The organism is Sphingopyxis witflariensis (assembly GCF_002205635.1).
GTDB classification, from domain to species: domain Bacteria; phylum Pseudomonadota; class Alphaproteobacteria; order Sphingomonadales; family Sphingomonadaceae; genus Sphingopyxis; species Sphingopyxis witflariensis.
Genome location: NZ_NISJ01000001.1, coordinates 568,093 through 794,281, shown reverse-complemented (window position 1 = coordinate 794,281; position 226,189 = coordinate 568,093). Strand labels below are relative to the sequence as shown.

General features: G+C 63.5%; 214 protein-coding genes, 2 tRNA genes and 1 pseudogene (2 of these 217 running past the window's edge). 113 read left to right on the top strand and 104 right to left on the bottom strand.

Going from position 1 to position 226,189, the window contains the following annotated elements; translation table 11 throughout:
• The 7 genes from CDQ91_RS03760 to tatC form a co-directional block, all read left to right on the top strand.
• Positions 1–278: the final stretch of an SPOR domain-containing protein gene (locus CDQ91_RS03760; RefSeq protein ID WP_088471321.1), read on the top strand. The gene continues 475 nt to the left of window position 1, outside the view; only the last 278 of its 753 coding nucleotides appear in the window; its start codon lies off the left edge, out of view; the stop codon is at positions 276–278.
• 108 nt (positions 279–386) lie between these two features.
• Positions 387–1,394, top strand: coding sequence for a beta-N-acetylhexosaminidase (gene nagZ / locus CDQ91_RS03755; protein ID WP_088471320.1), 1,008 nt, complete (start codon positions 387–389; stop codon positions 1,392–1,394).
• 17 nt (positions 1,395–1,411) lie between these two features.
• The gene (locus CDQ91_RS03750) at positions 1,412–2,173 is read left to right on the top strand and encodes a segregation and condensation protein A (RefSeq protein WP_088471319.1); all 762 of its coding nucleotides are present in this window, start codon (positions 1,412–1,414) and stop codon (positions 2,171–2,173) included.
• Entirely contained in the window at positions 2,170–2,769 is a 600-nt protein-coding gene (scpB, locus tag CDQ91_RS03745) for an SMC-Scp complex subunit ScpB (protein ID WP_088471318.1), read from the top strand. The genes CDQ91_RS03750 and scpB overlap by 4 nt, the downstream gene beginning before the upstream one ends.
• A 25-nt stretch (positions 2,770–2,794) precedes the next feature.
• Positions 2,795–3,025 (top strand): twin-arginine translocase TatA/TatE family subunit, encoded by a 231-nt coding sequence (locus CDQ91_RS03740; RefSeq protein WP_088471317.1) that lies wholly within the window; start codon positions 2,795–2,797, stop codon positions 3,023–3,025.
• Between the two features lie 30 nt (positions 3,026–3,055).
• On the top strand, positions 3,056–3,442 hold the full coding sequence (tatB, locus tag CDQ91_RS21935) for a Sec-independent protein translocase protein TatB (RefSeq protein ID WP_088471316.1): 387 nt from the start codon (positions 3,056–3,058) through the stop codon (positions 3,440–3,442).
• Positions 3,439–4,245 carry a twin-arginine translocase subunit TatC gene (tatC, locus tag CDQ91_RS03730; RefSeq protein ID WP_088471315.1) on the top strand — a complete coding sequence of 269 codons (807 nt, stop codon included), beginning with the start codon at positions 3,439–3,441 and terminating at the stop codon, positions 4,243–4,245. Before tatB ends, tatC begins: the two co-directional genes overlap by 4 nt.
• A gap of 21 nt (positions 4,246–4,266) precedes the next feature.
• On the opposite strand, the gene CDQ91_RS03725 is transcribed toward tatC, so the two are convergent.
• Complete coding sequence (locus tag CDQ91_RS03725) at positions 4,267–4,362, bottom strand: entericidin A/B family lipoprotein (protein WP_231732701.1); 96 nt, start codon at positions 4,360–4,362, stop codon at positions 4,267–4,269.
• 266 nt (positions 4,363–4,628) lie between these two features.
• Positions 4,629–6,089, bottom strand: a complete 1,461-nt coding sequence (gene mgtE / locus CDQ91_RS03720; protein WP_088471314.1) for a magnesium transporter — start codon at positions 6,087–6,089, stop codon at positions 4,629–4,631.
• 168 nt (positions 6,090–6,257) lie between these two features.
• Here mgtE and CDQ91_RS03715 point away from each other — a divergent pair, with 168 nt between their 5' ends.
• A complete protein-coding gene (locus CDQ91_RS03715; RefSeq protein WP_088471313.1) occupies positions 6,258–6,707 on the top strand; it encodes a peptidylprolyl isomerase in 450 nt (149 codons plus the stop codon).
• Between the two features lie 182 nt (positions 6,708–6,889).
• On the opposite strand, the gene CDQ91_RS03710 is transcribed toward CDQ91_RS03715, so the two are convergent.
• A complete protein-coding gene (locus CDQ91_RS03710; protein WP_088471312.1) occupies positions 6,890–8,023 on the bottom strand; it encodes an NAD(P)H-dependent flavin oxidoreductase in 1,134 nt (377 codons plus the stop codon).
• Positions 8,024–8,118: 95 nt separating this feature from the next.
• On the opposite strand from CDQ91_RS03710, the gene nadC reads away from it, so the two are divergent.
• The 3 genes from nadC to CDQ91_RS03695 all read left to right on the top strand — a co-directional run bounded on the left by nadC (position 8,119) and on the right by CDQ91_RS03695 (position 9,998).
• Positions 8,119–8,967: a carboxylating nicotinate-nucleotide diphosphorylase gene (gene nadC / locus CDQ91_RS03705; protein ID WP_088471311.1), complete on the top strand. Its 849-nt coding sequence runs from the start codon at positions 8,119–8,121 to the stop codon at positions 8,965–8,967.
• Positions 8,954–9,676: a ribonuclease T2 family protein gene (locus tag CDQ91_RS03700; RefSeq protein ID WP_088471310.1), complete on the top strand. Its 723-nt coding sequence runs from the start codon at positions 8,954–8,956 to the stop codon at positions 9,674–9,676. The genes nadC and CDQ91_RS03700 overlap by 14 nt, the downstream gene beginning before the upstream one ends.
• Before the next feature lie 94 nt (positions 9,677–9,770).
• Positions 9,771–9,998, top strand: coding sequence for a hypothetical protein (locus tag CDQ91_RS03695; protein WP_088471309.1), 228 nt, complete (start codon positions 9,771–9,773; stop codon positions 9,996–9,998).
• Here the strand turns inward: CDQ91_RS03695 and CDQ91_RS03690 are convergent.
• Positions 9,995–11,266, bottom strand: a complete 1,272-nt coding sequence (locus CDQ91_RS03690; protein ID WP_088471442.1) for an MFS transporter — start codon at positions 11,264–11,266, stop codon at positions 9,995–9,997. The genes CDQ91_RS03695 and CDQ91_RS03690 overlap by 4 nt on opposite strands.
• Positions 11,267–11,413: 147 nt before the next feature.
• On the opposite strand from CDQ91_RS03690, the gene pgsA reads away from it, so the two are divergent.
• From pgsA to CDQ91_RS03675, 3 genes are read left to right on the top strand one after another with little or no spacing between them, the layout of a single operon-like run.
• Complete coding sequence (gene pgsA / locus CDQ91_RS03685; RefSeq protein WP_088471308.1) at positions 11,414–11,986, top strand: CDP-diacylglycerol--glycerol-3-phosphate 3-phosphatidyltransferase; 573 nt, start codon at positions 11,414–11,416, stop codon at positions 11,984–11,986.
• A 7-nt stretch (positions 11,987–11,993) separates the two neighbouring features.
• Complete coding sequence (locus tag CDQ91_RS03680) at positions 11,994–12,251, top strand: MoaD/ThiS family protein (protein ID WP_201791853.1); 258 nt, start codon at positions 11,994–11,996, stop codon at positions 12,249–12,251.
• Positions 12,248–12,688 (top strand): molybdenum cofactor biosynthesis protein MoaE, encoded by a 441-nt coding sequence (locus tag CDQ91_RS03675; protein WP_088471307.1) that lies wholly within the window; start codon positions 12,248–12,250, stop codon positions 12,686–12,688. Before CDQ91_RS03680 ends, CDQ91_RS03675 begins: the two co-directional genes overlap by 4 nt.
• 116 nt (positions 12,689–12,804) lie before the next feature.
• Here the strand turns inward: CDQ91_RS03675 and CDQ91_RS03670 are convergent, their stop codons facing one another.
• A complete protein-coding gene (locus CDQ91_RS03670; RefSeq protein WP_088471306.1) occupies positions 12,805–13,710 on the bottom strand; it encodes a hydrogen peroxide-inducible genes activator in 906 nt (301 codons plus the stop codon).
• 135 nt (positions 13,711–13,845) lie between these two features.
• Between CDQ91_RS03670 and CDQ91_RS03665 the strand changes: the two genes are divergently transcribed.
• The gene (locus tag CDQ91_RS03665; RefSeq protein WP_088471305.1) at positions 13,846–14,313 is read left to right on the top strand and encodes an EF-hand domain-containing protein; all 468 of its coding nucleotides are present in this window, start codon (positions 13,846–13,848) and stop codon (positions 14,311–14,313) included.
• A gap of 99 nt (positions 14,314–14,412) precedes the next feature.
• Here the strand turns inward: CDQ91_RS03665 and trmFO are convergent, their stop codons facing one another.
• Positions 14,413–15,762 carry a methylenetetrahydrofolate--tRNA-(uracil(54)-C(5))-methyltransferase (FADH(2)-oxidizing) TrmFO gene (gene trmFO, locus CDQ91_RS03660; RefSeq protein ID WP_088471304.1) on the bottom strand — a complete coding sequence of 450 codons (1,350 nt, stop codon included), beginning with the start codon at positions 15,760–15,762 and terminating at the stop codon, positions 14,413–14,415.
• Positions 15,763–15,875: 113 nt separating this feature from the next.
• Between trmFO and CDQ91_RS03655 the strand changes: the two genes are divergently transcribed.
• Both CDQ91_RS03655 and CDQ91_RS03650 read left to right on the top strand, forming a co-directional pair.
• Positions 15,876–16,568 (top strand): lysoplasmalogenase, encoded by a 693-nt coding sequence (locus CDQ91_RS03655; RefSeq protein ID WP_088471303.1) that lies wholly within the window; start codon positions 15,876–15,878, stop codon positions 16,566–16,568.
• Positions 16,569–16,623: 55 nt separating this feature from the next.
• Positions 16,624–17,337 (top strand): SDR family oxidoreductase, encoded by a 714-nt coding sequence (locus tag CDQ91_RS03650; protein WP_201791852.1) that lies wholly within the window; start codon positions 16,624–16,626, stop codon positions 17,335–17,337.
• A gap of 4 nt (positions 17,338–17,341) precedes the next feature.
• Here the strand turns inward: CDQ91_RS03650 and CDQ91_RS03645 are convergent, their stop codons facing one another.
• On the bottom strand, positions 17,342–18,184 hold the full coding sequence (locus tag CDQ91_RS03645) for a TauD/TfdA dioxygenase family protein (RefSeq protein ID WP_088471302.1): 843 nt from the start codon (positions 18,182–18,184) through the stop codon (positions 17,342–17,344).
• Between the two features lie 214 nt (positions 18,185–18,398).
• Between CDQ91_RS03645 and CDQ91_RS20935 the strand changes: the two genes are divergently transcribed.
• Positions 18,399–19,073: a hypothetical protein gene (locus tag CDQ91_RS20935; RefSeq protein WP_144036678.1), complete on the top strand. Its 675-nt coding sequence runs from the start codon at positions 18,399–18,401 to the stop codon at positions 19,071–19,073.
• 154 nt (positions 19,074–19,227) lie between these two features.
• On the opposite strand, the gene CDQ91_RS03630 is transcribed toward CDQ91_RS20935, so the two are convergent.
• Positions 19,228–19,536, bottom strand: coding sequence for a DUF952 domain-containing protein (locus CDQ91_RS03630; protein ID WP_088471299.1), 309 nt, complete (start codon positions 19,534–19,536; stop codon positions 19,228–19,230).
• Positions 19,533–22,217, bottom strand: a complete 2,685-nt coding sequence (gyrA, locus tag CDQ91_RS03625) for a DNA gyrase subunit A (RefSeq protein WP_419722540.1) — start codon at positions 22,215–22,217, stop codon at positions 19,533–19,535. Before gyrA ends, CDQ91_RS03630 begins: the two co-directional genes overlap by 4 nt.
• 315 nt (positions 22,218–22,532) lie before the next feature.
• Here gyrA and CDQ91_RS03620 point away from each other — a divergent pair, with 315 nt between their 5' ends.
• Genes CDQ91_RS03620 through CDQ91_RS03610 form a run of 3 tightly spaced genes read left to right on the top strand, consistent with a single transcriptional unit; the run spans position 22,533 to position 26,087 of the window.
• Positions 22,533–23,747: a nucleotidyltransferase family protein gene (locus CDQ91_RS03620; RefSeq protein WP_088471298.1), complete on the top strand. Its 1,215-nt coding sequence runs from the start codon at positions 22,533–22,535 to the stop codon at positions 23,745–23,747.
• A 58-nt stretch (positions 23,748–23,805) separates the two neighbouring features.
• Positions 23,806–24,714 (top strand): hypothetical protein, encoded by a 909-nt coding sequence (locus tag CDQ91_RS03615; protein ID WP_088471297.1) that lies wholly within the window; start codon positions 23,806–23,808, stop codon positions 24,712–24,714.
• Positions 24,711–26,087 carry a sensor histidine kinase gene (locus CDQ91_RS03610; protein ID WP_088471296.1) on the top strand — a complete coding sequence of 459 codons (1,377 nt, stop codon included), beginning with the start codon at positions 24,711–24,713 and terminating at the stop codon, positions 26,085–26,087. The genes CDQ91_RS03615 and CDQ91_RS03610 overlap by 4 nt, the downstream gene beginning before the upstream one ends.
• Before the next feature lie 58 nt (positions 26,088–26,145).
• Here CDQ91_RS03610 and CDQ91_RS03605 read toward each other — a convergent pair whose 3' ends face one another.
• Both CDQ91_RS03605 and gltX read right to left on the bottom strand, forming a co-directional pair.
• Positions 26,146–27,432 (bottom strand): citrate synthase, encoded by a 1,287-nt coding sequence (locus CDQ91_RS03605; RefSeq protein ID WP_088471295.1) that lies wholly within the window; start codon positions 27,430–27,432, stop codon positions 26,146–26,148.
• A gap of 37 nt (positions 27,433–27,469) precedes the next feature.
• Complete coding sequence (gene gltX / locus CDQ91_RS03600) at positions 27,470–28,924, bottom strand: glutamate--tRNA ligase (RefSeq protein ID WP_237245795.1); 1,455 nt, start codon at positions 28,922–28,924, stop codon at positions 27,470–27,472.
• Positions 28,925–28,995: 71 nt separating this feature from the next.
• Between gltX and CDQ91_RS03595 the strand changes: the two genes are divergently transcribed.
• Positions 28,996–31,155, top strand: a complete 2,160-nt coding sequence (locus CDQ91_RS03595) for a ComEC/Rec2 family competence protein (RefSeq protein ID WP_088471294.1) — start codon at positions 28,996–28,998, stop codon at positions 31,153–31,155.
• On the opposite strand, the gene lexA is transcribed toward CDQ91_RS03595, so the two are convergent.
• The 9 genes from lexA to CDQ91_RS03550 all read right to left on the bottom strand — a co-directional run bounded on the left by lexA (position 31,109) and on the right by CDQ91_RS03550 (position 40,638).
• On the bottom strand, positions 31,109–31,801 hold the full coding sequence (gene lexA, locus CDQ91_RS03590) for a transcriptional repressor LexA (RefSeq protein ID WP_088471293.1): 693 nt from the start codon (positions 31,799–31,801) through the stop codon (positions 31,109–31,111). The two genes, CDQ91_RS03595 and lexA, sit on opposite strands and share 47 nt — an antisense overlap.
• A 66-nt stretch (positions 31,802–31,867) precedes the next feature.
• The gene (locus tag CDQ91_RS03585; RefSeq protein WP_088471292.1) at positions 31,868–33,058 is read right to left on the bottom strand and encodes a molybdopterin molybdotransferase MoeA; all 1,191 of its coding nucleotides are present in this window, start codon (positions 33,056–33,058) and stop codon (positions 31,868–31,870) included.
• On the bottom strand, positions 33,055–33,528 hold the full coding sequence (moaC, locus tag CDQ91_RS03580) for a cyclic pyranopterin monophosphate synthase MoaC (protein WP_088471291.1): 474 nt from the start codon (positions 33,526–33,528) through the stop codon (positions 33,055–33,057). The genes CDQ91_RS03585 and moaC overlap by 4 nt, the downstream gene beginning before the upstream one ends.
• A gap of 504 nt (positions 33,529–34,032) precedes the next feature.
• Positions 34,033–34,491 (bottom strand): ASCH domain-containing protein, encoded by a 459-nt coding sequence (locus tag CDQ91_RS03575; RefSeq protein WP_088471290.1) that lies wholly within the window; start codon positions 34,489–34,491, stop codon positions 34,033–34,035.
• A 300-nt stretch (positions 34,492–34,791) separates the two neighbouring features.
• Positions 34,792–35,577, bottom strand: a complete 786-nt coding sequence (gene trpC / locus CDQ91_RS03570; RefSeq protein WP_088471289.1) for an indole-3-glycerol phosphate synthase TrpC — start codon at positions 35,575–35,577, stop codon at positions 34,792–34,794.
• A complete protein-coding gene (gene trpD, locus CDQ91_RS03565) occupies positions 35,574–36,572 on the bottom strand; it encodes an anthranilate phosphoribosyltransferase (protein ID WP_088471288.1) in 999 nt (332 codons plus the stop codon). Before trpD ends, trpC begins: the two co-directional genes overlap by 4 nt.
• A complete protein-coding gene (locus CDQ91_RS03560; RefSeq protein WP_088471287.1) occupies positions 36,569–37,159 on the bottom strand; it encodes an anthranilate synthase component II in 591 nt (196 codons plus the stop codon). Before CDQ91_RS03560 ends, trpD begins: the two co-directional genes overlap by 4 nt.
• Positions 37,160–37,165: 6 nt before the next feature.
• A complete protein-coding gene (trpE, locus tag CDQ91_RS03555) occupies positions 37,166–38,683 on the bottom strand; it encodes an anthranilate synthase component I (RefSeq protein ID WP_237245794.1) in 1,518 nt (505 codons plus the stop codon).
• 8 nt (positions 38,684–38,691) lie between these two features.
• Entirely contained in the window at positions 38,692–40,638 is a 1,947-nt protein-coding gene (locus CDQ91_RS03550) for a peptidylprolyl isomerase (protein ID WP_088471286.1), read from the bottom strand.
• Between the two features lie 175 nt (positions 40,639–40,813).
• On the opposite strand from CDQ91_RS03550, the gene tpiA reads away from it, so the two are divergent.
• The 4 genes from tpiA to CDQ91_RS03530 all read left to right on the top strand — a co-directional run bounded on the left by tpiA (position 40,814) and on the right by CDQ91_RS03530 (position 44,608).
• The gene (tpiA, locus tag CDQ91_RS03545; RefSeq protein WP_088471285.1) at positions 40,814–41,566 is read left to right on the top strand and encodes a triose-phosphate isomerase; all 753 of its coding nucleotides are present in this window, start codon (positions 40,814–40,816) and stop codon (positions 41,564–41,566) included.
• Between the two features lie 146 nt (positions 41,567–41,712).
• Positions 41,713–42,153, top strand: coding sequence for a preprotein translocase subunit SecG (gene secG, locus CDQ91_RS03540; protein ID WP_237245793.1), 441 nt, complete (start codon positions 41,713–41,715; stop codon positions 42,151–42,153).
• A gap of 112 nt (positions 42,154–42,265) precedes the next feature.
• Positions 42,266–43,897 (top strand): CTP synthase, encoded by a 1,632-nt coding sequence (locus CDQ91_RS03535; protein WP_088471284.1) that lies wholly within the window; start codon positions 42,266–42,268, stop codon positions 43,895–43,897.
• 27 nt (positions 43,898–43,924) lie between these two features.
• Positions 43,925–44,608, top strand: coding sequence for a Crp/Fnr family transcriptional regulator (locus tag CDQ91_RS03530; protein ID WP_088471283.1), 684 nt, complete (start codon positions 43,925–43,927; stop codon positions 44,606–44,608).
• On the opposite strand, the gene CDQ91_RS22005 is transcribed toward CDQ91_RS03530, so the two are convergent.
• Positions 44,609–44,797: a TonB family protein gene (locus tag CDQ91_RS22005; protein WP_419722539.1), complete on the bottom strand. Its 189-nt coding sequence runs from the start codon at positions 44,795–44,797 to the stop codon at positions 44,609–44,611. It abuts the gene before it with no gap.
• On the opposite strand from CDQ91_RS22005, the gene CDQ91_RS21655 reads away from it, so the two are divergent.
• From CDQ91_RS21655 to CDQ91_RS03500, 6 genes are all read left to right on the top strand, one after another.
• On the top strand, positions 44,724–44,972 hold the full coding sequence (locus CDQ91_RS21655) for a hypothetical protein (protein ID WP_237245792.1): 249 nt from the start codon (positions 44,724–44,726) through the stop codon (positions 44,970–44,972). The two genes, CDQ91_RS22005 and CDQ91_RS21655, sit on opposite strands and share 74 nt — an antisense overlap.
• Positions 44,973–45,603: 631 nt before the next feature.
• Positions 45,604–46,854: a lipoprotein-releasing ABC transporter permease subunit gene (locus CDQ91_RS03520; RefSeq protein WP_088471281.1), complete on the top strand. Its 1,251-nt coding sequence runs from the start codon at positions 45,604–45,606 to the stop codon at positions 46,852–46,854.
• Positions 46,847–47,524 carry an ABC transporter ATP-binding protein gene (locus tag CDQ91_RS03515; RefSeq protein ID WP_088471280.1) on the top strand — a complete coding sequence of 226 codons (678 nt, stop codon included), beginning with the start codon at positions 46,847–46,849 and terminating at the stop codon, positions 47,522–47,524. The genes CDQ91_RS03520 and CDQ91_RS03515 overlap by 8 nt, the downstream gene beginning before the upstream one ends.
• 29 nt (positions 47,525–47,553) lie before the next feature.
• On the top strand, positions 47,554–48,030 hold the full coding sequence (locus CDQ91_RS03510; protein WP_088471279.1) for a glutathione peroxidase: 477 nt from the start codon (positions 47,554–47,556) through the stop codon (positions 48,028–48,030).
• A 155-nt stretch (positions 48,031–48,185) separates the two neighbouring features.
• Positions 48,186–51,674, top strand: coding sequence for a DNA polymerase III subunit alpha (gene dnaE, locus CDQ91_RS03505; protein ID WP_088471278.1), 3,489 nt, complete (start codon positions 48,186–48,188; stop codon positions 51,672–51,674).
• An 84-nt stretch (positions 51,675–51,758) separates the two neighbouring features.
• Positions 51,759–53,357, top strand: a complete 1,599-nt coding sequence (locus tag CDQ91_RS03500; RefSeq protein ID WP_088471436.1) for a long-chain fatty acid--CoA ligase — start codon at positions 51,759–51,761, stop codon at positions 53,355–53,357.
• A 116-nt stretch (positions 53,358–53,473) separates the two neighbouring features.
• Here CDQ91_RS03500 and CDQ91_RS03495 read toward each other — a convergent pair whose 3' ends face one another.
• From CDQ91_RS03495 to CDQ91_RS03480, 4 genes are all read right to left on the bottom strand, one after another.
• Positions 53,474–54,562: a PA0069 family radical SAM protein gene (locus tag CDQ91_RS03495; RefSeq protein ID WP_174688458.1), complete on the bottom strand. Its 1,089-nt coding sequence runs from the start codon at positions 54,560–54,562 to the stop codon at positions 53,474–53,476.
• 123 nt (positions 54,563–54,685) lie between these two features.
• Positions 54,686–55,213: a molybdenum cofactor biosynthesis protein B gene (gene moaB, locus CDQ91_RS03490; protein WP_088471277.1), complete on the bottom strand. Its 528-nt coding sequence runs from the start codon at positions 55,211–55,213 to the stop codon at positions 54,686–54,688.
• Complete coding sequence (locus tag CDQ91_RS03485; RefSeq protein WP_088471276.1) at positions 55,203–56,966, bottom strand: lytic transglycosylase domain-containing protein; 1,764 nt, start codon at positions 56,964–56,966, stop codon at positions 55,203–55,205. Before CDQ91_RS03485 ends, moaB begins: the two co-directional genes overlap by 11 nt.
• Positions 56,967–56,969: 3 nt before the next feature.
• Entirely contained in the window at positions 56,970–57,767 is a 798-nt protein-coding gene (locus CDQ91_RS03480) for a uracil-DNA glycosylase family protein (RefSeq protein WP_088471275.1), read from the bottom strand.
• 118 nt (positions 57,768–57,885) lie between these two features.
• On the opposite strand from CDQ91_RS03480, the gene CDQ91_RS03475 reads away from it, so the two are divergent.
• The 8 genes from CDQ91_RS03475 (at position 57,886) to CDQ91_RS03440 (ending at position 67,996) form a co-directional block, all read left to right on the top strand.
• A complete protein-coding gene (locus tag CDQ91_RS03475) occupies positions 57,886–59,541 on the top strand; it encodes an electron transfer flavoprotein-ubiquinone oxidoreductase (RefSeq protein WP_088471434.1) in 1,656 nt (551 codons plus the stop codon).
• 10 nt (positions 59,542–59,551) lie between these two features.
• Positions 59,552–61,201 (top strand): tetratricopeptide repeat protein, encoded by a 1,650-nt coding sequence (locus CDQ91_RS03470; RefSeq protein ID WP_237245791.1) that lies wholly within the window; start codon positions 59,552–59,554, stop codon positions 61,199–61,201.
• 7 nt (positions 61,202–61,208) lie between these two features.
• Positions 61,209–62,060 carry a 4-(cytidine 5'-diphospho)-2-C-methyl-D-erythritol kinase gene (locus CDQ91_RS03465; protein WP_088471274.1) on the top strand — a complete coding sequence of 284 codons (852 nt, stop codon included), beginning with the start codon at positions 61,209–61,211 and terminating at the stop codon, positions 62,058–62,060.
• On the top strand, positions 62,057–62,788 hold the full coding sequence (locus tag CDQ91_RS03460) for an N-formylglutamate amidohydrolase (protein ID WP_088471273.1): 732 nt from the start codon (positions 62,057–62,059) through the stop codon (positions 62,786–62,788). The genes CDQ91_RS03465 and CDQ91_RS03460 overlap by 4 nt, the downstream gene beginning before the upstream one ends.
• A 59-nt stretch (positions 62,789–62,847) precedes the next feature.
• Positions 62,848–64,698, top strand: coding sequence for a dihydroxy-acid dehydratase (gene ilvD / locus CDQ91_RS03455; RefSeq protein ID WP_088471272.1), 1,851 nt, complete (start codon positions 62,848–62,850; stop codon positions 64,696–64,698).
• Between the two features lie 14 nt (positions 64,699–64,712).
• A complete protein-coding gene (locus tag CDQ91_RS03450) occupies positions 64,713–65,117 on the top strand; it encodes a hypothetical protein (protein ID WP_088471271.1) in 405 nt (134 codons plus the stop codon).
• Positions 65,118–65,421: 304 nt separating this feature from the next.
• The gene (locus CDQ91_RS03445; protein ID WP_088471270.1) at positions 65,422–66,804 is read left to right on the top strand and encodes an NAD(P)H-hydrate epimerase; all 1,383 of its coding nucleotides are present in this window, start codon (positions 65,422–65,424) and stop codon (positions 66,802–66,804) included.
• Positions 66,797–67,996, top strand: coding sequence for a class I SAM-dependent RNA methyltransferase (locus tag CDQ91_RS03440; protein ID WP_088471269.1), 1,200 nt, complete (start codon positions 66,797–66,799; stop codon positions 67,994–67,996). Before CDQ91_RS03445 ends, CDQ91_RS03440 begins: the two co-directional genes overlap by 8 nt.
• A 142-nt stretch (positions 67,997–68,138) precedes the next feature.
• On the opposite strand, the gene CDQ91_RS03435 is transcribed toward CDQ91_RS03440, so the two are convergent.
• The 4 genes from CDQ91_RS03435 to CDQ91_RS03420 all read right to left on the bottom strand — a co-directional run bounded on the left by CDQ91_RS03435 (position 68,139) and on the right by CDQ91_RS03420 (position 71,301).
• Entirely contained in the window at positions 68,139–68,573 is a 435-nt protein-coding gene (locus tag CDQ91_RS03435) for an MAPEG family protein (RefSeq protein WP_088471268.1), read from the bottom strand.
• An 11-nt stretch (positions 68,574–68,584) separates the two neighbouring features.
• Positions 68,585–69,016 (bottom strand): MAPEG family protein, encoded by a 432-nt coding sequence (locus CDQ91_RS03430; protein WP_088471267.1) that lies wholly within the window; start codon positions 69,014–69,016, stop codon positions 68,585–68,587.
• A gap of 68 nt (positions 69,017–69,084) precedes the next feature.
• Positions 69,085–70,245 (bottom strand): CaiB/BaiF CoA transferase family protein, encoded by a 1,161-nt coding sequence (locus tag CDQ91_RS03425; protein WP_088471266.1) that lies wholly within the window; start codon positions 70,243–70,245, stop codon positions 69,085–69,087.
• Positions 70,246–70,356: 111 nt separating this feature from the next.
• Positions 70,357–71,301 carry a DMT family transporter gene (locus CDQ91_RS03420; protein WP_088471265.1) on the bottom strand — a complete coding sequence of 315 codons (945 nt, stop codon included), beginning with the start codon at positions 71,299–71,301 and terminating at the stop codon, positions 70,357–70,359.
• A 104-nt stretch (positions 71,302–71,405) separates the two neighbouring features.
• Here CDQ91_RS03420 and CDQ91_RS03415 point away from each other — a divergent pair, with 104 nt between their 5' ends.
• Positions 71,406–71,894, top strand: a complete 489-nt coding sequence (locus CDQ91_RS03415; RefSeq protein ID WP_088471264.1) for an Lrp/AsnC family transcriptional regulator — start codon at positions 71,406–71,408, stop codon at positions 71,892–71,894.
• A 6-nt stretch (positions 71,895–71,900) separates the two neighbouring features.
• On the opposite strand, the gene CDQ91_RS03410 is transcribed toward CDQ91_RS03415, so the two are convergent.
• The 3 genes from CDQ91_RS03410 to CDQ91_RS03400 all read right to left on the bottom strand — a co-directional run bounded on the left by CDQ91_RS03410 (position 71,901) and on the right by CDQ91_RS03400 (position 75,068).
• Positions 71,901–73,226 (bottom strand): MFS transporter, encoded by a 1,326-nt coding sequence (locus tag CDQ91_RS03410; protein ID WP_088471263.1) that lies wholly within the window; start codon positions 73,224–73,226, stop codon positions 71,901–71,903.
• 134 nt (positions 73,227–73,360) lie between these two features.
• Positions 73,361–74,524 (bottom strand): helix-turn-helix transcriptional regulator, encoded by a 1,164-nt coding sequence (locus CDQ91_RS03405; RefSeq protein ID WP_144036677.1) that lies wholly within the window; start codon positions 74,522–74,524, stop codon positions 73,361–73,363.
• 244 nt (positions 74,525–74,768) lie between these two features.
• Positions 74,769–75,068, bottom strand: a complete 300-nt coding sequence (locus CDQ91_RS03400; protein WP_088471261.1) for an ArsR/SmtB family transcription factor — start codon at positions 75,066–75,068, stop codon at positions 74,769–74,771.
• Between the two features lie 66 nt (positions 75,069–75,134).
• On the opposite strand from CDQ91_RS03400, the gene CDQ91_RS03395 reads away from it, so the two are divergent.
• Positions 75,135–76,025 carry a PhzF family phenazine biosynthesis protein gene (locus CDQ91_RS03395; protein ID WP_088471260.1) on the top strand — a complete coding sequence of 297 codons (891 nt, stop codon included), beginning with the start codon at positions 75,135–75,137 and terminating at the stop codon, positions 76,023–76,025.
• Positions 76,026–76,223: 198 nt separating this feature from the next.
• Here the strand turns inward: CDQ91_RS03395 and CDQ91_RS03390 are convergent, their stop codons facing one another.
• On the bottom strand, positions 76,224–77,417 hold the full coding sequence (locus tag CDQ91_RS03390) for a type III PLP-dependent enzyme (RefSeq protein WP_088471259.1): 1,194 nt from the start codon (positions 77,415–77,417) through the stop codon (positions 76,224–76,226).
• A gap of 225 nt (positions 77,418–77,642) precedes the next feature.
• Between CDQ91_RS03390 and CDQ91_RS03385 the strand changes: the two genes are divergently transcribed.
• Positions 77,643–79,295: an FAD-dependent oxidoreductase gene (locus tag CDQ91_RS03385; protein ID WP_088471258.1), complete on the top strand. Its 1,653-nt coding sequence runs from the start codon at positions 77,643–77,645 to the stop codon at positions 79,293–79,295.
• 137 nt (positions 79,296–79,432) lie between these two features.
• On the opposite strand, the gene CDQ91_RS03380 is transcribed toward CDQ91_RS03385, so the two are convergent.
• The 3 genes from CDQ91_RS03380 to CDQ91_RS03370 are packed head-to-tail and all read right to left on the bottom strand — an operon-like array spanning position 79,433 to position 81,534.
• Positions 79,433–80,605 carry a carboxynorspermidine decarboxylase gene (locus tag CDQ91_RS03380; RefSeq protein ID WP_088471257.1) on the bottom strand — a complete coding sequence of 391 codons (1,173 nt, stop codon included), beginning with the start codon at positions 80,603–80,605 and terminating at the stop codon, positions 79,433–79,435.
• 12 nt (positions 80,606–80,617) lie between these two features.
• A complete protein-coding gene (locus CDQ91_RS03375) occupies positions 80,618–80,971 on the bottom strand; it encodes a DMT family protein (RefSeq protein ID WP_088471256.1) in 354 nt (117 codons plus the stop codon).
• A 56-nt stretch (positions 80,972–81,027) separates the two neighbouring features.
• Positions 81,028–81,534 carry a Crp/Fnr family transcriptional regulator gene (locus CDQ91_RS03370; protein WP_088471255.1) on the bottom strand — a complete coding sequence of 169 codons (507 nt, stop codon included), beginning with the start codon at positions 81,532–81,534 and terminating at the stop codon, positions 81,028–81,030.
• 120 nt (positions 81,535–81,654) lie between these two features.
• Here CDQ91_RS03370 and CDQ91_RS03365 point away from each other — a divergent pair, with 120 nt between their 5' ends.
• Together CDQ91_RS03365 and CDQ91_RS03360 are read left to right on the top strand one after the other, a co-directional pair.
• Positions 81,655–82,389, top strand: a complete 735-nt coding sequence (locus tag CDQ91_RS03365) for an SDR family NAD(P)-dependent oxidoreductase (RefSeq protein ID WP_158213608.1) — start codon at positions 81,655–81,657, stop codon at positions 82,387–82,389.
• Positions 82,386–83,051: a TVP38/TMEM64 family protein gene (locus CDQ91_RS03360; protein WP_144036676.1), complete on the top strand. Its 666-nt coding sequence runs from the start codon at positions 82,386–82,388 to the stop codon at positions 83,049–83,051. Before CDQ91_RS03365 ends, CDQ91_RS03360 begins: the two co-directional genes overlap by 4 nt.
• A gap of 4 nt (positions 83,052–83,055) precedes the next feature.
• Here CDQ91_RS03360 and CDQ91_RS03355 read toward each other — a convergent pair whose 3' ends face one another.
• Positions 83,056–84,264 (bottom strand): saccharopine dehydrogenase family protein, encoded by a 1,209-nt coding sequence (locus CDQ91_RS03355; protein ID WP_088471253.1) that lies wholly within the window; start codon positions 84,262–84,264, stop codon positions 83,056–83,058.
• A gap of 64 nt (positions 84,265–84,328) precedes the next feature.
• Here CDQ91_RS03355 and CDQ91_RS03350 point away from each other — a divergent pair, with 64 nt between their 5' ends.
• The 3 genes from CDQ91_RS03350 to CDQ91_RS03340 all read left to right on the top strand — a co-directional run bounded on the left by CDQ91_RS03350 (position 84,329) and on the right by CDQ91_RS03340 (position 86,511).
• On the top strand, positions 84,329–85,318 hold the full coding sequence (locus CDQ91_RS03350) for a threonine ammonia-lyase (protein WP_088471252.1): 990 nt from the start codon (positions 84,329–84,331) through the stop codon (positions 85,316–85,318).
• A gap of 49 nt (positions 85,319–85,367) precedes the next feature.
• Positions 85,368–85,814: a hypothetical protein gene (locus CDQ91_RS03345; RefSeq protein ID WP_237245790.1), complete on the top strand. Its 447-nt coding sequence runs from the start codon at positions 85,368–85,370 to the stop codon at positions 85,812–85,814.
• 103 nt (positions 85,815–85,917) lie between these two features.
• Positions 85,918–86,511, top strand: coding sequence for a GNAT family N-acetyltransferase (locus tag CDQ91_RS03340; RefSeq protein ID WP_088471250.1), 594 nt, complete (start codon positions 85,918–85,920; stop codon positions 86,509–86,511).
• A 162-nt stretch (positions 86,512–86,673) separates the two neighbouring features.
• Here the strand turns inward: CDQ91_RS03340 and CDQ91_RS03335 are convergent, their stop codons facing one another.
• Genes CDQ91_RS03335 through hemA form a run of 3 tightly spaced genes read right to left on the bottom strand, consistent with a single transcriptional unit; the run spans position 86,674 to position 89,028 of the window.
• The gene (locus CDQ91_RS03335; RefSeq protein WP_088471249.1) at positions 86,674–87,354 is read right to left on the bottom strand and encodes a nitroreductase; all 681 of its coding nucleotides are present in this window, start codon (positions 87,352–87,354) and stop codon (positions 86,674–86,676) included.
• Positions 87,341–87,811 (bottom strand): DUF695 domain-containing protein, encoded by a 471-nt coding sequence (locus CDQ91_RS03330; protein WP_144036675.1) that lies wholly within the window; start codon positions 87,809–87,811, stop codon positions 87,341–87,343. The genes CDQ91_RS03335 and CDQ91_RS03330 overlap by 14 nt, the downstream gene beginning before the upstream one ends.
• Positions 87,808–89,028: a 5-aminolevulinate synthase gene (gene hemA, locus CDQ91_RS03325; RefSeq protein WP_088471247.1), complete on the bottom strand. Its 1,221-nt coding sequence runs from the start codon at positions 89,026–89,028 to the stop codon at positions 87,808–87,810. The genes CDQ91_RS03330 and hemA overlap by 4 nt, the downstream gene beginning before the upstream one ends.
• A gap of 202 nt (positions 89,029–89,230) precedes the next feature.
• Here hemA and CDQ91_RS03320 point away from each other — a divergent pair, with 202 nt between their 5' ends.
• A complete protein-coding gene (locus CDQ91_RS03320) occupies positions 89,231–89,758 on the top strand; it encodes a hypothetical protein (RefSeq protein WP_144036674.1) in 528 nt (175 codons plus the stop codon).
• 6 nt (positions 89,759–89,764) lie between these two features.
• On the opposite strand, the gene murI is transcribed toward CDQ91_RS03320, so the two are convergent.
• Positions 89,765–90,571 (bottom strand): glutamate racemase, encoded by an 807-nt coding sequence (gene murI / locus CDQ91_RS03315; protein WP_088471431.1) that lies wholly within the window; start codon positions 90,569–90,571, stop codon positions 89,765–89,767.
• Positions 90,572–90,761: 190 nt separating this feature from the next.
• On the opposite strand from murI, the gene plsY reads away from it, so the two are divergent.
• The 5 genes from plsY to CDQ91_RS03290 all read left to right on the top strand — a co-directional run bounded on the left by plsY (position 90,762) and on the right by CDQ91_RS03290 (position 97,987).
• Entirely contained in the window at positions 90,762–91,364 is a 603-nt protein-coding gene (gene plsY, locus CDQ91_RS03310; protein ID WP_088471245.1) for a glycerol-3-phosphate 1-O-acyltransferase PlsY, read from the top strand.
• Entirely contained in the window at positions 91,361–92,446 is a 1,086-nt protein-coding gene (gene dprA, locus CDQ91_RS03305) for a DNA-processing protein DprA (protein ID WP_088471244.1), read from the top strand. The genes plsY and dprA overlap by 4 nt, the downstream gene beginning before the upstream one ends.
• A gap of 111 nt (positions 92,447–92,557) precedes the next feature.
• A complete protein-coding gene (locus CDQ91_RS03300) occupies positions 92,558–94,105 on the top strand; it encodes a VWA domain-containing protein (protein ID WP_237245789.1) in 1,548 nt (515 codons plus the stop codon).
• An 86-nt stretch (positions 94,106–94,191) separates the two neighbouring features.
• Positions 94,192–96,789, top strand: a complete 2,598-nt coding sequence (gene topA / locus CDQ91_RS03295; RefSeq protein WP_088471243.1) for a type I DNA topoisomerase — start codon at positions 94,192–94,194, stop codon at positions 96,787–96,789.
• 67 nt (positions 96,790–96,856) lie between these two features.
• A complete protein-coding gene (locus tag CDQ91_RS03290) occupies positions 96,857–97,987 on the top strand; it encodes an alpha/beta fold hydrolase (RefSeq protein ID WP_158213607.1) in 1,131 nt (376 codons plus the stop codon).
• A gap of 347 nt (positions 97,988–98,334) precedes the next feature.
• Here the strand turns inward: CDQ91_RS03290 and era are convergent, their stop codons facing one another.
• From era to lepB, 3 genes are read right to left on the bottom strand one after another with little or no spacing between them, the layout of a single operon-like run.
• Entirely contained in the window at positions 98,335–99,228 is an 894-nt protein-coding gene (gene era / locus CDQ91_RS03285) for a GTPase Era (RefSeq protein WP_088471241.1), read from the bottom strand.
• The gene (gene rnc / locus CDQ91_RS03280; RefSeq protein WP_088471240.1) at positions 99,225–99,905 is read right to left on the bottom strand and encodes a ribonuclease III; all 681 of its coding nucleotides are present in this window, start codon (positions 99,903–99,905) and stop codon (positions 99,225–99,227) included. The genes era and rnc overlap by 4 nt, the downstream gene beginning before the upstream one ends.
• Complete coding sequence (gene lepB / locus CDQ91_RS03275; protein ID WP_088471239.1) at positions 99,902–100,795, bottom strand: signal peptidase I; 894 nt, start codon at positions 100,793–100,795, stop codon at positions 99,902–99,904. The genes rnc and lepB overlap by 4 nt, the downstream gene beginning before the upstream one ends.
• Before the next feature lie 143 nt (positions 100,796–100,938).
• Between lepB and pgi the strand changes: the two genes are divergently transcribed.
• The 4 genes from pgi (at position 100,939) to CDQ91_RS03255 (ending at position 105,237) form a co-directional block, all read left to right on the top strand.
• Positions 100,939–102,444 carry a glucose-6-phosphate isomerase gene (gene pgi / locus CDQ91_RS03270; RefSeq protein WP_088471238.1) on the top strand — a complete coding sequence of 502 codons (1,506 nt, stop codon included), beginning with the start codon at positions 100,939–100,941 and terminating at the stop codon, positions 102,442–102,444.
• A 108-nt stretch (positions 102,445–102,552) separates the two neighbouring features.
• Positions 102,553–103,899, top strand: coding sequence for a glutathione-disulfide reductase (gene gor / locus CDQ91_RS03265; RefSeq protein ID WP_088471237.1), 1,347 nt, complete (start codon positions 102,553–102,555; stop codon positions 103,897–103,899).
• A complete protein-coding gene (locus CDQ91_RS03260; protein WP_088471236.1) occupies positions 103,896–104,153 on the top strand; it encodes a helix-hairpin-helix domain-containing protein in 258 nt (85 codons plus the stop codon). Before gor ends, CDQ91_RS03260 begins: the two co-directional genes overlap by 4 nt.
• A gap of 67 nt (positions 104,154–104,220) precedes the next feature.
• The gene (locus CDQ91_RS03255; RefSeq protein WP_088471235.1) at positions 104,221–105,237 is read left to right on the top strand and encodes an NAD-dependent epimerase/dehydratase family protein; all 1,017 of its coding nucleotides are present in this window, start codon (positions 104,221–104,223) and stop codon (positions 105,235–105,237) included.
• Between the two features lie 125 nt (positions 105,238–105,362).
• Here CDQ91_RS03255 and CDQ91_RS03250 read toward each other — a convergent pair whose 3' ends face one another.
• Positions 105,363–106,148, bottom strand: a complete 786-nt coding sequence (locus CDQ91_RS03250; protein ID WP_088471429.1) for an SDR family NAD(P)-dependent oxidoreductase — start codon at positions 106,146–106,148, stop codon at positions 105,363–105,365.
• Positions 106,149–106,259: 111 nt separating this feature from the next.
• On the opposite strand from CDQ91_RS03250, the gene CDQ91_RS03245 reads away from it, so the two are divergent.
• Positions 106,260–107,156 carry a LysR family transcriptional regulator gene (locus tag CDQ91_RS03245; RefSeq protein WP_088471234.1) on the top strand — a complete coding sequence of 299 codons (897 nt, stop codon included), beginning with the start codon at positions 106,260–106,262 and terminating at the stop codon, positions 107,154–107,156.
• On the opposite strand, the gene CDQ91_RS03240 is transcribed toward CDQ91_RS03245, so the two are convergent.
• Complete coding sequence (locus CDQ91_RS03240) at positions 107,153–108,562, bottom strand: helix-turn-helix domain-containing protein (RefSeq protein WP_088471233.1); 1,410 nt, start codon at positions 108,560–108,562, stop codon at positions 107,153–107,155. The two genes, CDQ91_RS03245 and CDQ91_RS03240, sit on opposite strands and share 4 nt — an antisense overlap.
• 125 nt (positions 108,563–108,687) lie before the next feature.
• On the opposite strand from CDQ91_RS03240, the gene CDQ91_RS03235 reads away from it, so the two are divergent.
• From CDQ91_RS03235 to CDQ91_RS03170, 13 genes are all read left to right on the top strand, one after another.
• Positions 108,688–110,220: an acyl-CoA carboxylase subunit beta gene (locus CDQ91_RS03235; RefSeq protein WP_088471232.1), complete on the top strand. Its 1,533-nt coding sequence runs from the start codon at positions 108,688–108,690 to the stop codon at positions 110,218–110,220.
• A 9-nt stretch (positions 110,221–110,229) separates the two neighbouring features.
• Entirely contained in the window at positions 110,230–110,565 is a 336-nt protein-coding gene (locus CDQ91_RS03230) for a hypothetical protein (protein WP_088471231.1), read from the top strand.
• A 145-nt stretch (positions 110,566–110,710) separates the two neighbouring features.
• On the top strand, positions 110,711–111,460 hold the full coding sequence (locus CDQ91_RS03225) for a hypothetical protein (RefSeq protein WP_088471230.1): 750 nt from the start codon (positions 110,711–110,713) through the stop codon (positions 111,458–111,460).
• A 10-nt stretch (positions 111,461–111,470) separates the two neighbouring features.
• Positions 111,471–111,911 carry a methylmalonyl-CoA epimerase gene (mce, locus tag CDQ91_RS03220; RefSeq protein WP_088471229.1) on the top strand — a complete coding sequence of 147 codons (441 nt, stop codon included), beginning with the start codon at positions 111,471–111,473 and terminating at the stop codon, positions 111,909–111,911.
• Between the two features lie 178 nt (positions 111,912–112,089).
• Entirely contained in the window at positions 112,090–114,243 is a 2,154-nt protein-coding gene (gene scpA, locus CDQ91_RS03215; RefSeq protein WP_088471228.1) for a methylmalonyl-CoA mutase, read from the top strand.
• Between the two features lie 51 nt (positions 114,244–114,294).
• On the top strand, positions 114,295–115,551 hold the full coding sequence (locus tag CDQ91_RS03210) for an O-acetylhomoserine aminocarboxypropyltransferase (RefSeq protein WP_088471227.1): 1,257 nt from the start codon (positions 114,295–114,297) through the stop codon (positions 115,549–115,551).
• Positions 115,548–116,552, top strand: coding sequence for a biotin synthase BioB (gene bioB / locus CDQ91_RS03205; protein ID WP_088471226.1), 1,005 nt, complete (start codon positions 115,548–115,550; stop codon positions 116,550–116,552). Before CDQ91_RS03210 ends, bioB begins: the two co-directional genes overlap by 4 nt.
• Positions 116,553–117,029: 477 nt before the next feature.
• Positions 117,030–117,281, top strand: a complete 252-nt coding sequence (locus tag CDQ91_RS03195; protein ID WP_088471224.1) for a hypothetical protein — start codon at positions 117,030–117,032, stop codon at positions 117,279–117,281.
• Positions 117,278–117,670: a lysozyme inhibitor LprI family protein gene (locus CDQ91_RS03190; RefSeq protein ID WP_088471223.1), complete on the top strand. Its 393-nt coding sequence runs from the start codon at positions 117,278–117,280 to the stop codon at positions 117,668–117,670. The genes CDQ91_RS03195 and CDQ91_RS03190 overlap by 4 nt, the downstream gene beginning before the upstream one ends.
• Positions 117,671–117,674: 4 nt before the next feature.
• Positions 117,675–119,681: an acetyl-CoA carboxylase biotin carboxylase subunit gene (locus CDQ91_RS03185; RefSeq protein WP_088471222.1), complete on the top strand. Its 2,007-nt coding sequence runs from the start codon at positions 117,675–117,677 to the stop codon at positions 119,679–119,681.
• 106 nt (positions 119,682–119,787) lie between these two features.
• Positions 119,788–120,159 (top strand): tRNA-binding protein, encoded by a 372-nt coding sequence (locus CDQ91_RS03180; RefSeq protein ID WP_088471221.1) that lies wholly within the window; start codon positions 119,788–119,790, stop codon positions 120,157–120,159.
• A gap of 125 nt (positions 120,160–120,284) precedes the next feature.
• Positions 120,285–121,307: an alpha/beta hydrolase gene (locus tag CDQ91_RS03175; RefSeq protein WP_088471220.1), complete on the top strand. Its 1,023-nt coding sequence runs from the start codon at positions 120,285–120,287 to the stop codon at positions 121,305–121,307.
• A gap of 61 nt (positions 121,308–121,368) precedes the next feature.
• Positions 121,369–121,773, top strand: a complete 405-nt coding sequence (locus CDQ91_RS03170) for an MAPEG family protein (protein WP_088471219.1) — start codon at positions 121,369–121,371, stop codon at positions 121,771–121,773.
• A gap of 84 nt (positions 121,774–121,857) precedes the next feature.
• On the opposite strand, the gene CDQ91_RS03165 is transcribed toward CDQ91_RS03170, so the two are convergent.
• Positions 121,858–122,625 (bottom strand): cyclase family protein, encoded by a 768-nt coding sequence (locus CDQ91_RS03165; protein ID WP_088471218.1) that lies wholly within the window; start codon positions 122,623–122,625, stop codon positions 121,858–121,860.
• Between the two features lie 104 nt (positions 122,626–122,729).
• Between CDQ91_RS03165 and CDQ91_RS03160 the strand changes: the two genes are divergently transcribed.
• Both CDQ91_RS03160 and alr read left to right on the top strand, forming a co-directional pair.
• Positions 122,730–124,358 carry an MFS transporter gene (locus CDQ91_RS03160; protein WP_088471217.1) on the top strand — a complete coding sequence of 543 codons (1,629 nt, stop codon included), beginning with the start codon at positions 122,730–122,732 and terminating at the stop codon, positions 124,356–124,358.
• Between the two features lie 44 nt (positions 124,359–124,402).
• Complete coding sequence (alr, locus tag CDQ91_RS03155) at positions 124,403–125,449, top strand: alanine racemase (protein WP_088471216.1); 1,047 nt, start codon at positions 124,403–124,405, stop codon at positions 125,447–125,449.
• 18 nt (positions 125,450–125,467) lie between these two features.
• Here the strand turns inward: alr and CDQ91_RS03150 are convergent, their stop codons facing one another.
• Positions 125,468–128,578, bottom strand: a complete 3,111-nt coding sequence (locus tag CDQ91_RS03150) for a TonB-dependent receptor domain-containing protein (RefSeq protein ID WP_088471215.1) — start codon at positions 128,576–128,578, stop codon at positions 125,468–125,470.
• Between the two features lie 206 nt (positions 128,579–128,784).
• Here CDQ91_RS03150 and phaR point away from each other — a divergent pair, with 206 nt between their 5' ends.
• From phaR to CDQ91_RS03135, 3 genes are read left to right on the top strand one after another with little or no spacing between them, the layout of a single operon-like run.
• Complete coding sequence (gene phaR / locus CDQ91_RS03145) at positions 128,785–129,315, top strand: polyhydroxyalkanoate synthesis repressor PhaR (RefSeq protein ID WP_088471214.1); 531 nt, start codon at positions 128,785–128,787, stop codon at positions 129,313–129,315.
• A gap of 43 nt (positions 129,316–129,358) precedes the next feature.
• Positions 129,359–130,885 (top strand): proline--tRNA ligase, encoded by a 1,527-nt coding sequence (gene proS, locus CDQ91_RS03140; RefSeq protein WP_088471213.1) that lies wholly within the window; start codon positions 129,359–129,361, stop codon positions 130,883–130,885.
• Positions 130,886–133,189 carry a ribonuclease R family protein gene (locus tag CDQ91_RS03135; RefSeq protein WP_088471212.1) on the top strand — a complete coding sequence of 768 codons (2,304 nt, stop codon included), beginning with the start codon at positions 130,886–130,888 and terminating at the stop codon, positions 133,187–133,189.
• 116 nt (positions 133,190–133,305) lie between these two features.
• Here the strand turns inward: CDQ91_RS03135 and CDQ91_RS03130 are convergent, their stop codons facing one another.
• Positions 133,306–134,091, bottom strand: a complete 786-nt coding sequence (locus CDQ91_RS03130; protein ID WP_088471211.1) for a helix-turn-helix domain-containing protein — start codon at positions 134,089–134,091, stop codon at positions 133,306–133,308.
• 121 nt (positions 134,092–134,212) lie between these two features.
• Here CDQ91_RS03130 and CDQ91_RS03125 point away from each other — a divergent pair, with 121 nt between their 5' ends.
• Positions 134,213–134,608: a hypothetical protein gene (locus tag CDQ91_RS03125; RefSeq protein WP_088471210.1), complete on the top strand. Its 396-nt coding sequence runs from the start codon at positions 134,213–134,215 to the stop codon at positions 134,606–134,608.
• Here CDQ91_RS03125 and CDQ91_RS03120 read toward each other — a convergent pair.
• Complete coding sequence (locus CDQ91_RS03120) at positions 134,601–135,056, bottom strand: universal stress protein (RefSeq protein ID WP_088471209.1); 456 nt, start codon at positions 135,054–135,056, stop codon at positions 134,601–134,603. The two genes, CDQ91_RS03125 and CDQ91_RS03120, sit on opposite strands and share 8 nt — an antisense overlap.
• 160 nt (positions 135,057–135,216) lie before the next feature.
• On the opposite strand from CDQ91_RS03120, the gene CDQ91_RS03115 reads away from it, so the two are divergent.
• From CDQ91_RS03115 to CDQ91_RS03095, 5 genes are all read left to right on the top strand, one after another.
• Complete coding sequence (locus CDQ91_RS03115) at positions 135,217–136,509, top strand: pyruvate dehydrogenase complex dihydrolipoamide acetyltransferase (RefSeq protein WP_088471208.1); 1,293 nt, start codon at positions 135,217–135,219, stop codon at positions 136,507–136,509.
• Between the two features lies 1 nt (position 136,510).
• Positions 136,511–137,908: a dihydrolipoyl dehydrogenase gene (gene lpdA / locus CDQ91_RS03110; RefSeq protein ID WP_088471207.1), complete on the top strand. Its 1,398-nt coding sequence runs from the start codon at positions 136,511–136,513 to the stop codon at positions 137,906–137,908.
• 2 nt (positions 137,909–137,910) lie between these two features.
• Positions 137,911–138,429 (top strand): hypothetical protein, encoded by a 519-nt coding sequence (locus tag CDQ91_RS03105; protein WP_088471206.1) that lies wholly within the window; start codon positions 137,911–137,913, stop codon positions 138,427–138,429.
• 2 nt (positions 138,430–138,431) lie between these two features.
• Positions 138,432–139,040, top strand: a complete 609-nt coding sequence (locus CDQ91_RS03100; RefSeq protein ID WP_158213606.1) for a phosphatase PAP2 family protein — start codon at positions 138,432–138,434, stop codon at positions 139,038–139,040.
• A 74-nt stretch (positions 139,041–139,114) separates the two neighbouring features.
• Positions 139,115–140,449: a Xaa-Pro dipeptidase gene (locus CDQ91_RS03095; RefSeq protein WP_088471204.1), complete on the top strand. Its 1,335-nt coding sequence runs from the start codon at positions 139,115–139,117 to the stop codon at positions 140,447–140,449.
• A gap of 98 nt (positions 140,450–140,547) precedes the next feature.
• Here CDQ91_RS03095 and CDQ91_RS03090 read toward each other — a convergent pair whose 3' ends face one another.
• Both CDQ91_RS03090 and CDQ91_RS03085 read right to left on the bottom strand, forming a co-directional pair.
• Positions 140,548–141,330: a tyrosine-protein phosphatase gene (locus CDQ91_RS03090; RefSeq protein WP_164499224.1), complete on the bottom strand. Its 783-nt coding sequence runs from the start codon at positions 141,328–141,330 to the stop codon at positions 140,548–140,550.
• A gap of 2 nt (positions 141,331–141,332) precedes the next feature.
• Entirely contained in the window at positions 141,333–142,136 is an 804-nt protein-coding gene (locus tag CDQ91_RS03085; RefSeq protein ID WP_088471202.1) for a crotonase/enoyl-CoA hydratase family protein, read from the bottom strand.
• 51 nt (positions 142,137–142,187) lie between these two features.
• Between CDQ91_RS03085 and CDQ91_RS03080 the strand changes: the two genes are divergently transcribed.
• Positions 142,188–143,327, top strand: a complete 1,140-nt coding sequence (locus CDQ91_RS03080) for an acyl-CoA dehydrogenase family protein (protein WP_088471201.1) — start codon at positions 142,188–142,190, stop codon at positions 143,325–143,327.
• On the top strand, positions 143,324–144,037 hold the full coding sequence (locus tag CDQ91_RS03075) for an acyl-CoA dehydrogenase family protein (protein WP_088471200.1): 714 nt from the start codon (positions 143,324–143,326) through the stop codon (positions 144,035–144,037). The genes CDQ91_RS03080 and CDQ91_RS03075 overlap by 4 nt, the downstream gene beginning before the upstream one ends.
• Positions 144,038–144,132: 95 nt before the next feature.
• Here CDQ91_RS03075 and CDQ91_RS03070 read toward each other — a convergent pair whose 3' ends face one another.
• The 6 genes from CDQ91_RS03070 to CDQ91_RS03045 form a co-directional block, all read right to left on the bottom strand.
• Complete coding sequence (locus tag CDQ91_RS03070; protein ID WP_088471199.1) at positions 144,133–145,263, bottom strand: CaiB/BaiF CoA transferase family protein; 1,131 nt, start codon at positions 145,261–145,263, stop codon at positions 144,133–144,135.
• A gap of 103 nt (positions 145,264–145,366) precedes the next feature.
• Positions 145,367–146,617, bottom strand: a complete 1,251-nt coding sequence (locus CDQ91_RS03065) for an acetyl-CoA C-acetyltransferase (RefSeq protein ID WP_088471198.1) — start codon at positions 146,615–146,617, stop codon at positions 145,367–145,369.
• Positions 146,618–146,644: 27 nt separating this feature from the next.
• Positions 146,645–147,427 carry an SDR family NAD(P)-dependent oxidoreductase gene (locus CDQ91_RS03060; protein ID WP_088471197.1) on the bottom strand — a complete coding sequence of 261 codons (783 nt, stop codon included), beginning with the start codon at positions 147,425–147,427 and terminating at the stop codon, positions 146,645–146,647.
• 12 nt (positions 147,428–147,439) lie between these two features.
• Entirely contained in the window at positions 147,440–148,645 is a 1,206-nt protein-coding gene (locus CDQ91_RS03055) for an acyl-CoA dehydrogenase family protein (RefSeq protein ID WP_088471196.1), read from the bottom strand.
• Positions 148,642–149,736: an acyl-CoA dehydrogenase family protein gene (locus CDQ91_RS03050; protein ID WP_088471195.1), complete on the bottom strand. Its 1,095-nt coding sequence runs from the start codon at positions 149,734–149,736 to the stop codon at positions 148,642–148,644. The genes CDQ91_RS03055 and CDQ91_RS03050 overlap by 4 nt, the downstream gene beginning before the upstream one ends.
• Positions 149,737–149,843: 107 nt before the next feature.
• The gene (locus CDQ91_RS03045) at positions 149,844–151,013 is read right to left on the bottom strand and encodes an acyl-CoA dehydrogenase family protein (RefSeq protein WP_088471194.1); all 1,170 of its coding nucleotides are present in this window, start codon (positions 151,011–151,013) and stop codon (positions 149,844–149,846) included.
• Positions 151,014–151,202: 189 nt separating this feature from the next.
• On the opposite strand from CDQ91_RS03045, the gene CDQ91_RS03040 reads away from it, so the two are divergent.
• Complete coding sequence (locus CDQ91_RS03040) at positions 151,203–152,183, top strand: NAD(P)H-dependent flavin oxidoreductase (protein ID WP_088471193.1); 981 nt, start codon at positions 151,203–151,205, stop codon at positions 152,181–152,183.
• 68 nt (positions 152,184–152,251) lie between these two features.
• Here the strand turns inward: CDQ91_RS03040 and CDQ91_RS20930 are convergent, their stop codons facing one another.
• The 14 genes from CDQ91_RS20930 to CDQ91_RS02975 form a co-directional block, all read right to left on the bottom strand.
• On the bottom strand, positions 152,252–152,509 hold the full coding sequence (locus tag CDQ91_RS20930; protein WP_144036672.1) for a hypothetical protein: 258 nt from the start codon (positions 152,507–152,509) through the stop codon (positions 152,252–152,254).
• The gene (gene mobA / locus CDQ91_RS03035) at positions 152,502–153,020 is read right to left on the bottom strand and encodes a molybdenum cofactor guanylyltransferase (protein ID WP_272897604.1); all 519 of its coding nucleotides are present in this window, start codon (positions 153,018–153,020) and stop codon (positions 152,502–152,504) included. The genes CDQ91_RS20930 and mobA overlap by 8 nt, the downstream gene beginning before the upstream one ends.
• Positions 153,021–153,040: 20 nt before the next feature.
• On the bottom strand, positions 153,041–153,817 hold the full coding sequence (locus CDQ91_RS03030; RefSeq protein WP_088471191.1) for a formate dehydrogenase accessory sulfurtransferase FdhD: 777 nt from the start codon (positions 153,815–153,817) through the stop codon (positions 153,041–153,043).
• Complete coding sequence (locus CDQ91_RS03025; protein ID WP_088471190.1) at positions 153,814–154,059, bottom strand: formate dehydrogenase subunit delta; 246 nt, start codon at positions 154,057–154,059, stop codon at positions 153,814–153,816. Before CDQ91_RS03025 ends, CDQ91_RS03030 begins: the two co-directional genes overlap by 4 nt.
• Positions 154,059–156,905, bottom strand: coding sequence for a formate dehydrogenase subunit alpha (gene fdhF / locus CDQ91_RS03020; protein WP_088471189.1), 2,847 nt, complete (start codon positions 156,903–156,905; stop codon positions 154,059–154,061). Before fdhF ends, CDQ91_RS03025 begins: the two co-directional genes overlap by 1 nt.
• 4 nt (positions 156,906–156,909) lie before the next feature.
• On the bottom strand, positions 156,910–158,484 hold the full coding sequence (locus CDQ91_RS03015; RefSeq protein WP_088471188.1) for an NADH-ubiquinone oxidoreductase-F iron-sulfur binding region domain-containing protein: 1,575 nt from the start codon (positions 158,482–158,484) through the stop codon (positions 156,910–156,912).
• Complete coding sequence (locus CDQ91_RS03010; RefSeq protein ID WP_088471428.1) at positions 158,481–158,948, bottom strand: formate dehydrogenase subunit gamma; 468 nt, start codon at positions 158,946–158,948, stop codon at positions 158,481–158,483. The genes CDQ91_RS03015 and CDQ91_RS03010 overlap by 4 nt, the downstream gene beginning before the upstream one ends.
• A gap of 88 nt (positions 158,949–159,036) precedes the next feature.
• Positions 159,037–159,939, bottom strand: coding sequence for a LysR family transcriptional regulator (locus CDQ91_RS03005; protein WP_088471187.1), 903 nt, complete (start codon positions 159,937–159,939; stop codon positions 159,037–159,039).
• Between the two features lie 209 nt (positions 159,940–160,148).
• Positions 160,149–160,667, bottom strand: a complete 519-nt coding sequence (locus CDQ91_RS03000; protein WP_088471186.1) for a hypothetical protein — start codon at positions 160,665–160,667, stop codon at positions 160,149–160,151.
• A 9-nt stretch (positions 160,668–160,676) separates the two neighbouring features.
• Entirely contained in the window at positions 160,677–161,027 is a 351-nt protein-coding gene (locus CDQ91_RS02995) for a hypothetical protein (protein ID WP_088471185.1), read from the bottom strand.
• Between the two features lie 442 nt (positions 161,028–161,469).
• Positions 161,470–162,225 (bottom strand): arsenical resistance protein ArsH, encoded by a 756-nt coding sequence (gene arsH / locus CDQ91_RS02990; RefSeq protein WP_088471427.1) that lies wholly within the window; start codon positions 162,223–162,225, stop codon positions 161,470–161,472.
• Between the two features lie 5 nt (positions 162,226–162,230).
• The gene (gene arsB / locus CDQ91_RS02985) at positions 162,231–163,295 is read right to left on the bottom strand and encodes an ACR3 family arsenite efflux transporter (protein ID WP_088471184.1); all 1,065 of its coding nucleotides are present in this window, start codon (positions 163,293–163,295) and stop codon (positions 162,231–162,233) included.
• An 11-nt stretch (positions 163,296–163,306) separates the two neighbouring features.
• On the bottom strand, positions 163,307–163,735 hold the full coding sequence (arsC, locus tag CDQ91_RS02980) for an arsenate reductase (glutaredoxin) (RefSeq protein WP_088471183.1): 429 nt from the start codon (positions 163,733–163,735) through the stop codon (positions 163,307–163,309).
• 13 nt (positions 163,736–163,748) lie between these two features.
• Complete coding sequence (locus CDQ91_RS02975; protein ID WP_088471182.1) at positions 163,749–164,078, bottom strand: ArsR/SmtB family transcription factor; 330 nt, start codon at positions 164,076–164,078, stop codon at positions 163,749–163,751.
• 336 nt (positions 164,079–164,414) lie between these two features.
• On the opposite strand from CDQ91_RS02975, the gene CDQ91_RS21200 reads away from it, so the two are divergent.
• Positions 164,415–164,579, top strand: coding sequence for a hypothetical protein (locus CDQ91_RS21200; protein WP_158213604.1), 165 nt, complete (start codon positions 164,415–164,417; stop codon positions 164,577–164,579).
• 142 nt (positions 164,580–164,721) lie between these two features.
• Here CDQ91_RS21200 and CDQ91_RS02965 read toward each other — a convergent pair.
• A tRNA-Lys gene (locus CDQ91_RS02965) sits at positions 164,722–164,797 on the bottom strand.
• A gap of 45 nt (positions 164,798–164,842) precedes the next feature.
• Positions 164,843–165,379 (bottom strand): 2-amino-4-hydroxy-6-hydroxymethyldihydropteridine diphosphokinase, encoded by a 537-nt coding sequence (gene folK / locus CDQ91_RS02960; RefSeq protein ID WP_088471180.1) that lies wholly within the window; start codon positions 165,377–165,379, stop codon positions 164,843–164,845.
• 23 nt (positions 165,380–165,402) lie between these two features.
• Between folK and CDQ91_RS02955 the strand changes: the two are divergent.
• Positions 165,403–166,091 (top strand): annotated as a pseudogene (locus tag CDQ91_RS02955) (uracil-DNA glycosylase).
• Here CDQ91_RS02955 and CDQ91_RS02950 read toward each other — a convergent pair.
• Together CDQ91_RS02950 and CDQ91_RS02945 are read right to left on the bottom strand one after the other, a co-directional pair.
• The gene (locus CDQ91_RS02950; RefSeq protein ID WP_088471179.1) at positions 166,052–166,528 is read right to left on the bottom strand and encodes an RNA pyrophosphohydrolase; all 477 of its coding nucleotides are present in this window, start codon (positions 166,526–166,528) and stop codon (positions 166,052–166,054) included. The pseudogene CDQ91_RS02955 and the gene CDQ91_RS02950 sit on opposite strands and share 40 nt — an antisense overlap.
• Positions 166,525–167,466 (bottom strand): alpha/beta hydrolase, encoded by a 942-nt coding sequence (locus tag CDQ91_RS02945; RefSeq protein ID WP_088471178.1) that lies wholly within the window; start codon positions 167,464–167,466, stop codon positions 166,525–166,527. The genes CDQ91_RS02950 and CDQ91_RS02945 overlap by 4 nt, the downstream gene beginning before the upstream one ends.
• A 184-nt stretch (positions 167,467–167,650) precedes the next feature.
• Here CDQ91_RS02945 and CDQ91_RS02940 point away from each other — a divergent pair, with 184 nt between their 5' ends.
• From CDQ91_RS02940 to CDQ91_RS02920, 5 genes are all read left to right on the top strand, one after another.
• Positions 167,651–169,510: a 2-oxoacid:acceptor oxidoreductase subunit alpha gene (locus CDQ91_RS02940; protein WP_088471177.1), complete on the top strand. Its 1,860-nt coding sequence runs from the start codon at positions 167,651–167,653 to the stop codon at positions 169,508–169,510.
• Between the two features lies 1 nt (position 169,511).
• Positions 169,512–170,549: a 2-oxoacid:ferredoxin oxidoreductase subunit beta gene (locus CDQ91_RS02935; protein ID WP_088471176.1), complete on the top strand. Its 1,038-nt coding sequence runs from the start codon at positions 169,512–169,514 to the stop codon at positions 170,547–170,549.
• Between the two features lie 40 nt (positions 170,550–170,589).
• Positions 170,590–171,543 (top strand): metal-dependent hydrolase, encoded by a 954-nt coding sequence (locus CDQ91_RS02930; RefSeq protein ID WP_088471175.1) that lies wholly within the window; start codon positions 170,590–170,592, stop codon positions 171,541–171,543.
• 74 nt (positions 171,544–171,617) lie between these two features.
• Positions 171,618–172,898 carry an SAM-dependent methyltransferase gene (locus CDQ91_RS02925; protein WP_088471174.1) on the top strand — a complete coding sequence of 427 codons (1,281 nt, stop codon included), beginning with the start codon at positions 171,618–171,620 and terminating at the stop codon, positions 172,896–172,898.
• Between the two features lie 17 nt (positions 172,899–172,915).
• Positions 172,916–174,088, top strand: a complete 1,173-nt coding sequence (locus tag CDQ91_RS02920; protein WP_088471173.1) for a serine hydrolase domain-containing protein — start codon at positions 172,916–172,918, stop codon at positions 174,086–174,088.
• 138 nt (positions 174,089–174,226) lie between these two features.
• Here the strand turns inward: CDQ91_RS02920 and CDQ91_RS02915 are convergent, their stop codons facing one another.
• From CDQ91_RS02915 to purF, 3 genes are read right to left on the bottom strand one after another with little or no spacing between them, the layout of a single operon-like run.
• Positions 174,227–174,610 carry a hypothetical protein gene (locus CDQ91_RS02915; RefSeq protein WP_088471426.1) on the bottom strand — a complete coding sequence of 128 codons (384 nt, stop codon included), beginning with the start codon at positions 174,608–174,610 and terminating at the stop codon, positions 174,227–174,229.
• Positions 174,611–174,670: 60 nt separating this feature from the next.
• On the bottom strand, positions 174,671–175,405 hold the full coding sequence (locus CDQ91_RS02910) for an SDR family NAD(P)-dependent oxidoreductase (protein ID WP_088471172.1): 735 nt from the start codon (positions 175,403–175,405) through the stop codon (positions 174,671–174,673).
• Positions 175,406–175,409: 4 nt separating this feature from the next.
• Entirely contained in the window at positions 175,410–176,867 is a 1,458-nt protein-coding gene (gene purF / locus CDQ91_RS02905) for an amidophosphoribosyltransferase (protein ID WP_088471171.1), read from the bottom strand.
• 146 nt (positions 176,868–177,013) lie between these two features.
• Between purF and hisI the strand changes: the two genes are divergently transcribed.
• The 5 genes from hisI (at position 177,014) to CDQ91_RS02880 (ending at position 181,830) form a co-directional block, all read left to right on the top strand.
• Positions 177,014–177,394, top strand: a complete 381-nt coding sequence (hisI, locus tag CDQ91_RS02900) for a phosphoribosyl-AMP cyclohydrolase (protein ID WP_088471170.1) — start codon at positions 177,014–177,016, stop codon at positions 177,392–177,394.
• Positions 177,375–177,920, top strand: coding sequence for a hypothetical protein (locus CDQ91_RS02895; protein ID WP_237245787.1), 546 nt, complete (start codon positions 177,375–177,377; stop codon positions 177,918–177,920). The genes hisI and CDQ91_RS02895 overlap by 20 nt, the downstream gene beginning before the upstream one ends.
• Positions 177,921–177,985: 65 nt before the next feature.
• A complete protein-coding gene (locus CDQ91_RS02890) occupies positions 177,986–178,417 on the top strand; it encodes a MerR family transcriptional regulator (RefSeq protein WP_088471169.1) in 432 nt (143 codons plus the stop codon).
• Positions 178,418–178,470: 53 nt separating this feature from the next.
• Entirely contained in the window at positions 178,471–180,273 is a 1,803-nt protein-coding gene (locus tag CDQ91_RS02885) for an acyl-CoA dehydrogenase C-terminal domain-containing protein (protein ID WP_088471168.1), read from the top strand.
• A 45-nt stretch (positions 180,274–180,318) separates the two neighbouring features.
• Positions 180,319–181,830, top strand: coding sequence for a phospholipase D-like domain-containing protein (locus tag CDQ91_RS02880; RefSeq protein WP_088471167.1), 1,512 nt, complete (start codon positions 180,319–180,321; stop codon positions 181,828–181,830).
• Positions 181,831–181,943: 113 nt separating this feature from the next.
• Here CDQ91_RS02880 and CDQ91_RS02875 read toward each other — a convergent pair whose 3' ends face one another.
• The 6 genes from CDQ91_RS02875 to CDQ91_RS02850 form a co-directional block, all read right to left on the bottom strand.
• Positions 181,944–182,795, bottom strand: a complete 852-nt coding sequence (locus CDQ91_RS02875; RefSeq protein WP_088471166.1) for an HpcH/HpaI aldolase/citrate lyase family protein — start codon at positions 182,793–182,795, stop codon at positions 181,944–181,946.
• Positions 182,795–183,247, bottom strand: a complete 453-nt coding sequence (locus CDQ91_RS02870) for a MaoC family dehydratase (RefSeq protein ID WP_088471165.1) — start codon at positions 183,245–183,247, stop codon at positions 182,795–182,797. The genes CDQ91_RS02875 and CDQ91_RS02870 overlap by 1 nt, the downstream gene beginning before the upstream one ends.
• Positions 183,248–183,359: 112 nt before the next feature.
• A complete protein-coding gene (locus tag CDQ91_RS02865; protein WP_088471164.1) occupies positions 183,360–185,210 on the bottom strand; it encodes an acetyl/propionyl/methylcrotonyl-CoA carboxylase subunit alpha in 1,851 nt (616 codons plus the stop codon).
• Positions 185,207–185,407 carry a hypothetical protein gene (locus tag CDQ91_RS02860; RefSeq protein WP_088471163.1) on the bottom strand — a complete coding sequence of 67 codons (201 nt, stop codon included), beginning with the start codon at positions 185,405–185,407 and terminating at the stop codon, positions 185,207–185,209. The genes CDQ91_RS02865 and CDQ91_RS02860 overlap by 4 nt, the downstream gene beginning before the upstream one ends.
• 55 nt (positions 185,408–185,462) lie before the next feature.
• Positions 185,463–187,061: a carboxyl transferase domain-containing protein gene (locus CDQ91_RS02855; RefSeq protein ID WP_088471162.1), complete on the bottom strand. Its 1,599-nt coding sequence runs from the start codon at positions 187,059–187,061 to the stop codon at positions 185,463–185,465.
• On the bottom strand, positions 187,061–188,665 hold the full coding sequence (locus CDQ91_RS02850) for an AbgT family transporter (RefSeq protein ID WP_088471161.1): 1,605 nt from the start codon (positions 188,663–188,665) through the stop codon (positions 187,061–187,063). The genes CDQ91_RS02855 and CDQ91_RS02850 overlap by 1 nt, the downstream gene beginning before the upstream one ends.
• A gap of 203 nt (positions 188,666–188,868) precedes the next feature.
• Between CDQ91_RS02850 and CDQ91_RS02845 the strand changes: the two genes are divergently transcribed.
• Positions 188,869–190,950 (top strand): M13 family metallopeptidase, encoded by a 2,082-nt coding sequence (locus CDQ91_RS02845; protein WP_088471160.1) that lies wholly within the window; start codon positions 188,869–188,871, stop codon positions 190,948–190,950.
• Between the two features lie 127 nt (positions 190,951–191,077).
• Here the strand turns inward: CDQ91_RS02845 and CDQ91_RS02840 are convergent, their stop codons facing one another.
• From CDQ91_RS02840 to CDQ91_RS02830, 3 genes are read right to left on the bottom strand one after another with little or no spacing between them, the layout of a single operon-like run.
• On the bottom strand, positions 191,078–191,356 hold the full coding sequence (locus CDQ91_RS02840) for a hypothetical protein (RefSeq protein ID WP_088471159.1): 279 nt from the start codon (positions 191,354–191,356) through the stop codon (positions 191,078–191,080).
• Positions 191,353–191,703, bottom strand: coding sequence for a hypothetical protein (locus CDQ91_RS02835; RefSeq protein ID WP_088471158.1), 351 nt, complete (start codon positions 191,701–191,703; stop codon positions 191,353–191,355). Before CDQ91_RS02835 ends, CDQ91_RS02840 begins: the two co-directional genes overlap by 4 nt.
• On the bottom strand, positions 191,700–192,869 hold the full coding sequence (locus CDQ91_RS02830) for an isovaleryl-CoA dehydrogenase (RefSeq protein ID WP_088471157.1): 1,170 nt from the start codon (positions 192,867–192,869) through the stop codon (positions 191,700–191,702). The genes CDQ91_RS02835 and CDQ91_RS02830 overlap by 4 nt, the downstream gene beginning before the upstream one ends.
• A 100-nt stretch (positions 192,870–192,969) precedes the next feature.
• Here CDQ91_RS02830 and CDQ91_RS02825 point away from each other — a divergent pair, with 100 nt between their 5' ends.
• From CDQ91_RS02825 to CDQ91_RS02805, 5 genes are all read left to right on the top strand, one after another.
• Complete coding sequence (locus CDQ91_RS02825; protein WP_088471156.1) at positions 192,970–193,872, top strand: LysR family transcriptional regulator; 903 nt, start codon at positions 192,970–192,972, stop codon at positions 193,870–193,872.
• 83 nt (positions 193,873–193,955) lie between these two features.
• Positions 193,956–194,861, top strand: a complete 906-nt coding sequence (gene cysD, locus CDQ91_RS02820; protein ID WP_088471155.1) for a sulfate adenylyltransferase subunit CysD — start codon at positions 193,956–193,958, stop codon at positions 194,859–194,861.
• Entirely contained in the window at positions 194,861–196,762 is a 1,902-nt protein-coding gene (gene cysN, locus CDQ91_RS02815) for a sulfate adenylyltransferase subunit CysN (RefSeq protein WP_088471154.1), read from the top strand. The genes cysD and cysN overlap by 1 nt, the downstream gene beginning before the upstream one ends.
• Before the next feature lies 1 nt (position 196,763).
• Positions 196,764–197,507 (top strand): 3'(2'),5'-bisphosphate nucleotidase CysQ, encoded by a 744-nt coding sequence (locus tag CDQ91_RS02810; protein WP_088471153.1) that lies wholly within the window; start codon positions 196,764–196,766, stop codon positions 197,505–197,507.
• Positions 197,508–197,581: 74 nt separating this feature from the next.
• Positions 197,582–198,721, top strand: coding sequence for a zinc-binding dehydrogenase (locus CDQ91_RS02805; RefSeq protein ID WP_088471152.1), 1,140 nt, complete (start codon positions 197,582–197,584; stop codon positions 198,719–198,721).
• A gap of 501 nt (positions 198,722–199,222) precedes the next feature.
• On the opposite strand, the gene CDQ91_RS02800 is transcribed toward CDQ91_RS02805, so the two are convergent.
• From CDQ91_RS02800 to CDQ91_RS02785, 4 genes are all read right to left on the bottom strand, one after another.
• Positions 199,223–200,377: a cell wall hydrolase gene (locus CDQ91_RS02800; RefSeq protein ID WP_237245786.1), complete on the bottom strand. Its 1,155-nt coding sequence runs from the start codon at positions 200,375–200,377 to the stop codon at positions 199,223–199,225.
• A gap of 6 nt (positions 200,378–200,383) precedes the next feature.
• Complete coding sequence (gene cysK, locus CDQ91_RS02795; RefSeq protein WP_088471150.1) at positions 200,384–201,304, bottom strand: cysteine synthase A; 921 nt, start codon at positions 201,302–201,304, stop codon at positions 200,384–200,386.
• The gene (locus CDQ91_RS02790; RefSeq protein ID WP_088471149.1) at positions 201,301–201,972 is read right to left on the bottom strand and encodes an RBBP9/YdeN family alpha/beta hydrolase; all 672 of its coding nucleotides are present in this window, start codon (positions 201,970–201,972) and stop codon (positions 201,301–201,303) included. Before CDQ91_RS02790 ends, cysK begins: the two co-directional genes overlap by 4 nt.
• A 153-nt stretch (positions 201,973–202,125) precedes the next feature.
• Positions 202,126–203,430 carry an MFS transporter gene (locus CDQ91_RS02785; RefSeq protein ID WP_088471148.1) on the bottom strand — a complete coding sequence of 435 codons (1,305 nt, stop codon included), beginning with the start codon at positions 203,428–203,430 and terminating at the stop codon, positions 202,126–202,128.
• A gap of 128 nt (positions 203,431–203,558) precedes the next feature.
• Between CDQ91_RS02785 and CDQ91_RS02780 the strand changes: the two genes are divergently transcribed.
• Positions 203,559–205,280 (top strand): DUF885 domain-containing protein, encoded by a 1,722-nt coding sequence (locus tag CDQ91_RS02780; RefSeq protein ID WP_088471147.1) that lies wholly within the window; start codon positions 203,559–203,561, stop codon positions 205,278–205,280.
• Positions 205,281–205,333: 53 nt separating this feature from the next.
• Here CDQ91_RS02780 and CDQ91_RS02775 read toward each other — a convergent pair whose 3' ends face one another.
• The gene (locus CDQ91_RS02775; protein ID WP_088471146.1) at positions 205,334–206,632 is read right to left on the bottom strand and encodes an RsmB/NOP family class I SAM-dependent RNA methyltransferase; all 1,299 of its coding nucleotides are present in this window, start codon (positions 206,630–206,632) and stop codon (positions 205,334–205,336) included.
• A 52-nt stretch (positions 206,633–206,684) separates the two neighbouring features.
• Here CDQ91_RS02775 and CDQ91_RS02770 point away from each other — a divergent pair, with 52 nt between their 5' ends.
• On the top strand, positions 206,685–206,894 hold the full coding sequence (locus CDQ91_RS02770; protein WP_088471145.1) for a DUF1674 domain-containing protein: 210 nt from the start codon (positions 206,685–206,687) through the stop codon (positions 206,892–206,894).
• Positions 206,895–207,083: 189 nt separating this feature from the next.
• Here CDQ91_RS02770 and CDQ91_RS02765 read toward each other — a convergent pair whose 3' ends face one another.
• Together CDQ91_RS02765 and CDQ91_RS02760 are read right to left on the bottom strand one after the other, a co-directional pair.
• On the bottom strand, positions 207,084–207,863 hold the full coding sequence (locus CDQ91_RS02765; RefSeq protein ID WP_088471144.1) for a SapC family protein: 780 nt from the start codon (positions 207,861–207,863) through the stop codon (positions 207,084–207,086).
• A 111-nt stretch (positions 207,864–207,974) separates the two neighbouring features.
• Positions 207,975–209,399 (bottom strand): FAD-binding oxidoreductase, encoded by a 1,425-nt coding sequence (locus CDQ91_RS02760; protein WP_088471424.1) that lies wholly within the window; start codon positions 209,397–209,399, stop codon positions 207,975–207,977.
• 323 nt (positions 209,400–209,722) lie between these two features.
• On the opposite strand from CDQ91_RS02760, the gene CDQ91_RS02755 reads away from it, so the two are divergent.
• A complete protein-coding gene (locus CDQ91_RS02755) occupies positions 209,723–210,118 on the top strand; it encodes a hypothetical protein (RefSeq protein ID WP_237245785.1) in 396 nt (131 codons plus the stop codon).
• A gap of 129 nt (positions 210,119–210,247) precedes the next feature.
• Positions 210,248–211,627, top strand: coding sequence for a DEAD/DEAH box helicase (locus CDQ91_RS02750; RefSeq protein ID WP_088471142.1), 1,380 nt, complete (start codon positions 210,248–210,250; stop codon positions 211,625–211,627).
• Between the two features lie 15 nt (positions 211,628–211,642).
• Here the strand turns inward: CDQ91_RS02750 and CDQ91_RS02745 are convergent, their stop codons facing one another.
• A complete protein-coding gene (locus CDQ91_RS02745; RefSeq protein WP_088471141.1) occupies positions 211,643–212,659 on the bottom strand; it encodes an NADP-dependent oxidoreductase in 1,017 nt (338 codons plus the stop codon).
• Between the two features lie 101 nt (positions 212,660–212,760).
• On the opposite strand from CDQ91_RS02745, the gene CDQ91_RS02740 reads away from it, so the two are divergent.
• Positions 212,761–212,836 (top strand) — tRNA-Ala (locus CDQ91_RS02740).
• A gap of 90 nt (positions 212,837–212,926) precedes the next feature.
• The gene (locus tag CDQ91_RS20925) at positions 212,927–213,376 is read left to right on the top strand and encodes a DUF6538 domain-containing protein (protein ID WP_144036670.1); all 450 of its coding nucleotides are present in this window, start codon (positions 212,927–212,929) and stop codon (positions 213,374–213,376) included.
• On the opposite strand, the gene CDQ91_RS02730 is transcribed toward CDQ91_RS20925, so the two are convergent.
• Positions 213,340–214,191 carry a DUF4349 domain-containing protein gene (locus tag CDQ91_RS02730; RefSeq protein WP_158213603.1) on the bottom strand — a complete coding sequence of 284 codons (852 nt, stop codon included), beginning with the start codon at positions 214,189–214,191 and terminating at the stop codon, positions 213,340–213,342. The two genes, CDQ91_RS20925 and CDQ91_RS02730, sit on opposite strands and share 37 nt — an antisense overlap.
• 75 nt (positions 214,192–214,266) lie before the next feature.
• Positions 214,267–216,555, bottom strand: a complete 2,289-nt coding sequence (locus tag CDQ91_RS02725) for an ATP-dependent helicase (protein WP_088471138.1) — start codon at positions 216,553–216,555, stop codon at positions 214,267–214,269.
• Positions 216,556–217,275: 720 nt separating this feature from the next.
• Here CDQ91_RS02725 and CDQ91_RS02720 point away from each other — a divergent pair.
• Positions 217,276–218,547 carry an MFS transporter gene (locus tag CDQ91_RS02720; protein ID WP_088471137.1) on the top strand — a complete coding sequence of 424 codons (1,272 nt, stop codon included), beginning with the start codon at positions 217,276–217,278 and terminating at the stop codon, positions 218,545–218,547.
• 106 nt (positions 218,548–218,653) lie between these two features.
• Here the strand turns inward: CDQ91_RS02720 and rsmD are convergent, their stop codons facing one another.
• Both rsmD and CDQ91_RS02710 read right to left on the bottom strand, forming a co-directional pair.
• Positions 218,654–219,196 carry a 16S rRNA (guanine(966)-N(2))-methyltransferase RsmD gene (rsmD, locus tag CDQ91_RS02715; protein WP_237245806.1) on the bottom strand — a complete coding sequence of 181 codons (543 nt, stop codon included), beginning with the start codon at positions 219,194–219,196 and terminating at the stop codon, positions 218,654–218,656.
• Positions 219,197–219,201: 5 nt separating this feature from the next.
• Complete coding sequence (locus CDQ91_RS02710) at positions 219,202–220,053, bottom strand: pseudouridine synthase (protein ID WP_088471135.1); 852 nt, start codon at positions 220,051–220,053, stop codon at positions 219,202–219,204.
• A gap of 156 nt (positions 220,054–220,209) precedes the next feature.
• On the opposite strand from CDQ91_RS02710, the gene CDQ91_RS02705 reads away from it, so the two are divergent.
• Both CDQ91_RS02705 and CDQ91_RS02700 read left to right on the top strand, forming a co-directional pair.
• On the top strand, positions 220,210–220,647 hold the full coding sequence (locus CDQ91_RS02705; protein ID WP_088471134.1) for a response regulator: 438 nt from the start codon (positions 220,210–220,212) through the stop codon (positions 220,645–220,647).
• A gap of 126 nt (positions 220,648–220,773) precedes the next feature.
• Complete coding sequence (locus CDQ91_RS02700) at positions 220,774–222,351, top strand: AmpG family muropeptide MFS transporter (protein ID WP_144036669.1); 1,578 nt, start codon at positions 220,774–220,776, stop codon at positions 222,349–222,351.
• Positions 222,352–222,484: 133 nt separating this feature from the next.
• On the opposite strand, the gene CDQ91_RS02695 is transcribed toward CDQ91_RS02700, so the two are convergent.
• The 4 genes from CDQ91_RS02695 to trpB all read right to left on the bottom strand — a co-directional run.
• Positions 222,485–223,831: a bifunctional folylpolyglutamate synthase/dihydrofolate synthase gene (locus CDQ91_RS02695; RefSeq protein WP_088471133.1), complete on the bottom strand. Its 1,347-nt coding sequence runs from the start codon at positions 223,829–223,831 to the stop codon at positions 222,485–222,487.
• A gap of 155 nt (positions 223,832–223,986) precedes the next feature.
• Positions 223,987–224,838 (bottom strand): acetyl-CoA carboxylase, carboxyltransferase subunit beta, encoded by an 852-nt coding sequence (gene accD / locus CDQ91_RS02690; RefSeq protein WP_088471132.1) that lies wholly within the window; start codon positions 224,836–224,838, stop codon positions 223,987–223,989.
• Positions 224,835–225,635 carry a tryptophan synthase subunit alpha gene (gene trpA, locus CDQ91_RS02685; RefSeq protein WP_088471131.1) on the bottom strand — a complete coding sequence of 267 codons (801 nt, stop codon included), beginning with the start codon at positions 225,633–225,635 and terminating at the stop codon, positions 224,835–224,837. The genes accD and trpA overlap by 4 nt, the downstream gene beginning before the upstream one ends.
• 195 nt (positions 225,636–225,830) lie before the next feature.
• Positions 225,831–226,189, bottom strand: partial view of a tryptophan synthase subunit beta gene (gene trpB / locus CDQ91_RS02675; protein WP_088471129.1) — the 3' end only. The gene runs 853 nt beyond the window's last position; only the last 359 of its 1,212 coding nucleotides appear in the window; the start codon falls outside the window, past its right edge; the stop codon is at positions 225,831–225,833.

Sequence of the window (226,189 nt, the reverse complement as noted above, 5' to 3'; positions counted from 1 at the left end):
AGGTGGCGCCGAAGGTCGTGCCGACTGTTCCGGCGGCATCGGGATCGGCGATGATCCAACTCGGGGCATTCAGCAGCGAAGGCGCCGCGACCAAGGCGTGGACCAATTTGTCGAAGCGTTTTGCTTATCTTGCGGACCTCAACAAATCGGTTTCGCCAGCAAAGGTCGAAAGCGGGACGGTGTATCGCCTACGTGTTTCTACCGGCACGGCGGCCAACGCAGCGAATTTATGCGGGAAATTGCGCGTGGCGGGTGAAAATTGCGTCGTCGTTCGCTGAATCGGCCCGCTTGGCCGCAGAATCCGTTGGTGCGCTCCTGTGGCTGTGCCATGTTAGCAATTCAGGTTGCCGCATGAGGGGGTGCCAACCGATGGAGGTTGATGCACGATGATACCCGCCATTTTCGGCCTGTCGGGCCTGACGCTGACCGATGACGAGCGCGCCTTCTTTCGCGACAGCGATCCGGCAGGATATATCATCTTTGGCCGCAACATCGAGAATCGCGAGCAATTGCGGCGGTTGACCGACGATCTGCGCAGCCTCGACGGGCGCGACAATCTGCCGATCCTGATCGACCAGGAGGGTGGACGCGTCGCGCGGATGAAGTCGCCCGAATGGCCGTTGTTTCCCAGCGGTTCGGCGTTCGACGAACTCTATGAGCGCGCGCCCGCCAGCGCGATCGAGGCGGCGCGGCTCAACGCAATGGCGCTCGCGGCGATGCTGGCGGAGGTCGGCATCACCGTCGATTGCCTGCCGTTGCTCGATGTGCGCCAGCCCGGCGCGAGTGACGTGATTGGCGATCGCGCACTCGGTAGCGAGCCGATGCGCGTCGCGGCGCTGGGACGTGCGATCCTGAGCGGATTGCAGGCGGGCGGGGTGATCGGCATCGTCAAGCATATCCCGGGGCACGGCCGCGCCTTGCTCGATTCGCACAAGGAACTGCCGCGCGTCGCAGCGTCGGACCATGATCTGCAGACCGACCTCGCGCCGTTCGCGGCGCTGCGCGATGCGGCGATGGCGATGACGTGCCATGTCGTGTTCGATGTCTGGGATCCCGATCGTCCGGCCACACTGTCGCCGATCATCATCGACAGCGTGATCCGCCAGCGCATCGGCTTTCACGGCCTGTTGATGACCGACGATCTCGACATGAACGCCTTGTCGGGCAATGTTCCGTCGCGCGCGGCGGACGCGATCGCGGCGGGATGCGACATTGCGCTCAATTGCTGGGCGAAGATGGACGATATGATTGGCATCGCCAATGCGCTCGATCCGATCAGTACCATTTCGCAGGCGCGGCTCGAGGGGGCGATGGACCGTATCGCCGGGGCGCCCGATCCGCGCGAGTTCGCGGTGCTGGTCGATCAGCGCGACGCGCTGTTGGCTGCGGCGTAAGCGGGCCGGGGGGCGCGGTGGAGCTCGATTTCGGACCGACCCCGGCAGCCGAGCGCGAGGACGCGCTGCAGCTCAACTTCGAAAGCTGGGAGGGACCGCTCGACCTGCTGCTGACGCTTGCGCGTGGGCAGAAGGTCGATCTGCGGCAAATTTCGATCCTCGCGCTGGTCGAGCAATATCTCGACTTCATCAACGAAGCGCGCGCGCTGAAGCTGGAGGTTGCGGCCGATTATCTGGTGATGGCGGCGTGGCTCGCTTATCTCAAGTCGGCGCTGCTTTTGCCCAAGGATCCGCTGGAGGAGCCATCGCCCGACGAGCTGGCGCTGCGCCTGCAACTGCGGCTGCAGCGGCTGGCGGCGATGCGCGAGGCGGCGGCGCGGCTGCTCGCGCGCGATTGCGTCGGCCGCGACGTGTTTCTGCGATCGAAGCCGGAGGGGCTGCGCGATGTTAAGGTCCGGCGTTGGGACGCCAGCCTTTATGATTTGCTGGCGGCTTATGGACAGGTCAAATTGCGCACCGAACCTGTCGTGCATATGGTATCGCGGCGACCGGTGGTGACGCTCGACGCGGCGCTCCAGCATTTGCGGCGGTTGATCGGGGTGAAGCTCGACTGGGCCGAGCTGTCCGACTTTCTGCCTGCCGACTATGACGGCCCCCTGCGCCGCTCGGCGATTGCGTCGAGCTTTGTCGCGGCGCTGGAACTGGCGCGGCAAGGGAGGATCGCGCTGCGGCAGGAGGGCGCGTTCGAACCCCTATATCTGAAGGCAGCGGAAGCATGAATCCGATCGACGACCGCGAACGCGCGATTGAAGCGATGCTCTTTGCCAGCGACGCGCCGCTCGATGCGCGGCAGGTGGCAGGGCGGCTGGGCGACGAGATGACGCCGGGCGAGGTGCGCGCGATCATCCAGACGATTGCCGCGCGCCATGCCGGAAGCGGGATCGAACTGGTCGAGCGCGGCGGGAATTGGCATTTTCAGACCCCGGCCGACCTTGCCCATCTGCTGCGCCGCGAACGCGACGACCCACGCAAATTGTCGCGCGCGGCGTCGGAAGTGCTGGCGATTGTCGCCTATCACGAACCCGTCAGTCGCGCCGAGATCGAGGCGATCCGCGGCGTTCAGACGTCGAAGGGCACACTCGACGTGCTGATGGAGGCCGAATGGATCGCCCCCGCCGGACGCCGCGAGGTTCCAGGGCGTCCGCTGATTTACAAGACCACTGACGCGTTCCTGCAACATTTCGGCCTCACCAGCCGCAAGGACTTGCCGGGAATCGATGATCTGCGCGCAGCGGGGTTGCTCGACCCCGTCGATCTGGCATTTGAAGAGGCTATCGGCGAGCTTGATCTAGTAAAAGACGGCGAAGAGGCTTAGATGAAAAGCTCAAGGAGATTATAAGATGGGTAGCTTCAGCATTTGGCATTGGCTGGTTGTCGGCATTCTCGTCTTGCTGTTGTTCGGCAAGGGGCGCTTTTCCGACATGATGGGCGATGTCGCCAAGGGTATCAAAAGCTTCAAAAAAGGCATGTCGGAGGATGACGCTCCGGTACCGCCCAAGCATATCGAAGGCCAGCGTGCCCCCGATACCACCCCGATGTCGACGCCGACGGCCGAGCACGACAAGCTCTGATCTCGTCCGCCTGCGGGGATATTTTAAGCGATGTTCGATGTTGCGCCCACCGAGTTGATGCTCGTCGTGGTGGTGGCCTTGGTTGTCATCGGACCCAAGGACCTGCCCAAGGCGATGCGCTTTGTCGGCAAATGGATGGGCAAGGCGCGCGGTATGGCGCGTCATTTCCGTTCGGGGCTCGACACGATGATGCGCGAAGCTGAGCTGGAAGAGCTGGAAAAGCAGTGGCGCGAGCAGAATGACGCGATCATGCGCGAATTTCCGCGCGTCGATGATATCAACGCGCCGGTGAAGCCTGCGACCACCGACACGCCTGATACGCCGAGCGAGCCGTCGACCGAGGATGTCGATCAGGCGGCGGCGGCGACCAAGCCAGAAACGCACGCCGTGCCGCCCAAGGACGGGCCGCTGCCATGACCGCCGAGGCTCCCGTTGCGGCGGAGGAAGAAGGCGCTGGCGGCAAAATGCCGATGCTCGATCATCTGATCGAACTGCGCTCGCGATTGCTCAAGTCGTTGATCGCCATCGGTCTGGCGTTCGGTGTCTGCCTTTATTACGCGAAACCGATTTTCAGCGTCCTCGTCCAGCCGCTCGTGCGGGCGGGGCAGGGCAAGCTTATCTATACCCAATTGTTCGAGGCGTTTTTCGTCGAGATCAAGGTGGCGATGTTTGCGGCGATGATGATCGCCTTTCCCGTGATCGCAAACCAGCTTTGGAAATTCGTCGCCCCGGGGCTGTACCGCAAGGAAAAGCGGGCGTTGCTGCCCTTCATCCTCGCGACGCCCGTGCTGTTCACGACTGGCGCGAGCTTCGCCTATTTCATAACCATCCCGATCGCGTTGAAATTCCTGCTCGGCTATCAGGGCGATATGGGCGGCATCCAGCAGGAAGCGCTGCCCTCGGTCGGCAATTATCTGAGCTTCATCATGCAGTTCATCATGGCGTTCGGCATCGCCTTCCTGCTCCCGATCCTGTTGATGCTGCTCGAGCGTTCGGGGCTCGTTACGCGTGAGCAACTGGTGTCGGCGCGGCGCTATATGATCGTTGCCGCCTTTGCGATCGCTGCGGTGTTCACGCCGCCCGATATATTGAGCCAGCTGCTGCTGGCGATCCCGCTGGTGTTTCTGTACGAAATGTCGCTCTTCGCGATCTGGTTTACCCAGCGCCGACGCAAAACAGGCGCCGAAGAGGCGCCTGTCGATCCTCTCGAAGAGGCTTAGGGTAAGTGGGTCAGAACCCGGTCAATCGATAGCATCGCTACCCGCTTGACCGACCGACTCGATGTCGCGGCCTGCTCCCTTAACGGTATTGCAGCCAGCGACCAGAAAGCTTGCCATCAATGCCAGGATGATTGCGCGAAAACTCGTCATCATTCTTCACCTTGTTTGTCGTTGGAGGGCAAAATGGCCCGGCACGCTTTCGAGGGGGGGGAGGGAATGCGGGCCGGGCCAATGTTGCTGAGCAGCGCTGCGGGGGGGCGATGATCGCTGCTCAAGAGGGAAACGACCCAAGCGGCGGATAAGTTCCCAAAAAAAATCATCGCATTGAAATTTTTTTCGACTGTCCAAAAGCGCTGGAATCCAAACCGGATTCCAGCGGCTTGTCAGCCCATGCTGGTCAGGCCGCTCGCGACCGCGAGGCCCAGGAACGCCAAAAATCCCATGGAATCGGTCGTCATCGTGACGAAAATCGAACTGGCGACCGCCGGATCCTGATCGAGCCGGTCGAGCAGCAGTGGGATGGCAACCCCCGCGACACCGGCGACGAATATGTTCACCACCATCGCAGCCGCGATCACGGCGCCCAGCTGCGGGTTGGCGAACCACAACGCGGTGGCGGCTCCAGCGATCAGCGCGATTGTCGTGCCGTTCAGGATTGCGATCTTCATTTCGCGCCAGATGGCGCGCCAGCTGTTCGAATCGGTGAGCTGGTTCATCGCGAGCGCGCGGACGGTGACCGCCAGCGTCTGGGTCCCAGCATTGCCGCCGACCCCGGCGACGATCGGCATCAGCGCGGCAAGCGCGACCATCTGTTCGATCGCACCGCCGAAGAAGCCGACGATCGACGAGGCGACGAGCGCGGTGCCAAGGTTGGCGATCAGCCAGCGCACGCGCGCGCTGTAGGTTTCGCGGATCGGTTCGTTAATGTCGCCGTCGCCGGCGCCCGACAGGCGGAGAATGTCCTCGCCCGCCTCTTCCTGAATGATGTGGACGACGTCATCGACGGTAATCATGCCCACGAGGCGGCCCGCCCGGTCGATGACGGCGGCCGAGATCAGCGCATATTTCTGGAAGCGCAGCGCGACCTCTTCCTGGTCCATATCGACCGGGATCAAAGTCTGTTCGCGTTTCATGACGTCGCTGATCGCGATGTCGCGCGGGGTGCGCAATATCCAGCTGAGCTGGCAGGTGCCGACCGGGCGGTGCATCGGATCGACGACGTAGATTTCCCAGAAATCGCTGGTCAGTTCGGTGTCTTCGCGCAGCCGGTCGATGACGTCGCCGACGGTGACATGTTCGGGCACCGCGACGAGGTCGCGCTGCATCAGGCGGCCGGCGGATTCCTCGGGAAAAGAGAGCGCGTCCTCGATCGCGGCGCGATCTTCGGGCTCCATCGCGTCGAGCACCGCCTGCTGCTCGTCGGCCTCCATATCCTCGATGATCGCGACGGCGTCGTCGGTATCGAGTTCGGCGGCCAGCTCTGCAACCTGTGCGGGGTTGAGAAGATCAATGAGCTCTTCGCGCACATAATCGTTCATTTCCGCGAGCACGTCGGCGGAAAGCATGTCGCCGAGGACGGCGGCGAGCATCGGGCGCTCGTCAGTGCGCGCGAGTTCGAACAGATCGGCGATATCGGCAGGGTGGAGGCGGCCGATGCGTTCGCGTGCGGCTTCACCTTCGCCGGCTTCGGCAAGCTCGAGCACATCGCGGACAAATTCGGGTTTCAGCCGATCGTCCTCGTCGAGCTCATTTTCGGCTTCGCGTGCGGCGGCTTCGCGCTTGCTTTCGCGATCGTCGGTGAGCGGCAGATCGTCGGGGGGCAGGGAATCTTCGCGTTTGTCCATCGCGTTATCCTCCCTGTGAATGTGGCGCGGGTTGCCGGCGGGTCGAGCCTTCCCCTAGTGCCGCAGCCGCCCGATGGCAACGCCGCGCGGGCACGCCGGGCAATTTATGCGTGGCATTGGCGCCATCGCCCGCTATGGCACCGCCAAACTTTCGCATAGGAGCTTTCCATGACCGACCAGACCCTCACTCTTTCGCTGTCGACCGGCGATGTCGTCATCCGCCTGCGCCCCGATCTGGCGCCGAAGCATGTCGAGCGCATCACCCAGCTGGCCGCCGACGGCTTTTATGACGATGTCGTGTTCCACCGCGTGATCCCGGGTTTCATGGCGCAGGGCGGCGATCCGACGGGCACCGGCATGGGTGGCAGCCCGCTTCCCGATCTGCCCGCCGAATTCAGCAAGGAACCGCATGTCCGCGGCGTATGCTCGATGGCGCGTGCGCAGAACCCGAACAGCGCGAACAGCCAGTTCTTCATCTGCTTCGACGACGCGCGCTTCCTCGACAACCAGTACACCGTCTGGGGCGAAGTGATCGAAGGCATGGACGCCATCGACGCGCTGCCCAAGGGCGAGCCGCCGCGTGAGCCCGGCAAGATCGTCAAAGCGACGGTTGCCTGAAATTTATCCCTCTCCCATTGGGAGAGGGCTGCGAAGACTTGGCGCGAAGCGCCTAGGCGAAGCTGGGTGAGGGGATGTGACGGCGCGGTATCACGCCACGTCCGATCCCCTCACCCAAGTTCGGCTAGCCAGCGAGCTGGCAAGCCTGCCTATCCTTCTCCCAATGGGAGAAGGCTTGGGGATCACTCCCCGATAAACCCATTCAGTCGCTCGCAGGCGGCGATCCAGTCTTCCTTGAATTCCTGAACGACCTGTCCGGCGCCCATCGCCTCGTTCATCAGGCCGACGCCCTGACCGACCCAATAGGTCGCAAGCGCCTTGGCGCCTTCATGGCCGCCCTCCGACAATTTATCGATCTTGCGCAGCGCGGGTTCGCTGACCAGCGACTGGAGCGGCATCGGCAACGGTTTGGGCGCGCCTTCGACCTCCCACGCATCGGTCCACGGCGAACGCAGCTGGCGTGACGGCTTGCCGGTGCGGCTTTTCGACCGCACGGTGTCGCGTGACGAGGCCGCGAGCATTTTTTCCTTCACGATCGGGTTGGTTTCGGCCTCGGCGGTGGTCAGCCACACCGATCCGGTCCACGCGCCATGCGCGCCCATTGCCATCGCGGCTGCCATCTGGCGCCCGGTGACGATTCCGCCTGCGGCGAGGATCGGAGTGGTCGCGCCAACGGCTTCGACTGCGGCGGCGACTTCGGGGACCAGCACCATCGTCGCAACCTCGCCGCAATGGCCGCCGGCCTCGCCGCCCGCGACGACAAGGATATCGACCCCGGCGCGAACCTGCGTCAGCGCATGGTCACGCGTGCCGACAAGCGCGGCGACGGGAACCCCGTGGCGTTTGCCGAGGTCGAGCATCAGTTGCGGAGGCACGCCGAGCGCGTTGGCGATCAGGGCGATCGGGTGGCGAAAGGCGACTTCGAGCAGCTTGGCCGCGCCATCCGCGTGCATATTGTCGCCGAAGCTCTGCCGTCCTGCCATCGCTTCGGAAAGCCCTGCGGCATCGACGCCATGCTGTTCGAGCAGCCCGGCGGTGAATTTCCGATGCGCGTCGGGAACCTGAGCCGGTCCCGCGGGGCCGTCGCCCTTGCCGGCGAAGCTGTTGGGGACGATCAGATCGACGCCATAGGGGCGCCCGCCGATATGCTCGTCGATCCACGCCAGCTCTTCCTCGAGCCGTTCGGCGGGCAGCGAGGCGGCACCGAATACGCCCATGCCCCCGGCCTTTGACACCGCGACAACGACGTCGCGGCAGTGCGAAAAGGCGAGAAGCGGAAATTCGATGCCGAGCATCGCGCAGATCGGGGATTGCATGGGAACCTCTCCTTTTTGTTATTTAACCGCATGTCAGCGCCAGTTGACGTAAACGTCAAGTTGATTTGCGTCCGCCAGTCTTTATCGCGGGTTGCATGACAAATTTCACGCTCCCCGATTTCGACCTCGATGCCTTCGTTCGTGCGACTTTCGCCGAGGATTTGGGGGCGGGAGGCGACGTTACCTCGATGGCCGTCATTCCCGCCGACGCACGATTCGACGGTGTGATGGATAGCCGCGACGCGATCACCGTTGCGGGCCTCCCCATCGCTGAGCATTTCTTTCGCGCGCTCGCGCCCGACATGGATATGGAAATATTGGTCGAGGAGGGGACACAGGTTACCCCGGGAACCGACCTCATCCGCCTGTCGGGCAATGCGCGCGCGATGCTGACCGCCGAGCGGTCGGCGCTCAACACGGTGCAACATCTGTCGGGCATCGCGACGATGACACGGCAATATGTCGATGCGATTGCCGGGACGGGTGCGGTGCTGCTCGATACGCGCAAGACCATTCCGGGCCTGCGCGTCCTCGAAAAATATGCGACGCGAATGGGCGGCGCGACCAATCATCGCATGGGCCTGTGGGATGCGGCGATGATCAAGGACAATCATGTCGCGGTCGCCGGATCGGTCGAGGAGGCGGTGCGCCGCGCGGTCGATGCGGGGATTGCGAACATCATCGTCGAGGTCGACCGCGTCGATCAGGTCGCAGGCGCGCTGGGCGCGGGGGCGACGCATTTGTTGCTCGACAATATGGACCTTTCTGCCTTGCGCGAATCGGTTGCGATCGTCGGTGGCCGGGTTCCGGTCGAGGCGTCGGGTGGGGTGCGGCTCGACACGATCCGCGCGATTGCCGAAACCGGCGTCACTTATGTTTCGGTGGGACGCCTGACCCAGTCGGCGCCCGCCGCCGACATCGGGCTCGATTTTGCGCTGGCCTAGCTTCGCGATTCTCGGCCTGTTGCTCGCGCCGACGGCGGCCGAGGCGCAGGCATTGGCGTGCCAGATCCCTGACCGTATCCCGGTTCCGCGGGTCGAACAGCCGAGGCGTGGCGAACCGGTGCGCAAGCCCGAGACCGCAGGCTATCTGCTGAGCATGAGCTGGTCGCCGCAGCATTGTACCGATGTGCGCAACCCGAAGGACGCACGCAACCGCTTTCAATGTTCGGGCGAGAATGGTCGCTTTGGCTGGGTGCTGCATGGTCTGTGGCCGGAGGCGGCGACGCCGGGCTATCCGCAATGGTGCCGTCCTGCGAAAATCGTGCCGCAGCCGGTGCTGCGCAAACATCTGTGCATGACTCCGTCGGCGCAGCTGCTCCAGCACGAATGGGCGAAGCATGGAACGTGCATGAGCCCCAATCCCGCGGCCTATTTTCGTTCGGCCGAGATATTGTTCCGCGCGGTGCGCTTTCCCGACATGAAGGCTCTCGCCGCAAAGCCGCAGACCGCGGGGAGTATTCGCCGTGCCTTTGCCCGGGTCAATCCGGGGGTTTCCGAACCGATGATTGCGGTGGCGATCGACAGGCAGGGGTGGCTCGACGAGGTTCGGCTGTGCCTGGGACCGCGGATGCGGCCGCAGCGGTGCAAGCCGTTCCAGACCGGTGCGCGTGATAACCGGCCGGTGCGGGTGCGGCCGATGTCGGGGCGTTAGGAAGCATCGAGCGACGCGTCCCGCGACGAGACAGTCGCGCATTAACGCTCTTTTAACCTTACCGAGTGGTTAAGATGGTCATAGCCTGCGGGCCATGGACTCGGACGACCATATCGACATTCGCGGCCGTATTCGGGCGCATGGTGCCCGCCAGCTGACGATCGCGCGGCTGAGCGCGCCGACGGATTGGGAAGGCGAATTGCGCCGGGCGCTGGCGGCGCACCGCGAAGAGCGCGGCTTCTGGTCGCAGGGCGGCGACGCGCGCCTGTTCCTGCAGAGCTTCGCGATCTTCTTTACCGCGGCGATGATGTTCCTGATTTAATCGCAGGCTTTGTGAAGGCGCCAGGCGAGCAGAGCCGATACAAGACACATCACCGCGACCATCAGCAGCGTGTCGTCGATCGTCAGCCCAAGGCCGATCAATACGCTGAGCAGCAGCGTCGCGGCGACCATGAAACCCGAATTGACGATATTGTTCGCGGCGATCGTGCGCGCGGTCTGCGACTTGGCGACGGTGGTGGTGAGGAAGGCGTAGAGCGGCACGACGAACATGCCGCCTGCGATCGCAATGCCGAGCAGCGCAACAATGATGCGGTCGCCAGCGGTCAGCGACAGAAATTCAAGCCAGTTCATCAGCTTGCCGTCGGCGTGGACCCAGTTTTTCACCGACCACCAAAGGTCGAGAACGAACAGGCCCATGACGATCACCGATCCCGGCGAATAGCGCGCGGAAACCTTGCCCTTCAGCAACCGGTTGACGATGATCGAGCCGATCGCGACGCCGACCGAGAAAATGGCGGTGAACAGGGTCGCGACGGTGTTGTCGGCGCCGAGGGCGTTTTTGACGAGCGGCGGGAACTGCGCTGCGAGGATCGCGCCGATCGCCCAGAAAAAGCTGATCGAGACGATCGCGAGGAACAGCCGCGGAATATGCATCGTTGAATTGACGAGCCGCCACGACGAGCGAAAGACATTGTGGTCGATGACCAGCCCTTCGGCTTCTTTTTCGGGCGGCGCAGAAGGCACGAAACTGGCGGTCAGCCGGCCAATGACGGCGACGATGATGATGCCGGGAATAGCAATATGCGGGGGCGTCAGTCCGCCGACAATGGTGCCGCCGAGGATCGCAATATAGGTTCCCGCCTCGACCCAGCCGGTGCCCGCGAGAACTTCATCGTCCTGCAAATGCTGAGGCAGGATCGCATATTTGATCGGGCCGAAGAAGGTCGAGTGCGTCCCCATCGCGAATAGCGCGAGCAGCATCAGCGGCACATTGTGCAGCCAGATACCGATCGCGCCGACGACCATGATGCCGATTTCCGCCGTTTTGATGATGCGGATCATCTTCGTCTTGTCGGTGCTGTCGGCGAGTTGCCCGGCGAGCGCGGAAAAAAGGAAGAAGGGAAGGATGAACAGACCGCCCGCGAGCGCGTTGAACCAGGCTTCGGTTTCAGGGTCTTTATAGATGGTGAAGGTGACGAGGATTACCATCGCCATCTTGTAGAAATTGTCGTTGAAGGCGTTGAGAAATTGGGTTGTGAACAGAGGCAGGAACCGGCGTTGCTTCATCAGCGCAAAGGAACCGGTCATGCAAAGCCCATTCTGATCGTCCAACATATGCGCAACCGATGCCCGGTCGGGCAATTTGGTTGTCGCGCGGGGGGCTTATCGGTTAGGGGATGCAGGGTCAAAGCCCATTTTGATACAGCGGCGCCGTGCTGGCGGGGAACAGGGGTCATGCTCAGCTTACCGAACATCTTGACGCTGTCGCGGATATTGGCGGTGCCCATCTTGCTCTTCCTGCTGTGGCCGGGGGTGGTCGAAGGATCGCATCAGCCGAAGCCGATCGACTATGCGCTCGCCTTTGGCCTTTACTGCCTGATGGGCATTACCGATTATTTTGACGGTTATGTGGCGCGCTCGCGCGGTATCGTGTCACGGTTGGGCGCTTTCCTTGATCCGATCGCCGACAAGATCATGATCGCGGCGGTGATTTTGCTGCTCGTCTTCACCCGTGACATCACCGGTTATCATGTCATCGCGGCGCTGATGATCCTGTTGCGCGAGATCATTGTCTCGGGGCTGCGTGAATTTTTGGCGACATTGCAGGTATCCATGCCGGTCACCCAGCTTGCGAAATGGAAGACGACCTTTCAGCTTGTGGCTTTCGGCGCGCTGATTTTGGCGGGGGCGCTGCCCGAAATGATGTGGATCAAGACCGTCGGGCTTGCCTCTTTGTGGGGCGCCGCGGCGCTGACGCTGGTCACCGGATGGGACTATCTGCGCGTCGGCCTGAAGCATATGGACTGAGAGGCCGATGGCGCTGCGTCTCGCCTATTTCGCCTGGGTCCGCGAGCATATGGGTGTCGCGGAGGAAGATGCCGCACCGCCTGCCGAGGTCGCGACGGTAGCCGATCTGATCGGCTGGCTTGCGGCGCGCGATGAGCGGGGAGGGCAGGCATTTGCCGAGCCCGACCGTATTCGCGCGGCTATTGATGGTATGATGGCGGTGCCCGGCACGAAAATTGCGGGTGCGGGCGAGGTTGCGTTGTTCCCGCCGGTCACTGGCGGATGATCCGCGTCGCGGTTCAGAGCGGGGCGATCGACGTTCCCGCCGAAATCGACCTTCATGATGCGGGTGGGCATGGCGCGACCGCGAGTTTCATTGGCCGGGTGCGCGGCGACGATGGGCTTATCGAGCTGTTTCTTGAGCATCATCCCGTCATGACCGAAGCAAGCCTGGCCGATCTGGCGCATGTCGCGGCCGACCGCTGGCAATTGGCGGCGCTGACGCTGATCCACCGCGTTGGCGGGATGACGCCCGGCGAAACGATCGTCCTTATTCTGGCTAGCAGTCGGCACCGCGCCGAGGCGCTGGCGGCGTGCGAGTTTCTGATCGACCGGTTGAAGACCGACGTCATGCTTTGGAAGCGTGAGACTTTTTCCGATGGCCGGGTGCAATGGGTTGAGCCGCGCGAGGGCGATCATGCGCGTGCGGGGCGTTGGGACTGACTAATCCGTCATACCGGGCTTGACCCGGTACCCGCCTTTTCCTTCAAGACAGGCAGGCTCCGGATCAAGTCCGGGGTGACGAAGTGGGGTTCGTCAGCTGGCAATAGCGAGGTTTCTTAGCTCGCCTGATGCTTGCGGAAAATATCGGCAAGCATCTGAAACTCCTCGGCGCGCGGGCTGCCCTTGCGCCACACCAGCGCGATCGTTCGCCAGTCATGGTCCGAATCGAGCGGGCGCGTATCGATGTCGGTATGGTCGAGGATTCCGGCATCGATCGCCATTTGCGGTAGCATGGTGATGCCAAGGCCATTGTCGACCATCTGGACGAGCGTGTGCAGCGACGTCCCCATCATCCGCGCCCCGGCGCGGAGCTCAGGGCGGTTACACGCCGCGAGGACATGATCCTTCAGGCAATGGCCATCCTCGAGCATCAGCATTTGTGACGGGTCGAGTTGATCTGCACTGACCATCGCGGGCAGATTTTCGGACTGGTCGCCGGGGAAGGCGACAAACAGCGCATCGTCGAACAGCTTTTCGCTCTCCACATCGCCGCAGGCATAGGGGAGGGCGAGCAGTACGCAGTCGACGGTGCCATGATGCAGCGACTCGCACGCCTGCGCGCTCGGCTCCTCCCGTAGAAAGAGTTTCAGCGACGGGCGTTCCTTGCGCAGCCGTGGCAACAGGCTGGGCAGCAGGAAGGGGGCGATGGTCGGGATGACGCTCATGCGGAGTTCGCCGACCAGCGGCGCGGCGGCGGCGGCGGCCATCTCGGCGAGTTCCTCTGCCTCGCGCAGCACGCGGTGTGCCTTTGCGACGATGGCGTTGCCGAGCGCGGTGAAGCGCACGACGCGGCGGGTGCGTTCGACCAAAGTCTGTCCGAGCAAGGTTTCAAGTTCGCGGACCCCCGCCGACAGCGTCGACTGGGTGACGTTGCACGCATCGGCGGCGCGGCCGAAATGGCCATGTTCGTGCAGCGCGACCAGATATTGCATCTGTTTGAGCGAGGGCAGGTAGTTTTGCATTGATCGGATATAGCAATGACGACGCCAATTTTGAATGATCCTGTCGATTATTATTTGGCGCCGAAATGGCGAGGCTTGCTGTTGGCCTCCGGCGTGGCATGATAGTCTTGCGAAATATGGGGCGAGAGGGATGTTATGGCGGTTTCCCGTTTTCTGATCGGCGGCATTGCGAGCGCTTTGCTGCTCACCGGCGGGGTCTTCCTGTGGAAAGGGCATACGCAGATCGCGGAGGAAGAGGTTCTTCCCGAACCGCCGCCGGTGATGGCCGCGATTCCGGTTGCCGGAGCGGGCGCGCCGAAGCGTGGGCCGGCGCCGCCCGCGCTGCCTGCCGCGAAAGAGGCGTCGCGTGAAGAACGGCGCTTCAATCGCTTCGACCGCGATCGCAATGATCGGATCAGCCGCGTGGAGTTGATGTCGTCGCGGACTGCGGCGTTTCGCAAACTCGACAAGGACGGCAATAATCTGCTGACCTTCGAGGAATGGGCCGCGGCGACGGGGCAGCGCTTTGCCGGGGCCGATGGCGACAAGTCAGGCGATTTGACGCGCGCGGAGTTTGCGACGACGGCGCCGAAACCGGCGGTTAAGCCGAAGTGTAATTGCTGATCGGCTTCGTCATTGCGAGCGTAGCGAAGCAATTCAGAGCGGTTTAAGCCACCCTAGATTGCCGCGTCGCCTTTGGCTCCTCGCAATGACGATTGAGAGTTAGACGACGCCGCCGTCCGCCGTCTTCATCCACTCCGCCAGCGAGGCACCCGCGCGCGCGGTATAGCCCAGCTTGCGGTCCTTCTTGCGCACATCCTCGGCCAGCGGCGGGAAGAGGCCGAAGTTGACGTTCATCGGCTGGTAGCTCGCGGCGTCGGCGCCGCCGGTGATATGGCCGAGCAGCGCGCCGAGCGCGGTGTCGGCTGGCGGCGGCGACAAATTGCGTCCGCTGAGTTCAGCTACGGCAAAGCGCGCCGCGATCAGGCCGATGGCGGCGCTTTCGACATAGCCCTCGCACCCGGTGATCTGTCCGGCGAAGCGGATATGCGGCGCCGATTTGAGCCGCAGCTGCGCGTCGAGCAATTCGGGCGAACGGATGAAGCTGTTGCGGTGCAGCCCGCCGAGGCGCGCGAACTCGGCCTTTTCGAGGCCGGGGATGGTGCGGAACAGTTCGACCTGTGCGGCGTGCTTCAGCTTGGTCTGGAAACCGACCATGTTCCACAGCGTCCCGAGCGCATTATCCTGCCGCAGCTGGACGACCGCATAGGGCCAGCGCCCGGTGCGCGGATTGTCTAGCCCGACGCCCTTCATCGGGCCGAAGCGCAGGGTTTCGGGGCCGCGTTCGGCCATCACCTCGATCGGCATGCAGCCTTCGAAATAGGGGGTGTTGGTCTCCCATTCCTTGAATTCGGTCTTCTCGCCATCGACCAGCCCCTGAACGAAGGCGTGATATTGGTCCTTGTCCATCGGGCAGTTGATATAATCCTTGCCGTCGCCGATCGGCCCGACCTTGTCCCAGCGGCTCGCCATCCACGCGATGTCCATATCGACGCTGTCGCGGTAAACGATGGGGGCGATGGCATCAAAAAAGGCGAGTGCGTCCTTGCCGGTCGCGGCGCCGATGCTCGACGCGAGGCCCGCAGCGGTGAGCGGGCCGGTGGCGACGATCGTCAGCCCGTCGGTGGGAAGCGTGTCGATGCGTTCGCGGACGATGGTGATGTTGGGGTGTTCTGAAAGCGCGCGGGTCACGCCGCCCGAGAAAAGGTCGCGGTCGACCGCGAGCGCGGAGCCCGCGGGCACCTTGTGGAGATCGGCCTCGCGCATGATGATCGAGCCCAGCGACCGCATCTCGCGGTGAAGCAGGCCGACGGCATTGCTGTCGCCATCGTCGCTGCGAAAGCTGTTCGAGCAGACCATTTCGGCGAGCGTGTCGCCCTGATGCGCGGGGGTCATGTCGCCGCCGCCGCGCATTTCGGACAGGCGGACGCGATAGCCCGCCTCGGCGAGTTGCCATGCCGCTTCCGATCCGGCGAGGCCGCCGCCGATGATATGCACTTGATAGTCGGTCATTTGTCGTTTCCGTTGACATGCGCGCGATCCGCGGCGAGCAAAGGCATCGGCTCGCGGAGCACAGGGGATGGCAGCCTCTGGCATGTCGCGCGGGATAAGCAAAGGGGTGGGTGATGAACGGTGGGCTGAATTGGGATCGCGCGCGCTGGCTGTGGTTCGCGGCGCTGGCCGGCGGGATCAGCTATTTCTTCGCGGTGCGGCAAGGCCTGGACGGGTCGGCAATCCATTTGTGGAAGGCGACGGGCGTCGGCTTGCTGGCGGTGTGGGCGGCGGCAAATGCGCGCTGCACCGATGGCCGCTTGATCGCCGCGGTGATGGCGTTTGGCGCACTGGGCGACTGGGCACTCGATGCCATGGGGATGATCGAGGGCGCGGCGGCTTTCGCGGTGGGGCATTTGATCGCGATCTACCTCTATTTGCGCAATCGTCGGCCGCGTTTGACGCCATCGCAGAAGATATTAGCGGTGGCGCTGGTGCCGCTGGCGCTTGTCATCGTCTGGGGTATGGCGCGTGGCGCCGAGCCGTCGCTGGTGAAGGCCGCTATCGGCTATACCGCGATTGTCGCGGCGATGGCGGCGGCGGCGTGGATCAGCCGTTTTCCGCGCTATCGCGCCGGCATCGGTGCGATGCTGTTCCTTGCGAGCGACCTGTTCATTTTCGCAGGCGAAGGCGGGGCGCTGTCGAAGGGCGTCACCGGCTGGCTGGTCTGGCCGCTCTATTTCGGCGGGCAGGCGCTGATCGCTTGGGGTGTTGTCAGCACGCTGTCGCGCGAGGCCGAGGGTGGGGCGACCCTGCTTCGCCGATGACAGGGTAAACATAGGATGCTAATCATTTTGGCAGAGGCTTTCGGAGCGCGCTGTCATGATGAATTTCCCGGGTTTCGAAAGGCTTGCGGGCAAGCGGATATTGGTCGTTGGCGGCAGTTCGGGCATCGGGCTCGCCGTCGCGCAAAGCGCCGCACATTATGGGGCGCTGGTCACGCTGGCGGGCCGCGATGCTGACAAAGCGAACGCCGCTGCGGCGTCGTGCTGTGCGGGCGCGATTGGCGTGGCGCTTGAGATGACCGATGAGGATGCTGTTGCCGCCTTTTTTGCGGGCGGCGAGCCTTTCGATCATGTTGTCGTCACTGCGGCGCAGTTGCGGTCGGGAAAGGTCCGCGATCTGCCGGTCGAAACGGCGCGCGCGACCTTTGATTCCAAATTTTGGGGTTCGTATCTGATCGCCCGCTATGCGCGGATCGCCGACGATGGCTCGATCGTGCTGACGTCGGGCGCGGCGGCGCGGCGTCCGCGCGCGGGGCGGGGACCCGTGGTCGCAGCGAGTGCGGCGGTCGAGGTGCTGACCAAAGTGCTCGCGGCTGAATTCGCGCCGATCCGTGTCAATTGCATCGCGCCGGGGCTTGTCGATACGCCGATGCTACGTGCCGCGCGCGACCCGGCGAGCGCGCCACCGCCGCAACCCGTGGCGCGGGTTGCCGACCCGATGGAAATTGCATTTCAGATATTGGCGTGCCTGGTGAGCCCCTTCATGACCGGCACGGTGGTCGACATCGACGGGGGACTGTCGCTGACCTGAAAGCTCAGCCGTCCCAAGCCGCGATCGTCGTGCGGTGGAGCAGGCGGTCGTGGCCGTCATAGCCGCCGGTCGCGCGGTGGAGGACCGAGCGATTGTCCCACATGATGAGCATGTTCGGTTCCCATGCGTGGCTGTACCGGAACTCCTCGCGCCCCTGCCATTGCAGCAGCTCGTAAAGCAAAGGCAGCGCCTCTTCATCGGCCATGCCCTCGATCCCGATAATATAGCCGGCGCAGCCGAACAGGCCTTCGCGCCCGGTTTCGGGATGCTGGCGGAGGAAGGGGTGGGTTTGCGTTGCCAGCGCCGCTTCGCCTGATTTGATATCCATGCTGCGGCCCTTGTCGTTCGCGCCATACATGCCCGTGGGGGCATAGCCGCCGCGGGCGCTGTGGATCGCGTTGCGGCCCTCTATCTTTGCGCGCAATTCGGGCGGCATCGCGCCCAACGCAGCGTGCTGGTTCGAAAAATCGGTGTTGCCGCCAACGGGCGGGATGGTGATCCCGAACAGGCAGGTTCCGGCGGGCGGTCGCGCCTGAAAACTCCAGTCGCTGTGCCAGTTTTCGGCGAACAGCGGCGAGGTTTCGTCGGCGCGGCGCTTCACCGCGATGACGTGACTGCGGCCGGGGATAGGCGCGATAAATGGATCGTCGCCGAAGCCGCCGAAATAGCCGGTGAAACGCTCAAGATCGTCGTCGCTCATCGCCTGATCGGGAAAGGCGAGGACATGATGGTCGAGCCATGAGGCGCGGATTTCGGCGACGGTGGCGGGATCGAGCGGCTGGGTGAGGTCGACGCCGCTGGCGCGCGCGCCGCACGCCTGACCGCTGGGGGTGATGTGGATCGTCATGATGCGATGCTGCGCCGATCGGGGGATGGCGTCAATTGGGAGCGGTGGTTTTCGGACGCAAGGCGAGCTGTCATTTCTCGTCACGCCGGCTCAAGTGAATGCTGCTAGTATTAATCGCGGACGCTTGATGCCGTGCCGAAAGACCTGAAACGGCAATTCGTTAAGAAGCCAAAGCTATGTTCAGGAAATTTAAGCCGATCACAGCAAGGTTGCCATGTTTATTGCCTATGACGACATTACACAGCGTATTCCGGAACCTCCTGAATGGTGGCTTCTGGGTGTACCGCGCTATTCTCAATTCCATCCACATGATGCCTCTGTTTACGGTTCGCAGGTCGCGTTGGTCCGCGCTCGTTGTCAGTTTTGTCATGCCATATTCGACGTTGCGGAATTTCCTGGCCATATCGACCTTCGTGACCAGTTGGCTTTATATGGTGATTTGTTCGTGGGTGATCCCCCCAGCCATAACGGGTGTATCGGAGAGGCTATGCAGTCCGAAACGCTTCAGGTTCTGGAGTTTTGGGTCAAAGAGTCTTTTGATTGGCAGAGGCTCAACAAGTTTGAGCGACTTTTGCCCGATGCAGAAGGATATGATGGTGGTTCAATATCAGTGATGTCGCGCGTGGCGGATGCTGGTCTGAGCGACGAGTTCGAAAGAAGCCATCGCCAGAAGGACGAGGCGGCGCTGAGAAAAATTCTATCAGACGCAGGCGTGGAAAATTTCACGCACATCGCGCGCCTCTTGCTTGCCATCGATAGAAGGAAGCAACTGCTACACTTGGCTGCCGAGCAGACGGCGTTTTCTTACTCTTCTGTGGCTGCGAAGTCTGCCGAGCTGCCACGAAGACGGAAGATGGAATGGATATGGCCTCTCATTTCGAGACGCTAAGCTCGTCAGCTATTCATCGGGCTTGGCATGAAAGTGTATAGGCAGCTTCCTGCGTCAAAGAAGACAAACCTTCTTAGCCTATTGTGTCAGAATTAATCCTGCGTCCGTCGCCGGACCGCCAGTAAGTCGGAGGGCGAAAAGGAATTGCGAAGCGTTAATCGCGCTTTTGCAGCCCAATTACCGCGTGGATCGGCAGTTCGGCGTAGAGGTGCGGGAAGAGCGCGCCGCCGCGTGCCTCTTCCCAGCGGATCGCGTCGCCGAGGAGGATCAGGTCCACCTCGGCGATCATGAGGCCGGTCTGGCCCGCGAAATGCCTGGCCAGCGTCGCGTCGAGCTGTTCGCCCGTCGACAGGTGGATATAGCCGTCGGCGATATCCACCGGTGCGCCGCGAAACACGCGTTCGCGCTCGAAATCGGCCCATTGTTGTGCAGTCAGCACCTTATAGGCCGTCGAGGCGGTCATTCGGCGGTACCGTCGGTTGCGGTTTCGGTTCCCGCTTCGGTCGCGGTGACTTCGGTTTCCGCGCCTTCGGTTTCGACGATTTCCGCCTCTTCCTCGTCGCTTTCCTCGATCAGCGCGGCCGACACGACATGTTCGTCCTTGGCGACGTCGAACAGGCGTACGCCCGCCGAACCGCGGCCGATGACGCGCATCGAATCGAGGCCCATGCGGATCAGTTTCGCCTGATCGGTGACGAGCATCAGCTGATGTGTCTTGGTAGCGGGGAAGCTCGCCACGACCGGCCCGTTACGGCCGATATTGTCGATGTTGGTGATCCCCTGACCACCGCGACCGGTGCGGCGATATTCATAGGCCGACGACAATTTGCCATAGCCGTTGGAGCAGATGGTCAGGATGAACTGTTCGCGCGCGGCGAGTTCGGCCATCCGCTCGCCATCGAGCGTCGGTTCGTTTTCATTTTCCTTCCACGGCGCAGCGCGCAGATAGGCCTCGCGCTCGTCGCCGGTGGTGCCGACGCGGTGGAGGATCGATAGCGAAATCACCTCGTCGCCATCGCTCAGCCGCATTCCGCGCACGCCGGTCGAATTGCGGCTCTGGAATTCGCGGACGTCGTCGCCGGCGAAGCGGATCGCCTTACCTTGGCGCGTCGCGAGCAGCACATCGTCGCTCTCGTCGAGCAGGGCGACGCCGATCAAGCGATCATCCTCATCCTCACCTTCGAACTTCATCGCGATTTTGCCGTTCGTCGGAACGTTGGTGAACGAATCCATGCTGTTACGACGCACGCTGCCCTTGGCGGTGGCGAACATGACGTGGAGCTTGCCCCATTCTGCCTCATCCTCGGGCAGCGGAAGGACGGTCGAGATCGTCTCATCCTTGCCGAGTGGCAGCAGGTTGACCATCGGGCGTCCGCGCGTAGCGGGGCCGCCTTCGGGCAGGCGCCATACTTTCATCCGGTACACTTTACCAAGGGTCGAGAAGAAGAGCACCGGGGTGTGCGTCGAGGTGACGAACAATTCGGTGACGACATCCTCGTCCTTCGTCGCCATGCCTGCGCGGCCCTTGCCGCCGCGGCGCTGGGCGCGGAAAGTGTCGAGCGGGGTGCGCTTGATATAGCCGTCGAGGGTGACGGTGACGACCATCTCCTCGCGCTCGATCAGATCCTCGTCGTCGATGCCGTCGGCGGCGGGGGCGAGGAGGGTGCGGCGCGGAGTGGCGAATTCGTCGCGCACCGCGATCAGTTCTTCGCGCATCACGGCGATCAGCTTGTTGCGGTCGGCGAGGATACTCAACAGCTCCTCAATCTCATCCGCCAGCTCTTTGAGTTCCTTACCGATATCGTCGCGGCCAAGGGCCGTAAGACGATGCAGGCGCAGGTCGAGGATGGCCTTCACCTGCGTTTCGGACAGGCGATAGGTGGCGCTGTCCTCCATCTCGCCCTCGATCGCTTCGACGAGGCGGATATAGGGAGCGATGTCGCCGACCGGCCACTCGCGCGTCAACAATGCGTCGCGCGCCGCAGCGGGCGATGAAGATCCACGGATGATGCGGACGACTTCGTCGAGGTTCGACACCGCGACGACAAGGCCGAGCAAGATGTGCGCGCGGTCGCGTGCCTTGGCGAGTTCGAACTTGCAGCGGCGGGTAATCACTTCCTCGCGGAAGGTGATGAACGCCTCGAGGATCGTCTTCAGCCCCATCATTTCGGGGCGGCCGCCGCGGATCGCCAGCATATTGGCGGGGAAGGACGACTGCGCCGGGGTGTGGCGCCACAATTGGTTGAGCACGACCTCGGCGGTCGCGTCCCGCTTCAACTCGACGACGACGCGGACACCCTCGCGATTCGATTCATCGCGGATGTCGGCGACGCCTTCGATCCGCTTGTCGCGCGCGGCTTCGGCGATTTTCTCGACCAGCCCCGATTTGCCGACCTGGAAGGGGATCGAGGTGAGCACGATCGACTGGCGGTCGTTGCGTCCTTCTTCGATGATATGCGTCGCGCGTACCATCACCGAACCGCGTCCGGTGGCATAGGCGTTGCGGGCGCCGCCCTGACCCAGCATCATCGCGCCGGTCGGGAAATCGGGGCCGGGGACGATTGCCATCAACTCGTCGAGGGTGATTTCGGGATTGTCGATCGTTGCGAGCGTCGCGTTGATCACTTCGCCGAGATTGTGCGGCGGGATGTTGGTCGCCATGCCGACCGCGATGCCGCCCGCGCCGTTGACCAGCAGGTTCGGGTAGCGTGCGGGGAGAACCTGCGGCTCCTGACGGCTGGCGTCATAGTTGGGCTGGAAGTCGACGGTGTCCTTGTCGAGATCGCCGAGCAGGGTCATCGCGACCTTGGCGAGGCGCGCTTCCGTGTAACGCATCGAGGCCGGCGGATCGGGGTCCATCGAGCCGAAATTGCCCTGACCGTCGATCAGCGGAGCACGCATCGACCAGTCTTGCGTCATGCGCGCGAGCGCGTCGTAGATCGAGCTGTCGCCGTGCGGGTGATAGTTACCCATGACGTCACCGACGATCTTCGCCGATTTCTTATATGGACGGCCGGGGACAAAGCCGCCTTCCTGCGCCGAATAGAGGATGCGGCGGTGGACGGGCTTCAAGCCGTCGCGCACGTCGGGCAGCGCGCGGCTGACGATCACGCTCATCGCGTAATCGAGGTAAGATGTCTTCATTTCGTCGACGATGTTGATCGACGAAATGCCGTCTTCCGACGGCGGCAAATTCACATTTTCTTCGGTCAAGACCCGGCCTTTTTTTTGTCTTTCGGGAGATGTTTTTTTCCTAGCCGATAGGGACCGCGAAGGCCAGCGATTCGCGCGATTTTTGGCCAGATTTTTCCTGTTCGGGGCGCGTCGGAAACCGCGCGCACCGGGGCGTGCAAATCGTGGCGCTTTTGGGCCGTCCTGCCGCAATTTCGCGGCTTGCCAATCGCCTCTTCGCCCCTAAAGGTCGGCGGCGATGACCGTTTTTTCGTCCGGTGCCCGCCGATGGCCCTGATCGCGCTGATCGGCGCCAGCGAAACGCTGCCCGATGGCAGCTTGCGCGCGCTCGTCACCGTGGCGGGGGAGACGCTGATCGAGCGGCAGGCGGCGCGGCTTGCGGACGTTGGCGTGACCCATATCGCGGTTGCGGTGGGCGCGGTTCCCGCGGAACTGCTCGCGACCTGTGACCGTATCCGAAGGCGCGGCATACGGGTGACGTCTGTGCGCGTCGCGGGCGACCTGATGAACATGGTCGAAAGCGACGACCGGATCATTTTGGTGGCCGACGGGCTGCGCGCTAGCGGCACGCATTATGCGGCCATTGCGCGGCCCGGGTCGCCCGCGATCCTCGTTACCGGCGACACGATGCTGACCCAGGGGTTCGAGCGGATCGACGCGACGCGGCGCTGGGGCGGGCTCGCCTGCATTTCGGACAAGATGGTCGCCGACCTTGCGGCGATGCCGGGCGAATGGGACATGATGCTGACGCTGCTGCGCCTTGCGGTACAGGCGGGTGCGCGGCGGCTTTATTGCGAGCCGGCCCTGTTCGAGCAAGGTGAGATTGCGATCGTTACCGACCGCCCGACCGCGGCGCTGATCGAGCAATCGAGCCTGCAACAGGTGGAATATGGCGGGATGGGGCTCGGTCGGTCGGCGATCATGATGCCGCTCATCCGGCTGGCCGGACCGTTGCTCGTGAAGTCTCCGAATACTGCGCGCTATCTGCCTTATATTACGGCATTCTTGTGGATCATTGTCGCGTTGCTCGCGGCGAGCGGGCTCGCGGCGGCCGGGGCGCTGATCGCCGTCTTTGGTGGCCTTGGCCTCGCGGGGATGCGCTTCCTCTCGGCATTTCGCGCCGAAAGCGCGGCGCAGGACCGCGCGCGCGCGGTGATCCGCACCTTTGCCTGGGGGCTACTCGCGATTTTCCCCTGGCTGCTGTCGCTCGCGGGGCCCGCACACAAGATGCCGCCCTTTTCGGAGGCCGCGCTCGCGCCGTGTCTGGCCGCAGCGATCCTTCTCGCGCGCTGGCTTTATGAAGATTCGGGAGAGAGAAGGCGTTTCCACTGGCTGCTTCCCGACGCCGATCAGGCGTGGATATTGCTCGCGCCCGCGCTGTTGTTCGGCTTTGCGCCGTTGATGTTCGCGATCCTGCCGTTGCTCGCGTTGCTGCAAATCCTGCTCTGGGTGCGCCTCGCACGGCGACCGGAATCCCGGTAAAACAAAGCGCTTCAAGGTTTAAGGCCTATTAACGTCATGCTGTTATTGGCGAATACGCATGGCTGAATTCTCCTCCTTGCCCGGCATCGACTTGCCGTCGCCGACGCTGTCGGCGCGTCTGCGCGAGCTTGCCGATTATCTGGCGGCGCCTGCGGCCGGGCGACTGACCGAGGAGCAACGCGCGCTTTCGCTGGGCATTGCAGGTCGGCTCATCACCGATGTTGCGGCACGGCTCGATTCGGCGATCGATACGGGGGCGCTGTGGCGCGACTGGCTGGCGGACGGGCTGCCCGGTCCCGAACGCTTCGCGGCGGCCTGTTTTGCGCGTGCCGAGGAACATCGCTGGCGCGAACAATCCGCGCAGCAGAACGGTCCGCCCGAGATGCTCCCCCGCGAACCCGCAGGGGCAAGCGACGAAGAACTGACCGTCCGCGAGCCATTGTCCGCAGCTGATCAGGCCTATTTGACGCTGCAAATCGCCGACCGCCGCCGTTTCGACGCGCTCGGTCACCCGGCACTGGGCATCGCCGACCTCGATCCCATGATATTTCGCGCGCTGCTTCACGACATTGCGGCGTGGCGCCTCGGCCAGATCAGCCAGGATCATCGCCGCGCTGCCGCGCTCGGCGAAGCGGTGCGCGCGGCGCTGGACCGCCACGCCGACGAGCGTGGCATCGATGCCGCTGCCAAGGCCTATCATGATATGCTCGCGGAGTGCGGTGCATTGTTCGACACGGCGGCGACGGCAATCGCGCGGCACGACTGGCCGGTGCTGATCGCGCTGGCTGCCGCCGCGTTGCACCGCAGCTATGGTGATATGACGCTGGCCTTGCTGACGGCGGATACCGCCGCCTTGCCGTCGCTGTTCGCGCCGTTGCGGCTCGACCGGATCGCGCTTGCGCCGCTCGAGGCGTCGCTTGCGATGCTTTCGGCGCGCGCTGTCGCGGGTCAAGGTGACGGAAAATGAGAAGCGAGCACATCATACACGGCCGCATCGACCGAGCGGGCCTGCTCATCAGCGCCGATGCGCCCTTGCTGCGCCTGCAGCAGCGCGCGGGCGCGGGGCTCGGCAAACCGCTGGCGCTGCCGCATCTGGCGCGGCTCGTCGCGCTGGCCCAGCGACTGCAGACCGACCTTAGTCGCCCGCTCCATGCGGCCGACGATCATAGCGATGTGCATGCTCTCGTCCGCATCATCCCCGATTCCGATGGCGCGAATGTCGAAATCAGCGATTGGCGCACGCGTCCGGTCGCTCAGCCGCTCATGCCGGCGCTGGCCGCGACGAGCGTGACGCCGCAAAGCTGGACGTGGGAATGCGATCAGCAATTGCGCATGGTCGCACTGCGTGCCGGAGCCGAGGCGCCGCCGATTCCCGAAGAGTGGGAAGGACAGTCGCTGTCCGAACTCTTCGAACTGCAGCCCGACGAGGATGGCCGTTTTCCGGTGCTGCGCGCTTTGGCGCGGCAGATAGGCTTTGATGGGCAGCGCGTGCGCGCCGATGGCCCTGCCGCCCGGGTTTCGATGGTGGTTTCGGGCGAGGCATTGTTCGATGCGACGGCGCGCTTCACTGGCTTTCGTGGTGTTGCGGAACCGACGGACGAGCCGGTGGAGGCCCATCCGCCCCAAGTGCTGGTTGATCCAGCGTTCGGCTCCTTGCCGCTGTCCGACCCGATTTTCGGGAGGCGGATCGATGGCGCGCTGCGCGGACCGCTCAGTCGCATCATCGCGACGGCTGAGACGATTTCGGGCCAGTTCGACGGCCCGATCCGCGCCGACTATGCGCGCTATGCGGGTGATATCGCGCATGCGGGGCGCCATTTGCTCGGTCTGGTCGACGATCTGGCCGATCTTCAGAATATAGAACGGCCCGGGTTCAAGGCGGCGCAGGATGAAATCGACCTCGGCGACCTTGCGCGCCGTGCGGTAGGTCTGCTCGGCATGAAGGCGGAGGAAAAGGGTATTCGCATCGATGCGCCGCGCACCGACGACCAGATGCCCGCGACCGGTGAATTTCGCCGCGTGCTGCAGGTCCTGCTCAACTTGCTGGGCAATGCGATCCGCTATTCGCCCGAAAATTCGATGATCTGGATCCGCGTCGACCGCGAGGGAGACCGGGCGATGGTGACCGTCGCCGATCAGGGACAAGGGATCGACCCGGAGCAACAGGCGGTCGTGTTCGAGAAATTCGAGCGGCTGGGCCGCACCGACAGCGGCGGATCTGGGCTCGGCCTCTATATCGCCCGCCGCCTGGCGCGTGCGATGGACGGCGACCTGACGGTGGACAGCGCGCCGGGGCAAGGCGCGCGCTTTACGCTGAGTTTGCCTGCACGGGCTATCTGAATCGAAACGGCGGCACAGTTGCCCGCGCCGCCGTTTGAGACTGTCTGAAATCGAAAGCTTAGCGCTTATCGACCGCCACATAGGGACGATGCGTCGGGCCGGTGTACAGCTGGCGCGGACGGCCGATCTTCTGCGCGGGGTCCGAAATCATTTCGTTCCACTGCGCGACCCAGCCGACGGTGCGGGCGAGGGCGAAGAGGGCGGTGAACATCGTCGTCGGGAAACCGATCGCCGACAGGATCACACCTGAATAGAAATCGACGTTCGGGAACAGCTTCTTCTCGACGAAATATGGATCGTTGAGCGCCATTTCTTCAAGCTGCAGCGCGACTTCGAATACAGGGTCGCTGACCTTCAGTGCGTCGAACACTTCGCGGACGGTCTTTTGCATCACCGTCGCGCGCGGATCGTAGTTTTTGTAAACGCGGTGGCCAAAGCCCATCAGGCGGAACGGATCATTCTTGTCCTTCGCGCGGGCGATATATTCGGGGATGCGGTCAGGGGTGCCGATTTCGCGCAGCATGTTGAGCGCGGCTTCGTTGGCGCCGCCATGCGCCGGGCCCCACAGGCAGGCAATGCCCGCCGCGATGCACGCGAAGGGATTGGCGCCCGACGAACCGGCAAGGCGGACGGTCGAGGTCGACGCATTCTGCTCATGATCGGCATGGAGGATGAAAATGCGGTCGAGCGCGCGTTCGACGACCGGATTGACCACATATTCCTCGGCGGGGACGCCGAAGGTCATGCGCAGGAAATTGCCGGTGTAGCTCAGCGAATTGTCGGGATAGACGAAGGGCTGGCCTACCGAATATTTATACGCCATCGCCGCGATCGTCGGCATTTTCGCGATCAGCCGGTGGCTGGCGATCATGCGCTGGCGCGGATCGTGGATTTCGGTCGAGTCGGGGTAAAAAGCGCTGAGCGCGCCGACAACGCCGCACATCACCGCCATCGGGTGCGCGTCGCGGCGGAACCCGCGATAGAAGGTCGCGAGCTGTTCGTGCAGCATCGTGTGGCGGGTGATGGTGTTTTCGAACGTATCCAGTTCGTCGGCGTTCGGCAGTTCGCCGTTCAGCAACAGATAGCAGGTTTCCATGAAGCTGGAATTTTCGGCGAGGTCGCCGATCGCATAGCCGCGGTGAAGCAACACGCCTTCGTCGCCGTCGATATAGGTTAGCTGCGATTCGCAGCTCGCCGTCGAGGTGAAGCCCGGGTCATAGGTGAAGGCACCGGTCTGGGCGTAGAATTTGCGGATATCCACGACATCCGGGCCGACCGTGCCGGACAGCACGGGGCTTTCGATATTCTTGTCGCCCAGAGTGATTTTCGCGGTCTGGTCGGTCATGGCTTTCCCCTTATTAATGGGCTGAGGCTGAGATCGGCTACGCCCCTGCCGGAAAATTGTGCGCTGCGTCAAGTCGCGCCAGGCTGGTATCGCGGCCAAGCAGCAGGAGTACGTCGAAAATTCCCGGCGATATGGTTCGTCCGGTCAGCGCGGCACGCAGCGGTTGGGCCAGTTTTCCGAGTCCTACGCCAGCAGCTTCGCTTTCTTCGCGAATGGCGGCCTCGACCGATTCCGGCGACCAGTCGGACAGCGCGCGCAGTCGGTCGGCGATCGACGACAGCATACCCGCCGGGGTGTCGGTGAGTACCGCCGCTGCCTTTTCGTCGAAGGTCAGCGGTTCGGGCAAGAACAGGAAGGTCGCACCGTCGGCGATTTCGTGGAGGGTCTTGGCGCGCGGTTTCAACGCTGCCATTGCCTTGGTCAGCAGCGTCTGATCGTCGGCGGTGAGGTCGCGGCTGATCAGTTTGGCCGTCATCGGCGCGACCAGCGCGGCAAGGCGCGCATCGTCCGCTTCGCGGAGATAATGGCCGTTCAGATTCTCGAGCTTCTTGAAATCGAAACGCGACGGCGAGCGGCCGACATGGCCGAGGTCGAACCATTCCACAGCCTGCGCGCGGCTGATGATCTCATCATCGCCATGTCCCCAGCCGAGGCGGAGGAGATAATTGTTCACCGCTTCCGGCAAATAGCCCATTTCGTCGCGATAGGCGTCGACGCCCAGCGCGCCGTGGCGCTTCGACAGCTTGGCGCCATCGGCGCCGTGGATCAGCGGGACATGGGCATAGACGGGTTCACGCCAGTTCATCGAACGCAGCAGCGCAACCTGACGGAAGGCGTTGTTCAGATGGTCATCGCCGCGGATCACATGCGTCACGCCCATATCATTATCGTCGACGACGACGCTGAGCATATAGGTCGGGGTGCGGTCGCTGCGCAGCAGGACGAAATCGTCGAGTTCGGCATTTTGGACGGTGACATCGCCCTGGACCCGGTCGCTGATCGTCACCGCGCCCTCCTGCGGTGCGCGCAGGCGTATGACGTGGGGGATGGCCGCGTCGCCGTCGTTACGGTCGCGCCAAGGGCTGCGAACGCGGAAGGGCAGGCGCTTTTCCTGCGCTTCGGCGCGCATCGCGGCGAGTTCATCCTGTGTCAGATAACAGCGATAGGCCTCGCCCTTGGCCAGCAATTCATCGGCGACGGCGGCATGGCGGTCGGCGCGCGCAAATTGAAATACGGTCTCGCCATCCCAGTCGAGGTCGAGCCAGCGCATTCCGTCGAGAATCGCGTCGATCGCGGCGTCGGTCGAGCGGGCGCGGTCGGTATCCTCGATGCGGAGCAGGAATTTGCCGCCGTGATGGCGCGCGAACAGCCAGTTGAACAGTGCGGTACGTGCACCGCCGATATGCAGGAATCCGGTCGGGGAGGGCGCAAAGCGCGTCACCACATCGGCGCCGGTCGCTTCGCCTGCAATTGCTTGATTTTCGGTTGCCACCACGTCCTCTTTCACTCACTCTGTCGCCCCCGGATACAGGTGCGGGGACGGGGGTCGGGGGAGCCCCTAGCATGGCGACAAGGCAGCTTCAAACGCCCATTGGTACGCGCTGGCTTGCGGGATGGCGCAGGCTGGCCGATGCGCTCGAGACGCGGCTGGAGGCGGAGCGCGAGCGGATCGGACTTTGGTTGCCCGTCGCGCTCGGCGCAGGCGTCGCTGCCTGGTTCATTCTTCCGGCTGAGGCGCATTGGATCGGGCTTCTGCTGCTGCTCGCTGCGGGGGTTCTGGGCGGGCTATTGATTGGTTGGCAAGGCCGGATCGGGCGAATGGTCGCGGTCGGCTGCGGCGTGATGGCGGCGGGCGTGTTGCTGATCTGGGCGCGGTCGCTGTGGGTTGCGGCGCCGGTACTCGCGCGGCCGATTACCACCGAATTTTCCGCGTCTGTCGAGCGCGTCGAGCCTTTGCCGGCGCGCGGGCAGGTGCGCTTTATCGTCCGAGCGCATTACCGGGCCGACCTGCCGCCGCGCATGCGGCTGACCGCTGACAGCGAACGGGCGGGCGATGTCATGCCCGGTGAGCATATTGGCGTTCGCGCCCGGTTGATGCCGCCGCCTGCGGCGAGCCTGCCCGGCGGCTATGATTTCGCCCAGCGCGCGTGGTTTGATCGCATCGGGGCCGTCGGCACGATCCTTGGGACGATCACGCGGGTTGAAGGGCGGGGGGCACGCACGCCGCCGCTGCGTGCGCGGCTCAGTGCGCATATTCACGGCCAGTTGGAAGGGTCGGCAGGAGGCATCGCCGCCGCGCTGGTCACCGGTGATCGCGGCGCGATCGCCGAGGCGGAAGAAGAGGCGATGCGGCGCAGCGGGCTTGCGCATCTTCTATCGATCAGCGGGCTGCATGTGACCGCGGTGGTGGGCTTTGCGATGCTGTTGACGATGCGGTTGCTGGCGCTCAACCGGCGGCTCGCGCTCGCGGGATATGTGCTGCCGCTCGCTGCGGCTGCCGGGGCGATTGCGGGCGGCGCCTATACTTTGCTCGCGGGGGCTGAGGTTCCGACTCTGCGCTCGTTCATCGCCGCGCTGCTCGTGCTTTTTGCCTTTCTGCTCGGGCGCGAAGCGTTGACCTTACGGCTTGTCGCGGCGGGCGCGCTGATTGTGCTGATCTGGCGCCCCGAATCGCTCGCGGGGCCAAGTTTTCAGCTGAGCTTTGCGGCGGTCACCGCGATCATCGCGCTTCATGAAAGCCGCCGGATGCGCGCCTTCCTTGAGCGTCGCAACGAATTCTGGATCATCCGGCTTGGGCGCGGCATAGTCGGATTGCTGATCACGGGCCTCGTAATCGAAGTTGCGCTGGCGCCGATCGCGCTGTTCCATTTCCACAAGGCGGGGCTTTACGGCGCGCTCGCCAATGTTGTGGCGATTCCACTGACGACCTTTGTCATCATGCCTGCCGAGGCGCTGGCTTTGTTGTTCGATAGCGTCGGGCTCGGCGCGCCCTTCTGGTGGGTGGCGGGGCAGGCGCTGGATCTGCTGCTCGCGCTTGCGCACATGGTTGCGGCGGCGCCGGGGGCGGTCGCCATGCTGCCGAGCTTTCCGGCCTGGGGCTTCGGATTAGCGATCTTCGGTGGGCTATGGCTGCTGTTGTGGCAGACGCGCTGGCGGCGGGCGGGCTTCGTGCCGCTCGCGATCGGGGTCGCTGCGCTGCTCGCGCAGCCGCGCCCCGATGTGCTCGTGACGAGCGATGGCCGCCATATCGCGGCCGCTGTACCGGCCGGCGGTTATGCGCTGCTTCGTGACCGCGCGGGTGATTATGTTCGTGACACGATGGCGGAAGCGGCGGGCCACGACGCGCCGCTGGCCGCGCTTTCCGATCTCGATCATGTCGAATGCAATGCCGATTTCTGTCGCTGGCAACAGGGCGAAGGGGTGACGCAGCGCGCCATCCTCGTCTCGCGCGGTCGTGATCGGATTGAGGGGGCCGATATGGCCGCGGCGTGCGCGGCCGCCGATGTTGTGATCAGCGACCGGTGGTTACCGCGCGAGTGCATCGCCCGCTGGCTGACGGTCGATCGCGACAGCCTGGCGACAAGTGGCGGGCTAGCCATTTATCTGGGCGACGATCCGCACGTCATTACCGCAATGCGCGCGGGCGACGACCATCCGTGGCGTCGCCCGCCGCAGGTCAGTGGTAACGACGAAGCAGTCCCGACAGGCGACCTTGTACAATGACGCGATCGGCGGCGTAGCGCTGCGGTTCATAGGCGCTGTTCGCGGGATCGAGCCGGATCATCTGGCCTTCGCGGCGGAAATATTTGAGCGTTGCGTCCTGACCATCGACCAGCGCGACGACGATATCGCCTTCGCGCGCGGTGCTGGCTTTCTGGATCAGCGCATAATCGCCGTCGAAGATGCCCGCCTCGACCATCGAGTCGCCCGATACTTCGAGCGCATAATGTTCGCCCGCGCCAAGCAGCGCGGCGGGGACCGCGAGATTATTGTGATCCTCAAACGCTTCGATCGGAACGCCGGCGGCGATCTTGCCGTGCAGCGGGACTTCGATGACGTCGTTCGCGGCGATGGGGCGTAGCGCGGGGGCAGGCTTGCGCAACGGCACAATATTGTCGCGATCATTGTGCACGGGCGCATTTGCCGCCCTGGCGGCGTCGGGCACCTTCAGCACTTCGAGCGCGCGGGCGCGGTTAGGGAGGCGACGGAGGAAGCCGCGCTCTTCCAAGGCGCTGATAAGTCGGTGAATTCCGGATTTGGACTTGAGGCCAAGTGCTTCCTTCATCTCCTCGAACGAGGGCGAAATGCCACTCGTGTCAAGCCGTTCCTGGATGAAGTGGAGCAGTTCATGCTGCTTCGCCGTCAACATCGTTCATTCTCCATGATGCCAAATACCGGACATAAGGAGAACGATAGTGGAACAGAGCGGAACTTGTCAAGCGATGGCGATATAATCGGCGATATCTCCGACGGCGCGTGGCTGAGCGCCGATTTCGCGGATGATCAGTGCGTTGGCGGCGATCAGCGGAAAAGTCTGGCCGCTGTCCTGCGTGACGAAGGGGGTCAGTCGCCCACCGACGAGTCGCGCGCGAAGATAATCGCGGCGGCTATCCCCGGCGGCGAGCGGTGCAGCAAGGGGCGCCTGATGGATCGGCGGCAGCGGAGCGCTTGCACCGGCGAGGTGGCGGACGAGCGGCAGGAGGAACAGCGTTGCGGTGACGAAAGCTGATGATGGGTTACCAGGCAGGCCGAGTAAAACCGCGTCGCCAACGGTGCCCGCGAGCAGCGGCTTGCCGGGCCGCATCGCGATCTTCCAGAAGTCGATCCGCCCGCCCGCGTCTTCTAGTGCGCCGCGGACATGATCGTGATCACCGACCGAGGCGCCCCCGACCGTAACGATGACGTCGTGGTGGCACGCCAGGTCCTTGAGAATGCTGGATAGAAGGTCGCGGTCGTCGCGGGCGTTGAGCGGCATGCTGATCCGGGCGGGTTCGGCGGCGAGCATCGCGGCGAGCATTACACCGTTGCTGTCGGGGATCTGGCCCGGGGCGAGCGGGTGTCCCGGCGGTACGAGTTCATCGCCCGTGGTCAGGATCGCAACGCGCGGCCGTCCGCCGACGTTTAGCGAACCCGCACCGCCCATCGCGGCGGCGGCGATGGCGCCGGGGGTCAGGCGTGTTCCGGCCTCGAGCAGCCGCGCTCCGCTGGCGAAATCGCCAGAGCGCGCGCGGACGTGGCGACGGCAGGTATCGGGGCCGTTCCGCGATAATGTCAGGATATTTCCGTCGGTTGTGGTATCTTCCTGAATGAGAATCGTGTCGGCGCCGTCGGGAAGTATCGCTCCGGTGAAGATGCGCATGGCTTCGCCCGCGCCGACCGCGCGCTGCGGCGTGGTTCCGGCGGCGATGTCGCCGACGATGGTCCATGGACCGGGCAGGTCCGCGAAGCGGATCGCATAGCCATCCATCGCCGATATGGGTGCGGCCGGCTGGTCGCGCTTTGCTCTCACATCTTCTGAAATATATCGGTCAAGCGCATAGGATAAGGCAATATTTTCTGACGTCAGTGGATCGCGCAGGGCCAAGAGCCGCGCCTGCGCTTCCTCAACGGGCAGCAGGTCGCTCACTCGGCGCGCCAGTCGCCCGATCGTCCGCCGCTCTTTTCGAGCAGGCGAATGTCACCGAGGATCATCGCGCGGTCGAGCGCCTTGGCCATGTCGTAAAGGGTGAGCAGCGCGACCGACGCTGCGGTCAGCGCCTCCATCTCGACCCCGGTGGGACCAGTGGTTGCGGCGGTCGCGCGGACCGCTATGCCGGTCGCTTCCCAGTCGAATTCGACGCCGACGTTGGAGAGCGCGATCGGGTGGCAGAGCGGGATGAGATCGGCGGTCCTCTTCGCCGCCATAATACCGGCGATACGTGCGGTTGAGAGGACGTCGCCCTTTGGCGCATTGCCGCTGCGGATCGCCTCCAGCGCGTCCGCGGACATGGTGATGCGCCCGCCCGCGACGGCGCGGCGCTGGGTGGATGCCTTTGCGCCGACATCGACCATCGATGCGGCGCCGCTTTCGTCGAGGTGAGTCGGTTTATCTGCCATGCGGACGGAGCGAAGCAATGTGCGGGAGTAAAGGCAAGGGGCGACGAGGGTAAAATCGGAGAGAAGCGTGGCGGTGCATGCGACCGGTTGTGGTCAGTTCCTCTGCGCGCCCTTTAGTTCAAGCCACTCACGGTCGCGTTCCGTGCCTCGGGAAGGCACGCCCAGGATGAGGAGGGTGGGCAACGTCTGCTTCCCGCCCCACAGGAGACGTTCCGGCGAAGTTTGCGATCGGTCGGCAGTTTACCGCTGAACCTGGCAGTTTGGAGACCGTCGGGTTCTGAGCACATACTCGGATAACGGACATAGTGCTCGGCGTCGGGGCCAACAAAAAAACGGACTCGCGCGGCCTTCTCTCGAGTCTGGTGCTGCGCCTGCTATTCGACGCCGACCAGATAACCCTGATTATCCGAGATCTGGAATGGATAGTGGTGATGACAGGCGGCTGGCGACCGGTCGGACTGGCATGTCTCAAGGCGAAAGCTGCGATCACGAATGCCATTTTGCTCAGGCAGTCATCACAACCTCAAATCTCTCGCATGCAATTTGAAGCTCGTCATGGACTTGATATTGGCTGCCTGCCAGCACCCGTTCATAATAAGCGCGATGCGCCGTTCGCCACCATCCTAGTGTAAGATCGCCTTCGCCCTCTTCGCGCGCGAAATCCTCGGTAACCTCGATGAATGTTTTGACGTCGATAGACTTGGTTTGAATTACGGCTTTCGCTTGGCCTTCCCAGTCGGTGACGATCGCGTAGTCATCGACCTTTGGCAATGCCACTCCAGTGATCTCGAGTTCGGCGAGAGAAGATGCAGTAGCGCGTTTACGGCCTGCGACGACAAGATTAGCACAGGTATTTGCATCCTCCTGATTGTCGCAGAAGTGAAATGCATCTGGCAAGTCAGCCGGTGCGGAGGGATTGAAAACGCGAAAACGCTGCCAAAGAAGGGGGACCGAAGGATGCATTCGCCCCTGTTATCAGTACCGTATGTAAAACTCAACAAACGGAAAGATCCCGCGATCGGAACCTTGGCGAAGTCTACGGAATACGCATATGGGCCGTTTCCGATCGTAGAACCGACGAAGTGACCAGTGTCCGCTTTCACCGATTTCCATCTAAGATTCGAAAGGCTGCGGGTGGCGGGTTGGAGGACCGTCCGCCTCTAGCGAGAAATCGTAAAAAGCAGACCGTGGCTCGCTGATCGGGCCGCACGGCTGCATCAGCTGGCCACAATCGCACGCAGAAAATGCGCTCCAGGGCTCGCGCTACCCCTCTAGCAGCGCCCTGGTTGCCGCCGTGACGTCGTGCTGGCGCATCAGGCTTTCGCCGACGAGGAAGGTTTTGACGCCGCTTTGCGCGAGGCGCTGGCAGTCGGCGTGGTTCGCGATGCCGCTTTCGCCGACAAGAAGCGTGCCGGGCGGGACCAGTTTCGCTAGCCGTTCGGTGACGCCCAGATCGGTTTCGAAGCTGCGCAGGTCGCGGTTGTTGACGCCGATCAGCCGCGACTGAAGCTGCGACAGCGCGCGGTCGAGCTCGGCCTCGTCATGGACTTCGACGAGGACGTCCATGCCGCGTTCGATTGCCGCGGCCTCGATGTCGCGCATCATGGCGTCTTCGAGCGCGGCGACGATGATCAGGATTGCGTCGGCGCCGATCGCGCGGGCTTCGGCGACCTGCCAGGGGTCGACCATGAAATCCTTGCGGAGGACCGGCAGGTTGCATGCGGCACGCGCGGCGATCAGAAAATCTTCATGGCCCTGAAACCAGGGTGCATCGGTGAGCACCGACAGGCAGGCGGCGCCGCCCGCGGCATAGGCGCGGGCGTGATCAGCAGGATCGAAATCTTCTCTTATCAAGCCCTTGGACGGTGAAGCCTTCTTGATCTCGGCGATCAGCGCGAAGCCGCCAGCGTCGATCTTGGCTTGCAAGGCAGCGGCGAAGCCGCGCACCGGGCCGGCGTCGATGGCATCGAGCTGTGCGAGCGAGCGCAGCGCGCGGCGTTCGGCGACCTCTTCAGATTTGGTGGCAAGAATTTTCGTTAACTTGTTCATTTATAGGCGATCCAGCAGTTGAGCAGCGCGTTGGCAAGACCCTTGTCGATGGCTTCGGCGGCTTCCTCAACCCCATCGATCATATTGTCGACGGTGCCTGCGACGACGAGCGCCTCGGCGGCATTATAGAGTACGGCGTCACGATAGGCCCCGGGCTCGCCCTGAAGCAACGCGCGGAGAGCCTTGGCATTATAGGCGGCGTCGCCGCCGCGAATGTCGGCGAGCGGGCGGGTGGGCAGGCCGGCGTCGGCGGCGTGGCTGCGCTGCATCCGAACGCCTTCGGGGGTTACTACCGCGACCTCGTTGCCGCCCGCGAGCGAGAGCTCGTCGAGGCCTTCGTCGCCCGAAATCACGCGGGAATGTTCGGTACCGAGCCGGTGCAGCGCCTCGGCATAGACGGCGACATAGGCGGGGCGTGCGATTCCGACGAGTTGGCGGGTGACGCGCGCCGGATTGGCGAGTGGACCCATCAGGTTGAAAATGGTGCGGCGGCCGAGAGCCTTGCGGATCGGCATGATGCGCTTCATCGCCGGATGATGATGCGCGGCGAAGAGGAAGCAGATGCCGAGGTGAGCGAGCTGGGCTTCCGCAAGCTGCGACGCGCGCTCCATGTCGAGGCCGAGAACTTCAAGCGTGTCGGCGGCGCCGGATTTCGAAGAAGCTGCGCGATTTCCGTGCTTTGCGACTGGAACTTCGCATGCTGCGACGACGATTGCGACGGCGGTCGAGACGTTAAGCGTGTGATGGCCGTCGCCGCCGGTGCCGCAGACGTCGATCGCGCCGGCGGGGGCGTTGATGGGGATCAGCCGGTCGCGCATCGCCTGCGCCGCAGCGGCGATTTCGACCATCGTTTCACCGCGATCGGACAGAGCGCTCAAAAATTCGGCGATATGCTCGCCGCTCGCGCCGCCGTCGAGCATCGTCGCGAAGGCTGCGGCGGCCTCGTCGTCGGCGAGCAGGGTCGACGGATCGGGAAAGGGGCCGAAACGGCTCATGCCGCTTTCCGTGCGCTGACCGGCAGTCCTGCAATGCGAAGAAAATTGGCGAGCATCGCATGGCCATGTTCGGTGGCGATGCTTTCGGGGTGGAACTGCACGCTGTGGATCGGGAGATCGACGTGGCGGAAGCCCATCACCGCGCCGTCGTCGCTGGTCGCATTGATCGCGAGGCTGGCGGGAATGTCGACGACTTCGAGGCTGTGATAGCGCGTCGCAGTGAGCGGCGAGGGGAGGTCGGTGAAGAGCCCGGTGCCGTCGTGACAGACGGGTGAGGTCTTGCCGTGCATCAGATGACCGCGCTGGACGGTGCCGCCGAAATGCTGGCCGATCGCCTGATGGCCGAGGCAGACGCCGAGCAACGGGCGTCGGGCTTCGGCGCAGGCGGCGACGAGATCGAGGCTGATTCCGGCCTCGTTCGGCGTGCACGGGCCGGGCGAGATGAGCATCGCGTCGGCGCCGGTCGCGAGCGCTTCTGCGGCGGTCAGCGCATCGTTGCGCTCGACGCGCACTTCGGCCCCCAGCTCGATCAGATAGTGAACGAGGTTGAAGGTGAAGCTGTCGTAATTGTCGATGACGAGGATCATGGCGTCCTACTGCCCATAACCGGGGGTGACGGCAAGCCGCACCGCTTCGCGCGCCGCGGCGAAGAGGGCGCCGGCTTTCGCCTCGCACTCGCGCTGTTCATAGGCGGCTTCGCTGTCGGCGACGATGCCGGCGCCGGCCTGAACATGCATTTCGCCGTCCTTGACGATCGCGGTGCGCAGCACGATGCAGCTGTCCATATTGCCGTCGGGGGCGAAATAGCCGACCCCGCCAGCGTAAGCGCCGCGCGCGTCGGCTTCGAGCTCGGCGATGATCTGGCAAGCGCGGACCTTGGGCGCGCCGCTGACGGTGCCTGCCGGGAAGCCCGCGAACAAGGCGTCGATCGCGTCCTTGTCGGGGGCGATGCGGCCGATGACGTTCGAGACGATGTGCATGACATGGCTGTAAAATTCGACCGTATAGCTGTCGGTCACGGTCACGGTTCCGCCCATTGCCGCGCGGCCGACGTCGTTGCGGCCGAGGTCGAGCAGCATCAGATGTTCGGCGCGTTCTTTGGGGTCGGCGAGCAGCGATTCGCGGTTCTGAACATCCTCGGCGCTCGTCTTGCCGCGTGGGCGTGTACCGGCGATCGGGCGGATGGTGATTTCGCCATCGCGTACCCGGACGAGAATTTCGGGCGACGAGCCGATGAGCGCAAAGCCGGGCAGGTCGAGGAAATAGAGGAAGGGCGAGGGGTTGATCCGCCGCAGCGCGCGATAGAGATCGAATGGCGGCAGGTCGAAAGGGGTCGAGAAACGCTGCGACAACACGACCTGAAAGATGTCGCCTGCGGCGATATATTCCTTCGCCGTCGCCACCATCTCGGTGAAGCGTTCGGGCGTGGTTGCCGGGTTAGCTGTGATGTCCGCGGGCAGCGCCTCAGTCGTCGCGCGCTCGGCATGGGCGCTGACGCGCGAAAGCCGTGCGGCGATATCCTCGAGCCGGTCCTGCGCCGCGTCGATCATCCGGTCGATGGGCGCATTGGCGTCGGGCCAGATCGGCGCGATAAGGAACAGCTCGTCGGCGAGGCGATCGAAGACGAGGATCGTCGTCGGGCGGACGAAGACCATGTCGGGCAGGCCAAGCCCCGCGCCCGGCGCGCGCGGGATGCGCTCGACGAGGCCGATGGTTTCATAGGCGAAGAAGCCGACGAGGGTTGCTAGCGCCTTGGGCAGGCCCTCGGGCACGTCGAAGCGACATTCGGCGACGAGATCGCGCAGCGCCTGAAGCGCCGGAGCGGCGACGGGCGCAAAGGCGTCGCGGTCGCGGCGCCAGTCGCGGTTGATCCGCGCGGCGTCGCCGGTGACTTCGAACATCAGATCGGGGTCGAGCCCGATCAGGCTGTAGCGCCCGCGGGTTTCGCCGCTTTCGACCGATTCGAGTACCCAGTCGCCCCGGCCCGGTTCGATCAGCTTGAGCGCCGCCGAAACCGGGGTTTCAATGTCGGCGATCAGCCGCTGCCACACGACCGCGCCGCGCCCCTGCGCCAGCGCCTCAAGCGCTGCAGCTCTGCCCTCCAGTGTCACGGCCCGCCCTATTCGGCCGCTTGCGTGGCGCCGGTGAGTTCGCGGCGCAGCTGTTCGACCAGATCCTTGTTGATCTTCACATTTGCGCGGCGCTTTGCTTCCGCAGCGAGTTGATCAACCAGCTCGCTGCCAAAGGCCGATGCGAGCGGGCGGGCGATGGCGGCAACACGTCCGGGCTCGATGCTTTTGGGATCGGGGCGCCGCACTTCGTCGAGCGCGATCACCATCCAGCCGCGATTGCCGGGGATTTCCAGCGTCTTCACGCTGCCCTGCGCCATCGAGAAGAGAAGGGCGAGTTCGGGCGGGACGGGCTGGCCATTCTGACCCAGTTCGGCGCGGGTGCCGCCGATCGGCTGGACGCCGCCAATGTTCGGGCCCGCGGTACGCACGGCGTCGGCGAGGCTCTTGCCGCTTTCGACCGTTTTTACGATGGCGCGCGCCTTGTCGCGAGCGACCTTCTGCCCCTCGGCAAAGCGCCATTCGGCAAGGAGATTGGGACGGATCTGGGCGAAGGGCGGCGGCGCCGCCGCGACGATCGACTTGACCGAATAGACCGCGAATTTTTCATTCTCGACCAGCGTTGCAAGATGGCCGTCGCCTTCGCCATCAGACTGGAACGCCTGGGCGACCATCGGGGCGAGTTCGGGGGGCAGGGCAAAGCCGGGCTGGCCCGGTGCCTGGCCGTTGGCCAGCAGCGCGGGCGTTTCGGAGAGCGTGAGCTTGCGGTCGGCCGCGACCTCCTGGATCGAGGCGCCGCCGTTCACTGCATCCTGAAGCGCGTTATAATAGTCGACGATCGCCTCGTTCGCCTTGTTCTTGGCGAGCTCGGTACGGATTTCCTCGCTGGCATCGGCCAAGCTGCGCGCTGGCTTGGGGGTCACATTCTCGACCCGCGCGATTGCCCATCCGAGGCCGGTCTGCGTCGGCCCGAGCACGTCGCCGCTCTTGGCGGCAAAGGCGGCCTTGGCGACCGCGGCGCTGGTCGTTGCGGCATAGGATGACTGGGTCAGGTCGCCGGTGGTTGCAGCGGACAGGCCCGCAGCCTGCGCGGCGGTGGTGAGCGGGGTTCCGGCCCGGACCTTGGTCGCGATCGCATTGGCGGTCGCCTGATCGGGGGCGATAACCTGAGCAAAACGGCGCGTCTCGCTGGCCGCGAACTGGGCGGCATTGTCCTTATAGACTTTGGCGATTTCGGCGTCGGTGACAGCGGGGACGGGAACCGCGGCGCGATCGAAGAGCGCATATTGGATCACGCGGCGTTCGGGGACGGTGAACTGGGCCGTATGCTGCGACAGATATTTCTTCAGCACCGCATCTCCCGGATCGGCGGCGGGGGCGAAGGGGCTGGCGGGGATGAAGGTCGCCTGACCACGGCGCTGTTCCATCAGCAGCGCGGCATAGGGCTGAGCGATCGCCGGTGAGATTGCGGGCATCGTGCCCACGGGGCTGGCGAGCTGTTCGGCCAGCAATTGCTGGCGGATGTCGCGGCGTAGCTGTGCCTCGCTGATGCCGTTCTGGCGCAGGAAGGTTTCGAAGCGCGTCTGGTCGAATTTCCCGGACACGCCGGCAAAGACAGGCAAGTCGGCGATGCGGCCGTCGATCAACCGCTTGCTGACGCCAAAGCCGAGATCGCTGGCGAACTGGTCGAAGGCGGCGCCCTCGACAAGCTGGTCCAGCACCTGATCGAGTCCACCCGATTCGACGAACGCCGCCATAGTCAGTGTGGGCTGTTGCTGCCGTGCCTGATCATAGGCCTGTTTCACCCGGTCGCGCAGCTCGCCGACCCCGATGTCGGTGTTGCCCACCCTCGCCGCATTGGCGCCGCCGACGCCGCCAAAATTGGCGTTGCCGGTTACGTCGCCGAGCGCGAAAGCCAGGCCGACGAGGACGACGAAGCCGAGAGCAAGGACCTTACCGATCGTGGATCCGAAGAGGCGGCGAATGGCGGTGATCATGGAGCGGGCATTCTTTCGCGAAGGCGCTCGTCAAAGCGCGGTTGCGCGATGCTTTAGAGTCTGTCCCGGCGAAATGGAAGTATCGTGATGGCGGGAGTGCGCACCTGACTTGCCACTTCGCCCCGCGCGCCGCTAGGGCGGGGGCATTGATATCGCGAACAGGAGAAGCAGGATAATGGCACGGCGCAAATATGTGGTCGGCAACTGGAAGATGAACGGCCTGGCGGATTCGATCGGCGAAGCGCAGGCGATCTTCGCCGCGGCAAGGGATCATGCAGCGGTCGATGTCGCGCTGTGTCCGCCCTTCACGCTGATCGGTGCCATGGCCGCAGCGGTGCCGGGCGCGGCGGTTGGCGGGCAGGATTGCCACAGCGCCACCTCAGGCGCCTTCACCGGTTCGGTTGCGGCGCCGATGCTCGCCGATGCGGGTGCGACGTTGGTGATCGTCGGGCATAGCGAACGGCGTGAAGGTTGCGGCGAAAGCGACGCCGACGTGCAGGCCAAGGCCATTGCGGCGCTCGGCGCCGGTCTTTCGGTCATCCTATGCGTTGGCGAACCGCGCGAGGTGCGCGAATCGGGCGATGCGATAGCATATGTGCTGGCGCAGGTTGCGGGCTCGTTGCCCGGCGATTTCGATGCAGCGCGGCTGGCGATTGCTTATGAACCGATCTGGGCGATCGGTACCGGGCTGGTTCCGACAGTCGGTGACGTCGCGGCGATGCATGGGGCGATCCGCGCCAAGCTGACCGAACAGGCGGGCGCGACGGCGGCGGGCGATATGCGGATTCTTTATGGTGGCTCGGTCAATGGAGAGAATGCAGCCGAATTGCTGGATGCGGGCGATGTCGATGGTGCGCTGGTTGGCGGAGCGAGCCTGACGGCAGCCAAGTTCTTGCCGATCGTGGCGGCGGCCGCGGCATTGGGTTGAGCGTATAAGCGTAGCCCCCGCCTTCGCGGGGGCTACGCTTATACGAGGCAGATCCGCGCACGCTGTGGGTTGAAGCGAAGCGGCTTCGTCTCTATGTGCGCGGCGGGCATGGTCCGTGTGAGGCCGTGCAAGTTCGGGAAATTTCGATGTCCAATCTGTTCACCTTTGTGCTCGTCGTTCAGGCCCTTGTTGCGGCCGTGATGATCGGCGCCATTCTGATGCAAAAGTCGGAAGGTGGCGGTCTGGGGGTCGGCGGCAGCCCTGCGGGCCTGCTTTCGGCGCGCGGTGCGGCGGATTTCATGACCCGGGCAACGACAATCCTGGCGACGCTGTTCGTCGGTCTGTCGATCCTTCTCGCGGCAATGGCTTCGGTCGGCCGTGGCGGATCGAGCATCGATACCTCGCTGTCGAAAACCGCGCAGCAGAGCGGCGGCGCAGCGGCAGGCCCGTCGTCGCTGACCGGCCCGGCGCAGGGCGCTCCGGGCGCAGCGCCCGCCACTCCGGCCACCGATGATCCGCTGGCGGCCGCTGTGGCAGCGGCTGCGGCTCCCGAGGCTCCGGCACAGGGCGCACCGGCCAAGAAATAATCCGGCGGCTTCGGCCTCCCAACTTCACCCGCAAGGCGGCGGAATTTATTTCCGCCGCAAGCGATTCGACGGCTTGCGCCGTCCCCCTCCTGTTGAGTAAGTCTTTCCTCCCATGGCGCGGTTCATTTTTATCACCGGCGGCGTGGTCTCCTCCCTTGGCAAAGGTTTGATGGCGGCTAGCCTCGCGGCTCTGTTGCAGGCGCGAGGTTATCGCGTCCGCATTCGGAAGTTCGATCCCTATCTGAACGTCGATCCGGGCACGATGTCGCCCTATCAGCACGGCGAAGTCTATGTGACCGACGATGGGGCCGAAACCGACCTCGATCTGGGCCATTATGAACGCTTTACCGGCGTTGCGGCGCGGCAGAGCGACAATGTCACCTCGGGCCGCATCTATCAGCAGATCATCACCAAGGAACGCCGCGGCGACTATCTGGGCGCGACGGTTCAGGTCGTCCCGCACGTCACCGACGCGATCAAGGCCTTTGCGCGCACCGATATCGACGATCTCGATTTCGTGCTGTGCGAGATTGGCGGCACCGTCGGCGATATCGAATCACTGCCGTTCATCGAAGCGATCCGCCAACTGCGGAACGAAGAGGGGCGCGACAAGACGCTTTCGGTCCATGTGACGCTGGTCCCCTATATTGCGGCCGCCGGCGAGCTGAAGACCAAGCCGACGCAACACAGCGTACGCGAACTGGCGTCGCTGGGCGTTCAGCCCGAAATTTTGCTGTGCCGCTGCGAAAAGCCGCTGCCCGACAGCGAGCGTGCGAAAATCGCGCAATTCTGCAACGTCCGCAAGGAAGCCGTGATTCCCGCGCTCGACGCCGACAGCATTTATTCGGTGCCGGTCCAATATCATGGCGAAGGTCTCGATACCGAGGTGTTGCGGCATTTCGGCATCCATGACGCGCCCGACCCGGATCTGACGCGCTGGTACGACATCATGGATCGCAAACAGCATCCCGAGGGTGAAGTCACGATCGGCGTCGTCGGCAAATATGTGTCGCTGCCCGATGCCTATAAGTCGCTCAACGAGGCATTGGTCCATGGCGGGCTGGCGCACCGGGTGAAGGTCAATATCCGTTGGCTCGATGCCGAAATTTTTGAGCAGGCCGACGAGCTCGCCGCGAATCTGGAACCGATGCACGGTATTCTCGTGCCCGGCGGGTTCGGCGAGCGCGGGTCGGAGGGCAAGATTGCCAGCGTGCGCTTTGCGCGCGAACGCGGTGTGCCTTTCTTTGGCATCTGCCTTGGCATGCAAATGGCGTGCATCGAGGGTGCGCGGAACACCAGCGGGATCGAAAAGGCGTCGAGCACCGAATTCGGCCCGACCGACGAGCCGATCGTCGGTCTGATCACCGAATGGATGAGCGCCGAGGGCCTGCAACAGCGCGGCGCCAACACCGATATGGGCGGCACGATGCGGCTGGGCGCCTATGAAGCCAAGCTGTCGCCGAACAGCCATGTCGCCGCCATCTATGGCGCGAACGAGATCAGCGAGCGCCACCGCCACCGCTATGAGGTCAACGGCGCTTATCGCGAGAGCCTTGAAAAGGGTGGGCTGGTCTTTTCGGGCATGTCACCCGATGGCATGCTGCCGGAAATCGTTGAGCGGCCGGACCATCCGTGGTTTATCGGGGTGCAGTTCCATCCGGAACTCAAGTCGAAGCCTTTCGATCCGCACCCCTTGTTTGCCGGGTTCATCGAAGCGGCGGTGAAGCAGAGCCGCCTCGTCTGAGGCGGGGCGACAGGGAAGGACAGGGGCATGGATCACGCGAAACTCGCCGCATTGCAGGGCCCCGACAGCATTTTTTCCGGTCTGAGCCTTCAGGATTGGGCCGACCTTGCGGGTCGCGCGGTCCAGGTCAATTTCATCAAGGGCAAGGAATTGCTCAGCCAGGGTGAGGCGGGCGACAGCATGCTCATCCTGACCGAGGGCAGCGCGCGCGTGTCGATGTTGAGCCCGCATGGGCGCGAGATTGTGCTGGCCTATGCCGAACCCGGCGCGGTGCTGGGCGAGATTGCGCTGCTCGACGGCGGCGAGCGTACCGCATCGGTCGTGGCGACCAGCGCGGGCGTTGCGCTCCAGCTCGGCCGCAATGCGCTGCGCGATTTCGCCGCGAGCCATCCCGATTTCGCCTGGTCGCTGATGCAGCAGCTCGCGCGGCGGCTGCGCACCGCCGACCAGACGATCGAAAGCGACCGCGCCTATGCGTCGGGTCCGCGGCTTGCCCGCTATCTTAAGCGGCTGATCCGGCAGGACGTCGAGGCGACGCACCGTGTCGAGCTGAGCCAGACCGAGCTTGGAAATTTCGCGGGGATGAGCCGCGAGCATATCAACCGCCAGCTGAGGAGCTGGGAGGAATCGGGGGTCATCTCGCTCGAACAGGGGCGGGTGCGCGTGCTTGATACCGATATGCTTGAGGATATCAGCGAATCCGAGGGGTAATTACTTCCACACCACCGATCGTGTGTATGTTGACGCAATTGGATTGCCGCCGCAGTCCATTGCCGGGAGGAAATCCGCTTGCTGTGTCATCTGCCTACAGGCTGCTTCATCGAGGATGGGGTGGCCGCTGGATGTGATGACAAGGCAAGTCTCGGGCTTGCCTTCAGATGAAATGTGTAACTTCAGCACCGTTGTGCCATTTGCTTGGGAAGATATCGAGCCGGGACGCTGCATTCGCCACGCCTGGGGATTGATTGGCGTCACGGATTTGGTTTGGCCGATCAGCATCAGAAAGTTTGTACAGCTTTTTTCGAAAGCCGTTGATCGTTTCTTGCCTGATGGCGGTAAACAAGAAGTGAAATGACCTTGGCTATTCGCGCGGAACGTCGTGCCTAGGGGTAAACCCGAAACGAGCATCGCGTCTGGCATTGAACAGGATGGAGATTGAGCGCCCACTCCTACGGTGCAGAATAAAGCGATCAACAATGTGGCAACCTTCATGGTGCATGAGCTATCTGTCGACATTGATGTGGTCAACCTGACATGTACGGAAGGCATCATCGGCAGTTATATATTGTTGTGTAATCTAGGGGCTTTGAGCGAATGGCTGCTTTGCGCGCGATGGCGCGAACGGAGTTACGGATTGCGCGCACCCTGAATCACAACGCCCGGGCCTCTTGCGAGACCCGGGCGCCTGTGACGAACTTCGCCATCCCCCTTTTGTGCAGGTCAGGCGAATGACCATGCACTCCCTGAAACCGGGCCTTTCGCCGCGTGATCCAGAAGCGAAGGGGCTAGGACGCCGGTGGGGGTTTGTCACCCTTCCGCAAGCGTCGGCTTGTCCTTTTGCGGAGGGCTGTGGCCATTGGGCAACAGGTTTTGCGAGCTGTTCGCAATAAAGTCCGGTAGGGCGGCCCCATTGCCAGCACTGCCCTGGCTCCCTAAAGCAGCGACATGACCGCAATGCGCATCGCGCCCCAAAGGCCGCCCGCTCCATGATCCTGCGTCCCTATGAGCGCACCATCTTCAAACGCTATATGCTTCCGCAGCGCGGCGAAGGGTTCATCTTCGTCGCCGCGGCGTTCAGCTTTATCGCGGTGACGCTGGGCGTTGCGGCGCTGGTGATCGTGATGAGCGTGATGAACGGGGTGCGCGCCGACCTGTTCGACAAGATCGTCGGGTTGAACGGCCATGCGGTGGTGCAGGGTTTCGGCGGCAGGCTCGACGACTGGCAAGGCGTGCTGAAGCAGGCGAAGGCGACCCCGGATGTGGTGTCGGCGACGCCGTTGATCGAACAGCCATTGCTCACGACATTCAATGGCCGCGTCGAAGGGATTTTGGTGCGCGGAATGACCGTGGCCGACATTCGCAAGAATGAAACGCTTGGCGGCAAGGTGTTGCAGGGCAGCCTCGACACGCTGACCTCCCTTTCGGGCAATGTCGCGATCGGCAGCGAACTGGCGCGCAATATTGGTGCGAGCGTCGGGTCGAACATTACGATCATCAATCCGGCGGGGCGGTCGACCCCGTTCGGCACGGTGCCGCGCGAGATTAGTTACCGCGTATCGGCGGTTTTCGAGATTGGCGTCTATGATTTCGACAAGGCCTATGTCGTCATGCCGATGGAGGATGCGCAGTTGCTGTTGCTCACCGGCGACCAGATCGGGATGATCGAGGTCAAGGTCACTGATCCTGACAAGGTGGGCGAGATATTGAAACCGCTGGCCGAAAAAGTGGCGGCGCAGGCGGTGATTTCAGACTGGAGATCGATGAACGCCAGTCTGTTCGAGGCGCTGTCGATCGAGCGCGTCGCGATGTTCGTCATATTGTCGCTGATCGTCCTCGTCGCGGCGTTCAACATCGTGTCGTCGCTGATCATGCTGGTGCGCGCCAAGACGCGCGACATGGCAATCCTGCGCACGATGGGCGCGCCGCGCGATTCGGTTATGCGCATCTTCATGGCGATTGGGTTGTCGATCGGCGTCGCGGGCACAATGATGGGCATGGTTTTCGGTTTTGGCTTGCTCTACTTCCGGCAAGGCGTGTTGCGCGGGGTCGAATTTTTGACCGGTCAGCCCTTATGGGACCCGTCGATCCGTTTCCTCACTGAACTGCCGTCGAAGCCCGATCCTTTCGAAATCACCGGGATCGCGGTGATGGCAGTCGTCTTCAGTTTCCTCGCGACGCTTTATCCCGCGCTGAAAGCGGCGAATACCGATCCGGTGCAGGTGCTGCGTTATGAGTGACCAGATTCTCGAACTTCGCGCGCTGAAGCGCAGCTTCACGCAGGCCGATGTGACGATCGAGGTGCTGCGCGGGGTCGATGCGCATCTGAAGCGCGGCGAGATTGTCGCGCTGCTCGGACCGTCTGGGTCGGGCAAGTCGACGATGTTGCAGGCCGTGGGGCTGCTTGAGGGCGGGTTTCAGGGCCAAATCCTGATCGACGGCCATGACGTCACCCAATATGATCAGGGCGAGCGGACCAAGACACGGCGCGAGAAGATCGGCTTCGTCTATCAGTTCCATCACCTGCTCCCCGATTTCAACGCGATCGAGAATGTCGTGCTGCCGCAGTTGATCCGCGGCGCGGGGCAGGCCGAGGCCGAAGAGCGCGCTGCCGATTTGCTCGGGCGGCTGGGGCTGGCCGAGCGATTGCATCACAAGCCGAGCAAGCTGTCGGGCGGCGAGCAACAGCGCGTCGCGGTGGCGCGCGCGCTGGCGAACCGGCCGATGCTGGTGCTCGCCGACGAGCCGACGGGCAATCTCGACGAGGCGACCGCCGATCGCGTATTCGACCAGTTCGTCAGCCTCGTGCGCGATCATGGTTCGGCGGCGCTGGTCGCGACGCATAATGAACGGCTTGCGGCGCGAATGGACCGCGTGCTGCGCTTGCACGACGGGCGTATCGAGGCGTAGGCTGCGCCCAACAGTGGAGGGGACATTTTATGGCACTTTACGATCTTTCGGCACCGCTACCCGGCGGCGGGCAGCAATCGATGGCGGATTATCGCGGCAAGGTGCTGCTGATCGTCAACACCGCGTCGAAATGCGGCTTCACCCCGCAATATGAGGGGCTGGAGGAATTGTACCGCGATTATAAGGATCGCGGGCTCGAGATATTGGCCTTTCCGTGCAACCAGTTTGGCGCGCAGGAGCCGGGTAATGCCGCCGAAATCGCGAACTTCTGTTCGCTGACCTATGACGTCAGCTTTCCGGTGATGGCGAAGATTGACGTCAACGGCAGCGATGCCGATCCGATCTTCAAGCACCTGAAGGGCGAGAAGACCGGGCTGCTCGGCAGCGGGATCAAGTGGAATTTTACCAAGTTTCTGGTCGATCGCGACGGCAAGGTCGTGTCGCGGCATGCGCCGACGACCAAGCCCGAGCAATTGCGCAAAGAGATTGAGGAATTGTTGGGGTAAGCTGTCGTCATTGCGAGGAGCGCAGCGACGAAGCAATCTCCAGCCGTCTGCGCAGCGTGAGGGTGATAGCTGGAGATTGCTTCGCTTCGCTCGCAATGACGATTCTGTGAATTACGGCCATGGTCGAATCGCAATGGTGGCGCTAGCGTCATCCGATGGCCTACAGCCCCTTTGTCCCCCTTCGCGTCTTTTCCAGTTTCACCATGCTGGAGGGGGCGATCGAACCGAAAGCGGTTGCGAAAGCGGCGCGCGATAGGGGGTTTCCGGCGATCGCGGTCTGCGACCGCAACGGGCTTTACGGCGCGATGGCCTTTGGCGACGCATGCAAGGCGGCGGGCATCCAGCCGATCGTCGGCACATTGCTCAGCGTCGCGCGGCCCGGACAGCGGCTGGCGAACGGCGCGCCGCTGATCGACTGGCTGGCGCTCTATGCGCAGGACGAGGACGGTTATAATAATCTATGCGCGCTGGTGTCCGCGGCGCATCTGGATCGGCCGATCGAGCAGGATCCGCATGTCACCCTGTCGCATATGGCGGGGAAGACCGATGGGCTGATCTGTCTGACCGGCGGCGGCGAGGGCGCGCTGGCGCGGTTGCTCGCTGGCGAACAGGCGACCGCGGCGAATGATTATGTCGAGCAGTTGGAGGCTTTGTTCGCCGACCGGCTCTATATCGAATTATCGCGGCGCGGTGACGCGGCCGAGATTGCGGCCGAAAAGGCGCTGATCGACCTCGCCTATGCGCGCGCGCTACCGATCGTCGCGACCAATCCCGCAAGCTTCGTCGAACCGCAATTCCACGCGGCGCACGACGCGATGCTGTGCATCGCGCAATCGGCCTATGTCGAAAGCGTCGATCGCCGCGTCAGCAGCCCCGAAGCCTGGCTGAAGCCGGCCGAGGCGATGGAGGATGCGTTTTCGGACCTGCCCGAGGCGATGCGCAACACGCTGGTCGTCGCGCAGCGCTGCGCCTTCATGGCGCCGAAGCGCGCTCCGATTTTGCCAAGCCTTGCCGGTGACCGCGAGGGCGAGGCGATGCAGTTGGCGCAGGATGCGCGCGCGGGGCTGGACGCGCGGCTTGCGCATGTTGAGGATCTGAGCGACGAACAGCGGCAGGCCTATGACGAACGGCTCGATTTCGAGGTCGGCGTGATCGTCCAGATGGGCTTTCCGGGCTACTTCCTGATCGTTGCCGACTTCATAAAATGGGCGAAGAATCACGATATTCCGGTGGGTCCGGGGCGTGGTTCGGGCGCGGGCAGCGTCGTCGCCTGGGCGCTGACGATCACCGACCTCGATCCGCTCAAGCTCGGCCTGCTGTTCGAACGCTTCCTCAACCCCGAACGCGTGTCGATGCCCGACTTCGACATCGATTTCTGCGAAACGCGGCGCGGCGAAGTGATCCGCTATGTGCAGGAAAAATATGGCCGCGATACCGTCGCGCAGATCATCACCTTCGGAAAGCTGAAGGCGCGCGCGGTATTGAAGGACACCGGGCGCGTGCTTCAGATGAGCTATGGTCAAGTCGACCGGCTCGCGAAGCTGGTGCCAAACCATCCGACCGACCCGTGGACACTGGATCGCGCGCTCAACGGCGTTGCCGAGCTGATGGCCGAATATAAGCAGGATGACGGGGTGCGCCGCCTGTTCGATATGGCGAAGCAGCTCGAAGGCTTGCCGCGTCACAGTTCGACCCACGCGGCGGGCGTGGTGATCGGCGATCGCCCGCTCGACCAGCTTGTCCCGCTGTATCGCGATCCGCGTTCGGACATGCCGGTGACGCAGTTCGACATGAAATATGTCGAGAGCGCGGGGCTGGTGAAATTCGACTTTCTGGGGCTCAAGACGCTGTCGGTGCTCCGCGAAACGCGCCGCTTGCTCGCACTGCGCGGGATCGACGTGGACCTAGATACGCTCGCGTGGGACGATGTGGGGGTTTACGAACTGCTCCAGCGCGGCGAGACCGTCGGGGTGTTCCAGCTGGAATCTGAAGGGATGCGGCGGACGCTGTCGGCGGTGAAGCCGACCAATTTCGGCGATATCATCGCGCTCGTCGCGCTCTATCGCCCGGGGCCTATGGACAATATTCCGCTCTTCGGCGCGCGCAAGAACGGCCGCGAGCCAATCGCCTATCCGCACCCGCTGCTCGAGGGCATCCTCGCCGAAACCTATGGCATTTTCGTTTATCAGGAACAGGTGATGCAGGCGGCGCAGATCCTCGCCGGCTACAGCCTTGGCGGCGCAGATTTGCTACGCCGCGCGATGGGCAAGAAGGTCCAGGCCGAGATGGACGCGCAGCGCGAGACCTTTGTGAAGGGCTGCGGCGAGCATAATCAGATCAGCCCCAAGGCCGCGAACGAACTGTTCGATTTGATCGACAAGTTCGCGGGCTATGGCTTCAACAAAAGCCACGCGGCCGCCTATGCCTTGCTGTCGTACCAGACCGCGTGGCTGAAGGCGCATTATCCGCACGAATTTTTCGCGGCGTCGATGTCGTTCGACAGCCATCAGACCGACAAGCTCTCAATCTTCATCGACGATATGCGCCGTCTGGGGATTGCGGTCGCGCCGCCGTCGATCAACGAGAGCGAGGCTGATTTTTCGGTTGGCCAGGCCGGCGAGGACCTTGTGGTGCGTTTCGCGCTCGGCGCGCTCAAGGGCGTTGGCGAGAAAGCAATGGAAGCGCTGGTCGCCGAACGCAATGCCAAGGGCGATTTCAAAAGCCTCGACGATTTTGCCAATCGCATCGATCCCAGGCAGCTTAATCGGCGGCAGATCGAGGCGTTGGCGGGCGCAGGCGCTTTCGACGGGATCGAACCCGACCGCCCGCGCGCCTTTTCGGGGGCTGAAAGCCTGCTTGCCTGCGCCAACTCCTCGGCACGCGAACGCTCGACGGGGCAGGGCGGGCTGTTCGGCGGCGATGTCGATGTTGCGCCGGTGCTGCAATTGCCCGCCGCCGAGCCATGGACGCTCGCCGAACGGATGACGCGCGAGAAGGACGCGTTCGGCTTTTACTTTTCGTCGCATCCGGTCGAGCAATATGAGGCGATCGTCGCGGCGCGCGGCGCGCGCAGCTATGGCGAGATTTGTACCAGCGTCGAAATGACGCCGGGAACGCGCATCCCGATGACGATGGCGGCGATGGTTGAAAGCGCGCGCCCGCGCGTGTCGCAGCGCGGCAATCGCTTCCTCAACCTGACTCTGTCGGATCGCAGCGGGCAGTTTCAGTCGAGCTGTTTCGACGAGACGGCGGGCAAGACGCTCGAAATGCTGGCGGTCGATGGCGGCTGCGCGATCCTCGCGGTCGAACTCGATTTGCTGGAGGGCGAGGAAACCCCGCGCGTCACCGTCCGCGGGGCGCAGCCGTTGGCTGAAATTGCCGCGACGGCATTGCTGGAACTTCGCTGCCGCGTCGAACTGCCGGGTGCGATTGACGATATGGTACGCCTGCTCGAACGGCGCGATGATGCGCGCGGGCGGGTGTTCATCATCACCGGCGATCCGGTCACCGAAGAGGATATCGTTCTGGACCTTGGGCGCGGCTTTGCGCTTGGTCCTGATGCAGTCTCGCGGCTCGAAATGGTTGCGGGCATCACCGAAGTCGGCCTGTCGCTGTCGACGCCGCGCGAATTCCGGGTCCGCTGATCCGGTTGACGCTTGCGTTAAGTGCAATCCTCGCCTTATTCCTCGGTGCTTGGGACGATAAAGAGGAAAGCGATAATGTCGGGAATGCAAGGCCAGCCGCTGCTCGTGACGAGCCTGATCGATCATGCGGCGCGCGAGCATAAGGACCGCGAGATTGTGTCGCGCTGGGCCGATGGCAGCCAGACGCGCACGACGTGGAGCGAGATCGGGCATGACGCCCGCCGTTTTGCCGCCGCGCTGACCCGGCTGGGGATGGTGAAAGGCGACCGCATCGCGACGCTGGCGATGAATCATGCCCATCATCTGGTCAGCTGGTACGGCAGCGCTGGAATGGGCGGAATCCTCCACACGGTGAACCCGCGCCTGTTCGACGAGCAGCTTGTCTATATCGTCAACCATGCCGAAGATCGCGTGCTGTTCCTTGACGCCGCTTTCCTGCCGATTATCGAGCGGCTGCGCGATCAACTGCCGACGGTCGAGCATTTCGTTCTGTTCGACGCCCCGGCGCGTGAGGGCTATTTGTCGTACCGCGACCTGATGGATGCTGAGGATGGCAGCTTTGAATGGGTGGAGCTCGACGAACGCGATCCGGTGGGGCTTTGCTATACGAGCGGGACGACGGGCAATCCCAAGGGCGTGCTGTACGAGCATCGCTCGAACGTCATCCATGCGATCACCGAAATCCAGCCCGACGTGTTCGGCATGTCGAACCGCAGTGTTATCCTGCCGATCGTTCCGATGTTCCACGCCAACAGCTGGGGCGTGCCCTTCGCCGCCGCGACGGTTGGCGCCAAGCTGGTCTTTTCGGCGACCAACGAAGCGCAGGTGCTGTGTGATCTGATGCAGCAGGAAGATGTCACCCACAGCGCCGGTGTCCCCACCGTCTGGATCGCGATGTTCGCGCATATGGACGCGACGGGTATCGACTATGGTAAGCTGGAACGCGTCATCATTGGCGGATCGGCGGCGCCGCGCGCGATGATCGAGCGCTTCATGAAGGCTGGGATCGCCGTCGGCCACGCATGGGGGATGACCGAAACCAGCCCGATCGGCACGATGGGCAAGCGGCCGTGGAATTGGGATGCCCTGAGTTTCGACGAGCAGGTCGATATCGTCAGCCGTCAAGGCTGCCCGCCCTATGGCGTCGAGCTGCGCATCGTCGATGATGAAGATAATGTCCTGCCTCGCGATGGCGTGACGAGCGGGCAGTTGCAGTGCCGCGGGCCGTGGATCATCCAGCGCTATTTCCGGGCCGACGCCGATGCGACCGACGCCGACAATTGGTTCGATACCGGCGACGTCGCGGTGCTGCATCCCGACGGAGTCATGCAGATCACCGACCGTGCCAAGGATGTGATCAAATCGGGCGGCGAATGGATCAGCTCGATCGAGCTGGAAAATGCTGCGGTTGGCGCGCCGGGGGTGCAGGAAGCCGCAGCGGTTGGCGTCTATCACCCCAAATGGGACGAACGGCCGGTGCTGCTGATCGTCCGCAAGCCGGGCATCGATGTCAGCGAGATGGCGATCATCGACTACCTGAAGGACAAGGTCGCGAAATGGTGGCTGCCCGACGAGGTCATATTCGTCGACGAACTGCCGCACACCGCGACCGGCAAGCTTTTGAAGCGTCAGTTGCGCGACGAATATAAGGATTATCAGCTGAAGTCTTTGACGGAGGCGTAGCAAGCCATTCCATATGCGGTTCGCCCTGAGCTTGTCGAAGGGCTGTTCTTTTCTTGCGGCGTCAAAGAGAAGGGCGGTGCTTCGACAGGCTCAGCACGAACGGACTGAGTGTTGCGTCAGAACAGCTCCATCTGGCCGTCGCGTTCGGGCGGTCGGAACAGGTCGCTGCGGATCGGCGGGAAGCTGCGATCCATACCATGCTCGCGCGCCGCGCGTTTGACGCGGGTGCGGATCAGTTGCGGCCACACGCCGTGGCCTTTCATCCGCGAGAAGAAATTCGGGTCATTGTCACGGCCGCCCCTTATGTCCTGGACCATGTGCATCACCTTGTCGGCGCGGTCGGGGCAGTGGGCGGCGAGCCAGGCGCGGAAGAGCGGAGCGACCTCGTGCGGCAGGCGCATCAAGATATAGGAGGCACGGATCGCGCCGGCTTCTGCGGCGGCGGTCATGATCGCCTCAATCTCATGATCGGTGATCGCCGGGATGATCGGTGAGATATTGACCTGTGTCGGCACCCCGGCGTCGATTAGCGCGCGGATCGCGGCGAGGCGGCGGCGCGGGTGCGGGGCGCGGGGTTCGAGCGTGCGCGCCACGGCGGGATCGAGGGTGGTGATCGAGATAGCGACGCCGACCAGATTATCGCGCGCCATATCGGCGAGCAGGTCGATATCGTGCAAAATCCGGTCGGATTTTGTGGTGATGATCAGCGGATGGCGCGTCTCGGCGAGTACCTCGATTACCGACCGGGTTATACCCCACTCGCGTTCGATCGGCTGATATCCGTCGGTATTGGTGCCGATCGCGAGCGGGGCAGCGGTATAGCCGCGTTTGGCGAGTTCGGTGCGCAGCAGCTTGGCGGCATCGGGCTTGGCGAATAATTTGCTCTCAAAATCGAGCCCCGGCGACAGGTCATGGAAGGCGTGGGTCGGTCGCGCGAAGCAATAGATGCAGCCATGCTCGCAACCGCGATACGGATTAATCGAGCGGTCGAAGCCGATGTCGGGGGATTGGTTGCGCGAGATGATCGTTTTGGGGCGTTCGATCGTGACCGTGGTGCGCAGCGGGGTTGCAGCGCCGTCGATTTCCTCGGCTGCGTCGATCCAGTCGCCGTCGAGGACGCGCTCGGCCGATCCGGTGCGGGTAGGGCGCAGGTTCGTCGGTGCGCCGCGGCCGGTAATTGGGGGCAGGGGCTTGGTTGGTTCCACCGGCGAATGATATCGCGCCAAAGAGAACAAATAAAGAACATAATCGTCGCCCCGCGAAGGTGAGGGTCGCTGGAGAAGTAGTACAAGGCCGATGGCGGCCCCCCGCCTTTGCGGGGGCGGCCGTCAGGACTCCATCAACCGCGGCATCAGCTCGACGAAATTGCAGGGCCGGTGTCGGCTGTCGAGCTGGGTTGCCAAAATGCCATTCCATGCGTCCTTGACCGCGCCGGTCGAGCCGGGGAGCGCGAAGACATAGGTGCCGCGCGCGACGACGGCGCAGGCGCGCGACTGGATCGTCGAGGTGCCGATCGTCTGATAGCTGAGCCAGCGGAACAATTCGCCGAACCCCGGAATATCCTTGCCGTCGAGGCGGTGCAGCGCCTCGGGAGTCACGTCGCGGCCGGTGAGGCCGGTGCCGCCAGTGGTGATGACGACATCGACTTGCGGGTCATCGACCCAGTTGTGAAGGCGCGAGACGATCAGGTCGGCCTCATCGCGGATGATCGCGCGCGCGGCGAGAATATGGCCGGCATCGGTCAGCAAGGCCTCGAGCGTGTCGCCCGACTTGTCCTCGGCGGCGCTGCGACTGTCCGAAATCGTCAATATGGCGATGCGGACGGGCTTGAACGCACGACTCTCGTCAATCGGCATTCGAGAGACCGCCGGCGTAAGACAGGCGCGTCCGGTCCTTGCCGTCGGGGAAGCGCGGCCATTTGCCCTGCGCGAGCGCGGCGCGGCTGACCGAGGGTTTGCCTTGCTGCGCTTCGTACATCCAGTAGTTGCGCAGCACGATGCCGACATAGCCGCGCGTTTCCCAATAGGGGATTGATTCCATATAGAGCAGCGGGTCGCCGCCGTCGCGGATCTCGGTCTGCCAGCGCGCGACCGGGGCGGGGCCGGCGTTATAGGCGGCGATCACCTTGGGCAGCAGGCCGCCGGTCGCGGATTCGCGGCTGAGATATTGCAGATAGCTTTGGCCGAAATCCATATTGACCGCGGGAATGCGCAGATCGCCGGTGCCGCTCTCGCCGCGCCAGCGCGCGACGTCGCGCGCGGTGCCGGGGCGGACCTGCATCAGGCCGAAAGCGCCGGCGGGGCTGACCACCGTGCGCTGGAAGCGCGATTCCTGAAGCGTGTGGGCAAAGACCAGCGCCGGATCGACTTTCCACCCGCCATTGGGTTCCCATTTGGGCTGCGGATAACGGGTCTGTGCGCCGAGCTTGCGGCCCTGCGGGGTGTTGTGCGCGAGATAAAGCTGGGTTTCGGGCAGGCTGAGCGCGCCTGCCATCGCGATCAGTTGCGCATGCTGGTCGCCCCTGCCGATCCGTGCCTGATGGCGCAGCAAGGCGTCGGCATATTTATCCTCGCCGATTTCGGCGAAGGCCATCGCGGCGCGAACGTTGGGCAGATCTTCGAGCGCGCGCCAGGCGCGGCGGTCGGCGCGGACATTCTCTCGCTGGCTGACAGCTTCCTGCCCGAGCGTTTCGGCGGCGAGCAGGCCATAGAAGGTTTCCTCATTGGCCGCGGCGGCGCGCAGGCGCGGCTGGACCGATGCGGGCTGTCCGGCGGCGGTCGCGGCGCGTGCGGCCCAATAATAGGCGGCGGCGCGCATTTCGCTGTCGCCGGCCTCCTTGGCGACGCGGTCAAAGGCGACGAGCGCGGTGCGATAATCATGCAGCCGCCACGATGCGAGGCCCTGCACCCATGCGCCCTGCGTTGCCCAGGCGCTGCGCCCCTCGGTGCAGGCGAGCGCGAGGCGCAGCGCATTATTGTCGTCATTCTCGATATAATAGGACCATGCAATCTTTTGCCGCCATTCGTCGCGCGAATCGGGGGTCAAGCGATCGATGACGTTGTTGAGCAGCGCTTCGGCGCCCGCCGGGTCGTCATTCTTGATGCGATCGGGAATCGAACTTGCGAGGCTCGCTGCGAAGGGGTCGCCGCTGACCGAGTCCGCACCTATCCGTCGCGGCGCGCTTCCCGCCCAGTCCAGCCGCATCTGCGTGGGAAAGCTCGGCAGGTCGGTTGCGCCGCGCTTGGCAGCGAGGCGTCCGAGCTGTTCGGCCTGCGGCAATTGCGGCGAGCGCGAGAGGATCGGCATGATGTCGGCGACTTCGGCGCGCGGGCTGTTCGCTGCGGTCAGCAGTTCGGCGCGCAGGAAGTCGCTCAACGGTCCGTTATCGGCGCCGTCAAGCAAGGCTTTGGCGTCGGCCCAGCGCTGGCCGCGGATTGCCGTGACGACCTGCGTATAAAGCTGTTTCTGCTTTGACGAGAGAATGTCGGGCACCGTCTGCGGTGCCGCCGAAAGGTCGCGATCGCCTGCATCGTTTGCCATCGCGGGAACCGCAGCGATCGCCGCGGCGGCGATGGCGCAGGAAAAAAGGGTGCTTGTCGTTTTCATCATCTGTCAACGTCCCTGGTTGAGCAGTTTAAGGCTATCCCAGGCGGCGGCTTTCTGGGCCGGCCGGGCCAGCAGCATCGCGGGGTGCGCGACTGCCACCGCCTCCATCTTGCCGCCATCTTGGTTAATATTGAGTAACCTTCCGCGCGCATCGGCGAGCGGCAGCGCCGCCGCCATGCGGACGATATCGCTGCCGATCAGCAGCAGGCGGCCGGGCCGCGCGAGGCGCAGATGGTGCCAGAGCAGCCGGTCGAGTTCGGCCATATCTTCTTCGGCGCAGCGCCCACCGGGAGGGCGCGTGACCGCGAGGCTGGCGACGTAGCAATCGGCGCGGATCGTACCGATTGCGCGGAGCATCGCGTCGAGCAAGGCGCCGGTCGCCCCGCTGAACAGCGTTGCTTCGCGCTGGTCGTCAATTTCGGGCCAGGCGGTGAGCAACATCAGCTGGGCTTCGGGCTGGCCCACGGGAAGGACGCGACGCGCGTCCCACTGGCTGCCCGGCACATCGGGATGTTCGGCGAGCCAGCGCTGAAAATCATCCCATTCGGCCGGAATCTCGATCGGTCCCTTTGCAACGGGGGCTTCGACAATTTCCTGGCGTTGCAGCGCGGCGGGAAGCGGCGGGGGTGGTTCGGCCTCGATCGCGCGTCTTGAGGTTGGTTTCGGCTGCTCGGCCGCGACATCATTTGCTGCGGGCAAGTCCAGCCAGCCCGTCGGCGTCTCGCCAACCAGCATGTCGACGCCCGCCAGCGACCACCAGTCGCAATAGCTTTCCGCCAATAAGGCTGATTTTTGCCCACCCATGATTTTGTTCAAACAGGCTGTTGACGGATACGTCAATTGGCGGGCATCGCAATTCGTGACAGAATGAGCGCCGCTTACGATGAATGTCGGCGCCGGGATGGCAGAAAGGGTGAGTCTGGTGAGCGAACGGGAATCTATGCCTTATGACGTGGTTATCGTCGGGGCAGGTCCGGCGGGGCTTTCGGCGGCAATTCGGCTCAAGCAATTGGCGAATGAAGCGGGTAGTGAATTGTCGGTTTGTGTCCTTGAAAAAGGATCCGAAGTCGGCGCGCATATCCTTTCGGGCGCGGTCATCGACCCCAAGTCGCTCGACGAACTGATCCCCGAGTGGCGGGGCCAGGGCTGTCCGCTCGCCGAAGTGCCAGTGAACGACAACCAGCATTGGGTGCTGACCAAGACCAAAAAATTCGGTCTTCCCGAATTTATCTCGCCGGGCTTCATGCACAATAAGGGCACCTATACGGGCAGCCTTGGCAATTTGTGCCGCTGGCTCGCCGAGCAGGCCGAAGGACTGGGCGTCGAAATCTTTCCCGGCTTCGCTGCCGCCGAAATCCTCTACAATGAGGATGGCTCGGTCAAGGGCGTCGCGACGGGCGACATGGGCATCGCGCGCGACGGCAGCCACAAGGGCGATTATGCGCCCGGCCTCGAACTCCACGCGAAATATACCTTCTTCGGCGAAGGCGTGCGCGGGCATCTGACCAAGATGATCAAGCCGCAATTTGGCCTCGACGCCGATTGCGAACCACAGGTTTACGGCCTTGGCATCAAGGAATTGTGGGATATCAAGCCCGAAAATCACGCCGAGGGCCGCGTGATCCACACGCAGGGCTGGCCGCTCGATGGCAATTCGAATGGCGGCGGTTTCCTTTATCACCAGGCGAACGGGCAGGTCGCGCTCGGTTTCGTGACCTGGCTCAACTATCGCAACCCGCACACCTCGCCTTTTCAGGAAATGCAGAAGTGGAAGACGCACCCTGAGATCGCGAAGATCCTCAAGGGCGGCAAGCGCGTTTCCTATGGCGCGCGCGCGATCAGTGACGGTGGCTATCAGTCGGTGCCGAAGCTGGCCTTCCCGGGCGGCGCGCTGATTGGTGACAGCGCCGGTTTCCTGAACGTGCCGCGCATCAAGGGCACCCACACCGCGATGAAGACGGGCATGATGGCGGCCGAAGCCGCCTTTGCCGCCGTCGCCGCCGGACGGGGCAGCGACACGCTGGGCGCCTATCAGGACGCCTATGACGACAGCTGGGTGAAGAAGGAACTGAGCGTCGTCCGCAACGTCCTGCCCCTGGTCGAGAAATATGGTGATCTGGCGGGGACGCTCCTGTCGGGAATCACCATGTGGCTTGAAACGCTGAAGATCAAAGTCCCCTTCACGATGAAGCATCATCCTGACAATACGACGCTGTACCGCGCCGATATGATGCCCAAGCCGGACTATCCGAAGCCCGATGGCGTGCTGACTTTTGACCGTCTGTCGTCGGTGTTCCTGTCGAACACCAACCATGAGGAGGATCAGCCGGTCCATCTTCAGCTCAAAGACCCGACGATCCCGGTCGAATATAATCTGCCGCTCTATGACGAGCCCGCGCAGCGTTATTGCCCGGCCGGCGTCTATGAGATCGTTGGTGAGGCCGAGGGCGATCCGAAGTTTGTGATCAACGCGCAGAATTGCGTGCATTGCAAGACGTGCGACATCAAGGACCCGACCCAGAATATCAACTGGGTCACTCCCGAAGGCGGCGGAGGCCCAAATTACCCCAATATGTAAGTCCGCATCCGTGCTGCTGCTGGCAGGAAGCGTCCTCGCGCTTTCGTCGCCGGCGCAGGCCGCCGACCAAAGCGGAGCGGCGTTGCATGCGCTGGTCAAGGCGCGCCTTGCCGAGGAGGCGGGGCAGCCTGTGGCGGCGTTGTCCGCGCTGACGGCCCTCGCCAGTGCGGCGCCCAGGCTTCCCGGTGTACGTGGACAGATGCTGGAGCAAGCGATCGCTGCCGGCGATCTGCCGGCCGCGCGCAGCGCAGCGCTGCAATTGTGGCAGGCCGGAGATCGGCGGTTCGATGCGCAACTGGTGCTGCTGGTCGATGCGATGCACCGCTCCGACTGGAAAGCCGCGCGCGAATATATTGGCGGTCGCGCCGACAAGACCGGCGGTGACGTCATGTCGCGATTGATCCAGCCGGCAATCAATGCCTGGATCGACCTTGGATTGCGTGAAAAGGCGCCTGAGCGGTATTTGCTGATCGCGAATGCCCGAGGGCGGCCCGAACCGGCGATGGCGCTTGAAGCGGCGATCGTCCAGCTGGTGACCAAACGCCCGGCTGAAGCGGTTGCGCTGACCGACGACATCATCCTGACCGACCGCACGAGCCAACTCACCGCGCTGCGGCTCGCGGCGACGCTAGACAAGGCGGGCGAAGCGGATGCCGCGAAACGGCTGCGCGGGCGGATCGCCCTGGCGTCGGGAGAGCGCGAAGATCCGTCGCTGTTGCTGCCCGATCAAGCCGTCGTGACGCCGCGTGAGGGCGCCGCGCATTGGCTCGGCATGCTCGCCGACGGCTTTGCCCGGATACCCAATGGTGGCCCCAAGATACCGATGCTGTTCGCGCATGCCGCCTATTGGCTGAACGACCGGGACTGGACGGCGCGCAGTGCGCTGGTTGAAGCGCTGGACCGTGACGGACAGGCTCCCGCTGCGGCCGCTCTGCTTGCAAGCAAAGGCGCGGCCTTGCCGCCGGTGCTTCAGATGCGCCGGGCCGAATTGATGGCCGACGCCGGCGATATGACCGGTGCGGCAAAGCTCGCCGAAGCGGCGGTGGCGGGGGATGCCCCGGCGCGGAGCCTGCTGGTTCGTTTTGCCGATATTGCGCGAAGATCGGACGATAAGGCCGCGGCTGCGCGCGCTTATGCCCAGATCGAGGCGACGCTGGGCGAGGGAGACGGGGAACAGGCGCTGCGCGGCACTCTGCTCATCGCCCGCGCGGAGTTGTTGCTCCAGTCCGGTGATTGGGACGCGGCACAGCCGTTGATCGAAAAAGCCGTAGCCTTGCGACCGAATGATGCGTCGGTGCTCAATTTTGCGGGCTATTCGGCGATTGAGAGACGCAAAGACGTCAAACAATCACTCGCGCGGATCGAGACGGCGTGGAACGCGGAGCCGCAAAGCCCGAGTATCACGGATTCGCTCGGATGGGCCTATTTCCTCACCGGCCGCGCCGACGAGGCAGTGCCTTTGCTCGAAAAGGCGCAGAGCGGCGAGCCCGACAATGCGGTGATCGTCGAGCATCTGGGCGATGCCTATTGGCATGTCGGACGGAAGTTTCAGGCGCGCTATACTTGGCGCGCCGCGACGCTGCTCGCCGAGGAGGATATGGCGGCGCGGCTGGAAGCGAAATTGCGCGACGGGCTGACGCCCGAGACAATGGCGCCGTGAGTCTGGGATGACCGAGGCGATGAACGAAACCGGCTGGGCGAAGATTAACCTCGCGCTCCATGTTCGCGCGCGGCGGCCCGATGGCTATCATGAGATCGAGACGCTGTTCGCCTTCGTCGATGGCGGCGATGAACTGCGCGCCGAGATTGCGGACGCCGACAGCCTGGTGATCGACGGCGAATTTGCGGGTGCATTGAGTGCCGGGGGCGACAATCTGGTGTCGCAAGTGCTGACGTTGCTGCGCGAGCGCTACGGCGCCGATCGGGTGCCGCGATTGGCAGTGTCGCTGACCAAGAAACTGCCCGTCGCGGCGGGGATTGGCGGCGGGTCGGCCGATGCCGCGGCGATGGCGCGGCTGGTGCGGCGGTATTTCCTGCCCGAGATTGGCGATGCGGCGCTCGCGCGGCTCGTCGGCCCGTTGGGCGCGGATATTGCGGCCTGTATTGCCAGCGCGACCTGCCTTGGCGTTGGCGTGGGCGCGGAGTTGAGCCCGGTGCCCGAACTTGCGTTGGCGGGGACGCCGGTGCTGCTCGTCAATCCGCGCGAGGCGGTGGCGACGGGGCCGATCTTCGCAGCTTGGGACGGCGTCGATCGCGGGCCTTTGTTCACTGGCGCTGACCTGCGCGCGCAATTGTTCGCGGCGCGCAATGACTTGCAGCGGCCAGCGATCGCGGGCTGTCCGGCGATCACCGATGTGCTGACTGCGCTGGGCGAGTTGCGGCCATGGCTGGCGCGCATGTCGGGGTCGGGCGCGACCTGCTTTGCGCTGTTCGACGCGGCGGGCGAGTGCGATATGGCAGCGCAGCGACTCGCCGCGAGTCACCCGCAATGGTGGCAGATGACGGGAGTATTGCGATGAGTGAGGCGTGGCGCCAACTGGGCGAAGCGCGCACGGGCGGCATTCTGCTGATCGCCGACCATGCGTCTGCGCATGTTCCCGATGACATTGATCTGGGTATCGACCCTGCGCTGCTCGCCAATCATATTGCGATCGATATCGGTGTTGCCGAGGTGGCGGCCTTGCTGGTCGAAAGCGGGACGGTCGATGCCGCGATTTTGGGTGGCGTGTCGCGGCTCGTCACCGACTGCAACCGCGATGAGGATGCGCCGGGGGTGCTCCCGATCGCCAGCGATGGCCATGCGGTTCCGGGCAACGCACTCGACGATGCGGGGCGTGAAGCAAGGCTCGCGCGCTTTTTCCGGCCCTATCATGCGCATATCGCCGCGACGGTCGCGGCGCATCGCCCGGCGATGATCCTGTCGCTGCACAGTTTCACGCCGGCGCTCGCGGCGCATCCCGATCAGGCGCGGCCGTGGCACGTCGGGGTTCTCTACAATGAGGACGAACGGCTTGCGCCCGCGGCTATCGCGGCGCTGGAGGCCGAAGGACTGACTGTCGGCGATCAGCAGCCCTATTCGGGCAAATTGCTCAACGCGACGATGAACCGCCACGCCGAGGCGAACCATATCCCCTATGTCGGGATCGAGATGCGGCAGGATCTGGTCGGCGATGCTGCGGGCCAGCGGCTGTTCGCTGAGCGCCTTGGCCGCATGTGCAAGAATGTGGCGTTGAACATCGGGCAATAGGCGTGTAGACGCGCCCTCAATCGCAATTTCATGAAATAATATTTCTCGGAGCTTTCCCCATGCCTACTTATCGTTCGCGCACCACCACTCACGGCCGCAATATGGCGGGCGCGCGCGGCCTGTGGCGGGCGACGGGGATGAAGGACAGCGACTTCGGCAAGCCGATCATCGCGGTCGTCAACAGCTTCACGCAATTTGTGCCCGGTCACGTTCATCTAAAGGACCTCGGCCAGATGGTCGCGCGTGAGATTGAGGCGGTGGGCGGGGTTGCCAAGGAATTCAACACGATCGCGGTCGATGACGGGATCGCCATGGGGCATGACGGGATGCTCTATTCGCTGCCGTCGCGCGATCTGATCGCCGATTCGGTCGAATATATGGTCAATGCGCATTGCGCCGACGCGATGGTGTGCATTTCCAACTGCGACAAAATCACCCCGGGCATGCTGATGGCGGCGCTGCGGATCAATATCCCGGTCGTCTTCGTGTCGGGCGGGCCGATGGAGGCGGGCAAAATCATCCTGAAGGGCAAGGAAGTCGCGCTCGATCTGGTCGATGCGATGGTCGCCGCCGCCGACGAGAAATATACCGACGAGGAAGTCGACGAAATCGAACGCGCGGCGTGCCCGACCTGCGGCTCCTGCTCGGGGATGTTCACCGCCAATTCGATGAACTGCCTGACCGAGGCGCTGGGGCTGTCATTGCCGGGCAATGGCTCGACGCTGGCGACGCACGCCGATCGCAAGGAATTGTTCCTGCGCGCAGGCCGCATCGCGGTCGAAATGTGCAAGCGCTATTATGAGCAGGACGATGAAAGCGTCCTGCCGCGCAATATCGCGACCTTCGAGGCGTTCGAGAATGCGATGAGCCTCGACATTGCGATGGGCGGGTCGACCAACACCGTGCTCCACCTGCTTGCCGCGGCGTTCGAGGGCGGGGTCGATTTCACCATGGCCGACATCGACCGGCTGTCGCGCCGCGTGCCGTGCCTGTCGAAGGTTGCCCCGGCGAAGAGCGACGTCCATATGGAGGACGTCCACCGCGCCGGCGGGATCATGGCGATCCTCGGTCAGCTCGAACGTGCAGGCCTGCTCCACGCGCATCTGCCGACGGTGCACAGCGCGACGCTGGGCGATGCGCTCAACAAATGGGATATCTCGCGGACCAACGATCCCGATGTGCAGAAATTCTTTATGGCGGCGCCGGGCGGGGTGCCGACGCAGGTCGCGTTCAGCCAGGATCGGCGCTGGGATGCGCTCGACCTCGATCGCGAGGCGGGTGTGATCCGGTCGGCCGAGCATGCCTTTAGCCAAGACGGCGGGTTGGCGGTGTTGTCGGGCAATATCGCGCTCGACGGCTGCATCGTGAAGACCGCAGGAGTCGACGAGAGCATCCTGAAATTCACGGGCCCTGCCAAGGTCTATGAAAGCCAGGACGCGTCAGTCGCCGCCATCTTGACCGGGCAGGTCGAAGCGGGCGACGTCGTCGTGATCCGCTATGAGGGACCGAAGGGCGGGCCTGGGATGCAGGAAATGCTCTATCCGACGAGCTACCTCAAATCGAAGGGCCTTGGCGCCGCGTGCGCACTGGTCACGGACGGTCGCTTTTCGGGCGGTACGTCGGGGCTGTCGATCGGCCATGCTTCGCCCGAAGCGGCCGAGGGCGGTGCGATCGGGCTGGTCGAGAATGGCGACATGATCGAGATCGATATTCCGAAGCGCACGATCAATTTGCTGGTTGCCGATAGCGTCCTCGCCGAACGCCGCGCTGCTATGGAAGCGAAAGGCGATGCGGCCTGGAAGCCCGAAAAGGCGCGCCCCCGCAAGGTTTCGGTAGCACTTCAGGCCTATGCCGCGATGACGACGAGCGCCGCGCGCGGCGCGGTGCGCGACCTGTCGCAGCTGAAATAGGGGCCGGGCAAGGAATGACGCGATCGGGAAATGCCGGAGTCCGGGGCGCGGTCCTGCTGGCGTTGCTATTGGCCGGGTGCGGCGAAGCGCAAAAGCCCGACACGCCGGTTGCCGCCAATGCGAAGTCCGCGAGCGCGGCAGCCAGCGATGGCCGCATTGCCTGCGCGCTTGAGGGCGCGAAGACCTATGATCGAAGCTGCACAATCGAGGAAATGGCGAGCGCCGACGGAGATGTGCTGGTCGTCGGGCGTGGCGATGTCGGTTTTCGCCGCTTGCTGATTGCCGCCGACGGACGTGGGCTGGTGTCGGCCGACGGCGCCGAACCGGCGAAGGTGACGATCGTCGGCGACGGGTTGATCGAGGTCGCCGTTGCGGGTGATCGCTATCGCCTGCCTGCGAATACTGGCCGCGCGAAGTAGCCACTTTCTGGCGGCGGTGCTGGCGCGTCGCTAAAACACGAAATTTCACGCGAGGTATAAGGAAATCCGTCGCCCCCGCGAAGGCGGGGCCGCTGGCGGTTTACGCCTTCAGCGCAGAATTATGCCGACATCGGCCCCCGCCTTGGCGGGGCGACGATAGAGATTCGCGCAGAGGCGCAGCGCAGAGTAGTTGGTTCATTGCCTCTGCGTTCTCTGCGCCTCTGCGCGAATTTTTCCTTGGGTCGTTCCTCGCAATGGCGATGCTTGTTGGTGACTGTTCAGGCCCGCGTGCTAGATTGACAGCATGTCCGTTCCCGCCAACGTCCCGATCCTGACCAGCGAAGCGATGCGCGCCGCCGAGGCTGCGTGTGCGGCGTCGGGGGTGTCGCTTTCCGAACTGATGGACCGTGCCGGCGCGGCGATTGCCGATATCGCGTGGCGGATGGCGGCGGGGTCGCCGATCCTCATCCTCTGCGGACCGGGAAACAATGGCGGTGACGGCTATGTCGCCGCGCGGTTGCTGGCTGAGCGCGGGGCGGAGGTTCGCGTTGCGGCGCTGGCTGATCCGGCGACCGAGCTTGCCCGTGCGGCGCGCGCGTTGTGGACCGGGGCGGTCGAGCCGCTTGATCGCGATCTGGCTCCGGCGGCGCTGATCGTCGACGCGCTGTTCGGCGTCGGCCTGTCGCGGCCATTGCCCTATGAACTTATCGAGAATTTACAAAGCCTTGCCGGGCGGCGTGTGCTGGCGGTCGATGTTCCGAGCGGGGTCGCTAGCGATGGTGTGCGGGACTGGTCGCCGCCGCTGCCCGCCGATGTCACCGTGGCACTTGGGGCGCTCAAGCCTGCGCATGTCCTGCTGCCGACCGCACCGCATTGCGGCCAGGTTCTCCTGGCACGTATCGGTATCGATGCGGGCGGGACGATGCGAACGCTGCCATCTGTTTCGTCGACCAAGCCCGACGTTGCCGCGCACAAGTTCAGCCGCGGTATGGTGCTGGTTCGCGCGGGGCCGATGCCGGGAGCGGCGGGATTGGCCTCGGCGGCAGCGCTGCGTGCTGGCGCCGGTTATGTCGTACTCAGCGGCAGCGACCATGCGCCTTTTTCGGCGATCATTGCCGAGGATGGGGCCGGCTATGCCGACCGGCTGGGCGATGCGCGCATCGGCGCGGTGATTGTGGGGCCGGGATATCCGGTGAGCGATGCGCTCGACGATGACGTCATGGCGGCGCTCGATGCGGGCAAGCCGCTTGTGCTCGACGCGGCGGCGATTGCCGCCGCACTGCCGCGTCTGCACCAACTGGACGGTGCGGTTCCCGCGATCCTGACACCGCACGAAGGCGAGTTTGCGCGCGCCTTTCCGGGGCTTTCGGGCAGCAAGATCGATCGTGCGCTGGCCGCCGCTGCGTTCGCGCAGGCTGTCGTCGTCTATAAGGGCGCCGACACGATCATCGCCGCGCCCGATGGCCGCGTCGTCGCGGCCTGGCCGGGGAGTCCGTGGTTGGCGACCGCGGGGACGGGCGATGTCCTCGCGGGCGCATGCGGCGCTATGCTGGCGCGCGGCGGCGATGCCTTTGATGCAGCGGTCGCTGCGGTGGGCTGGCATATCGCAAGGGCGGCGCGTATAGGCCCCGGCCTTGTCGCCGATGATCTGGTCGCCGACGATTTGGTTAGGGAATGTAATGACTGAAGCAGCGCTGATCGAGCGCATTGCCGCGCGCGGCGATGGCGTGACGGCCGATGGCCGCCATGTTGCGGGCGGAGTCCCCGGCGATCGCATCGGCGATGATGGCGCGCTGATTCCCGGACCCAACCGTGCTGCGCCCGTCTGCCGCCACTTCGGAAAATGCGGGGGCTGTCAGTTGCAGCATGTCGCCGAACAGGCGCTTGCCGATTTCGTCCATGATCGCGTCGCGGGCGGGCTCGCGGGGCAGGACATGCCCAGCGACATGGTGCTGCCCGCGCTGCTGTCGCCGCCGCAAAGCCGCCGCCGCGCCGTGCTGACCGCGCTGAAGATGGGCAAGCAGATTACGATCGGTTTCAACGCCGCGCAGACCAACCAGATTGTCGACATGCGCGAATGTCCGCTGTTGCTGCCCGAACTCTTTGCGCTGATCGCGCCGCTGCGCACGCTGCTGGCGGTGATCGCGCCGCAGAAGCGCCCGGTGAAGGTCAAGCTGCAGATGCTCGATCAGGGCGTCGAGGTGATTTTGGAGGGCGTGAAGGCCGAGGGGCTTGATGCCGCGATGGGGCTGCAGGATTTTGCCGGTGGGCATAAGCTGGCGCGCCTCGCGATCGATCAGGGCGACGGGCTGGAAACCGTTTGGCAGCCCGAGCCGCCGACGATGCGCTTCGGCGACATATTGGTCGAAGTGCCAGCCTTCGCCTTCCTGCAGCCCACCGCGGCGGGGCAGGCGGCGCTTGTCGATACCGTTCGTCGCGCGATCGGCGATGCTCCGGCGGTTGCCGACCTGTTCGCTGGCGTCGGCACCTTTGCGCTGTCGGTGCAGGCGGGGCGCAAAGTCTATGCCGCCGAGGGCGCGCGTGACGCCGTCGCGGCGCTGACGGCCGCCGCCAATCGCGCCCGCGCGTTGGTCGCCACCGAGCATCGCGACCTGTTCCGCCGTCCGCTCATCCCCGCCGAGCTCGATCGCTTCGGCGCAGTCATCATCGATCCCCCGCGCGCGGGGGCCGAGGAACAGGTGGCGCAGTTGGCAGCATCGGCGACGCCGGTAATTGCCTATGTCAGCTGCAACCCCGCGAGTTTCGCCCGCGACGCGAAGATTTTGATCGAGGGTGGCTACACGCTCGACTGGGTGCAGCCGGTGGGGCAGTTTCGTTGGTCGACGCATGTCGAACTGGCGGCGCGGTTTTCGAAATAGACCGTCGCCCCATCCCGCTTGCGGGAGGGGAAGCGAGACTTGCGAACTTGTTCGCTAGTCGCAGCGGGGTGGGCATCGCAACGGCAGACGCTCGCTTCGCTCGCGCCCACCCCTGACCCCTCCTGCAAGCGGGGGGATATGTTTAGTGCACCACGAACCCGATGAAAGCATGCACGCACAGCGCGAGCAGCGCGAGGCTGGCGAGGGCGAAAACACCGAAGCGCCACATCACGCGGTTGACCGTCACCTGGATCAGGCTGTGGAGGATACGCAAGCCGACATAGGCCCAGGCAAGCTGCGCATTCAATCCGCCGCCCATACCGCCGATCGCGAGCGCCAGCGCGACGGCGTAGAAGACCGTCGGCTGCTCCATCAGATGATTGTAGTTATGCGCCTTCCACTGGACTTCGGCGGGCAGCAGGTCGTCGAGCCCCTTTCCGGTACCGCCGACCATGGTTTTGGCGTCAATCTTCGCGCGCTGCATCGCCGGAATGCGGGTTGCGTACATCCACAGCCACATCACCATCGACCACAGCGCGAGCGTGGCGACGGGGCCTAGAATTGCGTTGGTTTCCATGATCGTTTCCTTCAGCCCAAAGTGGCGATGACGGCCAGCAGCGACAGCGCGATCAGGCACAGGCTCGACAGCGTGAACAGGGCGAGGCGCACCGGGATGCGGTTCACCGTCGCCTGCCACAGGCTGTGGGCGATGCGCAGCACGACATAGGCCCAGGCAAGGCCGCGGGTCAGGTCGGTGCTGCCGCCCGACAGGTGCAGGAAGATGAGCACCGCATAAAAGAGCGTCGGCTGTTCGAGCAGGTGGGTGTAATTATGCGATTTCCAGTTGGCGATCGGGGGCAAAATGCCCTCGAGATTGGCGCCGCGGCCACCCGGCGGCGCGGCTTTCAGGTCGATCCCGGTTTTCGCCAGCGCCGAAAAGCGCGACACAAGGACCCAGCCGAGCATGACGAGCGTCCACAGAACGAGCACCGCGCCGGGTGCTAATAGACTGGCAGGCATAGTGATTTCCCCCTCTTTTGATTATGCGCGATGCTAGGGCGCGCGGCCCAATATGCAACGGTCGATGTTCAGGCCTTGCTGCCCGCAATTTCGGCGCGGATCGGCGCGCCGTCGCCATCGACGCGCGGCGCGAAACCGAGGTCGCGGGGCGGGGCGGCGCTATATTTGACCGGTGGCTGCATTTCGTCATAGGCGCCAACGTCAGGATGGGCGCGGCGGCGGAAAAAGCCCGTCGCGGCGAGGTGCGGGTCGCCCTTGATATCCTGCAAATCGCGCACCGCCATCGCGGGGATGTCGTTCGCCGCGAACAGTTCCAGCCATTCGGCGGTGGTTCGCGCCGGGGTCTTGCGCGCGATCTCGCTGTAGATGATCGGCATATGCTGCCTTGCGGCTTTTGCCGCCTCAAACTCTGCGGTTTCGAGCAGGTCTGCGCTGCCGAGCAGCGCCATCAGCCGCGCGGTCGAGTCGGGGGTGTAGGGGACGATCGCGAGATAGCCGTCAGCGGTGGGGAAGGGCTGACGCGTCGCGTCGAGCTGGCGCGGATAGCCTGCGGGGCCGATCGGCGGATCGAGCGTCGCGTCGCACAGATGTTCGGTGAGCATGAACGAGGCGAAACATTCGAACATCGGTACCTCGACCTCCTGCCCCTCGCCGGTGCGCAATTTGTGGACGAGTGCCGCGAGGATCGCCTGCGCGCCATAATGGCCCGCGACTTTGTCGGCGATCAGCGACGGCAGATAACGCGGGCGCGGATCGCCATCGACGCGCGGCAGCAGGCTGGTGGTGCCCGTCGCGGCCTGAATGACGTCGTCATAGGCCTGCAGGTCGGCGTAGGGGCCGTCCTGCCCGAAACCGGTGCCATGGACATAGATGATGTCGGGCTTGATCGCCTGACAACCCGCATAGTCGAAGCCGAGCCGAGCGATCGCGCGCCCACGGACATTGTGGAAAAAGACATCGGCGGTCGCGATCAGGTCGCGCAGTACCGCCGCATCCTCCGGGTTTTTGAGGTCGAGTGCGATCGAGCGCTTGCCACGATTCACCGTGAGGTGGATCGACCCCATTGTCGGGTCGGGAATCCCGTTGCCGAGATAGCGCGAGACATCGCCGAGACCGGGGGCTTCGACCTTGATGATTTCGGCGCCGAGGTCGGCGAGCATTTGGGTTGCGTAGGGGCCGAAGATCACCGTCGTCAGGTCGATGATGCGGATACCGGACAATATCGTCATGCGCGCGTTGCTCGTGGAGCAAAGTCCGTCAGGCCCATATTGCGTCTCTCCTGTTTCTATTTCGCAATATGGTTGCAGAAGAAAACCCAAGAGGCAATCGGTGAGGGCCTTTTAATGTGGTGCTGCCGCTGTCCTGCGATGCGCCGCGACGCACGATATCACGCTGGCGCTGATCAGGAGAAAGGCCGAGGCCTCGAGGATCGTCGGCCCGCGCTGTTCCCAGATAAAGCCATAGATAAGTGCGAAGAGTGTCTCGAACAGGATCATCTGGCCGACGAGGGTGAGCGGCAGCAGGCGGCTCATCTTGTTCCACAACGCGTTGCCGGCGATCGATGCGAACAAGGCAACGCCGATCGACACCGCAGCGAATTGGGCCCAATCGAGCCCGCCATGCGTGCGGGTGCCGATGATCAGCGCAACCGGGATCAGCAGCGCGCTCTGCATCCCGGTGACGATCCCGGTGAGCAGGTTCCAGTCATGCCCCGAAACTCCGTCGAGCCGCGCAAGCCAGCGGGCGTTGCCCACGGCAAATGCGGTCCAGGAAATCAGCGCGCCGATTGCGCACAGCAGCCCGATGATCGGGGCGAAGCTGGCGCTGGCGGCGAGGGTGACGATCGCCTGCCACCCGATGCACAGCGCGCCGGCGGCGCAGAGCAGCAGCGAGGGGGTCAGTTTCGCGAGCGGGACGGCGCTATGGTCGCGGCTACCGATGATCGTCACTGCCACCGGCAGAAAGGCGATGACGAGTGAGGTCATCGCGATGCCACCCATCTGCACTGCGCTGGAGAGGAGGATGTAATAGATGGTGTTGCCCGCGAGTGCGAGCCAGCCAAGCGCCAGCCATTCGCGGCGGCCGAGCCTTGCGGTCAATGCCCGCCAGCGCGGCGCGATGAGCAGCGCCGAGACCGCGCCATAGGCGATGTAGCGGCCGATCGTCAGTTCGAGCGGGCTGAACGCGCGCGCCAGTTCGGGCGCGAGGAACACAAGGCCCCATAGCGCGCCCGCGCCGGCCCCGCAGATGATGCCGATCAGCGTCGATTCGCGGTCTCTCACCATCTTTTCACCTATGCTCCATCCCCAATGAAGCGGGGCATATCATCGTGGCGGCGATTAATGCGCTCTTGATTGAAGCCCGAAATGCAACAAATACTCGGTGGGCCATGTCCAAGCCCGTCGACAATCCTGCGCGCAAGATCGATTCGTTCGATCGCGCGATCCTTCGTATCCTGCAAAAGGACAATAAGACGCCGCAGCGCCAGATCGCCGAGGCGGTGAATCTGTCGGCGGCGGCGGTGCAGCGGCGCATCGCCGCGATGGAGAGCGCGGGGGTGATTTTGCGCAATGTCGCACTCATCGATCCCTATGCCATCCCGCTGACGATCACATCCGTCGTCGAGGTGCGGCTGCACGATGAACGGGTTGCGACGGTCGATGCCGCGAAAGCGCTGTTCCGGGAAACCCCCGAGGTGCAGCAATGCTATTATGTCACCGGCGGGATCAGCTTTGTCCTCGTCATCGTGACCTCGGACGTGCGCGCCTATGAAGCGCTGACCCGCCGCCTGTTCGCCGAAAACGACTATATCGAAAGCTATCGCTCGCTGATCGCACTCGACCGGGTGAAGGCCGATACGAGCATTATCATCCCCTGATACGGGTTATTGCGCGGGAACGGGTTCGGCGCCGTCGGTTCCGGCTTCAGCATAGGTCGCGGAAATCTGGCGATAGGATTTCGACCGGAGCGCCGCGATTGTGACAATGATGCCGAGCAGGCCGGTGATCGTGAAGACAAGCGCGATGCCGCGTTCGGGGCCGCGCCCGTACCAGTCGCCGATCGCATCGGCGCCCGCGCCATCGGTCATCAGCGGCACGAAGACGAACTGGGCGAGCGGGGCGATGAGAAAGGCGGTGAGCGGCGACGCCGCCTGCTCGATCGACTGGGCGAAGCCAAAGACGCGGCCCTGCCGCTCGAACGGCACGACCTTTTGCAACGCCGTCTGTTCGGCGGCTTCGGCATAGGGGCCGACGAAGAGCCATATAAAGCAACCGATCGCCAGCAGCGGGATCGACGATTGGATGGTGAAAACGGCAGCGACCGCCCATTCGATCAAACAGACGAAGAGCAAGGTGCGTATCGGATTGGCGCCCAGCCCCGTGCGCGCGATCATCGCGCCGCTGAGGATGAAGGCGCAGGAGACGAAGGCCCAGAGCAGCCCCCATTGCTCGACTGCCATCAGCGACAGGCCATAAGCGTCCATCAGCGCCATAAACACGCCGCCGAGCAGATTGTTGAATGAAGAAAAGAGGATCAGCGCAAACAGCCCCGAAATGCCGGTGACGAGGCGAAAGGTGCCGACGAGGTCAATGCGGTGCGGCGCGTCATGTTCGCCTGAACTCCGTGGCTTGTCGATCGGAACGAACAGCAGATGGAGCGCGACGCAGAGCGCGAAGATCATCGCAAAGCCCAGCGTCGCGACCATCCCGCCCCATGCAACCAGAAAACCGCTGATTGCCGAGGTGGTGAGAAAACCGATGCCTGACACCATGCCGACCAGCCCGTTCGCCTTGTCGCGCCGATCCTCGGGAACGAGGATCGTGACCAATGTGGGCAGCGCGATCATGCAGATATTGCCGACGATGACCCCGGCCATGGTGAGCAGGATGAACAGCCACAGCGTGACGCTGGGCACCTTTGCGGCGCGAATATCGGCATCGAGCGCATAGGCGCCGAGCGCCGCAGCATAGAAGATCACCGACATCAGGCTGGAGGCGATCATCATGTTGCGCTTGCGATGATGGTCGACAAGGCTGCCGAACCAGATGCCGAGCATCGCGGTGATCACCAGATAAATACCCGCGATCAGCCCCGTCGCGAACACCGACCGCGTTTCAAGAAAAATCCAGAAGGTCAGCGCAAACCACACCGTGAAATTGGCGATATTGGCGACCAGATTATTGACGAGAAGGTGGTGGAAGGGCTTCATTACACGCAATCTTTATGGCGCAATCCGATGCCGCCCTGTCGAAACGCTAGCATGGCGGGGCGGGATGGAGAAGATGCGCGCGTCTGGCCGACCACGATGGAGGCTTGTGGAGTGCGCCGATCGCTGATCTGGTTTCATTGCCCCCCGGAAGATGGCAGCCGTGCAAGCATTGCGACCAATTTGGCCTGACTGGCTGCGCCGGTCTTCCGGAAAATCCCCTTCAGGAGGAAGCGGACGGCGTTCAGGCTGACGGCGCGCTGGGCGGCATAATCCTGCAAACTATGTCCGGCGGCGAGGCCGACGGCCAGTCGCGCCTCGGCGGGGGTCAGGGCGAACCATTGCGCAACCCGGTCGATCTCGACCACGGGCGTTTCGCCGGGCGCGCTCCCGATAGTGACGATCAGCGATGCGCCCGCGCTGAACCCGCCGATCTGCTGCGCCGATTGCTGCGTTATGCGGGCGACGAGTACCGGACATTCTGCTCCTGACGCGGCGAGTGCCTGAAAAGCGAGTCCCGCCGGATTGGGACTTTTGACGAGATCGATCAGCTTTTTCTGGCTGGCGGGATGGGCGAAGGCGAAGCGATCCTGCGCGAGGCGGATGAAGCCAGCCTCTTCATAGCCAGCGGCGCGGCTGTTGGCGGAGAGGATGTTCAACTGATCGTCGAGACTGAAAATTGCGAAGGGCGCAAAATCGGTCGCGGCGCGCGCAGCACCGGCGGCGAGTTCGAGCGTCGCGACGCGGTCGCTGATCCGCATCGCGCGCTGGATATGCGGAGCAAGGACGCGAAGACCGCGCTTGAGCGTCTCGACATCGCGGTCGCCCGGGCCCGGCAGCATCAACCCCAGCCGTTCGTTTCCGCGCCGATCGAGCATCACGCAGACCATCCGATCGATTCCCCAGGGCGCCAGGAAATTTCGGAAAAAAGCCGATTCCGAAAATTCCTCGCGGGTCATGATGTCATTGCTGTCGACGACGCTGCCATTGCCGTATCGCATGAGTTTTCGCGACCAGGGGTGGTTTCCGGCATAAACCGCCGAATAAATCTCCTGCACGCCGGCTGCGAGCCCGGAGGCCGCGACAAAACGCGCTTGGGGTGGGGCGGTGCTTTCCCACAGAATGAAGGCAGCTTCCCAACTCAACGGACAGAGCGCGCCGGTTATGCGCGCGAGCGTTTCGTTCCAGCATTCGGGGTGGAGCACCGAATCGTAAATGCGCCCGATCAGCGCGTTGAGCACTTCCCATTCAGCGGGTTCATTGTGACCCCGCGCAAGGGTCGGAGCATGATCAATCGACACGCGCATCCCCCCGTTGAGATGATTGGTCGCGACGAAATTTGGTACCAATCGTATCAGTATACAAAGGCACAACGCGGAAAGCGTATAAAAAGTTCATTCCGCTACCCAAGTGGGTAGCGAAACTGCGCTTCAAATGGGTCATTGATCGGATGCGACCCGAGGGCAGGATGGTCCAAAAGGCCATCCTGTTTCTTTTAGGCCCGTCGGTTTTTGATCGGCGGGCTTCCTTTTGGGCCACTCCCGGCTAAATCGCCCCGATCACCGTCGCGAGCGCGCGCAGGCGTTCGTCGTTGCGGCGGTAGAAGGTCCATTGCTTGATGCGCTTGGTGGTGACGAGGTCGCTGGTCTGCAGGACGCGCATATGTTCGCTGAGGGTCGAGGCGTTGATGCCGAGTTTTTCGGCGATCAATTGCCCGCACACGCCATCGTCGACCAGATCGCCGTCGACCTGCGGCCGGAAATGGGCGCGGGGATCTTTCAGCCAGGCGAGGATTTGCAGGCGGCGCTCATTTCCCAGTGCGCGGAACAGGTCGGCATCAGTCATGTCGGTAATTTGCCAATCAACGAACTGTGTGTCAACTGTCGGGGCGAATCAAACGGAGTGTGCCCCATGTCCCTGTTGCCCTTTTCGACCGTCGATGTGTTCACCCAAACCCGCTTTGGCGGCAATCCGCTCGCGGTCGTGATCGGCGGCGAGGGATTGTCCGAGGCGAGGATGCAGGCGGTGGCGGCCGAGTTCAACCTGAGCGAGACGACCTTCGTTCTTCCGCCGGCCGATCCCGCGCATACGGCGCGGGTGCGTATCTTCAACCGCAGTGAGGAAATGGCGTTTGCGGGGCATCCGATGGTGGGGACAGCCTATGTACTGGCGGCGGCCGATCCCGGTTTGACCACCGCCACGTTTGAGATTCCTGCGGGGATCGTAGAGATCGCGATTGCGCGCAATGTTGACGGCGCGCCCGTCGGCGCAACGGTCGAGGCGCCGCAGCCGCTCAGCGTTGGCGAGACGGTCGCGCCCGAGGTCGTTGCGAGCATGTTGCGGCTCGCCCCCGAGGATATTGTCGTGACTTTGCACCGGCCGATTGTCGCGTCAGTCGGCAACCCCTATGTCATCGCCGAGTTGAGCGACGCGGCACTGGCGCGCTGCGTCCCCGATCTGGCGGCGTTCCGCGACACACTCGCGGCGCACCCGCAGTTCGGGACGCGGCTATCGGTGCATGTCTATTGCAAGCACGGTCGCACGCTGCGCGCGCGCATGTTCGCGCCGTTGGCGGGGACATGGGAAGATCCGGCGACGGGCAGCGCGAATGCGCCGCTCGCCGGGCTGCTCCTGTCGCTCGAGCCCGACACTGAAGAAGCGCGGTTCGAAATCCATCAAGGCGTGGAGATGGGCCGGCCGAGCCTGCTCGACGTTACCGCCCGCCGGACGCCCGACGGTATTCGGGCGACACTGCGCGGGACATGCGTTCCGGTGATGCGGGGAGAGATCGATTGCGGGTGAATTGTCCGGGAGGGAGCTAAACTGACCAGGCCGACCCGTTCGTGTCGAGCGAAGTCGAGACACCCATCGATCCAACTCCAAACCCGACGGGCATCTCGACTTTGCTCGATGCAAACGGGGAAGTGAGATGATCATAATGGAAAAGGGGCTGGTCGCATCGCTGCGCCAGCCCCTTTTTGTCTTTTTATACCGGGCCGTTCAGAACAGCTTGGTCACCGTCGCGCTGCGGCGTTCCTGTTCGACTTCGCCGGTGTAAAGGCTCGCCATCGGCTCGTCGCTGACGACGTGGATTTCCTCTGCGCCAAAGCCGTTGAACTTGGTCCGCATCGCGCAACCATAGGCACCAAGCATGCCGATTTCGATAAAATCGCCCGCCTTGATGTCTGCCGGCAGGAAGAAGGGCCCTGCCATATGGTCGAGGTCGTCGCAGGTCGGGCCATAGAAGCTGAATGCGACCATGTCGGCCTCGCTGCGCACGTCGCGCTGCAAATTGACCGGAAAGCGCCAGTTCACATGCGCGGCGTCGAAAAGCGCCCCATAAGCGCCGTCGTTGATATACAGCTCGTCGCCACGGCGCTTTTCGACGCGCACGACCAGCGAGCTATATTCCGCCGACAGCGCGCGGCCAGGTTCGCACCACAGTTCGGCCGAGTAACTGATCGGTAGGCTTTCGAAGCTGCGGTGGATCGTGTCGAAATAGGCGCCGAGCGGCGGAGGCTCCATACCGGGATAGGACGACGGAAAGCCGCCACCGACATCGATGATGTCGACGGTGACCGACGCCGCGACGATCGCTGCGCGGACGCGCTCCATCGCCTGGGCATAGGCATGCGGGGTCATCGCCTGGCTGCCGACATGGAAGCAGATGCCGAGTGCATCGGCCGCCTGACGGGTCGCCATCAACAGTTCGGCGACCTCATCGGCCTCGGCGCCGAACTTGGCGGCGAGGCTGAGCTTCGAATGGTCGGACGAAACGCGCAGGCGCACGAGCAGGTTCAGGTCGGCCGCGCCTTCGGTCGCGCGGACGATCTTTTCGAGTTCGTCGAGCGTGTCGAGCGAGAAGGTGCGCACGCCATGCTTCCAATAGGCTTCGGAAATCGCTTCCTCGGCCTTCACCGGATGCATGAAGCAAAGCACCGCCTGCGGCAGGGTGCGCGCGACGAGCCGCACCTCGGCAATCGAGGCGACGTCATAATGCGTAACGCCCGAATCCCACAGCACGCGCAGCAGGTCGGGCGATGGGTTCGCCTTGACCGCGTACAGGGTCGTGCCGGGAAACCGGTCGATGAAGAAACGCGCTGCGCGCCGCGCGGCGTGCGGGCGGACAAGCGTAACAGGTTCGACCGGCGAAAGTGCCTGAATCAGCCCGTGGGCGCTATGATGCTGGTGCAACTCAAGGGACCCCCAAAAATAAGTTTAAACATCCGAGGCTGCCTTGCGGTTATTGGAAGTCCCCCTGGGGCAGCGGAGGCGCATATATGGTGGGGGGTCCCCCCTGTAAAGACCCTATGCTTGCATCCGGTCGCGGATGAGACACTTTATGTCGCCGACGGGACGCGATAATAAGCTATTCCGGGCCTTTCGCGCCATGCGGAGGGCGCCGCCAAGGAGAAATCAATGGTATCTCGCGCCGACGTCAATCATGATTTCACCGACGCGGAGCTCGCCGAACTGGCGGTTTATGGCGTGGTCGAGTCGCATGCGGCAGGGGATCTGCTCGTCGCCGAAGGGACAATGGCGCCCGACTGCATCGTCACCCTGTCGGGGCAGACCGACATTTTTGCGTCGACCGACGAAGGACGAAAGCGCGTGGGCTGGATGGAGCGCGGGCAATTTGCCGGCGATTTGTCGGTGCTGACCGGCCAGCGGCACCTGTCGCGGGTCGAGATGGGGGCCGATGGCGAGATATTGCGGATCGCCCACGCCGACTTCCAGCGGCTGATCGCCGCCAATTCGCATTATTCGGACATTTTCGTTCGCGTCCTGTCGGCGCGGCGCGAGTTCAGCAATCAACGTGGCTTTGCTGTGGTGATCGTGATCGGTGCGGCGATGGATCGGAGTGTCTATGCGCTGCGCGACCTGCTGGCGAAGCATGGCGTCGCACATCGCTGGTTCGATCCGGTCGAAGGGCCGGTTGCGGCGCATCTGATGGCGGAGCGTGGGCTGACCGAAGACCAGTTGCCGGTGGTGATCCTGGGCGCGGCCGATGTGCTGGCTCAGCCGACCCCTGAACAGCTGGCGGCGGGGCTCGGGCTCGACCTGCTCCCCGATGGCGCGACCGCCGACGTCATCGTCGTCGGTAGCGGTCCGGGCGGGCTCGCGGCGGCGGTCTATGCGGCGTCGGAGGGACTGACGGTGATCGCGATCGATGCGCTGGCGCCGGGCGGGCAGGCGGGGACTTCGTCAAAGATCGAAAATTATCTGGGCTTTCCGACTGGCATTTCGGGCAATGAGCTGGCGCGGCGTGCGACGGTGCAGGCGCAGAAGTTCGGCGCGCGGATCGTCGCGCCGGTGCGCGGGGCGGCGATAGACCGCGACGGCGACGCCTATTGCCTGAGCCTCGCCGACGGACGCAGGCTGCGCTCGCGCGCGGTGGTGATCGCGAGCGGGGCGCAATATCAGCGGCTGCCGATCGACGGCATCGAACATTATGAAGGCCGCGGCATTTTTTATGGCGCCACCCCGATGGAGGCGCAGCTGTGCGGCAATGCCGAGGTCACCGTCGTCGGCGCGGGCAATTCGGCGGGGCAGGGGGCGATCTATCTCGCCAATGCCGCGCGCAGGGTCCATGTCGTTTTCCGGCGCTCCAGCCTGCGCGAGACCATGTCCGAATATCTGGTCAAGCGACTGGAAGAGCATCCGAATATCGAGCTGCATGCGTCAACTGACGTTGTTGGCCTGCACGGCGAGGATCGGCTCGATGGCATCACCTATCGCTGCCGCGAGAGCGGCGCAGAGAGTGGTTGCGGTTGCAGCTTCCTGTTCCTCTTTCTCGGTGCGAGCCCCAACACCGGTTGGCTGCCCAAGGAAATGGTGTGCGACGAGCGCGGCTTCGTGAAGACCGGCGTCGACATCGCGCCGCTGGAGCTGGTCAAGGCGGGCTGGTCGCTCGACCGCATGCCCAGCCGGTACGAGACAAGCTGGCCGCGCATCTATGCCATCGGCGACGTGCGCAAGGGATCGGTGAAGCGCGTTGCGTCATCGGTCGGCGAGGGATCGGTGGTGGTCAGCGATATCCATCAGGCGCTGGCTGAGGTCGCGGCACAATGATCCTCCCTGTGCCGCAGGCATGGGGAGGTGGCAGCGCGGAGCGCTGACGGAGGGGCCAATGGCGCAACGTCCCGATCTCCACCACGGCCTGCGGCGGCGGTCCCCCTCCCCATTGCTGCGCAACAGGGAGGATCCTTTCACCCCAACCGCGTCTTGAAATCCTCATAACCGAATTCGCGGACCAGCTTCAGTTCGTCGCTCGCGCTGTCCCACAGCCAGATCGACGGCAGGGGCACTCCGTTGAAGGTGTTGGTTTTGACCATCGAGTAATGCGCCTGGTCGAGGAAGGCGAAGCGCTGGCCGATGCGGGCGCCGCCGGGCAGGCGGTAATCGCCGATCACATCACCCGCGAGGCAGGAGGGGCCGCCAAGTCGGGTTGGGGCGCCATCGGCGGCCTCACCCAGCATGGCGGGGCGATAGGGGGCCTCGATCACGTCGGGCATGTGGCAGGTCGCCGAAATATCGGTGATGCCGATCGGCATGCCATTGTCGAACAGGTCGAGCACCTCGCCGATGAGTATTCCGGCGTCGAGAGCGATCGCTTCGCCGGGTTCGATCATCACGTCGCAATTGGTTTCGGCGCGGACCTGCTTGAGGAAGGCAATCAGATCATCGACCTGATAATCGGCGCGGGTGACATGATGGCCGCCGCCAAAGTTGATCCATTTGAGTTGGCCGAAGAAGGGGCGCAGCATCGGATGGACCGCAGCCCAGGTGCGGGCGAGCGGCGGGAAATCCTGTTCGCACAGGCTGTGCATATGGATGCCGTCGATGCCCTCCATATGTTCGGGCAGCAGCTGGCTGACCGGGAAGCCCAAGCGGCTGCACGGCGCGGCGGGGTCATATTTCGCGACCTCGCCCTCGCTATGCTGCGGGTTGATGCGCAGGCCGATGTCGAAGGTCTCACCTGCGGCGCGCAGTTCGTCGAGCAGCGGACGGAAACGCGCGATCTGGCCGGGGGAGTTGAAGATGAGGTGATCGGACAGGCGGGCGATCTCGGGAAGGTCTGCTTCCTTGTAGCCCGCACAATAGGTGGCAACCTCACCGCCATATTCCTCGCGGCCGAGCTTCGCTTCGTAAAGGCCCGAAGCGCAGACGCCGTCGAGATATTCGGTCACGGTCGGCCCGAGCGACCACATCGAAAAAGCCTTGAGCGCAGCAAGCACGCGCGCGCCTGACGCGTCGCCGATGTGGCGCAGCACCGACAGGTTCGCGCGGACCTTCGCCGCATCAACGACAAAGGCTGGCGAGGGGACGCGGGTGAGGTCGAAACGGGCGAAGGCTCCGGGATCACCGGCACGGGTTTCCATGGTCGAAGTTTCCTATGAGACCGAAATCGGCCCCTTGAAGATGAAAAAGGCCCCGGCGGCAATCAGCGCAAAGCCGACGAGGTGGTTCAATGTCAGTTTCTCGCCGAGCCAGAAGACCGCGAAGCCCGCAAAGATGAGGAGCGTGATGACCTCTTGCAAGGTTTTGAGTTCGGCGGCGCTGTAAACGCCATAGCCGATGCGGTTCGCGGGAACGGCAAGGCAATATTCGAAGAAGGCGATACCCCATGCGATCAGGATCGCGAGCCACATCGGCCGCGACATATCGCCGAGGTGGCCATACCAAGCGAAGGTCATGAAGATATTCGAAATGATGAGCAGCCCGATCGGGGCAAGATATGCGGTCATCGATTGTCTTTCCCGGCGGTCGGTATCTCTCCGCTAGCGGCTTTTACTGGCGGTGCCTATCGACGCGCAAGTGACCGCGGCATGGTGCGGCGTTTCAGCCGGCTGAGCGCGGGTGGGGTGATGCCGATATAGGCGGCGAGGTCGGCCTGGCTGACCGTGTCGGCGATATCGCCCAGTGCATCGAGTGCCGCGCGGTAGCGGGCTTCGGCGGACAGGCAGAGCAGTTCATATTCGCGCTGCTCCTTGCGGCGGGCATAGGCGGACAGAAAGCCGATGACGGCGTTCGCAAGCGCGGGGTCGGCTTGCGCGGCACGTTCGAGCAGCACGAAGGGCAGGCTGATCGTCGCCGAGGGGGCGAGGGCGACAAGGCTGAATGTGCAGGAACCATCGCCGTCCATTGCGACCATACTGCCGATGACGGCACTCTGGGGCACGAAGGATTTGATATGCTCGCGGCCGTCGGGCCGCACATAATAGGCCTTGAGCAGGCCCGAGCTGATCAGGAAAAGCCGGGGGTCACGGTCGCCCTGACGGAATAAATGTCGCCCCTCGGCGATGTCCATCCGTTTGCCATGCCGATCGATAAAGGACTGTAATCCGGTCAAATTGCCCTCGGGTAATTACGGGACGCGCCGCTGCGCCCACATCCTCTGCTTCCGATTCGATCCATGATGAAGGCTGCCATGAAACTGACCGACCGCCATATTGTGCTGACCGGAGCCACTTCCGGCATCGGCCGCGAAATTGCAACCATGCTTGCGCCTGCCAACCGGCTGACGATGGTCGGACGGCGCCACCCGCCGGTGCTGGAACCCACCGCTGCCGGGCCGCATCGCTTCATCGAAGCTGACCTCGCCGATCCCGAGGCGGTGCGTATCGCCGCGGTGGTACTCGCGGCAGACGGCACACCGGTCGATGGGCTGATCAATTGCGCGGCGGTGCAGTTCACGCCTCGGCTTGTCGATCCCGATTTCGATCCCTCGGGGGTCGCGCGAGAGGTTGCGATCAACTTCGTCGGCCCGGTGCTGCTGATCGCAGGGCTGCTAGAGGCAATGGAGAGGGCCGACGCGCCCTTCATTCTCAACGTTAATTCGGGGCTGGGCCTCGTACCCAAGGCGCGGTCGGCGGTTTATTGCGCGAGCAAGGCCGCGCTCGACAGTTTCTCGCGGAGCTTGCGCGGGCAGCTCGCAGATACGCAGATTCAGGTGATGCAGGCTTTCCTGCCGGTCGTTGACACGCCGATGACCGAGGGGCGCGGCGGCGACAAAATGTCGGCGGCTTCGGCGGCGCGGGCTATATTGCGTGGTATCGAGCGCGAGGTTGCCGACAATGATATCGGCAAGGTTTCGCTGCTCCGGATGTTGCGGCGTCTTTCGCCCAGGCTCGCTGCGCGCGTGATGCAGGGGCATGGCCAGTGAAGAGCCTGATCAAGATGATGGCCGGGCTTGCCGCCATCTTCGCCTCGACCTTCGTCATCGCCCGCATGCTGGGCATTCTCACCGTCGATAATGTGCGAAGCTGGCTCGATGCCGCGAGCGACCTGTCGGGCCCGGCGGTGGCGGCGGTTGTGGTCGCGCTGCTGTTCCTCGACCTGTTCGTGGCGGTGCCGACGTTAACCGTGATGATCCTTGGCGGATATTTTCTCGGCTTCCTGCCGGGGCTCGCTGCCGCGCTCGCGGGTTCGTGCCTAGCCGCCGTGGTCGGCTATGGTCTTGGCGCGCGGTTCGGCGTCCGGATCATCAAACGCATCGTGAAGGACCCCGCCGAGCGGGCGCGGATAGAGGAGGCCTTTGGTCGGCACGGCACGGCGATGATCCTGTTCGCGCGCGCGGCGCCGATCCTGCCCGAAGTGACGTCGTGCATGGCGGGCGCGACCGGCATGCCGTTCGCGAAATTCGCCTTCTTCTATCTGTTGGCGACGCTGCCCTATGCGGCGATCGCGGTCTGGGCCGGGTCGATCAGTTCGCTCGATGATCCGTTACCGGCCATCTACGCCGTCGTCGGCCTCTATGCGCTGTTCTGGGCAGGCGGCTATGCCTACCGGCGCCGGAACGCCCTGAGGGCGCCCGGCGCGGGATAAGTCGTCAGAAGGTCAGCGGGCCATCGAGTTCCTTCACCTGCCAGGGCAGGCCATGCTTGTTCAGCATGTCCATGAAGGGATCGGGGTCCATCTGTTCCATGTTGAATACGCCATCACCGTTCCATGTGCCCGTGACCATCATCGCGGCGCCGATCATCGCGGGGACGCCGGTGGTGTAGCTGACCGCCTGATTTCCGGTTTCGGCATAGGCGTCCTCATGGTCGCAGATGTTGTAGAGATAGAGCGTCTTTTCCTTGCCGTCCTTGCCAAGGCCGGTGGCGATGACGCCGATGTTGGTCTTGCCCTTGGTCGTCTCACCCAGGCTCGAAGGCTCGGGGAGCACGGCCTTGAGGAACTGCAACGGCACAATCTCACGGCCTTCATACATGACGGGGTCTATCCGCGTCATGCCGACATTCTGCAGAACATTGAGGTGGGTGATATAGGCCTCGCCGAAGGTCATCCAGAAACGGATGCGCTGGATTTCGGGCAGGTGCGTCTTCAGGCTTTCGATCTCCTCATGATACATGAGGTACATCGTCTTCGGCCCGACGGCTTCGAAATCGAACTGCTGCTTCACCGACATCGGCGGGGTTTCGACCCAGTCGCCATTTTCCCAGTGGCGTGCAACTGCGGTCACTTCGCGGATGTTGATCTCGGGATTGAAGTTGGTCGCGAAATGCTGGCCATGATCGCCGCCGTTGCAGTCGAGAATGTCGAGCGTGTCGATGCGGTCGAAATGATGCTTGCGGAGCCAGGTGGTGAACACGCTCGTCACGCCGGGGTCGAAGCCAGAGCCCAGCAGCGCCATCAGGCCGGCATCCTTGAAGCGGTCCTGATACGCCCACTGCCAATGATATTCGAACTTCGCCTCGTCGCGCGGTTCGTAATTGGCGGTGTCCATATAATGCGCGCCGGTCGACAGGCACGCCTCCATGATCGTGAGATCCTGATAGGGAAGCGCGAGGTTGACGACATGCGTCGCACCGATTTCGCGGATCAGCGCTGCGGTAGCTTCGATATTGTCGGCATCGACCTCGGCGGTCTTGATCGTGACGCCGGTGCGGGTCTTGACCGAATCCGCGATCGCGTCGCATTTGAACTTGCGACGGCTGGCCAGCGTGATGTCGGGGAAGATGTCGGCGTTCATTGCCATCTTGTGGACCGCGACCGAACCGACGCCGCCTGCGCCGATCACCAGAACCTTGCTCATGAAAAATCTCCTGTGCGGACCTTTGCCGCCTTGTCTTGTATGAACGGCCCTATAGGACGAAGCCATGACACAGCAAAGCCCCGATCCCCTTCTCAATCCCCATCGCGCGCCCAGGCTGGCCGGTGTCGAACGCGCGGCGGCGAAAGTCGCTGCATTGCTACCGCAGACACCGCTGTTGCCGCTGGAGGTCGATGGACAGACGATCTGGTGCAAGGCCGAGTGTCTGCAACCCGTCGGCGCGTTCAAGATTCGCGGCGCGTGGCACCGGCTGACCGACCTGACCCCCGAACAGGCGGCGGCGGGGGTGGTCGGCGTGTCGAGCGGCAATCATGCGCAGGGTGTCGCGTGGGCGGCGAAGCGGCTGGGTATTTCCGCGACGATCGTGATGCCGAGCAACGCGCCGAAGATGAAGCTCGCGGCGACGCGCGCGCTGGGGGCGGAGGTCGTGCTGTACGACCGCCTGACCGAATCGCGCGATGCTGTCGCGGCGGCGCTGCTCGAGGAAAGCGGCGGGACGCTTGTCCACGCTTATGGCGATCCGTGGATCATCGAGGGGCAGGGGAGCATGGGGATCGAGGCGCGCGTGCAGATGAAGGCGCGCGGTGTCATTGGCCCCGATCGTATCGTCGCCGGTTGCGGTGGCGGGGGTCTGTCGGCGGGGCTCGCGCTCGCATGCCCCGATGCGGAGGTTTTTGCGGTCGAGCCCGAGGGCTGGGACGATGTGACGCGCAGTCTGGTCGCGGGCGAAATATTGTCGGTCGAGGATCTGGCCTGGCCGACCGAATGCGACGCGCTCCAGACGCCTCAGACCTGGCCGATCAACTTCGCGGTATTGCAGGCACGCGGCGTGCGCGGTGTCGTTGTGACGCGCGAAGAGGTGCGTCATGCGATGCGCGTGGCGTTCGAGAAATTGCATCTGGTGGTCGAGCCCGGCGGTGCGGCGGCGCTCGCAGCGGTGCTGGCGGGGAAGGTCGCGGTCAGCGACGCGACGTTGGTCACGCTGTCGGGCGGCAATGTTGACCCGGCGCTCTATGCGGAAATTTTGGCGGGATAGGTCGCGGATACTTATTCGCCGCGGTGCGTTTGGACGGGGAAGGAGAAGCATGATGAAAGCGAGCATGATCCTGATGGGGGCCGCCGCGATGGCGCTGCTGACCGGGTGCGAAAAGGCTGAAGCGCCGGCGCCCGTCGACACGACGATGACCGAGGTTCCGATCGAGACGGTTCCGTCCGAAACACCGCCTGCCGAAGACGCCGCAACCGCGCCGCACCGCTTTGCGAACTGGGCGGGAAAATGGACGGGGCCGGAGGGCATGTATGTCACCATCACAGCCGCCGAGCCGGGCAAATATAAGCTGGAAATGCAGTCGGACCTCGACACCAAGGGGACGTACGACGGCAGCGACAGCGAGCATGGCATCCAGTTTGCGCGCGGCACCGAAAAATTGTCGCTCACGCGTGCGAGCGGCGATGAAACCGGCCTCAAATATCTGGCGGACAAGAAAGAGTGCCTGAAGGTCAAGGACGGCGAGGGTTATTGTCGCGATTGATAGACCAACCCGTTTTCTCTTGCGTCATTCCCGCGAAAGCGGGAATCCAGCGGATATAGTAAAAGCTGGATTCCCGCCTTCGCGGGAATGACGAGGGGGTGGGATGAGCGAAATTATGGCGGCCGGTAAGGCCGATCATGCGGCAGTAATCGAAACGCTGGCGCAGGCGTTCCAGACCGACCCTGCCTTGTCGTGGATCTTGCCCGACGCCGCCCACCGCGCTCGTGCGCTACGCAGCCTGTTCCGAACGCTTGTCCCCGCCGACGCCCGTGCCGGCGTTGCGCTCCGCGCCACTGGCGATGAAGCCGGCGCTCTCTGGCGTGCGCCAGGCCAAGCGCATGGCGGAACACTCGAATTCCTGCGCACCGTCGTCCCGCTCGTCGCAACCTTCGGCACAGCTCTGCCGCGCGGGCTCAAGGCGCAGGCGGGCATCGACGCGCATCGGCCCAAGGGGCGCTTCTGGTATCTCCACTATGTCGGCGTTCGCCCCGAACATCAGGGCAAGGGCCATGGCGGCCGGATCATCCGCGCGCAGACCGCTATTGCCGACGCCGAGGGGCTGCCGTGTTGGCTGGAAACCGCGACGCCGGAAAATGTGCCGCTTTACGAGCGGCTGGGCTTTGTCACGCAGGTTGAATGGGACGTGCCGGGCGGCCCGCATTTCTGGGGGATGATGCGGCCAAGCGCATCATCTTAGATCAGCAAGCTGAGTAGCGAACCCGCCGCGAGACCGACCGCGATCGCGAGTAGTGCCAAGGCTGCGAGTCTCAGCCAGCGATATTTGGGCAGCCGCTATCAAGCTTTCCGACCAGGAAAAAGTCGACGACGGCCTGAACAGCAACCGAGAGGATTTCGCCGATCAGTCCTCGAACCCGACGAACCGCACCGCGTCGTCGACGCTCTTGCGGTTCGACACCACCGCATTGGCCGGAAACTCTTCGTCGGGCCAACCCATCGCGACGCAGATCATGATCACCTGATCGTCAGGGATATGCGCATGTTCGCGCACGACGGGGCTTTGCATGATGCCCTGGCTGTTGATGACGCAGCCGAGCCCGCGCGACCAGGCGGCGTTGACCAGCGCATTGGTGACCGCACCGCAGTCGAAGGGCGCGATGTCGCTGCCGAGCAAAATGCGGTCATAGGTCACGACGATGCTGACCGGCGCATCGAACTGACGAAAACCGCGCAAGACCCAGTCCTGCCGCGCGTCCTTGTCCTCGCGTTCGATGCCCATCGCGCCGAACAATTGCTTGGCGATTTCGATCTGGCGGGCGCGATGGTCGTCGGCAATGCCATCGAAGCGACGAAATTCGCGGCTGTCGGGCTTTCCGCCGAGGATGCCTTCGGTGTTGCCGGCGCGGATCGCTTCGAGCGGCGCGCCGGTGACGACCGAGAAATTCCAGCACTGGTTGTTGAAGGACGAAGGCGCGCGCATCGCGACCCCGATCACTTCGGCGACGAGCGCCTTGGGCACGGGCTTGTCGAGGAAGCCGCGGATCGAGCGGCGTCCGACGACGATTTCGTCAAATGTCTTCATCGTCACCGTCACCGTCACTTTGGGCCGACTGAAGTTCGGCGAGGGCGATCCATTCCGGATCGTCAAACACTTGGAAGTCGATCGGATAAGCGTCTTTGTCGGCAAGGACGCGATTGAAATTGTCCATGAACTCGGACGTGTCGGGCGTATAGAATCGCCATTCGCGAACGCCGTTTTCGGTCAGAACGGCGACCCCGGAGCCCCAATATTTTTCGTGGTCGGCCGCTTCCAGAACCGCATCCTCGAACTCGGTCATCCGTTCGAGCGTATCGTCGTCGGGCAAAGCGCCCGCATTTGCATCGGCATATTGCCAACGGATGATGACTAAGTTTGAATAGAGCGCCCGGTCTGCGCTCGACGGCATCCCGCTTCGATAGCGCGACAAGGAGGGGCCATGTAGACCCATCCCTCTCGCTATGGCCCAATCATCCGTCGGGAAAATGCCGGAATCGCTCACGCGGCTTTCTTGAGTTCCAGATCCAGCCGGCCCCAGATTTCGGTCAGCGCCACGGTCAGCTCGCGCATCATCGCTTCGTCATGCGCGGGTCCCGGGGTGAAGCGCAGGCGTTCGGTGCCGCGCGGCACGGTCGGGAAATTGATCGGCTGAACATAGACGCCATATTCGGCGAGCAAAATGTCGCTGATCTTCTTGGCGCGCACCGGATCGCCGACCATCAGCGGGACGATGTGGGTGGTCGAATCCATCACCGGCAGGCCCGCGTCGCGGAAGCTCTGCTTGAGATAGGCCGCCGCCGCCTGCTGCGCGTCACGCTCGACGCTCGAGGCCTTGAGGTGGCGGACGCTGGCGAGGACGCCTGCAACGAGCACCGGCGACAGGCTGGTCGTGAAGATGAAGCCGGGCGCATAGCTGCGGATCACATCGATGATATTCTTGTCGGCGGCGATATAGCCGCCCATCACGCCGAAGGCTTTGCCCAGCGTGCCCTCGATGATCGTGATGCGGTGCGCCGCTTCGTCGCGGTCGCTGATGCCGCCGCCGCGCGGACCGTACATGCCGACGGCATGGACTTCGTCGCAATAGGTCAGCGCATTATATTTTTCGGCAAGGTCGCAGATCGCGTGGATCGGGCCCACGTCGCCGTCCATCGAATAAACGCTTTCGAACGCGATCAGCTTGGCGGCGTCGGGATCGTCGGCGGCCAGCAATTCCTCGAGATGCGCGAGGTCATTGTGGCGCCACACGCGCTTTTCGCAGCCCGAATTGCGGATGCCCGCGATCATTGAGGCGTGGTTGAGTTCATCCGAATAGATGATGCAGTTCGGCAGCAGCTTGCCGAGCGTACCGAGCGTCGCTTCGTTCGAGATATAGCCCGAGGTGAAGAGAAGCGCGCCGTCCTTGCCGTGCAGGTCGGCAAGCTCATGCTCGAGGTCGATGTGATAATGGGTGTTGCCGCCGATATTGCGGGTGCCGCCCGAACCGGCGCCGACATCGTGCAGCGCCTCTTCCATCGCTTCGACGACCTTGGGGTGCTGGCCCATCGCAAGATAGTCGTTCGAGCACCAGACGGTGATCGGCTTGGGGCCATTGTGCCCGGCGAAGCACCGTGCGTTGGGGAACGAACCCCGGTTGCGCAAAATGTCGATGAAGACGCGATAGCGTCCTTCTTCGTGCAGCCGGTCGATCGCGCGAGCGAAGATATCGTTATAGTTCAAGGTCAGCCCCGCCTGGTCTGTTGCCGGCGTCGCCCGTCTGGTGACTGCCGATGCGGGAGCCAATAACCCCGAAACTGGCCGAAATCCAGTGCGAACGATTCGCAACTCAATGGTTCGATGACTGTGATCGATCGCACGGCATTGTTGACCCGTGCGACGTATCGTGAAACGGAAATCGAGGTTTATGAAGGAGTTGCCCAATATGCGTTTGTTCACGGTTGCGATCTTGTCTGTTGCAGCGCTCGGGACGGGAGTTTCGGCCACGAAACCGGCCCCGACCCCAGCACCGTTCAACGGCGCGTGGATGATCTGCGAGGACTATCAGGGGTCGCGCATTTGCGACTATAACCTGCTCGCCCAGCGCGGTGACCGGGTCTGCGGCATCCAGAGCTATTTCGCGACCAATAGCGAGTATCGGCAGAGGTTCGTCGCAACCGCGAAGGCCAATGTGGCACGCATCGACAAGATCTGCGGCGACCCGGGGTCGGAGACCGACACCTATTGCGCGGGTGAGGCGCCGTCCGGCGCCGAGAAAGTCGGCTGGGGCACGTCCGACGAAACCTTGCTGGTGTGCGGCGGCCGCCTACACGGCGCTTCGGATGGCGACGCGCCGAGTTGCGCGAAGGTGAACCCGCAGGCCGGGCTGCCCAAGGTCCGCAGTCTGGGCGATCAAGCGCCGGAAGCGGCCGAGCGGGCGTGGCTAGCGTCGTGCGTCGGCGGCGCCGAATAGGCCCCTTCAGATCAGCTCGATACGGTCGATGCCGTAAGGCGCCAGCGTCGCGAGCGGTGGCGGCGGGCGGTCGTCGCTGCGCGTGAACACCGCGATGCCGGGCGTTGCGGTGGCGGGCCAGGCCTGGCCCTCAGTTAGCGCTGCGGTCCGGCGCGCAATGCCCTCGGCGCCGTCGATCAGGCGGACATGGGGGCCGGCAGCGGCCTGCAGCTCGTCCAGTAGCAGCGGGAAATGGGTGCAGGCGAGGACGATGACGTCCATTGCCTCGCCCCCCGGCTGGTCGCGAAGCCCGGCGATGGCGCGGGCCACGACGGCCGGGTCGATCATCCCGCCATTGAGCTTCGCCTCGGCGCCGGTGACGAGCCCGGGGCTGCCGTGGCGTAGAACCGTCTTGCCGACCGCGAACTTCGCACTGAGATCATCGACATAGGGCTGGCGCACCGTCGCCTCGGTGCCCAGCACGCCAATGACGCCGCTTTTGGTCAGCTCGGCGGCGGGCTTGATCGCGGGGACGGTACCGACGATCGGCAGGTCGAGCGCAGCGCGGATATGGGTGAGCGCGATCGTCGAGGCGGTGTTGCACGCGACGACGACGAGGCGCGGCTGATAGCGTTCGACGAGCCGCCCGAGCAGCGCCGGAACGCGCGCCGCCAGTTCGGCCTCGCTCTTCTCCCCATAAGGCAGTCCGGCATAGTCGGCGGCATAGACGATCGGCGCAGCCGGCAGCAGCGCGCGGGTCGGCGCGAGGACGCTCAGCCCGCCAAGGCCGCTGTCGAAAAAGAGGATTGGGGCGTCGGGGGATGGGGAGTGCATGGGTGTCGCGTAGCAGGCGGTGAAGTGGCGCTCAATCGTCAGTTCGCTAACATAGCTCGCAATGACGGTGGCAAGGTTGGATGACCGTCGCATACATGGGTTCTTGTCCATTCTGGCGCCCAACATCATCGAATCCGTTGCCTGCGCCGTTCAAAATCGGCACACTGGCGGCGAACGAGTGGGGAATGACATGACGATATATTTGCTGATCGCCGCGGGCTACTTCCTCGGCTCCATTCCCTTTGGCGTCCTGATTACCCGCGCTTTTGGGGCGGGCGACCTCCGCCAGATCGGTTCGGGTAACATCGGTGCGACCAATGTGCTGCGCACCGGGCGTAAAGGGCTGGCGGCGACGACCCTGATCCTTGACGGCGCCAAGGGTGCGGTCGCGGTGCTGCTCGCGCGCCATTTTGTCCCCGAACTCGGCGACGATGGCGCCATGATCGCGGGCGCGGCCGCAATGATCGGTCATTGCTATCCCGTCTGGCTGCGCTTCAAGGGTGGAAAGGGGGTCGCGACCTTGCTCGGCCTTTCGCTCGCGCTTGCCTGGCCGATCGGGCTGGTCTTTGCGGCAGTGTGGCTCGCCATTGTGCTGCTGCTGCGTATTTCGTCGCTCGGCGGGATGCTCGGCGCGGTCGCGGCGCCGGTCGCGGCGCTGGCGTTCGGCCATCCGACCTATGCGGTGGGTCTCGCCGGGCTTGCGGTTATCGTGCTGTGGCGGCACCGCGAGAATATCGCCCGGCTGCGCGCCGGGACCGAGCCGCGCGTCGGCGACAAGAAGGACGCCGAATGACCCACGCCGAGCGGCTGGCGCGGCTGCGGCTGATCCGCACGCCGCACGTCGGCCCGGTAAGTTGGCATCAGTTGATGATGCGCTTCGGCTCGGGCGAAGCGGCGCTTGAGGCGCTGCCCCATCTCGTGCTGCGCGGTGGCGCGGGGAAAGCGCGCATTGCTCCGGCCGAGGTTGCGCTGCGTGAGCTTGATCGCGTCGCGGAACTCGGTGCGCGGCATATATTCAGCGACGAGACGGACTATTCGCTGCTGCTCCGCGAAGTCGAAGGCGCCCCGCCGGTCATCATCGTTCGCGGTGACACCGCGATGTTGCAGCGCCCGTGCGTCGCGATCGTCGGGGCACGCAACGCGTCGGCAGCCGCGTGCCGCTTCGCGCGTCAGCTTGCCGTCGACCTCTCCGCGCGCGATGTCACCGTGGTGAGCGGACTGGCGCGCGGTGTCGATACCGCCGCGCATGTCGGCGCACTCGGCGGCGCGACCGCGGCGGTGATCGCGAGCGGGATCGATATCGCCTTTCCGCCTGAAAATGTCCAGCTTCAGGAAAAAATTGCGGTCGACCAGTTGCTGATCGCCGAACAGCCGCCGGGCACCGAACCGCTCGCGCGCCATTTCCCGTCGCGCAACCGCATCATTGCGGGGCTGGCGCAGGGGACGGTGGTGATCGAGGCAGCACCCAAATCGGGGTCGCTGATCACCGCGCGCCGGGCTGGCGATTATGGGCGCGAGGTGATGGCGGTGCCGGGGTCGCCGCTCGACCCGCGCGCGCAGGGCTGTAACCTTCTGATCCGTGAGGGCGCGACGCTGATCCAGAATGTTGATGATGTGCTGGAAGCCATTGGGCCGATCGACGCGCGGATGCTGCGCGAACCGGCGCGGCCCTATGCGGTGACAGCCACGCAGGGTGAGGCGGGTGAGGGCGACCGGCGTGCAATCGCCGAACTGCTCGGCCCGACCCCGGTTGCGATCGACGAACTGGTGCGCCAGTCGGGGCAGCCCGCCGCAGCGGTGCAACTCGTGCTGCTCGAGCTCGAGCTGGCGGGGCGTATCGAGCGGCACGCCGGGGCGCGAATTTCGCTGATGTGACCTGGCGCACTGCGCCGAAACGTCTCGCAATCTAGCCGTTCATCGCGGTTCAGCCACGGTTCACCGGCCGGACCGCAATTTAATGATATTGTGTTACATGGCGGGAGTTTGATGATGCGCAGCCGATTGCTGACGAGCGTGACGATGATGGCGATACTGGCGTCGGCGTCCGCGCCGATCCCGCTCGCCCAAGCCCGGACAGTCGCGGGGAAGCAGGGTTTCTGCCGCACCGCCGACCCGCTGCCGCGCCTGGGCGCCGAGGTCGAGCAAAATCGGCAGCAGACGGGCTATGGCGTTGGCGGAAAGCACCGGGAGAAGGTCGCGATGACATCGCCCCCGCCGCCGCCTGCTCCGCCGCCACCTCCGCCACCGTCGGCCTATATCGACAGCGCTTCCCCGGTGGTCAGCGAATCCCGCGCGTCGGCCAGCGCAGACGAAGCGAGCAGTGCCGAACCGGCGCCCGTCGCCGGTTCCTCGGGCGATTATCGGACGAGCCCGCCGATCGTGCCGCCGCGCCCCTGGCCGCGGCCGCAACCGCAGCCGCAGGCGGGGATTTTGACCGCGGGTGAGCATGACGATCTGCTGAACCCCGAACTTTACGCCGCCTATGTCAATCGCAGCGATCTGGGGCAGGATATTCGCGCCCTGCCTCGCGTCGACACGATGCGCGTCGTCACGGTGAAGGTGAACGACCGTAACGGCCAGCCGGTTCCTTTTGCCGATGTCGTCGTGACCTGTTCGGACGGCAACAGCATCACCATGGCGACGCAGGCCGACGGTAGCGCGGTCTTCTTCCCCGGCCTCGACCGGCTGAGCGAGCGGATCAGCGTGTCGGCGAAAAAGGCCGGGCGCGCGATCGCCGATGCGCGGCCCGTGCTGGTCGCCAATGCGCCGGGCGGGCAGTCGGTCGGGTTGACCACGAACCAGATGGCAACCAAGGCGACCAAGCTCGACCTGATGCTGGTGATCGACACCACCGGCAGCATGGGCGACGAGATCAGCTTTTTGCAGGCCGAACTTCGCTCGATCATCGGCGCGATCACCGCGAAGCACCGCGATCTCGATATCCGCATTGGCTTCGTCTTTTACCGCGACATCGGCGACGAATATGTCACGCGCAGCTTCGCCTTCGACCGCGACATCGGCAAAGCGCAGGGGATGCTGGCGCGGCAATCGGCGAACGGTGGCGGCGACTATCCCGAAGCGATGGATCAGGCGCTGATCCGTGCGGTGGGGCAGGAATGGCGCCCCGATGCGGTCAAGTCGCTGCTGCTCGTCGCCGATGCGCCGCCGCACAATGACAAATTCGGGCAGACCTGGGCGGCGGCCGAAGCCGCGCGCGCCAAGCGCATCCACATCACCCCGGTCGCCGCTTCTGGTGTCGCTGACGAGGCCGAATATGCGATGCGCGCGATGGCAGCGGCAACCCAGTCGCGATACTTGTTCCTGACCGACGACAGCGGGGTGGGCAATCCGCATGCACCGCCGGCGATCGACTGCTATCTCGTCACTCGCCTCGACGCGCTCGTCCGCCGCGTGGTCGACAGCCAGATCAGCGGCCGCCGCATCGAGCCCGAGGATCAGGAGGTGATCCGCAGCGTCGGCAACTATGACGCTGGCAAATGCGTCCTGCCTGCCGACTTCAAATGGCAAAGCTGATCGGGAAAAATCCAGCTTGACGGAATCAAGCTATCCCCGCCACCCTCGCGCGTACATGTGAGAGCCGGTAACGGGGATAGTTTTGAATGCAATTGGTAATCGTTGAATCGCCGGCCAAGGCGAAGACAATCGAGAAATATCTGGGCCGCGATTTCAAGGTGTTGGCGTCCTATGGTCACGTCCGCGATCTGCCGCCGAAGGACGGTTCGGTCGATCCCGACGACGGCTTTGCGATGCAGTGGCTGCTGTATCCCGACAAAGCGAAGCGGATGAAGGAAATCCAGGACGCCGCGAAAACCGCCGACCGTCTGATTCTCGCGACCGACCCTGATCGCGAGGGTGAGGCGATCAGCTGGCATGTGCAGGAATTGCTGCGCAGCAAAAAGGCGCTGCCGGGCGAGGTCGATCGCGTCACGTTTAACGCGATCACCAAGGATGCGGTGCTGACCGCGATGGCGAATCCGCGCGCGCTCGACGACGATCTGATCGACGCCTATCGTGCCCGTCGCGCGCTCGATTATCTGGTCGGTTTCACCCTGTCGCCGGTGCTGTGGCGCAAGCTGCCCGGCGCCAAATCGGCGGGGCGTGTCCAGTCGGTGACGCTGCGCATGATCGTCGAGCGCGAGCGCGAGATCGAGGCCTTTGTTGCGCAGCAATATTGGTCGATCACCGGCCTGTTCGAAATGTCCGGCACGCCGTTCAAGGCGCGCCTCGCGCGCTGGCGCGGCGACAAGATCGAGCGGCTCACGATCACCAATGAAGCCGATGCGCGCGCCGCCGAAGCCGATGTGAAGGCGGGCCATTTCACCGTCGATCTGGTCGAGACCAAGCCGCTTACCCGCAACCCGCCGCCGCCGTTCACGACCTCGACCCTGCAACAGGAAGCCGCGCGCAAGCTCGGTTTCTCGGCCAGCCACACGATGCGGATCGCGCAGGGCCTCTACGAAGACGGCGCGATCACCTATATGCGTACCGACGGCGTTCAGATGGACGGCAGCGCGATCAGCGCGGCGCGCAAGGCGATCGCGAACCGCTATGACGGCGGTTACGTCCCCGACCAGCCGCGCCAGTATCAGACCAAGGCGAAGAACGCACAGGAAGCCCACGAAGCGATCCGCCCGACCGACTTTTCGAAAGACAAGGCCGGCAGCGGCGATCATGGGCGGCTGTACGAACTGATCTGGAAGCGCGCGATGGCGAGCCAGATGGCGTCGGCGCGGCTTGAACGCACCAGCATCGATCTGACCGACGGCACGGGCAAGACGATGATGCGCGCCACCGGACAGGTTATCAAATTCCCGGGCTTCCTCGCGCTCTATGACGAAAGCCGCGACGACAGCGCGGACGACGACGATGCGCGCCTGCTGCCCGCAATGGCGAAGGGCGACGCGCCTGCAAAGACCGGGGTCGAGGTCGAAAAGCACGAGACCCAGCCGCCGCCGCGTTATTCGGAAGCGAGTCTCGTCAAGAAGATGGAAGAGCTCGGCATCGGGCGCCCGTCAACCTATGCCTCGATCCTCCAGGTGCTCAAGGACCGCGCCTATGTGACGGTCGAGAAGAACCGCTTCATGCCCGAAGAGAGCGGACGCCTGCTGACCGCTTTCCTCGAACGCTTCTTCGAACGTTATGTCCAATATGATTTCACCGCCGGGCTCGAGGAAGAACTCGACGACGTGTCGGGCGGCCGCGCGCAATGGCAGGCGGTGCTCGAACGTTTCTGGCGCGATTTCAAGCCGCGCACCGGCGAGGTGATGGAGCAAAAACCGTCGGAGATCACCGCGGAACTCGACATATTCCTCGGCCCCTATCTCTTCCCCGACAAGGGCGATGGCAGCGATCCGCGCATCTGCCCCAATTGCGGCACCGGCAAGCTGGCGCTGCGCGGCGGCAAGTTCGGCCCGTTCATCGCGTGCAGCAACTATCCCGACTGCAAATATACGCGGAAATTCGCGCAGCCGGGCGGCAGCGACGGCGCCGACACCGGCCCCGAAACGATGGGCACTGATCCCGAAAGCGGGCTGGAAGTGACGAAGCGCAGCGGGCGCTTTGGTCCCTATATCCAGCTCGGCGACGGCAAGGAGGCGAAGCGTTCGTCGATCCCCAAGGATATTCCGGCCGAGGATTTTGACCTCGACTATGCGCTGCGGCTGCTCAGCCTGCCGCGTGAGGTGGGAACGCATCCCGAAAGCGGCAATGTCATCATGGCGGGGCTGGGGCGCTATGGCCCCTATCTGCTCCACGACGGCAAATATGCGAAGCTGACCGGCACTGCCGAAATCTTTGAGATTGGCATGAACGCTGCGGTGGTCCGTATCGCCGAAGCGGCAGCAGGCGGCGGTCGCGGCCGCGCGAAGGTCGAGCCTTTGAAGACCTTTGGCGCGCATCCGACCAGCGGCGGCGACATGAAGCTGATGGCCGGGCGTTTCGGGCCCTATGTGACCGACGGCACGACCAACGCGACGCTGCCCAAGTCGATGGAGCCCGACGCGCTGACCGAAGAGGAAGCTATCGCGCTGATCGACGCGCGCGCCGCCAAGGGGCCAGCAAAGGGCAAGAAGAAGGCGCCCGCGAAAAAGGCGGCACCGAAAAAGGCCGCAGCCAAGAAAGCGCCTGCGAAAAAAGCGCCTGCGAAAAAGGCCCCGGCCAAGAAGAAGGCCGCTGCGGAGGAAGACGCCGCGGAATAACCACGCTCGCAATCAGCGCTTTCGCGGCGGCATAGCCATGATAGGGTGGCGCATCGGGAGAAAGTCCATGCGCCACCTGATTGCCACCCTGTCCGTCAGCCTGTCGGTCCTTGCGTCGCCGGTGGGAGCGCAGCAGGCGGGCGCGCTGATATCGGCCGAACCGATGCGCGATACCCCGGCGGGAATGCAGGCGTGGCAGGTGCGCTACTGGACGACCAATCAGGACGGCGTGCGGCAGGAAGTCACCGGCGCGGTCGTCGCGCCGCGCGAAGCGGTGCCGACACGCCCGCGCCGCGTGATCGCTTGGGCACATGGAACGTCAGGCGTGGTCGAAAAATGCGGGCTATCGACGCATCCGCTTTTCTTTCAGGCGACGCCCGGTCTCGAACAGGCGATCCGCGAGGGCTATGTCGTCGTCGCTCCCGACTATCCGGGGCTCGGCACGTCGATGCCGCACCCCTATCTGGTCGGCGGCGACACCGCGAACTCTGTGCTCGACGCAGTGCGCGCGGCGCGCGCGATCCCCGGTGCGGCGGCCGGCGGTCAGTTCGCCGTCTGGGGGGAATCCCAGGGCGGGCATGCCGCGTTGTGGACCGCGATTTCGGCGCGATCCTATGCCCCCGACCTGACCCTCGTCGGAACCGCCGCTGCGGCGCCGCCGACCGATCTCGCCGAAAATATGCGCAGGGCGAGCGAGCCCAATATCCGCGCGATGATGATGGCCTTCACGCTATACAGCTGGTCCGAACGTTTCGGCTATTCGCTGGGCGGGGTGGTGAACCGGGCGAACCAGGGCGTCGTCAAGCGGCTGGCGCAGAATAATTGCATCACCATCGGCAGCACACCCAAGCTCGGCACGATTCTGGGCATTGTGTCGGTGCGGGGCGCGTTGCGGAACAAGGATATGGGGCGGATCGAACCTTGGGCAGCGACGATGCGCGCCAACAGCGTCGATCCGGCGAGCGTGCCGGGGCCACTGCTGATCGCGCAGAGCATCGAGGACCCGCTCGTCGCATCGGCGGTAACGCGGAGTTTCGCGAAGAAGATGTGCAAGCGCCGCAGCGCGGTGCGCTGGATCGAACTTCCCGGTGGCGACCATGCCCACACCGCGCGAGATAGTGCTGTGGAGACACTGGCATGGATCAGCGCGCGGTTCGAAGGGCAGACGCCGCCGGATGACTGTCGGACGATCGGTTAAAGCATTCGTCCAGGGCGGCGCGATAGGTTCGGCCAACCCAATTCTGTCGTTCGACGATATGGATTTTTGATCCTGTGAGGCAGTTTGTTCTACTGCGCAAACGGATCGTGATTTGACGACTACCCTTTAGTCGGACAACGGCGCGAGCATCCAGCGCTTTGCTGCCAATCCACTCGATACGGACAATCTTTCCAGTGATGACGCTGTCGGTTCCCGATGTAGAAAATAGCCCAAATCCGACGACGAAACCAATAGTCACCGCGATGACGCAGAGCGCTTTCCAGTTCGCGATGCCGCTCCGAATCCGGTCGCTTTTAGTTAGCAGGGGATCTCGCGCTATCCCGTTCTCAATCGACCCAATCAAGCCCCATGTCGCGGTACACGCCGCGGTCCTCGTCCCAATTCGCCTTGACCTTCACATGCAGGAACAGATGTACCTTACGGCCCAGCAGTTCGGCGAGCTCGGCGCGCGATTTGCTGCCGATTTCCTTGATCCGCTCGCCCTTGTGGCCAAGGATGATCGCGCGCTGATTATCGCGGGCGACAAGGATCTGCTGATGAATTTCGGCGCTGCCGTCGGGGCGCGTCGTGAATTTCTCGGTCTCGACGGTCGACTGGTACGGCAGTTCCTCGTGGAGCTGGCGATAAAGCTGCTCGCGGGTGATTTCGGCGGCGAGTATCCGTTCGGGGGCGTCGCTGACCTCATCCTCGGGGAAGTGCCAATGGCCTTCGGGCATCAGTGCCGCGAGCGTCGCCTTGAGTTCGGGAATCCCGTCGCCGGTGCTGGCCGAGACGAAGAAGGTTTCGTCGAACTTCACCCGCTCGTTGAGCGTGGTCGCGGTCGTCAGCAGCTTGTCTTTGCGGGTCAGATCGACCTTGTTGAGGACAAGGAACTTCTTCTCCGGCCGCCCCTCGACCCCCTGCAGCACGCGTTCGGCGCGCTCGCCGAGCTTCGCCGCCGCGTCGATCATCACAAGGATTGCTTCGGCCTGATCGAGGCTGTTCCACGCTGTGGCGACCATCGCGCGGTCGAGCCGGCGCGTCGGGGCAAAAATGCCCGGGGTGTCGATGAGGATGATCTGGGTCTCGCCGTCCATCGCGACGCCCATCAACCGGGTGCGCGTCGTCTGTGCCTTGGGGCTGACGATCGCGACCTTCTGGCCGACGAGGGCGTTGACGATGGTCGATTTGCCCGCATTGGGCGCGCCGACAACGGCGACAAATCCGCAGCGGTGGGTCATTCACTTTGTCCTTCAAGTTCCGCAAGAAGCGCGGCTGCGGCGGCTTTTTCAGCCGCCTGTTTACTGGTGCCTTCGGCTTCGGCGCGGGCGAGCTTGCCGACGCTGACCGCGACGCGAAAACGCGGCGAATGGTCGGGCCCTTCGCGCGCGACAATTTCATATTCGGGCGGGCGGCGTTTGCGCGCCAGCGCCCATTCCTGCAACGCCGCCTTCGGATGCTTCGGCGCCACTTGCTGTCCCTCGATCATATCACCCCAATGGGCAAGAATGAAGGCGTGTGCGGCGTCGGCGCCCTGATCGAGATAAAGCGCGCCGATCAGCGCCTCGATCGCGTCGGCAGCGATATTGTCGCTATAGCGTCCGCCATCGCTTCGCGCCTGCGCACCAAAGCGGACGAGCGCGGTCAGGTTGAGCCGCTGGGCGATCGAGGCGCAGGTCGCGCCCGATGCGAGGACATGCAGCCGCGACGACATCTCGCCCTCGCTGGCGCGCGGAAAGCGCGTGTAAAGTTCGGATGCGATCACGAGCCCCAGGACCCGGTCGCCCAAAAACTCCAGTCGCTGATAGTCGGCGCGCCCGGTGCTGCCGTGCGTCAGCGCCAGATCATAGAGCGCCAGATTATCCGGGGTGCAGCCGATGATCTCGGCGAGCGCCCCGGCATTGAGTGGGTCGCTCAAAAGCCTTCCCCGATGCGGCTCCAGCGCGCGGCGGTGAACCAGCTGATCGGGTTGAACCAGCTTGCCGACCCATCGGTCGAGAACATGCCCACCAGCGCATGGCCGACCAGATTTTCCTCGGGAACGATACCGATGCCGCCGCCCTCGACCGCCGGGAAACGGCTGTCGGCGCTGCGGTCGCGGTTGTCCCCCATCAGGAACAAATGGCCCTCGGGAACGACGACGAGCGGGGTGTTGTCCTCGGCAATCGTCGTGATGTCGAGGATGGCATAGCTTTTGCCGCTCGGCATCGTCTCGCGATATTGTTTATATCGGCACTGGCGCTGGCCGCTCTCGCTGACCTCTTCAAACTCCATCGAGTAACAGGGCAGGGTGCCCGTCATCTGCGAAGCTTCGATCATGTTCGGCGTCACCGGAATGACGAAATCTTGCATCGCTTCGCGCTTCAGCGGCGCGCCGTTCAACCAGACGATGCCGTCCTTCACCTGCACGCTGTCGCCGCCGACGCCGATGACGCGCTTGATATAATCATTGTCGGCAACGGGCGGCGCCTTGAACACGACAACGTCGCCGCGGTCGGGCGTGCGCGCGAAAACCCGGCCCGGGATCAGCGGGACGCTGAACGGCAGGCTGTGCTTCGAATAGCCATAGGCCATTTTGTTGACGAGCAGATAGTCGCCGATCAAAAGCCGTGGCTGCATCGATTCCGACGGAATGTTGAAGGGCGACAGGAAAAAACTGCGGAAAACCAGCACCGCAATCGCCAGCAGGACGAGGAAGCGGGCGGTGTCGACGGCCTCTTCCTTGGCCGAAACCGGTGTCGGGTTCGGCGCAGAGGGTGTAGGGTCGGATGCGGGCGGCGTCGAGGCGGCAAGACTGGCGTCGTTCATGGCCGGGCATTGGCGATGAATAGGTCTGCGCGTCAAGCAAATATCGGCGGACGACACTGGCGCACGGATGGCGGCGGGCCTATGAAATTGCCCTTAATCTGGATCCCGTTCGAAGCAGGCGGGGCAATTTGGGAAGCGATTTGATGATGAAAGCCGATCACGCATGGCAGGCCCTCTCCGACTGGCAGCCGCAGCCGCTGACCGAGCTTGTCGCCGCCGATCCCGAAGCGCGGCTTCAGATGCTTGTACGCAACGTCGCCGACATTCGCTTCGATTTCGCCAAGACGCATCTCGACGGTGCAGCGATCGCGATCCTGTCGGGCCTTGCCGAAGCGCAGGATTTCCACGGACGCCGCAAGACGCTGTTTTCGGGCGGCATCGCCAACCCGACCGAGGACCGCGCTGCCGAGCATAGCGCCGAACGCGGCGACGGCGCGCCCGAGTCCGTCCACCGCGCGCAGATGTTGCACCAGCGGATGCGGATGCTGGTCGATGCGATCGAGGCGGGGGCATTCGGAGAAATCCGCCATTTGCTCCACATTGGTATCGGCGGATCGGCGCTTGGTCCCGATCTGCTGATCGACGCGCTCGGCCGCCACGGTTCGCGCATCGATGTCGCGGTGGTGTCGAACGTCGATGGTGCGGCACTTGACGAGGCGCTCGCCAAATTCGACCCCGCGCACACTTTGGTTGCGGTCGCGTCGAAGACCTTCACCACCACCGAAACCCTGCTCAACGCCGCCTCGGCGCTGCAATGGCTGGAAGAAGGCGGCGTCGACGACCCGATCGGCCGCGTTATCGCGGTGACCGCGATGCCCGAACGCGCGATCGAGTGGGGTATCGATGAAACGCGTATCCTGCCGTTCAGCGAAACTGTTGGTGGGCGCTATTCGCTCTGGTCATCGATCGGTTTTCCCGCCGCGCTCGCGCTCGGCTGGGATGCGTTCGCCGACATGCTCGAGGGCGCGGCCGAAATGGACCGACATTTCCGCCTTGCCGACGGGGCCGACAATGTCTGTTTGCTCGCGGCCTTCGTCGATCAAATCTATGCCAATCGGCTGGGCTGTCAGACGCGTGCGGTGTTCGCTTATGATGAGCGATTGCGCCTGCTTCCCGACTATCTGCAACAGCTGGAGATGGAATCGAACGGCAAGGCGGTGACGCTCGATGGCCAGCCGCTCGGCCGCCACAGCGCGCCGATCACATGGGGCGGGGTCGGTACCGATGCCCAGCATGCGGTGTTCCAGCTGCTCCATCAGGGAACGCATCTGATCCCCGTCGAATTTGTTGTCGCGCGCGAGCCCGATCATCTGCTCGACGAGGCGCACCACGAAACCCTCGTCGCCAATTGCATCGCGCAGGGTGCGGCGCTTATGACCGGACGCGCGAGCGAGGATGGCGCGCGCAACTATCCCGGCAACCGGCCATCGACGACGATCCTGCTAAATCAGGTCACCCCGCGCAGCCTGGGCGCGCTGATCGCCTTTTACGAGCATCGCGTGTTTGCGAGCGCGGTGTTGCTGGGCATCAACCCGTTCGACCAGTTCGGGGTCGAACTGGGCAAGGAAATGGCGAAGGGGCTTGCCGAGGGTACGGTCGAATTCGACCCCGCGACGCAGGCACTGATGGCGGCGGCCCTGGGCGAGTAGGCCGCGTTCGTCACTCTGACCGCAAATTTCGATTGGCAAGTTGGGTGCGCATAACCACATAGGCCGCTGATCCGAAACCTGTCCCATCGGAAAAGCAGAGGCCTCATCATGAGCAAATTCGACTTCGACCTGTTTGTCATCGGCGCCGGGTCGGGCGGGGTTCGCGCCTCGCGCGTCGCCGCGTCGCACGGCGCGCGCGTCGCTGTTGCCGAAGAACATCGCGTCGGCGGCACCTGCGTCATTCGCGGCTGCGTGCCCAAGAAACTGCTCGTCTACGGCGCCCATTTCGCTGAGGATCTGAAGGACGCGCGCCATTTCGGGTGGGACGTTCCTGACTGCAAATTCGACTGGGACCGGCTCCGCGACAATGTTCTCGCTGAAGTCACCCGGCTCGAGGGGCTCTATGGCCAGACGCTCGACAATCACAAGGTCACGCTGTTCAAGACGCGCGCGACGGTCGTCGGACCACAAAAGGTGCGGCTCGCCGATGGGCAGGAACTGACCGCCGAGCGCATCCTGATCGCGACCGGCGGCTGGCCCTTCGTCCCCGAATTTCCGGGCAGCGAACATGCGATCACTTCGAACGAGGTGTTTCACCTCGACAAGCTGCCAAAGCGCATTGTCATCGCCGGCGGCGGCTATATCGCTAATGAATTCGCGGGTATCTTCAACGAATTCGGCAGCAAGGTGACGATCGTCAACCGCGGCGACACGATACTGCGCGGCTATGACGAACAGATCCGTGACCGCTTGCTCCAGATTTCGATGACCAAGGGCATCGAATTCCGCTTCAACGCGCCGTTCGAGAAGATCGAGAAGAAGGAAAACGGGACGTTCACCGTCCACCTGGGCGGCTGCGATCCGATCGAGGCCGACACGATCCTCGTCGCGGCGGGCCGCGTGCCCAACGTCAAGGGGCTGGGGCTTGAAGAGGCCGGGGTCGAACTCGACGATCAGGGTGCGATCAAGGTTGATGAGACCAACCAGTCGTCGGTGCCCAGCATCTATGCCGTCGGCGACGTCACCAACCGTATCCAGCTGACACCGGTGGCGATCCGCGAGGGACAGGCCTTTGCCGACAGCGTCTTCGGCGGCAAGCCGACCGTGGTCGATTATGCCAATGTTCCGAGCGCGGTGTTCAGCCACCCGCCGATCGGCGCCGTGGGCATGACCGAGGCTGAGGCACGCAACAAGCTGGGGTCGATCCGCACCTACACCAGCGATTTTCGCGCGATGAAGAATGTCCTCGCCGGGCGCAACGAACGCGCATTGTATAAGATGATCGTCAACGCCGCGACCGATCAGGTCGTCGGGCTCCACATGATCGGCCCCGACGCGCCGGAGATTTTGCAGGCGGCCGCGGTCGCGGTGAAAGCGGGGCTGACCAAGGCCGATTTCGACGCCACTGTCGCGCTGCATCCGAGCATGGCCGAGGAACTGGTGTTGCTGAAATGACGGCGGAGAGGAGCTTCCCGCCCGAAGAACGCGCGATATTGCTGACGGTGAAGGGCGTTGGCCCGACGGTCGTGGGGCGGCTCGAGGAAATCGGCATTGCTTCGCTGGCCGATCTCGCGACGCGCGACGCCGACGATATCTGCACGCGCGTCAGCCTGCTGCTCGGCGCAAGCTGCTGGCGCAACAGCCCGCAGTCGCGCGCTGCGATAGCGGGGGCCATCGCCGGCGCGAAGGCCGGAGGGGAGGGCGGCTGAACCCTCTGCTTTCGCCGGGGTGCGCCGCCTGCTAGTCTCTCCTCCGAAAACCGGCAGGAGACGTCGCATGACGGGCACGGCATTGGTTACCGGAGGCAGCGGCTATATCGCAGGCTTCCTGATCCGACAGTTGATCGAAAACGGCTGGACCGTCCATACGACGGTGCGCAATCTGAAGCGCGAGCCCGAGGTGCGCGGCTGGCTGAAGGTCGACAACGACCGATTGCAATTTTTCGCTGCCGATCTGGAGCATGACGCGGGCTGGGCCGAAGCGATCGCGGGTTGCACCCATGTCGCGCATGTTGCTTCACCCTTTCCGATGAACGTCCCCAAAGACGCCGACGAACTGGTCGTTCCCGCGCGCGAGGGCGCCTTGCGGGCCCTGCGCTTTGCGCGCGCGGCGGGGATCAGGCGTTTCGTCCTGACCTCGTCGATGGCGGCGATCGCCTATGGCCATGGCAAGGGCGCGCGGATGAACACAGAGGCCGACTGGACCAACCTCGATGATCCGGACGTCATGCCCTATGTCCGTTCGAAAACCGTCGCCGAGCGCGCCGCGCGCGACTGGGTGGCGGCCGAGGGCGGCGACATGGAATTTGCCTCCGTCAATCCGGCGGCGGTGTTCGGGCCTTTGATGTCGGACGATCTGTCGACCTCGATCGAATTTGTGAAGCAATTGCTCGAGGGTAAGGTGCCGATGTGCCCCGACGTCGGTTTCGGGATCATAGATGTCCGCGATGTCGCCGACCTCCATTATCGCGCGTTGACCGCGCCTGGCGTCCGCGACGAGCGTTATGTCTGCTCGGGCCCATTCCTGAAGATGATCGACGTCGCCGATATATTGCGCGCGAATTTGGGGGCGCAGGCGCGCAAGGTACCCGCGAAGAAAATGCCCGACTGGCTGCTCAAACTGTTCGCGCTGGTTCGGCCAGAACTGAAACAGCTTGTCACCGAACTCGGCAATATCCGCGGCGGTGACAGCCGTCATGCGATGAAGACGCTCGGCTGGACAATGCGCCCGCCCGAAGAGGCGATCCTCGCGACGGCCCATAGTCTGATCGAGCGAGGGATTGTGAAGCTGTAAAATCCCCCTCCCGCAGGCGGGAGAGGCAGCGAGACTTGCGAACTTGTTCGCCAGTCGCAGCGGGGTGGGCCAACGCACCGTCGCTGCCCACCCCCGACCCCTCCCGCTTGCGGGAGGGGAGCAGCTCAGGCAATCGTCGGAATAATCCCGCCCTCGGCGCGGATCGCGGCGCCATTTGTCACCGCCGCCAGCGGGCTCGCGAGATAGGTCACCAAAGCCCCGATCTCGTCGGCCTCGATCAGGCGGCGGATCAGCGACAGCGGGCGCAATTCGTCGAAAAACGCCTTCTCACGTTCGGCTTCGGAAGCGTCGGGGTTCGACACCACCGAGCGGATGAAATCGGCAATGCCCTCCGATCGAGTCGGGCCCGGCAGCACGCTGTTGACGGTGACGCCCGTGCCCTTGGTCTGTTCGGCAAGCCCGCGCGCGATGGTCAGCTGGGCCGTTTTTGTCATACCGTAATGGATCATCTCGGCGGGCGGCAGCAGGCCGCTTTCGCTCGCGATGAAGATCACGCGGCCCCAGTTGTTTTCGAGCATCTTCGGGAAATAATGCCGCGACAGGCGTGCCCCGCTCACAACATTGACCTCGAAGATATTGTGCCAGTCGGCGTCGCTGATCTCGGCGAAGGGTTTGGCTTCGTAGATGCCGAGATTGTTGACGAGGATATCGACTGCGGGAACTGCGGCGATCAGCGCTTCGGCGCCCTCGGCTGTGGCGGGATCGGCGAGGACGGCGCGAATCGTGCCGACCTGCGCCAATTCGGCCGCCGCAGCGTCTAGCTTGTCCTGATTGCGCCCGGTGATGACGACATCGACGCCTTCCTCGGCGAGGCGTTTCGCGATCGCGAAGCCGATGCCGGCGGTCGATCCGGTGACGAGGGCGGTCTTGCCATTGAGTTTCAGGTCCATGGGCGGCTTCCTTCCTTGGTATGATTTGATGAAGCGAAGATAGCGCCGCACGCCATTGTTGATTAGGATGCGCTTCATCATTTCAGTGGTGATTTCTAATCAGGAATGGCGATGGACAATCGGTTCGGTGATATCGAGACGTTTCTGGCGGTGGCGAACGGCGGTAGCCTCGCGGCCGCGGCGAAGGCGCTGCGTCTTACGCCTTCGGCCGTGAGCCGCAGCATCGCCCGGCTCGAGGCGCGGCTTGGCGTGACGCTGATGCGCCGAACGACCCGGTCACTCGCGCTGACCGCTGAGGGACTCGCTTATCGCGACCGGATGAGCGTGCTGCTTGCCGAATTGGAGAGTGTCGAGAACGGGCTCGGTCGCGCACAACAGGGGCCACGCGGGCTGCTGCGCATCAACGCCTCGCCGTCGATCGGGACGATGGGGCTGCTACCGATGCTGCCGCTTTTCATCGCGCGCTATCCCGACGTCACGATCGATCTCGCGCTGTCCGACGCCATCGTCGATCTGGTCGAGGAACGCGCCGACATCGCGATCCGCATCGGTCCGCTGCGTGACACGCGGCTCCGCGCAAAGAAGCTGGGGCATAGTCGGATGATGCTTGTTGCCAGCCCCGACTATCTTGCACGCCGCGGCACGCCAAAGGAGCCCGACGATCTCGACGCGCACGACTGCTTGCGCTTCAGCTTCCGCCGCTCGGTCGACAGCTGGCCGTTCCGCGTCGATGGAAAGATCGTCCATCGACCGGTGCAGGGCAGCTTCTTCGGCAATTCAGGCGAGGTCGTCCGCCTGATGGCGGTCGCGGGCGGCGGGATTGCGCGGCACGGGCGCTTTCATGTCGCACAGGATCTGGCGGCGGGGCGGTTGGTCGAGGTTTTGCCCGATCACAATCCCGGCGACGGCGAGGACATCCACGCGCTCTACGCACCCGAAGACCGCGCGGCGGCACGCATCCGCGCCTTTCTCGATTTCCTCGACGAGGAACTGGTGATCGACGGCTAGCCGATCCGGTACGGCACGACGTCGCGCCGGTCAGGATCGACCAAAATCGGGCGATCGCTCGGCGGAAAGGCGCGCTGGTCGCAATCGTCGCGCGGGCAGATGCGACATGATGGCCCGATCCGCGTCGATGCCTGCGGTGCAGCGACATCGACCCCATCGGCATAGATGAACTCGCCCGCATATTGTGCCTCGCACCCCAGCGCGACGGCGTAGCGGCGCGGGCTGCGCGCATAGCTGCCCGAGGGTTTCACCAGCCCCTTCGCCATCGACACATAGCGCAGGCCGTCGGGGGTCTCGGCGAGCTGGAACAAAATGCGGTCGGGGATTGCTGCTGCCTCATGCACCACCCACAAGGGGCAGGCGCCGCCAAAGCGCGCGAATTGCAGACGCGTCGCGCTGTGCCTTTTGGTGATATTGCCCGCCATGTCGACGCGGCAGAAAAACATCGGGATGCCGCGCGCGCCGGGGCGCTGGAGGGTCGAGAGGCGGTGGCAGGCCTGTTCGAAGCTGACCCCATATTCGAGCCGCAGGCGGTCGATGTCGTGGCGCACCGCGCGCGCGCTGGCACGAAACGGGGCGTAGGGCATCAGCACTGCGCCTGCGGCATAATTGGCGAGTCCGACGTGGAGCAATTGCCGCGCAGCCGCGGTGCGCAGCGGCGACGCCTCGACCACTGCGGCAATCTCGCGCGCCAGCGCCAGCGCGGCGAGCTGGTGCGCGAGCTGAAAGCGCCGGGTCTCGGCGGGCTGCGACGGGTCGATCACCAGATGGCGCATCGTTGCGTCAAATTCGCGCAACGTCTGCGTCTGTTGATAGACAATCGAAATGCCGAGCGCGTCGCGGAGCCGCCGTTCGATCGTCTCGATCGCAGGCGAGGAATCTCTTCCGCGCAATTGCCCCGCCAGCGCTTCGGCGGCGCGGTCGAGCCGATCGACATAATTGCCCGCGTCGTGAAACCAGTCGCGCACCTCTTCCCACGGCAGGCGGCTGCCCTCGGCGGTGCCGCCGGTCAGCGCCTCGTCGATGATCTGGAGCCGCTGCCCCGCGCGCCGATAGGCGGCGTGGAGCGCGACGAACTGGTCGGCGAGTTGCGGTTGCTGCAGCGCCGCGCGCTCGAGCTGTTCGGGCGTCAGCGGTGCGGTAGCGAACAGCGGATCGGCGGCAGCCTCGCGCAGCGCGCCTTGACGGCGGTCGTCGGCGTCGGTGGTGACTTCTTCCCATTCGAGCGGGAACAGCCGTTGCAGCCGATCGAGCAGCGCGGGGGTCAATGGCCGGTCGTCATGCTCGATCTGGCTGAGATAGGAGGTCGAAATGCCCAGCGTGTCGGCAAACTCGGCCTGTTTGATCGCGCGTTCGGTGCGGAGCGCCTTGAGACGGCTTCCGGCAAAGATGCGTTGTCGGGACACGCTGATCCTCCTTCACGGGGAAGAATAGTTTGCAAACTATCACTTTGCAACTTTGCAAATTCACATTTGCGCCGGGGTCGCAAAGGGGGCAGGGGATTATATCCGAATTTGATGGAGAAGCCCGAGTGTCCGCCAATATCGCCGAAATGGAACGCCGCCGTGCCGCCGCCGCGCTGGGTGGCGGGCAAAAGCGCATCGACGCACAGCACAGCAAGGGCAAGCTGACCGCGCGCGAGCGGCTTGACGTGCTGCTCGACGAAGGCTCGTTCGAAGAGCTCGACACCTATGTCGAGCATAATTGCACCGATTTCGGCATGCAGGATCAGATCGTTCCCGGCGACGGCGTCGTCACTGGCAGCGGCACGATTAACGGCCGCCTCGTCTATGTTTTCAGCCAGGACTTCACCGTCTTCGGCGGCTCGCTTTCGGAGCGCCATGCCGAAAAGATCATGAAGGTCATGGACAATGCGCTGAAGGTCGGCGCGCCGGTCATCGGCCTGAACGATAGTGGCGGCGCGCGCATTCAGGAGGGCGTCGCATCGCTCGGCGGCTATGCCGAAGTGTTCCAGCGCAACGTGCTCGCGTCGGGCGTCGTGCCGCAGATCAGCCTCATCATGGGTCCTTGCGCGGGCGGCGCGGTCTATTCGCCCGCGATGACCGACTTCATCTTCATGGTGAAGGACAGCAGCTATATGTTCGTCACCGGCCCCGATGTGGTGAAGACGGTGACCAACGAAGTCGTCACGCAGGAAGAGCTTGGCGGCGCGATCACTCACACGACCAAAAGCTCGGTCGCCGATCTGGCGTTCGAAAATGACATTGAGGCGCTGCTCGCGGCGCGCGATTTCTTCGATTATCTGCCGGAGAATAACCGCAGCGGCGTTCCGGTGCGCCCGACCAACGATCCGTGGGACCGCGCCGATCCTAGCCTCGACACGCTGATCCCGCCGTCGGCGAACCAGCCCTATGACATGCACGAGTTGATCCGGAAGACCGTCGACGAAGGCGATTTCTTCGAGGTGCAGCCGGCGCATGCCGCAAACATCATTTGCGGTTTCGGGCGCATCGAGGGGCGCACGATCGGCATCGTCGCGAACCAGCCGCTGGTGCTCGCGGGCGTGCTCGATATCAACTCGTCGAAGAAGGCGGCGCGCTTCGTGCGTTTCTGCGACGCGTTCGAAATCCCGATCATCACCTTCGTCGATGTTCCGGGCTTCCTGCCCGGCACCGCGCAGGAATATAATGGCATCATCAAGCATGGCGCGAAATTGCTCTTCGCCTATGCCGAGGCGACGGTGCCCAAGATCACGGTGATCACGCGCAAAGCCTATGGCGGCGCCTATGACGTGATGGCGTCAAAGCATCTGCGCGGCGATTTGAACTATGCCTGGCCGACCGCCGAGATCGCGGTGATGGGCGCGAAGGGCGCGGTGGAAATCATCTTCCGCAGCGACATCGGCGATCCCGCGAAGATTGCCGAGCGCACCAAGGAATATGAAGACCGCTTTGCCAACCCGTTCGTCGCGGCATCGCGCGGCTATATCGACGAGGTCATCCACCCGCACAACACGCGCAAGCGGATCGCGCTGGGGCTGCGCAAGCTGCGCAACAAGAGCATCGAGAATCCTTGGAAGAAGCATGACAATATTCCGCTGTGAGGTCTGGATATGGGTGCGAAGTGTAGAATAGGGCTGGGCGCTGCTGATCCCAATCAGACGGTGAAATTGTTCGCTGTCTATAACACTTCTCATAACTCGCTGTATGTGCTTGCTCCCGATCTTAAGGCAGCGATGTCGATCGCGCACAGTGCGAATCACATCCACGGGGTTTTTGACCGAAAGGATCGAACTTACCCTCACGGTCAGGAAGTCCGAGCGCCGTTCGGCGAGCAGATGGCGGCATCTTGGGGGCTCGTCGAACTTGCAATTGAGCGCCGCCTTCAAGGGACAGTCCATTTCGATGGAGCCGAAGTATGGGTAGGAAAAGAGGTCATCAAGGAATGAAGCTGGGTCGTCTCAACCATATCGGCGTTGCTACGCCGTCGGTCGCCATGTGACGAATGGCACATCCAATTGGTCAGGCTGGATGCAAAGGCAGGGGACGGCTAGGTTAAGCCGCCATGTCCTTGATTCCGAAAGAGGTTTGAAGATGCGTAAATTCCTTCTTGGTGCCCTGCTTGCTCCCGCCCTCCTGGCTTCGCAGGCGGCGTCGGCGTTCGATCCCGATACGCCCGTCGGCGAGCCGGTGCCGGCCTTTCCGATCACGCTCGGCAGCGAGGAAAGTGAAACGATCGGCGTCGCGTTCCGGGCTGCCTTCGGTCTCGCCAAGGGCGCCGAAGCGACCGCGACGCGCGAGGTAGACGGGCGAACCTATCAGTTCCGTCCCGCCGCGATCCATCTGTTGCCCAACAATGTCGGCGTGCTGCTGAGCCTCGGCAGCCTCGACGATGCGGGCCACAGCGACGGCGGGATCAACGCGATCCACTATCTGCAGGGCGGCCCATCGGGCTGGCAGCGCAAGGGTGAATGGCTGAACCTCGGCGCGGTAGGCACCGTCGGCAATGCCGCGACAAGCTGGGCCTTCAGCGACGCGATCGGGAAAAACCCCTATCTGATCACCGCCGGCGGCGGGGTGTGGCAGGGCTGCGCGATCAGCACCGCGACGTTGACCGAATTGGCGCCGGACGGGCCGGTCAACCGCGCGGGCTTCACCGACGGAATGAGTTCGGGTGCAGGGATCGGCCAGAAAGAAGAACAATATGACGGGAAGATCGCCGCCGCGGTTCCCGACAAAAGCTTCACCGTCGCCTACACCGGTACACGGGCTTTCAAGCAGCAATATCTACTGAAGAACGGCAAATATGAACTGGTCGGCAAGGACCAGATTCCGGGTTGCTGAGGAGAATATGATGAAACTGGGTCGCCTCAACCATATCGGCGTCGCAACGCCGTCGATCGCCGACAGCATCGTCTTTTACCGCGATGTGATGGGGGCGACCCGGATTCACGAGCCGTTCGACCTGCCCGAGCAGGGGGTGAAGGTGTGCTTCGTCGACACCCCCGGCGCCGACGGCGCGCTCAACGGCACGCAGATCGAGCTGGTCGAACCGCTGCCCGGCAACACCTCGATCGCGGGGTTCCTCGAGAAGAACCCGGCGGGCGGGCAGCATCATATGTGCTACGAAGTCCCCGACATTCACGCCGCCAAGGCCGAGTTTGAAGCGCTGGGCAAGCGCGTCCTCGGCGAGCCGCGCATCGGGGCGCACGGGACGCTGATTTTCTTCGTCCACCCGCGCGACATGGGCGGGGTGCTGACCGAGATTATGGAAACGCCGAAGGGCGGGCATTGAGCCTTCCACCCCCTCTCCCATCGGGAGAGGGTTGCGCAGCCTTGGTCCGACGGACCTAGGCGAAGCTGGGTGAGGGGATGGAACTATCGAGAGGGCGCCGCCCTCACCAACTCCGGCTAGGCGGCAAAGCCGCCAAGCCTTCATATCCTCTCCCGGTGGGAGAGGAAGGGATTGCAATATGACCGACAAACCGACCATCGACCAATGGGCCGCCGCCGCGACCAAGGAAGTGAAGGGCAAGGACCTCACCTGGCACACCGCCGAGGGGATCGACGTCAAGCCGCTCTATACGGCGGAGGATGTCACGACCGATCCCGGCCTGCCCGGTTTCGCGCCCTTCACGCGCGGTGTCCGCGCGTCGATGTATGCTGGTCGCCCATGGACGATCCGGCAATATGCGGGCTTCTCGACCGCCGAGGAATCGAACGCCTTCTATCGCCGCAACCTCGCCGCGGGGCAAAAGGGGCTGTCGGTCGCCTTCGACCTCGCGACCCATCGCGGCTATGACAGCGACCATCCGCGCGTCACCGGCGACGTCGGCAAGGCCGGGGTCGCGATCGACAGCGTCGAAGATATGAAGATCCTCTTCGACGGCATTCCGCTCGACCAGATGTCGGTGTCGATGACGATGAACGGCGCGGTGATCCCGATCCTCGCCTTCTTCATCGTTGCAGGCGAGGAGCAGGGCGTCGATCGCAAATTGCTCGACGGCACGATCCAGAACGACATTCTCAAAGAGTTCATGGTCCGCAACACCTATATCTACCCGCCTGAGCCGAGCATGCGGATTATCAGCGACATCTTCGGCTATACGTCGCGCGAGATGCCGAAATTCAACAGCATCTCGATCAGCGGCTATCATATGCAGGAAGCCGGCGCGACGCAGGTGCAAGAACTGGCCTTCACCATCGCCGACGGCATGGAATATGTGAAATATGGCGTCGCCTCGGGCCTCGACATCGACAAATTCGCCGGGCGGCTGAGCTTCTTTTTCGCGATCGGCATGAATTTCTTCATGGAGATCGCCAAGCTGCGCGCGGCGCGCGTGCTGTGGCATCGCGCGATGACGACGCTCGGCGCGCAGGACGAGCGGTCGAAAATGCTGCGCACGCATTGCCAGACGTCGGGCGTCTCGCTCACCGAGCAGGACCCCTACAACAACGTCATGCGCACGACGATCGAGGCGATGGCGGCGATGCTCGGCGGCACTCAGTCGCTGCACACCAACGCGCTGGATGAGGCGATCGCGCTACCGACCGACTTCTCGGCGCGTATCGCGCGCAACACCCAGATCGTCATTCAGGAAGAGACGGGGATGACCAAGGTCGTCGATCCCCTCGGCGGCAGCTATTATGTCGAGGCGCTGACCCAGCAGCTCGTCGATGCGGCGCAGGAAATCATCGACCGCGTCCAGTCCGAAGGCGGCATGGCGAAAGCCGTCGCGGCAGGCTGGCCCAAGGCGATGATCGAAACCGCCGCCGCCGCCCGCCAGGCGCGCGTCGATCGCGGCGACGATGTGATCGTCGGGGTGAACAAATATCGCCTGAAGGACGAGGATCTCCTCGAAACCCTCGACATCGATAACGCCAAGGTGCGCGAAGGCCAGATCGCGCGCATCAACAAGACCAAGGCGAACCGCGACGAAGCCGCGTGTCAGGCGGCCCTGAAGGCGCTGCGCGACGGCGCGGCGGGCGAGTCGAGCATCGAGAACAACCTGCTCGCACTCGCGGTCGAAGCTGCCCGCGCCCGCGCGACGCTCGGCGAAATCAGCTCGGCGATGGAGGAAAGTTTCGATCGCTATGGCACTCAGCCGACCCCGGTGAAGGGAGTCTATGGCGCGCCCTATGAAGGCGATGCCCGCTGGCAGCAGGTGCTCGACGGCGTCGCGGCGGTCGAACGCCGTATGGGGCGCAAACCCAAATTGCTTGTCGCGAAAATGGGGCAGGACGGCCACGATCGCGGCGCCAATGTCATCGCCTCGGCGTTCGGCGACATGGGTTTTGACGTCGTATCGGGGCCCTTGTTCCAGACCCCCGGTGAAACCGTCGTGCTCGCATTGGAAAGCGGCGTCGATGTCGTCGGCGCGTCGAGCCTCGCGGCGGGTCACAAGACGCTGATCCCCGAATTGATCGGCAAGCTGAAGGAAGCGGGCCGGGGCGACATCAAGGTGATCGCTGGCGGGGTTATACCGCCGCAGGACTATCAATATCTGCGCGACGCCGGGGTGCAGGGCATCTATGGACCCGGCAGCAATGTCGTCGAATGTGCCGCCGATGTGCTGAGGCTGCTTGGGCATAATATGCCGCCGCTTGATGCGGACCAAGCCGCCTGAACCTTATCCTGTGATGGAGATGTTGAAGCCGTGACCCACAAACCCGAAACGATGGCGGTCCATGCCGGAACCGCGCCCGACCCGACGACCAAGGCGCGGATCACGCCCATCTATCAGACCGCATCCTATGTCTTCGACGATGTCGAACATGCCTCGCGGCTGTTCAACCTCCAGGAATTCGGGAACATCTACACGCGGATCATGAACCCGACCAACGGCGCGCTCGAAGGCAAGATTGCCGCGCTCGAGGGCGGCGTCGGCGCGCTCGCCGTGGCATCGGGCCATGCTGCGCAGTTCCTCGCGTTTCACACGCTGATGGAGCCGGGCTGCGAGATTGTCGCGGCGAAGAAGCTTTATGGCGGATCGCTCAACCAGCTCGGCCACAGCTTCCGCAAAATGGCGTGGAATACACATTTCGTCGACGCCGATAATGCCGACAATGTCGCCGCCGCGATCAATGACAAGACCCGCGCGGTGTTCATCGAAAGCCTCGCCAACCCCGGCGGCGTGGTCCAGGACATCGAAGCGATCGCCAAGGTCGCGCATGATGCCGGCGTGCCGCTGATCGTCGACAACACGATGGCAACCCCGATGCTGTGCCGCCCGATCGAGCATGGCGCCGACATTGTGGTCCACTCAACGACCAAATTTCTCAACGGGCATGGCAATGCCATTGGCGGGGTGATCATCGACGCGGGCAGTTTCGACTGGGCGAAGGGCGGCAAATATCCGACGCTCAGCGAACCCAATGCCTCCTATCACGGGCTGAAGTTCACCGAGGCGTTCGGCAATCTCGCCTTCATCCTCGCGACGCGGACCCTCGGCCTGCGAGATCTCGGCCCGGCGCTCGCGCCGATGAATGCCTTTCTCGCGCTCACCGGCATGGAAACGCTGGCGCTGCGCATGGACCGGCATTGCAGCAATGCGGTCGAACTCGCCAAATGGCTGAAGGCGCATCCGAAGATCGGCTGGGTGTCCTATGCGGGCCTCCCCGACAGTCCGTACAACGAACTCGCGCAGAAATATCTGGGCGGCCGCGGCGGTTCGGTGTTCACCTTCGGCCTCAAGGGCGGATATGACGCCGGGGTCAAGCTCGTCTCGTCGGTCGAGCTGTTCAGCCACCTCGCCAATCTGGGCGACACCCGCTCGCTGATCATCCACCCCGCATCGACCACCCACAGCCAGTTGTCGGAAGACGAACTGGTGCAGGCGGGCGCTGGCCCCGATGTCGTGCGCGTGTCGGTGGGCATCGAAAATATCGAAGACATCATCGCCGACCTCGCTCAGGCGCTGGAGAAAATCGCATGACCCAAGACATCACCCGCACCGACTGGACGCGCGAGGAAATCGCCGCGCTGTTCGACCTGCCGTTCGACGAACTGATGTGGGAGGCGCAGGGCGTCCACCGCCGTCATCATGCGCGTGGCGAGGTGCAACTTTGCACGCTGCTCAGCATCAAGACCGGCGGCTGCGTCGAGGATTGCGGCTATTGCTCGCAGTCCAAGAGCGCCGACAGCGGCCTCAAGGCAACCAAGCTGATGGACGTCCGCGCGGTGTTGCAGGCGGCGGCGCAGGCGAAGGATTCGGGATCGCAGCGTTTCTGCATGGGCGCCGCATGGCGCAACCCCAAGGAGCGCGACATGCCCGCGATCGTCGAGATGATCGAGGGCGTGCGCCAGATGGGCATGGAAACCTGCATGACGCTGGGGATGCTCAGCAAGGAACAGGCGCAGACGCTCGCGGTCGCCGGCCTCGACTATTATAACCATAATATCGACACCAGCCCCGAAAATTACGGCAATGTCATCACGACGCGGACCTTTCAGGAACGCCTCGACACGTTGGAAGAAGTGCGCAGCGCGGGCATCAATGTGTGCAGCGGCGGCATTCTCGGCATGGGCGAAAACCGCGCCGACCGCGTCGGTTTCATCCATGCGCTCGCGACGTTGCCGGAGCATCCGGGCAGCGTGCCGATCAATGCACTGGTCCCGGTGAAGGGCACCGTGCTCGGCGACATGCTGGCGGACACCCCGCTCGCCGCGATCGACGATATCGAATTCGTCCGCACCGTCGCCGTCGCGCGCGTCACCATGCCGATGAGCATGATCCGCCTGTCGGCGGGCCGCGAGAGCATGTCGGATGCGACGCAGGCGCTCTGCTTTATGGCGGGCGCGAACAGCATCTTCACCGGCGACAAGCTGCTGACGACCGCCAATGCCGGCGACAGCAAGGATGCCGCCCTGTTCGCGAAACTCGGCCTCAAGCCGATGGAGGGCGAAGAGCCGATGCGGATGGAAGCCGCTGAATGAGGAACACCCGAGCTTACGGGGTTGGCATAGCAATCGCTGCCTTCTTGATCGCTCCGGACGCGATCGCCTGTATCCCTACGTCTATAGAAAAGATGCGTAAGTTCAGCGACGTGATCGCCGAGGGTACGTTCGTGATCGATTCCCGCGAGCGAGGCGAGGGTCATATTGTAGCTGCCCGAACATTGAAGGGCATGCGCAAGAAGACATATCATGTTCGTTGGGATCCGAATATTTTGCCTGAGGAACTTCCTGACTGTGGAGTGGAAATACCTGCCTCGGGATCATTCGAGAGCTTTAGCCTGAGAAAGCAACAGGGCGCTACATATCGACTTACGGGTCGATGGCAGCCCGTCAGGAAGGAACGCTAATGTTCACTAAAGCTCCGATCGGCAAGCGGCGCGAAATCGCCTGCAGCGTCGTCAAGCCGACACGCGGCAGCGATATCGTAAAGGTCGTTTTTTGTCAGAGTGACGCCGAGTGACACGAAAGCCGCTCCTCGCCCTGCTGATCTCGCTGCTCCTGCTGCCCGCCTCCTGCGCGCTCGGCGTGGTGGCGGGCGATATGCAGGGTGTGCGGCTGGGCAGGGCGCCCGGCGAGGGCGGCCCGCTGTGGGTTGAAAATCTGCTGTGGATCGGTGCGCTCGCGCTGATCCTCTATTGGGCGCGGCAGATCAGCCGCCTGTATCGCAAACCTGCCGCAGAGCCGGCACCGACGGAGACGACCGAATGATCATCGCACCCTTGCTGCTCTTGTCCGCGATGGCCGCCGAGCCCGCGGTCGATTGCGACAATGCCATGGCCCAGTTTGAACTGAACGCCTGCGCCTATCAGGAATATGAGCGCGCCGACGCCGCGCTCAACGCGCAGTGGAAACTGACGGCCGCCGCGATGAAGGCGCAGGACCGCGAGTTCGACCGGACCCAGGACAACCGCCCCGGCTATTACGACACGCTCCTCGCCGCACAGCGCGCCTGGATCACCTATCGCGACAAGCATTGCGCCAGCGAAGGCTACACGATGCGTGGCGGGTCGGCCGAACCGATGATGATCAGCGGCTGCATGCGGACGCTCACCGAACAACGCACCAAAGACTTAAAAGCCCTCATCGAGGAATATTGAGACGATGTTTAAGAAAATCCTGATTGCCAACCGCGGTGAAATCGCCTGCCGCGTCATCAAGACCGCGCGCCGCATGGGCATTGCGACCGTCGCCGTCTATTCGGACGCCGATGCGCGTGCGCCCTTCGTCCAGATGGCCGACGAGGCGGTGCATATTGGCGCCTCGCCTGCGTCCGAATCCTATCTGATCGCCGACAAGATCATTGCGGCGTGCAAGCAGACCGGCGCCGATGCGGTGCATCCGGGCTATGGATTCCTGTCCGAACGCACCAGCTTCGCCGAGGCGCTGGCCAAGGAAGGCATCGCCTTCGTCGGCCCGCCGGTGAACGCGATCGCCGCGATGGGTGACAAGATTGAATCGAAGAAGCTCGCGCTGGAAGCCGGGGTCAATGTCGTCCCGGGCTTCGTCGGCGAGATCGACGATACCGAACATGCCGTCCGCATCGCGAACGAGATCGGCTATCCGGTGATGATGAAGGCATCGGCGGGCGGTGGCGGCAAAGGCATGCGCCTCGCCTATGACGAAAAGGACGTCCGCGAAGGCTTTGAGGCGACCAAGCGCGAAGGGCTCAACAGCTTCGGCGACGATCGCGTCTTCATCGAGAAATTCATCCTCAACCCGCGCCACATCGAGATCCAGATCCTCGGCGATCAGCATGGCAATATCCTCTATCTGAACGAGCGCGAATGTTCGATCCAGCGCCGCCACCAGAAGGTGGTCGAGGAAGCCCCGTCGCCGTTCGTGACCGAAAAGATGCGCAAGGCGATGGGCGAACAGTGCGTCGCACTCGCGCGCGCCGTCGGCTATTATAGCGCGGGCACGGTCGAACTGATCGTCAGCGGCGCCGACCCGACGGGCGAGAGCTTCTACTTCCTCGAAATGAACACCCGGCTTCAGGTCGAGCATCCGGTGACCGAGGCGATCACCGGCATCGATCTCGTTGAACAGATGATCCGCGTCGCCGCGGGCGAAAAGCTCGAACTGACGCAGGATGATATCAAGATCGACGGCTGGGCGATTGAAAACCGCGTCTATGCCGAGGATCCCTATCGCGGCTTCCTGCCCTCGACGGGCCGTCTCGTGCGTTATCGCACCCCCGTTCCCGCATGGGCAGGCGACGAGCGCGGCGAGGACGGCGTGCGCGTTGACGCGGGTGTCGAGGAAGGCGGCGAAGTGTCGATCTTCTACGACCCGATGATCGCCAAGCTGATCACCTGGGGCAAGACCCGTGACGAAGCCGCTGACCTGCAGGTCGCGGCGCTCGACCGCTTCGAGCTCGAAGGGCTCGGCCATAATATCGATTTCCTGTCGGCAATCATGCAGCATCCGCGTTTCCGCGCGGGCGAGCTGACGACCGGCTTCATCGCCGAAGAATATCCCGAAGGCTTTTCGGGCGCCGAAGTTGCAGAAGATGTAGTCCGCGCGCTCGCGGCCATCGCAGGCTTCATGGCCAGCGCCGAGGCCGACCGTGCCCGCCGCACCGACGGCCAGCTCGGCGACCGGCTCGAACCGCCCGCCAAATGGCAGGTCAGCGTCGGCGGCGCGGCGCACAAGGTCAAGATCGGCCACAAGCATATCAAGGTCGACGGCGACAAGGTCGATATCGCGCTCGAATATACCCCCGGCGACCGGCTCGTGGTTGCCGAGATTGACGGCGATGAACTCGCGGTCAAGGTTGCGAAGACGCGCGCCGGCTGGCGGATGACGACGCGCGGACGCATCCATAATGTCCAGGTCCTGCCCTGGCACATCGCGCCCTTGTCGGCGCACATGATCGAAAAAATCCCGCCCGATCTCTCGCGCTTCCTGATCTGCCCGATGCCGGGTCTGCTCGTCGCGCTGCACGTCGGCGAAGGCGACAAGGTCGAGGCCGGCCAGCCGCTTGCGACGGTCGAGGCGATGAAGATGGAAAATATCCTCCGCGCCGAAAAGACCGGCACGGTGAAGACCATCAATGCCGCACAGGGCGACAGCCTCGCGGTCGACGCGGTCATTTTGGAGATGGAATAACCGCCTTCTTCTCGTCATTGCGAGGAGCGAAGTGACGAAGCAATCCAGAGTGGCGTAAACCAGATCTGGATTGCTTCGCTGCGCTCGCAATGACGGAGTTTGATAGATGCACCTGAACCATAACGCCGACGCTCCCGTGGCCGACGCAATTACCTTCGACGACTTCCTGAAGGTCGATATCCGCATCGGCACGATCTTGAACGCCGAGCCTTTCCCCGAGGCGCGTAAGCCCGCGTATAAGCTGCTGATCGATTTTGGCCCGGCAATCGGTACGAAGAAGAGCAGCGCGCAGATCGTCGATCGTTACGCGATCGGGGAACTGCCGGGGCGGCAGGTCGCTGCAGTGGTCAACTTCCCGCCGCGCCAGATCGGAAAATTTATGTCCGAAGTGCTGACGCTGGGTTTCGCCGACGAGGCAGGCGCGGTGATCCTTTTCGCGCCCGACCGGGCGGTGCCGAACGGATCGCGGCTCTTCTGATCTGATCGTCATTGCGACCCCGGCGAAAGCCGGGGAGAAGCAATCTAGGGCGGGTTAAGCCACTCTGGATTGCTTCGCTGCGCTCGCAATGACATGTTGATTTCAGAAAACAGAGGAAGAACGACATGATCCGGCGAGCGACCGCCTTTGCGGCGGCAATCTTTGCAATACTGCTGCCGCTATCGGCCGCCGCCGAAGCCGATCTGAACCGCGAATATGAAGTCCATCTCACCCGTAACCTGGTCTACGGCCGCGCGCTGATCCAGGTATCACAGGAACGCCCCCGGACCCGCGACCTGCTCGTCGACGTCTACCGCCCCGTCGCCGACGGCAAGCTGCTCGCGAACCGCCCCGCCGTCATCATGGCCTTTGGCGGCGCCTTCCACCGCGGCAACAAGGGCGAGGAGCGCTATACCGAGGATGGCGCGCAGGACAGTTCGATGGCCGATTATTGCCGCCGCTTCGCGCGCGACGGCTATGTCTGTTTCGCGATCGACTATCGCCTGACGCCTGAGGATCCCGCTGTGGCAAAGCCGGTCGACGAAAAAAGGCTGGTGTCGAAGGCGCTCAACCTGTCACCCACCGCGACGGCGCGGATCGAGGTCGTGCGCCAGCGGATGGGACTGCCGCCGCTCGACGACCGGACGCGCGAGCAATATTGGCACGCGATCCTCGCCGCCGCCGAGGATATGGCGATGGCTACCGATTATGTCCGGGGAAATGCCGGAAAATATGGCGTCGACGCCGACCGGATCGCCTTGGGCGGCTTTTCGTCGGGAGCGATCACCGCGCTCAACACCGCTTATGGCATTGGCGTCCCGGTCAAGGCAGTCTTCGCGCTGTCGGGCGGCCTCAGCGGCTATAATCTGTTCGAAACCGTTCGGCCGAACATGCCTCCCGCGCTGCTCTTCGTCGCGCAGAATGATCTCGACGGCATCCAGTCGGGCACGCGTTTCGCGATCAAGGCGCTGACGGCCAAGGGCATCGCGGTCGAAACAGCATGGGTGCCGGGTTTCGGCCATTTCTATCCGATGGGCGCGGTCAGCCTTGGGCCTGAGGTCAGCCGCTTGCCGGTCGAAACACGGATATTGGCGTTTCTGGACGCCCATATCGGTGACAAGAAGGTCGATCCCACCCCGGGCAATTGACCGGTAGCAATCGGCGACCGACCGGCTAGGCTGCGCACCGGGAAAATGGGGGAGAGATGATATGAGCTTGCCGGTAACCGCCTTTGTCGCCGCGATTTGCGCGCTGTTGTTGTTGTTCACCGCGATCGATACTGTGCGCCAGCGCCTGCGGCTCCGGGTCGCCTTTGGCGACGGCGGCGACGACCGGCTCATCAGCGCGGTCCGTAGCCACGCCAACCTCGCCGAACATGCGCCGATCGTCATCATTTTGATTGGGCTGCTTGAGACCGTCGAGGCGAACCATATGGCGCTGATGGCGATCGGTGCGATCTTCCTGATCGGCCGTGTCGCGCACATCATCGGCCTTTATGCCCCGATCAGCGGCAAGCCCCCGGTGCCGCGCCAGATCGGCGTCATCGCGACGTGGGCGAGTTTGTTGCTGCTAAGTGGATGGACGCTGTGGATGTTGGCGACAATCAATCTCTAAGAAGCTCCGTCACCCCGGACTTGATCCGGGGTCCATGCGGTCATGGATGCCGGATCAAGTCCGGCATGACGAAGAGGATTGGGCTCAATCGACCAGCGCCACCGCCCGGATCCACCCCGCGCTCGCCCGCTCGATCTTCACCGGAAAGCAGCTCAGTGTCCAGCCGGTCGGGGGCAGCGCGGCCAGATTGGTCAGCTTCTCGATCTGGTAATAGGGCCTGATTCGCCCCGCCTTATGGCCTTCCCAGATGATCGACGGATCGCGCGTTTCGGCCCAGCGGCGGGCGGTATGACTGAACGGCGCATCCCAGCTCCACGCATCGGTCCCGACGACCTTCACGCCGCGTTCCGTCAGGTACAGCGTCGCCTCGGCGCCCATGCCACAGCCCTGATCGGTGAAATTGTCGGTGCCATAGAGTGCGCCCGACTGGACGAGAATAATGTCGAACGGCTGGAGATCATGCCCGATCCGGGCCAGCTCGGCTTCGACCTCGGCGGCGCTCACGACATGCCCCGCCGCGCGGTCCGAAAAATCGAGCTTCACTCCGGGGCGAAAGAACAGGTCAAGTGGGGCTTCGTCTATGCTCGGCGCGGGCGTCGCGCCATCGTCGGTCGTCGAGTGAAAATGCCACGGCGCGTCCATATGCGTGCCATTGTGGGTGCTGAGCGTCAGGCTCTCGACCGCCCAGCCTTCGCCGTCGGGCAAATCCTGCTTCGTCAGCCCGGGGAAAAACATCGCAATCTGTTCCCACGTATTTTCGTGGGTCATATAGGTGATCTGCGGGCGCATCACCGGCGGGTCGGAAATGACATCGTTGGTGATCGGGATCGAAAGGTCGATGAACTGCATCATCGCAGTCTGCCATCATTGGCCGCCCTCGCCAAGAAGACTTGCGCGCCGCCGCTTGCCCGGTAGAGATGCGGCAAAGCTCCGTACAGAGGGGCAGGGGAGAGTCTATGACCGACAGCGCCGCCTTCGCCACCCATGGCGCGGATTATCAGCCGACCGCGAAGGATATTCGTATGGTCATCGCCGCCTCATCGGCGGGTACCGTATTCGAATGGTATGATTTCTTCATCTATGGAACGCTGGCGGCGATCATCGGCAAGGCCTTTTTTCCCAGCGACAATGCGACGCTGGAAGTGTTGCTCGTCTGGGCGGGCTTTGCCGTCGGCTTCGGCTTCCGGCCTCTCGGGGCAGTGCTGTTCGGCTTTCTCGGCGACCGGCTGGGGCGCAAATATACGTTCCTCGTCACCGTCACGCTGATGGGCATCGCGACCGCCGGGGTCGGCATGATCCCCTCGGCGGCCTCGATCGGGATCGCGGCGCCGATCATCGTCATCGGCCTGCGCATCCTGCAAGGGCTCGCGCTTGGCGGCGAATATGGCGGCGCAGCGATTTATGTCGCCGAACATTCGCCGCCCGGAAAGCGCGGATTCTATACCAGCTTTATCCAGGCGAGCGTTGTCGGCGGTTTCGTGCTCAGCCTGATCGTCGTCTTGGGCTGCAAGGCGCTGATGTCCGACGCTGTGTGGGAAAGCTGGGGCTGGCGCGTGCCCTTCCTGCTGTCGCTGATCCTGCTCGCCATCTCGCTGTGGATGCGGCTGAAGCTCTCCGAAAGCCCGGTGTTTCAGGCGATGAAGGCGCAGGGCGAACTCGCCAAAAACCCGCTCAAGGAAAGCTTCACTTACCCCGGCAACCCACGCCGCCTCTTCATCGCGCTGTTCGGGATCGCCGCCGGGCTGACCGTCATCTGGTACACCGCAATGTTCTCAGGCCTCTCGTTCCTGAAAGGGCCGATGAAGCTCGACGATACCGCGGCTGAGGTCATCGTCGGCATCGCCGCTGCGGTCGGCATGGGCTTTTTCCTGTGGGCCGGGCATCTGTCGGACCGCATCGGGCGCAAGAAGCCCATCGTCTGGGGCTATGCCGCGACGCTGGTGCTGCTCTTCCCGCTCTTCTGGTTGATGGGCAGCGTCGGCAACCCTGCGCTGACCGCCGCCGCCGAGAAGGCCCCGGTAACGGTCACGGGATCACAATGCAGTTTCGATCCCTTTGCGCAGAAACAGACGACCGCATGCGGCAAGACACTCGGCGAACTGACCAAGCTCGGCGTACCGTACAATATCGTCACCACGGCCAGCAGCTTCGACAGCGTCAAGGTCATGATCGGCAATCGCGAGGTTGCGGGCGAAGACCCCGCCATACTCAAGCCCGCGCTCGAGGCGATGGGCTATAATTTCGAAAAGCAGGTTCCCGGGGCTTTGGGTATCGCGGCCATCCTCGTCGCGCTGCTCGGCCTCTGCGCGCTGTCGGGCTTCACCTATGGTCCGGTCGCGGCGCTCCTGTCCGAAATGTTCCCGCCGCACGTCCGCTATTCGTCGCTGTCGATCCCGTACCATCTCGGCACCGGTTATTTCGGCGGCTTCCTGCCTTTGATTGCGAGTTTCATCGTCGCCAAGACCGGCGATGCCTATTCGGGGCTCTGGTACACATGGGGCGTCGTTCTGGTGGCCTTCCTCGTTACCGCCTTCATGCTCAAGGACCCGGTTGAGGGGCAGTGGGACAAGGCGCCAAAGGGCTGAACAGCCCATTGGCGCTGCCGCCAAACCGGTTTAGTGGCGGAGGCATGATCGCCATCCCGTCGCCGCTCCGGCTCCGCCTCGATTCCGCCGCCCTCGTTGCCAACTGGCGCTGGCTTGCCGCGCAGAGCGGCGCGGCGGCATGCGGCGCGGCGATCAAGGCCAATGGCTATGGCCTCGGCGCGCGCGCGGTGATGGAGCATCTGGCCAAGGCCGGGTGCCGCGATTTCTTCGTTGCGACATGGGGCGAGGCGGCGGCGTTGATGCCGCTTCCTGCCGGTACTTCGCTGTCGGTGCTGCATGGCGTCGGTGCGGACGACATGGTCGCGGCGCGCAGCTTGCCCGTCCGTCCCGTCCTGAATAGCGTCGAACAAGTCGTGCGCTGGCGCGAAGCGGGGGAAGGGCGACCGTGCGACGTCATGGTCGACACCGGCATGAACCGGCTGGGGCTGCGCGTCGACGAGGCATTGGGCGGGGCGCTCGACGGGCTGTCAATCGAAACCCTGCATAGCCATCTTGCCTCCGCCGACGAGGATAGCGCACAAAATGCGCAGCAGCTTGAGGCCTTTCGCACAGTCCGCCAACATGTATCTGCGCGCCGCTACAGCCTCGCCAACAGCGCCGGTATCTGCCTTGGCGCCGACTATGCGTTCGATCTGACGCGTCCCGGCATCGCCCTTTACGGTGGAATTCCGCTTCCCGAAGCTGCCGGACACATCAGCCAGGTCGTTTTCCCCGAAGCCCGCCTGTTGCAAATTCGCAGCGTGCCCGCAGGCGAGGCCGTCGGCTATGGCGCGACCTGGACAGCGCCCGCCGACAGCCGCGTCGCGGTCGTCAACATGGGTTATGCCGACGGCTATCTGCGCTGCCACGCCGGGTCGGGCGGCGCGACATGGAACGGCAAGCCGCTGCCGCTGATCGGCCGTGTCTCGATGGATATGATCGCTTTCGACGCCAGCACCGCCGCCGGGCTGAACGAAGGCGACTGGCTGGCTATCGATTATGACCTGCCAACCGTCTCGCAATCGAGCGGCCTGTCACAATATGAACTGCTGACCGGGCTCGGGGCGCGTTTCGACCGCACTTGGGTCTAGCGCGCTGCCGATCCCGGATCAGAAGCTGGCGCTGGCGCCCAGCCGGAAATAACGCCCCATTACCCCGCTGAAATAGGTGATCGTTCCGCCCGTCGCCGGATAGGGATAGGGCGGCTGCTTGTCGAAGACGTTATCGACCGTCAGGCGAAGGCCGAAACGCTCGCCGACGCGAACGCTGGCGCCCATGTTGACGAACAACACGCTGGGCAGGTCGCCGAGGCCATCGGGATAGAAGTTCGGCGCCGCCTGCGGGTCGATCTTGGCCTTTCCGGTATAGTTCAGCTGCGTGAACAGGCCGAAACTGGCGTTGCGATAATCGAGCGTCAGCACGCCCTGATGCTTTGAATAGCCGATCGCGCCATCCTGCTTCGTCCGCGCCGAAGCCGCATCGGCGCGGGTGCTGAGCTCATCGAGATACTGATAGGACAGGTTAAGCCCGACCGAACCCGACGTACCAAAGGCGGGGACGCGATAATCGAGCGCCGCCAGATAGCCTTTGTACCGCTGGTCGGCGAGGTTCAGATATTGCACCTCCACGAAGCTGAGCTGGTCGTCGGGGCCGCGCGTGAAGCGCGCGCAATCGGGCGCATTGGCAAAATCGGACGAGTCATAGCAGTTGGCGACGATGCTGCTCGCCCCGCCATTGGTGATCGCGTCTTTCAGGTGGATGTCGACATAATCGACGCTCGCGCGCAGCCGGGGGGCAAAGCGCGGCTCCACGACGATACCGACAGTCCAGCTGTCGGCCTTTTCGTTGCGCAGCGTGGGATTCCCCTCGATTGCCTGCAGGAAGGTGCGGCTGTTCGACAGCGAGGCGAAGTTGGCTGGAAGGCCCGCCGCAGCGCAATTGGCCTGGCGCGTTGCCGGATCGGGGCCATTGCCGCGATTGACCGCGTCACACGGATCGCTCCCAAAGCCGAAATAGCTGCTCGACGGGTTGAACAGCTCGGTGATTGCGGGCGCGCGGATCGCGCGGGTGAAATTGCCGCGGACCACGACGTCGGGGACCAATCCCAGGCGGCCGCCGAGCGTCCACGTCCAGTCGCCACCGGCGATCGAATGATCGACATAACGGACCGCGCCCTTCACCTCGAGCAGGTCGATCGGCGCGCCGTTAGACGAAGAGATGATCGGCGCAAGGAATTCGGCCGAAAATTCGTTCGTATTATATTTGCCATAGACGGGCAGCACAGGGGTGCCGCGGCCATAGCTGATGCGGTCGTTCGCCGGGTCGCCGTCGCCATTGCTGTCGGTCAGCGGATCGGGATCGGCGGCGCCATGGAAAAAGGCGCCGGGGTCGAAATCCTGCGATTCGGCGCGATGCTCATAACCCAGCGCGACAGAGAAATCGCCGCCGGCCAGCTGGAACAGCGGACCGGTGAGCGACGCGGTGAACTGCTTCTGCTTGTTGAGCGAGACCGGGGTGGCGATCGCGGTGACATAGTCGAGCGCCGCCTGTGAATTGCGGCCCGTGCCGAACAGGTTGATCGGGGTACACTGGCTGTTCGGCGTCGTGATCGGCGAATTGATCACGCCCGGACGGCAGATGATGTTGCCATTGCCGTCATCGATCGCGTCGACCGCATTCAGGAAATTCTGCTGCACCAGCTCGCGCGACACGCTTTTGGTTTTCGAGCGGCCGTAATTGCCCGCGACTTCCCAATTCCACTGACCCGCGAACAGGTCGAACTGGCCGTCGAAACCGGCAACAAAGCGCATCACCTCGACCTCACCCGTCGATTTGCCGGTTGTCAGGTCGCTGTTCGCGCGGGCCAGGTAGAAATAGTCCTGCGGAAAGCCGCCCTGATTCTGGTCGGACATCCAGTTGGCGTTGATCGAGTTAACGATCGCGGCGCGCGCCGCATCCGACAGGAAAGGATTGTCGATGCTGACCAGAATATTGCCGTCGGGCGATCCGGCGGGGCCGGCAAGGCCGGTGTTGAACACGGGCTGGGTGCGCAGGTTTCGTCCCTTGCTGTTCGAATACCAGGCTTCGCCGAAGAAGCGGATCGAGTCGGACAGCTCATAGTCGGCCGTGGCGACGCCGCTGTAGCGGCGGGTCGAGGCGAGAAGGTTCGTTGCTGGCACCGCGCTGAAGCCGTTTCCGCCCGCAAAATCGACCCCGAACGATCCGGGCGCGCCAACATATTGGCCGAACTCGATCGGCGTCAGATTGCCATTGGCATCGAAACGCAGCTGGTTGCCATTGCCATCGGTCACACCGAAATTGGGACCGACGAAGCCGAAGGAGGCAAGTTGCTGTTCGGGGCTGAGCGGGATGCCGTCGCCGACGATCGGAATACCCGCTTCGGACACCGCAGGCAGGCGGCGGTCGGCGTAAAGCTGTTGCAGAAAGGGCGATGCGGGATCGCTGGCGTTGCCGAAGAACAGGTCGCGTGCGAACAGCGACCGATCGGACCCGGTCAGTCCCTCGGCCTTATTATATTCGGCGGCGAGTGTGATATTGCCGCGACCGTCGCCGAAATTTTGCCCGACGAGCGCGCTGATGCGGTAGTTGGCGGCATCGCCGCGGCTCGACAATCCATATTGGCCATCGACCTCAAAGCCCTGAAAGTCGCGTTTCAGGATGATATTGACCGTGCCGGCGATGGCGTCGGCACCATAGATGGGCGCGCCGCCGACTGCGATCGTTTCGACCCGGTCGACCAGCGTGACCGGAATGATGTTCAGATCGACCTGGCTGCCCGCGCCGGTCGGGCCAAAGATCGACGCGGTGTTCGACGATACGACACGGCGGCCGCCAACCAGCGTCAATGTGCGCTGCGATCCGAGGCCGAGGAAATTGACGAAGCTTTGCCCCTGCGACAGCGGCGACTGCGCACCGACGGGGGACGCGCCGGGCACGCCGAATGCCGGCTGGTCGTTCAGCACCTGGCCCAGCGTTTCAAAGCCGCGCGCCTCGATCTCCGCCGCGCCGATGACGATCGCGGGCTCGACGGTTTCGAAACGCGGGCGTGCGATGCGCGACCCGGTGACGATGATCGTTTCGCCATCGCATGCCGATCCATCGTCGCATGCGGCGATGCTATCTTGTGCTGAAGCGACAGGGCTGGCGGCGATGGCCACGGCGAGGGTTGCAGCACTCAGCAAGAGGCGCGGCTTGTTCATTCGATACTCCAAGGACTGTCGTTCACATAAAATGTGCGGGGGGGACGCTTGGTTTACGACCAAAACACCAACAAAGGGTGAAGCGGCGGCGCAGCACCCATGTTGCGGCGCATCATATTTTGGTGCTAGTGTAACGACTGCACAATCAGGGAGGCTCGGCACGGCGAAATCGCCCTTGCATGAGCGACTAAGGAGCGCAGGTCACAATGGCGAAGTCCAAGGCGGTCGGAGACGATGGTGTCGTCACGATCAAGAAATACGCCAACCGGCGCCTCTATGATACCGAACGCAGCTGCTACATCACGCTCGATGATCTGGGCGCGATGGTCCGTGATGGCCGCGAATTCCGCGTCGTCGATGCCAAGAGCGGTGAGGATATCACGCATAATGTGCTGACCCAGATCATCATGGACACCGAAACGCGCGGTGAGACCTTGTTGCCCGTGCCGTTCCTGCGCCACCTGATCGGCATGTATGGCGACAAGATGCAATCGATGGTGCCGCAATATCTGGAAGCCTCGATGACGGCTTTCCGCAAGAATCAGCAGGATGTGCGCTCGGCCCTCGAAGGCGCGCTTGGCTCCAACCCGCTCGCCGAACTGACGCGGCGCAATATGGAAATGTTCCAGCAGGCGGCAGGCGCTCTCATCCCTGGTGCTGGCAAAGGCAAGGATGCCGAAATCGCAGCGCTCAAGGCCGAAGTCGCCGAACTCAAGGCCGAACTCGCCAAGAAATAATATGGGGCCATTATGGCCCTCAACGACAGCAAACGGAAAATTCATGGTCAAACATGCGCTCAGCGTAACCCGGCAGGCCGATTTCGCGGCCTGGTATCAGGATGTCATTGCCGAAGCCGACCTCGCCGAGGAATCGGGTGTGCGCGGCTGCATGGTCATCAAGCCGTGGGGTTATGGCATCTGGGAACGCATCCAGAAGGTGATGGACGCCGCGATCAAGGATGCTGGCGTCCAGAATTGCTATTTCCCGCTGTTCATCCCCTTGAGCTTCTTTGAGAAGGAAGCCGACCATGTCGATGGTTTCGCCAAGGAAATGGCGGTCGTCACCCACCATCGCCTGATCCAGGACGGCAAGGGCAAGCTGATCCCGGATCCCGAAGCGAAGCTCGAGGAACCGCTGATCGTCCGTCCGACGTCCGAAACCGTGATTGGTTCGGCGATGAGCCGCTGGGTGCAAAGCTGGCGCGACCTGCCGCTGAAGGTCAATCAATGGGCCAATGTCGTGCGCTGGGAAATGCGCACACGCATGTTCCTGCGCACCAGCGAATTCCTGTGGCAGGAAGGCCATACCGCACACGCCGACCGCGCCGATGCGATGGTCGAGACGCTGCGTGCGCTCGAAATGTACCGCAATTTTGCCGAGACGGCGCTGGCGATGCCCGTCGTCGCGGGCGAAAAGCCCGAGCATGAACGCTTTCCCGGCGCGGTCGCGACCTATTCGATCGAGGCGATGATGCAGGACGGCAAGGCGCTGCAGGCCGGTACCTCGCATTATCTCGGCACTGGTTTCGCCGAGGCGGCGAATATTCGCTATCAGGACAAGGACGGCGGCCACAGCCTGTGCCACACCACCAGCTGGGGCACTTCAACCCGCATGATCGGCGGTGTCATCATGACCCACGGTGATGATGATGGCCTCCGCTGCCCGCCGCGCATCGCGCCGCACCAGATCGTCATCGTGCCGATGCTGCGCGACAATGAAGAGGATCAGGCGATCCTCGATTATTGCGCGGCGCTACAGGCCGATTTGAAGGCGCTCGACGCCTTTCGCGAACCCGTTCGTGTCCATCTCGACGCGGGAGCGAACAAGGCGCAGACCAAGCGCTGGGGCTGGGTCAAAAAGGGCGCGCCGATCATTCTCGAAATCGGCCCGCGCGACGTCGCCGGCGGCAATGTCGCAGTGATCCGCCGCGACCGGCTCTATAAGGACGATGGCAAGCTCAACACGGCATTTGTGTCGAAGGGCGATTTCGTCGCCGCCGCGGTCGCGACGCTCGGCGAGATTCAGGATAATCTCTTCACTGAAGCCAAGGCCCGCCTCGACAGCAATATCCGCCGCGATGTCACCGATCTGAAGGCGCATTTCGCCGGCGACGATAAATTCGTCGGCTGGGTCGAGGTGCAATGGTCGCGTCCGACCGGCGCCGTCCTTGAAGGGATCGTCGAGCAGCTCAAAGCGTTGAAGCTCACGATGCGCAACACCCCGCTCGACGCCGCGCCCACCGATGGCGCCTGCTTCTTCACCGGCGAGCCCGCGACCGAGCGCGTGCTTGTCGGACGGACCTATTAATTGGCGAAAGCACAAAAACCCGCCGGCTTGCCGACGCCGGACCAAATTCTTCGTTTCATCGAAACGAGCCAGGACGCCGTCGGCAAGCGCGAAATCGCGAAGCATTTCGGGCTCCACGGCGCTGACAAGATCGCGCTGAAGGCGCTGCTCAAGGATATGACCGACGAAGGCCTCGTCGATCTGGCCGCGGGCAGGGCGTTCCACAAGCATGGCGGCTTGCCGCGGGTGACCGTGCTGCGCGTCGCGTCGATCGACGGCAGCACCGTCTGGGCGGTTCCCGACCGCTGGGAAGCCGCGACCCCGCCGCCGCAGGTCCGGGTCATGGAAAAGGGCCGCAAAGGTGCGCTTGGCGTTGGCGACCGTATTCTGGCGCGTACTGAGGAGCGCGGTGCGGGCCATATCGCGCACCCGATGAAGAAATTGCAGGCGGGCGGCGAAACGATCATCGGCGTGCTCGTCGAGGATATGGGGCCGGGCGGAAAACCGATCCTGTGGTTGCGCCCCGCCGACAAGCGCGCGCGCTATGATTTTGCCGTCGCCGACAAGGGCGATGCCAATGTCGGCGATCTCGTCCGCGCCGAACTGACCGGGCGCGGCCCGGCAATCAAGGCCAAGGTGATCGACCGCATCGGCGATCCCTTCGCGCCGCGTTCGCTCAGCATGATCGCGATTGCGAAGCATGAAATCCCGCATGTTTTCGGCGCCGAAACCATTGCAGAGGCCGAAATCGCGGCGAAGCTGCCGCTCAGCCCCGACGGCCGCGAAGATTTGCGCAATCTGCCGATCCTCGCGATCGATCCCGTCGATGCGCGCGACCATGACGATGCCGTCTGGGCGATCCCCGACGAGGATGCGACCAATAAGGGCGGCTGGCGCGCGATCGTCGCGATCGCCGATGTCAGCTATTATGTGCGGCCCGATGGTGCGCTCGACCGCGAGGCGCGGCGCCGCGGTAACAGCGTCTATTTCCCCGATCAGGTCGTGCCGATGCTACCCGAAACGCTGTCGGCGGGCATGTGTTCGCTGAAAGCGGGACAGGACCGCGCCGCGATGGCGTGCCATCTTGTCATCGACAAGCATGGCAAGGTGACGTCGTGGCGCTTCACCCGCGCGCTCGTCCGGCTGCACGCGAACATTGCCTATGAGCGCGCGCAGGCGGCGTATGACGCCGATACGCCCGATGAAGGCTGGGACGCCGACGTCCTGCCCGCGCTCAAAAATCTCTGGGGATGCTGGAAATTGCTCGCCAAGGCGCGTGACGCGCGCGCGCCGCTCAGCCTCGACCTCCCCGAACGGCAAGTCATCCTCGACGAACAGGGCGGCATCGCCGAAATCCGCGTTCGCGAGCGGCTCGATGCGATGCGGCTGATCGAGGATTATATGATCGCGGCGAACGTCGCGGCCGCGAAGGCGCTCGAGGCGAAGAAGTCGCCGGTCATGTACCGCATCCACGAGCCGCCGAGCCGCGAAAAGCTCGTCAGCCTGAAAGATTATCTCGAAACCTTCGAACAAAGCTTCGCACTCGGACAGGTCATAACCCCCGCGGTGTTCAACCGTCTGATCGATGGTTTTTCCGAAGACGACCGGCTGCCCGAAATCATGCAGGCGATCCTGCGCAGCCAGACGCAGGCCTATTATGGCCCCGCCAATGCGGGCCATTTCGGCCTCGCGCTCGGCAGCTACGCGCATTTCACCTCGCCGATCCGCCGCTACGCCGATCTGGTCGTCCACCGCGCGCTCGTCGACAGCTACAAGCTCGAAGTGCCCGGCAAGCCCAAAGGATTGCCCGAACGCACCGGGCTCGGCGAGGCCGATGCCAAGGGGCTATCACGCATCGGCGAGGCGATCAGCGCGCTCGAACGCCGTGCGATGGAGGCCGAACGCGAGACCGTCGACCGCTATGTCGCGGCCTATCTGTCGACCAAAAAGGGTGAAATCGTCCCCGCGCGGATCACCGGGGTTCAGCCTTTCGGCTTCTTTGCAACGGTTGACGGGCTCGGCGGCGACGGGCTGGTGCCGGTGTCGACACTGGGCAATGAACGCTTCTTCTATGACGAAGCGGCGCGCAGCCTCGACAGCGAGCGTGGCCGCGTCAGCTATACGGTCGGCCAGCGGCTCGACCTGCGGCTGATGGACGCCAATCCGATCAGCGGCGCACTGCGCTTCGAACTCCCCGACGCGCCCGAAGGCGGCTTCCGAAATCGCCCGCCGCGCCGCGACGGGACGAAGGACAAGGCGGGCAAGCACATTGTCGGAAAACGCGGGCGGCCCGCGAATATCAAGCATAAGGGCAAGCGGCGCTAACCTCCGCCATTGCGAGCGGAGCGAAGCAATCTCCAGCTATCGGCCTTATGCAAGGTTGATAGCTGGAGATTGCCGCGTCCCCCGGATCAAGTTCGGGGTCCTCGCAATGACGCAGTTTATGGCTTTCCCGCCAACCGCTGCAACAAAGCCGCACTCTCGGCATCCGCCGGAAAAAAGGCCTCGATCGCCAACTCCGACAGCGTGATATCGACCGGCGTCCCGAAAATCGTCACCGTCGATACAAAGGAAATCCGCCCCGCGACCGTGTCGAGGATCAGTGGCACCGCGATGCTGCTGACATGGCCACCGCGATTGTCATTCGCCTCGACCGCATAGCCTGTCAGTTCCTCGCGCAATGCAACCAGCCCGGCATCGGCGCTCGCCTCGATCTGTAAATCCAGTCGGTGCAATATATGATCGCGCCATTCGCCATAATTGACGATCTGCGGCGCCAGCCCGTCGGGATGCAGCGCGATGCGCAGCACATTGACCGGCGGGACGAGCAGGGCAGGGGCGACCTGTTCGATCAGGATCGCGATCGCCGCATTCGCCGCGACCATATTCCAGTGCCGGTCGACCGCGAGCGCCGGATAGGGTTCATGCCCCTTCAGCACATGCTCGACGATCGCCTGCATCGCCGCCATGTCGGGGCTGTCGAGCGGTCGCTCTTGATAGTCGGGGGCATAGCCAGCGGCGAGCAACAGCGCGTTGCGCGCACGGTGCGGGACGCCAAGCCGGTCGGCGATGCGCCCAAGCATCTGCGGGCTCGGCTTCGACCGGCCCGTCTCGATAAAACTCAGGTGCCGGGTCGAAATCTCGGTCTCCAACGCAAGGTCCATCTGGCTCATCCGCCGCCGTGACCGCCAATCGCGCAATTGTTCGCCGAGCGGGGTGACCTGCATCGCTTCTCTCCTTCTGGTCCCCGGCTACCGAAGCGGCCGCCGCATTTCCATTACCTCCCGCGTAATCGACTGGCGCCATTTTTTCAGGGAAACAGGGCGGGCATTCGAAAGGAGAAACATCATGTCCATCCAGTCTTTGAAATCCATCCTCATTCTCGACGCTTTCACCTGCGCCGCAATTTTCCTGCTCAGCCTGATCGCTGCGGCGCCCATTGCAGGGCTGCTCGGGCTTCCAATCATCGTGGTCACGCTCGCAGGGTGGATTTGTCTGGCCAGTGCAGCGCTGATGGCCATCGTGGCGACGCAGAAACCTCCGAGCGCCGCGCTGACCAAATTGATCGTGGTCGGCAATCTCGGCTGGATCGCTGCAAGCCTCGCCGTTCTCGCCGCCTTTGCGGGTCAGATGACCGGCCTCGGCATCGCGCTAGTGATCGCACAGGCGCTCGCGGTCCTCGTTTTCGCGGTCCTCGAAACCAGGGGCGCCGCAACGGTCGGCCGCGCGGCCCTCGTCAGCTAAGCTCGTCGAGCCGGGCGATATCGATACCGCCGGGCACCAGCATTACCGGGCAGTTCAGCCTTCCGGCATCCTGCCCGGTGAAGTGCGCCACCAGCGGTCCGGGGGCGCCGCTCGCCGCCGTCGCGAGCACCAGCGCCGCAATTTCCTCATTCGCGTCGATCACCTCGCGCACCACCTCGGCGGGCTTGCCCGATTTGACCATGATCTGCGGCGTGACATTGGCTTCCTGCGCGACGGCTTCAGCCGCTGCCGCCACCAGTTCCTCGGCATGTTCGCGCGCTTCGGCTTCGATCGTCGCTTGAACGCCGCCGAATGCGACGAAATCCTGTGGTGGCACGATCGCCAGCACCATCACCCCGCCGCCGGTCCGCGCCGCGCGCCGCGCAGCAAAGCGCAGCGCCAATGTCGCCTCCGGACTGTCGTCGATTACCACCAGATATGTCCGCATCGCCCCGACCCCTCGTTGTTTTGCTGGCGGTCAGAGTGCGTCACATTCGTATGAAAGGCAAGTTTGCCCGGATAGACCTTGACCAAAGCAATGCTTATGACGAGGAACAATCCGTAGCGGCAGGCATCGCCTGCAAGACTCCGAGGGACAGAATCTTACCATGCCGATCGAACTCAAAATGCCCGCCCTTTCGCCAACCATGGAAGAGGGAACCCTCGCCAAATGGCTGGTCAAAGAGGGCGACACCGTCCAGTCGGGCGACCTGCTCGCCGAAATCGAAACCGACAAGGCGACGATGGAATATGAAGCGATCGATGACGGCGTGATCGCGCAGATTTTGATTCCCGCAGGCACCGACAATGTGAAGGTCGGCACCGTGATCGCGGTGATCACGGGTGAGGGCGAGGATGCGGGCACCGCCAAGGCTGCTCCGGCACCTGCTGCGAAGGCCGAGGCTGCGCCTGCCGCTCCTGCGCCCACGCCGGCACCCGCCGCCGCTCCCGCGCCAGCTCCCGCCGCAGCGCCAGCGGCGCTGGCCGCATCAGGCGACAGGATCAAGGCGAGCCCACTCGCCAAGCGCCTCGCCGCCAGCCAGGGCATCGACCTGTCGACGCTGACCGGCACCGGCCCCGGCGGTCGCATCGTCAAGGCCGACCTCGAAGGCGCGCCCACCGCCGCTCCCGCCGCGACGGCAAGCGCTTCCCCGGCCGCGCCCGCTGCTTCGGCGCCCATCATGACCAGCGAAGCCATCCCCGATTTCGGTATCCCGCACGAGGACACAAAACTGTCGGGCATGCGCAAGACGATCGCGCGCCGCCTGACCGAGTCGATGCAGCAATCGCCGCACATCTACCTGACCGTCGACATCCGCCTCGACGCGCTGCTTAAGCTGCGCGGCGAGCTCAACGCCAGTCTTGAAAGCCGCGGCGTCAAGCTCAGCGTCAACGACATGCTGATCAAGGCGCTCGCGGTCGCGCTCGAACGCGTCCCCGCGTGCAACGTCAGCTTCGGCGGCGATGTGATGCGCCAGTACAGCCGCGCCGACATCTCGGTCGCGGTCAGCATCCCGGGCGGCCTGATCACCCCGATCATCACCGACGCCGGCGGCAAGTCGATGTCGAAAATCTCGACCGAAATGGGCGAACTCGCGGCGAAAGCCAAGGAAGGCAAGCTCCAGCCCGCTGAATATCAGGGCGGCACCGCCAGCATCTCGAACATGGGCATGATGGGGATCAAGCAATTCACCGCGGTGATCAACCCGCCGCAGGGCATGATCATGGCGATCGGCGCGGGCGAGAAGCGCCCCTATGTCGTCGACGACGCGCTCGCGATTGCGACGGTGATGTCGGCGACCGGCAGCTTCGACCACCGCGCGATCGACGGGGCGGACGGCGCGCTGTTAATGAAGACCTTCAAGGAGCTGGTAGAAAATCCGCTGGGACTGGTGGCGTAACATGGCTGACACCAACTACGACCTCATCGTCCTCGGCTCCGGCCCCGGCGGCTATGTTGCCGCAATCCGCGCGGCGCAGCTCGGCCTGAAAACCGCGATCGTCGAACGCGAACTGCTCGGCGGTATCTGCCTCAACTGGGGCTGCATCCCGACCAAGGCGCTGCTGCGCTCGGCCGAAATCTATCATTATATGCAGAACGCCGGGGCCTATGGCCTGAAGGCCGCCGAGATCAGCGCCGACATCGATGCGGTGGTCAAGCGCAGCCGCGGCGTCGCGAAGCAGCTCAATCAGGGCGTCACGCACCTGATGAAGAAGCACAAGATCACCGTCCATATGGGCGAGGGCAAGCTGACCGCGCCGGGCAAGCTGGAAGTGAAGGGCGAAAAGGGAACCGAAACCCTCACTGCCAAGAACATCATTGTCGCGACCGGCGCGCGTGCCCGCGACCTGCCGTTCGCGCCCGCCGACGGCAAGCGCATCTGGACCTATCGCCACGCGCTCGTCCCCCCTGAAATGCCGAAGAAGTTGCTCGTCATCGGATCGGGCGCGATCGGGATCGAATTTGCGAGCTTCTACAAGGATATGGGCGCCGAAGTGACCGTGGTCGAAATGCTCGACCGCGTCGTTCCGGTCGAGGATGCCGACATCTCGGCCTTCCTCGAAAAATCGCTCAAGAAACAGGGCATGACGATCCTCACCGGTGCCGGGGTCGAGGAACTGAAGGCGACCGCAACCGGCGTCTCGGCGAAGATCAAGACGAAGGACGGCAAGACCGAAACGTCGGAATTCAGTCACGCAATCGTCGCGATCGGCATCGTTCCGAACACCGAGAATATCGGCCTCGAAGCGCTCGGCGTGAAAACGACCAAGGGCCATATCGACACCGATGCGATGTGCCGCACCAACGTCCCCGGCCTGTGGGCGATCGGCGACGTCACCGCGCCGCCGTGGCTCGCGCACAAGGCGATGCACGAATCGGTGATCGCGGTCGAGGCGATCGCGGGCAATCATCCGCATGCGATGGACGTCCGCAATATTCCGGGCTGTACCTATTGCCGCCCGCAGATTGCCAGCGTCGGCCTGACCGAAGCGAAGGCGAAGGAACTCGGCTATGAGGTGAAGGCCGGAACCTTCCCCTTCATGGGCAACGGCAAGGCGATCGCGCTGGGCGAGGCCGAGGGCTTCACCAAGACCGTCTTCGACGCCAAGACAGGCGAACTGCTCGGCGCGCATATGATCGGCGCCGAGGTCACCGAACTGATCCAGGGCTATACGATCGGCAAGACAGCCGAACTGGTCGAGGATGATTTCATCGGCACCGTCTTCCCGCATCCGACGCTCAGCGAGACGATGCACGAGGGCGTGCTGGCGGCATTCGGGCGTCCGCTGCATATTTGACCATGGCGTCGGTTTCCGAGCTTTATGTCCGGCGCGATTGGGGGTTCGTGAAGTTCGCGTACGTGCCCGCGATCTTCCTTTTGCTGGGCCTGAAGTTCCTGATCCCCGCTCTTGCGGTCGTCAAAATCAAGTTCGCTTTGCCCTGTTGCTGCGGCATTTGTGCCTATCTTGAGCGCTGGAGCGAACATGTCGAGGAGTGGCGCGAGCGGAAACCCATTCTTCAGGCGACCGAGGGCGGGCTCATCCACGAAGATGGAGGCCCGCCAATACCAATTGCCTGGCATCAAGTTCGCTCGGTGCGCCTCGTGCGGCGTATCGCGCCTTGGCGTACCGGTGGGCACAGCGAGTGGAGTCCGCCCTATTGGCTTGCGATCGGCTATGAAAACGACAAGGGCTGCGGTCAGATTACGGCTTGGCCGCGTGAAATTGTGGGAGGCCTTTTCTCGTTGCGGCGTTTCGCTCGCACGCTGAAACTCCATCTTGAGAAGACGCGGGCGGCGCGGATTCAGATCGGAAGATGAGTATGGTACGTCCTTCCCTGACCATCGCAGCGGTTTTGATACTGCTCGTCATTCTGCTCGGCCTCGCGGTCGGCGCAGGCTGGACGCAAGCGGTCGACCTCCAGATTTCGCAAACCCTCGCGCTGCGCACCGGCGAAAGCGGCCCCGCCTTCATCGCCTTCATGCAATGGGCGAGCTGGATCGGCGGGGGCGCACCGCGCTGGATCATCGTCGTCCTGCTTTGCGGCCTCGTCTGGCACTGGTGCGGGCCGCGCTGCGCTGTCGCGCTGGGCGGCGCTTCGCTGCTCTCGAACCTCGCCTCCAGTCTGATGAAGCTCGGCTTCGGCCGCGCCCGCCCCGACGTCATCAACCATCTCGACCATGTATCGAGCGCATCCTACCCCAGCGGCCATGCGACGAGCGCCGCGGTCGTCTATCTGCTCCTCGCCTGGCTTGCCCCGCCGCGATGGCGCGCCGCCGCCTGGACGCTCGCGGCGACGATGATCATCCTCAACGGCTTCTCACGCATCATGCTGGGCGTCCATTGGGCGAGCGACATCGTCGGCGGCACGATGCTCGGCATCGCCTTTGCGCTGCTCGGGGTGTGGTGGGTTCGGCGCGGCCGGGCCTGACCTTCTTTTCCGCTGTCCTACACCCGCCCTTTTTGCCATCAATCGGATGGACAGCAATAAGGGGCAGGGCAGATATGCAATCGCGAATGAAGTTGGGCAGTTTTCTGCGGGGAATCGCTTTTGGCGGAACCGCTCTTTTCGCCGTTTCAACCATGCCCGCACGGGCGCAGGACGGAACTGGCCAGACCGTCATCACCGCCGCGCGCTATATCGACGTGCTGACCGGAAAGACGGTCGATTATCCTGCGATCTTCGTCGGCGCCGACGGCCGCATCACCAGCATCGCCGACGCGCGCACCGTGCGCTGGGGCGCCGGGGTCAAGCATATCGACCTGGGTGAGAAGACCTTGCTTCCCGGCCTGATCGACATGCACGTTCATCTCGACGGTCCCGCCGATATTGGCGGTTATCGCGGGCTCGAATTTACCGATAGTTTCTGGGGCATGACCGCGGTCAAAAATGCCAACGACATGCTCGGCGCGGGCTTCACCACCGTCCGCAACGTGGGGTCGGACAACCGCAACGACATCGGACTCAAACAGGCGATCGATGCCGGTTACGCGACCGGCCCGCGCATCGTTCCCGCGGGCTATGCGCTCGGCGCGACCGGGGGGCATTGCGACAGCACGTTCCTGCCACCCAGTCTTGAGAAAAAGGACGGCAAGGAAGAGGGGATCGGCGATACCACCGACGAACTGCGCTATCAGGTCCGCCGCCAGCGCAAATATGGCGCCGAGGTGATCAAGGTCTGCGCGACCGGCGGCGTCTTCTCGCGCAACACCGAACCGGGGCAGTTGCAGGTGTCCGAAAAGGAACTCGCGGCGATCGCCGACGAAGCGCATCAATGGGGCCTGCGCGTCGCCGCCCACGCCCATGGCGCAGCGGGCATCCGCGCCGCGATCGCCGCGGGGATCGATACGATCGAACATGTCAGCCTCGTCGATGACGAGGGAATCCGCATGGCGCTCGCGCGCAAGCAGCCGGTCTGGTTCTCGATGGATATCTACAACACCGAATATACGCAGGCTGAGGGCGCGAAGAATGGCGTGCTCGAGGATAATCTGCGCAAGGACCGCGAGATTGCGCAGATCCAGCGCGACAATTTCCGCAAGGCGGTGAAGGCCGGAGTCCGCATGGTCTTCGGCTCCGACGCCGGGGTGATGCCGCATGGTCAGGTTGGCGGCCAGTTCCGCGTCATGGTCGAATATGGAATGACACCCTTGCAGGCGATCCAGGCCGCGACGCGCAACGCCGCCGAGGCGATGGGCCGCGAGAAAGACGTCGGGGCGATTGCGGTTGGCCGCTATGCCGATATCGTCGCGGTCGATGGCGACCCGCTGAACGACGTGCGTCAGCTTGAAAGCGTCTATGCGGTGGTCAAGGGCGGTGCATTGGTGAGGGGACAATAATCGTCATTGCGAGGAGCGAAGCGACGAAGCAATCTCCAGCTACCGTCACCAAATTGTGCCCGCTGGAGATTGCTTCGCTTCGCTCGCAATGACCGCGGTCAGTAGACCACCAGCTTATCCACCAGTGCCTCGTGCATCTCCGGCGTGAAGTTCAGCACCGCCTCGGCATAAGTCGCCACATCGCCATGGTCGCGGCGCACTGTCGCCAGTGCCGCATCGAGGAAGATCGGGTTGACCGACATCAGCGTGCGGATCGCATCGTCGTGAATTTCTGCACCATAGCGTGCGCGAATGGCGTTGCCGCCCTGTGCGATGCGCTCCTCAATCTTGCCCGCCGTGTTGGTGAGCAGATAATCGTGCATCAGATCATCTTCGTGGACGCCGAGCAGGCGGTGGACGACCGCGACGGCGAAACCGGTGCGATCCTTGCCCGCAACACAATGCACAAGGCTCGGCGCATCATATTCGGCCAGCGCCGAAAGATAGAGGCGCAGCGTGTTCACCAGCGCAGGGCGATAGGGCATGCCGGCATAGACATCGACCATCCGCGAGCGCGCGGTGTCATTGTCGATCGTGCCGCCAGCGGCCTGCAAATGCGGGGCGAGGCCCGCGGTATTGCCGTCGGCGAACAGCACCCGCGCCGAAAAATTCTCCGACCGCTTGCACGGATGGAGCGCGCGTTCGTCATCACCACGCAGGTCAACGACGGTTTCGATCCCCAGCGTGTCGACCGTGTCCAGATCGTCAGAGGTCGCTTCCTGATGATGGGCCGACCGCCACAATATGCCGCTGCGCAGTCGCCCGCCGCCTTCGACGGCATAGCCGCCATAGTCGCGGAAATTGTGAATGCCGGACAGGGGCAGGACACGTTCGGCAATCATCGTCATTCTCCCGTAAACACCGGCGCGCGCTTTTCGATAAAGGCGTCGATCGCCTCGCGGTTGTCGGCGGTTTCGTGCACGATAGCCTGATAGGCGGCACTGAGTTCGAGGATGTCGCTCATCCGGCTGTGCTGCGCCTCGCGCAGCAATCGCTTGGTCAGTCTTAGCGCACGAGGGGGGTTGCACACAATGCGTTCGGCAATCGCGACGGCACGGTCCAGTAACTCCTCGTCAGGGACGACGTCGGTGACGAGGCCATATTCCTTCGCCTGCTGTGCATCGAAGCGGTCGCCGGTCAGGAACAATTCGGCAGCACGCGGATAGCCAACGATTTTCTGAAGCAGCCAGGCGCCGCCGTCGCCCGGGACGATCCCGACCTTGACGAAGCTGCACGCGAATTTGGCGCTCTCGGCTGCAATGCGAATGTCGCAGGTGCAGGCAAGGTCGGCGCCCAGCCCGATAGCATGGCCATTGATCGCGGCGATCATCGGGATTTCGCAATCCATCAGCGCGCGGATCACCGCCTGCACGCCGCGGCGATAATTGGACCGGGTCGAATCGGGCTGGTCGAGCACGCCGATTCCGGTGCGGTCTTTCATGCCCTTCAGATTGCCGCCGGCGCTGAATGCCTTGCCGCTGCCGGTCAGGATGATCGCGCTGATGCTGCGATCGCGGCCGATCTCCTGCATCGTATCGATGATGTCGTCGCAATCCTCGTGGGTGCCGATCGCATTCATGCTGTCGGGCTTGATCATCGTCAGGATTGCGATCTTGCCCCGCCGCTCGACACTCAAAAATTCGCCCATGTTCAAATTCCCTTTGCTGCTCCCGAAAAGCTATTGCATGGCTGTCGGGACATGCAAGACTTTGCACTCTATCCTTTTGATCCGCCCGGCGACATTCTCGCACTGCGCACCGATTTGCGGGCATGGCTCGCGATAAATCAGCCGGAAGGCGATATCGTCGAACGCGCCAATTGCTGGGCAAGCTTCGACACCGGTTTCAGTCGCGCACTCGGCGCTGCCGGTTACATCGGCATGACACTTCCGGCGCGTTATGGCGGCGGCGATCGCCATCCGCTCGAACGTTATGTGGTGATTGAGGAATTGCTCGCGGCGGGCGCTCCCGTCGGCGCGCACTGGATCGCCGACCGCCAGACGGGCCCCCTGATCCTGCGCTATGGCAGCGAGGAACAGCGCCAGCGCTACCTGCCCGGAATCGCGCGCGGCGAACTATATGCCTGCATCGGCCTGTCTGAACCCGGTGCGGGGTCAGACCTTGCTGCCGTTCGCACCACCGCCCGCGAAACCGCCGAGGGCTGGCGCATCAGCGGCCAGAAAATCTGGACCACCGGCGCGCATCTGTCGCACGTCATGCTCGCGCTGGTGCGGACCGAGGAAGGCAGCGAACGCAACGCGGGATTGAGCCAGTTTCTCGTCGACCTCGACACGCCCGGCATCACCATTCGCCCGATCATCGACATGGCGGGCAACCATGATTTCAACGAGGTCTTCTTCGACGATGCTCTCGTCCCCCACGGCGCGCTGGTCGGCGAGCGCGGGCAGGGGTGGAAACAGGTCACCGCCGAACTCGGCCTCGAACGCTCGGGCCCCGAACGCTATTTGTCGAGCCACGCACTGTTCGCCGCGCTGATCGATGCTGCGGGGGCCGATCCCGACCCTGCGGTCGCAGCGCTGATCGGCGAGCTGGCCGCCGAAATGTGGACGCTGCGCCAACTGTCGATGTCGACCGCGGCGAAACTCGCAGCTGGGGAGGATCCGATGGTCGAGGCGTCGGTGGTCAAGGAACTCGGCAACAGCTTCGAACAGGATATGCCGCGCCGGATTCAGGCGGTGGTGACAAGCGGCTGGGAAGATCCCGACGATCTGGCGCGCCTGCTCCGCGCGCTGCTGATCGCATCGCCCAGCTTCTCGCTGCGCGGTGGTACCCGCGAAGTGATCCGCGGGATCATCGCACGCGGATTGGGACTGCGATGAGCACGGCGCGCGATATGCTGTGCGATACCGCCAGCGCGGTATTCGCCGAGGCCGCAACCGCCGGGATCGCTCCGGTCGAGGCGGCGGGCTTTGCCTTGCTGCTCGTGCCCGAGGCCGACGGCGGTTTCGGCGGCGACTGGGGTGACCTCAATGCCGTGCTGAAGATTGCGGGCGTCATGGCGCCCGACCTGCCAGTTGCGGAACATATATTGTCGGGATTAGGTGAGATGTCGCCCGCGCTCCATGCCGCCGCGACCGTCAGCCTGATGGCGGGCGCGATGGAGCAGGCACTGGCGCTGTCGGTCGAACATGTGAACACCCGCCAGCAATTCGGCCGTCCGCTCGGCAAGTTTCAGGCGGTGCAGCAATCGCTCGCGGTGATGGCGTGCGAAGTGCGTGCGGTCGATGCGGCGGCTGGGGCGATGGCGGCCCGGCTCGATGCGGCGGGATTTACTGACGCTGATTTCGAAATCGCGGCGGCCAAACTGCGTGCCAACCGCGCTGTCGGCGTCGTCACCGCCATCGCGCATCAGGTTCACGGCGCGATCGGTTTCACGCAAGAATATGACCTCAACCGCGTGACTATCCCGCTGATGCGGTGGCGTGGGGCGCACGGCAATGACGCGCATTGGGCCGGGATATTGGGCCGGCAGGTTGCGAGCCTCGGCGGGCGCGGTCTTTGGGAAACGCTGACCGCGCGCGCCGTTTAGAGGCAAAAAACATCGTCATTGCGAGCATAGAGAAGCAATCCAGCGTGGCGTAAACCGCTCTGGATTGCTTCTCTATGCTCGCAATGACGAGCTAATTATTTCACCGCACCGCCCGACTTGAGCGCCGCAATCTTGTCCGCGTCATAACCCAGATCCGCCAACACAGCCTCGCTATCACCGCCAACCTGCGGCGCAGGCCGCGGGGTGTCGTTCACCGTCGCCGAATAGCGCGGTGCCGGTGCCGGGTGGATCGCACCGCCAACCGTGATGAAGGTTTCGCGCTCGACATTGTGCGGATGCTTCGGCGCTTCGCTGAGTGACAGCACCGGCGCGAAGCAAACGTCGGTCATTTCCATCAACTCGCACCATTCGTCGCGCGTTTTGGTCGCGAACAGCGCGGCGACCTTGTCCTTCTTTGCGGGCCAATTTTCCTGATCGTCCTGCACGTCAAAGTCGGGATCGGTATCGAGCCCCGTCTTCGCGCGCAGCAGCGCGTAAAATTGCGGCTCGATCGATCCGATCGAGATGAACTTGCCGTCGCTGCAGGTGTAGGTGTCATAGTAAGGCGCACCGCCGTCGAGCCGGTTGACGCCCGCCTCGTCCTTCAACGCCCCGGCGCTGTGGAACCACCAGCTCATGCCAGCGAGCAGCGCCGAACCGTCGGTCATCGCGCAGTCGATCACCTGACCTTCGCCGGTCTTCGCGGCGTGGAGCAGCGCGCTCGACATGCCGAACGCCAGCATCATGCCGCCGCCGCCGAAATCGCCGACATAATTGACCGGCGGAACGGGCTTGCCGCCGCGCACGCCGATGCCGTGGAGGACGCCCGACAGAGAGATATAGTTGATGTCGTGGCCAGCCGCCTGCGCATAGGGACCGAACTGGCCCCAGCCGGTCATGCGGCCGTAAACGAGCTTGGGATTGTCGCCGAGCAGCACATCGGGGCCCAGGCCCAGCCGCTCCATTACACCGGGGCGATAGCCCTCGATAATCCCGTCGGCGGTCTTGCACAGGTCGCGCGCGATCTGCACCGCCTCGGGGTTCTTCATGTCGAGCGAGATCGAGGTGCGGTTGCGCGACAGCGGATCGCGCGGGTCCATGAAGCCGCCGGGCCGGTCGATGCGGATGACTTCGGCGCCATGGTCTGCGAGCATCATGCTGCAAAAGGGACCCGGGCCGATACCCGCAAATTCGATGATCCTGATACCCGTCAGCGGTCCGGACATGTGGCTCTCCCATAAAAACATGCGGCCCCGGGCACCGCCCGATCCGCAAAGTCGTCACAATCATGCGGCTGGTCCGGGAACTCCCGGACCAGCCAGAACATATTTACAGCCGTTCGATGATGATCGCGGGTGCCATGCCACCCGCCGCGCACATCGTGACCAGACCATAACGGCCGCCCGAGCGCTCGAGTTCGTCGAGCGCAGTGCCGATCAGGATCGAACCGGTGGCGCCGATCGGATGGCCGAGCGCCATCGATCCGCCGTTGATGTTCACCTTTTCGCGGTCGAGGTCGAGGTCGCGGATGAACTTTTCGGCGACAACCGAAAAGGCCTCGTTGATTTCCCAGACGTCGATGTCGTCCTTGGTCAGCCCGGCCTTTTCGAGAACCTTGTTCGCGGCCGGAACCGGCGCGTTGAGCATCAGCGTCGGATCGTCACCGATATTGGCATAGGCAACGACACGGCCGCGCGGCTTCAGGCCATGCTTGTCGGCATATTCTTTCGACGTCAGCAGGATCGCGGCGGCGCCATCGACGACGCCCGACGAGTTACCGGCATGGTGGAAATGCTGGATTTCCAGGTCGGGATAGCGGCGGTTAACCTGCTTGCGGAAGGTGAAACCGCCGCCGAGGTCGAAATCGGCAAGGCCGGTGAAGCTGGGCTTGAGCGCAGCAAGGCCTTCGGCGGTGGTTTCGGGACGCGGGAACTCTTCGCGGTCGAGCGCGACGGTGCCGTCGGTATTGAGGACCGGCACCAACGACTTGTCGAAACGGCCTTCCTTGATCGCGCGGTCCGCGCGCTGTTGGCTGACCAGCGCCAGCGCGTCGAGCGCCTCACGGCTGATGCCTTCGATCGTCGCGATCGCGTCGCCGCACACGCCCTGATGCGACTGCGGGTGCAGTTCGTCGAGCGCTTCGTGGCCCGATCCCATCAGGCGCGGCGGCAGGCCGGCATTGGCCTGCTCAGCGGCGAAAGCTGTGGTGTAGCTCATCATCTCGGTCCCGCCGGCGATGACGCAATCTTCCATGCCCGACATCACCGATGCCGCTGCAAAGTTCACCGAGCTGATCCCGCCGCCGCAGAAACGGTCGAGCGTCGTGCCGCTGGCCTTGGTGTCATAACCGGCCGACAGCGCCGCCATGCGGCCGAGGTCGCCGCCCTGCTTGCCATTCTGGCTCGACGTCGACCAGACGATGTCATCGACCGTTGCGGTGTCGAGATTGTTGCGATCGCGGATCGCGGCGAGGACGGTCGCGGCGAGGTGCTGCGGGTGGAGATGCGACAGCGCGCCCTTGCCGGGCTTGCCGATCCCGCGCGGGGTGCGGACGGCGTCGATGATATAAGCTTCAGCCATGAGGAAATTCCTTTCAGTGGGGAGAGATTAACGAGGGGCCATTCTGATCGCACCGTCCAAACGGACTGCTTGACCATTGAAATAGGTGTTGCGAACCATCTCCATCGCGAGGCTCGCATATTCCTCGGCCTTGCCGAGCCGCTTGGGGAAGGGGACGGATGCCTCCAGGCTTTCCTTCACCTTCGGGTTCATATTGTTGAGCAGCGGTGTGCCGAACACGCCGGGCATGATGGCGTTGACGCGGATGCCAAGATCCATCAGGTCGCGCGCCATCGGCAAGACAAGACCGTTCACGCCCGCCTTGGCCGAACCGTAGATGACCTGGCCGATTTGTCCGTCCTGGGCCGCGACCGAGGCGGTCAGCACGATCGCGCCGCGCTCGCCGTCTTCCATTTCGGGAAGCGCCGCCATGCCTTCGGCCGAGATCGACGCGACGCGGTAGCTGGAGGTCAATATGCCCTCCACGCCGAAAGCATAATCCTCGGTCGGGGTGCGGCGGAAGGTTCGCGTTTCCTTGTCATAGGCGAGTGTCTTGCCACGGCGTGAGGTCATCGCGCAGTGGACGCAAATGCGTTCCTGTCCATGCGCCGCACGCGCCTTCGCATAGCCGTCGAGCACCGATTGTTCGTGGGTGATATCGACGCGGCAGAAAATGCCGCCGATCGATGCCGCGACTTCTTCGCCCAGCGCTTCGTTGATGTCGAAAATCGCAACCTTGACGCCCGCGGCGGCGAGCGCCTCGGCGGTCGCGCGGCCGAGGCCCGATGCCCCGCCGGTCACAACGGCTGCGGTCGATGTATCGAATTTCACTATATTGCCTCCTCAGACCGGGATTTCGTTGAACGGGACGCCCTTGTCGGGGCGGTGATCCTGCGGCAGGCCGAGCACCTTCTCCGCAATGGTGTTGAGCAAGGTCTCGTCCGAACCGCCTGCGATGCGGCCCGTCGGCGCGTTGATCCAGCTCGACGTCCAGTCCTCGCGCTGCGACGCATGCTCGTCGAACGCAAAACCATCGCTGCCACGCAGATCGATCGCGAGTTCGGACAGTTTCTGTCGCGAGCGCACCGCAACCAGCTTGTTCAGCGAACCTTCGGCGCCCGGGATCATGCCCGCTTCCATCATCAGCCGCGCACGCACGTTGATCGAATCGAGGCCCGCACGCATTGCATGGTTGCGCGCTATCTGCTGGCGGATACGGCCATCCTCAATTGCGGGTTTGCCGTTGATCTCAATCTCTTTCGCCAATTCGACGAACAGGTCGAGGTGCGGGCCAAAGCCCGCGCTGTCGGTCGCGACATAGCGTTCGATCATCAAGGTCGCGATCGCGACCGCAAAGCCGCCGCCGACCGGCGACATGCGATGATCGTCGCCGATCTTCACATCGTCGAAAAACACCTCGTTGACGTGGCTGTCGCCGCCCGCGAGCTTGATCTGGCGCACGGTGACCCCGGGTGCCTTCATGTCGACCCAGAAATAAGTGAGCCCCTTGTGCTTGGGTACATTGGGGTCGGTGCGGACGACGATGACGCCATAGTCGCTATAATGCGCCCAGCTGGTCCACACTTTCTGGCCGTTGATCTTCCAGCCATTGCCGTCGGCTTCCGCCTTGGTGCGCAGGCCGGCGAGGTCCGACCCCGCCGCAGGCTCGGAAAACAGCTGGCACCAGATTTCCTCACCCTTCAGCGCCTTCAGGACACGTTCCTTGACGAACGCCTTGTCGCCGCCGAACTGCATCAGGATCGGCACCGGCATGCCCAGTGAGATGCCGAAATAGAAGTTCGGGAAACCGTGCTTCATCTCTTCGGCGTCGAAGCTGATCTTTTCGAGATGGCCCAGCCCCTGGCCGCCATATTCGACGGGCCAGTTGATTCCGGCATAGCCGGCATCGAACTTCGCCTTCTGATAACGGCGGCCGAGCGCGAGGTCATCTGCTTCGGACAGCCCCTGACGCGCGTCGCGGCCAAAGTCGGGTACCATCGTTTCGAGCCAGGCTGCTGCCTTGGCGCGATAGGTTTCAAGATCGCTCATGCCGCTTCTCCTGCCAGCCGGTCGACCATAACATCTTCCCAGAACAGGCTGTTGCCTTGCTCGATCGCGAGACTGCGCGAGCGGCGCATGTGGAGGTGAAGCCCGATCTCCCACGTCACGCCGATGCCGCCATGGATCTGGACGCAATCGCGCGCCGCCGTGTCATAGGCCTCGGTCGCCGACAGCCGTGCAGCGGCCGCAGCGGTGATGAAGTCATCTTGGCCTTCCCGCGATGCCGCATGGATGCAATTCGCGCGCGCCAGCTCGACCAGCCCGTAAAGCTCGGCAATCCGGTGCTTGACCGACTGGAACGCACCGATGACCTGCCCAAAGGCGCGGCGGGTGATCGCATAATCGCGCGCAATCTCCATCAGCGCCTCGGCGCCGCCGGTCTGTTCGTGCGCGGTGATCACTGCCTGCAATGCAAGGATATGTAGCGCGGCGTCGCGCGCTGATCCGCCTGCAGTCAGTGCTTCGGCGGGTGTCTCCTTGAAATGGAGGTCGGCAACGCAACGGCTGTTGTCGAAGCTCGGGACGATGCGGCGTTCGGCATTTGTCAGGTCCGCGATGGCCAGCACCGGACCATCGGCGCCCATGGCAAGCACGACCGCAACATTGGCTGCACCAGCGGCCGATACGCCGGTCAGCGTGCCGTCGAGGCGATCGCCCACAAAGGTGATGCCGGGTTTCACTGGCAACGCATCCGCGCCCGATGCGAAGGCGACAGCCCCGATCGTGTCGCCGCCGGCAAGGCCCGGCAGCCAGCGCGCTTTCTGCGCGTCGCTGCCATAAAGCTCGATCGCCTTGGCGGCGCCGAAGCTGGAGGTCAGGAAGGGCGCGCCGCTGAGTGTGCGCCCAGCCTGATGAGCAATGAGTCCCAGCTCGATCAGGCCAAGGTCGAGTCCTCCATAGGCTTCGGGAAGGGCGAGGGCGGTCCAGCCCTGTTCCTTCGCCATCGTCCAGAAGCCTTCATGAAAGCGGCCAGTGACCTCCAACAGCGGCAACAGATCGTCCTTGCGCATCCGCGCTTCGAGCGCGCGCCGCGATTCGGTCGCGATCGCCTGTTGTCCCTCGTCGTAAAGGATGCTCATCGCGGCATTTTCCTCTCCCAAAACTGTCGCCCGCCAGTGAACCGGACGTTGACGTAAACGTCAAGTTCTTTGACGCCACGGTCCCTGCCGGGCAACTGGCGCTCGTGTCAGGCGCGCCCAGCCTTCCAGTCGCGCTTGATCTTTTTTGCGAGGCTCCATTTGTGAACCTCGGTCGGGCCGTCATAGATGCGGAAGGCGCGAACCTCGCGGAACACCTGTTCGACGATCGTCTTGTCGGTGACCCCGGTGCCGCCCATCACCTGGACGCAGCGATCGGCGATCCGCATCAAGGCTTCGGACACCGCGACCTTCGCCATGGAGCTTTCAACCGTGCCGAGCGATCCGGTGTCGAGCACCGACGCGCACCAGTCGATCATCAATTCGGCCTGCTTCAGGTCGATCATATTCTCGGCGAGCATGAAGCCAACGCCTTCATGATCGATCAGAGCCTTGCCGAACGCCTCGCGGCGGTTGGCATAGTCGGTCGCAATCTCGTGCGCCCGGATACACGCGCCCAGCCAGCGCATGCAGTGCGACAGGCGGGCAGGCGAAAGGCGGACCTGCGCATAACGAAAGCCTTCGCCTGCCTCGCCCAGCATCTGGTCGGCGGGAATGCGCAAATTGTCGATGGTCAGCGTCGCATGGCCGCCGGGCATCGAGCTGTCGATCGTGTTGGGCACATCGTCGATGCGGATCGCGGGGTCGGGCAGGTCGACGAGAAACATGCACGCGCCCTGTTCGGACTTCGCCATCACAATGCCGACGCGTGCGCCCAATGCGCCGGTGATGAAGGTCTTGCGGCCGTTCACGACCCAATGATTGCCGTCGAGGTGGCATGTCGTTTTCATCATTGACGGGTCGGACCCGGCGCCGCCCTCTTCGGCGGGCTCGGTCATGAAGAAGGCCGAACGGACATGGCCTTCGACCATCGGCTTCAGGAAGCGCTCCTTGAGTTCCGGGCTCCCTTCCTTACCGAGCAAATACATATTGCCCTCATCCGGCGCCATCGTGTTGCAGGCGAGCGGGCCGAGCGGCGACAGGCCGCTCTTGATCAGCACCACTGCGGTTTCGCGCTGGTTGAGGTGATCGCCATCGCCCAGGATGTGCGGGGTCAGCACTCCGGCAGCGCGGGCATGCTCGCGCATTTCCATCACCAGTTCGTCGGTCGGCGCGCCATGATGGTCGCGGCGCGGATCTTTTTCATAGGGAACGACGGTTTCGCGGACGAAGGTTTCGACCTTGGCGGCGATCGCAAGTGCGCGGTCGGAAATCGTCATGCCGCCATCCTCGCGCCGCTCTGGTTGGTCTGGGGGGAGGCTGTTTTGCGGCGACCTGAGATCACGGACGATTCCTTTTTTCGTTGAACTTGTCTTGCCAATCAACCGGACGTTGACGTAAGCGTCAAGTTAAATCGAGCCCGAAGGCTTTAATGCCGTAGGGTCAGCATCGACAGGGAAGGACGTTTCATGGCTTTCAAGACGCGCATCACCGAAATGTTGGGTATCGAACATCCGATCGTGCAGGGCGGGATGCAGAGCGTCGGCTATGCCGAACTCGCGAGCGCGGTATCGAACGCTGGCGGCCTTGGCATCATCACCGCATTGACCCAGCCGACCCCCGAGGCGCTGCGCGAGGAAATCGAAAAATGCCGGTCGATGACCGACAAGCCGTTCGGCGTAAACATGACCGTCTTCCCGACAATCAACGCCCCCGATTACAAGGCCTATGCGCAGGCAATCATCGACGGTGGCATCAAGATTGTCGAAACCGCAGGCACCCCGGCAGTGCGTGAAATTTGGGAAATGCTGAAGCCGCACGGCGTCAAAATCCTCCACAAATGCACCGCGGTCCGCCACGCGCTGTCGGCCGAGCGCGCCGGCTGCGACATCATCTCGATCGACGGTTTCGAATGTGCGGGCCATCCGGGCGAGGATGATATCCCCGGCCTGATCCTGATCCCGGCGGCCGCCGACAAGGTCAAGATCCCGATGCTCGCCTCGGGCGGCTTCGGCGACGGCCGCGGCCTCGTCGCCGCACTCAGCCTCGGTGCCGAGGGCATCAACATGGGCACGCGTTTCTGCGCGACGGTCGAGGCGCCGATCCACGACAATGTGAAACAGGCCTATGTCGATAATGACGAACGCGGCAGTTTCCTGATTTTCCGCAGCCTCAAGAACACCGCCCGCGTCGGCAAGAGCGAAGTCAGCGAAGAAGTGGTGCGCCGCCTCGCAGTGCCCGACGCGACCTTCGCCGACGTCGCCGAACTGGTGAATGGCAAGGCAGGCCGTGAACTGCTCGAAACCGGTGACCTCACCAAGGGCGTGTTCTGGGCCGGGATGGTGCAAGGACTGATCCACGACATCCCGACCTGTCAGCAGTTGATCGACCGGATCGTCGCCGAAGCCGACGCGATCGTTGACCAGCGCCTTGCAGGCTTCCGCGCCTAAGCGCGGTGGCGCCGCACGCTTTGCGGGTTATTGTTTGCGGGTTATTGATTGAAGGCTGACGCAGCGCGTTAGCATTCGATCAATAACTCGATCTCTGGGCCTTCACATATCGAGCGTGTCGCGGAGCGGAAAACGCCGGGGATGCGTGCCTCCCTCCAAAGCATCGCCGCGCAATCAAAGCGACGCGTTTCGGGGGCTACCGGAACCGTGTCGGCGGTCACGCAGCCATAGACGTGGGTGTCGATCGATATTGTCTGAACGGGCAGTGGATCAACCATCGCCCGGGTCCGGTTTAGAGCCTCGTTCACCGAGAGCTTTTTAGCCATTGCGCTGCGCCAGTGCGGCAAGGTCGGCGGAATGGTTGATATTCTCGATCTCAGGATATCCGCCGATGGCAGTCGCGCCGACATGCGCCGCCCATCGTCGCACCGCGCGCGGCATGCCGTTGGCGAGATAGGCGATCAGGGCAGGGGCCAGATCGGTCGGCCAGCAGCCGATGATCGGACAGGATTCGGCGTAACAGGCCTCTTCTGAGCTGGCGAGTTCAGCGAGCAGCGCGGGCGGGATGTGCGGCGTGTCGCAGGGGACCGACAAAAGGTGCGAAAACCCGCGATTGGCGGCAATGGACAAGGCGCCGGCAAGCCCGCCGAGAGGGCCTAGGCCCGCCTCGGGCAGATCGGCAACGACCAGATGTTTCGGATGCTCGTGGCCGGAGACGAGCAACAGCTCGGCATAGGGCTCCAGCGCCGCGAGCGACCAGTCGATGAGCCGCCGCCCGCGATAAAGCGCCATGGCCTTGTCTTCACCGAAGCGTCGCGCCTGCCCACCCGCCAGCACCACCCCTGCCGCTCGTCTAATCACGGCTGCACAGCAAGAAATGCGTCGGGTCGCGCCAGGACGCGGAGCTGGAGCCCGGCCTCGCGTGCCCGATCGATCGCCAGCGCGGTCGGCGCCGAAATTGTGACCAGCATCGGGCAATCGGCAAGCGCTGCCTTCTCGACCAGCTCATAGGAACAGCGCGAGGTGAGCAGCGCAAAGCCGCCATCCCAATCCAGCCCCGCGCGGCGCATCGCGCCGATCAGCTTGTCGAACGCATTGTGGCGGCCGACATCCTCGCGGACGAGGCGGATGCTGCCGTCGGCCGCGACCAGCGCTGCGGCATGGACCGCACCAGTGCGAGCGTTGAGATGCTGATGGGCGCCGAGTGCACCCAGCGAATGAAATATCGCCGCTTCGTTTGCCACGCTTTCCGCGCTCACGCGCGGCAGCGGCCGCATTGCTTGTGCGATATTCTCGATCCCGCAGAGGCCGCACGACGAGTCCGAGGCGCGGTGACGGACGCGATCGAGCAGTCCGCGCGCCTGTTCGGCGGGCAGGGTGGCGCGCGCGACGATCCCGCCCTCGGCGGGGTGGAGTGCGACGGCGACGGTCGAATCGCTTCGTTGCTGCAGCCGCTCGGCGAGCAGAAATCCCGCGATCAGATCCTCCAGATCGGCCGGGGTCGCCATCAGCACTGCATAGCCGATGCCGTTGAACTCGAGCGCGATCGGTACTTCCTCGGCGAGCTCGCGCGCGACGGTTTCGCTCGCACCATCTTGTGCGATGCGCAACAGCGGGGTTGGTACTGCGGTCAAGGCTGGGCGATCCGCGCGATCGCCGCCGCCGCGATCGGCAACAGGGCGCCCGGGCGCTCGGCGGCGAGCTGCCCGATCCGGGCACGCATTGCGGGATCCCAGAAGCTACGGATATGATCGGCGACCATCACCTCGGCCCTCTCGCGCCCCTCGCTCGCCATGTTACGGGCAATCTGGTTCGCCATATAGATGAGCCGGTCGCCCGTTGACATCACGCCGTCTTCGTCATGCGCTATCGTCATTATTCGGCCGCTTCGACAGGAAGAATGCGGCGGCTTTGCCGCGCATGGTCTGCATAATCTTCCTGCCAGTCCGAGGGGCCGTTGGAGAGGCCAACCTGCACCGCGGTCACCTTATATTCGGGACAATTGGTGGCCCAGTCCGAATAGTCGGTGGTGATGACATTCGCCTGTGTGTCGGGGTGGTGGAAGGTCGTATAGACGACCCCCGGCGCGACGCGTTCGGTGATCAGCGCGCGCAGCGTCGTCTCGCCGGCGCGGCTGCGCAGACTAACCCAGTCACCTTCCTTGACGCCGCGATTCTCCGCGTCGTTCGGATGGATTTCCAGCCGGTCCTCAGGGTGCCAGGCGGTGTTCGCGGTGCGCCGCGTCTGCGCGCCGACGTTGTAGTGGCTGAGGATGCGGCCGGTGGTGAGCAGCAGCGGAAAGCGCGGCCCGGTCTTTTCGTCGGTCGGGACATAGTCGGTGACGACGAACTTGCCCTTGCCGCGCACGAAGCCGTCGATGTGCATCGTCGGTGTACCGTCGGGGGCGGCGTCATTGGCAGGCCATTGCAGCGAGCCTTCGGCGTCGAGCCGGTCGTAATGGACCCCTGTGAACGTTGGGGTCAGCGCGGCAATCTCGTCCATGATTTCGGACGGATGGGCATAGTCCCAACCGAGCCCCAGCGCATTGGCAACGAGCTGGACGATTTCCCAGTCGGCATGTCCATTGAGCGGGGCCATCACCTTGCGCACGCGCTGGATGCGGCGTTCGGCGTTGGTGAAGGTGCCGTCCTTTTCGAGGAAGGTCGAGCCCGGCAGGAAGACATGCGCGTAATTGGCGGTTTCGTTAAGGAACAGGTCCTGCACGACGACGCACTCCATCGCTGCAAGCCCCGCCGCGACATGGCGCGTATTGGGATCGGACTGGAGGATATCCTCACCCTGAATGAAGAGGCCCTTGAACGTCCCGTCGGTCGCGGCGTCGAGCATGTTGGGGATACGCAGCCCCGGTTCATGGTCGAGCTTTACGCCCCACGCGCTTTCGAACATCGCGCGCGCACCATCGTCGGAGACATGGCGATAGCCCGAAAATTCGTGCGGAAAGCTGCCCATGTCGCACGCGCCCTGGACATTATTCTGGCCGCGCAGCGGGTTCACGCCGACGCCCTCGCGTCCGATATTGCCGGTTGCCATAGCCAGATTGGCGATCGCCATCACGGTCGACGATCCCTGACTATGTTCGGTGACGCCGAGGCCATAATAGATCGCGGCATTCCCGCCGGTGGCATAGAGACGCGCGGCGGCGCGGACATCGGCCGGACGGACGCCGGTCAGCGGTTCGATCGCCTCGGGTGAGCGCGCGGCCTCCGACACGAAATCGGCCCAGTCCTGAAACTCGTCCCAGTCGCACCGCTCGCGAATGAAGGCCTCGTCATAGAGCTTCTCGGTCACCACGACATGCGCCATCGCGGTCAGCAAGGCGACATTGGTGCCGGGGCGCAGCGGCAGATGATGTTCGGCCTCGACGTGCGGAGACTTCACCAGATCGATCTGGCGTGGATCGATCACGATCAGCTTCGCCCCCTGCCGCAGCCTTTTCTTCATCCGGCTGCCGAAGACGGGGTGCGCATCGGTCGGGTTGGCGCCGATGACGAGGATGACGTCGGCGTGCATCACGCTATCGAAATCCTGCGTCCCGGCCGAAGTGCCGAAAGTCGTCTTCAACCCATAGCCGGTCGGTGAGTGACAAACGCGCGCGCAGGTATCGACATTGTTGTTGCCAAATCCTTGCCGAATCATCTTCTGGACGAGGAAGGTCTCCTCGTTGGTGCAGCGTGAGGAGGTGATGCCGCCAACCGAAAGGCGGCCATATTGTGCCTGAATACGGCGAAACTCGTTGGCAGTGTAAGCGATGGCCTCGTCCCAGCTCACCTCGCGCCACGGCTCGGTCACGCTCGCGCGGATCATGGGGTTCAGGATGCGGTCCTGATGCTGGGCATAGCCCCAGGCGAAGCGGCCCTTGACGCAGCTGTGGCCGCGGTTCGCCTTGCCGTCTTTCCATGGCACCATGCGGACCAGTTCTTCGCCGCGCATCTCGGCGCGGAAGGTGCAGCCGACGCCGCAATAGGCGCAGGTGGTGACGACCGCGCGGTCAGGGGTGCCAGTCTCGACCACCTTCTTCTCGATCAGGCTCGCGGTCGGGCAGGCTTGCACGCACGCGCCGCACGAGACGCATTCGGACGAAAGAAAGGCATCGTTCTGCGAAGCGGCAATCTTGGATCCGAAGCCCATGCCCTCGATCGTGAGCGCATATGTGCCCTGCACTTCGTCGCATGCGCGGACGCAGCGCGAGCAGACGATGCATTTCGACGGATCGAAATCGAAATAGGGGTTCGACTGATCCTTCGGCTGACCCATGTTGGTCGCGCCGTCATAGCCGTAGCGCACGTCGCGAAGCCCCACGGCGCCCGCCTGATCCTGCAATTCGCAATCGCCATTGGCGGCGCAGGTCAGGCAGTCGAGTGGGTGGTCGGAGATATAAAGCTCCATCACCCCGCGGCGCAGCTGTTTCAGCCGGTCGGTCTGGGTGTGCACCGTCATGCCTTCGGCAATCGGCGTCGTGCAGCTGGCGGGATAGCCCGCGCGCCCTTCGACCTCGACGAGGCAGAGGCGGCACGAACCGAAGCTCTCCAGATTGTCGCTCGCGCACAGCTTCGGGATCGCAGTGCCGGTCAGCGACGCCGCGCGCATGATCGACGTGCCCTCTGGCAGGGTGACGCTTTCGCCGTCGATCGTCAGCGTGATGTTGCGTCCCGTTGCGATGGCGGGCGGGGTGCCATGGTCGGTTTCGCGGGTGAAGCCCATGTCCTTACTCCGCTGCTTCGGTGACCGGCGCGGCGGCGCCGAAATCTTCAGGAAAATGATCGAGTGCGCTCAATACAGGATAGGGTGTGAACCCGCCCAGAGCACAAAGCGATCCATATTTCATCGTATCGCAAAGGTCGCGCAGAAGCGTGGTTTGCGCTTCGAGGCTGACGTCGATCCGGTCGGGTGCGCGTGAATAGAGCGCCTTACCGAGCGTGCCGTCATTTGTGGCGGCGCGAGCGGGTTCGGTTTCGCGCGCAGCAATAATCCGGTCGACGATCTCGACCCCGCGCGTCGATCCGATCCGGCACGGCGTGCATTTGCCGCAGCTTTCGACCGCGCAAAATTCCATCGCGAAGCGCGCCATATGCGCCATGTCGACGCTGTCGTCGAAGATGGTGATCCCGGCATGGCCGATCAGCCCGCCAGCTGCCGTGAAGGCTTCATAATCGAAGGGCAGATCGAACTTCGACGGCGGGAAATAGGCGCCCAATGGCCCGCCGACCTGTACCGCGCGTACCGGACGACCGCTCGCCGTGCCGCCGCCAATGTCGTTCACCAGTTCGCCGAGCGTGATCCCGAACCCAACCTCGAACAATCCGCCATGCCTCACATCGCCCGCCAGCTGGACGGGCATCGTCCCGCGCGAACGGCCGAAACCGACCTTCGCATAAGCATCCGCCCCTTCAGCGAGGATGAAGGGCACGGCGGCGAGGCTGAGCACATTGTTGATCACCGTCGGCTTGCCGAACAGCCCGGCGAGCGCTGGGAGGGGCGGCTTGGCGCGGACCTGCCCGCGCTTGCCCTCGATGCTGTCGAGCAACGCGGTTTCCTCGCCGCAGACATAGGCGCCGGCGCCAGCGCGCACTTCGAGCGTGAAGGGCGCGATCCGGTCCGCCGACAGCGCGATCGCGTCGCGCATCGTCTGGATCGCGAACGGATATTCGCTGCGGATATAGATATAGCCGTGGGTGGCCCCTACCGCGTGTGCGGCGATCGCCATGCCCTCGATCAGGCAAAAGGGATCGCCTTCCATCAGCATGCGGTCGGCAAAGGTTCCGCTGTCGCCTTCATCAGCGTTGCAGACAATATATTTGGTGCCGCCGGGCGCATCGAGCACCGTCTGCCACTTGATCCCGGTCGGGAAACCCGCGCCGCCGCGCCCTCGCAGACCGCTGGCCTTGAGCGTATCGACGACGGCCTGGGGTTCGGCGGCGCGCGCGATATCAAGGCCGGTCCAGCCGCCATGCGCGGCGTAATCGGCGAGGCTCAGCGGATCGACGATCCCGCAGCGGGCAAAGGTGAAGCGTTGCTGGGCGGCAAAGAAGGGGAGGGCCGCGACGTCGCCCAGCCGGTTCGGGTGGTTGCCGCCCAATATCCGCGCTGCGTCGTCGGGCGTCACCGGACCATAGCCAATACGGCCGCCCTCTGTTTCGACCTCAACCAGCGGTTCGATCGAAAACAGCCCGCGCGATCCGGTCCGCACAACCTCGCAGCCCGCGTCGGCAAAGGCGTGCGCGACCGCATCGGCGCCCAGCGCGACCGATGCCATGTCGCGACTGATGAAGACGCGAGTCATGCTGCTATCTCAATGGCGATGCGGTCGAGCGCCGCCGCATCGATCCGCGCGACCGGGCGACCGTCGACCATCGCATTGGGGCCGATCGCGCAAAGGCCGAGGCAATAGACGGGCTCCAGTGTCACTTGCCCGTCGCGGCGCGTCTCACCCATCGCGACCCCCAGTCGTTCAGCAGCGATGGCTTCGATCGCCGCGCCGCCGCGCGCCTGACAGCTTTCCGCGCGGCAGAGCTTCACGATATGGCGCCCCGCTGGCTGGCGGCGATAGTCGTGGTAGAAGGTCAGCACACCGTGGATATCGGCGCGGCTCAGGTTCAGCGCCGCCGCGATCGCCGGAACGAGTGCGTCATCGATATATCCTATCGCATCCTGCACATTGTGCAGCAGTGGCAACAACCGATCCCGCCCGGCACCTTCGCGGCCGACCCAGGCGTCGATCAACGCCTTTGCTTCATCCGATCCCATGAACGCCATCCTTTGCCGAAGAATGGCAGTGGCGCTCAACCATCCGCAGGTCAAATCGATCTGTTCGATGCTTGATAGATATTGCCTATCAATCGACGCGATAGCCTTCGGGCAGGCGCAAGTCGCGTGCGACGCCGAGTACGCTTTGCGCGAGCGGGCTCATCGGGGCGCGGTCGGACACGATCACACCAACCCGGTTTGCATCGCCCGTCTCGGGGAGAGGGGTGATCCGGGCCCAGTCGAGCCCCTGCAGCAGAAGCGCGTGATTGTCGGGCATGATCGAGCAGAGTTGCCCTTGCCGCACGATCGCGAGCAGCGCGATATAGCTATCGGCGGTGACGATTGGTCGCAGCGCAAGCCCGAGCGCTGCGAGCCGCGCGTCGAGGATGCGGCGGTTCTGCATACCCTGGTGCAGCAGGCACATCGGCAGCGCCGCGAGCTCGTGCCAATCGGGCCGCTCGGGCACCGCGATCCCGTCCTTCGCGCTCACCAGTCGGCTGCGTTCGCTGTAGAGCGGAACCGCCAGCGCATGGGCGGGCGGCTCGAAATCGAGATAGGTGATACCGGCGTCGAGTTCGAACGCCGCAAGTTCACGCTCGATCTGGCGCGACGTGAGGGCGCGGAGCTGAACATTCAGATCCGGGAAACGCGCACGGATTGCTTCGACCAGAAAACCCGTCGCGGGCATCGACGCCGGGATCGCGCCGAGCCGGAGTTCGCCCTTGAGCGGGCCGTGCGCGGTGCCCGCGACCTGTTCGAGCGCGTCGGCGGCGGCTACCAATTGCCGCGCCCACGGCAGGATGGCTTCGCCTTCCGGCGTCAATCCGGCATATTTCCTGTCGCGTGCGATCAGCCGTTTGCCGAGTTGCGCCTCCAGGGTCGCAATCCCCGCCGAGAGCGTCGGCTGCGAAACATGGCAGCTCGCTGCCGCCCGACCGAAATGCTTTTCGCGGTGCAGCGCGAGAAAATATTCTACGAGCCGAGTTTGCACGATATTTCTCCCTCAGCGCCGGTTCGTTGTGGGCATAGAGGCGCGGGAGGCCGACGTCTATCTGGCCGCAGCAGTGCGGCGGGCTGCTGGCGAGGCGCTGGCCATTCGGCTCACGATCGCACGATTCGACTCCGCAGAAGCAAGGCCCGGATATGGTGTCGGCCCGAACAATGTTTGTTCAGGCCGACGAAGATGGTTGCGGAAGCGCATTATTTGCCGAGAGTGGCGACCGTGACAATCCCCGATGCGCCGGATGTGCCGCCGATTGCCAAACTGCCCGTATTGATCGTCGCGCTATCGAACAGGGTCAGCGTACCGGAACCGCCATTACCAACATTGAAGTCAGTGCTTGTCCAGCGTGTCGTCGCGCCGGACACATTGGCTGCGCCTTGCTGGTCGACACTGAGTCCCAGGACGGTCGAGCCGCTGGTCATCGTCGCACCGTTCCTCAGGGTCAAGAGAGGTTCGATGGCGCTGCCGTTGCCGGCATTGCTGCTGATATTGATCGTCCCGGCCACGCCCGCCGTGCCGTCCAGCACCGGATCATTTCCCTGCTCGGTGATCCGGACATTGTCGATCGAGGTGGGCGCGGTTCCGCCCCAGTTCGTGCCATCGCCCCAATCCACGGTCGTGCCATTCCAGTTCAGATTGGCCGCAAGGGCAGGGTTGACGGCCAGAGCCGCCGAAACGGCAATCAGGCTGGCGGATCGATAGATATGGCTGATCATTTAACGTCCCTATATTTGCAGTGAGGTGGAGGGGGTGGTGCGGAATCCGGCCCGGTCACAACGCCGGGTTCCGTATCGGTGGAGCCAGGACGGTTTGAGCGCCATGTCCGCATCTTGGGGACCGTTGGCCGCCACGACGTCGTCGATGGACTTGTGTTCGCGAGTTTGCGGCGCGTTGGTCATCCGCCGATACGTGCCGTGCATGCCGTTAAGTGCCTGCAACGAAATGGGGCGGATCAGTGCGCGGAGATATGCGTTGGGCGCGCAGTCTTCGGGTCCGATGAAGCTGTCGGCCAGCTTCATCCGCTCGCTAGCGCCGCGATCCGGTGCCCCGCCGTTTTGCAGTTCGATGATATGCATGCTTCGCCCCCAGAACGATCGGCTATCATTAATCGGTCGGACGGTCAATAAACTATGCCCAGTATGAAAGAGGAGCGATGATTGTCGTCTGAATACTGATTCTGGTGGAAGGAAGGTGACCGGGCATCATGCGGCCAGTTTTAACGCCGCATTTCCTGCGGTGATCGCCGTGCCATCAATAAGGGCGCGCGGCGGAGAACGAAGCTGTCTGCTGAGGCACAACGAAACGGCCGCGACCTCGCCGTTATCAACAGACGTTTAGGCCTTATTCAGAGCGTGACGGGTGCGAGCCCAATCGGGGAGGGCGCCGGGTTCGGCTTCTGGGTGGGGTCCGAAGATGAGCGTGCGAACGACACTTGTCTTCGAGGGCGAACTCCTGATCCGGTTCAGGCAGGGCGATCCCTTGACCCAGAAGTAGCACATTCGCGGTTCCCTGTTGTCGCTAGGCTCCTGGCAATTCCGCAAGCTGCGCCGGCGTCACGACGAGTTCATCGCGATCCTTACGCTCGGAATAGCGATCGACGAGCTGGTCGGCATGGCCCCGCGTCAGCACCGTGAAGCGCACGAGCTCCTCGGCGACATCGACGATGCGATCATAATAGCTGGATGACAGCATGCGGCCAGCCTCGTCGAACTCGGCATAGGCCTTGGCGACGCTCGACTGATTGGGGATGGTGATCATCCGCATCCAGCGGCCGAGGATGCGCAGCGTGTTCACGCTGTTGAACGATTGCGATCCCGCTGACACCTGCATAACCGCAAGCGTGCGGCCTTGCGTGGGGCGAAGGCCCTTATAGGCGAGCGGCAGATGATCGATCTGCGCTTTCATGATTCCGGTGATCTGGCCATGCCGCTCGGGGCTGCACCAGACCTGGCCCTCCGACCAGAGCGAATGCTGGCGCAGTTCCTCGACCGCCGGATGGTCATCGTCGGCGATCAAGTCGGGAAGGGGCAGGTCGGACGGATCGAAGATGCGCGTCTCGCAGCCGAAGAGCTGTAGCAGCCGCGCCGCCTCCTCGACGACGAGCCGCGAATAGGAGCGTTCGCGTAAGGACCCGTAAAGCAGGAGGATACGCGGCGCCGGATCGAGCGGGCCAAGACCGAGCGCTGGCTGCGACCGGATATATTCGGGATTCAGCGCTGGAAGATGGTTCGGGTCGGCGAGCGTGCGCAAGCGGGAGAAGGTCGTGGCGGACATGATGTTCAATCTTTCGCGGGAGTAGTGGCTGGAAACCAGCGGCGGCCAAGCCATAAGGCGACGCTGACCAGCAGAATCAGCACCGGCACCTCGACAAGCGGACCGATGACGGCAGCGAAGGCGACGGGGGACGCAAGTCCGAAAGCGGCAATCGCGACGGCGATCGCCAGCTCGAAATTATTGCCCGCCGCGGTGAAGGCGACGGCGGTCGTGCGCGGATAATCGGCTTCGATCAGCTTGCCCATCCAGAAGCTGATTACAAACTGGACGACAAAATAGATGGTAAGCGGGATCGCGATCCGAACGACATCGCCTGGAATCGTGACGATCTCGCTCCCCTTCAGGCTGAACATCGCGACGATCGTGAAGAGCAAGGCGGCCAGCGTTATCGGCGCGATTGTTGGCAGGAAGCGCGTCTCGTACCATTCGTTGCCCTTGGCACCGGCGAGCCATTTGCGGGTGAGGAAACCAGCGAGGAACGGGATGCCGAGATAGATCAGCACCGCCTCGGCAACGGTCCAGAAGCTAACGTCGATGACGCTGCTCTCGAGCCCGAAGAGGGGCGGCAGCACAGTCAGAAAGAACCAGGCATAGACGCTGAAGAACAGGATCTGGAAGATCGAGTTGAACGCGACGAGCGCGGCGACATATTGATTGTCGCCCTTTGCAAGCTGGTTCCAGACGATCACCATCGCGATGCAGCGCGCGAGGCCGATGAGGATCAGGCCCGTCATATATTCGGGCCTGTCCGAGAGGAAAATCACCGCGAGCGCGAACATCAGCACCGGCCCTATGATCCAGTTCTGGATCAGCGAGATAGCGAGAACGCGCTTGTCCTCGAAGACTCGTGGGAGTTCCTCGTAGCGAACGCGCGCGAGCGGCGGGTACATCATCAGGATCAGGCCGATCGCGATCGGGATGTTGGTCGACCCCCAAGAGAGGCTGTCGATTGCGGCGGGAAGTCCTGCGAAGGTCGAGCCGAGCAACACGCCCAGCACCATTGCGAGGAAGATCCACAGGGTCAGATAGCGGTCAAGAAACGAAAGGCGCTCCGGCTTCGGTTGCGTCATCGAATCTCTCCTCAGGCGCCAAGACGATTGCCGGCGTCATCGATCACCTGTTCGCCGTCTTCCTTGGCGAAGGCGCTGCGCTGCGGCGCTGGAAGGAGGTCGAGCACCTCTTCCGAAGGACGGCAGAGCCTTACGCCGAGCGGAGAGACGACGAGCGGGCGGTTGATAAGGATCGGATGCGCCATCATCGCGTCGATGAGTGCGGCGTCGTCGAGGCTGGGATCGCCGAGGCCAAGATCGGCATAGGGCGTTCCCTTTTCGCGGAGGAGGTCGCGCGGGGTGATGCCGGCGCGTTCGATCAGCTGTTCGAGCAAATGTCGTGCCGGTGGTGTCTTCAGATACTCGACGACATGGGGTTCGATACCGGCGTTGCGGATCATCGCGAGCGCGTTGCGGGACGTTCCGCAATCGGGATTATGATAGATGATAATGTCGATCATGGTTGGCCTCTCGTCAGCAGCAGGCGAGTTCGGCGAGCAGTGGCTCGCACAGCTCCGGCCGCCCTTGGCAACAGTCTTTGGCGAGGAAGAGCATCAGGCCCTTGAGCGCGTCGATCTCGGCGCGCTGGATGAACTGGCGTCCGCGCTTTTCAGATTTCACCAGTCCTGCTTTGGCAAGAACCGCAAGGTGGGTGGAAAATGTGCTCTGCGTCAGCCCTGAGGCTTCGACGAGCTGGCCGGTCGACAGCCCATTCGGTTCATGTTGAACCAGCAGGCGGAAGGCCTCGAGGCGTGTGGGGTGTGCCAGCGCGGCAAGCGCGGACAGAGCGTTATCGATGATCATCCATCGGAACTATCCGATGGGTGGATGTGCGTCAATACCTATCGGAAAAATGCGATGCGTTGAGTTGATTGCGGCTGTTCTCGTTTGCCTTCCCGCCAAAAGTGCCCAACTGCAGTTGGCCAAAGATATGAACTGAAGCGGGAATGAGGTTCTAGCGGGCGCTCGTCGTCGTCCCTCGACGGCGGATTACACCTTCGACACTGCGCAGGTTGCTGCCGGCATCGCTGATCAGGTCAAGCAGGCTTTTTTGGCCCGTCATGCCTTTCCCCCGTCGATCACCCCCAGCTTAGGCCTTGCTTCCTGGGCATCCAGATCGCGCGCAGCCAGGCGCAGCGAATGTGCGAACCCATCCCAATCCTTATTGTACGGATCGTCGCGCGCGCCCTCACGCTCGACAGCGCGTGCCGCTTCAACCAGATCGTCGGGCTCAACGACACGCATCTGAAGCAAGGCGTGCGCCAAGAGATAGAGCGCGCTCTGGGCAGGGGCGTTGTCGTCTGACATGGGCGAGCGGGTATCGGCGCGGGGACGACAATGCATCAGTCTCCGGCTTCGCGCACGGTCCTGACCATATGTCTATTTTGCAGGGTTTCGGTAAAATATGCGCCGCTCAATATCGGCAAAAAAAATGGCAGAAAATATATGGTGAGCCCTGCTGGGTTCGAACCAGCGACCTACTGATTAAAAGTCAGTTGCTCTACCGACTGAGCTAAGGGCCCCAACGCGGTTCCGACAACGGTCGGTGCGCGAAGTGAGCGGTCGCCCTAGAGCGATGATGCGCTTTGGTCAACCGGCTTGGAACGCGTAATTTGCGTTGCGAGTTGGCGGATCGTGCGGGCGGTGACCGGATGACGCCAATTCGGCGCGATCGTCGTCAACGGGTCGAGGACGAAGCGCCGTTCGGTCATGGCCGGATGCGGAATCGTGAGCGTCGCATCGGCCCATGTGCCGCCCGACCACAACAGGATATCAAGGTCGAGCGTGCGGGCGCTCCAGCGCTGGCCGGTTCGTCGCCCGAAGGTTGATTCGATCGCCTGCAGCCGGTCCAGCATTTCGGGCGGGCTGAGCGGTGAGGCGACGAGCGCCACCGCATTCGCATATCGGCGCCGCGACGGACCGATCGGGGCGCTCGCGATGATCGGGCTTGCGTCAATCGGTTCAATGTCTTCGCTTTCGAGCGCGCTCAGCGCAGCCATCAACACCTGTCGCGGATCGCCATGAAGGACATGGCGGCGATTGGAACCGAGGCCGATCGCGTAAAGCGGCAGAGGAAGGACGGGGGAGGGCGTTGCGTCGCGCATGCCGCAGCGCCTATCGCAGCATGATGGAGATTGGTAGCCCCTTGCCCGGCACCGAACCGCCGCGCGATTGCGCGCGCTGCCCGCGACTCGTCCAGCTGCGCGCCGAGTGCCGGGCTGCGCATCCCGATTGGTGGAACGCGCCGGTCCATGCCTTTGGCGATCCGGAAGCATGGCTGCCTTTGCGGGCCTTGCACCCGGAAAACATGGTGCGAACTGCACGGGGCGCCCCTTTACGGGCGACTATGCCGGCGACCTGCTGTTCACAACGCTCGCCGAATTTGGGCTCAGCAGCGGATATTATGATGCCCGGATCGACGATGGGTTGGCGCTTGTCGGTGCAATCATCGTCAACAGCGTCAAATGCCTGCCGCCGCAGAACAAGCCGACACCGCAGGAGATTGCTGCCTGTCGGCCCTTCTTCGAGGCGCAACTCGCGGCGTTACCGAAGGTGCGGGTAATCATCGCCCTTGGCCGCATCGCGCACGACGCCGCACTACGCGCTGCTGGCGAGCGACTTGCTGGGCACCCCTTCGCGCACGGCGCGGCGCATGCGCTGTCCGACGGGCGGTATCTGGTCGATAGCTATCATTGCTCGCGCTACAACACGAACACCGGGCGACTGACGCCCGCGATGTTCGCTAATGTCTTTCGCACCGCGCTGGCGCTGAAGGATCAGACCAGCGGCCCGAACTCCTCGATCAATCCGCGGTAAAGTACGCGCTTGAACGGGACGATCAATTTCTCGATCTCGTCCAGCTCCGACCAACGCCAGGCGCGAAATTCCTGATGCTTGGTGTGAATATTGATGTCGCTGTCCTGCCCCATGAAACGCATCAGGAACCAGTATTGGCGCTGGCCGCGATATTTTCCGCCCCACATCTTGCCAATCAGTTCGTCGGGCAGGTCATAGAAATATTCTTCGCGGCTGCGCGCGATGATTTCGACCAGTCCGCCGTGGACGCCGGTTTCCTCGCCCAATTCGCGGATCGCCGCCATTTCGGCATCTTCACCGGGATCGATCCCGCCCTGCGGCATCTGCCAGGCCTCGCTCGACGTATCGAAGCGCTGGCCGACGAAGATGCGGCCCTCGCGGTTCGCCAGCATCACCCCGGCACAGGGGCGATAGGGAAGGGCGCTATGGTCGGTCATGCGCTGGCTTCGGCGACGATCGCCTTGAGCGTAGTCAACGCGCCGCGGATATCGGCCTGCGCACTGGGGATCGCCTGTGCCAGGTTGATATAGCCGTGGATGCTGCCTTTCGCCTCGCGATAGGTCGTCGGCACGCCAGCCTCGATCAGTTTTGCGGCATAGGCGCGCCCCTGATCGCGCAGCGGGTCGAGTCCGGCGGTGACGAGCAAGGTCGGCGGCAGCCCTTCGGCGGGGAAATCGATCGGCGACGCGCGATAGTCGGTCGGATCGGGAGCATATTGGTCGCCGAACCAGGTCATGCTGCCCTCGGTCAGCAGATGGCCTTCGCCGAAATCGCGATAGCTTTGCCATTCATTGTGCGTCGTGACTGCGGGATAGATGGGGTGGATCGCGATCACCGGCTTCGACGCTGGCCTGTCCCGCAGCGTCAATGCGGTGGCGATGGTCAGATTGCCGCCGGCGCTTTCGCCCGACAGGACCAGCCCGGTGCACGGGATATTGTCGGCGACCCAGCGTGTTGCGGCTTCGCAATCCTCGGGTGCGGCGGGGAAGGGGTGCTCGGGGGCAAGGCGATAATCGACGGCGACCACCGGCATGTCGAGCAGGCGCGCCGCCTCGGCACAATAGGGATCATGGGTGTTCAGATCGCCGATCACCCAGCCGCCGCCATGATAGAAGACCATGACCGGCCCGGGCTCGCGGGTCGGGCGATTGTCATAGATGCGGATCGGAATATCGCCCGCGGGGCCGGGGATCGTGCGGTCCTCGACCTGCGCGATCTCGCCGCGCGGAACATCGGCCATCTGGCCCATCACGCGGAACATTTCGCGCGCCGCTTCGGGCGGCAGTTCCTCCATCTTCGGGCCGTCCTGTGCGTTCAGGAAAGCCAGAAAACCCGCGACATCGGGGCGGGTATAATGGGTCGTGCCGTCGGTCATCCTGCTGATCCCTCGCTCTATGTTGGGATGCAGCTATTCGGCATCGGCGGTGAATATTCAATGGCGAATTGAAACCGACCGCGCGCTTGCGCTTTGCGGCGCACAATTTTTTCTGAATTGCGGCTTGGCGCAGAGGGGCCTAGGCCCATATCACAGGTCGGCAAATATTAAGGCAGAAAAGACAATGGCGACAGCGGTAGAGGACCGGGCAACGACATCCCCGTCCCCCCTTTCCGACGCAGTGGTGGTGCGATTTGCTGGAGACTCCGGCGACGGGATGCAGCTGACCGGCGGTCAGTTCACGCTTTCGTCGGCGCTGGCAGGCAATGACTTTGCGACCTTCCCCGATTTTCCAGCGGAAATCCGCGCGCCGCAGGGCACATTGTTCGGCGTCTCCGCCTTTCAGATCAATTTCGGATCCTCGGCGATCGACACTGCGGGCGATGCGCCCGACGTGCTCGTCGCGATGAACCCGGCGGCGCTCAAGACCAATGTACCCCAGCTCAAACAGGGCGGCTTGATCATCGCCGATGAGGGCGAGTTCAACGACCGCAACCTCGCCAAGGCAAAGTATGAGTCGAACCCGCTTGAGGACGGCAGCCTTGCGAAGTGGCAGCTGCTCAAGCTCAACATCAGTCAGCTGACGATGGATGCCGTGAAGCCCTTTGGGCTCGGCAACAAGGAAGCGCTGCGCTGCAAGAATATGTGGACGCTGGGGCTTGCGCTCTGGATGTTCGACCGCGACCGCCAGCCGCTCGTCGACTGGCTCAATGCGAAGTTCGCGAAGGCGCCCGATCTCGCCGCCGCCAACATCGCGGCGCTCAACGCGGGTCACGCTTATGGCGAGACCGCTGAGCTGGCGGGGCCGCTCAAGCAGCATCATGTCGATCCGGCTCCCGTTGCGCCGGGGCTTTACCGCACGCTGACGGGCGCCGAGGGCATTGCGCTCGGCCTCGTCGCTGGCGCGCAATTGGCAAAGCTCCCGATGTTCTTCGGCGGCTATCCGATCACGCCTGCATCGGCGATCCTCCATCACCTGTCGCGGCTCAAGGAATATGACGTCACGACCTTCCAGGCCGAGGATGAAATTGCCGCCATCTGCTCTGCGATCGGCGCCAGCTATGGCGGTTCGCTCGGGGTTACCAGCTCGTCTGGGCCCGGCATCGCGCTGAAGGGCGAGGCGATGGGCCTTGCGATCATGACCGAGCTGCCGCTGATCATCGTCAATTCGCAGCGCGGCGGCCCTTCGACCGGCCTGCCGACCAAGACAGAGCAGTCGGATCTTTATCAGGCAGTCTATGGCCGTAACGGCGACGCACCGATGCCCGTGGTCTCGGCGCGTTCGCCGGGCGACGCGTTCGAATGCGCGATCGAGGCGGTGCGCATCGCGGTGCAATATATGACCCCGGTGATGTTGCTGACCGACGGCTATATCGCCAACGCCGCCGAACCGTGGGCGGTGCCCGACCTCACCACCTATGAGGATTTCCCGGTCGAATTTTTGACCGAAGTGCCCGAGGGCGGGTTCAAACCCTATGGCCGAGACGAAAATCTCAAGCGCCCGTGGGTCAAGCCCGGCACGCCCGGCCTGCTCCACCGCATCGGCGGGATCGAGAAGGAACTCGACACCGGGCACATCAACTATGCGCCCGAAAATCATCAGGCGATGACCGATATCCGCAAGAACAAGATCGACGGCATCAAGGTTCCCGACCAGATCGTCGAACTCGGCGCCGAGGGCGGCAAGCTCGCGGTCGTCGGCTGGGGCTCGACCTTTGGCCCGATCCATCAGGCGGTGCGCCGCAAGCGCGCCGAAGGCGCCGACGTCAGCCATATCCATATCCGCCATATCTGGCCGCTGCCCGCCAATCTGGGCGAGCTGCTCAAGAGCTATGACACGGTGATCGTGCCCGAAATGAATACGGGACAGCTGAAGACCGTGCTGCGCGACCAATATCTGGTCGATGCCAAGCCGGTGAACAAGGTGTCGGGCCAGCCCTTCACCATCGCGGAAATCGAAGCCGCCATCGACGGAGCGCTCTGAGATGAACGAGATGACCACCATCGCCAAGACGACGACGCTCAAGGATTGGGAAACTGATCAGGAAGTGCGCTGGTGCCCCGGTTGCGGCGACTATGCGATCCTGAAGGCGGTGCAGCGCACCATGCCCGAAATCGGCACCGCGCCCGAAAACACCGTGTTCATCAGCGGCATCGGCTGCTCGTCGCGTTTCCCCTATTATATGGAAACCTATGGCTTCCACACGATCCACGGCCGCGCGCCGGCCTTCGCGACGGGGCTGAAGCTCGCCAATCCGAACCTCGACATCTGGATCGTCACAGGCGATGGCGACGGGCTGTCGATCGGCGGCAATCACACGATGCACCTGATCCGCCGCAATCTCGATTGCCAGATCATGCTGTTCAACAACGAGATCTATGGTCTTACAAAGGGGCAATATTCTCCGACCAGCCGTGTCGGCACGACCAGTCCTTCGACCCCTTATGGCTCGGTTGATCGCCCGGCACAACCGGCGGCCTTCGCGCTCGGCGCAGGTGCGCGCTTCGTCGCACGCGGTTTCGATGTGTCGAAGGAACTGCCGAACGTGCTGAAAGCGGCACACGCCCATAAAGGCGCGGCATTTATCGAGATTTTTCAAAACTGTATCGTCTATAACAAGGACGTGTTCGAGGATTTTGCGGCTCCCAAGGGTGCCGAAGACCGCCAGCTTTGGCTGAAAAGCGACGAGCCGATGCTGTTTGCCAAGGGTACCAAGGGCATTGCACTCGATGTCGACGCGTTGAACCTGAAGGTCGTCGATGTTGTCGATGGCGACTGGCAGGCCGCGGGCGTGATCGTCCATGACGTCACCAACCGAAGCGTTGCGCATATGCTCGTCGAAATGCGCTTCGGCGAATTCCCGATGGCGCTCGGTGTGCTCTATGACGACCCGCGCCCAACCTTTGAGGCCGATGTTTGGCGTCAGAACAAGGCGGCGGCCGAGGGCAAGACTGCCGACCTTCAGAGCCTGCTCAAAAAGGGACAGACCTGGACAGTGACCGAAGGCGGCCCGGAACTCTGACACCTTGCACCGCGCCGACGGGTCGGGTCTATAGGTTCCTATGGACAATCTGACCCACAGTCTCGTCGGCGCGGTTCTTGGGCAAATGGGGCTCAAGAAAAAAACCGGCCTCGCGATGCCGACGCTGATCATTGCGGCGAACCTGCCCGATATCGATGCGAGCTGTGCCATCTATGGTATTGAATCGCTGTCGATGCGGCGCGGAATTACCCACGGGCCGATCGCGCTGCTGTTGCTGCCGATCCTGCTGTGGGCGGCGATGATCGCCTTCGACTGCTGGCAGGCGCGTCGCGGCAAGCGGCCTGCCGGGCGGCTGCCGATCGACAAAAGCTGGCTGCTCGCGCTCGCCTATATCGGCTGCCTCAGCCATCCGGCGCTCGACTGGCTCAACAATTACGGCGTTCGCTTGCTCGAGCCCTTTTCGTCGCAATGGTTTTATGGCGATACGCTGTTCATCATCGATCTGTGGATATGGATCGCGCTCGCGCTGTCGATCGGGCTGTCTCTGCGCCGCGAACGGCGCGGGGTGGCGAACTGGCAGCGACCGGCGTGGGTCGGCTTCACCGCCGTCTGCGCCTATATTTTCGCCAACGGCCTGATCACCGGTGCGGCCGAGAAAATGGCGGCTTCGGCGCTGGAGGGCAGCGGGCAGAGCGATGCGCTGGTCGTCGCGAGCCCGCCGCCGCTGACCTTCTGGAAGCGCGATATTTTCTGGCGGACGGCCGATCATTATGGGAGCGGCAGTTTCGTCCCTGGCGCCGGCGGGCAACTCGATATCACCGGCGAACCCATTGGCATGGATGATCCGCGCCTCGCGACGTGGGTGAAGGGCGATCCGGCGGCACGCGCCTTCCTGTTCTGGGCGCGGATGCCCGTCGCCCGGTCCGATGGCGACGCAATCCTGATCCGCGATCAGCGTTATATGCACCCGCTGGCGCAGAGCCGCTTCGAGGTCCGGTTGACCGCACCCGATACGGCGAGCCACCCCGAATGACCGGGTTGCGGTGACGTCTTGAAGGCGCACGACAAGCGATTGTCAGGACGCCGCGTTTGGGGCAGGAAGGGGCAATGAACACGCATGTCAGCCCCAGCCGCGGCAGGCAATTGTTACGCGCAGATCGGGCCTATCGTTCAGGCGGCATGCTGGCGCGGTTGATCGCGCTGGCTCCGGCAAGCGTCTTCCATCGCATGCTCGACCGGATTGATGCCGGGCTAGGTCAGGGCACGATCGAGACGCAACTGCCCGACGGCAGCGTCCGCCTGCTCGGCGGGCGCGGCAAGGGGCCGGTTGCGGTCGTCCATCTCCACCATTGGGCGTCCCTCGCGCGACTCGCCTTGTCGGGTTCGGTCGGCTGGTATCGTGCGTGGGAGAAGGGCGAATGGTCCTCGTCCGATCCGGTGCCACTGTTCGACCTGTTCATGCGTAACGGCGAAACATTGGGCGATGTCGGTCGCGCGCATGGGCCATCGCGCTGGATCAACAAGATGATCCACGGCTTGCATCGTAACGACCGGCGTGGGGCGCGGCGAAACATTCATGCCCATTATGATTTGGGCAATGATTTCTATCGCTTGTGGCTCGATTCAGCGATGAATTATTCGAGCGCGCTGTTCACCGATCCAGCCCAATCGCTGGAAGAAGCGCAGGCGGCAAAGGTTGATGCTATCCTCGACCGGCTCGACCTCCGGTCGGGCAGCCGGTTGCTCGAGATCGGGTGTGGCTGGGGCGCTCTCGCGGAGCGCGCGGTTGAGCGGCACGATGTCATCTACACCGGCATCACTCTCTCCCCGTCGCAGGCCGAAATCGCGGATGCGCGCCTGCAAGCGATCGACCTGTCGGGACGTTCGGGGATCGAAATTTGTGACTATCGCGACGCGCAGGGCCCTTATGACGCCATCTCCAGCGTCGAAATGGTCGAGGCGGTGGGGCAGGTCTATTGGCCGACCTATCTGGATGCCATCGCCCGATTGCTGCGTCCCGGCGGCAAGGCCGCGATCCAGTATATATTGATCAATGACGCGCTGTTCGAGCGCTATGCGGCGAGCAGCGACTTCATTCAGGCCTATATTTTTCCGGGCGGCTGCTTGATTTCGGAAAGCCGCTTTCGCGCGCTTGCCGAAGCGCGCGGGCTGGCGTGGCGCGACGTGCGCCGCTTTGGCGGCGATTATGCCGAAACGCTGCGGCAATGGCGCGACCGCTTCGACGCGGTAGTTGCGGCGGACAAGCTTCCTGCCGGGTTCGACGACCGTTTCGTGCGGCTGTGGCGTTATTATCTGCAATATTGCGAAGGCGGGTTTCGCGGCGGCGGCATCGACGTCGCACAGGTCACTTTGGAAAAAACGGCATAGAATTGGGAGAGAGATACATGCGAAGATATTTGGCGGCGGCGCTGCTGTGTGCAGCGACGGCGGGATGCAGTGCGCCCGCGCCGACCCAGACGACCGAAAATCTGCCAAAGGATCAAAATGTGCTGTTTTGGAGCCAGGACCAACGCGACGCTGCTTTCCGCTCGATGGAAAAAGTCCCCAAGGTCGTGGTCAATACGATCCGCGCGGGCAATTCGGTCTTTCCGCTCCCCGAAGGCAAGCCGATCGACCTTGGCATCGACGTGGACGCCCATATGGCAAAGCAGCGCAACGCCGGGCTGGTCATCGTTCAGGACGGCAAGATCCGGCTGGAAAAATATGCGCTCGGTTTCGGGCCCGCTGATCGCTGGACCAGCTTCTCGGTTGCGAAAAGCTTCACTTCGACCCTCGTCGGCGCGGCGGTGAAGGATGGCTATATCAAGAGCCTCGACGACAAGGTGACCGTCTATATCCCGGGTCTGAAGGGCTCCGCCTATGATGATGTCAGCGTCGAGCAATTGCTGACGATGACGTCGGGGGTCAAATGGAACGAGGACTACACCGATCCGAAATCGGACGTCGCGCTGTTCAACCTGCAAAAGCCGGTGGCAGGCGAAGACATAACCGTCAGCTATATGAAGACCTTGCCGCGCGAAGCACCCGCAGGATCGAAATGGGTCTACAAGACCGGCGAAACCAATTTGATCGGTGTTCTCGTGTCGAGCGCGACGGGCAAGAGCCTGTCGGACTATCTGTCCGAAAAGGTCTGGCGACCCTATGGGATGGAGCAGGACGCGGTGTGGATGCTCGGCGCGACGGGGCATGAAATCAGCGGCTGCTGCGTATCGGCGAGTCTCAAGGATTATGCGCGCTTCGGTCAGTTCATCCTCGGCGGCGGCGTTGCCGGCGGCAAGTCGGTCCTGCCCGACGGCTGGCTGGCCGCGGCGACGACCAAGCAGGCCGGGATCGACATCCCCGGTCGCGGATATGGCTATCAATGGTGGACCAACGACGATGGCAGCTTTGCCGCGCAGGGCATTTTTGGGCAGGGCATCTTCATCGATCCCAAGCGCAAGCTGGTGATCGCATCGAACGGAAACTGGCCGACCGCGACGGATCCCGAAGGCGTCGGCACCGCGCGCGAGGCCTTTTACAAGACCGTGCAGGCCGCGGTGGACAAGGAAGCGAAATAAGGCGTCGCCCCCGCGAAGGCGGGGGCCGCCAATTAGGTCTCGTCATTGCGAGCCGTAGCGAAGCAATCTCCAGCGTCCGTTCAAGCATGACGATGGCTGGAGATTGCCGTATCGCTATGCTCCTCGCAAGACGCGCTTCTATTCCGCGATGGCCGTCGCGCGCTGCGCCAGCCAGGCTGCGGTCAGCGGAATAAGAGTGCCGAGTGCCATGATCCACCAGGCATCGGAAAAGTCGGTCGCGGTATAAATCGCCGCACCGATCACGGAGCCTGCAACGACCCAGCCAGCGCCGGTCCCGCCCGATGCGCGCATGGCCAGCCATCCGCCTGCAAATGCACCGATGAACCAGCCAATGAACAGTGCGATCGTCGATCCGAGCGGGATCAGTATTTCACCCGTTGCGACGTCATATTCGGCGGGCGCAAATTCGCTGCCGACATATTGGGCGAGCCAGATCAGCCCGAAAGCAACGAAAATGCCAGCCACGGCGGCAACCGCCGGGCGCACGATATTGTTGGTCATTCCAAAGCCTTTGCAACCCATATTCAGCGGATCGCGTAGCACAGGAAAGCAAAAATCGCGTTAAGCTTGTTCCATCACCTTGGGCAGGACGTGAAAGGCGGTGCTGTCAAAGCCATCGACCATCAGCTGGGCGACAAATTCGCCGACCGCCGCCGGCTCCTTGATGCTCTGTGCATCTTCACCGGGATAGGCGCGCGCGCGCATCTGCGTGCGCGTACCGCCGGGATCGAGGATCGCGGTGCGCACGGTCGAGATATTCCGCATTTCGGCGCCATAGCTCGTCACCAGCGTCTCGAACGCCGCCTTCGACGCCGCATAGGCGCCCCAATAGGCGCGCGGTTCGCGGGCGAGGCTGCTGGACAGTGCGAGCAGGCGGCCCTTCTCGGAGCGGCGGAGCAGCGGGTCGAAATTGGCGATCAGTGCCTGCTGCGCGATCAAGTTCAGCGTCAGCAGTTTGTTGAATTCCTTGCCGTCGATCGCGGCGACGGGAGTTAGCGTTCCCAGCATCGCGGCGTTGAGCACGAGCATGTCGAGCTTTTGCCAGCGTTCGGCCATCGCGCTGGCAAGGCGGGCGACGCTGTCGCCGTCGGTCAGGTCGAGCGGGGCGATCGTCGCGCTGCCACCGCGTTCGTGGATGCGGTCTTCGAGTGCCTCGAGGCCGCCCGCGGTGCGTGCGGTGATGACAACATGTGCACCGCGTGCAGCGAGCGATTCGGCGATCGCCTCGCCGATGCCACGGCTCGCCCCGGTGACGAGCGCAACCTGGCCCGCCAATTCTTCAGTCACATTGGTCATTGTGTCAGACAACCCGTTCGGCAAGCATCGAAAATTGGTCTTCGAGACTATGCTCGTCGAAATCGGTCAACGTGGTCGGATAGTCGCCGGTGAAGCAGGCGTCGCAATATTGCGGGCCATCATCGTTGCGCTTGACCTCGCCGAGTGCGCGATAGAGCCCGTCGATCGTGACGAACGCCAGACTGTCCGCGTTGATGAAATTCGCCATCTGGTCGACTGTCATCTGCGCCGCGAGCAGCTTGGCGCGCTCGGGCGTGTCGACACCATAGAAGCAGCTGTGCTGCGTTGGCGGGCTGGCGATGCGCATATGCACCTCGGCCGCACCGGCATCGCGCATCATCTGGACGATTTTCAGGCTGGTTGTGCCGCGCACGATCGAATCGTCGATCAGCACGATGCGCTTGCCGGCAATCAGCGCCTTATTGGCATTATGCTTCAGTTTGACGCCCAGATGGCGGACCTTGTCACCTGGCTGGATGAAGGTGCGTCCGACATAGTGCGAACGAATGATGCCAAGTTCGAAGGGAATGCCCGATTCCTGCGCATAGCCGAGCGCCGCGGGGGTGCCCGAATCGGGGACAGGAATGATCAGGTCGGCTTCGACCGGATTTTCGCGCGCCAGTTCGGCGCCGATCGCCTTGCGCACCGAATAGACGCTCGTGCCATCGACGATCGAATCGGGGCGCGAGAAATAGACATACTCGAAAATGCACGGGCGCGCGGGGCGCTCGGCGAACGGACGGTGCGAGGTCAGTTCGCCGTCGCGGACGATGACCAGTTCGCCGGGTTCGACCGAGCGGAGGAATTCGGCGCCGACGACGTCGAGCGCAACACTTTCCGATGCAAAGATAAAGGCATCGCCAAGCTTGCCGATGACCAGCGGGCGGATGCCCAACGGATCGCGGCAGCCGATCATGCCCTCGGCGGTCAGGCAGACCAGCGAATAGGCGCCCTCGACCTGCTTCAGCGCGTCGATGAAGCGATCGAGCAAAGTGCGATATTTCGACGTCGCGACGAGGTGAATGATCACCTCGGTATCGCTGGTCGATTGAAAAATCGAACCGCGGCGGACGAGCACCTTCTTCAGCGCCGTCGCATTGGAAATATTGCCGTTATGCGCGATCGCGAAGCCGCCGGTGGCGAGGTCGGCGTACAGCGGCTGGACGTTGCGCAGCGCGGTTTCGCCGGTCGTCGAATAGCGGACATGTCCGATCGACGAGGCGCCCTCGAGTTGACGCATGATGTCGTCGCGGTCGAAATTGCCCGCGACATGCCCCATTGCGCGATGGGTGTGGAAATCCTTGCCGTCAAAGGCGGTAACGCCCGCGGCCTCCTGACCACGATGTTGCAGGGCATGAAGCCCCAGTGCCACGACGGCGGCGGCGCTATCGGCGCCATGAATACCAAAGACGCCACACTCTTCGCGGAGTTTGTCGTCATCGAAAGGATGAGTGGTGAGCATGTCAGTCCAGCAGCTAGGGGGGGCAGTGACTGGGGCGCATATAGGGACGGTAATCGCAAATGTCGCCCCCCATATTCCCCCTTCTTTTCGCAGGGCGATCAACCAGTGGGTGACAGGGGCTTTCTTCCTGCTCTAAAGCGCGGATTATGGATGATCAACGCGACCGCACCGACCTGTTTTCTCCGCGTTTCGACGCCTCCGGGCTGGTGACCGCGATCGTTACCGATGCCGATACCGGCGTGTTGCTGATGGTCGCACATATGAACGCCGAAGCGATCGCGCTGACCCAGCAAACGGGACAGGCGCATTTCTGGTCGCGGTCGCGCGCGGCCATGTGGCGCAAGGGCGAAACCTCGGGCAACGGGCTCACGATGGTCGAGATGCGCGTCGATTGCGATCAGGATGCTCTCTTGCTGCGTGTGACGCCTGCAGGCCCAGCCTGCCACACTGGGCGCAGATCGTGCTTCTATCGCCGGGTCGAAGCCGACGGCCGCTTGGCCTTCCTGGATGATGATGCGCAAGGCTAGCGCCGCGCTGATCTTCGCGACGCTGCTGCTCGCGGCATGCGGACGCCCGGCGCCCGATGCGAGCGACAAAGCGGTCGACGCCGCCAATCCGCTGGAAGTTGCGGCGCGCGAACGCGGCATCGTCCATTCCGGCGCGCCGGAGCCGACCGGCGTCTTCGAACGCGCCCACGACCTTGGTCGCGACGCGATGTGTGTCGTGCTCGATGGCGCGGGGCAGTGGCGCTTTGCCCTGACCGCGGCCTATGGCCCCGGCCTGTCGTGCCGCGCACGAGGGGAGGCCACTCGCGACGGCGATAATTGGCGACTGCACTTTGCCGATGCCCCCGGCTGTGAGGCTGTCGTGCACGAGGAAGAGGATGAGTTGCGACTGCCCGGCAGTCTGCCGGCTGCGTGTGCGACATTGTGTCCGCAGCACGCCTCGCTCGCCGGTCTGCGGCTGCCGCGCGCCAGTTGGTCCGAAGCCGATGCAAGAGACTTGCGGATCATTGATGGACAGGGCAATATTGATCGGCCCTGCGGCGGCTGAACCGCGCGTTTTTCTCATGTTCCTTACCCTTGACGTTCACGTCAACGGAAACTAGTCTTTGCGGCATGACGGACGACTACGGCCACGCCCATATCGACACGCCCGATCATCTGGGCCGCGAGCATTTCAGCATAACCGACCTGTCGTCCGAGTTCGGCGTGACCGCTCGTGCGCTGCGTTTCTATGAGGATGAAGGGCTGATCAGCCCGTCGCGCAAGGGATTGTCGCGCATCTATTCGAAACGCGACCGCGCGCGGCTCGCGTGGATCTTGCGCGCCAAGCGGACGGGTTTCAGCCTCGCCGACATTCGCGAGATGATCGACCTTTACGACGTTGGCGACGGCCGCAAGCTGCAGCGTCAGGTGACGGTCGAAAAATGCCAGCAACGTATTGGCTTGCTGCGCCGCCAGCGCGACGATATTGACAGTGCTGTAGATGAGCTGTCACGCTTCATCGACATGGTGAAGAAAGTCGACGCTGGTCACAAGGCCGGCTGAGCCTCCCCAGGCGAGCAACACCTTCAACCTTTTGCTTTCCAGAAAGATGCCCCATGCCCGCTTATCGCGCACCGGTTCAAGACACGCTGTTCCAACTCAATGAAGTGCTGGGGATCGAGCGTTACGCCAATCTTCCCGGCTTCGCCAACGCGACCCCCGATATGATCGAGGCGGTGATGACCGAAGCCGGCAAATTCTGCGAAGAAGTCCTCTTTCCGATCAACCAGTCGGGCGACCTCGAAGGTTGCACCCGCCACGACGACGGTTCGGTCACGACGCCCAAGGGCTTCAAGGAAGCCTATAAGGCCTATTGCGAGGCCGGTTGGGGCCTGCTGACCTCGCCGGAGGAATTCGGCGGCCAGGGTCTGCCGCATGTAATCGGATTTCCCGTCGAGGAGTTTCGCAACGCCGCCAACCAGGCTTTCGCCATGTATCCCGGCCTGTCGCAGGGCGCGACCGCCGCGATTCTGGTCAAGGCCTCGGACGAGTTGAAGGCCATCTATGTGCCCAAGATGGTGTCGGGCGAATGGACTGGTACGATGAACCTGACCGAGCCGCATTGCGGAACCGACCTCGGCCTCATCCGCACCCGTGCTGTCCCGAATGGTGACGGCAGCTATGCGGTCACCGGCACCAAAATCTTCATTTCGTCGGGCGAGCATGACCTCACCGAAAATATCATCCACCTCGTCCTCGCAAAGACCCCCGACGCGCCGGACAGCGTCAAGGGCATCTCGCTGTTCATTGTCCCCAAGTTCCTCGTCAACGAAGACGGATCGCCGGGCGATCGCAACACGCTGTCGTGCGGCTCGATCGAACATAAGATGGGAATTCACGCCAATTCGACCTGCGTCATGAACTATGACGGGGCGAAGGGCTGGATGGTCGGCGACGAGAATAAGGGCCTCGCCGCCATGTTCATCATGATGAATGCCGCGCGCCTTGGCGTCGGTATCCAGGGGCTCGCGCAGGCCGATATCGCGTTCCAGAACGCCGTCGCCTATGCGAAGGATCGCCGTCAGGGCCGCGCCCTCACTGGGCCGCAGGACCCGCAGGAAAAGGCCGATCCGCTGTTCGTGCATCCCGATGTGCGCCGCATGCTGATGGACGGCAAGGCGACGGTCGAGGGGCTGCGCGCACTCTGCGTCTGGGGCGCCTTGCAGGTCGACCTCGCGCATGTCGCCGAGACCGAGGAAGAACGCCAGCGCGCCGACGATCTCGTCAGCCTGTTGACCCCGGTGATCAAGGGCTATGGCACCGACAAGGGCTATGACGTCGCGACCAACGCCCAGCAGGTGTTCGGCGGCCACGGCTACATCGAAGAATCGGGCATGAGCCAATATGTCCGCGATGCCCGCATCACGATGATTTACGAAGGCGCGAACGGTGTCCAGGCGATGGACCTTGTCGGCCGCAAGCTCGCCCAAAACGGCGGCCGCGCGGTGCAGACGCTGTTTGCGATCATCGACGAAGAATGTGCAGCGGCCAAGGACAAGCCGGGCTTCGCCGATTTCGCCGCCAGCCTCGAAAAGGCCAATGGCGAACTCAAGGCCGCGACGATGTGGTTCATGCAGAATGGCATGGCGAACCCCAATAATGTAGGCGCCGGCGCGCATCATTATATGCACATCATGGGCATCGTAGCGCTCGGCCTGATGTGGCTCCGCATGATTGAAGCCGCGCAAAAGGCGCTCGACGAAGGCCGCGGCGACAAATCATTCCTCGAAGCGAAGCTGGTCACCGCGCGCCATTTCGCCGAGCGCTTCATGCCCGACGCCGGTTCGCTGCGCCGCAAGATCGAAGCGGGCAGCGAGACGATGATGGCGCTGACGCCCGAGCAGTTCCACGCCGCCTGACGTCCGCCCGTGCAACCATCGCCGCCGCCACGCGTGGCGGTGGCTATGAGCGCGCATGAAAGTCCCGGTGAGCTGACCCCGATCGTCGTAGAAGGGCGCAATTGCTGGCGCATCGCGCGTGCCGACAAGGCGCGGATGATCGTCGATGCCGCCGATTATTATGCGCTGCTCGAACGATTGATGGAGGGAGCGAAGGAACGCATTCTCCTCATTGGCTGGGATTTTGATCCGCGTATCGCCCTGAAACCCGACGATAGGGGCGAGGGCGAGCCGCTGGGCGACTTCCTGTTGCGACTGGCGCACCGCCAGCCCGGGCGCGACATCGATATTCTTCGCTGGAATTTCGGCGGGCTCAAGCATTTCGCGGTGCCGCGCATCCTCGCGATGATCCTGCGCTGGAAAATCACCCGCGCGATCAGTTTTCGCCTCGACAGCGCGCATCCGCTGGGGTGCAGCCATCATCAGAAGGTCGCGGTGTTTGACGATCATCTCGCGGTATGCGGCGGCATTGATGTCGGTGCGGCGCGCTGGGACACGCGCGATCACCGCGACGGCGACCCACGCCGGACGCTCCCGAACGGCAAGCCCTATATGCCCTGGCATGATTCGACGATGATCCTCGCGGGGCCGGTCGGCAATGCGCTCGCAGACCTCGGAAACGAACGCTGGAAGCGCGCGACGAAAAAGCCGCTACGCGACGTGAAGGGAGATGGCGAAAATTGGCCCGATGATCTGGAGCCCGATTTCCATGGCGTCGATGTCGCCATTTCACGCACCCGCGCCCAATATCAGGACAGCGGCGAAATCCGTGAGATCGAGCAGCTCTATCTTGACATGATCGCCGCGGCGCAGCGCTTTATCTATTTCGAAAATCAATATTTCACCTGCGGCAAGATCGCCGCAGCGATCGCCGAACGGTTGAACGAGGATGATCCGCCCGAATTCGTCATGGTGATGCCGCAAACCGCCGACGGCTGGCTCGAGCAAATGGCGATGGACGCGGCGCGGGTGCAACTGGTGCGCGAAATCGTCAAGGCGCGTCGCGGCGACCGGCTGCGCGTCTATTTTCCGCGAACCAAGGGCGGGGAGGCCATCTACGTTCACGCCAAAACCGCGATCGTCGACGACCGGATGATTCGCATCGGATCGTCGAACATGAACAACCGATCGATGGGGCTCGACAGCGAATGCGACGTGACGATCGACGCCGCGCTATCCGTCAATCGCGGCGTCGAACCGACGATCACACGGCTGCGCGAAACCTTGATTGCCGAACATCTGGACGTCGAGCCTGGGGATGTCGCGCGGGAGTTTGCGCACACCGGCTCGCTGATCGGAACGATCGAGGCGCTGCGCGGCGAGGGACGCTCGCTGGAACTGCTCGATCTCGTCAGCCCGGGGCCGCTCGACGAATATATCGCCGACAATGAACTGCTCGACCCGACAAGTCCCGACGCGATGTTCGAGGGCTTTGCCGAGCGCGGATTAAAGAAAAGCTGGCATCGCGGTCGCGATTGGATGCGGCGGCATCGGCCGTTCGCGCACAAATCAGCCTAAAACCCCGTTCGCATCGAGCGAAGTCGAGATGCCCCTCGGGCAAACGCCATGACGATGGGTGTCTCGACTTCGCTCGACACGAACGGGAATGGAGCCGGGCTAGGGACCGAGTCCTAATCCGCGAGCGACAGCAAATGCTGCGCCTGTTTCAGGTGCGGCGCATCGACCATCTTGCCATCGACCTGCAACACCCCGACGCCGGGATTGGCGGCAAAGGCATCGACAATCGCCTGCGCCCGCGCAACCTCTTCGGCCGCAGGCGTGAAGGCCGCGTTGATCGGTTCGACCTGCGAGGGGTGAATCGCCATCATGCCGGTAAAACCGTCGCGCCGCGCCCGCGCGGCGTAGGCGGCAAGCCCCGCCTCATCCTTGATCGCCGGGAAAACGGTATCGATCGCGGCAACACCCGCGCCATGCGCCGCGAACAGCGTGAGCGCGCGCGCGACCTCATAGGGCTGGGTATAGCTGCCGTCGGGATTGCGGCTGGTTGAAGCACCAATCGCTGCGGGTAGATCTTCGGCGCCCCAGGTCAGCCCGAGCAGGCGATCCTTCATCTCGCGATAGCTGCCGAGGGTGAAGATCGCCGACGGCGTTTCGGTCGCGATCGGCAGGATAGCGGGCAGCGACGCATCGGCCGCACTCTCGCTGCGCAGGATGAGGTCGAGTTGCGCAATGCTCGCCGCGCCTTCGGCCTTGGGCAGCATGATCGCGTCGGGTCGGCCACCGATGACCGCCGCAATATCGGCCGCCGCCATATGCCCATCGAGCGGGTTTATCCGCACCAGCGTCACAACCTCGCGGTCGCCCGCCAGATAGTCGGCGACCGCATGGCGTGCGGTATCTTTGTTCGCGGGCGACACCGAATCTTCGAGGTCAAGGATGATCGCATCGGCGCCCGACGCTGCAGCCTTGGCAAAGCGCTCGGGCCGGTCGCCGGGGACGAAAAGCAGGGATCGAAGGCGCATCAGGCGGCTTTCTTTTTGAGCAGCGCAGACCGTTCGCACTGGCAGACGATCTCGCCGCGCTGGTTGAGGCAGCGGTGAAGAAAAGTCACGATACCCGCATTCGGCCGCGATTTCGATTCTTTGAGACCGACGACCTCGGTTTCCGCACGAAGCGTGTCGCCAATGAACACCGGCTTGGGCATCACCAGCTTGTCGTAGCCGAGGTTGGCGACCAGCGTGCCCAGGGTCGTGTCGCCGACCGACAGCCCGACCATCAGGCTGAAAGTGAAGGTGCCGTTGACGAGAATCTGACCGAATTCCGACGCCTTCGCCGCCTCGGCATCGAGGTGCAAGGGCTGCGGATTGTGCGTCATCACCGTGAACAGCAGATTGTCGGTCTCGGTCACCGTGCGCCGGATATCATGCTCCAGCATGTCGCCGATGGTCCATTCGTCGAAAAAGCGGCCTGCCATTTATCTAACTCCAATACGCGTCATGCTGAACTTGTTTCAGCATCCATGGTCAGATGCTGAAACCTTAGGCCATGAACCCTGAAACAAGTTCAGGGTGACGAAAAGGCAGAGATTATTCTTCCTTTTCAATCCGCACCAGCAAGGCCTCGACCTGCACCTGTGCCCCCGCGGCAACATTGAGCTCCGCCACCACCCCGTCGAACGGCGCGGTCAGGCTATGCTCCATCTTCATCGCCTCAAGCGTCAGCAATTTCTGCCCCTTGGTCACCGTATCGCCCGCCGCAACCTCGACAGCGATGACCTTGCCGGGCATCGGCGAAAGGATAGCGCCGTCGCCTGCGGCCCCGCCCGCGTTTCCTTCGGCACGCCAGGGCGACAATTGCCACACGGCGCCCTTTTCAGCGACGAGCATCGCCGGGGCGAGCTCTTCCGCACCGGGGCCATGCAAATCAACCTCAACGCGCTTGCCGTCGAGTAGGAAGGGTGCCGAACGCACATCGGGGGCGTTGAGGCGGAAACCGGCTTGCAACGAGCGCGGGACCAGCGCCATTGCCGCATTGGTCAGCGCCTGCGCCGACGGCATCGGCTCGGCGGTCATCGCGTCGCCATCACGGCCGATCAGGCCGGTGTCGACGGTCCCCGCGACGAAATCGGGATGCTCCAGCGCGTTGATCAGGAAGGCCGAATTGGTCTTCACCGGCCAGACCGCACTATCCTCCAGCATTTCGGACAGCGTCAGCCGCGCCTCTTCGCGATCCGCGCCATAGGCGATCAGCTTGGCGACCATCGGGTCATAAAAGGGCGAAACCGCGCCGCCTTCATAAACGCCGGTGTCGATCCGCCCGCCGTCGGCCTCGGACAACTGGAACAGTTCGAGCGTGCCGATGCTCGGGAGGAAGCCCTTCGCGGGATCCTCCGCATAAAGCCGCGCTTCCATCGCCCAGCCGTCGATGCTGAGGCCGTCCTGCGCCAGCGGCAACGGCTCACCCGACGCAACGCGCAGCTGCCATTCGACCAGATCGACCCCGGTGATTTCCTCGGTCACAGGATGCTCGACCTGCAGCCGCGTGTTCATTTCCATGAACCAGATGCGATCGGCGCGCAGGCCCTCGCTGGCATCTGCGATGAATTCGATCGTGCCGGCGCCGACATAATCGACAGCCTGCGCAGCGCGCACCGCAGCGGCGCACAGCGCCTCGCGCGTCACTTCGTCCATGCCGGGGGCAGGGGCTTCCTCGATCACCTTCTGGTGACGGCGTTGCAGCGAGCAATCGCGCTCGAACAGATGGACGACATTGCCATGGGTATCGCCGAACACCTGCACCTCGATATGGCGCGGGGTCAGGATATATTTCTCGATCAGCACATGATCGTTGCCGAACGAGGCCGCGGCCTCGCGCTGGCATGAGGCGAGGGCCTCGATGAAATCGCCCGGTGCATCGACCTTGCGCATCCCCTTACCGCCGCCGCCGGCGACCGCCTTGATCAGCACTGGATAGCCGATCTCGCTCGCCCGTTCGGCGAGGAAGGCGGGGTCCTGATTCTCGCCCATATAGCCCGGCGTCACGGGGACGCCCGCATCGGTCATCAGCTTCTTTGCGGCGTCCTTCAAACCCATCGCGGTGATCGAGGAGGGCTTGGGCCCGACCCACACGAGGCCCGCATCGATTACCGCCTGCGCGAACTCGGCATTTTCGGAGAGGAAGCCGTACCCCGGATGGATCGCCTCGGCGCCGGTTGCCTTCGCGGCCGCGATGATCTTGTCACCGATCAGATAGGATTCGCGCGCCGGCGACGGCCCGATATGCACCGCCTCGTCGGCTTGCTGCACATGCAGCGCCCTGGCGTCGGCATCCGAATAGACCGCGACAGTACGAATGCCCATCTCGCGCGCTGTGCGGATGATACGGCAGGCGATTTCGCCGCGATTGGCGATGAGGAGCGAGGTTATTTGTTTTGTCATATGTCTAAAAACTTCTTCCCTGCTTCGGTCAAAAGCATGCCACCGTTTTTTCCAACCCCGGAAACGAGGCCGTATTTCTCAAGTTCATGAAGGGCCAACTCACCGGCCACCATATCGAAGTGCCAGATTGCAGGCTCTCCGAGTTCGTCCGACACGTCGGTGTACTGCAGGCACATTTTCCCCAGGGCGTAGAGCAAGTCTCTTTCTGGCTGAGACAGATTTTGAAGGTTTGAACTCACAATCCTTTACCCCTCACATCCTGAACACGCCGAAGCCTCGATCCTCGATCGGCGCATTCAGCGTTGCGGAAAAGGCCAGCCCGAGCACGTCGCGCGTCTGCGCGGGGTCGATGATGCCATCGTCCCACAGGCGCGCGGTGGCGTGGTATGGATTGCCCTCATCCTCATACTTCTGGCGGATCGGCGCCTTGAAGGCTTCGGCCTCTTCGGGCGTCCATTTGTCGGCGTCGCGGTGGACGGTGGCCAGCACCGATGCCGCCTGCTCGCCGCCCATCACGCTGATCCGCGCATTGGGCCAGGTGAACAGGAAGCGCGGTGAATAGGCGCGCCCGCACATGCCATAATTGCCCGCACCAAAGCTGCCGCCGATCAGTACCGTGATCTTCGGCACCGTCGCGGTCGCGACTGCGGTGACGAGCTTCGCGCCATGCTTGGCGATCCCCTCGGCTTCATATTTGCCGCCGACCATGAAGCCGCTGATATTCTGGAGGAAGAGCAGGGGGATGCGCCGCTGCTGCGCCAGTTCGATGAAATGCGCGCCCTTGACCGCAGATTCGCTGAACAACACGCCATTGTTCGCGAGGATCGCGACGGGGATGCCCCAGATATGCGCGAAGCCGCAGACAAGCGTGCTGCCGTAATTGGCCTTGAACTCATGAAACTCGCTGCCGTCGACGATCCGCGCGATCACTTCGTGGACGTCGTAGGGCGCGCGAACGTCGTCGGGGATGACGCCATACAATTCCTCGCCGGCATATTTGGGCGGGCGGGGGTCTTTCAGTGCAACCTCGAACCCCGTGTCGGCGCCCAAATGGCTGACGATGTCGCGCACGATGGTCAAGGCATGCTCGTCATTCTCGGCGAGATGATCGACCACGCCCGATTTCTTCGCGTGCAAATCGCCGCCGCCTAAATCCTCGGCGCTGATTTCCTCGCCTGTCGCGGCTTTCACCAGCGGCGGGCCAGCGAGGAAGATCGTGCCCTGATTGCGCACGATCACCGTCTCGTCGCTCATTGCCGGAACATAAGCGCCGCCCGCGGTGCAACTGCCCATCACGCAGGCAATCTGCGGGATGCGCCGCGCCGACATATTCGCCTGATTGAAGAAGATACGGCCGAAATGGTCGCGGTCGGGAAACACCTGATCCTGATGCGGCAGGTTGGCGCCGCCGCTGTCGACGAGGTAGATGCAGGGCAGGCGGTTCTCCAGCGCAATCTCCTGCGCGCGAAGATGCTTTTTCACCGTCATTGGGTAGTACGTGCCGCCCTTCACCGTCGCATCGTTACAGACGATCATGCACTGGCGCCCCGACACCTGCCCGATACCGCAGATCAGCCCCGCGCCCGGAATTTCACCGCCGTAAAGGTCGTTCGCGGCAAGCTGGCCGATCTCCAGAAACGGCGAACCCGGATCGAGCAGCCGCTCGACGCGCTCGCGCGGCAGCAATTTGCCGCGGCTCGTATGCCGCTCGCGCGACTTTTCATTGCCGCCGAGCGCCGCTTCGGCGACCTTCGCCCACAACGCGTCTTTCAGCGCACGATTATGCGCGACGCGCACATGCGACGCCGGATCTTCGGGATTATATTGGGTCGGCAGGACCGGAGCGGACATTATTTTGTCTCCACAGGGATGGTATAGTGAACTTGAGCGCCGGGCCCGAGCGGCAGATCGAAACCGACCCACGCGACCGTCATCGCGATGCCCATCGCCATGAAACACAGCGCATAGGGCAGCATGAGCGCGAGGAGCGAGCCGACCCCCATCGAACGATCCCAGCGCTGGCTGAAAGCCAGGATCAGCGGAAAATAGCTCATCAGCGGGGTCATGATATTGGTGTAGCTGTCACCCATGCGATAGGCGGCGGTGGTCATTTCGGGGCTGATGCCGAGCAGCATGAACATCGGCACCACAACGGGCGATAATGCGCTCCACTTCGCCGACGCCGACCCGATGAACAGGTCGAGGAAGGAGGAGAGCAACAGGACGCTCACGAGCAGCAGCGCCGCCGGCAGCGCCATTTCGGCAAGCGCCTCGGCGCCGTTGATCGCGATGATCGGGCCGATCCGCGACCAGTTGAACATCGCGACGAAATGCGCGGCGAAGAAGACGAAGACCAGATAGGGCGCCATCGTCCGCACGCCGTGCTGCATCATCTCCATCACATCGGCGGCCGATTTGATCGCCCCCGCTGCGCGGCCAAAGGCGGTGCCGGTGAACAGGAAGAGCATGAAGAAGCCCGCGATCAGCGACGCATAAAGCGGCTGCAGCCGCGCCGTCCCCTCGGCCTCTTCATTGATGAAAGGTGTATAGCCCGGCCACAGCGCCAGCGCGGCAAAGGCGGCGACGATCAACAGCGCGACCAGCCCGGCACGGCGCAGCCCCTTGCGTTCGTCCGCCGTCAGCTCTGCCTTGTCGAGGTCGGCGCGCAATTCGGCGTCGACGACCCCGTTCCATGTCCCCAGCCGCGGTTCGACGATGCGGTCGGTGACAAACCATATGATCGGGGTGAACAGGATCACGATCCCGAGGATGAAATACCAGTTGCCCAGCGGGTTCATCGTCCAGCCGGGCTCGACGATCCGGGCCGCCTCCTGCGTAAAGCCGAACAGCAGCACGTCGATCTGTCCGGGCATTATATTGCCGGCATAGCCGCCAGACACCGCAGCAAAGGCGGCGGCGAGCCCGGCGAGCGGGTGTCGCCCGACGATTGCAAAGGTGATCGCTGCGAGCGGGATGAAAACGACATAGGCGGCGTCCGACGCATGGTGCGACACCATGCCGATGATCGCGACGATCGGGGTCAGCAGCGACTTGCGCGCATTGCGCAGCGAACCGCGGATCAGCGCCGAGAACAGCCCCGACCGTTCGGCAACCGCGGCGCCCATCATGATCGTCAGTACGAGACCAAGCGGCGCGAAGCTCGCGAACGTCCGCGGCATTTCGGTGAACAGCCGCGCGATATTCTCTTCGGAAAAGAGGTTCGAAGCGCGATAGGTCAGCACGCCATTGGCAAGCTCGGCATGCTCGGGCGCTTTTTCGCCGGGGTAGGACAGCGACGCCGACCAGCCCATCGCCTCGCCCAGCGCCGAGACGAGCATCAGCACGACGATCAGATAGATGAAGATGATCGTCGGGTCGGGCAGCAGATTGCCCGCGCGCTCGACGAAACCAAGGAAACCGCGCTCGCGGTCGGGCCGGGGCACCGCGCCGCTCATGCATGCATCTCCCGGCGCATCGGGTTGATCTTTAGGGGTTGAAAATGGGCACGCATGACGAAATTCCTTCTGTTCATGCGCGGAATTAGCGGGACGTTGGTCGAAGGGAAAGCGCTGCCCGCCGAAGAAACCGGTTGGGATTGAAACCAAATCGGCAGGGGCCTATTCATCCGCCATCCCCAAATCAGCGAGGCCTTTGACCCATGAAGAATCCTGTTTACGCCATATTGCTGTCCACCGCCGCGATCGTCGCGGGCCCCGTCGCCTGCACCAGCGCCGACAAGGAAGCGACCTACACCGTCGGCACCGAACTCGGCATCAGCAAGGCCGCGATGGATACGAGTGTGAAGCCGGGCGACGATTTCTACGCCTATGCGAACGGCAGCTGGCAGAAGACTACCGAAATTCCCGCCGACCGCTCCTCGACCGGATCCTTCTACACGGCCTTCCTCAAAACCGAGAAGCGCACCCGCGAACTGGTCGATGCGATCGTCAAGGGTGACGCCAAGCCCGACACCGACGAGGGCCGCATCGCGGCTTTCTATAAAGCTTATACCGACACCAAGGCGATCGACGCCGCGGGTCTGAAGCCCGTTGCCTCCGATCTCGCGCGCTTCGCTGCGATCACCGACAAGGCGTCGCTGTCGAAGGCTTTGGGCGAGCAGGTCCGCGCCGACGTCGATCCGCTGAACGCCACCGACTATAACACCGAAAATCTGTTTGGCATCTTCGTGACGCAGGGGCTGGCGACGCCCGGCGAGGTCATCCCCTATATGCTTCAGGGCGGTCTCGGCCTTCCCGAACGCGAATATTATCTGTCGGCCGATCCCAAGATGGCGAGCATCCGCACCGCCTATCAGGCATATATCGTCAAGCTGCTGACCGCTGCGGGCATCGCCGACGCCGATACCAAGGCGAAGCGCATCTATGATCTGGAAGTCCAGATCGCCAAGGCACACGCCTCGCGCGAACAGAGCGAGGATTTCGCCCAGTCGGCGGGCGTCTGGACGAAGGCAGACTTCGCGAACAAGGCGCCCGGAATGGACTGGAGCGCCTTCTTCGGCGCCGCGAAGCTCGATGGTGCGGCGAAGTTCGGCGCCTATCACGCGGGCGCGATCACCGGCCTGTCGGCGCTGGTGGCGTCGCAGCCGCTCGATGCGTGGAAGGACTGGCTGGCGTTCCACCAGATCAACACCCACACCGACGTGCTGCCGACGGCGCTCGATAATGCGCATTTCGCGTTTTACGGCACGACGCTTTCGGGCACACCGCAGCAACGCAGCCGCGACAAGCGCGCGCTCGACGCGCTGAATACCTATCTCGGCGACTCGGTCGGCCGTGTTTACGCTGACAAATATTTCCCGGCGTCGGCGAAGGCCGAGGTCGGCGACATGGTCACCGGCATCAAAGCGGCCTTTGCCAAGCGCGTCGAGACGATCGACTGGATGGCCCCCGAAACCAAAAAGGAAGCGATCAAGAAGGTCGAAACGATCGCCGTCGGCGTCGGATACCCCGACACTTGGCGCGACTATGGCAGCTACACGGTCAGCGCCGCCAATGCCTACGCCAATACCGTCGCGGGCGAGCAGGCCGAATATACCCATCAACTCGCCAAGATCGGCAAGCCGATGGACAAGAAGGAATGGTGGATGGTCCCGCAGACCGTCAATGCCGTGAACCTGCCGGTTCAGAATGCGCTGAACTTCCCCGCCGCGATCCTTCAGGTGCCCTTCTTCAACGCCAAGGCCGATCCGGCCTATAATTACGGCGCGATTGGTGCGGTGATCGGGCACGAGATCAGCCACAGCTTCGACAACAATGGCGCGGCCTTCGATTCCACCGGCGCGCTGCGCAACTGGTGGACGACTGCCGACCTCAAGAAGTTCGACGAAGCAGGCGCCGCGCTGGCTGCCCAGTACGACACCTACAAGCCGTTCCCCGACCTCGCGGTCAACGGCAAGCTGACGCTGGGTGAGAATATCGCCGACGTCGCAGGGCTGCAGGCCGCCTATGACGCCTACCGTGCCTCGCTCAAGGGCAAGGAAGCACCCGTGATCGACGGCTTCACCGGCGACCAGCGCTTCTTCATCGCCTATGCGCAGACCTGGGCGACCAAGATGCGCGACGAGGCGCTGCGCCAGCGCGTCGCGACCGATGGCCACGCGCCCGGCAACTATCGCGCGCTCACCGTCCGCAACCTCGACGCCTGGTACAAGGCGTTCGACGTCAAGGAAGGCGACAAGCTCTATCTCGCGCCCGACAAGCGCGTCCGCGTCTGGGGTTGATTTCCGCCCGCTCGTCATTGCGAGGAGCGGAGCGACGAAGCAATCTCCAGCCATCGGCCCAAGACCGAGTTTGCAGGCTGGAGATTGCTTCGCTTCGCGCGCAATGACGTTTTTCATTGAGCGTCCGCTATTCATCAGGCGCCCGTTCGGCACCCGGCCTCTTGCGGATCAAATGACTGTAAACGCCGACCAGATTGATTCCGAGCAGCGCGACATTTTGCCAGCCGATGCCTTCGCTGTCGGGCTGCAGGAAGCCCCACGCGATCAACGCAAGGCTGCTCGTCACGAAAATGACAAACGCCCAGCCATTCCATCGCTCGCCAAGGTTCAGCGAAACGAGCAGCGCAGCAAGCGTCGCCGCCGCCGCGCCATAATATTGCAGAGCGTCGAGCAGGCCGTCGCTCATACGGTGGCGCCCAATATGGCAAACACCCCCGAAGCGGTGAGGACCGGCCAGCCGATGTGACGGCCACGCGTATAGATGGCGTCAAACAATCCGACCGCGGTCCATGCGCAACCGGTGAGCAAAATCAGCCCGCGCGGAGTGCCCGGCCACGCGACCACCGCCGCCGACACCAGCATCAACACCGACATGGCGTACCAGGCAAAACGAAACACTTTGCGCGCCAGATCGACGCCCATAATGCCCTGATCAAGCTTCATCAGCGGCTGGATCAGCCGCTTTTCACCCAGAAATCCGTGGACGGCGGCCGTCGTCACCATGAAGGCGGACGACAGCCACAGCCAGATCATGCACCCGCGCCGATCAGTTCGCGGCCGATCAACATGCGGCGGATTTCATTGGTCCCCGCGCCGATGTCGAGCAGCTTGGCGTCGCGCCAGTAACGCTCGACCGGCCAATCCTTGGTATAGCCCGCGCCGCCGAGCGCCTGAATTGCTTCACCCGCGACCTTCACCGCGCTCTCGCTGGCGAGCAATATGCAGCCCGCGGCGTCGAAGCGCGTCGTCTGACCCGCATCGCATGCTTTGGCGACATTATAGACATAGGAACGCGCCGACTGGAGCGCGACATACATGTCGGCGACCTTCGCCTGCATCAGCTGGAACGATCCGATCGGCTTGCCGAACTGCTTGCGGTCGCGCACGTAGGGAATGACGGTATCGAGGCACGCCTGCATGATCCCGAGCTGAAGCCCCGCGAGCACGACGCGCTCATAATCGAGCCCCGACATCAGCACGCCAACGCCGCCATTCTGCGGCCCGATCACCTGTTCTTCGCTGACTTCGCAATCGGCGAAGACCAGCTCGGCGGTCGGCGATCCGCGCATCCCGACCTTGTCGATCTTCTGCCCGATGCTGAACCCCGGCATGTCCTTTTCGATCAGGAACGCCGTAATCCCGCGCGATCCCGCTTCGGGGCTCGTCTTGGCATAGACGACCAAAGTGTCGGCGCAGGTCGCATTGGTGATCCAGAACTTCGTGCCGTTGAGGAGGTAGCCATTGGCCGTCTTCTCGGCCTTCAGCTTCATCGAAACCACGTCGCTGCCCGCGCCCGCTTCGGACATCGCAAGGCTGCCGACATGTTCGCCCGAGATCAGCTTGGGCAGATATTTCGCTTTCTGATCGGCGTTGCCCCAGCGGCGGATCTGATTGACGCACAGGTTCGAATGCGCGCCATAGGACAGGCCGATGGCGCCGCTCGCGCGGCTCACTTCCTCGACCGCGATGACATGCTCGAGATAGCCGAGCCCAAGCCCACCCCATTCTTCTTCGACCGTAATGCCGTGCAGGCCAAGCTCGCCCATCTGCGTCCACAATTCGTCGCGCGGGAACCAGTCGTCGGCATCGGCCTTGGCGGCGAGCGGCGCGATTTGTTCGTCGGCGAAGCGGGCGGTTGTGTCGCGGATCATGTCGGCGGTTTCGCCGAGAGCGAAGTCGAAATCGGGGGTGGCGCGCATGGGAAACCTATCGATCGAGGGCAGGACAGGGCGCGATACTGCATCAAAAATCCATCATATGGAAATTGAAACGATTGGAGATTTAGCATAAGTGAAATTTATGATTAAGCGCGCCCACATCCGCCAGTTCCTCGCCGTCGTCGATGCCGGTAGCTTCACGCAAGCGGCACTTCGCATCCGCGTCACCCAACCCGCGCTGTCGAGCGGGATCGCCGAGCTGGAAAAGCTCGTCGGCACGCCGCTCTTCATCCGCAACCGCCGGCAGATAAGGCTCACCGAAGCGGGCGGCCGCTTCCTGCCCATCGCCCGCGATCTGGAACGCGGCTTTCGCGCCGCCGATGGCTTCGGCCGCGACGGTGAGAACCGGGCGAGCGAACTCAAGCTCGGCATTATCCGTTCGGTGTCGGGCGAGCTGCTCCATGCCATCGTCGCGGCGCTGCGACCGGGCTTCACGATCGAGCTCGTTGAAAACGGCGATTCCGAATTGCGCGCGGCGATCGGCAGCGGCCGCATCAACATCGCCTTGCTGCCGCTGCGGGCGGGCGAGGGCGGCGGGCATATCCTGTCGCTCTATGAAGAGCCGCTGACGATGTTCGTCGCCGCCGATCATCCACTGGCGGGCCGGATCGAGGTCGCGCCCGAAGAACTGGCGGCCGAAACGATGATCGCGCGCCGTTCGTGCGAATATCTCGACGCGACAAGCCGCTTCTTCACCCGCCACGGCGTGCGCCCGCGCTTTGCGCTGCGCAGCGACAGCGACGACCGCTGCCTCGCCATGGTCGCTGCAGGTATCGGCATTACGACTGCACCCGTTTCGCTGGCGATCGATGGTATCGTCCCGTTGAAGGTCATCGGCTATGATTTCCGGCGCGAACTGGGGCTGGTCGTCGATCCGGGATGGGCGGCACTTCCCGAAGTTGAGCCTCGATTGGCCCACGCGGTCGAAACGATCAAAAGCATCGCGGCCGAATGGCGCGAAACAAAAGTCGAAATCTTCGCATGACACCCCGCGCTGCAAGTCTGGCTTGCATGGACAAAAGCCCATACAGTTTGCCTGGCGCGATGGCGCACGGCTAGGGCGGGGACATGATCGATACGCTGACCCACCTCGACCGGCTGGAAGCCGAGAGCATCCATATCATGCGCGAAGTGATGGCCGACGCCGCCAATCCCGTGATGCTGTACAGCGTCGGCAAGGATAGCGCCGTGATGCTGCACCTGGCCCGCAAGGCTTTCTATCCGTCACCGCCGCCATTCCCGCTGCTCCACGTCGACACGACTTGGAAGTTTCAGGCGATGTACGAGCTGCGCGACCGCATGGCAGCCGAGAGCGGGATGGAATTGCTCGTCTATCAGAACCCCGAGGCGAAGGAGCGCGGGATCAATCCCTTCGACCATGGCCCGCTCCACACCGACATGTGGAAGACCGAGGGGCTGAAGCAGGCGCTCGACAAATATGGCTTCGACGTCGCCTTTGGCGGCGCGCGGCGCGACGAGGAAAAGAGCCGCGCGAAAGAGCGTATCTTCTCCTTCCGCACCGCCTCGCACGGTTGGGACCCGAAACGCCAGCGGCCCGAGCTATGGAACCTCTACAACGCTCGGAAAGCGAAGGGCGAGAGCATCCGCGTCTTCCCGATCAGCAATTGGACCGAGCTCGACATCTGGCAATATATTGCGCGCGAGAATATCCCCATCGTCCCACTCTATTTCGCCGCCCCGCGCCCGACGGTCGAGCGCGACGGCCTGCTTCTGATGGTCGATGACGACCGCTTCCCGCTGCTGCCGGGCGAAACCCCGGTGGAACGCTCGATCCGTTTCCGCACGCTCGGCTGCTACCCGCTCACCGGCGCGGTCGAGAGCGAAGCGACGACGCTGTCTGAAGTGATCCAGGAAATGCTGCTGACCACCACCAGCGAGCGGCAGGGCCGCGCGATCGACAAGGATGCCGGCGACGGATCGATGGAGAAGAAGAAGCAGGAGGGTTACTTCTGATGACCGATCCGATTTACGTCACCGACGCACTCATCGCCGAGGATATCGACGCCTATCTCGCCCAGCATCAGCAGAAATCTTTGCTCCGCTTCATCACCTGCGGTTCGGTGGACGACGGCAAGTCGACGCTGATCGGGCGGCTTCTCTACGACAGCAAGATGATCTTCGAGGATCAGCTCACCGCGCTCGAGGCCGACAGCAAGCGCGTCGGCACGCAGGGCGGCGAGATCGACTTCGCGCTCCTCGTCGACGGCCTCGCTGCCGAGCGCGAGCAGGGGATCACGATCGACGTCGCCTACCGCTTTTTCACGACCGAAAAGCGCAAGTTCATCGTCGCCGACACGCCGGGGCATGAACAATATACGCGCAACATGGTCACCGGCGCCTCGACCGCCGACCTTGCGGTCATCCTGATCGACGCGCGCAAGGGCGTGCTCACGCAGACGCGCCGGCACAGCTTTCTCGCGCACCTCATCGGCATCAAGCATATCGTGCTCGCGGTGAACAAGATGGACCTCGTGGGTTACGACAAGGCCGTCTTTGAACGCATCGTCCTGTCGTACCGCGCCTTCGCGACCGAAATCGGCATTACCCATTTCACCCCGATCCCGATCTCGGGGTTCAAGGGCGACAATATCACCGCGCTGTCGGACAATACGCCCTGGTTCAAGGGCCCGGCGCTGATCGAGCATCTCGAAAATGTCGAAGTCGCGGTCAGCGACGATGAAGCCAAACCGTTCCGCTTGCCGGTCCAGTGGGTCAACCGTCCCAACCTCGATTTCCGTGGCTTCTCGGGCCAGATCGCCAGCGGGATCGTGAAGCCCGGCGATGCGGTACGTATCCTGCCCAGCGGCAAGACGACGACGGTCAGCCGCATCGTCACCCAGGACGGCGATCTCGACGAAGCCGTCGCCGGCCAGTCAATCACGCTGACGCTGGCCGATGAGGTCGATTGCTCGCGCGGCGACGTCATCGCCATCGCCGACACGCCGCCCGAGGCCGCCGACCAGTTTGAGGCGACGCTCGTCTGGATGGCCGACGAGGCGATGATCGCGGGCCGCGCCTATTGGCTCAAGCTCGCGACGCAGAGCGTTTCGGCGACGATCCAGCCGCCGAAATATGAGATCAACGTCAACACGCTTGACCATCTCGCGGCGAAGACGCTCGAACTCAATGGCATTGGCGTCGTCGAACTCAGCACCGACAAGCCGATCGTGTTCGAGGCCTATGGCGATAATCGCACGCTCGGCGGCTTCATCCTGATCGACAAGCTCACCAATGCGACCGTTGCCGCGGGAATGCTGCACTTCAGCCTCCGCCGCGCGCAAAATGTCCATTGGCAGGCGACCGACATCAGCCGCGACATGCGCGCGAACCTGAAAAACCAGCGGCCCGCGCTGCTTTGGTTCACCGGCCTCTCGGGCTCGGGCAAGTCGACGATCGCCAACCTCGTCGAAAAGCGGCTGCATCGGATGAATCTGCACAGCTTCCTGCTCGACGGCGACAATGTTCGCCACGGCCTCAACCGCGACCTCGGCTTTACCGAAGCCGACCGGATCGAGAACATCCGCCGCGTCGGTGAGGTGGCAAAGCTGATGACCGATGCCGGGCTGATCGTGATCACCGCCTTCATCTCGCCCTTCCGCGTCGAACGCGATATGGTGCGGGCGATGCTCCCTGAAAGCGAATTTATCGAGGTCTTCATCGACACGCCGCTGGCGGAGGCCGAGAAGCGCGACGTGAAGGGCCTCTACAAAAAGGCGCGCGCGGGACAGCTCAAGAATTTCACCGGAATCGACAGCCCCTATGAGGCGCCCGAGAGTCCCGAAATTCGCATCGACACAACGGTAATGACCCCCGATCAGGCCGCCGACCTGATCATCGACCGGCTGCTCGGCTGATATGGCCGAGAGTGACGAGCAGCTCGCCGAACGGCTCGCCACGGCGGCGGGCCAAATCCTGCTGGCCTTGCAGGCGAAAGGTGATCTCGCAGGGAAGGCGCTGGGGCAGGCGGGCGACGAAGCCGCCAACGCGATGCTGTGCCGCGAACTGCGCGCCGCGCGCCCGGACGATGCCATTCTGTCCGAAGAGGAAAAGGACAGCGCGGCGCGGCTCGCGCACAGCCGCGTGTGGATCGTCGATCCGCTCGACGGCACCCGCGAATATGGCGAAGGCCGCAGCGACTGGGCGGTGCATGTTGCGCTCGCGGTCGATGGCGTCGCCAGCGTCGGCGCAGTCGCGCTGCCCGGCCTCGGCATCACGCTGACTTCGGGCGCGCCCACGCCCCTCGCCCCGGCGAACAGGCCGCTCAAAATGCTGGTCAGCCGCACCCGCCCCGCGGCCGAGGCGGTCCATGTCGCCGAACGCATGGGTGCGGAACTGCTCGCGATGGGCTCAGCGGGCGCCAAGGCGATGGCGGTCGTACGCGGTGAGGCCGATATCTATCTTCACACCGGCGGCCAGTATGAATGGGACAATTGCGCTCCCGCTGCGGTCGCCGCTGCTGCGGGTCTGCACGTCAGCCGCGTCGACGGCTCGCCGATCCGCTATAACAACGCCAATCCATATCTGCCCGATCTGCTGATCTGCCGGACAGAACTCGCGGACGAAGCGCTCCGGCTCGCGGCTGAATTTTCGCCCGCCTGAGCGGCGAGCCATTGCCAGCGCCGCCCGTGCGCCTTAACCCGTTGCATCGAGAAACCGAAAACGGGAGAAGCGCGATGACCGACCTGCCTGATACCAACCTGACCATGCTGACACTCGCCAAGCCAGAGGGCGAGCTGGAAGTGTCGCTTGAGCGCCGCCCGATGCCGACGCCTCAGCCGCACGAAGTGCTGGTCAAGATCCTCGCCACCCCGATCAACCCGTCCGACCTCGGCCTGCTCTTCGGCGCCGCCGACATGACGACCGCGCGCGCCTCGACCCGCGACGGCTTGCCCGTCATCACCGCCGACATTCCCGCGCCGGCGATGCGCGCGATGGGCGGCCGCATCGGCGATGCGCTTGCAATCGGCAACGAAGGCTGCGGCACCGTCGTCGCGGCGGGATCATCGCCCGAGGCACAGGCGCTGCTCGGCAAGACCGTGGCGCTGATCGGCGGCGAAATCTATGCCGAGTATCGCTGCCTGCCCGCGCAAATGTGCATGCTGCTGCCTGACGGCACCGATCCGAAGGACGGCGCCTCCTGCTTCGTCAATCCGCTCACCAGCCTCGCCTTCACCGAAACGATGAAGAATGAAGGCCATAGCGCGATCGTCCACACTGCTGCCGCGTCGAACCTAGGACAGATGCTCGTAAAAATTTGCGCCAAGGATGGTATCCCGCTCGTCAACATCGTGCGAAGCGACGCGCAGGTCGAGATACTCAAGGGTCTCGGCGCCAAATATATCGTCAACAGCAGCGCCGATGATTTCATGGACCGGCTGATCGATGCGATCGCCGAAACCGGCGCGACGATCGGCTTCGATGCGACCGGCGGCGGCAAGCTGGCGGGGCAGGTGCTGACGGCGATGGAGGCCGCGGCGGTGAAGCGCATGACGACCTACAGCCGCTATGGTTCGGACACCTTCAAACAAGTCTATATCTATGGCGCGCTCGACCTGTCACCGACGATCTTCTCGGCGCGCAGCTTCGGCCTGACCTGGTCGCTGTCGGGCTTCCTTCTCACACCTTTCCTGCAAAAGGCCGGAATGGAAACCAATATGCGGCTCCGCAAGCGCGTCATCGACGAACTGACGACGACCTTCAAAAGTCACTACAGCCACGAAATCTCGCTGACCGACGCGCTGTCGCTCGACGTGGCGCAGGCCTATAATGCGAAGCGGACCGGCGAGAAATATCTGATCAAGCCGCACGGCTGAGGAAAAACCGGTCAAGGAAAGAACGTCGCCCCCGCGAAGGTGGGGGCGACGTTCGCCAGAGCGAAAAAGCGCTGTCCTACATTATGCAGCTATGCTTCATCCTGAAGGATGAGAGTTCGAGCCATTCGTCCCCCTCTCTTCGTCATTGCGAGGAGCCGAAGGCGACGCGGCAATCTCCAGCTATCGGCCTTGCGCAAGACCGATAGCTGGAGATTGCGTCGCTGCGTTCGCAATGATGGATGCGATGGAGCCTTAAAGCGACAAAACCGACAATTCGGACGCAAACGTCCGTCGCTTTTGTCGCTTTATCGAAGCCCAACCGCTATTTCAGAATGAAGTTACGCAGTTTTCCGTCACTTTCCGCGAAGGTACCATCATGGCATCGGGCTGTTCGGAGGGAAGTCATACCACCCCGCACCGACGCGCATCGCCGACCAAGTCGCGCATCGCGCAAAACGCGATTCTCGAATGAAGTTACGCGGAATTCCGCCGTTTCTCAAATCAGCGTTTCATGCACTGGCGCTCATCGTCGCGCTTATACTCGCTGCAATTCCACAGCGCCTTTTCAAACCCCGCCTTGTCGTCACGCAGATACGAGAAGCTCATCGCCGCGCGCTGCATGTCGTTCATCGCGTCGCTGTCGGGCTTCAGCACCGGGTTGGTCCAGCCCATGAACTTGCAAAAGGGCTTGTCGCCGCACAGCCGCAGCGCGGTGGTCACAAAGCTCTCGGGCGCAGCTTTGCGGTCGAGCTGGATATAGATGGTGTCGCGTCCCGCCGCTTCGCCCGCGCCAGCGACGACGCGCGCTTCGCCGACCGCAGCATTGGCATCGACGCCCGCAAGCTCGGTCGGCAGCCCCAGTGCCTCTGCATGCAACGGCGACAGCCCCGCCATCTTGGCAACCGGCCCGTCGCTGCCCGAAACCGCTCCGCGAAACGCGCCGGGCGTGCCCCAATACCCCGGCCAACGGAAGAACAGATGCGTCTCGACAATCGCGATCTTTTCCAACGTATCGCTCCAATAGGGGCGGACCCAGTCGGTATGATAATGGGTGGCGAGCCCGACGGTCGGGTCGGTCTTCCCGGCCAGCATCTGGTCGGCCGTCATTTGTGCGCGGGTCCAGGCTGCGTCGGAGTAGCGGCGATTGAGCGCGCCATCGCAGGTGAAGGTGAACTGGCATCCGGTCGTGCGCTCGGAACCCTGAAATACCACGCCGCAGATCGACTTGGGAAAAGCGGGGTGCCGCGCGCGGTTGATCACGACCTGACCGACCGACAATTGTCCGCGCGTATCGTCGCCGGCTTCGTAAATCATCGCGGCCGCCAAACAATCGCGTGCGCGCGCACGGCTGTCGCCATTGCCGGCATAGCTAAAGGGTCGCGCGCCGACAAAGCCCTTGAGGATCAGCGGGATACGCGCATTGGCGGCGCGCGCATCATCCTCGGCAATCGGGGCCAGTTCCATTGGCAGCACCTCTGGAACGACGTCGGCGGGCGGCGCAACCGGGTGCGGTCGCGTCCCGTAACGATCGGGTCCGGTCGGATTACTGAGGTAGAGCACCACCGCAACGACCGCGACGGCCAGCAGGGCAAACGTCCAGCCGGTCCAGTCGCGCCACAGGGGCAACGCCGCTTGATCGCCATTGGGGCGTCTCACGGGGTCTCAGATCTCCGGAAGGAAATCGGGGACCGACAGATAGCGTTCGCCGGTGTCATAGTTGAAACCGAGAACACGACTACCCGCGGGCAGTTCGGCAAGCTTCTGCGCGATCGCGGCGAGCGTGGCGCCCGACGAAATTCCCACGAGCATGCCTTCCTCGGTCGCGGCGCGGCGCGCAAAATCCTTCGCATCGGCCGCGTCGACCTTGATCACGCCGTCGAGCAGGTCGGTGTGCAGGTTGCGCGGAATGAAGCCCGCGCCAATGCCCTGGATCGGGTGCGGAGCAGGCTGGCCGCCCGAGATCACCGGCGATGCGAGCGGTTCGACCGCGAATATCTTCAGATTGGGCCAATGCTGCTTCAGAAACTGCGCCGTGCCGGTGATATGGCCGCCGGTGCCGACACCGGTGATCAGCGCGTCGATCGGGGTGTCCTTAAAATCGGCAAGGATTTCGGGGCCGGTCGTACGAAAATGCACTTCGACATTGGCTTCATTTTCGAACTGCTGTGGCATCCACGCGCCGGGGGTCGTCTCGACCAGTTCGATCGCGCGCTCGATCGCCCCCTTCATGCCCTTTTCGCGCGGCGTCAGGTCGAAGGTCGCGCCATAGGCGAGCATCAACCGGCGACGCTCGACCGACATGCTTTCGGGCATGACGAGGACAAGCTTATAGCCTTTGACCGCGGCGGCCATCGCCAGGCCGATGCCGGTGTTCCCCGACGTCGGCTCGACGATGGTACCGCCGGGCTGGAGGCTGCCGTCTTTTTCGGCAGCCTCGATCATCGCAAGGCCGATCCGATCCTTGATCGAACCACCGGGATTGCTGCGCTCCGACTTCACCCAGACTTCGGCGTCGGGGAACAGCCGGGCGACACGAATGTGCGGCGTGTTTCCGATGGTTTCGAGGATCGAATTGGCTTTCATGGTCTGTGCGCGCTTTCTTTATATTCGAACCGGGGGTCGCGCCGGGCGAAGCGATTGGGCCAGTCTCCGGCGCGGAGCCACTGCGCTTCGTCCGCCAGGGCGGGTGTGGGAGCAGGTTGTAACGATGCCAGCAGATACTGTCCATAAGGCCAGTCGCCTATGCCCGAGTCGGCGTTGATATGGCCGAACGGTCCGGCGTTGACGAAACGCGCGTCCCATTGCCGCGACAGGCGCCAGACATGCGCTGTTTTGGCATAGCTGTCATTGTCGCTCGCGACGACGATGGTCGGCGTTCGTGAGGTGAAGGAAGGTACATCGGCAAAGCTCGCGACCCGGGGAACGTGGCGAAGCTGCGACAGGTCGGGAGGCGCAACGAGCAGCGCGCCGGCGACGCGCGATCGGGCAAAACCGCCGGCGGTGGAAAACCAGTGCGCGAAGGCGTGGCAGCCCAGGCTGTGCGCCGCGATTAGTACGGGTTCGCTCTCGGCGTCGATCGCGGCCGAAATCTGGCGGACCCATTCATCCTTGTCTGGTTCGTGCCACTGGCCAAGCTCGACTCGTTCGCAGGCGAAGAACTTATGTTCCCACAGGCTTTGCCAATGGGTCGGACCGCTGTTGTTCAGGCCCGGAATCGTCAGGATTTTGTGGCGTATAGTTGTATCATGCATGGCGGTTGCTCCATCGTAGAGAGTGAACGGGGAGCCGCGGTGACGGGTGCCATCTGAATAATTCAACTAATTAGATCGACAATCATTTTGTGGCGAATAGACGGGGCTTTGCGACGAGTTGATCTGGCCGGTACGGCCCGCCGCGAAAACGCGTCAATCGGTCTGTTTGAACTGCGGTTCGAATGTGCGGGCACGCCGCAACTCGGGGAACAACCACGCCCACAGCGCGGTAACGCCGATCGCCGCCGCGCCGCCGACGACGACCGCGCCGACCGGTCCCATCACCGCGGCCATCGAACCCGCGCGCATCTCACCCAGCTCGTTCGACGCCGAAATGGCAAGCCCCGACACCGCGCTGACCCGTCCACGCATATGGTCGGGGGTGTTGAGCTGGATCAGCGTGCTGCGCACAAAGACCGAGAACATATCGGCCGCGCCCATTACGACGAGCAGTGCCAGCGACAGCAGGAGGTTCGTCGACAGGCCAAACGCCACGGTCCCGGCGCCGAATGCCGCCACGGCCCAGAGCATTTTTACGCCGACATTGCGTTCGATCGGATGGATCGCAAGGCCGACTCCGACCGCTACCGATCCCAGCGCGACCGCTGCACGCATAAATCCCACGGCGTCGGGCCCGGTATGAAAAATGTCGCGGGCGAAAACGGGGAACAATGCCGTCGCGCCCGAAAGGATCACGGCGAACAGGTCGAGCGTGATCGTGCCGAGCAGGAAGCGTTCACGCCAGGTGAACTGCAGTCCGTCGGCCATTTCGCGCAACGGGTGACGGCGTACTTCGGAGGGCGGCGGCAGGACCGGGCGGACGCGGCTGATCGTGAAGGCCGAGATGGCGAGCAACAGCACGGCGAAGACATAGACCGACGCAGAATGCGCGGCAAAGATAAGCCCGCCGGCAGCGGGGCCGATGACCGACGCCGATTGCCACGCGATGCTGCTCATCGCGATGGCGCGCGGCAGGACTGTGGGGGGGACAATGTTCGGCGCGATTGCGCTCATCGCCGGGCCGGAGAAAACACGTGCAACGCCGTGCAGCGCCGCAAGGCCGAACAGCAGGGGAAGGGTCAGCCCGTCGGTCCAGGTGAACCAGCCGAGCGTCGCCGCGATACAAAGGTCGACGAGGTTCGAGAAGATCGCGACACTGCGCCGTTCGAACCGGTCGGCAGCCCATCCCGCCACGGGCGTCAGCACCGCTAGCGGAACGAACTGGAAGAGGCCGAGCAAGCCCAACTGGAACGAGGCTTCGTGGACCGACATGCCATAGTCGGTCCGCGCGGTGTCATAGAGCTGGACGCCGATGACCACGACCATCGCCATCGTCGCCATCACTGCAGTGAAGCGCGCGAGCCAGAAATAGCGATAGTCGACAAAGCTGAGCGGGGAAGGGGGCTTGGCGGAGGCCGCGGGTGTCGCGGGCTCGGCGGGAGGAGGGATCGTCGCCATCGCGCCTTGCCCTATACGGCTTTTCGGTGCTGTCCAGAGGCCACGCTGTCACCGTTCGTCGATTTGCAGGTGTTATTGATGAGTTCGAGTGGCAGAAGGCCGGGCAAGGATTACAGGGAGATCACCGGATGAAACGCAAATTTTCTCGCTTTGGTGGCGCCGCGATGGCTGCGACGCTGCTCGTTCTGACCGCGTGCAACGCTTCGGATAATAAATCCTCGTCGGCGGCAAGCGCCGAGAACTGGACCCAGTTTCGCGACAATTTCCTCGCCGGCTATTTCCCGCTCAATCCGAATTTCGCGGTCTATCAGGGCAAGCATGAGTTTGACGGGAAGCTTCCCGACTGGTCGCCCGAAGGAATGGAGAAGCAGGCGGCGTTTCTCGAAAGGACGATCGCCGATGCGAAGGCCTTCGACGGCAAGATGACCGATGCCGAAAAGTTCGAGCGCGATTATCTGATCCATGTTGCACAGGGACAGCTGTTCTTCCTTCGCGACACCGACTTTGCGCAGAAAAATCCGGCCTTTTACGTCGGCGCGCTTGACCCCAATGTCTATGTCACGCGGCCTTACGCCGATGCGACGACGCGGATGAAGGCCTTCATCGCCTATGCCGAAAAAGTCCCGGTGGCGGCAGCGCAGATCAAGGCGAATTTGAAGCTGCCGCTGCCCGCGACCTTCGTCAAATTCGGCACTGCGGGCTTTGGCGGCTTCGCGGACTATTATACCGGCGACGCCAAGGCTGCCTTTGCTGAGGTCAAGGATCCGGCGCTGCAAAAACAGTTCGACGAGGCCGCTGCCAGGGCCGGCGCCGCGATGACCGACCTTGCCAAATATGTTGGCTCGCAGTCCGGTACGACCGACGGCTACGCCCTCGGCGCTGACAAGTTCGCCAAGATGATCCTGACCAACGAAGGCGTCGACACCCCGATCGATGAGCTTGAGCGGATCGGGCAGGCGGACCTCAAGCGCAATCAGGACGCGCTGAAGGTCGCGTGCGCCACCTATGCGGCGGGCATGGCGCTTGGCGACTGCATGAAGAAGATGAACGCCGACAAGCCCGCCGACGGCCCGGTCGCCGAGGCACGGCGCCAGTTGCCGACGCTTCGCGCCTTCCTCGTCGAAAAGGATCTGGTGTCGATCCCCGGGACTGAACAGGCGCAGGTCGAGGAATCTCCACCGTATAACCGCCAGAACAGCGCCTATATCGACATTCCGGGGCCGTATGAGAAAGGCCTGCCGTCGGTCTATTATATCTCGCCCGCCGACCCGAGTTGGGATGCCAAGACCCAGGCCGATTTCATACCCGGCAAGAAGGACCTGCTCTTCACCTCGGCGCACGAGGTCTGGCCCGGCCATTTCCTGAATTTCCTCCATTCGAACCGCGCGGAAAGCATCTTCGGCAAGCTGTTCGTCGGCTATGCCTTTGCCGAGGGCTGGGCGCATTACACCGAAGAAATGATGTGGGAAGCCGGGCTGAACGAGGGCGACGCCGAAACCCATATCGGCCAGCTATCGAACGCGTTGCTCCGCAATTGCCGTTACCTTTCGGCGATCGGCCTGCACACGAAGGGCATGACCGTCGCGGACTCGGAAAAGCTGTTTAAGGAGCAATGCTATCAGGATGAAGGCAATGCGCGGCAGCAGGCGGCGCGCGGCACCTATGATCCGCTCTACCTCAATTACACGATGGGCAAACTGATGATCCGCAAGTTGCGCGAGGATTGGACGAAGGGTGACCGCACGAAGTGGAAAGCGTTCCACGACGAATTCCTGTCGTATGGCGGGCCGCCGATCCCGATGGTCCGCGCCGCGATGATGAAGGAGGATGCGCCCAAGGCGGCCTTCTGATTGGGTGATCGGCGCGACCGGGCTAGCGGAAACGGCTAGCCCGGTCGCGCCGATCAGGCAGAAGGTGTGCGCAGCCGCGCGACGAAGAAGCCGTCGAGTCCGCCCGCATCAGCAAGCGTTCCGGGAAGCGTGCGGACGAAACCACTCGCGTCCGGTGTGACCGCATCGGGAAGCTCATCGGCCCGCGCCGGATCTATGCTCCAGGCGCTGTTCCGGTTGAGAAAAGCTGCCACTTGGTCCTCCCCCTCGGCCTGCTCAAGCGAGCAGGTTGCATAAACCAATGCTCCGCCAGGCTTGACCCAGCGGGCCGCGCGGTCGAGTAACTCGGTCTGCAACACGGCCATTTCGGCGATCTGAGCCGGCTCAATCCGGTGCAACACATCGGGATGGCGGCGGAAGATACCCGTCGCCGTGCACGGCGCGTCGAGCAGGACGGCATCCACCTGTTCTTCAGGTTCCCATGACCGGATATCACCTTGGGCGATATCGGCGGCTAGCCCGGTCCGGTTGAGATTTTCCTGTAGCCGCCCAAGCCGCTTGGCGCTGGAATCAACCGCAGTGACACGCCAGCCAGCCGCCGCGAGTTGCAACGTCTTGCCGCCGGGGGCCGCGCACAGGTCGAGGACATGGCGCCCATCGCCCGTCCCGAGCAAGCGTGCAGGCAGGCTGGCCGCCAGATCCTGAACCCACCAGCCGCCTTCACGAAAACCGGGCATCGCTTCGACCGCCTGGCCGCGCGGCAGGCGGCGATGGAGCGGCGCGAGCGTTACCGCGTCGGGCCATTCCTCCGCGCCCGGTTCGGCCGCAAAGCTGAGATCGATCGGCGGCGCCGCGCTCCAGGCGGCTGCGGCATCATCGGCCATCTCGGGACTCCATTCTTCGGCCCAACGCTCGGCGGTGCCCAAGGGCAGGCTTGCCCGTTCAGGCAGTTCCCATGCGTCCTGCTGTGCGCGCGACAAAATGGCGTGAACCAGCCGCCGTGGCCCGCTCGCGAGGAGCGGCAATGCCGTCGCAACGACAGCGTGCGGTGGGCTTTTCAGGACGAGCAACTGAGCGAGGGCGATCCGCAGGACCGCGCGCGATTTCACGTCGTCGGGCAGGATTTGCGCCGTCGCACTATCGATCAGCGCGTCGATATCGGCCATCCAGCGCAGCGTTTCCGACACGATCGCCACGGCAAAAGCGCGGTCGTTGGGCTGGAGACCTTGCGTCGCGGCGTGCATCGCAACGTCGAGCGGATCGCCGCGGCGGAGAATCGCATCGAGCAGGCGCAGCGCAGCGCGGCGTGTCGCCGTACCCGGCGGGTCGATTTCGGTCGCGGGGCGCCTTTTATTCGGTCGGCGATCGGTCATGGGTGATGTTCCAACGGTTGGCGTGGCGCGCGCAGGAGTCTATGGCTAACCCATGACCCGAACAAGCGAAGAAGAGAGCGTCGGCGGCACCCCGCGGGCTGCCAAGCGTCCAACGCATGTGAAACCGCCTATCGGCTGGGTCAACGACCCTGTCCCGGCGCCTGAGCCGATCCATGAGGACAAGGCCGAGGACCAACCCGGCGGCCGCAATCCGGTGCGCTATGGTGATTGGGAGCTCAAGGGGCTGGCGATCGACTTCTGACACACCGCGCCAACAAAGCGCCGCGGCCAGACACGTTCCGAACGAACAAGCGCTTTGCCGCCACTCGAATGGAGATGTCGGACACATACTGCCCGACCATATCATCAAATGGCTATCGCCTCGAAACGCACCCGGCTGATTTTACCAGCGAGGCCGCGTTTCGGGCGGTAGTCATGACGTTTCGTCCTGTCAGACGATCGGTGCTTCGGTGACCAGCGGCATTTTACCGCTCTTCACCTGTTCGGCAAAGATTTCGCGCATCAGCTGCAACGAGAAGAGGTGCGCGAAGATCAGCGGGAGCATGCCGTTCTGCATCATCTTGCGCAGCACGTCCCCGCGCAGTTCGCGCAGCTTGTTCTCGTCGACCATCTGGAAGCCGCGATAGATATAGGGCTTGTCGGCGCCTTCAGGCTGAATCGCGACTTCGCCGTCCATCAGCAGGTCAGCCTTTTTCAGCTCTTCGACGAACATACTGGTACGCTGACCGGCTTCTTCGAAATTCTGGCAAAACTGCAAGACTGCGTTGGTGGCTTCCGACGGCTTTCCGTCGGCGAACAAGGCATCGCCTTCGTCAAATTTGCCGACCGCATTTGCCGTCGGATCGAAGCAAAGCGACAATTCTTCTGAATCGGGGCGCAGGCGCGCGAGAAGGAAGGGGTAACGACGGATATAGGCCGGGACATATACCGGATTGACCAGCTTTCCTTCGGCATCGACGAACGTATTAATGCCTTCATTGAGGCCCATCAGTGCCAGCGGAACCGGGTTGTCGCCTGCCGAAAATACGATCGGGTAAAAGCGCGACGCGGCGACGAGTTCGTCGCTGGTCAGCGGCACTGCATGCTGATCGATCAGGAAATCGGCGCGATCAAGAGCGCGCGCATGAAAATCGGCATGGTCGACGCTCGAAAGCGGAACGAGGTCCTTGTAGAAAAGCGGCAGATTGGCATTGGCGGGCGCAGTGGCCATGATCGAACTCCAAAACAGGACCCCCTGATGGGGCAGGACGAAAGGGCAATGGGGCGCCTTATTGGGCTAAGCGCCACGACGCAAGTGGCCGATCGCTCTGCGGCTGAACGGTCAGGCTATTAATTTGCCTGGATTGAACAGGCGCTTGGGGTCCAAGCCGTTTTTGACGCCGTACAGGGCTGCCAATCGCGCCGGGCTGTCCAGTTCGGCCAGTATGTCGCGTTTCATCTGGCCAATGCCATGTTCAGCGGAAATGGAGCCGCCAAGCTCGATAACATGGGTGTAGACCAACCTGCTGGCGGCCTGACCATGCGCAGCGAGCCACGCAGCGCCATCGCTGTCGATGGGTGGCTGGACATGATGGTGGACGTTCCCGTCGCCCAGATGTCCGAAGGACAGCGCGCGAACACCCGGAAACGTGTCGGCAAGGCGCTTTGCATTGTCAGCGATGAAGCTTGGCATCAGGTCAACGGGGACGCTGATGTCGTGCTGGATAGCCGGACCTTCGGCGCGCTCGGCTTCCGATATGGAATCGCGCAGTCGCCAGAAATCTTCGCTCTCACGGTCGCTCTTGGCGATCGCGGCGTCGCCTATCAATTGGGCGTCCAATGCTGCCGCAAGCTCGGCCTGCAAGGCCGTGTCCAGTGTATCTCCATTATCGCCGGCCAATTCTACCAACGCATACCACGGGTGGTGGTCCCCCAGCGGTGCGCGTGTTTGCGGAACGTGGCGCAGAACCGCATCTAGGCAGGTGTGCGGAACGATCTCGAATCCTTCTAGCTCGCGGCCGATCGCGCCATCGAGCTGACGAAGCAGCAGTAGAGCATCGTCGGGAGATTTGAGGCCGATCCAAGCGGTTCGCCGTGCAGCAGCAGCTGGCACAAGCCGCAGGCAAGCTGCTGTTATAATTCCCAAGGTCCCTTCCGCTCCACACAGCAGGTGCCTTAAGTCATAGCCGCGATTGTCCTTCTTGAGAGGAGCAAGTCCGTGGAAAACGCTTCCGTCGGGCAGGACGGCCTCGATCCCTGCGACCAGCGCACGCATTGTTCCGTGGCGAAGCACCTGTGTGCCGCCTGCGTTCGTTGAAACGAGCCCGCCGATTGTCGCCGATCCCTTACCGCCGAGCGTCAGCGGAAAGCGCAGGCCCTGCGCGAGCGCGGCTTCGTGGAAATGCTCCAGGATGACTCCGGCCTCGACTACTGCAAACCCGGAGTCGCGGCCGATGCTGCGAATCTTGTTCATCCGACGCATGCTCAGCAAAAATTGGGTCCCCGATACATCGGGTGTCGCGCCCCCGACCATGCCGCTGTTACCGCCTTGCGGCACGATCGCCGCGCCTGCTTCGGCGCATAGGCGGACGATGGCGGACACTTCGTCGGTCGAAGCCGGTGACAGCATCGCTGCCGCGGCACCATGATACTTCCCGCGCCAGTCGGTCAGCCAAGGAGCCATCGTATCGGCGTCATCTGTAAAGCCTTTTGGCCCCAGCAGCGCCTCTAGCGCGCTGAGCAATTCGGGTGACGGCGCGCGCGTCATACCGATCGGGACCGAAAAATTCGGGCGGGATTTGCGGGCAGGGGTCGACAGCAATTCATTTGATGTTCAATCATGCTCCTTAAAGAGGGCGATGGACGAATAGCATCTATTCGTCCAGTCGGCATGATGCGGGAGCAACGGGTGAGCTGGATATTGCGCCAAGATAGCGAAGGGACGAGCGCAGAGCCGTGTTGACCGCTGCTGCCTTGTTGATCGCGGCGGCCGCACCGTCTGCGGATACCGAATTGCCGATTGCGCCGCCAGAGTCGCTGACCGGGATCGTTCCGCCAATGTCGGCGCCGCCCGCTTCGCCCTATTGGCAGGTGGTGATCGAACAGCAGCTCATCATTCGCGTGCCCGCGCAGCGTTCGCCGCTCAACAATTTTGCAGCAAGGCCGGCTCCCCAGTTGCGGCTGCGCGAACAGCCTGTTGAGTGGAAAGAAAAAAAGGGCCCCAAATGCGTCGCGATGCGTAATATTATGGGGATGCAGGCAGCTCAAGGTGACAGCATAGATTTGATTACGCGCCAGAAACAGCGACTGCGCGCCCAGCTCAACCGCGGTTGCCGTGCGCTCGATTTCTATGCTGGCTTTTATATGCAAGGCAACAAGGATGGCCAGCTTTGCGAGGGGCGCGACGAGATTCATGCGCGCACCGGCGCGAAGTGCGAGGTCAACAAATTCCGCCTGATGGTGCCGGTCCCCCGCGACGACGACTGAAGCTGGCGGCCGTTCAAGGCGTTTCGTCGCCTTTTCTTGACTTTTCATTGCGCTTTCCCCATTGGCGGCCACAGCACGCGCTGGCGTGGGACGCGGTGCTGGCCCCTTTTTTCCGGACATGATGACCCTATGAAATTTGCCGACATCGGCCTTTCCGACGAACTTCTGCGCGCCGTCACCGAGGCGGGCTATGACGAACCGACGCCAATTCAGGCTGGAGCAATCCCTTCTGTTCTGATGATGCGCGACATGATCGGCATCGCCCAGACGGGTACGGGTAAGACCGCATCCTTCGTTTTGCCGATGATCGACATATTGGCGCATGGGCGCGCTCGCGCCCGCATGCCGCGGTCGCTGATCCTCGAACCAACACGCGAATTGGCCGCTCAAGTCGCGGAAAACTTCGAAAAATATGGCAAGTATCACAAGCTGTCGATGGCGCTGCTGATCGGTGGAGTCCAGATGGGGGATCAGGTCAAGGCGCTGGAAAAGGGCGTCGATGTTCTGATTGCGACTCCGGGCCGCTTGATGGATCTGTTCGAGCGGGGCAAAATTCTGCTGACCGGTTGCAACCTGCTCGTCATCGACGAGGCCGACCGGATGCTCGACATGGGCTTCATTCCCGACATCGAGAATATCTGCACCAAGTTGCCCGCGAATCGGCAGACCTTGCTGTTCTCGGCGACGATGCCGCCGCCGATCAAGAAGCTCGCCGACAAGTTCCTGTCGAACCCCAAGACGATTGAGGTTGCGCGCCCGGCGAGCCGGAACGAGAATATCGAGCAGTTTCTTGTCAAGACGTCGGAACGCAGCAAGCGCGACACGCTCCGTAGCCTGATTGAAACCGAAAAGGTCGGAACGGCGATTATCTTCTGCAACCGCAAGACTACCGTGCGTGAATTGGCGAAGTCGTTGCAGCGCGCTGGCTATCAGGCGGGAGAGATTCAGGGCGATATGGACCAGTCGAGCCGCACCGCCGAACTCGACCGATTCAAGAACGGCACGATCAATATATTGGTGGCGTCTGACGTTGCCGCACGCGGACTCGACGTCAAAGGCGTTAGCCATGTGTTCAATTTCGACGCGCCCTGGCACCCCGATGATTATGTCCACCGCATCGGCCGCACCGGTCGCGCGGGCGCCCAAGGCCGTGCCTTCACACTGGTGACGCCGTCGGATGGCGAGGCGGTCGACAATATCCAGAAGCTGACCGGCTATACGATTCCGGTTCATGAGACGGGCATGGCGAAGGCCGAAGCGGCTCATTCGGATGCCCCCGAAGAAGAGCGGGCGCCGCGGCGTGCCGCGCGTTCGGATCGCGGGGGCCGTGGTCGCGGCGCGGCCAAGCCGGTGCGTGAGACTGTCGCCGAAGCGACGCCGGCAAAGGCCAAGAAGACCGACGACCGCCAAAAGTCCGCTGCACCTGCGCGTCGCAACGATCAGGATGGCCCCGATGATGGCTGGAATGGCCCGATGCCGAGCTTCCTGTCGGTTGGGTTCGGTAGCTAAACGGCAGAATGCTGGTCAGAGCCTGACCAGCATCTTCCCGATATTACCGCCGGAAAATAGGCCCAGGAAGGCGCGGGGCGTCGCTTCAAGCCCGTCGTGCACCGTTTCCCGGATCGTCACAGCGCCGCTCGTGATCAATCCGCCCATATCGGCATAAAATTCCTCCATGCAGTCGAAGAACTGGTCGGTGTAGATAAAGCCTTCCATGCGGATGCGCGCCGGTATGGTGCGGACCAGATATTTCATTTCTTGCACCTTGGCGTCGTTATAGACGTCGATCATCCCGCAAATGGCAAAGCGTGCGAAATCATTGCCGACAGCAAAGGCGGCGTCGAGATGTTCTCCGCCAACATTGTCGAAATAGACGTCGATGCCGGGCTTTCCCAAGGATTTCAGCGCCTGCGCGAGCGCGGGCAGAACCGGCCCGGCCTTGTAGTCGATCACGGCGTCGGCGCCCAATTCCTCAACCCAGGCGCATTTTTCCGCGCCGCCGGCGGAACCGATAACCGTCATTTCGCGCGCTTTGGCGAGCTGGACGACTGCCGATCCTACAGCGCCGGCAGCGGCGGAAACGAACACCGTGTCGCCGGGTCTGGCCGCAGCGACGCGGAGCAGCCCGATCCACGCCGTTCCACCGGTGAGCCCCATATTGTGGAGGAAGGTTTGCGGCGTCATGCCTGCGCTGAGCAGTTCGGCGGGGAGCTTGTTGGGCATCATGTCGAGCCCGATAACTCCGCCGTCACGCCAGCCGCCCATGTGGACGATCAGGTCGCCGGGGGAGAAGCCGTCGATCCGACTTTCAAGGATTTCACCGATCGCGCCGCCGGTCATCGGCTGATCGAGCTGGAAGCAGGCGGCGTAGCTGCTCGCGTCGTTCATTCGGCCGCGCATATAGGGATCGACCGATAGCCAGAGATTGCGGACGCGGATCTGGTCGTTTTCGAGCGGCTGGTCAGGGAGCTCGCGCAATGCGAAATTGTCGATCGTCGGCAGCCCCTGCGGACGCCGGATCAGATGCCATGCCTTGGCCATAGAAACCCCCCGTTTCCTTTTTCCAGACCCGTGACGTCCGGCCATGCTCAGAAAAGCCGTTGCCACTGTCAAGCCGTGTCGATAAACCGACCTCCGGTCGCGGGGCCGTAGCTCAGATGGGAGAGCGCTGCAATCGCACTGCAGAGGTCAGGGGTTCGATTCCCCTCGGCTCCACCAGCGACCTTCTGGCCCCGATAACGGCTTGATACCGACGGAAATCAAAGGTTTTTTACAGGCGGCTGTTACATCTGTAACAGGACGACTAACATGTGCACCTATCTCGCCAAGCGCGGCTCAGTTTATTATTTTCGCCGCGTCATCCCTGCCGAACTTCGATTTGCCTTTGGCGGGAAGCGAGAGTTCATGGAGTCGCTCGGGACCAAGGACCGTGCTGAGGCCAAGAGGCTCATTCCAGCCCGAACAAGCGCGTCTGAGCGCGATCTGGAAAAAGCGCAGGCTCGGCTGGTTCCGTCGCAGAATGCCACTGTGTCGCCTTCTCTGGCCATCTCTGAGCGTGCTGCTCGCCGAGAGCGAGAGCATCTGGAATGGCTCGAAGAAAATACAGCATTCCAAGAGCAAATCGACGATGAGCGAGAAGAGTTGGCGGAGGCGTTGGAACCGGCATCATCCGCGATGAAGGCGAGACTGGAAGCTCCGCTAACCCATCCCCGGCTTTATGGTCAGGCTGCAGGTGCGGGCGGTTCGGTCGGGCGCTGACCACGAAAGCGACGCCACAGGACGACGACGAGGCCGATCAGCAGTGCCCAGGGCAAAATGGCCGCCGCCGCGACCAGAAGGATCGACAGCAAGGTACCGCCGCTGCCGAGCAGGGTGTTCCAGGCGTTGCTGAACGGGTTTTGATGGCCGATACCCGGCAGCCCGCCGGTGCCGACATAGTTGAACACGACGCTCGTCGAGGCGATCCGCGCTTCGCCGGCGCGGCGCTCGCCGCGATCGGTGCCGAGTTGCTTGCCAAGTTCGCCAATCTGTTTCTGAAGTTCGGCACGCTCCCCCTTGTCGAGCCCGCCTTGTTTGAGGCGCGCTTCGAGCCGGGCGATTTCGGCGGTGGCGCCAGCGCTGCGCTGCTGCGATGTCTCTATTTTGCTCCCGACATCTTCGCCATTCACCATCGCGTCGGCCAGAACGCCTTCGGCCTTTTCGACGCTGGCGAGGGCGTCGGCGCCGAATTTGCGGGCGATGCCCGGGTCGAGCTTGAACTGGGTCTGCGCCTCGACCTCATTTTCGCGGACCATCTGGTAACGGACATCGACGATGCGGCAGCGGGCGGTGCCGAGCGTTTCGCAGGCTTCGGCATGCTCGCCCTGAACCTTCGCGATGCGGTCGTCGTCGAGGCGGAAGGCATAGCTGTAATCGAAGGCGACACCGGGCGCCGCACTCAGTCCTACGTCGGGGACGGCGGCGGTTTCAGCAGTGGGGGAGGAGATGTCGGAGGAGGAGGTTTCGTCGGCCTGCTTTTCCGAACAGCCGACCAGGGCGAGCGCCATCGCGCCCGCTAAGAGCTTCATTTTCATTGATGATTCTCCCAAAACGCGACTCGTTGGCCGCATGTGAGGACATATCACAACTTATATGGTAGACAATAGACTTCAGGCGATGGTGATGAAGCTGTCGAGGACGCGCTTCGACCCCGCCTGTTCGAATTCGACCTCCAGCTTGTTGCCGTCGATGTCGTTGATCACCCCGTAACCGAACTTCTCGTGGAACACGCGCATCCCGATCGCGAGGTCGGCGCGTGCCTTGGCGCCGACCGACGCGGCGCGGCCGCCTTCGGTGGGAGCGGGCGCGCGTGTGACGGTCGTGGATTTGACCGCCGCGCGCTGCCATGCCGGACCGCGCGTCGCGGTGCGGGTCGCGTTACGCTCGGCGACATGCGCGAAGGGATCGCCCTGCGCCGACCAGTTGGCGCGCCACATGCTGGCGCCGCCGCCGAAGCTATTCTCGCTGTCGACATGTTCGGGCGGGATTTCGCCGATGAAGCGGCTGGGGATGCTGCTCATCCACTGGCCGTAGATGCGGCGGTTCGCGGCGTGATAGATGGTCGCGCGCTGGCGGGCGCGGGTGATCGCGACATAGGCGAGGCGGCGCTCTTCCTCGAGGCCGCCGACTTCGTCCATCGAGCGCTGCGACGGGAAGACGCCATCTTCCCAGCCGGCGAGGAAGACATGATCGAATTCCAGCCCCTTGGCGGCGTGGATCGTCATGATCGTGACGGTTTCGGTCGTGTCGTTCTGGTCGCGGTCCATGACGAGGCTGACATGCTCGAGGAATTCCTCGAGCGTTTCATATTCCTCCATCGCGCGGACGAGTTCGGAGAGGTTTTCGAGACGCCCCGCGGCCTCGACGCTGCGGTCGGCCTGGAGCATCGCGGTGTAGCCCGACTCGTCGAGGATGAGCTGGGTCAGTTCGGGGTGCGAAAGCTGGCTCGCCTTGCTCTGCCACCCGCGCACCTGCGCGACGAAGTTCGCGAGCTGGCGCCGCGCCTGCGGGGTCAGTTCGTCGGTTTCGATGAGCCGCGCGGCGGCGTGGAGCAGCGACGCCTGTTCGTGGCGCGCATATTGGTGGATGCGCTGGAGCGCCTTGTCGCCGAGGCCGCGTTTGGGCGTGTTGACGATGCGTTCGAAGGCGAGATCGTCGGCGGCCGACTGGACAAGGCGCAGATAGGCGAGGGCATCGCGGATTTCGGCGCGTTCGTAGAAGCGGAAGCCGCCGACGATACGGTATGGCATGCCGATGGAGATGAAGCGATCTTCGAACTCGCGTGTCTGGAACTGTGCGCGGACGAGGATGGCGGCGCGGTCGAGCGAGATGCGCTGGCGCTGGAGGCTTTCAAGCTCTTCGCCTACGCGACGGGCTTCTTCGGGCCCGTCCCACACGCCGACGACGCGCAATTTGTCGCCGGGTTCGAGGTCGGTCCACAGCGTCTTGCCGAGACGGCCGCTGTTCTGGGCGATCAGAGCCGAGGCGGCAGCGAGGATCTGCGGGGTCGAGCGATAATTTTGTTCGAGGCGGATGACGGTCGCGCCGGGGAAATCCTTTTCGAAGCGCAGGATATTCGCAACCTCGGCGCCGCGCCACGAATAGATCGACTGGTCATCATCGCCGACGCAGCAGATATTCTTGCGCTGCTGCGCAAGCAGGCGCAGCCAGAGATACTGGCTGGCGTTGGTGTCCTGATATTCGTCGACGAGGATATATTTGAACCGCTCCTGATATTGTTCGAGCACATCGCGGTGGTTTTTGAGGATCACCAGCATGTGGAGCAGCAAGTCGCCGAAATCACAGGCGTTGAGCGTCTTCAGCCGCGCCTGATAGAGGGCGTAGAAATGCTGGCCCTTGCCGTCGGCATAGGCTTCCTTGTCACCGGCATCGAGGTCGGCGGGGACGAGGCCGCGGTTCTTCCATTTGTCGATCAGCCCGGCGAGCTGGCGTGCGGGCCAGCGCTTCTCGTCGAGCCCCTCGGCCTGGATCAGCTGTTTGAGGACGCGCAGCTGGTCGTCGGTGTCGAGGATGGTGAAATTGCTTTGCAGCCCGACAAGTTCGGCGTGGCGGCGCAGCATCTTGGCGCAAATGCTGTGGAAGGTGCCGAGCCAGGGCATGCCTTCGACCACGTCGCCGACCATGCGGCCGATGCGTTCGCGCATCTCGCGCGCCGCCTTGTTGGTAAAGGTGACCGCGAGGATTTCGGACGGCCAGGCGCGGCGCGTCGCCATGATATGCGCGAGCCGCGCGGTGAGCGCCGCGGTTTTGCCGGTGCCGGCGCCCGCGAGCATCAGCACCGGGCCTTCGGTCGTGAGCACCGCCTGCCGCTGCGGACCGTTGAGGCCTTGCAGATAGGGCGGGTCCGAGGGACCGGGCGGGGGCAGGTCGGGCGGCATATCGGGCGGGGGGGCGGGGAGGCTGTTCACGCGCGAACGATTAGGGAACAGCGGCGGGGCTGTCCAGTGGGGTGAGGCGGGTGGTGTGGGGCCATCACCGACAAACGGTGATCTCCAGATTTGGTCATTCCCATGCTTCTCCTTTGTCATCCCCGCGAAAGCGGGGACCCATTTGCGCCGGCGAGGTACAGCGCTGCCGCGCTGGATTTTTCTTGATCTGGATCCCCGCCTGCGCGGGGATGACGAGGTTTGAGGGCGAGCATTGGGGCCTGATCCGCCCTGTGCCGGAGGCGTGGGGAGGGGGACCGTCGCCGCAGGCGATGGTGGAGGGGCCGCTGCGGTGGCGCTAGTAGCCCCTCCGTCAGCGCTTCGCGCTGCCACCTCCCCATCGCTGCGCGACAGGGAGGATCTTTATGTCAGCTTCCCACCCAAAGCGGACCTTTCCGCTTCGTCATCCCGGACTTGATCCGGGAGGTGCAAAAGCAATTCATCCTCTGGCAGCGCCGGTGAAGGTCTGATCGGTCGAGCTTGGAGCGCCAACTGGTGAGACATGTCCGGCTTGTGCGCGGACAAAGAAGCGGGACCCCGGGTCGAGGCCGGGGTGACGAGCGAGGTTGGCGACGTGATGACGCGAAGGCGGTGCGGCGCGTATTCCGCTTGATGGGGCGGGACGGGGCGTTCAAAGCGGCGGCATAACCAAACAGGGAAGAGGCACCGCCCATGGATCTGGCACCCTATCGCGCGCATCGCCGCGTCTTGACCGCGAGCCTTGTCGGCACCGCGGTCGAATTTTACGATTTCTATATTTATGGCACCGCGGCGGCGCTGGTGTTCGGGCCGTTGTTCTTTCCGGCGGAATCTGCATCGGCGCAGCTGATGTATAGTTTCATGACCTTTGGCCTCGCTTTCTTTGCGCGGCCCGTCGGGGCGATCGTGTTCGGCCATTATGGCGACCGCATCGGGCGGAAGTCGACGCTTGTCGCCTCGCTGATGCTGATGGGGGCGTCGACGTTGCTGATCGCGTTCCTGCCGACCTATGCGATGGTCGGGTGGGTCGCGCCGTTGCTGCTGTGCATCCTGCGGTTCGGGCAAGGGTTCGGGCTGGGCGGAGAATGGGGCGGGGCGGCGTTGCTTGCGGTCGAAAATGCCCCGCCGGGATGGCGCGCGCGCTTCGGGATGGCGCCGCAGTTGGGCGCGCCGGTCGGGTTTATCGCCGCGAACGGATTGTTCCTGATCCTCGGGCTCTGCCTCAGCGACGCCGATTTCGCGGCGTGGGGGTGGCGTATCCCGTTCCTGTTGTCGGCGGTGCTCGTCGGGCTGGGGCTGTGGATCAGGCTGAAGATCGGCGAGACGCCCGCTTTTGCCGAGGCGATGGAGAAAGGACCGCCGGCGGGGGTTCCGATCGCCGAATTGCTGCGCAACCATGTGCTTGCCACGCTGGCGGGGACCTTTGCGGTCGTTGCCTGTTTTGCGATCTTCTATCTCGCGACGTCCTTTGCGCTGGCGCATGGGACGACCGCACTCGGCTATCCCAAGGAGCAGTTTTTGCTGATCCAGCTTGGCGCGATCCTGTTCATGGCGGTCGGGATTATCGTCGCGGGCTATGCCAGCGATGCGTGGAGCGCGCAGCGGGTGCTGACCTGGGGGTGCGGCGCGACGGTGTTGATCGGCTTATTGTTCGGGCCGTCGCTGGCGTCGGGATCGTGGTGGATCGTCGGGCTGGGGCTGTCGAGCGCACTGTTCGTGATGGGGCTGGTTTATGGGCCGCTGGGCGTGTGGCTGACCGATTTGTTCCCGGTGCGCGTGCGCTATACCGGGGCGTCGATGGCGTTCAACCTTGGCGGAATATTGGGCGGCGCGATGGCGCCGATCATCGCGCAGGCGCTCAGCGATTGGGGCGGGACCGCGGTGGTCGGGCTGTATCTGGCGCTCGCCGGGGTGCTGAGCTGGATCGGGCTGACGATGGTGCGGCGGCGGGCGGCCAGAGCCTAGCCACTTTTCATTGTCATCTCCGCGAAAGCGGGGACCCAGTGAGGCCTTGCGCTGCCCAGTCTGGGTCCCCGCTTTCGCGGGGATGACAAAGTTTGAGACATGTGGGCTATTCGACCCGCAGCAGCGTCAGCTTGGCCTTGCCGACCTTGCGTTCGGCGTCGATCGCGAAGCCCGCGACGTCGATGACCTCATCATGCGCGGTTTCGACCGAGAGCCAGCTGTCGGGGCCGATCCAGCCGAGGCGGTTCAGCTTGTCGAGCGCGACGCTCGCCGCGCCGGTGCCATAGGGCGGATCGAGCATCAGCAGGTCGTAAGTGCGTTTCGCCGGGCCGAGCGCGAGCACCGAGGTGGCCCGGATGTCGGCGCGCGGTGTCGCCTCGAGCGAGCCCAGATTCTTGCGCAAAATGTCGAGCGCGTCGCGGTCCTGTTCGGCGAACAGGCATTGCGCGGCGCCGCGCGACAGCGCCTCGATCCCGAGCGCGCCCGAGCCGGCGAACAGGTCGGCGACGACCAGCCCTTCGAAGCTGCCGAGGCGGCTGGTGAGCATCGAGAACAAGGTCTCACGCGTGCGGTCGGCGGTGGGGCGCGTCGTGTCGCCCTTGGGCGCGACCAGCCTGCGGCCGCGCCATTCGCCCGAAATAACCCGCATCGCCATCAGCCGAGATGCCGGCGGAATTTGAACAATTCGTCGCGCGGCACGACATCGACCGCGCCCATCGGCAGGCCGTCGAGTTCGAACACGCCGTAGCGGGTGCGGATCAGGCGGCTGACCTGAAGCCCGAAATGTTCGAGCACCTTGCGGACTTCGCGGTTCTTGCCCTCGGTCAGCGTCATTTCGACCCATTGGTTGCGCCCGGTGCGGCGTTCGAGGTTGGCGTCGATCTTGCCGTAGGTGACTCCTTCGATGGTGATCCCCATCGCGAGTTCCTCGAGCTGCGTCTGGCTAATGTCGCCGAAGGCGCGGGCGCGATAGGTGCGCTCGACCCCGCTGGCGGGAAGTTCGAGCTGGCGCTTGAACTCGCCGTCGTTGGTCATCAGCAGCAGCCCCTCGGTATTATAGTCGAGGCGGCCGACGGGCATCAGACGCGGCAGGCCCTTGGGCAGAAGATCATAGATCGTCTTGCGGCCCTTGGGATCGCGCGCGGCGGTGATGCAGCCGGCGGGCTTGTGGAAGCGGTAGAGGCGCGTCGAGACGGGCTTGGCGACGGGTTCGCCGTCGACGGTCAGCCCTTCGAGCGAGGTGAGCAGCGGCGCGGGGTGGACGATGAGCTGGCCGTTGAGCGCGATGCGGCCTTCCTCAACCATGCGTTCGACGTCGCGGCGCGAGCCGACCCCGGCGCGGGCGAGCAGCTTGGCGATACGCTGCGGACCTTCCTCTTCGCGTTCGCCCTCATCGGGCTTCGGTTTGCGCGCGGACGAGTCGGCGCGAGCGGCGCGGCGGCCACGGGGGGCGTCGCGCGGAGCGTCGCGATCGGGGGCGGAACGGGGAGGGCGACGGGTCGTCATGGGAACGGATGCGGCTTTCTTGTCGTTATTGGCCACGATACTGTGGCTTTACGATCACGCTCATAGCCGGAAAGTGGTCGCTTCGTCGATGGCAAGCAGAAGCAATCTTGCAGGACGGCCCGGAGCGCGGCATGGGGCCGTTAAAGGGAGTACATAATGCTCTTCGCGTCCCGCCCGTCGTGCATCAAGCGGCTGCTGATCATTGAAGATGATCCGCTGGTCGCGTTCGACAATGAGCGGACGCTGAAACATGGCGGATATGACGTCGTCGCGACGGTCGATTCGGGCGAGGCGGCGGTCGGCATATTGGCTGGCGAGCAACTCGACGCCATCGTCCTCGACCTTCAGCTTGCGGGACATATGAGCGGGCGCGACGTTGCGCGGCTGGCGCGCGATCGCGGTATCGCGGTATTGCTGGTCACCGGCAGCTGTCCCGATGATGCGGGCGATATTGCGCTTGCCTGCCTGAACAAACCGCACAGCGCCTCGGCGCTTCTGGGCGCGGTGCATGCGATCGAGACGATGCTGTGCAAGAACAAGCCGGCGCGCAAGGTGAGCGGGCTCCAGACCTATTGGCAGCCCAAGGCCGCCTGAGCCGCGACGAGATGATGGCGCAGGCCGTCCGGTCGCCATTTCCCCGCTTCCAATTTGTCCCCAAGGCTTTAGGCCCATAATTCGGAACAATCGCATCCGCAAAGCGGCTGCGCAGGGGGCGACGCTATGTCAGTTGATCTGAGTCGGTTTATCATTTTCGTGGCGATCCTGGGCGGGTTGGTGATCGTCGCGCTGTCGGTTCCGGCGTTCCGCCCCTATTTGCGCAAAAACCCGATGATCACCTTTCTGCTCGGCATATCGAGCGGCTTTCCACTGACGTTGTTGATCGCGACGATGACCTTCTGGCTCGCCAAGGTGGGGATTGATACGGCGACGATCGGCTTCGCGGTCGCGCTGGGCATTCCCTATACGCTGAAGTTCCTGTGGGCGCCGCTGGTCGACAAGCTGCCGCTGCCGTTTCTGACCAAGGCGTTCGGCCAAAGGCGCGGCTGGCTGTTCTTCATTCAGGCGTTGCTGTTCGTCGCGATCTGGCAGCTGGGCGCGAGCAATCCGCAGCCCGGCGACATCGGCCTGTTTGCCGTCTGGGCGCTGATTACGGCCTTTTTGTCCGCGACGCAGGACATCGTCATTGACGCCTATCGCATCGAAATCCTCGAAGAGGATGAGTTTGCCCACGGCACCGCGACCAACCAGTTCGGATATCGCACGGGTAATCTGATCGCGGGTGCCGGCACGATCTATTTTGCGTCGAACGAAGGGCTGGGGCTCGGCTGGGCGACCGCCTATGGCCTGACCGCCTTTTGCATCGTTCCGGCTATCATCGGCGCGCTGTGGGCGGGGCCGGGGAAATTCGTCGACCGGTTCGAGCATGCCGGGGGCATGAAGGCGGGCCAATGGCTGACCGAGGCGGTCGTCAACCCGTTCCGCGAGTTCCTGACGCGGCACGGCGCATTCCTGATCCTTGGTTTCGTCCTCGTCTATAAGGTCGGCGACGCGATGGGACAGACGATGCTGGGGCCGATGATCGTCGATCTGGGTTTTCCTGACCTCGACTATATTTCGGCGAACAAGCTGTGGGGTTTTGGCGCCCTGATCGTCGGGTCGGCGCTGGGCGCACCTTTTCTGCTGTGGCTCGGCATGGGGCGCGCGCTGCTGATTTCGGGCCTGATGATGATGTTTTCGAACGTCATGTTCATGATCCTGGCGGCCACCGGCAACAGTTACTGGATGCTGGTCGCGGCGATCGTGACCGAGAATATGACGAGCGGGATCGGCCTGACGGTCTTCGCCACCTATCTCTCCGGCCTGTCGAACATCGCCTATACCGCAACCCAGTTCGCGCTGCTGTCGTCCTTTGCCGGGGTCGGGCGGACCTTCATGGCCGGGCCTGCCGGGATCGTTGCCGAGAAGCTCGGCTGGGTGGGTTTCTGGGGCTTCACGGTCGCCGCGGCGATCCCGGGCATGCTGCTGCTGTGGATGCTGTGGCACAAGGGCTATGTCGTCGAGGGCGTCCGCCAGACCAAAGTGGTTGATGCGCAGGAACTCAAGCAGCCGGTCGGCGCGTGGCGGATTGTCGGTTTCGGGGCGATCGTTGCGGGCCTCGTCGGGGTGCTGCTGTATCAGCAGCTCGACCTTGGCACCCATATTCTCGCCGTGTCGCTTACCGCTTTTGTCGTCGGCATGTTGCTGGCGTGGAAAGGCAAGGCACCGAAGACGGCGCAGGATAATCGGGCGGGAGTTTGATTCTCCCTGTCGCGAAGCGATGGGGAAGGGGACCGCCGCGAAGCGGTGGTGAAGGGGGCGCAACGGTGCGTCATAGCCCCTCCGTCAGCGCTTCGCGCTGCCACCTCCCCATGCCGGCGGCACAGGGAGGATTTTAAGCCGGAAATTCCTCGTTGAGTTCGAGCGCCTGGCCGACGAGGTAGAGCGAGCCGCCGATCAATATGTTGCGCGCCGGGCTGTCGGTCGAGAGCGCGCGAATGGCGGACGGCAGGTCGTCCTGCGCCGATACATGCGCGATTCCGGCGTCGCGGGCGATCTGGGTGAGGTCGGCGGGGGCGTGGTGTTCGTGACCGGGGATCGGGACGGCTACGAGCTTGCCGATGTGCGGCGCGAGCAGTGCGAGGAAACCCGCGGCGTCCTTGTTGGCAAGCATGCCGAGGATGAGGTCGATCGGCTCGCGGCGGGCGAGGGTCTGGCCGATGAGGGCGGCGAGTTGGTGCGCGGCGTCGAGATTATGGCCGCCGTCGACCCAGATATTATGGCTATCGGGCATGCGCGTCGTGAGCGGGCCGCTGCACAGCAATTGCATGCGTCCCGGCCAGAAGGCGTCGGCGACACCGCGCGCAATGGCAGCGTCGCTTGGGCGCGGTTCGGCGAGGTGGAGCATCGCGATTGCGAGCCCGGCGTTGCGCGTCTGGTGCGCGCCGGTCATGCGCGGGCGCAGCGTTTCGGCGACATCGCCGAGGTTTGAGGTCCAGCGGAAACCGTCGGTTTCGAGTTCGACCGACCAGTCGGTGCCTTCGGAAAAGAGCGTGGTGCCAGCCTCGGCGGCGCGCTGGGCTATGATCTGAGTCAGCGGTGCGGGATAAGCAAGGGTTGCGACACGCGCGCTTGGCTTGATGATCCCGGCCTTTTCCCAAGCGATGCGGACGGCGGGGTCGTCCGGGGTTCCAGCCTCGGGCGCCAACAGGAAAGCCTCATGGTCGATGCCGAGCGAGGCGATGCCACAGACTGCGGGGGCGGGGATGATGTTGGTCGCGTCGAGGCGGCCGCCGAGGCCGACTTCGATGATGACATCGTCTGCGGGCGTGCGCGCGAAAGCGAGCAAGGCGGCGGCGGTGGTGACTTCGAAGAAGCTCGCTTGCAGGTCTTCAGATGCGTTCAGCACTTCTTCGAGCAGCGCGGCGAGGAGCGCGTCGTCGATCAGCGTTCCGGCGAGGCGGATGCGCTCGTTGAAGCGGACGAGATGCGGGCTGGTGTAGCTGTGGACCGTGCGGCCGTCGGCTTCGAGGATTGCGCGAAGATAGGCGCAGGTCGAGCCTTTGCCGTTGGTGCCCGCGACGTGAAAGGTGCGTGGGAGCTGATTTTGCGGATTGCCGAGGCGGTTGCAGATTTCGGCGATGCGTTCGAGGCCGAGGATGTCACGGCCCGGCGAGAGCGCGGCGAGGCGATCAAGCTGGGTCTGGACCGCGGGGTCGGTGCTGTGGGCGTGGTCGGGCATTTATATCGAGCCTTGATCGTGAAGTTGTCGTCAGCCTCCCTCGTTTTCGTCATGCCGGACTTAATCCGGCATCCATTTGCCGCACAGGCTGCATGGACCCCGGATCAAGTCCGGGGTGACGAGAATAGAGAGCTGGCGCTTCGTTGCGACGTTGGTCAGGCGGCCTTTTCGGGCGCGAGATAGCCGATCAGGCGGCCCAATGTTTCGGGCAGATCCTTGCGCGCGACGACCATGTCGATCATTCCGTGATCGAGCAGATATTCGGCACGCTGGAAGCCTTCGGGCAGCTTTTCGCGGATCGTATTTTCGATCACGCGCTGGCCCGCGAAGCCGATCAGCGCCTTGGGTTCGCTGATCTGCACGTCGCCGAGCATCGCATAGCTGGCGGTGACGCCGCCCGTGGTCGGATCGGTGAGCAGCACGATATAAGGCAGGCCTGCGCGGCGCAGACGCGCGAGCGCGACGGTGGCGCGCGGCATCTGCATCAGCGACAGCGTGCCTTCCTGCATCCGTGCGCCGCCGGCGGCGGTGATCGCGATATAGGGGGTGCCGCGCTTGATTGCCTGTTCGACGCCGGCGACAAAGGCTTCGCCCACGGCGACCCCCATCGATCCGCCCATGAAGGCGAAGTCCTGAACGCCGATGACGACGGGCTGGCCCGAGATGCGGCCGAAACCATTCTGATAAGCGTCGCGGTCGCCGGTCGCGGTGCGCGCGGCCTTGATGCGGTCGACATATTTTTTGGTGTCGCGGAATTTCAGCGGATCTTCGGGCGCGGCGGGCGCCGGGATCAGTTCGTGGATGCCGCCGTCGAACAGCTGCGCGAAGCGCTCGGTCGCGCCGATGCGGTCATGATGTTCGCAGCGCGGACAGACGTTGAGATTATCTTCCCATTCCTTGACGAACACCATCTGCTGGCACTGGCGGCATTTGTGCCAGAGATTGTCGGCGGTATCGCGCTTGGCGGCGAAGGGCAGGGCGTTGCGAACGCGGTCGAGCCAGCTCATGCGGCGATCTCCTTTGCGCCGTGGATAGCATCGGCGAGCGAACGGGTGAAGGCTTCGACATGGGCCGGGGCGTCGGCGCCATGCTTTGCGATGATTTCGACCAGCGCCGATCCGACGACGACGCCGTCGGCGACCTTGGCGATTTCGGCGGCCTGTTCAGGGGTGCGGACGCCGAAGCCGACCGCGACGGGGAGGTCGGTGGTGGCCTTGAGGCGCGCGACGGCTTCGTCGATGCTCGCCTGTGCAGCCTGTTGCAGCCCGGTGATCCCGGCGACCGAGACATAATAGAGGAAGCCGCCCGCGCCTTCGAGCACGGCGGGAAGCCGCGCGGCATCGGTGGTCGGGGTGGCGAGGCGGATCAGGTCGACCCCGGCGGCGCGGAGCGCGGGGCCGAGTTCGGGGTCTTCCTCTGCAGGGATGTCGACGCAGATGACGCCGTCGATGCCAGCTTTTTTACATTCGGCGGCGAACCAGTCGCCGCCGCGGATCGTCATCGGATTGGCATAGCCCATCAGGACGAGCGGGACGTCCGTGTGACGCGAGCGGAAGGCGGCGGCGATTGCGAAGATGTCGGCGGTTCTGGTGCCCGCGGCCATGCTGCGCAAATTCGCGGCCTGAATTGCGGGGCCGTCGGCCATCGGATCGGTGAAGGGCATGCCCAGCTCGATCACGTCGGCGCCGCCCGCGACGAGCGCGTCGAGGATCGCGCCGGTGTCGGCGGGGGTCGGATCACCCGCGGTGATGAAGGCGACGAGCGCGGGGTGCGGCTTGCCGAAGGCGGTGGTGAAGCGGGTCATTTTGGCTTCCGATATGCTGTCATGATGATGCTGAGAACGACGGTCCAGACGGCAGCTTTGATACCGAGATTCGTCCAATCCGACCGGTCATTGGGCAATTCCGAAAAGAGCAAACTCCCGGCTAGGTAGAGCAATATGTAACCAGGAAAGAACAACAGAGCGTATCGCGCTGCCTCTCTGGGGCGGATTCTCATTCTAAAGCTCCACCCCCAGCGCATCCGCCACAGTGAAGATGTCCTTGTCGCCGCGTCCCGACAGGTTGACGATGATGATCTTGTCCTTGTCCATCGTCGGCGCGATGCGTTCGGCGGCGGCGATCGCGTGCGCGCTTTCGAGCGCCGGGATGATGCCTTCGAGCTTGCACAGGCGCTGGAAGCTGGCGAGCGCTTCGGTGTCGGTGACGGGGACATAGCGGGCGCGGCCGATGTCGTGGAGCCAGCTATGTTCGGGGCCGATGCCCGGATAATCGAGGCCGGCCGAGATGCTGTGCGCCTCGGTAATCTGGCCGTCTTCGTCCTGGAGCAGATAGGTTTTGTTGCCGTGGAGGATGCCCG

Bases quoted from the DNA above. Each gene is read 5' to 3' on its own strand.
- cysD (WP_088471155.1), top strand. From the start codon at position 193,956: ATGATCGATACGCTGACCCACCTCGACCGGCTGGAAGCCGAGAGCATC.
- CDQ91_RS02750 (WP_088471142.1), top strand. From the start codon at position 210,248: ATGAAATTTGCCGACATCGGCCTTTCCGACGAACTTCTGCGCGCCGTC.
- CDQ91_RS02825 (WP_088471156.1), top strand. From the start codon at position 192,970: ATGATTAAGCGCGCCCACATCCGCCAGTTCCTCGCCGTCGTCGATGCC.
- CDQ91_RS03170 (WP_088471219.1), top strand. From the start codon at position 121,369: ATGAGCTTGCCGGTAACCGCCTTTGTCGCCGCGATTTGCGCGCTGTTG.
- CDQ91_RS03485 (WP_088471276.1), bottom strand. From the start codon at position 56,966: ATGATGAAAACGACAAGCACCCTTTTTTCCTGCGCCATCGCCGCCGCG.
- CDQ91_RS03350 (WP_088471252.1), top strand. From the start codon at position 84,329: ATGACACAGCAAAGCCCCGATCCCCTTCTCAATCCCCATCGCGCGCCC.
- CDQ91_RS03575 (WP_088471290.1), bottom strand. From the start codon at position 34,491: ATGCATCCTTCGGTCCCCCTTCTTTGGCAGCGTTTTCGCGTTTTCAAT.
- CDQ91_RS20935 (WP_144036678.1), top strand. From the start codon at position 18,399: ATGTTTATTGCCTATGACGACATTACACAGCGTATTCCGGAACCTCCT.
- CDQ91_RS03430 (WP_088471267.1), bottom strand. From the start codon at position 69,016: ATGCCTGCCAGTCTATTAGCACCCGGCGCGGTGCTCGTTCTGTGGACG.
- CDQ91_RS03070 (WP_088471199.1), bottom strand. From the start codon at position 145,263: ATGTCCGGACCGCTGACGGGTATCAGGATCATCGAATTTGCGGGTATC.
- CDQ91_RS03010 (WP_088471428.1), bottom strand. From the start codon at position 158,948: ATGGGATCGGATGAAGCAAAGGCGTTGATCGACGCCTGGGTCGGCCGC.
- CDQ91_RS03410 (WP_088471263.1), bottom strand. From the start codon at position 73,226: ATGAAGCCCTTCCACCACCTTCTCGTCAATAATCTGGTCGCCAATATC.
- proS (WP_088471213.1), top strand. From the start codon at position 129,359: ATGGTCAAACATGCGCTCAGCGTAACCCGGCAGGCCGATTTCGCGGCC.
- purF (WP_088471171.1), bottom strand. From the start codon at position 176,867: ATGCTCACCACTCATCCTTTCGATGACGACAAACTCCGCGAAGAGTGT.
- CDQ91_RS03465 (WP_088471274.1), top strand. From the start codon at position 61,209: ATGACCGAGGCGATGAACGAAACCGGCTGGGCGAAGATTAACCTCGCG.
- CDQ91_RS03365 (WP_158213608.1), top strand. From the start codon at position 81,655: ATGAAACTGACCGACCGCCATATTGTGCTGACCGGAGCCACTTCCGGC.
- nadC (WP_088471311.1), top strand. From the start codon at position 8,119: ATGACAAATTTCACGCTCCCCGATTTCGACCTCGATGCCTTCGTTCGT.
- CDQ91_RS02785 (WP_088471148.1), bottom strand. From the start codon at position 203,430: ATGGCGACGATCCCTCCTCCCGCCGAGCCCGCGACACCCGCGGCCTCC.
- CDQ91_RS03100 (WP_158213606.1), top strand. From the start codon at position 138,432: ATGGTACGTCCTTCCCTGACCATCGCAGCGGTTTTGATACTGCTCGTC.
- topA (WP_088471243.1), top strand. From the start codon at position 94,192: ATGCAATTGGTAATCGTTGAATCGCCGGCCAAGGCGAAGACAATCGAG.
- CDQ91_RS02915 (WP_088471426.1), bottom strand. From the start codon at position 174,610: ATGACCAACAATATCGTGCGCCCGGCGGTTGCCGCCGTGGCTGGCATT.
- CDQ91_RS03450 (WP_088471271.1), top strand. From the start codon at position 64,713: ATGACGCGATCGGGAAATGCCGGAGTCCGGGGCGCGGTCCTGCTGGCG.
- CDQ91_RS03535 (WP_088471284.1), top strand. From the start codon at position 42,266: ATGGCGCGGTTCATTTTTATCACCGGCGGCGTGGTCTCCTCCCTTGGC.
- CDQ91_RS03400 (WP_088471261.1), bottom strand. From the start codon at position 75,068: ATGACTGATGCCGACCTGTTCCGCGCACTGGGAAATGAGCGCCGCCTG.
- CDQ91_RS03520 (WP_088471281.1), top strand. From the start codon at position 45,604: ATGATCCTGCGTCCCTATGAGCGCACCATCTTCAAACGCTATATGCTT.
- moaB (WP_088471277.1), bottom strand. From the start codon at position 55,213: ATGCCGATTGACGAGAGTCGTGCGTTCAAGCCCGTCCGCATCGCCATA.
- CDQ91_RS03345 (WP_237245790.1), top strand. From the start codon at position 85,368: ATGATGAAAGCGAGCATGATCCTGATGGGGGCCGCCGCGATGGCGCTG.
- CDQ91_RS03225 (WP_088471230.1), top strand. From the start codon at position 110,711: ATGCGTAAATTCCTTCTTGGTGCCCTGCTTGCTCCCGCCCTCCTGGCT.
- CDQ91_RS03435 (WP_088471268.1), bottom strand. From the start codon at position 68,573: ATGGAAACCAACGCAATTCTAGGCCCCGTCGCCACGCTCGCGCTGTGG.
- CDQ91_RS03075 (WP_088471200.1), top strand. From the start codon at position 143,324: ATGAGCACGGCGCGCGATATGCTGTGCGATACCGCCAGCGCGGTATTC.
- CDQ91_RS03290 (WP_158213607.1), top strand. From the start codon at position 96,857: ATGCGCCACCTGATTGCCACCCTGTCCGTCAGCCTGTCGGTCCTTGCG.
- bioB (WP_088471226.1), top strand. From the start codon at position 115,548: ATGACCCAAGACATCACCCGCACCGACTGGACGCGCGAGGAAATCGCC.
- CDQ91_RS03040 (WP_088471193.1), top strand. From the start codon at position 151,203: ATGGCTTTCAAGACGCGCATCACCGAAATGTTGGGTATCGAACATCCG.
- nagZ (WP_088471320.1), top strand. From the start codon at position 387: ATGATACCCGCCATTTTCGGCCTGTCGGGCCTGACGCTGACCGATGAC.
- CDQ91_RS03665 (WP_088471305.1), top strand. From the start codon at position 13,846: ATGGCGGTTTCCCGTTTTCTGATCGGCGGCATTGCGAGCGCTTTGCTG.
- CDQ91_RS02775 (WP_088471146.1), bottom strand. From the start codon at position 206,632: ATGACCGATCGCCGACCGAATAAAAGGCGCCCCGCGACCGAAATCGAC.
- CDQ91_RS21200 (WP_158213604.1), top strand. From the start codon at position 164,415: ATGTGCGAACCCATCCCAATCCTTATTGTACGGATCGTCGCGCGCGCC.
- CDQ91_RS03095 (WP_088471204.1), top strand. From the start codon at position 139,115: ATGCAATCGCGAATGAAGTTGGGCAGTTTTCTGCGGGGAATCGCTTTT.
- CDQ91_RS03515 (WP_088471280.1), top strand. From the start codon at position 46,847: ATGAGTGACCAGATTCTCGAACTTCGCGCGCTGAAGCGCAGCTTCACG.
- scpB (WP_088471318.1), top strand. From the start codon at position 2,170: ATGAATCCGATCGACGACCGCGAACGCGCGATTGAAGCGATGCTCTTT.
- CDQ91_RS03335 (WP_088471249.1), bottom strand. From the start codon at position 87,354: ATGAAGACATTTGACGAAATCGTCGTCGGACGCCGCTCGATCCGCGGC.
- CDQ91_RS03605 (WP_088471295.1), bottom strand. From the start codon at position 27,432: ATGACCGACCAGACCGCGAAAATCACTCTGGGCGACAAGAATATCGAA.
- CDQ91_RS03675 (WP_088471307.1), top strand. From the start codon at position 12,248: ATGATCCGCGTCGCGGTTCAGAGCGGGGCGATCGACGTTCCCGCCGAA.
- CDQ91_RS03415 (WP_088471264.1), top strand. From the start codon at position 71,406: ATGTCCAAGCCCGTCGACAATCCTGCGCGCAAGATCGATTCGTTCGAT.
- CDQ91_RS03300 (WP_237245789.1), top strand. From the start codon at position 92,558: ATGATGCGCAGCCGATTGCTGACGAGCGTGACGATGATGGCGATACTG.
- CDQ91_RS03130 (WP_088471211.1), bottom strand. From the start codon at position 134,091: ATGCAGGTCACCCCGCTCGGCGAACAATTGCGCGATTGGCGGTCACGG.
- pgi (WP_088471238.1), top strand. From the start codon at position 100,939: ATGATGAAAGCCGATCACGCATGGCAGGCCCTCTCCGACTGGCAGCCG.
- trpA (WP_088471131.1), bottom strand. From the start codon at position 225,635: ATGACCCGCTTCACCACCGCCTTCGGCAAGCCGCACCCCGCGCTCGTC.
- CDQ91_RS20925 (WP_144036670.1), top strand. From the start codon at position 212,927: ATGTGCACCTATCTCGCCAAGCGCGGCTCAGTTTATTATTTTCGCCGC.
- CDQ91_RS03655 (WP_088471303.1), top strand. From the start codon at position 15,876: ATGAACGGTGGGCTGAATTGGGATCGCGCGCGCTGGCTGTGGTTCGCG.
- lpdA (WP_088471207.1), top strand. From the start codon at position 136,511: ATGGCTGACACCAACTACGACCTCATCGTCCTCGGCTCCGGCCCCGGC.
- CDQ91_RS03000 (WP_088471186.1), bottom strand. From the start codon at position 160,667: ATGATCAGCCATATCTATCGATCCGCCAGCCTGATTGCCGTTTCGGCG.
- CDQ91_RS02870 (WP_088471165.1), bottom strand. From the start codon at position 183,247: ATGGCAGGCCGCTTTTTCGACGAATGGACCATCGGCGACATGCTGGAG.
- CDQ91_RS02950 (WP_088471179.1), bottom strand. From the start codon at position 166,528: ATGACCGACCATAGCGCCCTTCCCTATCGCCCCTGTGCCGGGGTGATG.
- CDQ91_RS02975 (WP_088471182.1), bottom strand. From the start codon at position 164,078: ATGATCATCGATAACGCTCTGTCCGCGCTTGCCGCGCTGGCACACCCC.
- CDQ91_RS03230 (WP_088471231.1), top strand. From the start codon at position 110,230: ATGGGTGCGAAGTGTAGAATAGGGCTGGGCGCTGCTGATCCCAATCAG.
- CDQ91_RS03120 (WP_088471209.1), bottom strand. From the start codon at position 135,056: ATGCGGACATATCTGGTGGTAATCGACGACAGTCCGGAGGCGACATTG.
- CDQ91_RS03080 (WP_088471201.1), top strand. From the start codon at position 142,188: ATGCAAGACTTTGCACTCTATCCTTTTGATCCGCCCGGCGACATTCTC.
- CDQ91_RS03175 (WP_088471220.1), top strand. From the start codon at position 120,285: ATGATCCGGCGAGCGACCGCCTTTGCGGCGGCAATCTTTGCAATACTG.
- CDQ91_RS02925 (WP_088471174.1), top strand. From the start codon at position 171,618: ATGAACACGCATGTCAGCCCCAGCCGCGGCAGGCAATTGTTACGCGCA.
- CDQ91_RS02865 (WP_088471164.1), bottom strand. From the start codon at position 185,210: ATGACAAAACAAATAACCTCGCTCCTCATCGCCAATCGCGGCGAAATC.
- CDQ91_RS03380 (WP_088471257.1), bottom strand. From the start codon at position 80,605: ATGGAAACCCGTGCCGGTGATCCCGGAGCCTTCGCCCGTTTCGACCTC.
- folK (WP_088471180.1), bottom strand. From the start codon at position 165,379: ATGCGCGACGCAACGCCCTCCCCCGTCCTTCCTCTGCCGCTTTACGCG.
- CDQ91_RS03620 (WP_088471298.1), top strand. From the start codon at position 22,533: ATGGCCCTGATCGCGCTGATCGGCGCCAGCGAAACGCTGCCCGATGGC.
- CDQ91_RS03210 (WP_088471227.1), top strand. From the start codon at position 114,295: ATGGCGGTCCATGCCGGAACCGCGCCCGACCCGACGACCAAGGCGCGG.
- CDQ91_RS03650 (WP_201791852.1), top strand. From the start codon at position 16,624: ATGATGAATTTCCCGGGTTTCGAAAGGCTTGCGGGCAAGCGGATATTG.
- CDQ91_RS03615 (WP_088471297.1), top strand. From the start codon at position 23,806: ATGGCTGAATTCTCCTCCTTGCCCGGCATCGACTTGCCGTCGCCGACG.
- CDQ91_RS02945 (WP_088471178.1), bottom strand. From the start codon at position 167,466: ATGACCGACGGCACGACCCATTATACCCGCCCCGATGTCGCGGGTTTT.
- CDQ91_RS02830 (WP_088471157.1), bottom strand. From the start codon at position 192,869: ATGCGCGCCACCCCCGATTTCGACTTCGCTCTCGGCGAAACCGCCGAC.
- CDQ91_RS03085 (WP_088471202.1), bottom strand. From the start codon at position 142,136: ATGGGCGAATTTTTGAGTGTCGAGCGGCGGGGCAAGATCGCAATCCTG.
- CDQ91_RS03340 (WP_088471250.1), top strand. From the start codon at position 85,918: ATGAGCGAAATTATGGCGGCCGGTAAGGCCGATCATGCGGCAGTAATC.
- CDQ91_RS03395 (WP_088471260.1), top strand. From the start codon at position 75,135: ATGTCCCTGTTGCCCTTTTCGACCGTCGATGTGTTCACCCAAACCCGC.
- lepB (WP_088471239.1), bottom strand. From the start codon at position 100,795: ATGAACGACGCCAGTCTTGCCGCCTCGACGCCGCCCGCATCCGACCCT.
- moaC (WP_088471291.1), bottom strand. From the start codon at position 33,528: ATGGCAGATAAACCGACTCACCTCGACGAAAGCGGCGCCGCATCGATG.
- trpD (WP_088471288.1), bottom strand. From the start codon at position 36,572: ATGAGCCGTTTCGGCCCCTTTCCCGATCCGTCGACCCTGCTCGCCGAC.
- CDQ91_RS03125 (WP_088471210.1), top strand. From the start codon at position 134,213: ATGTCCATCCAGTCTTTGAAATCCATCCTCATTCTCGACGCTTTCACC.
- CDQ91_RS02940 (WP_088471177.1), top strand. From the start codon at position 167,651: ATGGCGACAGCGGTAGAGGACCGGGCAACGACATCCCCGTCCCCCCTT.
- CDQ91_RS03320 (WP_144036674.1), top strand. From the start codon at position 89,231: ATGCGTTTGTTCACGGTTGCGATCTTGTCTGTTGCAGCGCTCGGGACG.
- CDQ91_RS02700 (WP_144036669.1), top strand. From the start codon at position 220,774: ATGTCAGTTGATCTGAGTCGGTTTATCATTTTCGTGGCGATCCTGGGC.
- dnaE (WP_088471278.1), top strand. From the start codon at position 48,186: ATGGCCTACAGCCCCTTTGTCCCCCTTCGCGTCTTTTCCAGTTTCACC.
- CDQ91_RS03255 (WP_088471235.1), top strand. From the start codon at position 104,221: ATGACGGGCACGGCATTGGTTACCGGAGGCAGCGGCTATATCGCAGGC.
- CDQ91_RS03355 (WP_088471253.1), bottom strand. From the start codon at position 84,264: ATGAGCAAGGTTCTGGTGATCGGCGCAGGCGGCGTCGGTTCGGTCGCG.
- CDQ91_RS03510 (WP_088471279.1), top strand. From the start codon at position 47,554: ATGGCACTTTACGATCTTTCGGCACCGCTACCCGGCGGCGGGCAGCAA.
- CDQ91_RS02725 (WP_088471138.1), bottom strand. From the start codon at position 216,555: ATGCCGCCCGACCTGCCCCCGCCCGGTCCCTCGGACCCGCCCTATCTG.
- CDQ91_RS03245 (WP_088471234.1), top strand. From the start codon at position 106,260: ATGGACAATCGGTTCGGTGATATCGAGACGTTTCTGGCGGTGGCGAAC.
- CDQ91_RS02855 (WP_088471162.1), bottom strand. From the start codon at position 187,061: ATGTCCGCTCCGGTCCTGCCGACCCAATATAATCCCGAAGATCCGGCG.
- CDQ91_RS03185 (WP_088471222.1), top strand. From the start codon at position 117,675: ATGTTTAAGAAAATCCTGATTGCCAACCGCGGTGAAATCGCCTGCCGC.
- trmFO (WP_088471304.1), bottom strand. From the start codon at position 15,762: ATGACCGACTATCAAGTGCATATCATCGGCGGCGGCCTCGCCGGATCG.
- CDQ91_RS03420 (WP_088471265.1), bottom strand. From the start codon at position 71,301: ATGGTGAGAGACCGCGAATCGACGCTGATCGGCATCATCTGCGGGGCC.
- CDQ91_RS02720 (WP_088471137.1), top strand. From the start codon at position 217,276: ATGGATCTGGCACCCTATCGCGCGCATCGCCGCGTCTTGACCGCGAGC.
- CDQ91_RS03015 (WP_088471188.1), bottom strand. From the start codon at position 158,484: ATGACTCGCGTCTTCATCAGTCGCGACATGGCATCGGTCGCGCTGGGC.
- accD (WP_088471132.1), bottom strand. From the start codon at position 224,838: ATGAGCTGGCTCGACCGCGTTCGCAACGCCCTGCCCTTCGCCGCCAAG.
- fdhF (WP_088471189.1), bottom strand. From the start codon at position 156,905: ATGGGCTTCACCCGCGAAACCGACCATGGCACCCCGCCCGCCATCGCA.
- CDQ91_RS03165 (WP_088471218.1), bottom strand. From the start codon at position 122,625: ATGATGCAGTTCATCGACCTTTCGATCCCGATCACCAACGATGTCATT.
- CDQ91_RS03690 (WP_088471442.1), bottom strand. From the start codon at position 11,266: ATGACCGGTTCCTTTGCGCTGATGAAGCAACGCCGGTTCCTGCCTCTG.
- CDQ91_RS02790 (WP_088471149.1), bottom strand. From the start codon at position 201,972: ATGCATGATACAACTATACGCCACAAAATCCTGACGATTCCGGGCCTG.
- CDQ91_RS03725 (WP_231732701.1), bottom strand. From the start codon at position 4,362: ATGGCAAGCTTTCTGGTCGCTGGCTGCAATACCGTTAAGGGAGCAGGC.
- ilvD (WP_088471272.1), top strand. From the start codon at position 62,848: ATGCCTACTTATCGTTCGCGCACCACCACTCACGGCCGCAATATGGCG.
- pgsA (WP_088471308.1), top strand. From the start codon at position 11,414: ATGCTCAGCTTACCGAACATCTTGACGCTGTCGCGGATATTGGCGGTG.
- CDQ91_RS03670 (WP_088471306.1), bottom strand. From the start codon at position 13,710: ATGCAAAACTACCTGCCCTCGCTCAAACAGATGCAATATCTGGTCGCG.
- rsmD (WP_237245806.1), bottom strand. From the start codon at position 219,196: ATGCGGGTTATTTCGGGCGAATGGCGCGGCCGCAGGCTGGTCGCGCCC.
- arsC (WP_088471183.1), bottom strand. From the start codon at position 163,735: ATGATCGACATTATCATCTATCATAATCCCGATTGCGGAACGTCCCGC.
- CDQ91_RS02730 (WP_158213603.1), bottom strand. From the start codon at position 214,191: ATGAAAATGAAGCTCTTAGCGGGCGCGATGGCGCTCGCCCTGGTCGGC.
- CDQ91_RS02745 (WP_088471141.1), bottom strand. From the start codon at position 212,659: ATGGCCAAGGCATGGCATCTGATCCGGCGTCCGCAGGGGCTGCCGACG.
- trpC (WP_088471289.1), bottom strand. From the start codon at position 35,577: ATGAACAAGTTAACGAAAATTCTTGCCACCAAATCTGAAGAGGTCGCC.
- CDQ91_RS03715 (WP_088471313.1), top strand. From the start codon at position 6,258: ATGACCGACCAGACCCTCACTCTTTCGCTGTCGACCGGCGATGTCGTC.
- CDQ91_RS03680 (WP_201791853.1), top strand. From the start codon at position 11,994: ATGGCGCTGCGTCTCGCCTATTTCGCCTGGGTCCGCGAGCATATGGGT.
- CDQ91_RS03150 (WP_088471215.1), bottom strand. From the start codon at position 128,578: ATGAACAAGCCGCGCCTCTTGCTGAGTGCTGCAACCCTCGCCGTGGCC.
- CDQ91_RS03610 (WP_088471296.1), top strand. From the start codon at position 24,711: ATGAGAAGCGAGCACATCATACACGGCCGCATCGACCGAGCGGGCCTG.
- CDQ91_RS02710 (WP_088471135.1), bottom strand. From the start codon at position 220,053: ATGACGACCCGTCGCCCTCCCCGTTCCGCCCCCGATCGCGACGCTCCG.
- CDQ91_RS02805 (WP_088471152.1), top strand. From the start codon at position 197,582: ATGACCGACCTGCCTGATACCAACCTGACCATGCTGACACTCGCCAAG.
- CDQ91_RS03375 (WP_088471256.1), bottom strand. From the start codon at position 80,971: ATGACCGCATATCTTGCCCCGATCGGGCTGCTCATCATTTCGAATATC.
- CDQ91_RS02770 (WP_088471145.1), top strand. From the start codon at position 206,685: ATGACCCGAACAAGCGAAGAAGAGAGCGTCGGCGGCACCCCGCGGGCT.
- CDQ91_RS21655 (WP_237245792.1), top strand. From the start codon at position 44,724: ATGGGGTGGCCGCTGGATGTGATGACAAGGCAAGTCTCGGGCTTGCCT.
- CDQ91_RS03500 (WP_088471436.1), top strand. From the start codon at position 51,759: ATGCAAGGCCAGCCGCTGCTCGTGACGAGCCTGATCGATCATGCGGCG.
- CDQ91_RS03740 (WP_088471317.1), top strand. From the start codon at position 2,795: ATGGGTAGCTTCAGCATTTGGCATTGGCTGGTTGTCGGCATTCTCGTC.
- CDQ91_RS03480 (WP_088471275.1), bottom strand. From the start codon at position 57,767: ATGGGTGGGCAAAAATCAGCCTTATTGGCGGAAAGCTATTGCGACTGG.
- tatC (WP_088471315.1), top strand. From the start codon at position 3,439: ATGACCGCCGAGGCTCCCGTTGCGGCGGAGGAAGAAGGCGCTGGCGGC.
- CDQ91_RS02930 (WP_088471175.1), top strand. From the start codon at position 170,590: ATGGACAATCTGACCCACAGTCTCGTCGGCGCGGTTCTTGGGCAAATG.
- dprA (WP_088471244.1), top strand. From the start codon at position 91,361: ATGACCCACGCCGAGCGGCTGGCGCGGCTGCGGCTGATCCGCACGCCG.
- CDQ91_RS02780 (WP_088471147.1), top strand. From the start codon at position 203,559: ATGAAACGCAAATTTTCTCGCTTTGGTGGCGCCGCGATGGCTGCGACG.
- tpiA (WP_088471285.1), top strand. From the start codon at position 40,814: ATGGCACGGCGCAAATATGTGGTCGGCAACTGGAAGATGAACGGCCTG.
- CDQ91_RS03645 (WP_088471302.1), bottom strand. From the start codon at position 18,184: ATGACGATCCACATCACCCCCAGCGGTCAGGCGTGCGGCGCGCGCGCC.
- CDQ91_RS03595 (WP_088471294.1), top strand. From the start codon at position 28,996: ATGGCGACAAGGCAGCTTCAAACGCCCATTGGTACGCGCTGGCTTGCG.
- CDQ91_RS02885 (WP_088471168.1), top strand. From the start codon at position 178,471: ATGCCCGCTTATCGCGCACCGGTTCAAGACACGCTGTTCCAACTCAAT.
- CDQ91_RS02845 (WP_088471160.1), top strand. From the start codon at position 188,869: ATGAAGAATCCTGTTTACGCCATATTGCTGTCCACCGCCGCGATCGTC.
- arsB (WP_088471184.1), bottom strand. From the start codon at position 163,295: ATGACGCAACCGAAGCCGGAGCGCCTTTCGTTTCTTGACCGCTATCTG.
- CDQ91_RS02695 (WP_088471133.1), bottom strand. From the start codon at position 223,831: ATGCCCGACCACGCCCACAGCACCGACCCCGCGGTCCAGACCCAGCTT.
- CDQ91_RS03370 (WP_088471255.1), bottom strand. From the start codon at position 81,534: ATGGACATCGCCGAGGGGCGACATTTATTCCGTCAGGGCGACCGTGAC.
- gor (WP_088471237.1), top strand. From the start codon at position 102,553: ATGAGCAAATTCGACTTCGACCTGTTTGTCATCGGCGCCGGGTCGGGC.
- CDQ91_RS02810 (WP_088471153.1), top strand. From the start codon at position 196,764: ATGGCCGAGAGTGACGAGCAGCTCGCCGAACGGCTCGCCACGGCGGCG.
- CDQ91_RS02875 (WP_088471166.1), bottom strand. From the start codon at position 182,795: ATGCGCCTTCGATCCCTGCTTTTCGTCCCCGGCGACCGGCCCGAGCGC.
- CDQ91_RS03065 (WP_088471198.1), bottom strand. From the start codon at position 146,617: ATGGCTGAAGCTTATATCATCGACGCCGTCCGCACCCCGCGCGGGATC.
- CDQ91_RS03385 (WP_088471258.1), top strand. From the start codon at position 77,643: ATGGTATCTCGCGCCGACGTCAATCATGATTTCACCGACGCGGAGCTC.
- CDQ91_RS02890 (WP_088471169.1), top strand. From the start codon at position 177,986: ATGACGGACGACTACGGCCACGCCCATATCGACACGCCCGATCATCTG.
- mce (WP_088471229.1), top strand. From the start codon at position 111,471: ATGAAACTGGGTCGCCTCAACCATATCGGCGTCGCAACGCCGTCGATC.
- CDQ91_RS03710 (WP_088471312.1), bottom strand. From the start codon at position 8,023: ATGCAATCCCCGATCTGCGCGATGCTCGGCATCGAATTTCCGCTTCTC.
- CDQ91_RS02935 (WP_088471176.1), top strand. From the start codon at position 169,512: ATGAACGAGATGACCACCATCGCCAAGACGACGACGCTCAAGGATTGG.
- CDQ91_RS03025 (WP_088471190.1), bottom strand. From the start codon at position 154,059: ATGACGATAGCGCATGACGAAGACGGCGTGATGTCAACGGGCGACCGG.
- CDQ91_RS03695 (WP_088471309.1), top strand. From the start codon at position 9,771: ATGGACTCGGACGACCATATCGACATTCGCGGCCGTATTCGGGCGCAT.
- mgtE (WP_088471314.1), bottom strand. From the start codon at position 6,089: ATGGACAAACGCGAAGATTCCCTGCCCCCCGACGATCTGCCGCTCACC.
- CDQ91_RS02880 (WP_088471167.1), top strand. From the start codon at position 180,319: ATGAGCGCGCATGAAAGTCCCGGTGAGCTGACCCCGATCGTCGTAGAA.
- CDQ91_RS03440 (WP_088471269.1), top strand. From the start codon at position 66,797: ATGACTGAAGCAGCGCTGATCGAGCGCATTGCCGCGCGCGGCGATGGC.
- CDQ91_RS03550 (WP_088471286.1), bottom strand. From the start codon at position 40,638: ATGATCACCGCCATTCGCCGCCTCTTCGGATCCACGATCGGTAAGGTC.
- CDQ91_RS03115 (WP_088471208.1), top strand. From the start codon at position 135,217: ATGCCGATCGAACTCAAAATGCCCGCCCTTTCGCCAACCATGGAAGAG.
- CDQ91_RS02850 (WP_088471161.1), bottom strand. From the start codon at position 188,665: ATGAGCGGCGCGGTGCCCCGGCCCGACCGCGAGCGCGGTTTCCTTGGT.
- CDQ91_RS03045 (WP_088471194.1), bottom strand. From the start codon at position 151,013: ATGACGATTTCCGACCGCGCACTTGCGATCGCCGCCAAGGTCGAAACC.
- CDQ91_RS03160 (WP_088471217.1), top strand. From the start codon at position 122,730: ATGACCGACAGCGCCGCCTTCGCCACCCATGGCGCGGATTATCAGCCG.
- CDQ91_RS03055 (WP_088471196.1), bottom strand. From the start codon at position 148,645: ATGAGCGATCTTGAAACCTATCGCGCCAAGGCAGCAGCCTGGCTCGAA.
- CDQ91_RS02910 (WP_088471172.1), bottom strand. From the start codon at position 175,405: ATGACCAATGTGACTGAAGAATTGGCGGGCCAGGTTGCGCTCGTCACC.
- gyrA (WP_419722540.1), bottom strand. From the start codon at position 22,217: ATGAAGACATCTTACCTCGATTACGCGATGAGCGTGATCGTCAGCCGC.
- scpA (WP_088471228.1), top strand. From the start codon at position 112,090: ATGACCGACAAACCGACCATCGACCAATGGGCCGCCGCCGCGACCAAG.
- CDQ91_RS02760 (WP_088471424.1), bottom strand. From the start codon at position 209,399: ATGACGCGCGCGCCGTCACCCGAATTGCTCAGCGCGCTAGAGGCGCTG.
- CDQ91_RS02835 (WP_088471158.1), bottom strand. From the start codon at position 191,703: ATGATCTGGCTGTGGCTGTCGTCCGCCTTCATGGTGACGACGGCCGCC.
- CDQ91_RS02840 (WP_088471159.1), bottom strand. From the start codon at position 191,356: ATGAGCGACGGCCTGCTCGACGCTCTGCAATATTATGGCGCGGCGGCG.
- CDQ91_RS03445 (WP_088471270.1), top strand. From the start codon at position 65,422: ATGTCCGTTCCCGCCAACGTCCCGATCCTGACCAGCGAAGCGATGCGC.
- CDQ91_RS02765 (WP_088471144.1), bottom strand. From the start codon at position 207,863: ATGGCCACTGCGCCCGCCAATGCCAATCTGCCGCTTTTCTACAAGGAC.
- CDQ91_RS02920 (WP_088471173.1), top strand. From the start codon at position 172,916: ATGCGAAGATATTTGGCGGCGGCGCTGCTGTGTGCAGCGACGGCGGGA.
- CDQ91_RS03530 (WP_088471283.1), top strand. From the start codon at position 43,925: ATGGATCACGCGAAACTCGCCGCATTGCAGGGCCCCGACAGCATTTTT.
- CDQ91_RS03460 (WP_088471273.1), top strand. From the start codon at position 62,057: ATGAGTGAGGCGTGGCGCCAACTGGGCGAAGCGCGCACGGGCGGCATT.
- CDQ91_RS03250 (WP_088471429.1), bottom strand. From the start codon at position 106,148: ATGGACCTGAAACTCAATGGCAAGACCGCCCTCGTCACCGGATCGACC.
- era (WP_088471241.1), bottom strand. From the start codon at position 99,228: ATGACCCACCGCTGCGGATTTGTCGCCGTTGTCGGCGCGCCCAATGCG.
- CDQ91_RS03425 (WP_088471266.1), bottom strand. From the start codon at position 70,245: ATGACGATATTGTCCGGTATCCGCATCATCGACCTGACGACGGTGATC.
- plsY (WP_088471245.1), top strand. From the start codon at position 90,762: ATGACGATATATTTGCTGATCGCCGCGGGCTACTTCCTCGGCTCCATT.
- CDQ91_RS02705 (WP_088471134.1), top strand. From the start codon at position 220,210: ATGCTCTTCGCGTCCCGCCCGTCGTGCATCAAGCGGCTGCTGATCATT.
- CDQ91_RS02995 (WP_088471185.1), bottom strand. From the start codon at position 161,027: ATGCATATCATCGAACTGCAAAACGGCGGGGCACCGGATCGCGGCGCT.
- cysK (WP_088471150.1), bottom strand. From the start codon at position 201,304: ATGAAAGCCAATTCGATCCTCGAAACCATCGGAAACACGCCGCACATT.
- cysN (WP_088471154.1), top strand. From the start codon at position 194,861: ATGACCGATCCGATTTACGTCACCGACGCACTCATCGCCGAGGATATC.
- CDQ91_RS03560 (WP_088471287.1), bottom strand. From the start codon at position 37,159: ATGATCCTCGTCATCGACAATTACGACAGCTTCACCTTCAACCTCGTT.
- CDQ91_RS03190 (WP_088471223.1), top strand. From the start codon at position 117,278: ATGATCATCGCACCCTTGCTGCTCTTGTCCGCGATGGCCGCCGAGCCC.
- secG (WP_237245793.1), top strand. From the start codon at position 41,713: ATGTCCAATCTGTTCACCTTTGTGCTCGTCGTTCAGGCCCTTGTTGCG.
- CDQ91_RS03105 (WP_088471206.1), top strand. From the start codon at position 137,911: ATGGCGTCGGTTTCCGAGCTTTATGTCCGGCGCGATTGGGGGTTCGTG.
- murI (WP_088471431.1), bottom strand. From the start codon at position 90,571: ATGCACTCCCCATCCCCCGACGCCCCAATCCTCTTTTTCGACAGCGGC.
- tatB (WP_088471316.1), top strand. From the start codon at position 3,056: ATGTTCGATGTTGCGCCCACCGAGTTGATGCTCGTCGTGGTGGTGGCC.
- CDQ91_RS03180 (WP_088471221.1), top strand. From the start codon at position 119,788: ATGCACCTGAACCATAACGCCGACGCTCCCGTGGCCGACGCAATTACC.
- CDQ91_RS03090 (WP_164499224.1), bottom strand. From the start codon at position 141,330: ATGATTGCCGAACGTGTCCTGCCCCTGTCCGGCATTCACAATTTCCGC.
- CDQ91_RS03050 (WP_088471195.1), bottom strand. From the start codon at position 149,736: ATGAGCATCCTTTACGACGAGGGACAACAGGCGATCGCGACCGAATCG.
- lexA (WP_088471293.1), bottom strand. From the start codon at position 31,801: ATGTTGACGGCGAAGCAGCATGAACTGCTCCACTTCATCCAGGAACGG.
- CDQ91_RS03260 (WP_088471236.1), top strand. From the start codon at position 103,896: ATGACGGCGGAGAGGAGCTTCCCGCCCGAAGAACGCGCGATATTGCTG.
- hisI (WP_088471170.1), top strand. From the start codon at position 177,014: ATGGATGATCAACGCGACCGCACCGACCTGTTTTCTCCGCGTTTCGAC.
- arsH (WP_088471427.1), bottom strand. From the start codon at position 162,225: ATGTCCGCCACGACCTTCTCCCGCTTGCGCACGCTCGCCGACCCGAAC.
- CDQ91_RS03630 (WP_088471299.1), bottom strand. From the start codon at position 19,536: ATGACCGCCTCGACGGCCTATAAGGTGCTGACTGCACAACAATGGGCC.
- alr (WP_088471216.1), top strand. From the start codon at position 124,403: ATGATCGCCATCCCGTCGCCGCTCCGGCTCCGCCTCGATTCCGCCGCC.
- phaR (WP_088471214.1), top strand. From the start codon at position 128,785: ATGGCGAAGTCCAAGGCGGTCGGAGACGATGGTGTCGTCACGATCAAG.
- CDQ91_RS02895 (WP_237245787.1), top strand. From the start codon at position 177,375: ATGATGATGCGCAAGGCTAGCGCCGCGCTGATCTTCGCGACGCTGCTG.
- CDQ91_RS20930 (WP_144036672.1), bottom strand. From the start codon at position 152,509: ATGGCTAAAAAGCTCTCGGTGAACGAGGCTCTAAACCGGACCCGGGCG.